The organism is Agrobacterium sp. SOY23 (assembly GCF_027212525.1).
GTDB classification, from domain to species: Bacteria; Pseudomonadota; Alphaproteobacteria; order Rhizobiales; family Rhizobiaceae; genus Agrobacterium; species Agrobacterium tumefaciens_I.
Genome location: NZ_JAPWDT010000006.1, coordinates 1 through 228,967 on the forward strand (window position 1 = coordinate 1; position 228,967 = coordinate 228,967).

The 228,967-nt window shown below is 60.6% G+C and carries 218 protein-coding genes and 1 pseudogene (1 of these 219 cut by a window edge); 134 read left to right on the forward strand and 85 right to left on the reverse strand.

Annotated elements, in window-relative coordinates:
* The 7 genes from O3S81_RS17380 to O3S81_RS17410 form a co-directional block, all read left to right on the forward strand.
* A partial coding sequence (locus tag O3S81_RS17380) for a type VI secretion system Vgr family protein (RefSeq protein ID WP_125146410.1) occupies positions 1-1,236 on the forward strand: 1,236 nt, incomplete at its 5' end.
* Positions 1,237-1,331: 95 nt separating this feature from the next.
* Positions 1,332-1,841, forward strand: coding sequence for a DUF4123 domain-containing protein (locus O3S81_RS17385; RefSeq protein WP_269345153.1), 510 nt, complete (start codon positions 1,332-1,334; stop codon positions 1,839-1,841).
* Entirely contained in the window at positions 1,838-2,317 is a 480-nt protein-coding gene (locus O3S81_RS17390; RefSeq protein WP_269345155.1) for a hypothetical protein, read from the forward strand. Before O3S81_RS17385 ends, O3S81_RS17390 begins: the two co-directional genes overlap by 4 nt.
* Before the next feature lie 152 nt (positions 2,318-2,469).
* Positions 2,470-3,243 carry an HNH endonuclease gene (locus O3S81_RS17395; protein ID WP_269345157.1) on the forward strand — a complete coding sequence of 258 codons (774 nt, stop codon included), beginning with the start codon at positions 2,470-2,472 and terminating at the stop codon, positions 3,241-3,243.
* 15 nt (positions 3,244-3,258) lie between these two features.
* Complete coding sequence (locus tag O3S81_RS17400) at positions 3,259-3,777, forward strand: SMI1/KNR4 family protein (protein ID WP_269345159.1); 519 nt, start codon at positions 3,259-3,261, stop codon at positions 3,775-3,777.
* Positions 3,778-3,789: 12 nt separating this feature from the next.
* Positions 3,790-4,578 carry a hypothetical protein gene (locus O3S81_RS17405; protein ID WP_269345161.1) on the forward strand — a complete coding sequence of 263 codons (789 nt, stop codon included), beginning with the start codon at positions 3,790-3,792 and terminating at the stop codon, positions 4,576-4,578.
* Between the two features lie 22 nt (positions 4,579-4,600).
* A complete protein-coding gene (locus tag O3S81_RS17410; protein WP_080853669.1) occupies positions 4,601-4,903 on the forward strand; it encodes a PAAR domain-containing protein in 303 nt (100 codons plus the stop codon).
* Positions 4,904-4,951: 48 nt separating this feature from the next.
* On the opposite strand, the gene O3S81_RS17415 is transcribed toward O3S81_RS17410, so the two are convergent.
* Positions 4,952-6,925, reverse strand: a complete 1,974-nt coding sequence (locus O3S81_RS17415; protein ID WP_269345164.1) for a putative bifunctional diguanylate cyclase/phosphodiesterase — start codon at positions 6,923-6,925, stop codon at positions 4,952-4,954.
* Positions 6,926-7,266: 341 nt separating this feature from the next.
* Between O3S81_RS17415 and O3S81_RS17420 the strand changes: the two genes are divergently transcribed.
* From O3S81_RS17420 to O3S81_RS17435, 4 genes are all read left to right on the forward strand, one after another.
* Entirely contained in the window at positions 7,267-8,106 is an 840-nt protein-coding gene (locus O3S81_RS17420; RefSeq protein ID WP_269345166.1) for an inositol monophosphatase family protein, read from the forward strand.
* Positions 8,107-8,166: 60 nt separating this feature from the next.
* Positions 8,167-8,775, forward strand: coding sequence for a dual specificity protein phosphatase family protein (locus O3S81_RS17425; protein WP_003522018.1), 609 nt, complete (start codon positions 8,167-8,169; stop codon positions 8,773-8,775).
* Complete coding sequence (locus tag O3S81_RS17430) at positions 8,769-10,454, forward strand: metallophosphoesterase family protein (protein WP_269345168.1); 1,686 nt, start codon at positions 8,769-8,771, stop codon at positions 10,452-10,454. Before O3S81_RS17425 ends, O3S81_RS17430 begins: the two co-directional genes overlap by 7 nt.
* A gap of 82 nt (positions 10,455-10,536) precedes the next feature.
* Positions 10,537-12,180: a Na/Pi cotransporter family protein gene (locus O3S81_RS17435; protein ID WP_269345171.1), complete on the forward strand. Its 1,644-nt coding sequence runs from the start codon at positions 10,537-10,539 to the stop codon at positions 12,178-12,180.
* Positions 12,181-12,228: 48 nt separating this feature from the next.
* On the opposite strand, the gene O3S81_RS17440 is transcribed toward O3S81_RS17435, so the two are convergent.
* A complete protein-coding gene (locus tag O3S81_RS17440) occupies positions 12,229-13,215 on the reverse strand; it encodes a LacI family DNA-binding transcriptional regulator (protein ID WP_269345173.1) in 987 nt (328 codons plus the stop codon).
* A gap of 24 nt (positions 13,216-13,239) precedes the next feature.
* Between O3S81_RS17440 and O3S81_RS17445 the strand changes: the two genes are divergently transcribed.
* The 8 genes from O3S81_RS17445 to O3S81_RS17480 all read left to right on the forward strand — a co-directional run bounded on the left by O3S81_RS17445 (position 13,240) and on the right by O3S81_RS17480 (position 21,860).
* Positions 13,240-13,428 carry a hypothetical protein gene (locus O3S81_RS17445; protein ID WP_269345175.1) on the forward strand — a complete coding sequence of 63 codons (189 nt, stop codon included), beginning with the start codon at positions 13,240-13,242 and terminating at the stop codon, positions 13,426-13,428.
* 299 nt (positions 13,429-13,727) lie between these two features.
* A complete protein-coding gene (locus O3S81_RS17450; RefSeq protein WP_269345176.1) occupies positions 13,728-15,581 on the forward strand; it encodes an ABC transporter permease in 1,854 nt (617 codons plus the stop codon).
* Positions 15,581-16,714: an ABC transporter ATP-binding protein gene (locus tag O3S81_RS17455; RefSeq protein ID WP_269345177.1), complete on the forward strand. Its 1,134-nt coding sequence runs from the start codon at positions 15,581-15,583 to the stop codon at positions 16,712-16,714. Before O3S81_RS17450 ends, O3S81_RS17455 begins: the two co-directional genes overlap by 1 nt.
* A 33-nt stretch (positions 16,715-16,747) precedes the next feature.
* The gene (locus tag O3S81_RS17460; protein ID WP_269345178.1) at positions 16,748-17,872 is read left to right on the forward strand and encodes an ABC transporter substrate-binding protein; all 1,125 of its coding nucleotides are present in this window, start codon (positions 16,748-16,750) and stop codon (positions 17,870-17,872) included.
* Positions 17,873-17,886: 14 nt separating this feature from the next.
* Positions 17,887-19,035, forward strand: a complete 1,149-nt coding sequence (locus tag O3S81_RS17465) for an ABC transporter substrate-binding protein (RefSeq protein WP_269345179.1) — start codon at positions 17,887-17,889, stop codon at positions 19,033-19,035.
* Between the two features lie 82 nt (positions 19,036-19,117).
* Complete coding sequence (locus O3S81_RS17470; protein WP_269345180.1) at positions 19,118-20,206, forward strand: ABC transporter substrate-binding protein; 1,089 nt, start codon at positions 19,118-19,120, stop codon at positions 20,204-20,206.
* 61 nt (positions 20,207-20,267) lie between these two features.
* A complete protein-coding gene (locus O3S81_RS17475; RefSeq protein WP_269345182.1) occupies positions 20,268-21,185 on the forward strand; it encodes an inositol monophosphatase family protein in 918 nt (305 codons plus the stop codon).
* A 48-nt stretch (positions 21,186-21,233) separates the two neighbouring features.
* On the forward strand, positions 21,234-21,860 hold the full coding sequence (locus tag O3S81_RS17480; RefSeq protein ID WP_269345184.1) for a dual specificity protein phosphatase family protein: 627 nt from the start codon (positions 21,234-21,236) through the stop codon (positions 21,858-21,860).
* A 19-nt stretch (positions 21,861-21,879) separates the two neighbouring features.
* Here O3S81_RS17480 and O3S81_RS17485 read toward each other — a convergent pair whose 3' ends face one another.
* The 7 genes from O3S81_RS17485 to O3S81_RS17515 all read right to left on the reverse strand — a co-directional run bounded on the left by O3S81_RS17485 (position 21,880) and on the right by O3S81_RS17515 (position 28,325).
* Positions 21,880-22,095 (reverse strand): hypothetical protein, encoded by a 216-nt coding sequence (locus O3S81_RS17485; RefSeq protein WP_269345186.1) that lies wholly within the window; start codon positions 22,093-22,095, stop codon positions 21,880-21,882.
* A gap of 60 nt (positions 22,096-22,155) precedes the next feature.
* A complete protein-coding gene (locus O3S81_RS17490; RefSeq protein ID WP_269345188.1) occupies positions 22,156-23,241 on the reverse strand; it encodes an ABC transporter ATP-binding protein in 1,086 nt (361 codons plus the stop codon).
* The gene (locus O3S81_RS17495; protein ID WP_269345190.1) at positions 23,238-24,065 is read right to left on the reverse strand and encodes a carbohydrate ABC transporter permease; all 828 of its coding nucleotides are present in this window, start codon (positions 24,063-24,065) and stop codon (positions 23,238-23,240) included. Before O3S81_RS17495 ends, O3S81_RS17490 begins: the two co-directional genes overlap by 4 nt.
* Positions 24,062-24,964 carry a carbohydrate ABC transporter permease gene (locus O3S81_RS17500; protein WP_269345192.1) on the reverse strand — a complete coding sequence of 301 codons (903 nt, stop codon included), beginning with the start codon at positions 24,962-24,964 and terminating at the stop codon, positions 24,062-24,064. The genes O3S81_RS17495 and O3S81_RS17500 overlap by 4 nt, the downstream gene beginning before the upstream one ends.
* A 116-nt stretch (positions 24,965-25,080) precedes the next feature.
* On the reverse strand, positions 25,081-26,313 hold the full coding sequence (locus O3S81_RS17505; RefSeq protein WP_269345194.1) for an ABC transporter substrate-binding protein: 1,233 nt from the start codon (positions 26,311-26,313) through the stop codon (positions 25,081-25,083).
* A 62-nt stretch (positions 26,314-26,375) separates the two neighbouring features.
* Positions 26,376-27,278 (reverse strand): sugar phosphate isomerase/epimerase family protein, encoded by a 903-nt coding sequence (locus tag O3S81_RS17510; protein ID WP_269345195.1) that lies wholly within the window; start codon positions 27,276-27,278, stop codon positions 26,376-26,378.
* Positions 27,279-27,290: 12 nt separating this feature from the next.
* Positions 27,291-28,325: a Gfo/Idh/MocA family protein gene (locus tag O3S81_RS17515; protein ID WP_269345196.1), complete on the reverse strand. Its 1,035-nt coding sequence runs from the start codon at positions 28,323-28,325 to the stop codon at positions 27,291-27,293.
* 139 nt (positions 28,326-28,464) lie between these two features.
* Between O3S81_RS17515 and O3S81_RS17520 the strand changes: the two genes are divergently transcribed.
* Positions 28,465-29,499 carry a LacI family DNA-binding transcriptional regulator gene (locus O3S81_RS17520; RefSeq protein ID WP_269345197.1) on the forward strand — a complete coding sequence of 345 codons (1,035 nt, stop codon included), beginning with the start codon at positions 28,465-28,467 and terminating at the stop codon, positions 29,497-29,499.
* A gap of 66 nt (positions 29,500-29,565) precedes the next feature.
* Here the strand turns inward: O3S81_RS17520 and O3S81_RS17525 are convergent, their stop codons facing one another.
* Together O3S81_RS17525 and O3S81_RS17530 are read right to left on the reverse strand one after the other, a co-directional pair.
* Positions 29,566-30,444 carry a hypothetical protein gene (locus O3S81_RS17525; RefSeq protein WP_269345198.1) on the reverse strand — a complete coding sequence of 293 codons (879 nt, stop codon included), beginning with the start codon at positions 30,442-30,444 and terminating at the stop codon, positions 29,566-29,568.
* A 169-nt stretch (positions 30,445-30,613) separates the two neighbouring features.
* Positions 30,614-31,387, reverse strand: a complete 774-nt coding sequence (locus O3S81_RS17530) for an SDR family oxidoreductase (protein WP_269345199.1) — start codon at positions 31,385-31,387, stop codon at positions 30,614-30,616.
* Positions 31,388-31,523: 136 nt separating this feature from the next.
* On the opposite strand from O3S81_RS17530, the gene O3S81_RS17535 reads away from it, so the two are divergent.
* On the forward strand, positions 31,524-32,423 hold the full coding sequence (locus tag O3S81_RS17535; RefSeq protein WP_269345201.1) for a LysR family transcriptional regulator: 900 nt from the start codon (positions 31,524-31,526) through the stop codon (positions 32,421-32,423).
* 84 nt (positions 32,424-32,507) lie between these two features.
* On the opposite strand, the gene O3S81_RS17540 is transcribed toward O3S81_RS17535, so the two are convergent.
* Positions 32,508-32,903: a (R)-mandelonitrile lyase gene (locus O3S81_RS17540; protein ID WP_269345202.1), complete on the reverse strand. Its 396-nt coding sequence runs from the start codon at positions 32,901-32,903 to the stop codon at positions 32,508-32,510.
* Between the two features lie 308 nt (positions 32,904-33,211).
* Between O3S81_RS17540 and O3S81_RS17545 the strand changes: the two genes are divergently transcribed.
* The 11 genes from O3S81_RS17545 to O3S81_RS17595 all read left to right on the forward strand — a co-directional run bounded on the left by O3S81_RS17545 (position 33,212) and on the right by O3S81_RS17595 (position 44,873).
* On the forward strand, positions 33,212-34,234 hold the full coding sequence (locus O3S81_RS17545; RefSeq protein ID WP_269345203.1) for a substrate-binding domain-containing protein: 1,023 nt from the start codon (positions 33,212-33,214) through the stop codon (positions 34,232-34,234).
* Positions 34,235-34,337: 103 nt separating this feature from the next.
* Positions 34,338-35,831, forward strand: a complete 1,494-nt coding sequence (locus O3S81_RS17550) for a sugar ABC transporter ATP-binding protein (RefSeq protein ID WP_269345205.1) — start codon at positions 34,338-34,340, stop codon at positions 35,829-35,831.
* Complete coding sequence (locus O3S81_RS17555) at positions 35,828-36,772, forward strand: ABC transporter permease (RefSeq protein WP_269345207.1); 945 nt, start codon at positions 35,828-35,830, stop codon at positions 36,770-36,772. Before O3S81_RS17550 ends, O3S81_RS17555 begins: the two co-directional genes overlap by 4 nt.
* Position 36,773: 1 nt before the next feature.
* On the forward strand, positions 36,774-37,742 hold the full coding sequence (locus O3S81_RS17560; RefSeq protein ID WP_020010296.1) for an ABC transporter permease: 969 nt from the start codon (positions 36,774-36,776) through the stop codon (positions 37,740-37,742).
* 3 nt (positions 37,743-37,745) lie between these two features.
* A complete protein-coding gene (locus O3S81_RS17565) occupies positions 37,746-38,768 on the forward strand; it encodes a LacI family DNA-binding transcriptional regulator (RefSeq protein ID WP_269345208.1) in 1,023 nt (340 codons plus the stop codon).
* Positions 38,769-38,801: 33 nt separating this feature from the next.
* Positions 38,802-39,851 carry a sugar phosphate isomerase/epimerase family protein gene (locus O3S81_RS17570; protein ID WP_269345209.1) on the forward strand — a complete coding sequence of 350 codons (1,050 nt, stop codon included), beginning with the start codon at positions 38,802-38,804 and terminating at the stop codon, positions 39,849-39,851.
* 11 nt (positions 39,852-39,862) lie between these two features.
* Complete coding sequence (locus tag O3S81_RS17575) at positions 39,863-41,032, forward strand: Gfo/Idh/MocA family protein (protein ID WP_269345212.1); 1,170 nt, start codon at positions 39,863-39,865, stop codon at positions 41,030-41,032.
* A 128-nt stretch (positions 41,033-41,160) separates the two neighbouring features.
* Complete coding sequence (locus O3S81_RS17580) at positions 41,161-42,015, forward strand: sugar phosphate isomerase/epimerase family protein (RefSeq protein ID WP_269345214.1); 855 nt, start codon at positions 41,161-41,163, stop codon at positions 42,013-42,015.
* Positions 42,016-42,162: 147 nt separating this feature from the next.
* The gene (locus tag O3S81_RS17585; RefSeq protein ID WP_269345216.1) at positions 42,163-43,848 is read left to right on the forward strand and encodes a GMC oxidoreductase; all 1,686 of its coding nucleotides are present in this window, start codon (positions 42,163-42,165) and stop codon (positions 43,846-43,848) included.
* Complete coding sequence (locus O3S81_RS17590) at positions 43,848-44,408, forward strand: gluconate 2-dehydrogenase subunit 3 family protein (protein ID WP_269345217.1); 561 nt, start codon at positions 43,848-43,850, stop codon at positions 44,406-44,408. Before O3S81_RS17585 ends, O3S81_RS17590 begins: the two co-directional genes overlap by 1 nt.
* Positions 44,409-44,477: 69 nt before the next feature.
* A complete protein-coding gene (locus O3S81_RS17595; RefSeq protein ID WP_269345218.1) occupies positions 44,478-44,873 on the forward strand; it encodes a c-type cytochrome in 396 nt (131 codons plus the stop codon).
* Positions 44,874-44,945: 72 nt separating this feature from the next.
* Here the strand turns inward: O3S81_RS17595 and O3S81_RS17600 are convergent, their stop codons facing one another.
* From O3S81_RS17600 to nirK, 3 genes are all read right to left on the reverse strand, one after another.
* The gene (locus O3S81_RS17600; RefSeq protein ID WP_269345221.1) at positions 44,946-45,647 is read right to left on the reverse strand and encodes a Crp/Fnr family transcriptional regulator; all 702 of its coding nucleotides are present in this window, start codon (positions 45,645-45,647) and stop codon (positions 44,946-44,948) included.
* Positions 45,648-45,796: 149 nt separating this feature from the next.
* Complete coding sequence (locus tag O3S81_RS17605) at positions 45,797-46,714, reverse strand: formylglycine-generating enzyme family protein (RefSeq protein WP_269345223.1); 918 nt, start codon at positions 46,712-46,714, stop codon at positions 45,797-45,799.
* A gap of 111 nt (positions 46,715-46,825) precedes the next feature.
* Positions 46,826-47,968, reverse strand: a complete 1,143-nt coding sequence (nirK, locus tag O3S81_RS17610) for a copper-containing nitrite reductase (protein WP_269345225.1) — start codon at positions 47,966-47,968, stop codon at positions 46,826-46,828.
* Between the two features lie 236 nt (positions 47,969-48,204).
* Between nirK and O3S81_RS17615 the strand changes: the two genes are divergently transcribed.
* Positions 48,205-49,437 carry an NnrS family protein gene (locus O3S81_RS17615; protein WP_269345226.1) on the forward strand — a complete coding sequence of 411 codons (1,233 nt, stop codon included), beginning with the start codon at positions 48,205-48,207 and terminating at the stop codon, positions 49,435-49,437.
* A gap of 82 nt (positions 49,438-49,519) precedes the next feature.
* On the opposite strand, the gene O3S81_RS17620 is transcribed toward O3S81_RS17615, so the two are convergent.
* The 8 genes from O3S81_RS17620 to O3S81_RS17655 all read right to left on the reverse strand — a co-directional run bounded on the left by O3S81_RS17620 (position 49,520) and on the right by O3S81_RS17655 (position 56,260).
* Positions 49,520-50,053, reverse strand: a complete 534-nt coding sequence (locus O3S81_RS17620; RefSeq protein WP_269345228.1) for a DUF2249 domain-containing protein — start codon at positions 50,051-50,053, stop codon at positions 49,520-49,522.
* 77 nt (positions 50,054-50,130) lie between these two features.
* A complete protein-coding gene (locus O3S81_RS17625; RefSeq protein ID WP_035257647.1) occupies positions 50,131-50,436 on the reverse strand; it encodes a DUF2249 domain-containing protein in 306 nt (101 codons plus the stop codon).
* 146 nt (positions 50,437-50,582) lie between these two features.
* Positions 50,583-52,481, reverse strand: a complete 1,899-nt coding sequence (locus O3S81_RS17630) for a nitric oxide reductase activation protein NorD (protein WP_269345232.1) — start codon at positions 52,479-52,481, stop codon at positions 50,583-50,585.
* Between the two features lie 70 nt (positions 52,482-52,551).
* The gene (locus tag O3S81_RS17635; RefSeq protein WP_269345233.1) at positions 52,552-53,364 is read right to left on the reverse strand and encodes a CbbQ/NirQ/NorQ/GpvN family protein; all 813 of its coding nucleotides are present in this window, start codon (positions 53,362-53,364) and stop codon (positions 52,552-52,554) included.
* Between the two features lie 64 nt (positions 53,365-53,428).
* Positions 53,429-54,775 carry a nitric-oxide reductase large subunit gene (locus tag O3S81_RS17640; protein WP_137411895.1) on the reverse strand — a complete coding sequence of 449 codons (1,347 nt, stop codon included), beginning with the start codon at positions 54,773-54,775 and terminating at the stop codon, positions 53,429-53,431.
* A 24-nt stretch (positions 54,776-54,799) separates the two neighbouring features.
* Positions 54,800-55,252 (reverse strand): c-type cytochrome, encoded by a 453-nt coding sequence (locus tag O3S81_RS17645; RefSeq protein WP_037093028.1) that lies wholly within the window; start codon positions 55,250-55,252, stop codon positions 54,800-54,802.
* Between the two features lie 178 nt (positions 55,253-55,430).
* Entirely contained in the window at positions 55,431-55,721 is a 291-nt protein-coding gene (locus O3S81_RS17650; RefSeq protein WP_162936922.1) for a hypothetical protein, read from the reverse strand.
* A gap of 5 nt (positions 55,722-55,726) precedes the next feature.
* Positions 55,727-56,260 carry a cytochrome c oxidase subunit 3 family protein gene (locus O3S81_RS17655; RefSeq protein WP_269345239.1) on the reverse strand — a complete coding sequence of 178 codons (534 nt, stop codon included), beginning with the start codon at positions 56,258-56,260 and terminating at the stop codon, positions 55,727-55,729.
* Between the two features lie 137 nt (positions 56,261-56,397).
* Here O3S81_RS17655 and O3S81_RS17660 point away from each other — a divergent pair, with 137 nt between their 5' ends.
* Positions 56,398-56,553 carry a hypothetical protein gene (locus tag O3S81_RS17660; protein ID WP_003520964.1) on the forward strand — a complete coding sequence of 52 codons (156 nt, stop codon included), beginning with the start codon at positions 56,398-56,400 and terminating at the stop codon, positions 56,551-56,553.
* Positions 56,554-56,565: 12 nt separating this feature from the next.
* Positions 56,566-57,243, forward strand: a complete 678-nt coding sequence (locus O3S81_RS17665; RefSeq protein WP_269345243.1) for an NnrU family protein — start codon at positions 56,566-56,568, stop codon at positions 57,241-57,243.
* A 4-nt stretch (positions 57,244-57,247) separates the two neighbouring features.
* On the opposite strand, the gene O3S81_RS17670 is transcribed toward O3S81_RS17665, so the two are convergent.
* The 3 genes from O3S81_RS17670 to O3S81_RS17680 are packed head-to-tail and all read right to left on the reverse strand — an operon-like array spanning position 57,248 to position 59,768.
* Complete coding sequence (locus O3S81_RS17670; RefSeq protein ID WP_269345245.1) at positions 57,248-57,838, reverse strand: UbiX family flavin prenyltransferase; 591 nt, start codon at positions 57,836-57,838, stop codon at positions 57,248-57,250.
* On the reverse strand, positions 57,835-59,361 hold the full coding sequence (locus tag O3S81_RS17675) for a UbiD family decarboxylase (protein ID WP_269345246.1): 1,527 nt from the start codon (positions 59,359-59,361) through the stop codon (positions 57,835-57,837). The genes O3S81_RS17670 and O3S81_RS17675 overlap by 4 nt, the downstream gene beginning before the upstream one ends.
* Before the next feature lie 56 nt (positions 59,362-59,417).
* The gene (locus O3S81_RS17680; RefSeq protein ID WP_269345248.1) at positions 59,418-59,768 is read right to left on the reverse strand and encodes a DUF488 domain-containing protein; all 351 of its coding nucleotides are present in this window, start codon (positions 59,766-59,768) and stop codon (positions 59,418-59,420) included.
* Between the two features lie 148 nt (positions 59,769-59,916).
* On the opposite strand from O3S81_RS17680, the gene ubiT reads away from it, so the two are divergent.
* The 14 genes from ubiT to O3S81_RS17750 all read left to right on the forward strand — a co-directional run bounded on the left by ubiT (position 59,917) and on the right by O3S81_RS17750 (position 71,416).
* Complete coding sequence (gene ubiT, locus O3S81_RS17685) at positions 59,917-60,432, forward strand: ubiquinone anaerobic biosynthesis accessory factor UbiT (protein ID WP_442864944.1); 516 nt, start codon at positions 59,917-59,919, stop codon at positions 60,430-60,432.
* A complete protein-coding gene (gene ubiU, locus O3S81_RS17690; protein ID WP_269345250.1) occupies positions 60,423-61,400 on the forward strand; it encodes a ubiquinone anaerobic biosynthesis protein UbiU in 978 nt (325 codons plus the stop codon). The genes ubiT and ubiU overlap by 10 nt, the downstream gene beginning before the upstream one ends.
* Positions 61,401-61,405: 5 nt before the next feature.
* Complete coding sequence (ubiV, locus tag O3S81_RS17695; protein ID WP_269345251.1) at positions 61,406-62,344, forward strand: ubiquinone anaerobic biosynthesis protein UbiV; 939 nt, start codon at positions 61,406-61,408, stop codon at positions 62,342-62,344.
* On the forward strand, positions 62,341-62,721 hold the full coding sequence (locus O3S81_RS17700) for a hypothetical protein (protein ID WP_269345253.1): 381 nt from the start codon (positions 62,341-62,343) through the stop codon (positions 62,719-62,721). Before ubiV ends, O3S81_RS17700 begins: the two co-directional genes overlap by 4 nt.
* A gap of 152 nt (positions 62,722-62,873) precedes the next feature.
* The gene (locus O3S81_RS17705; RefSeq protein WP_269345254.1) at positions 62,874-63,857 is read left to right on the forward strand and encodes an ABC transporter substrate-binding protein; all 984 of its coding nucleotides are present in this window, start codon (positions 62,874-62,876) and stop codon (positions 63,855-63,857) included.
* Between the two features lie 5 nt (positions 63,858-63,862).
* Positions 63,863-64,672, forward strand: coding sequence for an ABC transporter permease (locus tag O3S81_RS17710; RefSeq protein ID WP_269345256.1), 810 nt, complete (start codon positions 63,863-63,865; stop codon positions 64,670-64,672).
* Entirely contained in the window at positions 64,669-65,421 is a 753-nt protein-coding gene (locus O3S81_RS17715) for an ATP-binding cassette domain-containing protein (protein ID WP_269345257.1), read from the forward strand. The genes O3S81_RS17710 and O3S81_RS17715 overlap by 4 nt, the downstream gene beginning before the upstream one ends.
* Positions 65,418-66,605, forward strand: a complete 1,188-nt coding sequence (locus tag O3S81_RS17720; protein ID WP_269345259.1) for an NnrS family protein — start codon at positions 65,418-65,420, stop codon at positions 66,603-66,605. Before O3S81_RS17715 ends, O3S81_RS17720 begins: the two co-directional genes overlap by 4 nt.
* A 205-nt stretch (positions 66,606-66,810) precedes the next feature.
* Positions 66,811-66,996 carry a periplasmic nitrate reductase, NapE protein gene (napE, locus tag O3S81_RS17725; protein WP_269345261.1) on the forward strand — a complete coding sequence of 62 codons (186 nt, stop codon included), beginning with the start codon at positions 66,811-66,813 and terminating at the stop codon, positions 66,994-66,996.
* Positions 66,997-67,003: 7 nt separating this feature from the next.
* Complete coding sequence (locus tag O3S81_RS17730; protein WP_269345263.1) at positions 67,004-67,498, forward strand: ferredoxin-type protein NapF; 495 nt, start codon at positions 67,004-67,006, stop codon at positions 67,496-67,498.
* Positions 67,491-67,778: a chaperone NapD gene (locus O3S81_RS17735; RefSeq protein WP_269345265.1), complete on the forward strand. Its 288-nt coding sequence runs from the start codon at positions 67,491-67,493 to the stop codon at positions 67,776-67,778. Before O3S81_RS17730 ends, O3S81_RS17735 begins: the two co-directional genes overlap by 8 nt.
* Entirely contained in the window at positions 67,753-70,257 is a 2,505-nt protein-coding gene (napA, locus tag O3S81_RS17740; protein WP_269345266.1) for a periplasmic nitrate reductase subunit alpha, read from the forward strand. The genes O3S81_RS17735 and napA overlap by 26 nt, the downstream gene beginning before the upstream one ends.
* On the forward strand, positions 70,227-70,718 hold the full coding sequence (locus O3S81_RS17745) for a nitrate reductase cytochrome c-type subunit (RefSeq protein WP_010973823.1): 492 nt from the start codon (positions 70,227-70,229) through the stop codon (positions 70,716-70,718). Before napA ends, O3S81_RS17745 begins: the two co-directional genes overlap by 31 nt.
* Before the next feature lie 2 nt (positions 70,719-70,720).
* Positions 70,721-71,416 carry a cytochrome c3 family protein gene (locus tag O3S81_RS17750; RefSeq protein ID WP_269345777.1) on the forward strand — a complete coding sequence of 232 codons (696 nt, stop codon included), beginning with the start codon at positions 70,721-70,723 and terminating at the stop codon, positions 71,414-71,416.
* Between the two features lie 39 nt (positions 71,417-71,455).
* Here the strand turns inward: O3S81_RS17750 and O3S81_RS26645 are convergent.
* Positions 71,456-71,931, reverse strand: a pseudogene (locus O3S81_RS26645) (LysR substrate-binding domain-containing protein).
* 38 nt (positions 71,932-71,969) lie between these two features.
* Here O3S81_RS26645 and O3S81_RS17765 point away from each other — a divergent pair.
* Complete coding sequence (locus O3S81_RS17765; protein ID WP_269345273.1) at positions 71,970-72,221, forward strand: hypothetical protein; 252 nt, start codon at positions 71,970-71,972, stop codon at positions 72,219-72,221.
* 191 nt (positions 72,222-72,412) lie between these two features.
* On the opposite strand, the gene O3S81_RS17770 is transcribed toward O3S81_RS17765, so the two are convergent.
* The 3 genes from O3S81_RS17770 to O3S81_RS17780 form a co-directional block, all read right to left on the reverse strand.
* A complete protein-coding gene (locus O3S81_RS17770) occupies positions 72,413-74,326 on the reverse strand; it encodes a PhoX family protein (protein WP_269345275.1) in 1,914 nt (637 codons plus the stop codon).
* A gap of 484 nt (positions 74,327-74,810) precedes the next feature.
* Positions 74,811-75,650: a siderophore-interacting protein gene (locus tag O3S81_RS17775; protein ID WP_269345277.1), complete on the reverse strand. Its 840-nt coding sequence runs from the start codon at positions 75,648-75,650 to the stop codon at positions 74,811-74,813.
* A gap of 503 nt (positions 75,651-76,153) precedes the next feature.
* Entirely contained in the window at positions 76,154-77,341 is a 1,188-nt protein-coding gene (locus O3S81_RS17780; RefSeq protein WP_269345279.1) for an acyl-CoA dehydrogenase, read from the reverse strand.
* A 96-nt stretch (positions 77,342-77,437) separates the two neighbouring features.
* Between O3S81_RS17780 and O3S81_RS17785 the strand changes: the two genes are divergently transcribed.
* The 8 genes from O3S81_RS17785 (at position 77,438) to O3S81_RS17820 (ending at position 86,074) form a co-directional block, all read left to right on the forward strand.
* Entirely contained in the window at positions 77,438-78,358 is a 921-nt protein-coding gene (locus tag O3S81_RS17785; RefSeq protein WP_269345281.1) for a LysR family transcriptional regulator, read from the forward strand.
* 134 nt (positions 78,359-78,492) lie between these two features.
* Positions 78,493-79,554 (forward strand): LacI family DNA-binding transcriptional regulator, encoded by a 1,062-nt coding sequence (locus O3S81_RS17790; RefSeq protein ID WP_269345283.1) that lies wholly within the window; start codon positions 78,493-78,495, stop codon positions 79,552-79,554.
* Positions 79,551-80,573, forward strand: coding sequence for an ABC transporter substrate-binding protein (locus tag O3S81_RS17795; protein ID WP_269345285.1), 1,023 nt, complete (start codon positions 79,551-79,553; stop codon positions 80,571-80,573). The genes O3S81_RS17790 and O3S81_RS17795 overlap by 4 nt, the downstream gene beginning before the upstream one ends.
* Positions 80,574-80,739: 166 nt before the next feature.
* A complete protein-coding gene (locus tag O3S81_RS17800) occupies positions 80,740-81,567 on the forward strand; it encodes an ABC transporter permease (protein WP_269345287.1) in 828 nt (275 codons plus the stop codon).
* On the forward strand, positions 81,564-82,343 hold the full coding sequence (locus O3S81_RS17805; RefSeq protein ID WP_269345288.1) for an ABC transporter permease: 780 nt from the start codon (positions 81,564-81,566) through the stop codon (positions 82,341-82,343). Before O3S81_RS17800 ends, O3S81_RS17805 begins: the two co-directional genes overlap by 4 nt.
* Positions 82,336-83,361, forward strand: a complete 1,026-nt coding sequence (locus O3S81_RS17810; protein WP_269345289.1) for an ABC transporter ATP-binding protein — start codon at positions 82,336-82,338, stop codon at positions 83,359-83,361. The genes O3S81_RS17805 and O3S81_RS17810 overlap by 8 nt, the downstream gene beginning before the upstream one ends.
* A gap of 2 nt (positions 83,362-83,363) precedes the next feature.
* Positions 83,364-84,284: a nucleoside hydrolase gene (locus O3S81_RS17815; RefSeq protein ID WP_269345290.1), complete on the forward strand. Its 921-nt coding sequence runs from the start codon at positions 83,364-83,366 to the stop codon at positions 84,282-84,284.
* Positions 84,281-86,074 (forward strand): adenine deaminase, encoded by a 1,794-nt coding sequence (locus tag O3S81_RS17820; RefSeq protein WP_269345291.1) that lies wholly within the window; start codon positions 84,281-84,283, stop codon positions 86,072-86,074. The genes O3S81_RS17815 and O3S81_RS17820 overlap by 4 nt, the downstream gene beginning before the upstream one ends.
* A 51-nt stretch (positions 86,075-86,125) precedes the next feature.
* Here O3S81_RS17820 and O3S81_RS17825 read toward each other — a convergent pair whose 3' ends face one another.
* Positions 86,126-86,827: a DNA helicase gene (locus tag O3S81_RS17825; protein WP_269345292.1), complete on the reverse strand. Its 702-nt coding sequence runs from the start codon at positions 86,825-86,827 to the stop codon at positions 86,126-86,128.
* A 217-nt stretch (positions 86,828-87,044) separates the two neighbouring features.
* Positions 87,045-88,217, reverse strand: a complete 1,173-nt coding sequence (locus O3S81_RS17830) for a M20 aminoacylase family protein (protein ID WP_269345294.1) — start codon at positions 88,215-88,217, stop codon at positions 87,045-87,047.
* Between the two features lie 312 nt (positions 88,218-88,529).
* Between O3S81_RS17830 and O3S81_RS17835 the strand changes: the two genes are divergently transcribed.
* The 14 genes from O3S81_RS17835 (at position 88,530) to O3S81_RS17900 (ending at position 103,216) form a co-directional block, all read left to right on the forward strand.
* On the forward strand, positions 88,530-89,237 hold the full coding sequence (locus O3S81_RS17835; protein ID WP_269345296.1) for a phosphoribosyltransferase: 708 nt from the start codon (positions 88,530-88,532) through the stop codon (positions 89,235-89,237).
* A 206-nt stretch (positions 89,238-89,443) separates the two neighbouring features.
* A complete protein-coding gene (locus O3S81_RS17840; RefSeq protein ID WP_269345298.1) occupies positions 89,444-90,499 on the forward strand; it encodes a dipeptidase in 1,056 nt (351 codons plus the stop codon).
* Between the two features lie 50 nt (positions 90,500-90,549).
* Positions 90,550-92,190, forward strand: a complete 1,641-nt coding sequence (locus O3S81_RS17845) for an ABC transporter substrate-binding protein (protein ID WP_269345300.1) — start codon at positions 90,550-90,552, stop codon at positions 92,188-92,190.
* A gap of 18 nt (positions 92,191-92,208) precedes the next feature.
* Positions 92,209-93,276: an ABC transporter permease gene (locus O3S81_RS17850; RefSeq protein WP_269345302.1), complete on the forward strand. Its 1,068-nt coding sequence runs from the start codon at positions 92,209-92,211 to the stop codon at positions 93,274-93,276.
* Positions 93,273-94,205, forward strand: coding sequence for an ABC transporter permease (locus O3S81_RS17855; protein ID WP_269345304.1), 933 nt, complete (start codon positions 93,273-93,275; stop codon positions 94,203-94,205). The genes O3S81_RS17850 and O3S81_RS17855 overlap by 4 nt, the downstream gene beginning before the upstream one ends.
* Positions 94,202-95,038 (forward strand): ABC transporter ATP-binding protein, encoded by an 837-nt coding sequence (locus O3S81_RS17860; protein ID WP_269345306.1) that lies wholly within the window; start codon positions 94,202-94,204, stop codon positions 95,036-95,038. Before O3S81_RS17855 ends, O3S81_RS17860 begins: the two co-directional genes overlap by 4 nt.
* Positions 95,035-95,784: an ABC transporter ATP-binding protein gene (locus O3S81_RS17865; protein WP_269345308.1), complete on the forward strand. Its 750-nt coding sequence runs from the start codon at positions 95,035-95,037 to the stop codon at positions 95,782-95,784. Before O3S81_RS17860 ends, O3S81_RS17865 begins: the two co-directional genes overlap by 4 nt.
* Before the next feature lie 285 nt (positions 95,785-96,069).
* Positions 96,070-96,972 (forward strand): LysR family transcriptional regulator, encoded by a 903-nt coding sequence (locus tag O3S81_RS17870; RefSeq protein WP_269345310.1) that lies wholly within the window; start codon positions 96,070-96,072, stop codon positions 96,970-96,972.
* A 209-nt stretch (positions 96,973-97,181) separates the two neighbouring features.
* A complete protein-coding gene (locus tag O3S81_RS17875) occupies positions 97,182-98,717 on the forward strand; it encodes an ABC transporter substrate-binding protein (RefSeq protein ID WP_269345312.1) in 1,536 nt (511 codons plus the stop codon).
* A 193-nt stretch (positions 98,718-98,910) separates the two neighbouring features.
* Positions 98,911-99,861: an ABC transporter permease gene (locus tag O3S81_RS17880; RefSeq protein ID WP_269345314.1), complete on the forward strand. Its 951-nt coding sequence runs from the start codon at positions 98,911-98,913 to the stop codon at positions 99,859-99,861.
* Complete coding sequence (locus tag O3S81_RS17885) at positions 99,858-100,679, forward strand: ABC transporter permease (protein ID WP_269345316.1); 822 nt, start codon at positions 99,858-99,860, stop codon at positions 100,677-100,679. Before O3S81_RS17880 ends, O3S81_RS17885 begins: the two co-directional genes overlap by 4 nt.
* Positions 100,680-100,732: 53 nt before the next feature.
* Entirely contained in the window at positions 100,733-102,130 is a 1,398-nt protein-coding gene (locus tag O3S81_RS17890; protein ID WP_269345319.1) for an amidase, read from the forward strand.
* Positions 102,131-102,227: 97 nt separating this feature from the next.
* A complete protein-coding gene (locus O3S81_RS17895) occupies positions 102,228-102,794 on the forward strand; it encodes a DJ-1/PfpI family protein (protein WP_269345320.1) in 567 nt (188 codons plus the stop codon).
* A 71-nt stretch (positions 102,795-102,865) separates the two neighbouring features.
* Positions 102,866-103,216: a ribbon-helix-helix domain-containing protein gene (locus tag O3S81_RS17900; protein ID WP_269345321.1), complete on the forward strand. Its 351-nt coding sequence runs from the start codon at positions 102,866-102,868 to the stop codon at positions 103,214-103,216.
* 96 nt (positions 103,217-103,312) lie between these two features.
* Here the strand turns inward: O3S81_RS17900 and O3S81_RS17905 are convergent, their stop codons facing one another.
* The 3 genes from O3S81_RS17905 to O3S81_RS17915 form a co-directional block, all read right to left on the reverse strand.
* A complete protein-coding gene (locus O3S81_RS17905; RefSeq protein ID WP_269345324.1) occupies positions 103,313-104,233 on the reverse strand; it encodes an ABC transporter permease in 921 nt (306 codons plus the stop codon).
* Complete coding sequence (locus O3S81_RS17910; protein ID WP_269345325.1) at positions 104,226-105,236, reverse strand: ABC transporter permease; 1,011 nt, start codon at positions 105,234-105,236, stop codon at positions 104,226-104,228. The genes O3S81_RS17905 and O3S81_RS17910 overlap by 8 nt, the downstream gene beginning before the upstream one ends.
* 138 nt (positions 105,237-105,374) lie before the next feature.
* On the reverse strand, positions 105,375-107,084 hold the full coding sequence (locus O3S81_RS17915) for a peptide ABC transporter substrate-binding protein (RefSeq protein ID WP_269345327.1): 1,710 nt from the start codon (positions 107,082-107,084) through the stop codon (positions 105,375-105,377).
* A 306-nt stretch (positions 107,085-107,390) separates the two neighbouring features.
* Between O3S81_RS17915 and O3S81_RS17920 the strand changes: the two genes are divergently transcribed.
* From O3S81_RS17920 to O3S81_RS17970, 11 genes are all read left to right on the forward strand, one after another.
* Positions 107,391-108,554 (forward strand): M20 aminoacylase family protein, encoded by a 1,164-nt coding sequence (locus O3S81_RS17920; RefSeq protein WP_269345329.1) that lies wholly within the window; start codon positions 107,391-107,393, stop codon positions 108,552-108,554.
* 48 nt (positions 108,555-108,602) lie between these two features.
* Complete coding sequence (locus O3S81_RS17925; protein ID WP_269345331.1) at positions 108,603-110,453, forward strand: ABC transporter ATP-binding protein; 1,851 nt, start codon at positions 108,603-108,605, stop codon at positions 110,451-110,453.
* Positions 110,454-110,760: 307 nt separating this feature from the next.
* On the forward strand, positions 110,761-111,714 hold the full coding sequence (locus O3S81_RS17930) for a sugar-binding transcriptional regulator (RefSeq protein WP_269345333.1): 954 nt from the start codon (positions 110,761-110,763) through the stop codon (positions 111,712-111,714).
* A 144-nt stretch (positions 111,715-111,858) separates the two neighbouring features.
* Positions 111,859-113,172, forward strand: a complete 1,314-nt coding sequence (locus O3S81_RS17935) for an ABC transporter substrate-binding protein (RefSeq protein ID WP_269345336.1) — start codon at positions 111,859-111,861, stop codon at positions 113,170-113,172.
* 174 nt (positions 113,173-113,346) lie between these two features.
* The gene (locus O3S81_RS17940) at positions 113,347-114,219 is read left to right on the forward strand and encodes a carbohydrate ABC transporter permease (RefSeq protein ID WP_269345339.1); all 873 of its coding nucleotides are present in this window, start codon (positions 113,347-113,349) and stop codon (positions 114,217-114,219) included.
* A 12-nt stretch (positions 114,220-114,231) separates the two neighbouring features.
* Positions 114,232-115,056 (forward strand): carbohydrate ABC transporter permease, encoded by an 825-nt coding sequence (locus O3S81_RS17945; RefSeq protein WP_269345341.1) that lies wholly within the window; start codon positions 114,232-114,234, stop codon positions 115,054-115,056.
* Positions 115,057-115,068: 12 nt separating this feature from the next.
* Complete coding sequence (locus O3S81_RS17950; protein ID WP_269345343.1) at positions 115,069-116,067, forward strand: ABC transporter ATP-binding protein; 999 nt, start codon at positions 115,069-115,071, stop codon at positions 116,065-116,067.
* Positions 116,064-116,840: an L-iditol 2-dehydrogenase gene (locus O3S81_RS17955; RefSeq protein WP_269345344.1), complete on the forward strand. Its 777-nt coding sequence runs from the start codon at positions 116,064-116,066 to the stop codon at positions 116,838-116,840. The genes O3S81_RS17950 and O3S81_RS17955 overlap by 4 nt, the downstream gene beginning before the upstream one ends.
* Positions 116,841-116,898: 58 nt before the next feature.
* Entirely contained in the window at positions 116,899-118,383 is a 1,485-nt protein-coding gene (locus O3S81_RS17960) for a mannitol dehydrogenase family protein (RefSeq protein ID WP_269345346.1), read from the forward strand.
* 7 nt (positions 118,384-118,390) lie between these two features.
* The gene (locus O3S81_RS17965) at positions 118,391-119,110 is read left to right on the forward strand and encodes an HAD family hydrolase (RefSeq protein WP_269345778.1); all 720 of its coding nucleotides are present in this window, start codon (positions 118,391-118,393) and stop codon (positions 119,108-119,110) included.
* 63 nt (positions 119,111-119,173) lie between these two features.
* Entirely contained in the window at positions 119,174-120,748 is a 1,575-nt protein-coding gene (locus tag O3S81_RS17970; protein ID WP_269345348.1) for an FGGY-family carbohydrate kinase, read from the forward strand.
* 222 nt (positions 120,749-120,970) lie between these two features.
* Here O3S81_RS17970 and O3S81_RS17975 read toward each other — a convergent pair whose 3' ends face one another.
* Complete coding sequence (locus tag O3S81_RS17975; protein WP_269345350.1) at positions 120,971-121,804, reverse strand: MurR/RpiR family transcriptional regulator; 834 nt, start codon at positions 121,802-121,804, stop codon at positions 120,971-120,973.
* Positions 121,805-122,101: 297 nt separating this feature from the next.
* Between O3S81_RS17975 and O3S81_RS17980 the strand changes: the two genes are divergently transcribed.
* Complete coding sequence (locus O3S81_RS17980) at positions 122,102-122,839, forward strand: sulfate transporter family protein (protein ID WP_269345352.1); 738 nt, start codon at positions 122,102-122,104, stop codon at positions 122,837-122,839.
* Here O3S81_RS17980 and nth read toward each other — a convergent pair.
* Positions 122,801-123,583: an endonuclease III gene (gene nth, locus O3S81_RS17985; RefSeq protein WP_269345354.1), complete on the reverse strand. Its 783-nt coding sequence runs from the start codon at positions 123,581-123,583 to the stop codon at positions 122,801-122,803. The genes O3S81_RS17980 and nth overlap by 39 nt on opposite strands.
* A 37-nt stretch (positions 123,584-123,620) precedes the next feature.
* On the opposite strand from nth, the gene O3S81_RS17990 reads away from it, so the two are divergent.
* The gene (locus O3S81_RS17990) at positions 123,621-124,103 is read left to right on the forward strand and encodes a DUF2244 domain-containing protein (protein WP_269345356.1); all 483 of its coding nucleotides are present in this window, start codon (positions 123,621-123,623) and stop codon (positions 124,101-124,103) included.
* Positions 124,104-124,236: 133 nt separating this feature from the next.
* A complete protein-coding gene (locus tag O3S81_RS17995; RefSeq protein WP_269345357.1) occupies positions 124,237-125,109 on the forward strand; it encodes a bifunctional helix-turn-helix domain-containing protein/methylated-DNA--[protein]-cysteine S-methyltransferase in 873 nt (290 codons plus the stop codon).
* Between the two features lie 312 nt (positions 125,110-125,421).
* On the opposite strand, the gene O3S81_RS18000 is transcribed toward O3S81_RS17995, so the two are convergent.
* Complete coding sequence (locus O3S81_RS18000; protein ID WP_269345359.1) at positions 125,422-126,420, reverse strand: sugar-binding transcriptional regulator; 999 nt, start codon at positions 126,418-126,420, stop codon at positions 125,422-125,424.
* A 204-nt stretch (positions 126,421-126,624) separates the two neighbouring features.
* On the opposite strand from O3S81_RS18000, the gene tal reads away from it, so the two are divergent.
* Positions 126,625-127,590, forward strand: coding sequence for a transaldolase (gene tal, locus O3S81_RS18005; protein WP_269345360.1), 966 nt, complete (start codon positions 126,625-126,627; stop codon positions 127,588-127,590).
* Positions 127,591-127,916: 326 nt separating this feature from the next.
* Here tal and O3S81_RS18010 read toward each other — a convergent pair whose 3' ends face one another.
* Positions 127,917-128,684, reverse strand: coding sequence for an IclR family transcriptional regulator (locus O3S81_RS18010; RefSeq protein ID WP_269345362.1), 768 nt, complete (start codon positions 128,682-128,684; stop codon positions 127,917-127,919).
* A 202-nt stretch (positions 128,685-128,886) separates the two neighbouring features.
* Here O3S81_RS18010 and O3S81_RS18015 point away from each other — a divergent pair, with 202 nt between their 5' ends.
* Complete coding sequence (locus O3S81_RS18015) at positions 128,887-129,618, forward strand: SDR family oxidoreductase (RefSeq protein WP_269345364.1); 732 nt, start codon at positions 128,887-128,889, stop codon at positions 129,616-129,618.
* A gap of 55 nt (positions 129,619-129,673) precedes the next feature.
* Here the strand turns inward: O3S81_RS18015 and O3S81_RS18020 are convergent, their stop codons facing one another.
* From O3S81_RS18020 to O3S81_RS18040, 5 genes are all read right to left on the reverse strand, one after another.
* On the reverse strand, positions 129,674-129,847 hold the full coding sequence (locus O3S81_RS18020; RefSeq protein WP_003499086.1) for a DUF1328 domain-containing protein: 174 nt from the start codon (positions 129,845-129,847) through the stop codon (positions 129,674-129,676).
* A 109-nt stretch (positions 129,848-129,956) separates the two neighbouring features.
* Positions 129,957-130,811, reverse strand: a complete 855-nt coding sequence (locus tag O3S81_RS18025; protein WP_269345367.1) for a metal ABC transporter permease — start codon at positions 130,809-130,811, stop codon at positions 129,957-129,959.
* Positions 130,808-131,668 carry a metal ABC transporter permease gene (locus tag O3S81_RS18030; RefSeq protein WP_269345368.1) on the reverse strand — a complete coding sequence of 287 codons (861 nt, stop codon included), beginning with the start codon at positions 131,666-131,668 and terminating at the stop codon, positions 130,808-130,810. The genes O3S81_RS18025 and O3S81_RS18030 overlap by 4 nt, the downstream gene beginning before the upstream one ends.
* Entirely contained in the window at positions 131,649-132,557 is a 909-nt protein-coding gene (locus O3S81_RS18035) for a manganese/iron ABC transporter ATP-binding protein (protein ID WP_269345369.1), read from the reverse strand. Before O3S81_RS18035 ends, O3S81_RS18030 begins: the two co-directional genes overlap by 20 nt.
* A complete protein-coding gene (locus tag O3S81_RS18040) occupies positions 132,554-133,444 on the reverse strand; it encodes a metal ABC transporter substrate-binding protein (RefSeq protein ID WP_269345371.1) in 891 nt (296 codons plus the stop codon). Before O3S81_RS18040 ends, O3S81_RS18035 begins: the two co-directional genes overlap by 4 nt.
* Before the next feature lie 285 nt (positions 133,445-133,729).
* Here O3S81_RS18040 and O3S81_RS18045 point away from each other — a divergent pair, with 285 nt between their 5' ends.
* Complete coding sequence (locus tag O3S81_RS18045; protein WP_269345373.1) at positions 133,730-134,659, forward strand: hypothetical protein; 930 nt, start codon at positions 133,730-133,732, stop codon at positions 134,657-134,659.
* Positions 134,660-134,714: 55 nt separating this feature from the next.
* On the opposite strand, the gene O3S81_RS18050 is transcribed toward O3S81_RS18045, so the two are convergent.
* From O3S81_RS18050 to O3S81_RS18075, 6 genes are all read right to left on the reverse strand, one after another.
* On the reverse strand, positions 134,715-136,454 hold the full coding sequence (locus O3S81_RS18050; protein WP_269345375.1) for a patatin-like phospholipase family protein: 1,740 nt from the start codon (positions 136,452-136,454) through the stop codon (positions 134,715-134,717).
* Between the two features lie 445 nt (positions 136,455-136,899).
* A complete protein-coding gene (gene lysS / locus O3S81_RS18055) occupies positions 136,900-138,399 on the reverse strand; it encodes a lysine--tRNA ligase (RefSeq protein WP_269345376.1) in 1,500 nt (499 codons plus the stop codon).
* 246 nt (positions 138,400-138,645) lie between these two features.
* Positions 138,646-140,103, reverse strand: coding sequence for a glutamate--tRNA ligase (gltX, locus tag O3S81_RS18060; RefSeq protein ID WP_269345377.1), 1,458 nt, complete (start codon positions 140,101-140,103; stop codon positions 138,646-138,648).
* Between the two features lie 211 nt (positions 140,104-140,314).
* Positions 140,315-142,087, reverse strand: a complete 1,773-nt coding sequence (locus tag O3S81_RS18065; protein ID WP_269345379.1) for an SLC13 family permease — start codon at positions 142,085-142,087, stop codon at positions 140,315-140,317.
* 160 nt (positions 142,088-142,247) lie between these two features.
* Positions 142,248-143,006 carry a TerC family protein gene (locus O3S81_RS18070; RefSeq protein ID WP_269345380.1) on the reverse strand — a complete coding sequence of 253 codons (759 nt, stop codon included), beginning with the start codon at positions 143,004-143,006 and terminating at the stop codon, positions 142,248-142,250.
* A gap of 163 nt (positions 143,007-143,169) precedes the next feature.
* On the reverse strand, positions 143,170-143,856 hold the full coding sequence (locus O3S81_RS18075) for a TetR/AcrR family transcriptional regulator (RefSeq protein WP_269345381.1): 687 nt from the start codon (positions 143,854-143,856) through the stop codon (positions 143,170-143,172).
* 160 nt (positions 143,857-144,016) lie between these two features.
* Here O3S81_RS18075 and O3S81_RS18080 point away from each other — a divergent pair, with 160 nt between their 5' ends.
* From O3S81_RS18080 to O3S81_RS18135, 12 genes are all read left to right on the forward strand, one after another.
* Positions 144,017-145,231 (forward strand): HlyD family secretion protein, encoded by a 1,215-nt coding sequence (locus O3S81_RS18080; RefSeq protein WP_269345382.1) that lies wholly within the window; start codon positions 144,017-144,019, stop codon positions 145,229-145,231.
* A 34-nt stretch (positions 145,232-145,265) separates the two neighbouring features.
* Entirely contained in the window at positions 145,266-146,849 is a 1,584-nt protein-coding gene (locus tag O3S81_RS18085) for a DHA2 family efflux MFS transporter permease subunit (RefSeq protein ID WP_269345383.1), read from the forward strand.
* 259 nt (positions 146,850-147,108) lie between these two features.
* Positions 147,109-147,759 (forward strand): pyridoxamine 5'-phosphate oxidase family protein, encoded by a 651-nt coding sequence (locus O3S81_RS18090; RefSeq protein WP_269345779.1) that lies wholly within the window; start codon positions 147,109-147,111, stop codon positions 147,757-147,759.
* A gap of 222 nt (positions 147,760-147,981) precedes the next feature.
* Positions 147,982-149,004, forward strand: a complete 1,023-nt coding sequence (locus O3S81_RS18095; protein WP_269345384.1) for a LacI family DNA-binding transcriptional regulator — start codon at positions 147,982-147,984, stop codon at positions 149,002-149,004.
* Positions 149,005-149,052: 48 nt separating this feature from the next.
* Positions 149,053-150,507 (forward strand): xylulokinase, encoded by a 1,455-nt coding sequence (gene xylB / locus O3S81_RS18100; protein WP_269345780.1) that lies wholly within the window; start codon positions 149,053-149,055, stop codon positions 150,505-150,507.
* A gap of 232 nt (positions 150,508-150,739) precedes the next feature.
* Complete coding sequence (xylA, locus tag O3S81_RS18105; protein WP_269345385.1) at positions 150,740-152,050, forward strand: xylose isomerase; 1,311 nt, start codon at positions 150,740-150,742, stop codon at positions 152,048-152,050.
* Positions 152,051-152,771: 721 nt separating this feature from the next.
* On the forward strand, positions 152,772-154,151 hold the full coding sequence (locus tag O3S81_RS18110) for a GH1 family beta-glucosidase (RefSeq protein ID WP_269345387.1): 1,380 nt from the start codon (positions 152,772-152,774) through the stop codon (positions 154,149-154,151).
* 295 nt (positions 154,152-154,446) lie between these two features.
* Positions 154,447-155,076, forward strand: a complete 630-nt coding sequence (locus O3S81_RS18115) for an NAD(P)H-dependent oxidoreductase (RefSeq protein WP_269345389.1) — start codon at positions 154,447-154,449, stop codon at positions 155,074-155,076.
* A gap of 293 nt (positions 155,077-155,369) precedes the next feature.
* A complete protein-coding gene (locus O3S81_RS18120; RefSeq protein ID WP_269345391.1) occupies positions 155,370-156,485 on the forward strand; it encodes a methionine ABC transporter ATP-binding protein in 1,116 nt (371 codons plus the stop codon).
* Positions 156,475-157,143, forward strand: a complete 669-nt coding sequence (locus O3S81_RS18125; protein WP_269345393.1) for a methionine ABC transporter permease — start codon at positions 156,475-156,477, stop codon at positions 157,141-157,143. Before O3S81_RS18120 ends, O3S81_RS18125 begins: the two co-directional genes overlap by 11 nt.
* 33 nt (positions 157,144-157,176) lie before the next feature.
* On the forward strand, positions 157,177-157,956 hold the full coding sequence (locus O3S81_RS18130; protein WP_269345395.1) for a MetQ/NlpA family ABC transporter substrate-binding protein: 780 nt from the start codon (positions 157,177-157,179) through the stop codon (positions 157,954-157,956).
* Positions 157,957-158,152: 196 nt separating this feature from the next.
* Positions 158,153-160,396, forward strand: a complete 2,244-nt coding sequence (locus O3S81_RS18135) for a bifunctional diguanylate cyclase/phosphodiesterase (RefSeq protein WP_269345397.1) — start codon at positions 158,153-158,155, stop codon at positions 160,394-160,396.
* Positions 160,397-160,548: 152 nt separating this feature from the next.
* Here the strand turns inward: O3S81_RS18135 and trhO are convergent, their stop codons facing one another.
* From trhO to O3S81_RS18150, 3 genes are all read right to left on the reverse strand, one after another.
* Entirely contained in the window at positions 160,549-161,493 is a 945-nt protein-coding gene (gene trhO, locus O3S81_RS18140) for an oxygen-dependent tRNA uridine(34) hydroxylase TrhO (RefSeq protein ID WP_269345398.1), read from the reverse strand.
* Positions 161,494-161,731: 238 nt separating this feature from the next.
* Positions 161,732-162,640: a CHAD domain-containing protein gene (locus O3S81_RS18145; RefSeq protein WP_269345399.1), complete on the reverse strand. Its 909-nt coding sequence runs from the start codon at positions 162,638-162,640 to the stop codon at positions 161,732-161,734.
* Positions 162,624-163,112, reverse strand: a complete 489-nt coding sequence (locus O3S81_RS18150) for a CYTH domain-containing protein (RefSeq protein ID WP_269345400.1) — start codon at positions 163,110-163,112, stop codon at positions 162,624-162,626. The genes O3S81_RS18145 and O3S81_RS18150 overlap by 17 nt, the downstream gene beginning before the upstream one ends.
* Positions 163,113-163,282: 170 nt before the next feature.
* Between O3S81_RS18150 and O3S81_RS18155 the strand changes: the two genes are divergently transcribed.
* The 4 genes from O3S81_RS18155 to O3S81_RS18170 all read left to right on the forward strand — a co-directional run bounded on the left by O3S81_RS18155 (position 163,283) and on the right by O3S81_RS18170 (position 165,919).
* Positions 163,283-163,921, forward strand: a complete 639-nt coding sequence (locus O3S81_RS18155) for a 2-dehydro-3-deoxy-phosphogluconate aldolase (RefSeq protein WP_003499143.1) — start codon at positions 163,283-163,285, stop codon at positions 163,919-163,921.
* A 108-nt stretch (positions 163,922-164,029) separates the two neighbouring features.
* Positions 164,030-164,725 carry a tellurite resistance TerB family protein gene (locus tag O3S81_RS18160; protein ID WP_269345404.1) on the forward strand — a complete coding sequence of 232 codons (696 nt, stop codon included), beginning with the start codon at positions 164,030-164,032 and terminating at the stop codon, positions 164,723-164,725.
* A gap of 278 nt (positions 164,726-165,003) precedes the next feature.
* A complete protein-coding gene (locus tag O3S81_RS18165; protein ID WP_269345406.1) occupies positions 165,004-165,696 on the forward strand; it encodes a GNAT family N-acetyltransferase in 693 nt (230 codons plus the stop codon).
* Complete coding sequence (locus O3S81_RS18170) at positions 165,683-165,919, forward strand: hypothetical protein (RefSeq protein WP_269345408.1); 237 nt, start codon at positions 165,683-165,685, stop codon at positions 165,917-165,919. The genes O3S81_RS18165 and O3S81_RS18170 overlap by 14 nt, the downstream gene beginning before the upstream one ends.
* Here the strand turns inward: O3S81_RS18170 and O3S81_RS18175 are convergent.
* The 3 genes from O3S81_RS18175 to O3S81_RS18185 all read right to left on the reverse strand — a co-directional run bounded on the left by O3S81_RS18175 (position 165,910) and on the right by O3S81_RS18185 (position 168,896).
* Positions 165,910-166,971, reverse strand: coding sequence for a nickel/cobalt transporter (locus tag O3S81_RS18175; RefSeq protein ID WP_269345410.1), 1,062 nt, complete (start codon positions 166,969-166,971; stop codon positions 165,910-165,912). The genes O3S81_RS18170 and O3S81_RS18175 overlap by 10 nt on opposite strands.
* Positions 166,965-167,606 (reverse strand): DUF1007 family protein, encoded by a 642-nt coding sequence (locus tag O3S81_RS18180; protein ID WP_269345412.1) that lies wholly within the window; start codon positions 167,604-167,606, stop codon positions 166,965-166,967. Before O3S81_RS18180 ends, O3S81_RS18175 begins: the two co-directional genes overlap by 7 nt.
* 111 nt (positions 167,607-167,717) lie before the next feature.
* Positions 167,718-168,896: a hypothetical protein gene (locus O3S81_RS18185; protein WP_269345413.1), complete on the reverse strand. Its 1,179-nt coding sequence runs from the start codon at positions 168,894-168,896 to the stop codon at positions 167,718-167,720.
* Positions 168,897-169,166: 270 nt separating this feature from the next.
* Here O3S81_RS18185 and O3S81_RS18190 point away from each other — a divergent pair, with 270 nt between their 5' ends.
* The 3 genes from O3S81_RS18190 (at position 169,167) to O3S81_RS18200 (ending at position 172,106) form a co-directional block, all read left to right on the forward strand.
* Positions 169,167-169,454 (forward strand): hypothetical protein, encoded by a 288-nt coding sequence (locus O3S81_RS18190; protein WP_004433441.1) that lies wholly within the window; start codon positions 169,167-169,169, stop codon positions 169,452-169,454.
* A 535-nt stretch (positions 169,455-169,989) separates the two neighbouring features.
* Positions 169,990-170,637 (forward strand): outer membrane protein, encoded by a 648-nt coding sequence (locus O3S81_RS18195; RefSeq protein ID WP_269345415.1) that lies wholly within the window; start codon positions 169,990-169,992, stop codon positions 170,635-170,637.
* A 287-nt stretch (positions 170,638-170,924) separates the two neighbouring features.
* Positions 170,925-172,106, forward strand: a complete 1,182-nt coding sequence (locus O3S81_RS18200) for an MFS transporter (RefSeq protein WP_269345417.1) — start codon at positions 170,925-170,927, stop codon at positions 172,104-172,106.
* A gap of 247 nt (positions 172,107-172,353) precedes the next feature.
* Here the strand turns inward: O3S81_RS18200 and O3S81_RS18205 are convergent, their stop codons facing one another.
* From O3S81_RS18205 to O3S81_RS18215, 3 genes are all read right to left on the reverse strand, one after another.
* Positions 172,354-173,346 carry a WD40 repeat domain-containing protein gene (locus O3S81_RS18205; RefSeq protein WP_269345419.1) on the reverse strand — a complete coding sequence of 331 codons (993 nt, stop codon included), beginning with the start codon at positions 173,344-173,346 and terminating at the stop codon, positions 172,354-172,356.
* Positions 173,347-173,582: 236 nt separating this feature from the next.
* On the reverse strand, positions 173,583-174,701 hold the full coding sequence (locus tag O3S81_RS18210) for a CobW family GTP-binding protein (protein WP_269345422.1): 1,119 nt from the start codon (positions 174,699-174,701) through the stop codon (positions 173,583-173,585).
* 113 nt (positions 174,702-174,814) lie between these two features.
* Positions 174,815-175,615 (reverse strand): creatininase family protein, encoded by an 801-nt coding sequence (locus tag O3S81_RS18215; protein WP_269345424.1) that lies wholly within the window; start codon positions 175,613-175,615, stop codon positions 174,815-174,817.
* A 79-nt stretch (positions 175,616-175,694) separates the two neighbouring features.
* Here O3S81_RS18215 and O3S81_RS18220 point away from each other — a divergent pair, with 79 nt between their 5' ends.
* The 3 genes from O3S81_RS18220 to O3S81_RS18230 all read left to right on the forward strand — a co-directional run bounded on the left by O3S81_RS18220 (position 175,695) and on the right by O3S81_RS18230 (position 178,704).
* Positions 175,695-176,204 (forward strand): MarR family winged helix-turn-helix transcriptional regulator, encoded by a 510-nt coding sequence (locus tag O3S81_RS18220; RefSeq protein ID WP_269345426.1) that lies wholly within the window; start codon positions 175,695-175,697, stop codon positions 176,202-176,204.
* Positions 176,205-176,337: 133 nt separating this feature from the next.
* Entirely contained in the window at positions 176,338-177,360 is a 1,023-nt protein-coding gene (locus O3S81_RS18225) for a LacI family DNA-binding transcriptional regulator (protein WP_003499171.1), read from the forward strand.
* A gap of 381 nt (positions 177,361-177,741) precedes the next feature.
* Entirely contained in the window at positions 177,742-178,704 is a 963-nt protein-coding gene (locus O3S81_RS18230) for a 2-hydroxyacid dehydrogenase (RefSeq protein ID WP_269345429.1), read from the forward strand.
* Between the two features lie 234 nt (positions 178,705-178,938).
* On the opposite strand, the gene O3S81_RS18235 is transcribed toward O3S81_RS18230, so the two are convergent.
* The 7 genes from O3S81_RS18235 to O3S81_RS18265 form a co-directional block, all read right to left on the reverse strand.
* The gene (locus tag O3S81_RS18235; RefSeq protein WP_269345430.1) at positions 178,939-180,066 is read right to left on the reverse strand and encodes a Gfo/Idh/MocA family protein; all 1,128 of its coding nucleotides are present in this window, start codon (positions 180,064-180,066) and stop codon (positions 178,939-178,941) included.
* 213 nt (positions 180,067-180,279) lie between these two features.
* Positions 180,280-181,092: a 5-deoxy-glucuronate isomerase gene (iolB, locus tag O3S81_RS18240; RefSeq protein WP_269345432.1), complete on the reverse strand. Its 813-nt coding sequence runs from the start codon at positions 181,090-181,092 to the stop codon at positions 180,280-180,282.
* A 204-nt stretch (positions 181,093-181,296) separates the two neighbouring features.
* On the reverse strand, positions 181,297-182,205 hold the full coding sequence (iolE, locus tag O3S81_RS18245; RefSeq protein ID WP_269345434.1) for a myo-inosose-2 dehydratase: 909 nt from the start codon (positions 182,203-182,205) through the stop codon (positions 181,297-181,299).
* A gap of 1 nt (position 182,206) precedes the next feature.
* Entirely contained in the window at positions 182,207-184,033 is a 1,827-nt protein-coding gene (iolD, locus tag O3S81_RS18250) for a 3D-(3,5/4)-trihydroxycyclohexane-1,2-dione acylhydrolase (decyclizing) (protein WP_269345436.1), read from the reverse strand.
* Complete coding sequence (locus tag O3S81_RS18255) at positions 184,030-185,946, reverse strand: bifunctional 5-dehydro-2-deoxygluconokinase/5-dehydro-2-deoxyphosphogluconate aldolase (RefSeq protein WP_269345438.1); 1,917 nt, start codon at positions 185,944-185,946, stop codon at positions 184,030-184,032. Before O3S81_RS18255 ends, iolD begins: the two co-directional genes overlap by 4 nt.
* 204 nt (positions 185,947-186,150) lie before the next feature.
* On the reverse strand, positions 186,151-186,966 hold the full coding sequence (locus O3S81_RS18260; protein ID WP_269345440.1) for a MurR/RpiR family transcriptional regulator: 816 nt from the start codon (positions 186,964-186,966) through the stop codon (positions 186,151-186,153).
* Between the two features lie 207 nt (positions 186,967-187,173).
* A complete protein-coding gene (locus O3S81_RS18265; protein WP_269345442.1) occupies positions 187,174-188,064 on the reverse strand; it encodes a helix-turn-helix domain-containing protein in 891 nt (296 codons plus the stop codon).
* A gap of 92 nt (positions 188,065-188,156) precedes the next feature.
* Here O3S81_RS18265 and O3S81_RS18270 point away from each other — a divergent pair, with 92 nt between their 5' ends.
* From O3S81_RS18270 to O3S81_RS18295, 6 genes are all read left to right on the forward strand, one after another.
* Positions 188,157-189,428, forward strand: coding sequence for an ABC transporter substrate-binding protein (locus O3S81_RS18270; protein ID WP_269345444.1), 1,272 nt, complete (start codon positions 188,157-188,159; stop codon positions 189,426-189,428).
* A 264-nt stretch (positions 189,429-189,692) separates the two neighbouring features.
* Positions 189,693-190,553 carry a carbohydrate ABC transporter permease gene (locus tag O3S81_RS18275; RefSeq protein ID WP_269345446.1) on the forward strand — a complete coding sequence of 287 codons (861 nt, stop codon included), beginning with the start codon at positions 189,693-189,695 and terminating at the stop codon, positions 190,551-190,553.
* Positions 190,550-191,386: a carbohydrate ABC transporter permease gene (locus tag O3S81_RS18280; RefSeq protein ID WP_269345448.1), complete on the forward strand. Its 837-nt coding sequence runs from the start codon at positions 190,550-190,552 to the stop codon at positions 191,384-191,386. Before O3S81_RS18275 ends, O3S81_RS18280 begins: the two co-directional genes overlap by 4 nt.
* Before the next feature lie 10 nt (positions 191,387-191,396).
* A complete protein-coding gene (locus tag O3S81_RS18285; RefSeq protein WP_269345449.1) occupies positions 191,397-192,482 on the forward strand; it encodes an ABC transporter ATP-binding protein in 1,086 nt (361 codons plus the stop codon).
* Between the two features lie 37 nt (positions 192,483-192,519).
* The gene (locus tag O3S81_RS18290; RefSeq protein ID WP_269345451.1) at positions 192,520-194,568 is read left to right on the forward strand and encodes an aldo/keto reductase; all 2,049 of its coding nucleotides are present in this window, start codon (positions 192,520-192,522) and stop codon (positions 194,566-194,568) included.
* 270 nt (positions 194,569-194,838) lie between these two features.
* Positions 194,839-196,071 (forward strand): M24 family metallopeptidase, encoded by a 1,233-nt coding sequence (locus tag O3S81_RS18295; RefSeq protein WP_269345453.1) that lies wholly within the window; start codon positions 194,839-194,841, stop codon positions 196,069-196,071.
* Between the two features lie 8 nt (positions 196,072-196,079).
* On the opposite strand, the gene O3S81_RS18300 is transcribed toward O3S81_RS18295, so the two are convergent.
* From O3S81_RS18300 to O3S81_RS18310, 3 genes are all read right to left on the reverse strand, one after another.
* On the reverse strand, positions 196,080-196,397 hold the full coding sequence (locus O3S81_RS18300; protein WP_269345454.1) for a cupin domain-containing protein: 318 nt from the start codon (positions 196,395-196,397) through the stop codon (positions 196,080-196,082).
* A 52-nt stretch (positions 196,398-196,449) separates the two neighbouring features.
* Positions 196,450-197,187 (reverse strand): FadR/GntR family transcriptional regulator, encoded by a 738-nt coding sequence (locus tag O3S81_RS18305; RefSeq protein ID WP_269345456.1) that lies wholly within the window; start codon positions 197,185-197,187, stop codon positions 196,450-196,452.
* 104 nt (positions 197,188-197,291) lie between these two features.
* Entirely contained in the window at positions 197,292-198,089 is a 798-nt protein-coding gene (locus O3S81_RS18310; protein ID WP_269345458.1) for an NAD-dependent epimerase/dehydratase family protein, read from the reverse strand.
* A 138-nt stretch (positions 198,090-198,227) separates the two neighbouring features.
* On the opposite strand from O3S81_RS18310, the gene kduI reads away from it, so the two are divergent.
* The 8 genes from kduI to O3S81_RS18350 all read left to right on the forward strand — a co-directional run bounded on the left by kduI (position 198,228) and on the right by O3S81_RS18350 (position 205,857).
* On the forward strand, positions 198,228-199,052 hold the full coding sequence (kduI, locus tag O3S81_RS18315) for a 5-dehydro-4-deoxy-D-glucuronate isomerase (protein ID WP_269345459.1): 825 nt from the start codon (positions 198,228-198,230) through the stop codon (positions 199,050-199,052).
* Complete coding sequence (gene kduD / locus O3S81_RS18320) at positions 199,049-199,792, forward strand: 2-dehydro-3-deoxy-D-gluconate 5-dehydrogenase KduD (RefSeq protein ID WP_269345460.1); 744 nt, start codon at positions 199,049-199,051, stop codon at positions 199,790-199,792. Before kduI ends, kduD begins: the two co-directional genes overlap by 4 nt.
* A 113-nt stretch (positions 199,793-199,905) precedes the next feature.
* Positions 199,906-200,817, forward strand: a complete 912-nt coding sequence (gene kdgD / locus O3S81_RS18325; protein ID WP_026372457.1) for a 5-dehydro-4-deoxyglucarate dehydratase — start codon at positions 199,906-199,908, stop codon at positions 200,815-200,817.
* Positions 200,818-200,852: 35 nt separating this feature from the next.
* Positions 200,853-201,989 (forward strand): D-galactarolactone cycloisomerase, encoded by a 1,137-nt coding sequence (locus O3S81_RS18330; protein WP_269345463.1) that lies wholly within the window; start codon positions 200,853-200,855, stop codon positions 201,987-201,989.
* Complete coding sequence (locus O3S81_RS18335) at positions 201,986-202,864, forward strand: D-galactarolactone isomerase (RefSeq protein WP_269345465.1); 879 nt, start codon at positions 201,986-201,988, stop codon at positions 202,862-202,864. The genes O3S81_RS18330 and O3S81_RS18335 overlap by 4 nt, the downstream gene beginning before the upstream one ends.
* 144 nt (positions 202,865-203,008) lie before the next feature.
* Positions 203,009-203,986: a TRAP transporter substrate-binding protein gene (locus O3S81_RS18340; protein ID WP_269345468.1), complete on the forward strand. Its 978-nt coding sequence runs from the start codon at positions 203,009-203,011 to the stop codon at positions 203,984-203,986.
* A 69-nt stretch (positions 203,987-204,055) separates the two neighbouring features.
* Complete coding sequence (locus O3S81_RS18345) at positions 204,056-204,577, forward strand: TRAP transporter small permease (RefSeq protein WP_269345470.1); 522 nt, start codon at positions 204,056-204,058, stop codon at positions 204,575-204,577.
* Positions 204,577-205,857: a TRAP transporter large permease gene (locus O3S81_RS18350; RefSeq protein ID WP_269345472.1), complete on the forward strand. Its 1,281-nt coding sequence runs from the start codon at positions 204,577-204,579 to the stop codon at positions 205,855-205,857. The genes O3S81_RS18345 and O3S81_RS18350 overlap by 1 nt, the downstream gene beginning before the upstream one ends.
* Positions 205,858-205,887: 30 nt before the next feature.
* On the opposite strand, the gene O3S81_RS18355 is transcribed toward O3S81_RS18350, so the two are convergent.
* The gene (locus O3S81_RS18355) at positions 205,888-206,814 is read right to left on the reverse strand and encodes a helix-turn-helix domain-containing protein (RefSeq protein WP_269345474.1); all 927 of its coding nucleotides are present in this window, start codon (positions 206,812-206,814) and stop codon (positions 205,888-205,890) included.
* A 212-nt stretch (positions 206,815-207,026) separates the two neighbouring features.
* Between O3S81_RS18355 and O3S81_RS18360 the strand changes: the two genes are divergently transcribed.
* The 6 genes from O3S81_RS18360 (at position 207,027) to O3S81_RS18385 (ending at position 214,005) form a co-directional block, all read left to right on the forward strand.
* On the forward strand, positions 207,027-207,908 hold the full coding sequence (locus O3S81_RS18360; RefSeq protein WP_004444977.1) for a carbohydrate ABC transporter permease: 882 nt from the start codon (positions 207,027-207,029) through the stop codon (positions 207,906-207,908).
* A 4-nt stretch (positions 207,909-207,912) separates the two neighbouring features.
* Entirely contained in the window at positions 207,913-208,797 is an 885-nt protein-coding gene (locus O3S81_RS18365) for a carbohydrate ABC transporter permease (RefSeq protein ID WP_269345485.1), read from the forward strand.
* Between the two features lie 2 nt (positions 208,798-208,799).
* Positions 208,800-209,900, forward strand: a complete 1,101-nt coding sequence (locus tag O3S81_RS18370) for an ABC transporter ATP-binding protein (RefSeq protein WP_269345487.1) — start codon at positions 208,800-208,802, stop codon at positions 209,898-209,900.
* Positions 209,901-209,943: 43 nt separating this feature from the next.
* Positions 209,944-211,212, forward strand: a complete 1,269-nt coding sequence (locus O3S81_RS18375) for an ABC transporter substrate-binding protein (protein ID WP_269345489.1) — start codon at positions 209,944-209,946, stop codon at positions 211,210-211,212.
* 106 nt (positions 211,213-211,318) lie between these two features.
* On the forward strand, positions 211,319-212,872 hold the full coding sequence (gene pglA, locus O3S81_RS18380; protein WP_269345490.1) for a polygalacturonase PglA: 1,554 nt from the start codon (positions 211,319-211,321) through the stop codon (positions 212,870-212,872).
* An 8-nt stretch (positions 212,873-212,880) separates the two neighbouring features.
* Positions 212,881-214,005, forward strand: coding sequence for a glycoside hydrolase family 88/105 protein (locus tag O3S81_RS18385; RefSeq protein ID WP_269345491.1), 1,125 nt, complete (start codon positions 212,881-212,883; stop codon positions 214,003-214,005).
* Positions 214,006-214,007: 2 nt separating this feature from the next.
* Here O3S81_RS18385 and O3S81_RS18390 read toward each other — a convergent pair whose 3' ends face one another.
* Both O3S81_RS18390 and O3S81_RS18395 read right to left on the reverse strand, forming a co-directional pair.
* Positions 214,008-215,270: an ATP-binding protein gene (locus O3S81_RS18390; protein WP_269345494.1), complete on the reverse strand. Its 1,263-nt coding sequence runs from the start codon at positions 215,268-215,270 to the stop codon at positions 214,008-214,010.
* Positions 215,267-215,998: a response regulator gene (locus O3S81_RS18395; protein WP_269345496.1), complete on the reverse strand. Its 732-nt coding sequence runs from the start codon at positions 215,996-215,998 to the stop codon at positions 215,267-215,269. The genes O3S81_RS18390 and O3S81_RS18395 overlap by 4 nt, the downstream gene beginning before the upstream one ends.
* A gap of 202 nt (positions 215,999-216,200) precedes the next feature.
* On the opposite strand from O3S81_RS18395, the gene O3S81_RS18400 reads away from it, so the two are divergent.
* Positions 216,201-216,890 carry a hypothetical protein gene (locus O3S81_RS18400; RefSeq protein ID WP_269345498.1) on the forward strand — a complete coding sequence of 230 codons (690 nt, stop codon included), beginning with the start codon at positions 216,201-216,203 and terminating at the stop codon, positions 216,888-216,890.
* Positions 216,891-217,096: 206 nt separating this feature from the next.
* Here the strand turns inward: O3S81_RS18400 and O3S81_RS18405 are convergent, their stop codons facing one another.
* On the reverse strand, positions 217,097-217,333 hold the full coding sequence (locus O3S81_RS18405) for an acyl carrier protein (RefSeq protein WP_269345500.1): 237 nt from the start codon (positions 217,331-217,333) through the stop codon (positions 217,097-217,099).
* Between the two features lie 305 nt (positions 217,334-217,638).
* On the opposite strand from O3S81_RS18405, the gene O3S81_RS18410 reads away from it, so the two are divergent.
* Positions 217,639-218,736 (forward strand): acyltransferase family protein, encoded by a 1,098-nt coding sequence (locus tag O3S81_RS18410; protein WP_269345502.1) that lies wholly within the window; start codon positions 217,639-217,641, stop codon positions 218,734-218,736.
* Between the two features lie 484 nt (positions 218,737-219,220).
* Here O3S81_RS18410 and O3S81_RS18415 read toward each other — a convergent pair whose 3' ends face one another.
* The 12 genes from O3S81_RS18415 to O3S81_RS18470 all read right to left on the reverse strand — a co-directional run bounded on the left by O3S81_RS18415 (position 219,221) and on the right by O3S81_RS18470 (position 227,574).
* Complete coding sequence (locus O3S81_RS18415) at positions 219,221-219,508, reverse strand: hypothetical protein (RefSeq protein ID WP_269345505.1); 288 nt, start codon at positions 219,506-219,508, stop codon at positions 219,221-219,223.
* A 556-nt stretch (positions 219,509-220,064) separates the two neighbouring features.
* Positions 220,065-220,202, reverse strand: coding sequence for a hypothetical protein (locus tag O3S81_RS18420; protein WP_269345507.1), 138 nt, complete (start codon positions 220,200-220,202; stop codon positions 220,065-220,067).
* A 98-nt stretch (positions 220,203-220,300) separates the two neighbouring features.
* Positions 220,301-220,516, reverse strand: a complete 216-nt coding sequence (locus O3S81_RS18425; RefSeq protein ID WP_269345509.1) for a hypothetical protein — start codon at positions 220,514-220,516, stop codon at positions 220,301-220,303.
* Between the two features lie 35 nt (positions 220,517-220,551).
* Positions 220,552-220,788 (reverse strand): 30S ribosomal protein S21, encoded by a 237-nt coding sequence (gene rpsU / locus O3S81_RS18430; RefSeq protein WP_269345511.1) that lies wholly within the window; start codon positions 220,786-220,788, stop codon positions 220,552-220,554.
* Between the two features lie 28 nt (positions 220,789-220,816).
* On the reverse strand, positions 220,817-221,107 hold the full coding sequence (locus O3S81_RS18435) for a cold-shock protein (protein WP_269345513.1): 291 nt from the start codon (positions 221,105-221,107) through the stop codon (positions 220,817-220,819).
* Between the two features lie 108 nt (positions 221,108-221,215).
* Positions 221,216-221,425 carry a cold-shock protein gene (locus O3S81_RS18440; protein WP_003520191.1) on the reverse strand — a complete coding sequence of 70 codons (210 nt, stop codon included), beginning with the start codon at positions 221,423-221,425 and terminating at the stop codon, positions 221,216-221,218.
* A gap of 281 nt (positions 221,426-221,706) precedes the next feature.
* Positions 221,707-221,877 carry a hypothetical protein gene (locus O3S81_RS18445; protein ID WP_269345516.1) on the reverse strand — a complete coding sequence of 57 codons (171 nt, stop codon included), beginning with the start codon at positions 221,875-221,877 and terminating at the stop codon, positions 221,707-221,709.
* A 335-nt stretch (positions 221,878-222,212) separates the two neighbouring features.
* A complete protein-coding gene (locus O3S81_RS18450) occupies positions 222,213-223,448 on the reverse strand; it encodes a Gfo/Idh/MocA family protein (RefSeq protein ID WP_269345517.1) in 1,236 nt (411 codons plus the stop codon).
* Positions 223,449-223,466: 18 nt separating this feature from the next.
* Entirely contained in the window at positions 223,467-224,288 is an 822-nt protein-coding gene (locus O3S81_RS18455; protein WP_269345519.1) for a sugar phosphate isomerase/epimerase family protein, read from the reverse strand.
* Positions 224,289-224,312: 24 nt separating this feature from the next.
* The gene (locus O3S81_RS18460) at positions 224,313-225,476 is read right to left on the reverse strand and encodes a dihydrodipicolinate synthase family protein (protein ID WP_269345521.1); all 1,164 of its coding nucleotides are present in this window, start codon (positions 225,474-225,476) and stop codon (positions 224,313-224,315) included.
* A gap of 10 nt (positions 225,477-225,486) precedes the next feature.
* Positions 225,487-226,629 carry a Gfo/Idh/MocA family protein gene (locus O3S81_RS18465; RefSeq protein WP_269345523.1) on the reverse strand — a complete coding sequence of 381 codons (1,143 nt, stop codon included), beginning with the start codon at positions 226,627-226,629 and terminating at the stop codon, positions 225,487-225,489.
* Between the two features lie 246 nt (positions 226,630-226,875).
* On the reverse strand, positions 226,876-227,574 hold the full coding sequence (locus tag O3S81_RS18470; RefSeq protein ID WP_269345525.1) for a TetR/AcrR family transcriptional regulator: 699 nt from the start codon (positions 227,572-227,574) through the stop codon (positions 226,876-226,878).
* Between the two features lie 117 nt (positions 227,575-227,691).
* Between O3S81_RS18470 and O3S81_RS18475 the strand changes: the two genes are divergently transcribed.
* On the forward strand, positions 227,692-228,967 hold the 5' portion of the coding sequence (locus tag O3S81_RS18475) for an ABC transporter substrate-binding protein (protein WP_269345526.1). The gene runs 14 nt beyond the window's last position; only the first 1,276 of its 1,290 coding nucleotides appear in the window; its start codon is at positions 227,692-227,694; its stop codon lies beyond the right edge, outside the window.

Below are 228,967 nucleotides of genomic sequence, written 5' to 3' on the forward strand. Positions count from 1 at the left end.
TCAACGAAACGCCCGCGCATCGAGGGCACGCAGGTGGCGATCGTCGCCGGGCCCGAAGGCGAGGAAATCCATCCGGATCAATATGGCCGCATCAAGCTGTGGTTCCCCTGGGACCGCAAGGCGAAGAAGGATGGCACGGATACGTGCTGGGTGCGGGTCAGCCAGGCATGGGGCGGCGGCACATGGGGTGCGCAGGTCATTCCGCGCATCGGCATGGAAGTGATGGTCGCCTTTGTCGATGGCGACCCGGACAAGCCGCTCGTCATCGGAGTGGTCAACAATCCGGCCAATTCCGTGCCTTACGACCTGCCCGCCAACAAGACGCGCATGGTGTTGCGTTCCAACAGCCACAAGGGCGACGGTTTCAACGAAATCACCTTCGAGGATGAGGCCGGCAAGGAGAACCAGTTCTTCCACGCCCAGAAGGACCAGACGACCAGGGTCCTGAACGACCGGACCAAGCGCATCGACCGGCACGAGGTCGCCTCGGTCGGCGGCAACCGCGCGGTTGAAGTTTCCGGCAACCAGAAACACGAGATCGGCGGCTCGGTAAACACCGTCGTCGGCGGCACGGGGCCGATGGCGATGATGGCCATGGCTGGCGTGCAGGCGCTCTCCGGGCAGACGGCGGGCCTCCTTTCGCAGGCCGCCCAGATCGCCGGTGGGGGCGGTCCGGGTGTCGCAGCCTTCGCCACCACGCTCGCCTCATCCGCACTCGGCTTCCTCGGCGCAGGCGGTCTTTCCTCGCGTGAGGGCGTCGTTTCCGGCCCGAGCCCGCGTGCGGATGCGGGTACGGCGCTTGCCGGCTCCGGCTCGGGCGTCGGTTCCGATGCTTCGGGATTGTTTCCGCTGCCGGGCATCATGAACACGATCGTCAGCACGTTCAAATCCGACAGCGTCGGGGTGGCGCGGGCAGAACAGATCGGGGTGAGCAAGGTTACGAATGTCGGCCAGACGTCGCTGGAAAGCGTCGGAAAGACAAAGAAGACAACCGTTGGAGAGCGTTACGAAATAAACGTTGGCAAAGCCATTTTCACGCAAACTGAAAATCACACGGTGATCGTCAGCGACAAGATAGTGCTTGCGGCACCGGGCGGCGTTATCGAGATCAACAAAAATGGGGTGTTTATCAAGGCAACCAAGTTCGAGGTTAAAGCAAACGCTGTGAACTTCAAGCGTGGCAGTGCCGGCAAAAGCACGAACAAGCCTTTTGCTGAAGACTGCTCGAAGAAGTAGGGGTTGGCGTGTAACTCAATAGCGAGAAGAGGCAGGAAGTTCTTTCCAAACTGCGTGAGGAGCAGGGGGCTGGCGGAGCCGCGCGTCTTTATGCCGTGGTCGATGCGTCCCGGGCGCCGATGATTATTCCACCAGCGCTTCAAGCCATGACGGACAAGGTAGCATGTCTTTACAGAGGCAATGCGCTTGAAGAGTTTGGAGACGATACGGCCTGGGTCGCAGAGATGACTTCTGACGAAAGCGTATTGCAATGGCTTATCGATAAGGGCTTTGGCAAACGCTGGTCAATTTTTCTGCGAACGTCGCATTCATTGGAAGATGTTGTCCGGCATTTGAGGAAATTTACGATGGTCAAAGATAGTGAGGGGACTATTCACTTCTTTCGTTATTACGACCCACGAACGCTGCGCCAATATCTGCCAGTCCTGACATCAGAGCAGGCCGCCGTTTTCTTCAACGGAATTGAGTGTTTTTATTGTGAAAACGACCTGAAGACGGGAGAATTCCTCAAGTTCCGCTTTGGAAATGGCACTGTACATCGTGAGATCGTTTTGCCTTCTGAAGACACGGGCCAGGCAAAGGCAGTTGAGAGGACATTATCATGATCATTGAATTCGATCCGCGTCAGATGAATGCGATGCTGCACGATGACGACGATTTTACGAATTATTTCACCAGAGAGGTGATGCCAAAGCATCTACCCAGTTTCGCCGATATGGCGGGGTCGCCCCAGGCTGCCGAAATGACACGGTGGGGCAGGCGCTATGCGGAGCATTTCGGCTTTTCCGATCCAGTTTATCAAATTCACTTTGTCGTTTTGATGTGGCGGATCGGCCCGGATTTCTTTCTCTTCGGACCGTATAAATCCATCCTGGGAGACCGAAGCCAAACCGAGGAACAACGTATCGAGCGCTGTAACCTCGAGCCGACCATGAGCCAGGAGGGAAATGCGATTGCGCGGAGCGACAATGCCTTCTGGTTCCCGCAATATATGAAGAACAACATTCTCGGCGTCCCTTATGACGACATCGAGGAGGAGTTCGAGCGTGAGCGTGCTGCCAGGGCGAGAGACGTTCAATGAGCCAGCATCTTGATGATCTCCTCAATGTCCCGGATACACGCGAGCTTGAACTGGCCCGTCGTGATCTGGACATGCTGAACCAGCGCTACACCGAAATCGCGAAAGAAGCGGGTTGACTGGCTGCTTCGTCCGTTCCCGTCGTGGGAGGTGTCGTGGATGTTGCAAGCGCTATTGGAAACGCCTGGACCGGCAACTGGGCAGATGCCGGGCTTGATCTGGTCGGTCTTATTCCTGTCTGGGGTGACGGGGCCAAGGCCGCTGCCAAAGGTACCAAGATCGCGCGGTATGCCGAAAAACTGATGAGCCAGGTTGCCGCCGCTCAGCGCAAGGTCAAAGCGCTCGAAGACCATGTACGAAAGTCGGCGGCGGCATCGAAATATTGGGCTTCCAAGCGTGGCGAAGCCTACCGGAAGCTTCAGGAAGATCTGAGGAAATGCAATACGAAGGCATGCCGCCAGAAAAAGATCGACGAGTATAAGGATGGTGGCAAATACAAGAACATTCCCCGGGAGAAGGGGACGTGGGCCGGAGAACCGGGAAACAGCAAGTGGTCTCCTGAACCGGGATCGAATGCCGATAAAGCCCTGAAAGAATACGGTCAGGATGGGATTTCTTACAAAAACGGGAAACCCGATTTTTCACCATTCGTGAAAAAAGGCCCGGATGGGCAGCCGATTCAGACCCGCATATCTGATATGAAGGGTGACTTGGCTAGAGGGCCGGATGGCGACGTGGGTCAAGCCGTTGGTCCGCTCAAAGAAAGGTATGGCAGCTGGAGCAAGGCTGCCGATGAAAATGGCTTTACGTGGCATCACAATGAAGACACATCAACGATGCAGCTGGTCGACTCGCGGATACATAATACCGGCCAGGGCGGCGGTGCCCACAGCGGCGGCGCTTCTGCAGTCAACGATCCTTCCTATTAGAACGGAGTTGTTCCAATGGTTCTCTTAAAAGATGCGGTTCAATTCCTGGAGGAGAACAACGATTTTCAACGCGTTCCGGATACGACGTGGACTGACCGCGATTTCAGTCGCTTTACGGAACTTACCGGGCTGATCGTTCCGAAACAGCTGGAAGAGGTTCTGAGGCAATACGGTCACTGTGGAACCGAATACAACGATTCATTTCTGGTCGAATACGATGACGGCAGTCGGTCGGTACATGATGTACAGGTGCTTGTTTCGAATTTCGATACCATCGTTTCGTGGCATGACACCTTTATTGCGAATTCCAGTTGGGAAAAACAGTTCACGCTCCCAATGATATTCTTTGGATCGGCGGATTCGGGACATGCCTATTTGTTGATGGATGGCAAAAATCCTGAAAATGGGGCCGTTTACTTCTGGGAAAGGGCGACAGACCCATTTGGTACAGGAAACAACGCAAAAGGGATCGTCAAGCTGGCGGACAGTCTGCCGGAATTCCTGATCAATCTCTCCGCACCAGAAAACCTTTGATGTGTAACGAATATGCTTGGTCTACACAAAAAATGGCGAGCAACCTTTATTGAATCCTGGCCGGACGAAGTGTGCGAGCTAGGGTTACCCTTTGAGCAGTTGCTTATTTCGGAGCAGGATCGTGTCGCCATAGGGAGCAGGACCGCGGCTTTCCGGGACCTGTTCAGTGTAGATGAACTCCCTCAACTGTCAGATGAATTCCGCGTAGCCATTGACGCAAAAACCGCGGTTTTCAAAGAGGGCGCCCATTTTCGCTTCGGTGGATGCAGTTTCAAACAGCCCGGACAATACCAAAAGGGGCCGATCTTCAACAGCGCCCAACTCATGTCTCATATATTGCGGGATAACCCCCGTGTGGCGGGACTTCTTGCCAGTTCACTTCAAGATAAATTTGACGTTTGCATGTTCATACGGCCTTGGAAAGACATTCCGAAATGGTCTGAGTTCAGGCTCTTCATGAAAAACCGGGAATTCCTCGGCGCTTCCCAGTATTTTCATACGGCTTTTTTTCCTGAGATAGAGGCAAATGCCAAATCCATCGCGGCAGCTCTGGTGGATTTTGCGGACCGTTTCAGGGAGGTCGCTCATATTGATGATGCTATCGTCGATATTTACCTGAAGCCTGGTGATGTCGCCGGATTTGAAGCTGTGCTTCTGGATATTAACCCGCTCATCGTGCGGTCCGACCCGTGCCTGTTTCAATGGAGGAACGGGGGGGATTTTGACAGGGGGCTACGCTTCCGGGGCGGGTATAATCGAGTGCTCGCCATAGCACCGTTGCCTTTTGCACGTGCGGCTTGATTTAGTTGAGAAGGAGGAGCCAATGACCGCCAGCCCAGTCTCCCTTAAAGGCCACATGCATGTCTGCCCCAAGGTCGATCCCGGCCCAAGACCGCATGTTGGTGGTCCCGTCATCTCCACCCAACAGAGTTTTGTTACGGTTGAAGGAACGCCGGTCGCAACTGTCGGTGATACCTGTTTGTGCACGGGAGTTCCGACGACCGATACAATTACTGCCGGCTCGTCCTTTGCCGTTATTGATGGAAAGAAGATAGTGCGGCAGGGGGATGCATGCGCGCATGGTGGAAGATTGGTGCAGGGAACCTCCTGGATTACTTTCGAGTAATCTGAAATACGGTGCCGTGACGACAATCTGCCTCATGCAATTGTTTGACTAGCGGAGCCTGTTTCTGCGTTTGCCAGCGGAAATTCTGCCTCTAGTCGCCTGCTCCGAAAGAAACGCACCGGCATCCTCTTCCCGAAGCGGCGGCGCATAGATATAGCCCTGCACCAGCGTGGCGCCGAGGCCTTCGAGTGCGGTGAGCTCGGCTGGTGTTTCCACCCCTTCCACCACGCATTCCAGTTCCATGTCGCGGCTGAGGGTGAGAAGGGATTTCACGATTTTGTAGCTGGCCGGTTTTTCGTGTAGGTCCGTGACGAAGCTGCGGTCGATCTTGATCTTGGTCAGCGGCAATGCGTGCAGTCGCGTCAGGCTGGAGTACCCGGTGCCGAAATCGTCCAGCGAAATGCCGCAGCCGAGACGCCGCAGCATTTCGACCGATTGCCTGACCTGTTCGAAATCATGGGCAAAAGCCGTCTCGGTAATTTCAAGGTCCAGCCGTCGTGCATCGAAACCGCTGTTTTCGATGATGCCGAGCAGGGACAGCACGCCCTCATGGGAATTGAGGTCCTGGGCGGAAAGGTTGAACGACAGGCGCAGGGAGGGTTCCCACTTGGCGGCGGAGGCGAGCGCCATCTTGAGAAGCGGCCGCGTCAGCGAACCGACGATGCCGGCCCGTTCCGCGATGGGGAAGAACTGGCAAGGCGGCACATGCCCGAGAACCGGGCTGTGCCAGCGCGCCAGCGCTTCAAAACCTGCCGTCCTTCCGTCGCGTATATCGACAATCGGCTGGAACACGACCGAAAGCTCGTTTTCCATATCCCGCTGTTTGAGCAGGTGCTCGACGCGGGCTTCGATATTGATCTGCTTTTCGTGCTCCGCATCGAACAGAACGGCATCGCCACGCCGGGTTTTCTTGGCGTGATAGAGGGCATAATCCGCCCTGTCGAAAAGCTGTTCAAGCGTGGAGGCGAGGTTCGGAAACACGGCAATTCCCATGGAAGCGGAAACATGCACGGTGCCTTCCGGCATATGGTAAGGCGCCCTCAATTGCTCGGAGATCGCATTGGCATTGGCGACGAGTTGTGCGTCATCTGGTATGATCGGGGCGACGATGGCGAATTCGTCACCGCCCAGCCGAAAGGCCCTGCTGGCTTTCAGATTGGCGGTGAGGCGTTTGCTGACATTGACAAGCAGCCTATCTCCCACGGAGTGTCCGTAAAGATCGTTAACGGGCTTGAACCCGTCCAGATCGATGACACCCAGCGCCAGCCGGGTTCCGTTGGCCCTGGCTTTTTCGAGTTCGGCCTCAAGATGGGCGAAAAAGGCGCGGCGGTTGGGCAGTTCCGTCAGGCTGTCGATATTGGCAAGCAGCAGGTTTTCGTTGCTGAGCGCTTCCGTGCGCTGTTGTGAAATGACCATGCGCTCGAAATTGCGGTAGTTGGTCAGCAGAATGGACATCATGCCGGTGCAGACCAGCAAAACGTTGATGGCGATGGCAACAAAGGTCGGTTGCCGCGAGGCCAGAAAGAAGGCGATGAAGGCGCCATTGACAATAAGCGTCACCATGAAGGCGGCTGAGCGCACATACATCAGACAGAAAATGCAGGAAATGACGGTAATCGCCATATAGAAAGCGACGTGGGATTGCGTATAGGCATTCCCATAGGGCACCAGCAGGAAAGACCAGAGCGTGAATGCCATGGCGATGCCGGCAGCGAGGCGATTCGTGCGCCGAAGGGCTGAATGCGCCACCCGCGGTTCGGGATCCATGCCGCGCGTCCTCCACCAGAAGGCGACCCTGAGCGTGCAGCCGAGTGTGAAGAGGGCGGGAACTCCAACGGTGAGCCAAAGCGGCGCCAATCGCATATGCGTCATTGCAAGCGCCCATGTGCTTGAAAGCAGGATGAAATACATCATCGGCATCTGTCGGGTGAAAGCGCGGTACTGTGCTTTCAGCAGATCAGGATTGTCGGACCGGACGGACATGAAGTCCTGCAGTTTTTGTGTGGCGGTCAGTATTTTCATTCATGGCTCTTCAAATACAGAGCAGCATTTGTAACATAATTCCCGTTACATCATTGGAAATACACAGGGTTAACCGACAGACAACTGCATCAACCGCAAGATGCAGGCGCTTCGCTTCGCAACATTCCAATGTTTTCGATATTAAATGTTTCCTGCGGGGATATTGTTAGCGGTGAAGCAACCCTTTGCTTCATGCCACGTGTTGCGGCGCATCCATCGAATTGGCATGATCGGCCCGCCCGCTTCCAATGTTCATTAGCTCCCTTTCAACGCCCCTTGAAAAATTTGAACACGCGTGCAATATGAGCGCGTGTTCAAACTTTGAGAAATGGTTCTTGCGCATGGATTCGATCCACTATCCCGATACATTGGCGGCGCGTGCCGAATTGTGCCGCAGCGTTATTCTTTCCGCCGGGGAGTTGGTGCTGAAAGGTTTTCAGGGTGACGCGACGCGCAGCTTTTCGATGAAGGGGCCGCAGGACTTTCTGACGGTGACGGATGCCGCCTCCGAAGCGCATATTCGCGGTGCGATCATGGCCGCTTTCCCGGAAGACAGTTTTTTCGGGGAAGAGGGCGGCGGTGAGATCGGTGAGCGCGTCTGGGTCGTGGATCCCATCGACGGCACCGCCAATTTTGCCCGTGGCATTCCGCATTTCTGCATCTCCATCGCCTATGTTGAAAACGGCCAGACCGAAATCGGGGCGATCTATAGTCCCGCCCTTGGCGAGCTTTATTTCGCCCGTCGCGGCGAGGGAGCGACACGCAACGGTCAGCCGATCCGGACTGCGGAAACGGAGCGATTCGATGCCGCTTCGATCGAGATGGGGTGGTCCACCCGTATCGCGAATGCGACCTATCTCGATGTCGTCAGGAACCTGCTCGATATGGGCGCCAATGTCCGCCGCGCCGGCTCCGGCGCGCTGGCGCTTGCCTATGTGGCTGACGGCCGTTCCGATGGCTATCTCGAATTGCACATGAATTCATGGGATTGTCTTGCGGGGCTGCTACTCGTCAGCGAAGCTGGCGGCGATGTGTGCCCTTTTCTGGAGATCGGCAGTCTTCGGGAGGGCGGGCCGGTGCTGGCCGCAGCCGCCGGTGTTGCCAAAGGCGTCAGTCAGGCATCGAATATAGCGCTCGCCGCGCGGCAGCTGTCGGATCGTCCGCGGGCGGTATCGGCGTGATTTATGGCGGAGGCCCTTTTGCAGAGGGGGCCTCGTGCTTCATGCATGTGGAGGAATGAAATGGATGGACCCGTTTATGCCCGGCCTGCAATCAGCCTGATTGCGGAAGGGCTCGGCCCGCACAATGCCGCGCTTTACATTGGCGGCAGCGATGGTGCGAGCGATCTCGGGCTCCTTCGCCGGCATGGCATCACCACCGTCGTCAATTGCGCCGTCAATCTGGATATCAATCTCGTGCAGGCGGTGGCGGAAGAGGGCGACAGGCGCGCCGTGGGTTATGGCGATATCCGTTATTACAAGCTCGGTCTTATCGATGGCGAGGGCAGCCCCGACACCATGATGCTGGGCGCCTATTACATTCTCGACGGCGCGCTTCGCCAGACCATGCCGAAGCGGGAAACCTATCCCTTTGCAGATGGCGGCAATGTGCTCGTCAATTGTCGCAGCGGCCGCAGCCGTTCCGTCTCACTGGTGGCGCTTTTCCTGCACAAGCAGCAGCCGGATCTCTATCCGACCCTCGACGATGCGCTGGCCGTGATCCGCACGAAGCGGGAATTGCGGCCTGACGAATGGTTCGAGACGCCGAAACCGATGCTTTACGCCGCCGCCCGCCGTGCTTCCGACTGGATCGACATGGTCGAGGGCAGAAAGACCGCTCAACCATGCTGACACGCACGCTTCCCTCCGTTGCCGTCATCGCCGACGCGCATTTCCATGACACGGCAGCCGATTTCGGATTTCCCGGCATCGAAATCGACGGTCAGCGCATCACCATGCGCAGCTGGTCGGATACGCGTGAATCCACCCGGGTTTTCAACGAAAGCGCCGATGCATTGCATGCGGCACTGGAGGAGGTGCGGCAGCGCGGCATTCGCCATGTGGTGCTGCTTGGCGACTATACCGATGATGGCCAACGGGTGACGACCGAAACGCTGAAGGGCATCCTGCAACGCCACGGCGACGCCCACGGTACGGCCTTCTACGCATTGCCCGGGAACCACGATATTTTCGGCCCGTGCGGCCGGCACCACACCAAGGAGTTCCTGACGGAAAACGGCAAATGCCTTTCCGTTTCAAGCGATGCGCGGCGGGCCGGTGAGCGCGTCGTCGTGAGCGACGGGATGTATTGCGAAGGTTATCCTGCGGGCCTTGGCCCGATGGCGGCTTTCGGCTATTTCCGCCAGCCGGATTATCTGCATTGGGAAACCCCTTTCGGTGTTTCCGATGCGCCGGAGGACCGGCTGTACGCGGTGCGCTCACCCGATGGGCGCAATGTCTACCGCCTGATGGATGCCTCCTATCTGGTCGAACCGGAGCCGGGCCTGTGGCTACTGATGATCGACGCCAATATTTTCGAGCCGCTCGATGGTGAGTTCGAAGCGGGCGAGGAGGCGGCTTTTATCGACAGCACCTCCGGTGGCTGGAATGCGCTTTTGCGCTGCAAGCCCTTCCTCATCGACTGGATCGCTGATGTACGCCGCAGGGCGGAGCTGCACGGCAAGACATTGCTCGGCTTTTCCCACTATCCGGCGCTCGATCCTTTCGATGGCGCAAGCGGTGCGGAAGGCGCCCTGTTCGGTGAAACCAATGTCGTGCGCCGCACGCCGCGCAAGGCGGTGGAGGATGCGCTGTTAAAGGCCGGGCTTGCCGTCCATTTCAGCGGGCACCTGCACGTGGAAGGTGTGACCCGGCGCGGGGAGGGCGAAAATTCGCTCACCAATATCGCCGTGCCGTCGCTCGTCGCCTTTCCGCCCGCCTTCAAGATCGTCCACCCGTCGCGGCAGGAAATCCTTGTCGAGACGGTGGAGATGGCCGCTCTGCCGGTCAATGGCCGCATTTGCGATGGTTATGCACAGGAAACCGCACTGACGGGCGAGGCGAACGACCGGGCTTTTGCCGCCGGCAATTACGGTGAATTTCTGCTGGGCCACAAGCGGGCGCTGATCAGGCACCGTTATTTCCCCAAGGAATGGCCGGCCGAGGTCGTCACGGCAATCGCCGACAAAAGCGTTCGGGAGGTTCTCGGCCTGCTTGGAGGGGAAGGCCAATCTTCGTCTGATGCTGCTGTCCTGTCCTTGGACCTGCCGATGTTCGAGCTGATCGCCGACTGGTATTGCCTGCGCCAGGGCGCAGGTCTGGCGCTGCCGCACATCGCGCCGCAACGGCTTTCCCTTTATCGAACGCTGGCGGAGCGCTTCGGTCACGGGCCGGATCATCACGATGGTTCGGTCGAAAGCTTTCTCGAAATCTTCTTCGGAGCCCTCGGCCTGTTTCTCGAGCGTGCCGAAGGCAGCCCCGGCGATCTGGAGCTTAGGCTTGTACCGCAGCGTGAACGGGTTGCGGTTTGATCTGAGGTGTTTGCAACAAGCGCGGCCGCCATGGTGGGGCTGAACCCAGACCGGCGGCGAGGATAACAAGCGGGGTGATCCGATGGAATCTGTCGTGGTCAGCATCAATCTGTTCGGCGCAGTGGCGCTGCTGCTTTTCGGCCTTGGACAAATCAAGGACGGAATGTCGCGCGCCTTCGGCGCCCGGCTTCGCATTGGCCTTGCGGCCGGCACGCGGGGTGGATTTCGTTCTTTCATCGCCGGCCTCGTGGCGACAATCGCCCTGCAGAGTTCGACCGCCACGGCGTTGATGGTCGCCTCTTTCGTCGAAAAGGACCTCATCGCGCCGGCCATGGCGCAGATCGTGCTGCTCGGGGCCAATGTCGGCACGGCGATGACCGCCTGGATTGTGGCGCTTGGGCTTGGCTGGCTGTCGCCGATGCTCATCCTTGCCGGTGTTGTCCTGTCACGCGGAAAATCGGTGCAACGGCAGGGGGCCGGTGCGGCGCTCGCCGGTGTCGGCCTGATGCTGCTTTCGCTGCATCTTCTTTCGGCTGCGACAGATCCCATAAGGCAATCGCCGGCGCTCGGTCTCTTCATCGGCATGCTCGGCAATGCCTGGCCGGTGGCGCTGATCTTCTCCGCCGTATTGGCCGCGCTCGCCTCCTCCAGTCTGGCGATTGTCGTTCTCATCCTGTCGCTTGCCGCAAGCGGCGGGGTTGAAACGAGCCTCGTGATCGTTCTGGCGCTCGGCGCCAATCTCGGCGGCGCGGTGCCGCCGGTGCTGGCGACGCTGAAAGCACCGGTTGCAGCGCGCCGGGTGGCCGTCGGTAACCTCATCGTCAGGGCAATCGGCTGTCTCGCGGCGCTGCCTCTTGCCGGATATGGCGCTGCGCTGCTGGAGATGTCGCCTTTCTCGCACGCCAATCTTGCGGTCGATGCGCATCTTTTCTTCAACCTAGCCGTCGCCGCCATCGCCTGGCCGCTCTCGCCGCTGTTGCTGCGGGTAACGACGGCGCTGTTTCCGGAAAAAGAGAAAAGCGAAAGCCATCGCAGCTATCTCGACAGCCACGATCTCGATCAGCCGGTTGCCGCCCTTGCCGGCGCGAGCCGCGAGGTTCTTCTGGTCGGCGATCTGATCGAGCGCATGCTGCGGCAGGCGGGCGAAGCCATGCGTGACAGCGACGTTGCAAAACTCAATGATATCAGCGCGCTGGAAGGCCGGGTCGACCGGATACAGCACGACATTAAGGTCTATGTCTCGAAGGTGGGGCAGGACGGCTTGAGCGGGAAATACCAGAGGCGTGCGATGGATATCGTCGAATATGCCATCAATCTCGAACATATCGGCGATATCATCGAGAAAGGCATCCGCCCGGAAATCGCCAAGAAGATCGATCTCGGACTGCGGTTTTCCGATGATGGCAAGAGCGAGCTTGAGCGTCTTTTTACCGTCACTCTCGACAATATCCGCATGGCGCAATCCGTCTTTACAACCCGCAATGCCGCGCTTGCACGCCGGCTGGTGGAGGTGAAGGAAGATGTGCGGCGCCTCGAAAAGCAGTCGTCGGAGCGCCATCTCCAACGCCTGCGCGACGGGCGGGCTGAAAGCATTCAAACCAGCTCGGTGCACCTCGACATGTTGCGCGATCTGAAACGCATCAACGCCCATATTGCCGCCGTCGCCCATCCGATCCTCGATGAAAGCGGCCTTCTTATCGAAAGCCGCATCAAGCAGGTCAGTTAGGGGATATGGTAAAGCCGCATGACGGCTTATGCCCGGAATGCATTTGCTCTAGCGCGCGGTGATACGCTCGACCATGGAAACGGGTACGACCTGAAGCCGGGTTTCCGGCTCATCGCTATCGAGCGCGGTTAAAACCTTCTCGGTCAATGCGTCGAAGGATTGGGCAACGGTGGTCAGCTGGTAGCTTTTCCAGCCCGCCTGCGGAATATCGTCGAAGCCGACAATCGAGATGTCTTCCGGCACCCGGCGGCCCATTTCCAGCCGAGCGGCGTCCATGAAACCGAGCGCCAGTAGATCGGTCACGCAGAAAGCGCCGTCTATCGTCTTGTCGGCGAGCAACTCGCGGCCGGCCTGATAACCGCTGTCATAGCTCGTCGGCCCGCCGGACCATGGAACGACCTCGATGCCTTCGATGGTCATGCGCTGGGTAAAGGCGGCGGCGCGGCGCAACTGCGCCGGCGTCTGGCTGCCGCTGGAAATGACCGCGACCTTTTTGCATTTCGCTTCCACAAGCCGCATGGCGGCAAGATCGGCGCCGCGGGAATCGTCGCTCAGCACCATGTTCGTATCGGTGCGATCAAGACGCTGATTGATGAGAATGAGGCGCACGCCATTGGCGATGCATTCATCGACGATCGAGGCCGGCGGTTCGCCGGAGAGAACGACGATGGCCTGCGCACGGAATTCGAAGAGAAGCTCGATCAGCGGCGCAATGTCCTTGCGGGCATCCGCCGCATTCAGCAGCAGGCATTGCAGGCCACGACGCAGAAGGCCGATGCTGAGGAGATCGAGCTGCTTTGAAATGAAGGGAGAGCTGAGGTTGGCGCCGACGACCCCGATGAGATTGGAGCGGTCATTGTTGAGGCCCTGCGCCAGCCGGTTGACGCGGTAGCCGAGTTCCTGCGCGGCTTTCAGTACCTTGCGCCGGACGGCCTTCGATACGCTGCCGCCGGGTGTGAAGGTGCGCGAGACGGCGGAGCGCGAAACCCCGGCCTTTTTCGCCACTTCTTCGGCCGTCACGAACCCTCTCGCCATTCAACTCCCCCGTTGCGAAATCCTATGCCTGATATCACAGGCCATATGATGTCGGCTATTCCAATTGAAATTTTTCACCCGCGCTTGGCAACGCTGAGAAAAGGCCGCCTGCATTCCAGGAAAATGTCTCATCCGTTCTATTGTCGCCATGCAGGGGAAAAACATTTCCCACGCAAGCTTGTTCAAAAATTACAGTTTTGTGACAAAAAATAGTTTTAAAACAAATAAATAAGTTAGTGATCACGTGTGCATTTTTTCATTGACAAAATGCCTTTTAACACGGATCATGCATTCCAAGGTCAAGGAAGATATGGAATTTTTATTCTACATCGGCCTTGCCGGCGATGTTTAGGGAGGAGCTGGATCATCGTTATTTGTGGGCTGGACGCCCGCTTGTGAAGCATTGACGCATTGCTGAAGGTCAACGCACGTGCCGCCTGTTCTGCGGGTCACGCGAAGGCGGGTGCTTGCCGGCGTGTGGTGGCAATTGCGTGGCCATATGGGGAGAGATAATGGCTCTTTTAAGCGAATCGACGAAGGCGAAGGCGCTGGGAAGTCCCCCGGCGACCGCGCCTTCGGCATGGCAGGCCTGGCGGTATCGTCTCAAGGTCGCGCTCAGGGAACCGACGACGCTGATCGGCGTCCTGACAGCGCTGCTTTTCACCTATCTGATCGTCGTTCCGATCATTTCGATCATCCTCGACGCCGTCCGCGTCCAGTTCGGGCACGAACGGCGTCTCGGCAAGGATGTCGGCGATCTCACGCTTTATTATCTCGACAGGGCGTTTTTTTCGCCTGTCGCATCGGATATTTTCTGGCGTCCGCTCTTCAATACGCTGACCGTGGCATTCGGGGCGATTGCGCTTTCGCTCGTCATCGGCACCGTGCTCGCCTGGCTTATCAGCCGGACGGACATGTTCGGCCGTCGCTGGTTCGCCACCGCCTTGATCGTGCCCTATATGCTGCCGGCATGGACCTTTGCGCTTGCCTGGACGACGCTGTTTAAAAACCGCACTGTTGGTGGTCAGCCCGGCTGGTTCGAGGCGATAGGCCTCACTCCGCCGGATTGGGTGGCTTATGGGCGTTTCCCGATCACCATTATCCTTGCCCTGCACTACACGCCTTTCGTCATCCTGCTGTTCGGCTCGGCGCTTCGCCGCTTCGACTCGCAGCTTGAAGATTCCGCCCGCATTCTCGGCGCCCATCGTTATCAGGTGGCGTTGCAGGTCATCCTGCCGCTGATGCGCCCGGCGCTGCTTTCTTCCATGGTGCTGATCTTCGCGAAGTGCCTCGGCGAGTTCGGCGTGCCCTATGTTCTCGGGCTGCCCGTGAAGTTCGAGGTCTTGTCCACCTCGCTGTTCCGCAGCATTGCTTCGCGCCAGACCGGCGTTGCCGGCGTCGTTGCGGCCTCGATCATGCTCATCGGCATCATCACGCTCATGATCGACGCCCGCCTCGTTCGCGAAGCCCGCCGTTTCGTGACCATCGGTTCGAAGGGTTCGATGAACCGGCAGAGCCGTCTCGGCAAGATGCGGCTTCCGGCAACCGGCTTTGCGGCCGCCATCTTCATCCTCAGTGTCGGCCTGCCGCTTCTGACCCTGGCGCTTTCGACCGTCATGAAAATGCCAGCCCGCTTCACGTTCGACAACTTCACCCTCGATTACTGGATCGGCAGCAATCTCAACACCGTGGCTTTGCAGACCGGCGTGCTCCTGAGCCCCGATCTGTGGGCAGCCGCGAAAAACACGATGATGATCGTCGGTCTTGCCTCGCTCACATCGGGTATTCTCGGCCTGCTTGTCGGTTATGTCGTCATCCGCACGCCGGCGCGGGCCCTGTCGGTCTATCTGAGACAGGTGACGTTCCTGCCTTATCTCGTGCCCGGCATCGCTTTTGCCGCCGCCTATCTGTCGCTCTTTGCCGTTCCGCGCGGGCCGATGCCGGCGCTTTATGGCACGGTGACGATCCTCATCCTCGCGTTGATTGCCGACCAGATGCCCTATGCCTCGCGCGCCGGCATTTCAGCAATGACGCAGCTTGGAAAGGATCCGGAAGAGGCGGCCCAGATCGCCGGCGCGGGCTGGTTCCGCCGCATGATCTCCATCGTCATCCCGATCCAGAAGGGATCGCTGGTGACCGGGGTTCTCCTGCCCTTCATTTCGGGCATCAAGGGCTTAAGCCTCTTCGTGATCCTGGCCGTGCCGAGCACGGATGTTCTGACCACCTATTCGCTGCGGCTGGTCGACTATCACTACACGCAGGCCGCCAACGCCGTGGTGCTGATCATCGCCGCCATCGCTTATTTCGGCACGCTGTTGGCCCAGAAGCTGACCCGCACAAATCTTGCAGAAGGACTTGGAAGCTGATGCCTACCATCAACCTGCGCGGTGCGCAGAAAAACTATGGCGTGAACTCCGCAAATGCGGTTTCCGATCTCGATCTCGAAATTCGCGACGGCGAGTTCATGTGTCTGCTCGGCCCTTCCGGCTGCGGCAAGACCACGACGCTGCGGATGATCGCCGGCCTTGAAAACCTCTCCGGCGGGGAAATTCGCGTCGGCGACCGGGTGATCGATTCCGTTACCGAAGGCATCTTCGTGCCGCCGGAAAAGCGTGAAATGGGCCTGGTCTTCCAGAGCTACGCTCTGTGGCCGCATCTGACCATCGAGCGCAACACGGATTTCGGTCTGCGCCTGCGCAAGCTGCCGAAAGCGGAGCGCGAAGCACGGGTGGAGCGCGTCATGCAGGCGCTCGATATCGCCAAATATCGCGACCGCTATCCGTCGCAGCTTTCCGGCGGACAGCAGCAGCGCGTGGCGCTCGCCCGCATGCTTGCGGTCAATCCGGGCGTTCTGCTTCTCGATGAGCCGCTCTCCAATCTGGATGCCCGGCTGCGGCTGGAAATGCGCGCCGAGCTGAAGCGGCTGCACAAGGAGTTCAAGACCACCATCGTCTTCGTGACACATGACCAGTGGGAAGCCATGACGCTTGCCACCACCATCGCCGTCATGAACGAGGGCACACTGCAGCAGATGGGCACGCCGAACGATATCTATGACCGTCCGGCCAATCGTTTCGTCGCCGAATTTGTAGGAAGCCCGCCGATCAACATCCTGACCTTCGGCCAGCCCGGTGTGTCGGATATAGCCGATAGCGCGGAATCCTATTTCGCAACGCGTTATCCGCAACTACGCGGCATTGCCTCTATCGGCATGCGGCCGGAGGCGATGGGTTATGCGATGAAGCCCGAGGATGTGCCGCAGGGCAGCTTCTCCGGCGAGATGACGGTGACCGGCGTGCTGCCGACCGGCGGCAGCTGGATTCTCGAACTCAGAAGCGAGAACCATACGCTGTTCCTGACCACCCATTCCCTGCCGCGTATCGACAGCGGCGACCGCGTGTTCTTCCACGTGCCGCCCGAGGCCCTGCACGCCTTTGACGTGATGGGGCAGCGGATCACCGAGGCGGACGCCGTTCTGCGCAACAGCACCTACAACTGAAAACGCCGCCGAGACGGCTGAAGGAGAAGCAGTATGAAGCGGACAATGACGAGCCTGAGTCGGCTGTTGTGCGCAACGGCGATCGCCGCAACGCTTGGCGGCGCGGCGAAGGCGGGAGAACCTTTCGACCTCAATGCCCTGATCGAGGCGGCGAAAAAGGAAAAGCCGATCACCGTCTATGACAGCACGGGCAAGATCGTCGAAATGGCGAAGAACTTCGCGACAAAATATGGTGTCGGCGCAGAGGGCGCGAAGGTGAAGGTCTCGGCCCAGCTGGAAATGATCATCCGCGAGGCGCGCGCCAACAATATTCAGGGCGATGTCTCGATCATCAGCGATGCGCCTGCGGCGATGGCGCAGCTCATTCCGCTCGGTTTCGTCGAAAGCTGGCTGCCGCCGGATAAGGCCGGCAATATTCCCCCGGAATATCAGGACCCGCTTACCGTCGTCACCAGTGCCAATGTCTGGGCCTATAACAGCGAGCTTTTCGACAAATGCCCCGTTTCCAATATCTGGGAACTGACCGATCCGAAGTGGAAGGGCAAGGTCGCGATGCAGGATCCGCTGGGCAAGGCTTCCTATGTCGACTGGTTCAACCAGATGGCCAGCCACGGCGACGGCGAGGTGAAGGCGGCGTATAAGGCGCTTTACGGCAAGGACCTCGAAACCGGGGAAAAGAGCGCGACTGCGGCCTGGGTGAAGGCGCTCGCCGCCAACGCTCCGCTGCTGACCGACGCCGATGCGGCCGCCGCCGAAGCCGTTGGCGCTCCCGGCCAGAAGGAGCCCTTCATGGGCCTCATCAGCTCGGCGAAGTTCCGCGACAATGCCGAGAAGGGCATGAAACTCGGCCTCTGCAAGGAGCTGAAACCCTGGGTCGGCTGGCTCTATCCGGGTGTCGGGCTGATCACCAAGGGCACGAACAGCCCGAACGCGGCGAAGCTCTTCATTCACTACATCATGACTGCTGAAGGCATCGCACCGCAGGCGATCGACGGCAAGATGTCGACCAACAAAGAGGTGAGCCTGCCTGCGGATGAGCCGTCGGGTATCGGCGCCGTTCTCGATGACATTCTGCCCTACAGCATGGCGACCAGCCTTGACGACTGGGACGCGCGTGAAACCTGGCAGGACTTCTGGCGTGTGAACTACAAAAAATAACGGGGGACCATCTGGTGACGATCACTACTCAGAACAAGAATGGCAATGAGCGCAGGCGGCGGAGGACCGCCTCCGCACTTTGCCTCGGCTTTTCGCTGGCGCTCAGCGGGGCCGCCCATGCGCAGGATGCCTTCAATCTCGATGCGCTGATCGACGCCGCGAAGAAGGAAAAGCCGATCACGGTTTATGCGGTGACCGGCAAGATCGTCGATACGGCACAGGCCTTCACCGCCAAATACGGCGTGCAGGCGAGCGGCAAGAAGGTGAACGAGGCAACGCAGGTCGAGTTGATGATCCGCGAACATCGGGCGGGCAATGTCGTCGGCGATGTGAGCGTGGCAACCGATGTCGCCTCTGCCATGGGCGAGCTTTTGCCGGAAGGCATCGCCACCAGTTGGACGCCGCCGGATCTCGAAGGCGATATTCCGCAAAAGCTGCGCGATCCGCTCGTGGTCGTCTCGGACCCGCATGTCTGGACCTACAATACCGAGAAATACGACACATGCCCGGTCACCAACATCTGGCAGATGACGGAGCCGAAGTGGAAGGGCAAGCTCGCCATGCTCGATCTCTTCGACAAGCCGCTTTATGCCGACTGGTTCAACCAGATCGAAACCCATCACGATGCCGATGTCGCCAGGGCCTATGAGGACCTTTACGGCAAGAAGCTGGAGACGGGCGAAAAAAGCGCAACGGCGGCCTGGGTGAAAGCCTTTGCCGAAAATGCACCGCTGCTGACGGATTCGAGTTCGGTGGCGGATGCGGCCGGTGCGCCTGGGCAGGCCGATCCCTTCTTCGTCATCACTTCGGTAGCGAAGTATCGTGACAACGAGGCCAAGGGGCTGAAGCTCGGTCTTTGCAGCGGCGTAAAGCCCTTTTCCGGTTTTCTCTATCCCGGTTTCGGGCTGATTGCCGGGCAAACGAAAAGCCCGAATGCGGCGAAGCTTTTCCTGCATTACCTGATGACGGAAGAAGGCATCGCGCCGCAGACCGCTGACGGCAAACTCTCCGGCAATATGAAAATAGCCCTGCCGGCGGATGAGCCCTCGAAGGTCGCCAATCATCTCGATGAGTTGATGGCTTTCGACGCCGCAACGGCGGCCGACGACCTCGACAAGCGCGAAGGCTGGCAGGATTTCTGGCGTGTGAACTACAAAAAATAAACGCAAGGCGGGTGCGAGCCCGCCTGTCTTTTCCTTGGGAGGGGAAACGATGCGAAGAACGAATTTGAGGACCGCCTTGGCCATGGCCGCAGCTGCAGCGATTATGGGCGTTTCCGCACTGATCGCCGCGGCTGAAGAGACTTTCGATCTCGATGCTGTTCTTGCGGCTGCGAAGCAGGAGAAGCCGATCAACATCTATGACAGCACTGGCAAGATCGTTGAGATGGCCGATAAATTCAGCGCCAAATACGGGCTGAAGGCGACGGGAGTGAAGGTTTCCGCCAATAGCCAGCTGGAGATGATTATCCGCGAAAGCCAGTCGAACAATGTGCAGGGCGATGTAGTGCTGATCACCGATGCGCCATCGGCGCTTGCCCAGCTTCTGCCGGCAGGTTTCGTCGAGAATTATCTGCCGGGCGACATGACCTCTAAAATCCCGGCGCAGTTTCAAAACCCGCTGGCCATTTCCACCAATGCCAATGTCTGGGCCTATAATACCGAAGCCTATGACAAATGCCCGGTGACGAATATCTGGGAACTGACCGAGCCGAAATGGAAAGGCAAGGTCGCCATGGTCGATCCGCTCAGCAAGAGCACCTATACGGACTGGTTCAACCAGCTTGAAGCCCACGGCAATGAAAAGGTGGCGGCAGCTTACAAGGCTCATTCCGGCAAGCAGATGGAGGAAAAGGGTGCGGCAGCCGCCTGGATCAAGGCGCTGGCCGCGAATGGTCCGCTCGCCACCGATGGCGACGATCCGGTGGCGGAGGCGGTGGGCGCGCCGGGTCAGAAGCAGCCCTTCTTCGGCCTGCTGAGTTCGGCCAAATTTCGCGACAATGCCGACAAGGGCTACAAGCTCGGCCTCTGCACCGATCTCGATCCCTGGGTTGGCTGGACCTATATCAAGCTCGGCCTGATGGCCTCCAAGACCAGAAGCCCGAACACGGCCATGCTCTTTATCCACTACGTCCTGACGGAAGAGGGCATCGCCCCGCAGATGAAGGACGGCAAGCTGCCGACCAATACCGACATCAAGATACCAAATGACGAGCCTTCGGGGCTGATGAAGGTCGCCGACCGGCTGATGGGCTACGATTCCGCCACCGGTCTCGATGATTTCGACCGCCGCGAGGAATGGCAGGATTTCTGGCGCGTCAACTATACGAAATAACCCCGGTTGGCGCGGTCCTTGCCGCGCCGCCTCCTCCTTTTTGCGAACGAACGGACTGGACATGCCGATGCAGACTTCATTGAGCGAACGGAAACCTGGAGACGAGGATGCGTTTTCCCGCTCTGTGCGGTTGATGAAGATCGCGGAAACGGCGGCGCGTGCCGTGCGTGATCCGTTGCTGGCGGCGTTTCGGTCGGATATGGCGGTGGATTACAAGGTCGATCTCCACGATATCGTGACCATCCATGACAAGCGCGCCGAGGCTGCCATCCGCGCCGTCATTCTCGAACGGGAGCCCAATTCGGCGATCATGGGCGAGGAGGGCGGCCAGATCGGTAGCGGTGAGGTGCAATGGTATGTCGACCCCATCGACGGCACGGCAAATTTCGCCCGCGGCCTTGCTTTCTGGTGCGTGTCCATCGCTGCCGTCATAGGCGGAGAAGCCGTCGCCGGCGTGGTTTACGATCCCGTGGCGGACCAGATGTTTTCCGCCGATCTCAAAACCTCCTATCTTGATGGCGAAAGGCTGCATTCCCGCAGCGTTGCAGATGAGACTCGTGCGACGCTCATCACAGGCTATCCCGTCTCGCGCGATTTCCGGCTGGATGGGCGGGAAGCGGCGCTCGCCAATTTCGGCACTCTTGCCGAGACCTTTTCGACATTGCGCCGGCCCGGCAGCGCTGCGCTCAGCATTGCCCATGTTGCGGCCGGCTGGACGGATGCGGCCGCCGGTTTCGGCGTCAATGCGTGGGATGTGGCCGCCGCCATTCTCATTCTCAAAAACGCCGGCGGAACCTATGAGCCGCTGCCCCTCGGAAAGGTGGCGGAAGGTTCCGCCGATTTCCTTTGCCCGGGCTATATCGCCATGGGTGAGGGGGCCAGCTATCCGACATTGCAGCGGGTGGCGCGATCCATATCCGAAAGCCGCATAGCCAATGCGGCGATGAAACTGAACCAGTCGGCCGCCGCGAAGGCCTGAAGACGCAATAGATGACGGCGGCCGTATAGACGCCGATGGAGACATGACATGCCGCAATCGCAACCGACCCCATTCCGAGAGCAGGAAACAGGCGAGCTGCCGAAGCTCAGCCGCATCTATGAGCAGCATCCGCTTTACGGTGTCGATCTCTTCATTTCCGGTAAGGAGGGGGCGAGCGACCTCAATCTTCTACGCCAGAACGGCATTACCACCGTCGTCAATTGTGCCGTCAATCTGGATTTCAATTTCGTGGAGCAGTCACAGGTCGTTTCCGACCACGAAGGCAGCGTCTATGGGCCGGGCGAAATCCGCTACTACAAGATCGGCCTGATCGACGGGAGCGGAAATCCCGATACCCAGATGGTTGCGGCCCATTATATCCTGCGAGCGGCGCTGGAGCAGATATTGCCCGACAAGCCCTCCTATCCCCGGCGGGAGCGTGGCAACGTGCTCATCAATTGCCGGGGCGGACGTTCGCGTTCCGTCGCCGTCGTTGCGCTTTTCCTGCATCTCACGTTGCCAACGGAGTTTCCGACGCTGGATGACGCCATCGGCTTCGTTCGCCTGAAACGCGAATTGCCGGAGAACGAATGGTACAAGGCGCCGAAACCCGTGCTTGCGGATGCTGCCCGCCGGGCCGCCGACTGGATTGCCATGATCGACGCCGCGCATTGAAAGGCGGAAGACTGTCTGGTCAGTTTTGCGGTTCCAGCGCGCTTGCCGCGGCCTCGGCACGCGCGGCGGCCTCTTTTGCCTCCCGCTCGGCGCGGGAGGCCGCTTCCGGGTTGCTAGAACCGTCATAGCCTCCCATGGCGCGTTCCCCGATGGCGATGTGGACATCCTTGAGCTGGATGATGACGAGACCGGCGAGGATGGCCGCACCGATAAGGAATACTGTTTCCCCGTTCATGGTCATTCGACTCCACGCTTCGTGTTTGCCGGCGGAGGAAACAGCCGGCAAAACCGCCGCTCAGCGGGTCAGGAGGCCGACGCCTGTTTCCGCATCGAACAAATGCATATTGGAAGGGTCGATGTCGAGGCCGATCGTTTCACCGGCCTTGACTGCGCTGCGTCCCTGCACCGCGATGACCAGTTCGGTGGAGGTTCCCGTGGTGAGGAAAGTGACCGAGCCGGTCGTCTCCACCGCGGAAACCGGCAGCGTCAATGCCGCTCCGGCTGCTGCGGCCGGCCGGATATGTTCCGGCCTGATGCCGACGATCACATTTTTGCCGGGCGGCAGGGAGCCCGGATTCCCGATCGATTGCTGCGGCTCGCCTTCGCCGAACACGAGCTGAAGGGATGCGCCATCCGGGCTGACGGTCGCCGGAATGAAATTCATGGCCGGCGAGCCGATGAAACCTGCAACGAAACGATTGACCGGGCGGTCGTAGAGTTCCAGCGGCGTTCCCTGCTGTTCGATGACGCCATCGCGCATGACGACGACATGATCGGCCATGGTCATCGCTTCGATCTGGTCATGGGTGACATAGACCGAAGTGGCATGCAGGCGATCATGCAGCGCGCGGATTTCCTTGCGCATATGGACGCGCAGTGCGGCATCGAGGTTGGAAAGCGGTTCATCGAACAGGAAAGCCTGGGGATTGCGGATGATCGCCCGGCTCATGGCCACACGCTGGCGCTGGCCGCCGGAGAGTTCGCGCGGATAACGTTTCATCAGCTTGGAAAGTCCGGTCGTGGCGGCAACCTCTTCCGCCGCCTTGCGGGCTTCCGCCTTGGCGACGCCGCGCATGCGCAACGAATAGGTGAGGTTCTCTTCCACTGTCATGTGCGGGTAGAGCGCATAGGACTGGAACACCATGGCCACGTCGCGTTTACGCGGCGGCACACCGTTCATGAGCGTGCCGGCAATGCGCATGTCGCCGGCCGATATGCTCTCCAGCCCGGCGAGCGAACGCAAAAGGGTGGACTTGCCGCAGCCGGAGGGGCCGACAAGTGCGACGAAGGTGCCCTTCTTGATGGAAAGGTTGATATTTTTCAGAGCATGGAAGGCGCCGTAATATTTATTGACGCCGGAAAGTTCGATCTGAAGGGTCATTTGAGCGCTCCTGATGTCAGGCCGGAAACAATGCGGCGCTGCAAGAGAATGAAGAGGGCGAGAATGGGCGTCACATACATGGTCGCGTAGGCCATGATGTTGTTCCATTCGCTGGTATTGGGGCCCATGAAGGAATTGAGGCCGACGCTGGCGGGCTGCAGTTCCGCCGCCTGGATCATCGATTTCGAATAAACGAACTCACCGAAGGCTTGCATGAAGATGAGGATGGCGCTGACGAGAATGCCGTTTCTGGCAAGCGGCAATACGATGTGGAAGAAAGCACCCACCCGCGAATTGCCGTCCACCAGCGCCGCCTCTTCCAGTTCCTGCGGCACGGCCATGAAGGTGGCCCGCACCAGCACAACAAAGAAGGGCATGCTTTTGGCCGCAATGGCGAGGATGACCGACAGACGCGGATAATCCAGAAGCCCGAATTGCGAGAAGCCGACGAAGATCGGCGTGATCATCAACGATGCCGGCAGGACCTGCAACATGAGGATCAGGAACAGGCCGATATCCACCCAGACGTTTCGATACCGGGCCAGGACATAGGCACAGCCGACGCCGAGAATGGTGATCAAGAGTACCGCGCTGGAGGCGATCAGCACCGAGTTCCACAGGTAACGCCCCATGTTGCGGCTTTCCCAGACATAGGCATAGGTCTGCCACTGCGGGTCGCTGGGCCAGAAGGCGGGCGGATTGGCGAACATTTCCGAGCCGCTTTTGAGCGAGGTCAGATACATCCAGTAAAGCGGAAAGAGATAGATGATCGCGAGAATGATGGCGATGGCCAGCATCAGGCGGTTGCGGTTGGTGATGCTCATCCGCGCACCTCATGCCGTGTCGAGCGCACATAAACGACGGAAGCCAGCATGACGAAAACGATCATGATGACGGAAATCGTCGCGCCCTTGCCGAAATCATATTGTCGGAAGGAAAGGTCCCAGGCCCAATATTGTGCCACGTTGGAGCTGTTGTTCGGCCCGCCATCGGTAATGGCGGCGAAAAGGTCGAATTGCTGCAGCGTGAAGATCAGGCCGAGCGAGACGATCGCGCCGATGGTGGAGCGCATCATCGGCAGGGTGATGGTGTAGAAACGCTGCCAGGCGCTGGCGCCATCCAGTTCCGCCGCCTCGTAGAGATCGCCGGGAATGGAGGCGAGGCCTACCGAAAGCAGGATCATGTTGAAGGAGGTGCCGAGCCAGATATTGGCGATGACGACGGCCCAGAGCGAAAAATTCGCATCCGAACGCCAGAAGATATTGCCCGATATCAGGCCGCTTTCCCGCAGGAAGAAATTCAGGACGCCGAAATCGCCCGAGAGAATCCAGTTCCAGATGGCGCCGACGACGAGGCCGGGCATGACCCAGGAAACGAGGAACAGGCCGCGCAGCCAGGTGGCGCCCGGAAAATTCACCCAGAAGAACAGCGCCAGACCGAAGCCGATGGCGAACTGCCCGGCAATGGAGGCGACGACGAAAGTGACGGTGTTCATCAGGATCGGCAGGGTTTCAGGCTGCCGGAACAGATCGACATAATTGCGGAAACCGACGAACGGGCGCACGAAGGTGCCCAGACTGAACATGTCGACTTCCTGAAAACTCATGACGATGTTGTAGATAAGCGGCAATCCCGCCATGACGAACAGGAAGCCCAAAGGCAAGGCGACCAGGACGATGTCGAAACCGCGACCGTCGCTGACGCTGGAAAACAGTCTTTTCATGAAACATCCTCACAAGCTCCGATCGGGGCCGCCGCTGCATGTCGCAGCAGGCAGCCCCACCGGGAGGAACCCCGTGGATGGGGGGCCGGATGAACCCGGCCGCCCGCCCATATGGATCAGCCGTCGACCAGCTTTATCTTTTCAGCTGCCTGATCAAGTGCCGCCTTCGGCGTCATCTGACCTGACAGGGCGCCCTGTATGGCGTCCTGAATGGCCTTGGAAATCTTCGGCCATTCCGGCGAGGGACCGCGCGGCTGCGCATATTTCAGCTGCTCGACGAAGGTCTTGAGCGCTTCGTCCTTCAGCGCATTGCCGGTGGGCGGAACCGGAATATCGGAACGCGCCGGCAATTGGCCGAAGTTCTTGAACATGTCCTTGTCCTGCGAGACGAAGAACTCGATCGCCTTGAAGGCTTCTTCCGGATGTTTGGTCTTGGAGAAGATCGCCCAGTTATAGTCGCCCATGGCCGAAGATCGCGGCGCATCCGGTGCCGGAACCGGCAGCAGGGCCACGCCCCAGTCAAATTTCGCATCCTTCAGCATGCGGTCGATTTCCCACGGGCCGGAAATCACCATGGCGGCATTGCCGGCGTTGAAGGTGGCGGTGGAATCCCACTGGCTGCGCGTCAGCGTATCCGGTGAAGCGAGTTTTTCATCCAGCAGCAGCTTCCAGGTCTCGAGCGCCTTCACGGCACCTTCGGTATTGATATTCTTGTAGGTCGCACCGGCCATCTGCGCCCAGGGCAGGAACTGGAAGGTGCCTTCCTCATTCGCCTTGGCGCTGAAGCTGATACCATAAATGTTCTTTGAAGGATTGGTCAGCTTGCGGGCTGCCCCCACCAGCTCGTCCCAGGTCTGCGGCGGTTTTGCCGGATCGAGCCCGGCGGCCTTGAACAGGTCCTTGTTGTAATAGAGCGCGATCGTATTCGTCGCCTTCGGCACGCCGAAATATTTGCCGCCCCACATCACCGATTTCAGCGGACCCGGAAAATAGTTCACCGTCTTGATGATGTCCGACTTGGCGATCATGTCGGTCACGTCGAGAAAGGCGCCGCGTGCGGCGAACATGGCATGGTTGGGGTTGTCGATGGCGATGATGTCGGGCGCTTTGCCGGTCGAATAGGCGCGCATGGATTCGCTCACCACATCGTCGAACTGCAATTGCCGGTATTCGATCTTGATGCCGTTATTGAGCTTGTTGAACTCTTTTATGAGGTTCGGCGCGGGCTGGATATCCCTGTCCAGCGACCACAGTGTCAATGTCACGTCTTCCGCATGCGCCGTTATCGCACCGGCGGATACGCTTGCCAGAACAAGCGCACCGGCCATCATGCATTTCGCGATACCCATAATCTCCTCCTCTTGGTTATCGTCGCTGCAATATCTGGAAACCTTCTCCCGAAAGGCTTCCCTTATGTCGGGTCGACGACGAAATCGCCGCCGCGGCATTTTTTCAGATAGTTCAGGCCATGCACCTGGCCCGTCATTTCCAGCGCATCGCGGTAGACGGGGTCATGCCAGCCTTCGATATCGATCGAGCCGGACCAGCCGGCGAGGCGCAGTTCGGAAATAATGTCCGTCCAGTTGCTGTCGCCGAAGCCCGGCGTGCGCATGAAGACGAATTTCTCCTTGCCGAAAATGCCGTGCTCGCGAATGACGTCCCAGCGAATGGTCGCGTCCTTGCCGTGCACATGGAAAATCTTGTCCGCCCATTTGCGGATCTGCGGCAGCGGGTCGATGAGATAGACCATCTGGTGGCAGGGTTCCCATTCAATGCCGATATGCTCATCCGGCGTTTCGTTGAACATCAGTTCCCAGGCGTCGGGATTATGCGCGATGTTCCAGTCGCCGGTCTGCCAGTTGCCGTCCATGGCGCAGTTTTCAAAGGCGATCTTCACGCCCTTGTCGGCGGCGCGTTTGGCAAGCTCGCTCCAGATTTCCTTGTATCTGGGCAGGCTTTCCGGCAGCGGTTTACCGCGCAGCCGGCCGGTGAACCCGGCAACGCAGGTGGCGCCGAAATGATGGGCGTTGTCGATGCAGTCTTTCCAGCCCTGCAATGTCTCAAGGTCGATGTCGGTTTCCTCAAGCGGATTGCCGAACATGCCGAGCGTGCTGATGGTGATGTCGCGGTCGCCGATCGCGTCAAGGCAGCGCTTGCCCAGATCGGCCAGGTCCTGACCGTTGGTTGTCTGCCAGAAGAACGGCTCGAAGCTTTCGAAGCCGAGATCGGCGATCTGCCCGATGCGTTCGGCCGCCTGGCCTTTGGTGGCGCTGACCATGGTGCCGATGCGGATGGATGTTGCCGGATTGCTCACGTCTTTCAGTCCTTATGCTGCAATTGAAACACGCTGGCCGAGGCGGGCGCTTTCAATCGCGCCGATCACCATGGCAAGGCTGTTGATGTTGTCGAAGGAGGCCGTCTCCGGCATCTCACCGGTGCGGATGGATTCGAGGAAGGAGAGAATGACGCTGGCATGGCCTCGCGTATCCTTCTCGGAAACGGCATCGGAAACGTTTACGGCCTTGAATCCACGCAGAAGTCCCTGGTCATCGCCGGCCACGGAGGCGGAGAAATTGTCTTCACCGTCCCAGAGGATCATTCCCTTCGAGCCGATAAGCCGCCAGCGCGCTTCCCAGCTGGTCCGCTCGCCTTCGGCGCACCATGAACCGCGATAGGTGAAGACGACATCATTCGAGAACTCGAAAATGGCGTTGGCGCTCGCCCCATGGGCATACCAGGAACCGGCCGGGTTCTTCTCCACGCAAAAGACGGAGAGGGGCTTTTCATTGGCGACGAAACGGGCTGCATCGAAGGTGTGGATCGCCATGTCGAGAAGCAGGACGTTCTTCATCTCCTCACGGAAGCCGCCGAAATGCGGGCCGAGGAAGAAATCGCAATGGATGGCCGTCAGATCACCGATGACGCCGTCTTCCAGCGCGCGGCGCAGCCGCCGGATACCGGCAATAAACCGCCGGTTTTGCACGACGGCATGAATTTTGCCGGCTTTTTTCGCCAGTTCCACCAGCGTGGCGGCTTCCTCCATCGAGGCGGCAAGCGGCTTTTCGCTGAGGACATGGCACCCGGCATCGAGACCGGCTTCAACCACGGCGAAGCGCGCCTGCGGGATGACGATGTCAAAAAGGATGTCGGCTTTCGTTTCGGCAAGAACCGCGCGAAGATCGGTGCCGATGACCGCGTCGGTGAGGGCGAATTCTTCGGCAAGCGCACGGGCCGTGTTCTCGTTCAGATCCACCAGACCGGCGATCCTGATCGCGCCGGAAATCTCCGGCGTGGATTGAATGGCGCGCAACCAGCCTTTGGCCATGGCTCCGCACCCGCATAAAACGGCATTAAATGTCATCTCATCTCCCCGGGCTCTTTCGCAAACTCCTCTTTGCGCAGAGCGTCGTAAACGTTTACGAGACTATGCCAATGATGTTAGATATGTCAAGACCGTTAAGGGACGCGTTGATTGCGCGTCAGGCCTGGGAGGGGAATGCATGAAAGGAATCCGTCAGCTTGCCGACTATCTGGAGATATCGATAGGCACCGTTTCCCGTGCCCTGAACGGCAAGCCCGATGTGAACGAAGAGACGCGGCGACGTGTTCTCGAAGCGGCGGAAAAGCTCGGTTATGTGGCTAACCAGTCCGGGCGCAGCCTCAGACAGGGAACCACCAATGTCATCGGCCTGATGACCGGCAGCGACGCGCAGACCGTTGAAAACTCCGACAACTTCTTCCTAGGGGTGACGGACGGCCTGCAAAGCGTGTTTTCCGGACATAATCTCGATCTCATCGTTCTGCCATGCCCGGGGGAAGAGGACCCGGATGAATATCTGAAGCGCATGGTGGCGCGGCGCATGGTGGATGCGATGATCATTTCCGCCACCCGGCGGACCGACAAGCGCGTGGATTTCCTGAAGCAGACCCGTCTGCCTTTCGTGTCGCTTGGACGCACCGCCTCCAGCGATAATCACGCCTGGATCGACCTCGATTTCGAGGGTGTGGCGAAAAACGCCGTCGATCGCCTTGTTGCTGCCGGACATCGTTCGATTGCGGTGGCGGTGCCCGACAGCGATATCAATCTCGGTTACGTTTTTCTGGAGGGGTACAGGCGTGCGCTGGAAGACAATGGCATCGCTTACGATTCTTCCCTGGTCATCCGCGCGAAATCGAGCGAGCAGGGCGGTTATCACGCCGCCAGCGAATGGCTGCAGATGCGCCCTCGGCCAACGGCGATCGTGCTGATCTACGAGCTGATGGCGGTCGGTCTTTATCGCCGTCTTGCGGAAGTGGGGCTGAAACCGGGGCGGGATCTCGCCGTCATCGGCTTCCGCGACGGTCCGCGCGGCCAGTTTCTGGAGCCGCGGCTGACCAGTTTCCGCATGTCCCTGCATGATCTCGGCGTGACGGTGGCCCAGACGCTCTTGTCGACCATGCCGGCCTATGCGCCCTTCTACCCCGAGCAGGCCCGCCATTGCATCTGGCCGATGCTGCTTGTGGCGGGGGAGAGCGACCCTGCACCCGCGCCATAGGCGAGGCGCGCGGGAGCGCCGAATTCGAAGGCCGGGATCACGGGGACAGGCTGGCCCTTGTGTGCGTCAGAGTTTGTAATCCTCAATGCTCACGACGCCGAACGGGTTGAATTTGTAGCTGTCCTCCTCATACCGCGTGTCATCGGACAGGGCTGCATGACGCGCCTTCACCGTCTTTTCCACGCCGTCGCGGGCCATCTGATCGGCAATGTTGTCCATCAGGGCGGCGATCTTCAACTGCTCGGCATTGGTTGAGGGCAGTTTGTCGTCTTTGCGGATGAAATTCACCCGCACGTCGGGCAGCCCGACCAGATGGAACCCGACGCTCGCCATGCCATCGGCATCGCCGCCGATGGGGCGGCGTGCGAAGGCGAGGCGGCAGGTCCTCGCGAGCGCCAGCGGATCATCGGATGCGGCTTCACGGCGCGATTGCTCGAACAATTCCTTCCAGCGCCGCGCTCCATGCGCGACACCGGCGCTTTCGCCCTTTACCGCAATGGCGCCGTGGCCAAACATATGCTGTGCGAACTGCAGGGCTTTCGCGGATGTCACGACCGCATTTTCCGCGGCCATTGACGGGCCGAGCACATAAAGAACCGAGCCATGCCCCGCGACGGCCTCGTCATCGGTCTTCTGATAGGTCTCCGGATCGACACGATCCCAGCAGACGGCGAAGGACCGTTCCATCCGGTCGTCCGGCTCATCCTGCGAATAATCCTCATCGATACTGAAATCGGCGGCAAATGCGTCGATGGCGGCACGCGCGCCCAGCTGGAGCGTCGCAAGGCCGTTCTCCGTTCCGAGGAAACACAGAATGTGCCGGGGTTCGTATTCCGAACGGGACACGGCAAAGGCCGATGGTTTGTTCGCCGCCCTGCCGAGGGACGGCGTCCCCAGAACGAGACCGCCCAAAAAAGCGAGAACGCCGCGACGCCCTGAATTCATCCTCTGCCCCCAATAACTCCACCAACGGATCGGAGCGTTTTATATCGGCATCTTCATTCAGGCCATATTGCCTGCGTCTTTTTTTAACCTCGCGGCCATCGAAAGACGTGTGGTGGCAAAAACGCCTGCGCGTTTCGCCACCACACCATGAATGCGGATCGCAGGGGGATTATTTGGTGGTGTAACCGCCATTGACCAGAATGGTCTGTCCGGTCATCCACCAGCCGTCCGAGACGAGAAAGCGGATATAGGGAACGATGTCCTCGATATCGGTGAGGCCGGTCTTCGAGAAGCCGGAAAGGGCGGCGGCGCTCTTGTGATAGGCCTGTGCGTCCGGTGTTTCCTGACCGTAGAAAAACGGCGTGTCCATCGGGCCGGGACCGATCGCCGTCACCGAGATGCCGCGTTCGCCGAATTCCTTAGCGGCAGCGCGGGTGAAGTGCTCCACCGGCGCCTTGGTGCCGGCATAACTCGCGTAAAACGGCGTGAAGGCGCCCAGTAGCGAGGTGACGAGGGTGCAGATCCTGCCATTGTCATTAACGTGGCGACCGGCTTGCTGGAGGAAAAAGAAGGCCGACTTGGAATTGACGGCGGTCATTTCGTCATATTCGGCTTCCGATGTCTCGAGGATCGGTTTTTTCAGCACCTTGCCGACCGTGTTGATAGCGATATCCGGGCGGCCGATGGCGGCGACGGCATCGCTGAACAGTTTTTCGGCGGCGCCTGCCGTGGTGAGATTGGCCTGGAGAGCGACTGCCTCGGCGCCAGCCGCCTTCACGGCCGCAACGGTCGCGTCCGCATCGGCCTTGGCGGCGGCGCTGTTATAGTGGATGGCGATTGCGCTCGCGCCCTGGGCGGCGAAATCGCGGGCGATCAACCCACCGAGATTTTTCGCGCCGCCGGCGATGATGACTGTTTTGCCCTTGATGGAATGATCGGTCATGGATCGGCCTCCTGTGCCTGGGTCCGGCCACGTTTGCGGCCGCTTTCATGGCGACAGGATATCGTCTAGGATTACGCGATAAAGGTGATCATTCTGACATGACCTGTCAGGAAATCCGCACAATAAAGGTTTTCCATTGGACCGCATCGACCTGTTCCGCATCTTCACCCGTGTCGTCGACTGTGCGAGTTTCACACGCGCTGCCGATACGCTCGGCATTCCACGTTCTTCGGTTTCGGCGGCCGTGCTGGAGCTGGAAGGACGCGTTGGTGCGCGGCTGCTCAACCGCACCACCCGCAAGGTCTCGCCGACCGAAGATGGTTCGGCCTTTTACGAACGCTGCCAGCGGCTGATCGCCGATGTCGAAGATGCGGAAAACCTGTTCCGGCAGACGGCGGCGCAGCCTTCCGGCCGGCTGCGGATCGATGTGCCGGGCCGGATCGGCCGGCTGGTCATTGCACCCGCCTTGGCGGAATTTCTCGATCTTTATCCGCAGATCGACATAAGCCTTGGCGTCACGGATCGTGCCGTCGATCTGGTGGAGGACAATATCGATTGTGTGCTGCGGGTCGGGTCACTCAGCGATTCCGGCCTGATTGCGCGGCCTATCGGCAAGCTGCCGCTCATCAATGTCGCAAGCCCTGCCTATCTGGAGCGTCACGGCACTCCGGGGGCTCCGCAGGATCTGCCCCGCCACTGGGCCATCAATTACGCATCACCCTCCAGCGGGCGCGTGGAAAACTGGGAATGGATCGAAGGCGAGACGCTGCATTCGGTTTCCATGCGTGGCCGTGTCACCGTCAACAATGCCGAGGCCTATATCGCCTGCTGTCTCGCCGGCCTCGGCTTGATCCAGATACCGGCTTACGATGTCAGGCCGCATCTGGAGAGCGGCGAACTTGTTGAAGTCATGCCGAACCATCGGGCCGAGCCTATGCCGATGACCTTGCTTTATTCCCATCGCCAGCATCTGTCGCGGCGATTGCAGGTCTTTGCGGAATGGCTGGAGGCCTTGCTGCGGAGGCAGCTTCTGTAAAGGCGGTGGCCGCAGTTAATCGGCTGAGGATGGTTCGACGCGATGCCGCTGTCGGGTCGCTGCGGCCATTCGCCCGCTGCCCCGTCAACCGCCATATTGGGCATCCGTCACCTGTTCCATCCAGTCCACCACCTTGCCGTCCTTGACCTCCTGAAGCGCAATATGGGTCATGGCGATATTGGGTGCGGCGCCGTGCCAGTGCCTTTCACCCGGTGCGAACCAGATGATATCGCCGGGGCGAATCTCCTCCACCGGCCCACCTTCGCGCTGTGCGCGGCCAAGGCCGGACACCACGATCAGGGTCTGGCCGAGGGGATGGGTGTGCCAGGCGGTGCGGGCACCGGGTTCGAAGGTGACCTGGGCGCCCTGTACCCGTTCGGCATCGAAGGGGTTGAAGAGCGGGTCGATGCGGACCGTTCCGGTGAACCAGGCTTCGGGGCCCTTTGTTGATGCCCGTGTTCCTGCGCGCAATATTTCCATGGTCATTCTCCTGACTGGTATCGTGTGGCGATTTGATGCGGGAATTCGCCTCTTGTCCACAGGGGAGCGTGAAAAGCTGATCGAACGGCAAGCTCCGGCGTGCTTCGAAACCCGGCGCAGCGCTCTTTTTCGAAGGGCTTATCTTGCTCTTTTATTGGCATTTTCCACCGCTGCCGGCCGGCCTTCCATTCCCCTCGCACGCCTCCCGATAAAAATCATTCTCGGGATTGACTCAAATATGAAACCGGTTACATTTGCCAATGTAAACGGTTTCATGGTTAGGAACCGTGCTTGGAGGAGCAAATTTCATGTTTAGACATTTGATGGCTGCCGCGGCGATGGTGCTGGCGGCGGGCACGTCGGCGCTTGCGCAGGAGCAGAGCTTCAAGATCGGTCTTTCCAATTCGTTCGTTGGTAGCGAATGGCGTACGCAGATGATCGAAGAAGCCCAGGCTGCCGCGAAGGCGTGGGGCGAAAAGGGCGTCAAGGTCGAAGTCGTCGTTCAGAGTGGTAATGTCGATGTGCAGGGGCAGATCGGTCATATCCGCAATTTCATGAACCAGGGTGTTGATGCGATCCTCATCAATCCCGGCAGCCCGACCGCTTTCGATCCGATCTTCGCCCAGGCCAAGGCACGCAACATCCTCGTCATTGCCACGGATGCGGAAGTGTCCTCGAAGGATGCGATCTATGTCGGCATCGACCAGAAGGCATGGGCGGCCCAGTCCGCCCAATGGCTTGCGGATGCGCTGAAGGGCAAGGGAAGCGTCGTCGCCATCAACGGCATCGCCGGCAACCCGGCAAATGAAGCCCGCGTCGCCGGTTACCGCGAAGTGTTCAAGAAATATCCCGATATCAAGGTGCTGAACGAAGCCAATGCGAGCTGGGATCAGGCGCAGGGCCAGCAGGCCATGCAGAACCTGCTTGCCACCTATCCCGATATCAGCGGCGTCTGGGTTCAGGACGGCATGGCTGATGGTGCATGGCGCGCCATCGAGGCCGCCGGCAAGACCAAGGACATTGCTGCAACCGGTGAAATCCGCAAGGACTTCATGACCCGCTGGGAAAAGGAAAAGTTCAATTCCGGCGCTTCGGTCAATCCTCCCGGCGTCATGGCCAGCGCGCTTAATGTTGCTGTCTTGAAGCTGCAGGGCAAGGAATTCAAGGACGGCGTCTTTGGCGGCACCTATGGTAACGCCATCTATATTCCGATCCCCTTCGTCAGCAATGACAACCTTGCCGACAATATCAAGGCCGCCGATGGCAAGCCCGGTTACTGGTCCGTCACGGCGACTGTGACGCCGGAGCAGGCTGGCGAGTTCTTCAAGTAAGACCCGTCCCGGGCCGGCGGTAAGAGCCGGCCCGAACCGGAATTTCGAGTGCGGACCGGGCCTTGGCCGTCCGCCTGTAACAAGCATTATTCGGGGACATGCGATGGCGAACGCTTTGGAAGCGGCCGGCATAACGAAGAATTTTGGCGCCGTGCGTGCGCTTTCCGCTGGCCGGCTGACCGTTGGTCGCGGCGAAATTCACGCGCTGCTGGGCGCCAATGGCTGCGGCAAGAGCACGCTCTGCAAGATCGTTGCGGGCGCGGTGGCGCCGACCAGCGGCACCATTCGGTTCAATGGCGAAGACGTGCGCTTCAAAAGCCCACGCGACGCCGAAAATGCCGGCATCGCCCTGTTTTATCAGGAACTCAGCCTCATTCCGCAGCTTTCCGTTGCCGATAATATCTTTCTCGGCCGCGAGCCGAAACGCGGCATCTTTGTTGACGGCAAGGTGCTGAAGGCCGAAGCGGCCAGGCTGATTGCGCTGTTTGATGGTGTGGCCGGCGAGGGGCTGGAGCCGGATGCGATCGTCGGCAATCTGCCGCCCGATCAGCGCCAGCTCGTCGAAATCCTGAAGGTGTTTGCCCAGAATGCCAGCCTGATGATCATGGACGAGGCGACGGCGGCGCTCGATGGCCGCCAGTCCCAGCGCTTTTTCGAAATACTCCGGGCCAAGAAGGCCGACGGTGTCTCCACCATCATGATTTCTCATCGTCTCGATGAGGTCTTTGCTGTCTGCGACCGCATCACCGTGATGCGCAACGGCGCGACGATTTCCGAACTCGACACCGCAGCCACCACCCGCGAAGCCGTCGTGCACGATATGGTCGGTGATGTTCGCGCAGCACCCGCCCGCCAGCAGGGGCGCGCCGCCGCGGTCCCCAGCCTCAAGGTAACGGATGTTGCGGGCGAAGGCGTGCGCGGTGTCTCTCTGGAAGCCTATCCGGGCGAAATCGTCGGTCTGGCAGGCCTGCAGGGGCAGGGACAATCGGCGCTTTTGAAGGGCCTCTTCGGCGCCAGTCCCTTTGCTGCGGGGAAAATCCGGTTCGAGGGTCGTGAAATCGCCATCGGCAAGCCTTCGCAGGCGGTTCATAACGGTTTTGCCTATGTCTCGGGTGATCGCGGTCGCGATGCCTCCCTTCAGGGGCGGTCGATCTTCGAAAATCTCGTCGCCGCACTGATGGTGCGCGAGAAGATGCGGCTGGTCCGTCCTGCAACGCTGAAGCCGCGGGTGCAGAAGGTCGCGGATGACATGAAGACGAAATTTGCCGGCATGGACATGGCCATCGGCACGCTTTCGGGCGGCAACCAGCAGAAGATCTTCATTTCCCGCTGGCTCGCCACGGCACCGAAACTGCTTTTGCTCGATGATCCGACCAAAGGTATCGATCTCGGCGCCAAGGCCGATCTCTTCGCGCTGATGCGGCAGCAGGCCGATGCCGGTGCGACCATTCTTCTTTATTCCTCGGAAGATGCGGAAATCCTCGAATATGCCGACCGCATTCTCGTCTTCAACGGCGGACGCATCTCTGCGGAACTGACCGGAGCCGACATGACATCCGTCAACATGACCCGCGCCGCCTATGGAGACGCCGCATGAATTCCCAAGGCGTTCTGCGCAGGCAACCCTGGATCATCACCCTCGTCGTTCTGGCCGTTCTCGTTGCCGTGAACACGTTTCTGCAGCCATCTTTCGTTCAGCCCTCCGTGCTGCAATCGAACCTGACGACATTTCTGCCGCTGATCCTGGTCGCCATCGGCCAGACCTATGTCATTCTGGCGGGAGATATCGATCTGTCGGTCGGCAGCATCGTGGCGCTCGCCAATGTCGTCACCGTCAGCGTCATCGCAGCACTCGGCGGCACGACCGGTGCTGTCTTCGCCGGCATGGCGGCGGGTGCGGCTGTCGGGCTGCTGTGTGGACTGGTCAATGGCCTCTTCATTTCCGGCCTGCGCTTCCAGCCCATCGTCACCACCTTCGCGACGGGCATCATCTTCGCCGGTCTGGCAATCTGGGTCTTGCCGCAGGCGGGCCTGCCGGTGCCGGAAGCCTATTGGCAGACCTATTCCGGCAGCTTCATCGGCTTGCCCTTCGTGCTCTGGGTATTGCTGGCGGGCATCGCTTTCACGCTGATCGTGTCGCGCATTCCTTTCCACACGCATCTGCTTGCGGTGGGTGGCAATCGCACCGGCGCCTTCCAGACGGGCCTGCGCCTCTCCGGCATCCGCATCGGCGCATATATGATCTCGGGCCTGTTCTCGGCGCTGGCGGCGCTCTGCCTCACTGGCGAAACGGCATCGGGCGATCCTCTGCTCGGTGCAAGTCTGGCGCTGTCTTCCATCTCGGCCGTTGTTCTGGGCGGCACGGCACTTTCCGGCGGCTTCGGCAGTTCGACCGGGTCGATCGCCGGCGCGCTGGTGCTCGGCATGATCGGCAATGTGATTTTCTTTGCGGGGCTGCCCTTCGAGTACCAGACGCTGGTGCAGGGTTTGATCGTGCTGACGGCGCTGGCCGGCGGTGTTCTGGTGACGAGGCGCTGATATGACCAATCCTGGCTTGCAACTCAAAACCCTTCTCACCGATCCGCTCACCATTGCCATTGGCGCATCCGCCTTCCTGCTGCTGGTCGGCGAATTATTGTCCCCCGGCTTCGCTCAGGGATCGCAGATCGTGCGGCTGCTGACGATTGCCGCCATTCTCGGCATCGTCGCGGCGGGCCAGAACCTCGTCATCCTCGGCGGACGAGAAGGCATCGATCTTTCCGTCGGCGCGATGATCTCGCTCGGTGCGGTCCTTGCCGGCAATATGATGAACGGCCAGAATGCCGGCATTCCGCTTGCCATTCTGGTTGCGGGCGGCATTCCCTTCCTGATCGGCCTCATCAACGGCCTTGGCATTACCTTCGTGCGCATTCCGCCGCTGGTCATGACACTTGGCATGACGGCGGTCATTCAGGGCGGGCTGGTGGTCTATTCGCAGGGCGTTCCCTCCGGCGCGGCGGCGCCACTGCTGGCAGGCTTCATCAACCGTCCGCTCATCTTCGGCATTCCCGGTGTACTCTTTGTCTGGCTGGGCATCGCCGCGATCATGCTCTTCGTGCTGCGCCGCACGGCCTTCGGTTTCGCCATCTATGCCATCGGCTCGAACGAGCGGGCGGCAACGCTCACCGGTTTGCCGGTCTCTTTGATCCGTACACTGCTTTATGGTCTCTCCGGCCTGTTCGCCGGGCTGACCGGGGTCTGCGTCATCGGTTACACCGGCACTTCCTTCATCTCCGTCGGCGACCAATATGTGCTTCCGTCGATCATTGCGGTCGTCATCGGCGGCACCTCGCTTGCCGGCGGTGCGGGCGGATATGTCGGAACCATGGCCGGGGCAGTTGCGCTCACCATTCTGCAAAGCGTACTGATAACGCTCAACCTCGATGTATGGGCACGGCAGATCATATTTGGTGTCACGTTGCTAGCGCTGATGCTGCTTTATGGCCGCCAAAAGCAGTTGCGTGTGTGACAGATGAGCAAAGACCAAGGTTCGAATATCAGGGAAGTTGCAGCTCTCGCGGGCGTTTCCATCGCGACCGTTTCGCGGGCGCTGCAACAACCCGACAAGGTTCGCCCGGAAACCCGAAAGAAGGTTTTCGATGCCGTGCGGCAGGCGAACTTCGTTCCCAATGCGCAGGCCGCGAGCTTCCGGCGTCAATCCAACAACACCGTCATCCTTCTCGTTCGCGATATCGGCAACCCGTTTTATCTCGAAATCTACAAGGGTGTTGAGGAGGCTGCCGGCGAAGCGGGCTTCAAGGTGCTGATGGGCGACGCCCGCAACGATGAACACCGCGTGGCGACCCATATCGATATGGTGCGGCAGAAACATGCCGACGGCCTGATACTGATGACCGGCCAGTTCCCGTCTGAGCTTCTCGAGCAGGGCGATGCGTTGCCGCCGATCGTCATTGCGTCGGAGATCATCGCCGGGATCGCGCTGCCAACGGTCAAGGTCGATAACCGTGCCGCATCCCAAAATGCTGTGCGCCACCTCATTGAGGCGGGGCATAAGAAAATCGTGCATCTCGCTGGTCCCTTTCCCGAAAGTCTGGCGCAGGAGCGTTTCGACGGTTACCGCGATGCGCTTGCCGAGGCCGGCATCGCTTATGCCGATGAGCTGGTTGTGACGGGCGATTACAGCATCGAGGCTGGCCGCCAGGCGATTACGGGCCTTCTCGAAGGTGGCATCGCTTTCACCGCGATCTTCGCATCGAGCGACCAGATGGCGATTGGTGCGATCAGCGAGCTGCGCGCGCGGGGGCTTTCGGTTCCGGCCGATGTCTCGGTCATCGGTTTCGACGACATCATCTTCGCCAATGCCTTCGAACCGCCGCTGACGACGGTGCGCCAGCCCCGGCAGGAAATGGGCCGCAGGGCCATGGCGCTGATGGTGGACCGGCTGAATGGCAAACGCACGGCCGAAACCATCGTGCTGGATACGGAACTCGTGGTGCGCGGCTCGGTCGCGCCCTGCCGCCCGCCGCATCGGTAGCGGCCAGACTGTGAATGCAAGGAGTGTAAGGACATGAAGACGATCAAAGGCCCGGCGATTTTCCTCGCGCAATTTGCCGGAGATGAGGCCCCTTTCGACACGCTCGATAATCTCGGCCAATGGGCGGCTTCGCTCGGTTACAAGGGCATTCAGGTGCCGACCGATCCCAAACTCTTCGATCTGGAAAAGGCTGCCGCCTCCAAGGCCTATTGCGACGATATCAAGGGCCGTCTCGCCGAGATTGGTGTCGAGATCACCGAGCTTTCGACCCATATTCAGGGCCAGCTCGTTGCCGTTCATCCCGTCTACGACGAAATGTTCGACGGTTTCGCGCCGGCAGAACTGCGTGGCAAACCGCAGGCGCGGCAGGAATGGGCGGTCAAGCAGCTGAAGTGCGCGGCGAAAGCCTCGCAGCATCTTGGCCTCAAGAGCCATGCGACTTTCTCCGGTGCGCTTGCCTGGCCGTTCGTTTATCCGTGGCCGCAGCGTCCGGCAGGTCTCGTCGAAATGGCCTTTGCCGAGCTCGGCAAGCGCTGGACACCCATTCTCGATGCCTTCGAGGAAAATGGTGTCGATCTCTGCTATGAGCTGCATCCGGGCGAGGACCTGCATGACGGCGTCACCTTCGAGCGTTTTCTAGGCGCCACCGGCAATCATGCGCGTGCCAACCTCCTCTACGATCCCTCGCATTTCGTGCTGCAGGCGATGGATTATCTCGGCTTCATCGACATTTACCACGAACGCATCCGCGCCTTTCACGTCAAGGATGCCGAGTTCAATCCGACCGGCCGTTCCGGCGTTTATGGGGGGTATCAGAGTTGGGTCGACCGGCCGGGCCGTTTCCGTTCGCTGGGCGACGGGCATGTCGATTTCGGCGCGGTGTTTTCCAAGCTCACCCAATATGACTTCGATGGCTGGGCGGTGCTGGAGTGGGAATGCGCGCTGAAACACCCGGAAGACGGCGCGCGTGAGGGCGCGGGCTTCATTGAAAACCACATCATCCGCGTGACCGAGCGGGCTTTCGATGATTTCGCCAAAAGCGGCATCGATGATGCCGCCAATCGCCGCCTTCTCGGCCTTTGAAAGGAAACCCCATGTCCTCCCAAACAGCAAAATTCGATAGCCGCCGCATCCGTCTCGGCATGGTCGGCGGTGGTCAGGGCGCCTTTATAGGTGGGGTGCACCGCATCGCGGCCCGGCTGGATGACCGTTACGAACTGGTGGCCGGCGCACTTTCCTCCGATCCGGCCCGTGCAGCCGCATCGGCAACCCTGCTCGGCATCGCAGCGGACCGTTCCTATGCCTCGTTTGAGGAGATGGCGGCGGCAGAGGCGGGCCGGGAAGACGGTATCGAGGCTGTCGCCATCGTCACCCCCAATCACCTGCATTTTGCCCCGTCCAAGGCGTTTCTCGACGCCGGCATCCACGTCATCTGCGACAAGCCGGTGACCGCGACGCTGGAGGAGGCAAAGGAACTGGCGGCGATCGTCAGGGCATCCGACAGCCTGTTCGTGCTGACCCATAATTACACCGGTTACCCCATGCTGCGGCAGATGCGCGAGATGGTCGCCAATGGTGACATCGGCAAGCTGCGCCATGTGCAGGCAGAATATGCGCAGGACTGGCTGACCGAAGCCGTCGAAAAGACCGGCGCGAAGGGCGCGGAATGGCGCACCGACCCCAGCCGCTCCGGTGCGGGCGGAGCCATCGGCGATATCGGCACCCATGCCTTCAACGCCGCTGCCTTCGTCACGGGTGAAATTCCGACGAGCCTTTATGCGGATCTGACCTCCTTCGTGCCGGGCCGGCAGCTGGATGACAGTGCCAATATTCTTTTGCGTTACGGAAGCGGCGCCAAGGGCATGCTGTGGGCAAGCCAGATCGCGGTCGGCAATGAAAACGCGCTGTCGCTCCGGGTCTATGGCGACAAGGGCGGGCTTGAGTGGCACCACCGTGTGCCGGACGAATTGTGGTTCACGCCCTATGGCGAGCCGAAGCGGCTTATCACCCGCAATGGTGCAGGCGCGGGTGCCGCTGCAAACCGTGTCAGCCGTGTGCCGCCCGGGCACCCGGAAGGATATCTCGAGGGTTTTGCGACGATCTACCGCGAAGCCGCAGATGCAATCATCGCAAAGAGGGAGGGAAAAACAGCTGCCGGGGAGGTGATTTACCCCGGCATTGAGGATGGTCTTGCGGGTCTCGCATTCATCGACGCGGCCGTCAGGTCCAGCAGAACCTCGTCCTGGGTGGGGATCGACCTGTAGGTCGCCGCATCTCGGGACGGACGGCGCAGGGCATTGGAGGTTGTGTCCGGCATGACCCGGTTCAGAGACCGGGGAATTCAGGGGCAGACGCGTCGTCACATTGATCAAACGGAAAGGGAGTTACGCGTTTGAAAACGTTGAAGTCAAAATTCGTGAAGATGGCATTTGCCGTTGGACTGGCAGCCGGTATAGCAAATCCGGTTCTTGCCGATGACAGCAAGACGCTGCCGATCGCCGCGCAGATGTTCACGCTGCGCAATTCCGGAACGCTGGAGGAGCAGCTTGCCATCCTCAACCGTGCCGGCGTTTCGGCCGTGGAAACGGTGGATATGCAGAAGGTCAGCGCGGACGAGCTGAACACGCTGCTCAAGAAGCACAAGATCCAGGTCATTTCCTCGCATGTGCCGATCGACAAGCTGCGCGGTAACCTCGATGAGGTCATCACCGAGCAGAAGGCCGTCGGCAATCCGGTCGTGACCGTGCCGTTCCTGAAGCCGGAAGACCGCCCGAAGGATGCCGCAGGCTGGACCGCCTTCGGCAAGGAGCTCGGCGGCTATGCGGACAAGTTGTCTGCGGCAGGCCTCTCCATGGCTTACCACAATCACGACTTTGAAATGGTCAAGTTCGACGGCAAGACGGCGCTTGAACTGCTCCTCGATGCCGCCGGCTCGAAACTGCAGGCCGAAGTCGATGTTGCCTGGGTGGCGCGCAGCGGCAATGATCCGGCCGAATTCCTCGGCACCTTGAAGGGTAAGGTTTTTGCCATCCACGCCAAGGACAATGCACCTGCCGGCACGGCAGAAAACGAGCGCGGTTTTGCCACACTCGGCACCGGCACGCTCGACTGGAAGACGATCCTGCCCGCAGCCAAGCAGGCCGGCGCAAAATGGTTCATCCTTGAGCACGATCTTCCGCTCGATGCCGAAGCGGTGCTGACCAAGGGCAATGCGTTCCTGAACGAACGCCTTCCGACCATTCAGTAAACACTGCCAGTAAAACCAGAACCGCTCCCCGGCGGCCGGTTTCGCCGGGGCGCATGAGGTTCGACAGACGCATATCCAGTTTCCGCCGCCTTGCGACGGGAAGCGTTTCGTCTCGTCGTTTTTCCACGTCACATCGGAGGAGTTATCATGGCAGACAATCACTATGATGCGATTGTTGTCGGCTCGGGCATCAGCGGCGGCTGGGCCGCAAAGGAACTCACGCAAAAGGGCCTGAAGGTCCTGATGCTGGAGCGCGGCCGCAATATCGAGCACGTCACCGACTATCAGAATGCCGACAAGGAAGCCTGGGATTATCCCCATCGCAACCGCGCCACGCAGGAAATGAAGGCGAAATATCCCGTCCTCAGCCGCGATTACCTGCTGGAAGAGGCAACGCTCGGCATGTGGGCCGACGAGCAGGAAACGCCCTATGTCGAGGAAAAGCGCTTCGACTGGTTCCGCGGTTATCATGTCGGCGGCCGCTCGCTGCTCTGGGGACGCCAGACCTATCGCTGGTCACAGACCGATTTCGAGGCCAATGCAAAAGACGGCATCGCCGTCGACTGGCCGATCCGCTATGAGGACGTCTCCCCCTGGTACGACTATGTCGAACGTTTTGCCGGCATTTCCGGCAGCCGCGAGGGGCTGGATATTCTCCCCGATGGTGAGTTCCTGCCGCCCATTCCGCTTAACTTCGTCGAACAGGATGTGGCAAACCGGCTGAAAAAAGCCTTCAAGGGCACGCGCCACCTCATCAATTCGCGCTGCGCCAACATTACCCAGGAGCTTCCCGATCAGGAGCGCACCCGCTGTCAGTTCCGCAACAAGTGTCGGCTGGGCTGTCCCTTCGGCGGTTATTTCAGCACGCAGGCCTCGACCCTGCCTGCGGCGGTCGCCACCGGCAATCTCACTTTGCGGCCTTTCTCCATCGTCAAGGAAGTCCTCTACGACAAGGACAAGAAGAAGGCGCGGGGTGTCGAGATCATCGATGCCGAAACCAACCTGACCTATGAATATACCGCAGACATCATCTTCCTGAACGCCTCGACGCTGAACTCGACCTGGGTGCTGATGAATTCGGCCACCGATGTCTGGGAAGGCGGGCTCGGTAGCAGCTCCGGCGAGCTCGGCCATAACGTGATGGACCACCATTTCCGCATGGGCGCCACCGGCCAGGTGGAAGGTTTCGAGGACTTCTATTTCAAGGGCCGCCGCCCGGCGGGCTTCTACATTCCGCGTTTCCGCAATACCGGCGACGACAAGCGCAAATATCTGCGCGGTTTCGGGTATCAGGGCTCCGCCAGCCGTTCGCGCTGGGAGCGGGAGATTGCCGAACTCAATATCGGCGCAGACTACAAGGAGGCGCTGACCGAGCCGGGCGGCTGGACCATCGGCATGACAGCCTTCGGGGAAATGCTGCCCTATCACGACAACCGCGTGAAGCTGGATCATGAGAAGAAAGACAAATGGGGCCTTCCCGTCCTCTCCATGAATGTCGAGATGAAGCAGAACGAACTCGACATGCGCGAAGACATGGTCAATGACGCCGTCGAGATGTTCGAGGCGGTCGGCATCAAGAACGTCAAGCCCTCTCGGGGCAGTTACGCCCCCGGCATGGGCATCCATGAAATGGGAACGGCCCGCATGGGACGCGACCCGAAAACCTCCGTCCTCAACGGCAACAACCAGGTCTGGGATGCACCCAACGTCTTTGTCACTGACGGCGCCTGCATGACCTCGGCCTCCTGCGTTAACCCGTCCTTGACCTACATGGCGCTGACGGCGCGTGCGGCCGACTTTGCCGTTTCCGAACGCAAGAAGGGGAACCTGTGATGAACAGACGCGAACTCTTGAAACTGATAGCCATTGCCACGGGCATTCCCCTGATTGGCGCGGATGTCCTCACGGCTGCGGAAAACGCCGCAAAACCAGCCGGCGGCGGCCATGTGTTCAGCTCGGAGGAAATCCGCTTTCTGGACGAGGTGGCGGAGACCATTATTCCGCGCACCTCCACGCCGGGTGCGAAGGATGCTGAAGTGGGTGCATTCATGGCCGTCTATGCCGCCGATTGCTACACCGACGAGCAGCGGACGCTTTTCCTTTCGGCAATCCCTGAAATAGAGAAGCGCAGCCAGGCCGACCATAAAAAGGGTTTTCTGGATCTGACGGCAGAGCAGCGGCAGGCACTGCTTTCCGCGTTGGACAAGCAGGCCAGGGTGGAGCAGACACCGGCAAAGCCGCATGCCTTCACGCTGGTCAAGCAGCTGACATTGCTCGGCTTCTTCTCCTCGAGGATCGGAGGCACGGAAGTCCTCGTCTACGACGAGATTCCCGGTGGTTTCGAAGACCGCGTTCCCTACAAGAAGGGTACGCCCGCCTGGGGCACGACCTGAACCGAGAACCACCGGCCCGTCCGCATTTGCGGGCGGGCTGTATTCATGCGGCAAGACAAGGATGACATGATGCGCAAGACACTCATCATCGCGGCGGCAATGCTGACCGCAAGCACCGTTCCCGCTTTTTCGGAGGGCGATGTCGCCAAGGGGGAGGCGGTCTTCAAGCGCTGTTCCGCCTGTCACGCCATCGGCGAGGGCGCGAAAAACAGGGTCGGCCCGCAACTTAACGGCATCATCGGCCGTGCAGCAGGCGGTGTGCCTGACTATACTTATTCGGCTGCGATGAAAAAAGCGGGCGAGGACGGGCTCGTCTGGACGCCGGAAGAATTGCGGGATTTCCTGAGCGCGCCAAAAAAGAAAATACCCGGCAATAAGATGGCGCTGGCCGGCATCAGCAAGCCGGAAGATCTGGACAATCTGATCGCCTATATCGAAAGCGCGGCTTCCAAGCCGGCTGAATGAGAGCGGCGGAGCTGCCCGGTCGAGGTGCGGTCCTTGGCGAAGGCCAAGCATGTGAAGGCAGGCGTCTACACCCTACACTTGGCTGGTTTCGCCTTCCGCCAGCTGGGCTAGGCCCGGTAGATTGCAGACGAGAAGTTTCTGCCGCCCGCCCTGCACCAGCCCCTTGCTCTCCCAGCTGGAAAGGATGCGGGAAACGGTGTGCAGCGTCGTTCCGGTCATTTCGGCTATATCCTGACGCGAGATCGGGAAGTCGATACGGATACCGTCCAGCTCCTTGCGGCCCGCCTGCTGCGAAAGGCGCAGCACGGCGTGCGCTACCCGGCGCTCCACTTCCTGCGTCGACATCTCGCGGATGCGGGTATGGGCTTCCTCTAGACGCTGGCCGATCGTCTGCATGGCCGAGACGGCAAGATGCGGGTTCTGCTCGACGAATTGCGGCCAGAGGTCCGTCTGCCAGGACAGAATAACGCTTTCGGCCGCCGTCGTGGCGGTGCCGGGATAATCCGACCTTTGCAGCGCCCTGGCGAAACCGAAGAGATCACCGGGATGCACAACGCGCACGATGATCTGCTGGCCGTCATGGGTCACCTGCGTCACCTTCAGGCGGCCGTGAATGAGCAGGAAAAAATGCGTGGCTGACTGGCCCTGCTCGAAAATGGCTTCGCCCGGCGGTACCAGCCGGGATGTGGCGTGGGTCAGCAGTCCGTCCAGCTCATCGTCGGCCATCTTGGCAAACAAGGCCAGCGACCGGATGACGCTTCGGTCAATCTTCACTTGCACCCTCTCCGGTGATTGGCCGCCGCCTCGGTTCCCGCAATGGGCAACCGGGTGTCGGCCTTTTCTGTATCTTCACAATACAGCACTATCACCGGCTGAAGAAGATCAAATGATATGAATCAACCGATTGTTTTAATTGACAATTATCAAGAAAATAGAGTGCTGCCGCGGAGCTTTTCGACAAGCGGCGCATACCACCTCGTATCCTTCACGAGCCTGAAGCCGAGATTATCCGGCGGCACGCCGACGGAGCAGCCGCCGCTTTTCGGGTTTTTGACGAAAGCGCTCATCGCCGCCCGGTGTTTTCCCGAAGCGACGGGAATGCCGCAGGCGGCGGCGGTGTCGACCACGTTGCCATCCTTGCCGAGCGTCACACGGTGGCTGCAGCTCGAGGTCCATTCCCAGATATTGCCACCGAAATCGGCAAGGCCATATTCGTTTTCGCCGAAGCTGCCATAGGATTGCGGAACGGGATTACCCGCCGCCTTGCGGCTGGTCTGCCGCTCGTAATCCGCCAGCCAGCGCAAAGCCGGGTTTTCACTGTCTGCGGGCACGCCAAGCGTCTCGTCCGGGAAAAGCGATCCGGCAGCGAAAGCGAGTTCTGCGTCGCTCGGCAGGCGCCAGACAGCACCGGTCCGCTCGCTTAGCCACTTTGCATAGGCGCGGGCGTCATCCTGGCTGATGCCGGTTGCCGGTATCTCGCCACCGACGGGGGCGGCAAAACCGGGTTCCGGCTGCTGACAGCCACCTTCCGCCACGCAGCGCGCATAATCAGCGCTCGATACCTGATATTTCATGATCGTCAGACTTTGCCGCATCGCCACGTCGACCATCGGGCCATCGACGGCATAACCATTGCGGAAATATTCGCCCTCCGCCCGATAGGTGAAATGTCCTGCGGGCACTGTAACGACCTGCGGAGCCATCATGGCCGCGCGGTCATCAACGCCGCTGCGGATGATCCCGGACTGGAAACCGATGGCCGTTGCCAGCAGCGTTGCAATCGAGAGCGGGAGAAGAAGCGAGACGGCATTTGGGAAGTGGCTGTTGCCGGGAATGCCCATGGGAACCTGCCTGCGTCGTGGAGACGCCAAAGTTCGGGCCTGCCTTCAGGCCGCAGAGAGCGGAAGGGGGAGCGCGCCGCGACCACTGGCGGCGGCGCGCTCCGGTTTGCGTCAGATGCTCGAGGGGGCGAGCACCGCCTGCATCAGGTTGTTGTTCCACTCGCCCGTCACCTTGAAGTGGGCGGCTGCACCCAGCTCGAAGGCCTCAATGAGGTTGTGGTTGACATAAGCGTAGATGCCGGGCTGCTCGAAGGTATAGAAGGCCGCGCCCGCTGTGCCACCGGGAATGAACCAGGTTTCCTGGTCGAGATCCGGTGGGTTGCGGAACTTGCCCGTCGCCCAGACATAATCGCCATGGCCACCGATGAGGTGCGGACGGGTATCACGGTTTGCCTGCGAATGGACGATCAGCACCTTTTCACCCACTGCGGCCTGAAGGGCATGTTCACCTGTCAGGGCACCGACTGCGCCGTTGAAGACGATGTGGCTTGGCGTCAGCTTGCGCATGACTTCCAGCGTGTCGGCCATGGCGTCGCCAGCGCTTTCATATTTCTTGAAATTGCCGTTCTCGTCGCGCGGGATGTAGAAGTCCTGCTCGCCGACATAATAGACCTTGTCATAAACAAGCTCCTTGCCATGGCCGTCCGTCAGGCCCTCACGCGGCAGTACCATGATCGCGCCATTCATGCCCGAGGTGACATGCCAGGGCACCATGCCGGGAGGTGCGCAGTGATAAACGAAGACGCCGGCCTTGGTGGCCTTGAAGCGCAGGATCGCCTTTTCACCGGGGTTGACGATGGTGAGCCCACCGCCTCCGAGCGCACCGGTGGCCGAGTGGAAATCGATGTTATGCTGCAGCTCGTTGGTATCGGGGTTGATGAGGGTCAGTTCGACATAGTCGTCCTGATGCACCACCATCAGAGGCCCGGGAACCGAGCCGTTGAAGGTCATGGCGTGGACCTCGGTGCCCTTGTCATCGAGGATCATCTTCTGCTCTTTGATCGTGAGCGTGAATTCGACGATCTTCGGTCCGCCTTCGGCTTTCTGCGTGTGGGCATGCACGAAGGGCGGTTTGACGAGATCAACTTTTACGCGAGGCAGCGCTGCAATCTCAGCGCTTGTCAATGGCTTGGCTGCAGCCTTCTTTTCCTCTGCCGCGCTCGCTGCCGATGGCATGATGACGGGAGCTAAAGCCCCTGCAAATGCTGCGCCTGCGAGAATATTACGCCGTGAGATGTGGAAGGTTTCCGTCATCATTCTTCTCCTATCCCTCTTGGGGCAGAGCATGTTTCGCTCTGTCGCAGCATTTGTAGCGGAGGGGCGGAAATACAATTTGAGATGGAGCAAACTTCGCTTTCGGCACCCTGCGACATTTTGGCAGGCGGCTGAAGGCTGATGTGGAAGCGTCGCACCTCCTCTTTGCCTGTTCGCAAAGAAGCCGGACGGGCTTGGGCCTAGACATATGTCAAGACCAAACCAGGAGCATTATAATGAGTGGCAGCGAAACCGTTCTCACCCAAGGGCGCAGCCGGCCAAAGGGCGGCATTCCAAGAGGGCTGGCGCGCACCGGCCCGGTTATCTTTTCTTACGGCTTCCGGCCGTTTTTCCTCGGCGGTGCCCTCTGGGCCATCGTGGCGATGGTGTTGTGGATCGCAGCCCTTTCCGGCTTTGTCGACCTTGGCGGGGACTATGGCGCGCCGAACTGGCATGCCCATGAGATGTTGTTCGGTTTCGCCTCGGCGGTGCTGGCCGGCTTTCTCCTGACGGCCGTGCCGAACTGGACGGGGCGGCTGCCGGTGTCGGGCAAACCGCTGGTCTGGCTGTTTGCGCTCTGGTGCGCTGGCCGGCTTTTCCTGCTTGTGCCGGATCAGGTAGGCGTGGTCACCGCCGCAGCCGTGGACGGGCTTTTCCTGCCGGCACTTCTGGCGATCTGCGCGCGCGAGGTCATTGCCGGGCGCAAATGGAAGGACCTGAAGGTGCTGGGCGGGCTGCTGGCGCTTTCCGTTGCCAACATCATATTCCACGTTGCGGCGATTGGCGGCGATCATAGCCAGATCGCGACCCGCCTTGCGGTCTCGGCCTATACCGTGCTTGTCATCATCGTCGGCGGCCGCATCGTGCCGAGCTTTACCCGCAACTGGCTGAACCGTTTCGGCCGCACGGATTTCCCCGTGCCCTATAACGGCTTCGATACTGCCGCCATCCTCACCGGCATCGCGGCGCTGGCCGTCTGGACGATAGAACCCGAGAGCATCGTGGCGGTGCCAACGGCGCTTCTGGCCGCGTTCATGCACGCCGTGCGTCTGATCCGCTGGCGCGGCTGGACGACATGGCCGGAGCAGGTGCTGGTGGTGCTGCATGTGGCCTATGCCTTTATTCCCGTCGGTTTCATCACCATAGCGCTGGCGGCTCTTGACGTCATGGATACACGTTCCGTCCTGCATGTCTTCACCGTCGGCGTTATCGGCTGCATGATGCTTGCTGTCATGACGAGAGCGAGCCTTGGCCATACCGGACGCAAGCTCGCGGCCAGCAGGGTTACCATTGTCGCTTATGTGGCGCTGATCGCCTGCGCGCTGCTGAGACCGGCAGCCGAGTTCTTCCCCGGTGCGATGATGCATCTTTATGCCTGCTCGGCGCTCTTCTGGATCGTGGGTTTCGGCCTCTTCTGCGTTGAATATGGGCCGATCCTGATGCGCGAGCGCAAACCGCTGAAAGCCTAGATTGCTTGCGATACTGCCAAAAACGAAACGCCCCGGAGGCAACTTCCGGGGCGGTTCGGTTTCGGGGAATTTGATTTATGGCTTAATGCGCGCCGGCACCGGCGCGGATGAAGATGCGGAACGCGGTGCGCGCCTCGTCGAAATTGCCGGCCCATTGATGGCCCCGGGCCAGAAGTTCCGGGTAAAGAAAGGTCGGCTCCTGTGGCATCAGCACGAAGATCACGGCGCCCGGCGGAAGACGGTCGAGTGCGGCCAGCGTGCGGCTCGCCTGGCCTTCGGCCGTCTCATCGCTGAGATCGAGATAGATGACCGGGTCCGGCCATATCTGCGGTTCCTCGGCATTGCCCGCAAGCGCCGGTGACACGGAAATCTGCTCGGTTTCACTGGGTTGCGGGGTGAACAGCACTTCCCAGTCGCCGCCGCCGATTTCCCTCACCTGATGGTCGAAACCGCGCTCGGCCATCACCTTGAACAGCGGAACGGGCCGGAAGGTGGCGTATAATCGCAGCGCCTCACCGGGGGCGAGCCCGGCCACGGCTTCCATAATGGCCGGAAAGGGCTCGCCGCCGCTCAGCAAAAGCGGCCGCACATCGAGTTCCCTGATCATTTCCGTCATTACATCACCTCATCTGTCGGCTGGCGGCGGCAAGGGCCGTCCGCCAGAGGTCTTTTCACCCTGCCGCAGGGCAGGGGTCAATGTTCGGAACCGCAGCAGCATTCGCAGCCGGACATGTCGTCCTCGGAACCTTCGGCCTGTTCTTCCAGCCGGCCGATATCGAGACGCCAGACTTCCGGGCCCTGTTCGAGATATTCCCAGCCGAACTGGCCTGGGAAATTGGTGGCCAGCTGGTAGAGCAGGGGGCGGGGATCGTGATCGCTGGTGATCTGCAGCGATTGACCCTCGGTCAACGCACCAAGCGCACCGAAAATGCGCGGATGGCGTTCGCGATGCGGGATGATGCGCACATCTATATTGGTTGCGGTCTGGGCTTCGGACATAGGCTGGCTCCACGGCCGCAGATGGAATGATGTCCGGCGGTGCGGCCGGCCGGCGGACTGGAAAAACCTATCCGCCGGGCGGTCGGGAGACATTGTCGCCGCGCAAACAAACCTGAGATTCGTCAGGTCCGCTCGCGCGACGTGCTTCAGCCGGCAAGGCTACGATAGATTGCCGGCAGCGCCGATGGCAGCTTGGCGATCCTGCTGACGATGGCATAACCGTTCTGGCCGAACATGGCCGGAATATAGGATTGCGCCTTGCTGTCGACCGTTACCCCAAAGACGCTGACGCCCGAGCGTCGCGCCTCGGAGACCGCGCGGCGGCTGTCCTCGATGGCGAAGCGGCCTTCATAGTGGTCGACATCGTTCGGCTTGCCATCCGTCAGCAGCAACAGCAGCTTTCGGCGCTCCGGCCTTTCACGCAGCTTGGCACTGGCGTGGCGGATGGCGGGGCCGATGCGGGTGTAGAAGCCGGGCTTCAGCGCCGCGATGCGCCGCTCGATAGTGTGGCCCATCGGTTCATCGAAATCCTTCACCGTTTCCACCCGCACCCAGGAACGGCGGCGGGAGGTGAAGGTCAGGATGGAGTGACTGTCACCGCAGGCGGAAAGCCCGTGGGCCAGCACCAGCAGGGCTTCCTTCTCCACGTCGAGCACCCGGCGATTGTCGAACCAGGCATCGGTCGATAGTGATACGTCGACAAGAATAGTCACGGCGAGATCGTGCGCCTGCGGGCGGCTTGCCATATGAATGCGGTCGCTGCCCTGTCCTCCGGCAGCGATATCGCTTCTGGCGCGAACCACGGCGTCAAGATCGAGATCGTTGCCGTCAAGCTGGGCGCGCAGCATCTCGTGACGCGGCCGCAGCACCTCGAATTGCCGCCTGACCCGGCGGATGAGGCTCTTGGTGTCCGGGTCGGGTTCCGGTGCCGTCTCGGCGTCTTTCGCCGGACCGGCGATGACCCGGCAATGATCGGCGAGATAGGTGCCGCTCCGATAATCCCATTCGGGATAGGTGTGTTCCGCCGTCAGGGCGGTATGGTTCAGTGCTTCAGGCGGCAGGTCGAGATCGAAGCGGAAGCGGGCGGAAGGCCGTCCCTTTCTTTCACCCAGCGTCATATCGTCAAGCTCGTCCGCCGCGCTGCCATCGGCATCGTCGCTATCGTCACCCGGCCGGTCGACATTGACCATCTCGGCCATGGCGAGGATTTTTTCGAAACGGTTGAGGATGAAGGGGCTGCGTTCGGTCTGGCGGTTCTCGGTCTTTTCGCGCACGGCGATATGGCGGGCCGCTTCCGCGCCCTGTGGCGCGGCCGCCGCTGCCGGCTGGTCCTCGCCCTGCCGGGCATCGGATGTCTCCCGCAGCAATGTGTCCGGCCAGAGTGGAACAGGCAGCATCGGCAGGTAGCGTGGCGGCGCTTTTTCCGGAGGGCTCGCAGGCGGTGCATAGCCCTCTATCCCTGCCGCCGCGGCCAACATGAATAACACCCGTTGTTCCACCCGCTGTTCCGCCTGCGGCAAAGGCCGCGTCTGCCGCACCGCGAGCATGGCGGCGCACAGCCGGCGATAACGGGTCTTCATGCCGGGAAAAGCACGGGTTACGGTTTCTGCCAGTTCTGCGGCGCGGTCGAGCCGGGCAAGATCGTTGCGAAGCGGGTCGGCGGCCATGACTGGTTCAAGCGGCATCATCGCCATGGCGGCGGCGAGCCAGAGATAAAGATCGCGATTGAGACGCCGGTCGGGAAACAGATCGAGCACCGGCGGCAGCATCAGCGTGGCATGATCACGTCCGGGCTGGGCAAGCTTCTCTTCGCCAAGACCCATGCGCTGGCGCAGCCTCAGCCGGTGGCTGGAGGTGCGGGCGCGGGCCGGAGCGATCTGCACCGCATGTTCACCGCCAAAACCGCGGAAACATATGGCCAGTACGGCCTGCATATCCTCCAGCTTCACGGCATGATCCGGGAAGCGCAGCCATGTGCCGGTTTCGCCGATCAGCCTGTGCCAGGCGCGGCCGACGGTTTCCTCCAGTTCCAGAAAGTCCAGCATGGTTTATCCTCATGGCATCGGACCGGAATGCGCGGGGCAACCGCGCAACCCGGTGTGGATATCAAAGCGCCTATCGGATGATCGCATCCGCTACTTCATGCAGCGCGGCCTTCACATCAGGCTCGTCGGTCAGCGGTTCGATCATGGTCGCGCGCACGGCCTGGCGGGCGGGAAGGCCGGTATCGATGAGGCTGGCGCAATAAACCAGCAGGCGGGTGGAGACGCCTTCTTCCAGATCGTGGCCTTTCAGGCCGCGCAGCCGGTGGGCAAGATCGACCAGCGGCTCGACATCGCGCGCATCCAGCCCGCTTTCATGCGAAACGACGGCGATTTCCTGCTCCTTGGGCAGGAAGTCGAATTCGATGGCGACGAAACGCTGTCGGGTGCTGGGTTTCAGGCTTTTCAGGAGGTTCTGGTATCCGGGATTATAGGACACCACGAGCATGAAGCCCGAGGGTGCTTCCAGCACTTCGCCGGTGCGTTCCAGAGGCAGGATGCGGCGGTCGTCGGTGAGCGGATGCAGCACGACGGCCACATCCTTGCGCGCCTCAACGATCTCGTCGAGGTAACATATGCCGCCCTGGCGTACCGATCGTGTCAGCGGGCCGTCCATCCATACCGTTTCGCCGCCTTTCAGCAGGTAACGGCCGGTCAGGTCGGCAGCGGCAAGATCGTCGTGGCATGAAACGGTGGAAAGCGGCAGGCCGAGTTTCGCGGCCATATGGCTGACGAAACGGGTCTTGCCGCAACCGGTCGGGCCTTTCAGCAGAAGCGGCAATTGCCGCACCCAGGCGCTTTCGAACAGCACGCATTCGTTGCCGAGCGGGGTGTAGAACGGTGCCTCCGGCAAAGGCTGCGGCGCGGGACGGAAAATCGTATTCATGGTCATCTCCATGGTTGGTGGTAAGGACCGGCTCTCCGGGGGAAAAGGAGAGCCGGTCCGTTTCTCATTCGGCGGGCTGCACGAGGCGGGCGACGTCACCCTGTTTCTGCTTGCCCGGCACCAGGACTGCCCAGATGAACATGATTGCCGAAATGAGAACTGCGAAACCGGAACCAAGGCGGATCCAGTAGAAGATCGCCAGCTGGTCCTGCACATCCATGAAGCTCTCGCCCATGACCCGCTGGAGCTGGATCTGCACCACGCCGGCAAAGGTCAGCGCGAAGGTCATCACCGACATGGCCGTGCACATGACCCAGAAGCTCGTCATCGAAAGCCACTGATTGTAGGGCGCGCGTTTCTTCATTTCCGGTATGGCATAGGCCATCATCGCAAGGTTCAGCATCACATAGGCGCCGAAGAAGGCGAGGTGCCCGTGGGCGGCGGTGAGCTGCGTGCCGTGGCTGTAATAGTTCACCGAAGACAGCGTGTGCAGGAAACCCCAGACGCCGGCGCCGAAAAAGGCCATGACCGAGCAGCCGATCGACCAGAGGAGGGCCGCGCGGTTCTCATGCTTACGGCCAGCCTTCCAGGTCATGACGAAGGTGAAGATGACCATGGTGAAGAAGGGAGCCACTTCCAGCGTCGAGAACAGCGAGCCGATCCACTGCCAGTAACCCGGTGCGCCGATCCAGTAATAGTGGTGCCCGGTGCCGAGAATGCCCGAGAAGAGCGCAAGGCCAACGATGACATAGAGCCATTTTTCCACCACTTCGCGGTCGATGCCGTTGAGCTTGATCATCAGGAAGGCGAGGATCGACGCCATGATCAGTTCCCACACGCCTTCCACCCACAGATGGATGACGTACCACCAGTACATCTTGTCGAGCGCCAGATTCATGGGGTTGTAGAAGGCGAAGAGGAAGAAGATCGCCAGACCCCAGAGACCGAAGAGCAGGATGTTGATGACCGTGGTCTTGCGGCCCTTGAGCGCCGTCATGGTGATGTTGAACAGGAACATCAGCACCACAAGGACGATGCCGACCTTGATGGCGAAGGGCTGTTCGAGGAATTCGCGGCCCTCGTGGATGCGGAACATATATCCGACCACGGCAACGGCGGCTGCCACCAGGAAGATCCAGAACTGCGCGATGGCGAGTTTGGGGCTGTAAAGCTCCGTTTCCGTCTCTTCCGGCAGAAGATAGAAGGTCGAGCCCATGAAGCCCATCAGCAGCCACACGACCAGCGCATTGGTGTGGATCATGCGCACGATGTTGAAGGGCAGAAGCTCGGAAAGCGTGTTGGGCAGCACGTAGATCGTGGCGGCGACGACGCCGAACAGGATCTGCGCCACGAACAGCCCGATTGCGCCGTAAAAATACAGCATGGCGACTTTTTGCGTCTGGTATTTCATCTCGTCATCTCCTTGCCGTCAACCTCAACCCGCATCGTTCGGCGGCCAGTTCTGCGTCTTGATCCGGCTCGTCCATTCGAGGAAGTCGACGAGATCATCGAGTTCCTGTTCGGTGAGATTGAACTGCGGCATCTGGCGCCGGCCTTCGATGCCGGTGGGCTGGGCGGCCATCCACGCCTTGATGGAATCGCGCGCCGCATCCTTGTCTTCCACGCCGCCATAGCGCTTCCAGACATTGCCGAGTTCGGGCGCGAAATAGGCGCCTTCGCCGAGCAGGGTGTGACAGTTGATGCAGGAATTTTTCTCCCACACATGTTTGCCGCGCGCGACGCTTTCGGTCAGCGTGCTTTCATCCGTCGAGGTGGTGCGCATGTAATAATGGCTATGGGCGGTCAGCCCGACGAATATGGCAAAGAAGAAGATGGAGCCGCCATAAAAGACGTTTCGCGCTCCTGTTTTGGTCAGGCGTTCTGCCATGCCAATGGTCCTTTCCATCCGGAAGACCGCTTATGCGGACTGGCTTGATCGAACCCTCTTGCCGGGATTTGCCAGCAGGCTGGCGGAATGCGGTGGGGTCTGAAGCCTTTCTAGCCGCTGGCCGCCGGCGTTCTTTGCCATTTGGCAAACAAGTGGAGAGGTGATGCGGTCCGCCTTTTCAGAGCGACAAAATGCCCTGCAGGAACGCTCGCAAAAGGGCTGCGGCGGCAAAGATTGCGGGCCATGCCAGAAGTGCCGTGCGCAGCAGGCCTCGCTCTTCGCCAAAACCCAGAAAATCGTCGATGACGCGTCTGGATTTCATGAGCGCGAAAAGCAGCATCAGGCACGCGACGGCAACCGGCGGCAGAAGCGCTGCCTTCCACGAGGTGACGACGGCCGTACCGGCGAGAACGAGAATGGCGAGCACTGCGAAACTTCTTGCGAGCTGGCGGGAGGTGCGGTGGATCATGATTGTCAAACCAGATAGACGATGGGAAAAATGACGATCCAGACCAGATCGATGACATGCCACAGCGTCGTCACCAGCGTGACGTTCTCGTTTTTCGGGAAGACTGCGACGAGAAACAGCAGCACGGCCACGAAGACGACATGCAGCAGGTGGAAGCCGGTGAGCAGGAAATAGAGCTCGAAGAAAGCGCCATAGGCGGGGTCGGACGCGAAGGCGATTTCGGTGGAATATTCATGGAGCTTCACTCCGACGAAAGCGAAACCCAGCAGGCCGGCAAGGACAAGCGCCCGCCTTTTGCCCGGCAGCTTCGTGTGGCGGCTCGCCGCGACGGCCGCTTGCCAGCCGCTCGCCAGCAAAATCAGTGTGTTGAGACCGGCAAGCTGCGGCTGCAGGTGCTGGCGCGCGGCGGCGAATGCATCCGGATTGAGCGCGAAGGCGATGATGAAGGCGCCGGTCAGCGCGCCGAAAGCGGCAAGCTCGCTCCAGACCAGAATCCACAAAAGCAGGTTTCCGCTTTCCTCTTCCGTATTTATCGCCATGGCCTCGCCCGTAATTGTAAAACAGCAAGCCACGCTTAGGCGTCCTCAAACTGCGCTTCTTTGCGGTCGGTCAAAGAAGGGAGCGCGCAAAGCCCTATTGTCATGACAAAGCGCAACTCTGGAAAATGGAGCATCCCATGAACGACGCGCAGGTCGGGCTGATTGTCGCAACCCCTATTATCATTGGCTTTGCGGTGCTGTTGTACCGTATGGGAGTGTTACAGCGCATGGGCGCGGTTTCCGCCGTGCTTGCCTCCGTGGCCATTGCTTCGGTGCTGTTCCTGAACCAGTGAAAAGGCAGTCGCATGCTTGAACTTGTCGCCGCTCTTTCGCTTTTTGTGGCGCTGCACTCCATTCCTGCCGTGCCTGCCGTGCGCGGCCGGCTGATTGCGGCCATCGGCAGGCCCGCTTATTTCGGGGCTTATTCCGTCGTCTCGCTTCTGACGCTGGGCTGGGTGTTTTACGCCGCGCTGTCGGTCGATTACATACCGCTCTGGGATGTCGCGCCCTGGCAGGCGCATGTCACCTTTCTGGCAGCGCCGATTGGCCTGTTTTTCGTGCTGGCCGGCCTTCTCAGTGTCAATCCGCTCTCCATTTCCGTACGGCAGGGGCAGAAGCCCGGGGCGATCGTGCGCATAACGCGCCATCCCGTGCTTGTCGGTTTCCTGTTCTGGTCGCTCGGCCATGTCGTGCCGAATGGTGACCTGCGCTCCGTCATCCTGTTCGGCGGTTTTGCGCTGTTTTCGCTTGGCGGGATGGCGATGACGGAAAAACGCGCGCGGAAAAGACTGGGCAATGCATGGAACGCGACGGCCGCCGGAAGCGCCACGGTGCCCTTTGCGGCAATTCTCACAGGCAAAACCCGTATCGCCGTGGATGTGCCGATGCTGCTCGCCGCGGCACTGACAGGCTTGACCGTGTGGTGGCTTCTGACTGGCGGCCATGCCATGCTCTTCGGCGCGGACCCCATGGCCTATTTCTGATCACTCACGACATTTTCACCACATGCGGCTGCCATATCGGCGCCTGCGGCGCGGACGCGATGCCGAGCTGATCGATGGCACGCGCGGCGAGCTGGTCGACAATATCGAAGACACTTTGTGGCCTGTTATAAAAGGCCGGCACTGGCGGCATGACGATGGCGCCTGCCTCCGTGACAGTGCACATATTGCGCAGATGGATGAGATGCAGCGGTGTCTCGCGGGTCATCAAAACCAGTTTCCGTCGTTCCTTCAGATGCACATCGGCGGCGCGGGTGACGAGATTGTCCGAAAGTCCGGTTGCGATGGCGGCAAGGGTGCGCATGGAGCAGGGGGTGACGATCATGCCGGCCGTTGGGAAGGAACCGCTGGCAATTGCCGCGCCAATATCATCGACGGAATGATTGACGCTGGCGAGCGAAAGCATCCGCCCCATGGCTTGCGCACCTTCCTCATGCAGCACGGTGCGTCTGGCGGACTGCGACAGGACGAGATGGATTTCGACGCTTTTCATCTCTGCTAGGCGCTCGATGATGCGCAGCGCAATGCCGGCACCCGAGGCACCGGTGACTCCGACCACGACACGGCACGGGGTCATGGTCGTTCTCCAAGGCCAAGATCACGCCACATCAGATCCACCTTTGCGATGACGTCAGGTGTCATGGAGAGCACGCGACCCCATTCGCGCTCCGTCTCCGGCGGCAGCTTGCGGGTGGCGTCCAGACCCATCTTGCCGCCGAGGCCGGTTTTCGGCGAGGCGAAGTCGAGATAATCGATCGGCGTATCGTTGATGATCGTTGCATCGCGCGACGCGTCGAAACGGGTGGAGAGCGCCCAGACGACATCCGCCCAGCTGCGGACATCAATATCGGGATCGACCAGAATGATGAGCTTCACATAGCTGAACTGCGGCAGCATCGACCACAGGCCCATCATCACCCGTTTTGCCTGGCCGGGATAACGCTTGTCGATGGAGGCGACCATGACGCGATAGGAACAGGCCTCCGGCGGCATCCACAGATCAACGATTTCCGCAAACTGCCTTTTGACGAGCGGCAGGAAAATCTCGAGCATGGCTTCGCCGAGAACCGAGGGTTCATCCGGCGGCCGGCCGGTATAGGTGGAAAGATAGATTGGATCGCGGCGCATGGTGATCGCCGACAACCTCATGACCGGAAAGGCTTCGACCGAATTATAATAGCCGGTATGATCGCCATAAGGGCCTTCGAGTGCCGTTTCCGTTACTGAGACGGTGCCTTCCAGCACGATCTCGGCATTGGCGGGCACCGGCATAGGCACCGTCAATGCCTTTGCTATGCGGCTTTTCGAGCGGCGCAGCAGACCGGAAAAACCAAGTTCGCTGATATGATCGGGAAGCGGCATGACGGCGGCGAGAATGGTGGCGGGGTCGGCGCCGATGGCGATGGTGACGGGCATATCCAGCCCGCGCGCTTGCCACAGCCGGTGGTGATGCGCGCCGCCGCGATGCGCCAGCCAGCGCATGATGACCCTGTCCTGTCCCAGCACCTGCATGCGGTAGATCCCGACATTGATATCGTCGGGATCATCAGGCGAACGCGTGATGACCAGCGGCCAGGTAATGAGCGGCGCTGGTTCGCCGGGCCAGCACCATTGCACCGGCAGGCAGGCAAGATCGACCGCATCGCCCGTCAGTACCTGTTCCTGCACCGGAGCGCGGGAGACGTTGCGTGGCCGCATGGACAGTGCGGCTTTCAGCAAAGGCAGCTTACCCCATGCCTCGGCCATGGATTTCGGCGGGCGTGGCTCGCGCAATTCGGCGAGCTTTTGTCCAAGTGCCGGCAGGCCACCGGTCTCAAGCCCGAGCCCCCATTCGATGCGTTGCCGCGTGCCGAAGAGATTGGCAAGCAGCGGCATGTCCCGCACCTTGCCCTCATGATCGACGGGTTGCTCGAAAAGCAGCGCCGGCCCACCATCGGCGAGCACGCGGCGATGGATTTCGGTAATCTCGTGCACCAGCGAAACCGGCTGGCGGATTCGCCGCAGCTGCCCACGCTCTTCCAGCAGCCGGATGAAACCGCGCAGATCGCTTGTGCGGGCGGGTTTTGTTTCTGTCTTTATATCTGTCGGTTCGTCTCTCATGCCGCCTGTTTGCAGGCGGTTATGCGGCATGTCCTTGCGCTGCCGCAAATGCGGCTTCAGTGCGAACGAAGATAGTCGGCGAGAACGATGGCGTGGTTGTGTTCGGTATCGTGGGCGGCATAAAGCAGCGTGACCCGGCCCTTCGCCATCAGTTCCTTCATGCGCGCCACGGCATCGGGGTTGGCCGAAAGCTCCTCATGGTAATGCCCGGTAAATTCGGCAAAACGTGACGGCATATGGGAGAATTGCTTGCGCAGTTCGTTGCTGGGCGCGATCTCCTTCATCCACAGCGAGAGCTTTGCGTCTTCCTTGCGCATGCCGCGCGGCCACAGCCGGTCCACCAGAACACGCGTACCGTCATCGTCGCTGGCGGGTTCGTAGATCCGTTTGATCCTTATGTCGGGCATGGCGGCCTCCTTCGCTTGGCAAGTGAATGATTTATAGCGGCTTTTGTGAAGAGGCGCCTGAAAATCTCCCTGTCTTTGCGTTCGCTCAAACCGGCGCCGACGCGCTGCGGTTAGGGTCCGGTCCGTAACTGACCTGACAGGACCCTTCATGAGACCTTTTCCCGCCGCCATCGCCACCCCCATGAATTTCCTGCCCCTTGCCGTGGTGCAGCGAGCGACGGCGGCGATGCTGGCGCAGATCATGAAACGGCACCCGGATATGTTCGGCCGGCTCGGTGAACATAGCCACAAGCGTTATGGCTTTCAGCCTGTCGATCTGCCTTTCGCCTTCATGGTCGAACCGGCCCGCCCCGCCATCACCGTCAGCCGAAAGGGCCGCCTGCCGAAGGTGGATGCGGCGGTGGAAGGGCCGCTTTTCATGCTGCTGGCCCTGATGGAAGGGCGGCAGGATGCCGACGCGCTGTTCTTCTCACGCGACTTGAGCGTGACCGGCGACATGGAGGCGATGCTGGCGCTGCGCAATGCGCTTGATGATAGCGGCATCGACCTGCCGCGCGATCTCGGTGCGTTTGCCGGGCCTTTTGCGCCGGTGGTAACGGGTGTTGCGAACCGGCTGCGCGGCCATGTTCTATCCGAAACGCGGGGAGGTGAGGCATGGAACTGATCTGTCCAGCAGGAACGCCCGCCGCCTTCCGCGAGGCCGTGGATGCCGGCGCGGATGCCGTTTATTGCGGGTTTCGCGATGAAACCAATGCCCGCAATTTTCCCGGTCTCAATTTTTCCCGCGAAGAGCTTGCCGAAGCCATCGCCTATGCGAAGAAACGCAACGTGCAGACCTTCGTGGCGCTCAACACCTTCATGCGCGCCGGTAATGAGGATATCTGGTATCGCGGTGCGGCCGATGCCGTGAAGGTGGGGGCGGACGCGCTTATCCTTGCCGATTTCGGCCTGATGGCGCATGTGGCGGAACATCATCCGCAGCAGCGTATCCACGTTTCCGTGCAGGCCTCCGCCTCCAATGCCGACGCGGTGAATTTCCTCGTTGATGCCTTCGGCGCAAAACGCGTGGTGTTGCCACGCACCCTGACGATTTCCGACATTGCCCGGTTGGCGCGGCAAATCCGCTGCGAGATCGAAATCTTCGTGTTCGGCGGGCTCTGTGTCATGGCGGAGGGTCGCTGCTCGCTGTCCTCCTATGCCACAGGCAAATCCCCCAACATGAACGGCGTCTGCTCACCGGCAAGCCATGTGCGTTACCGGCAGGATGGGCAGGAGCTGGTCTCGGAACTCGGCGATTATACCATCAACCGCTTTCCGGAAGGAGAAGCGGTGGGTTACCCCACGCTGTGCAAGGGGCGTTTCGAGATTGCCGACGACAAGTCCTATGCCTTCGAGGATCCGGTGTCGCTTGATGTGATGGACCAGATCGACGCCTTGCGCGAAGCGGGGGTCAGCGCGCTCAAGATCGAAGGCCGCCAGCGCGGCAAGGCCTATGTGGCGGAAGTGGTTTCCACCCTCCACCGGGCGCTGGCCGCCAGCGCCGAAGAGCGGGGACGGCTGCTCTCGCGCCTGCGGCTTTTAAGCGAAGGCCAGCGCACCACCGTCGGTGCTTACGAGAAACGCTGGAGATGATGGCGATGGCAAAAACCGCAAAGGCCACATTGGCGCTCGGCCCCGTCCTTTATCTCTGGCAGGGCGAAAAATGGCGCGATTTTTACTTTCGCATCGCCGATGAAGCGCCCGTCAGCCATGTCTATCTCGGCGAAACCGTCTGTTCGAAACGGTTTCATTTCACCGAGCCACATCTGGCCGAGGTGATAGAGCGGCTGGAGAACGCCGGAAAACAGGTGATCCTTTCGACTCTCTCACTGGTTACGCTGGAGCGGGAAAGCCGCCAGCTGCGCGGCCTGATTGCCGACAGTCCTTATCTCGTTGAGGCGAACGACCTTTCCGCGCTGGGTATGCTGCACGGCACGCCGCATGTCGTTGGCCCGATGGTGAATGTCTATAATGCCGCGACCGCGCGGCTTCTGGCGTCACGCGGTGCAAGCGTCATCTGCCTGCCACCGGAACTGCCGGTGACCTCGGTGGAGCGCATCGTGGCGGAAACGCCGGATGTGGACTTCGAAATCTTCGTCTTCGGCCGCCTGCCGCTCGCCATTTCGGCCCGCTGCGCCCATGCCCGCGCCAAGGGCAATATAAAGGATAATTGCCAGTTCGTCTGCGGTGACGATCCGGACGGGTTGCCGGTGCGCACGCTTGACCGGCAGTCGTTTCTGGCACTGAACGGCGTGCAGACGGTATCGCACACCTGCCAGTCGCTGCTTGGTGAGCTGCTGGATCTGGCCGAGGCCGGCATAACGCGTTTTCGCCTGTCACCACAGGATTGCGACATGGTCGCGGTGGCACGAATCCACGACGATGTTCTGGCCGGCAGGCGGGATGCGCAAGATGGCCTTGCACGTCTCGGGCAAATCTATCCGGACGTGCCTTTCTCCAATGGTTTTCATCACGGGCAGGAAGGGGCGGCCTGGGTTGCCCGTGCCCGCAACACAGCGCATGGGGTGAATGCATGACGATGGAAAGGCAAAAGGCACAACCACTGTCTGCGGCGCCGGGCGGTGCGGATATCGCCGCCGCGATCCATCTGGTGCGCAACATCGTTCTGGAAAGCGCGCTTGATTGCGGCTGCCGCGACAGGGTGCATGAGGCCCTGCGTGAGCTCGAGGATTTCGAGCGCCAGCGCAACATCGTCAAGCTTCTGGCCGCGGCCCGCGAGGAGCGGCGCAAGGTCGCGCTTTTGACCGAGATGCTCTCCGATTTCGCCGAAGACGACACGGTGGACGAAGGTGTGGTCGAAACCGCAAGCCTGATGTTTCTCGATATCGCCGCCGCCGCTCAGGAGGGCTCGCGTATCCTGCGCGATGCCCTTTCACTCAGGACAGGCGAATAGGCCCGGTTTCCGGTGCTGTTTGATCCTGCGCAAAGATCGGGCGCTTGCAAAATGTCATTTCCAGATGGGTGACGCACCTGTGGCCGGAAGGTCGGCCATCAGCGAGCGTCACGCACATCAGGGCGCTTCCGGCGCGAACAAGGATCAGGACCATGGCTCAACTCACCCGTCGTCAGGCGCTTTCGGCCCTTTCGGGATTGACGGTGGCGACACTTGCCGCACCACATATTCTGAAGGCGGAAACCCCGCTCACCTTTTATGGCCCGCCCGCTGCGCCCTCCGCCGTGCTGGCCCATGCGGTAAAGGGCGGGTTCCTGAAGGATGTTGCCCCCGAGGCCGTCTTCAAGGCGTGGAAAACGCCGGATGAAATGCGTGCCGCCGTTGCCTCCGGTTCCATGGGCGCGGTGGTGATGCCGAGTTACGGTGCTGCCAATCTCCATAATCGCGGCCTCGGCCTTGGGCTTCTGAACGTGCTGACAACAGGCCTGCTCTATGTGGTGTCGAAGGACGAAACGCTGACGTCGCTGGAAAGCCTTTCCGGCAAGACGCTCGCTTTGCCGTTCAAGAACGATATGCCGGATTTCGTCTTGCGTCGGCTGGTTGCTGAAAAAGGGTTGAAGCCCGGCGATATCAAGCTGGAATACGCCGCCTCGCCACCGGAAGCCGTGCAATTGCTACTGACGGGCCGTGTGGATGCCGCGCTGCTGAGCGAACCGGCGGCAACCGCCGTGCTCATCAAGGCAAAATCGTTTTTCATGACGGTCCATCGCACCATCGATATCCAGCAGGACTGGGCGAAGGTGGCGGGCAGGCCCGAAATCCCGCAAGCCGGTCTCGCCCTGACCTCGCAGGTTCAGGAAAAACTCGGAAAGGCTGGTATTTGGGCCTTGCAGGCGGGCATGGAAGCGGCGCTCGCCAGCGCTATGGCCGATCCGCAAAGGGCGGCGGCGGCCGCCGCCGATGCCCTTGGTTTCCCGCCTGAAATCATCGCCGCCTCCTTCCCGACAAGCCATTTGTCGGCGCTGAAGGCGAGCGCTGCACGCGCCGATCTCGAGGCGTTTTACGATGAACTCGCGAAAGCGGACCCGGCCATCATCGGCGGTGGGCGGCCGGATGACGGTTTTTATCTGGTGTAGCAGGCATGAACCGCATTCTTGAAAGCCTTGGCTGGACTGGCCGCTATCTCTGGGCGGGCTGGGCGGGGCTTTCCGGCATTTTCTGTTTTCTCGCCGCCTGGCAGGCCGGGCATGAGATTTATGGCTCCTTCATCCTGCCTTCACCGGGTGAGACCTTCGCTGCCATCGGGGTGCTTGCAGCGCGGCCGGATTTCTTCACGATCCTGTCGCAGAGCGCCGTCAGGGCGCTGACCGGTTTTGCCATTGCCGCAGGCATCGGCACGGTGGCGGGTGTGCTGGCCGGTTATTCCTTCGCGGCGATGCGGTTGATGAAGCCTGTCGTCACCGTCCTGCTCGGCGTGCCGCCCATCGGCTGGATCGTGCTGGCGCTGATCTGGTTCGGCTCGTCGGGAGGCACGGCCGTCATGACCGTGGTCATCGCCTCGGCGCCGGTCTCCTTCGCCGGCGCACTGGAAGGTGTGGCCAAGCGGGACCGGCAGCTGGAGGTCATGGCGCAGGCCTTCGGCGCTCCGTGGTTCTACCGTCTGCGCACGGTCACCATGCCGCATGTTCTCTCCTATCTCTTTCCGGCCTGGACAACGACGGCCGGCAGCGCCTGGAAAGTGACAGTCATGGCCGAGCTTCTGTCCAATTCCGGCGGCATTGGCGGCGAATTGGCGACCGCACGGGCGCTGTTCGATATCGCGCAGGTCAGCGCCTGGCTCACCATCACGGTCGGCCTTGCACTGCTGACCGATTACGGCCTGCTGCATCTGCTGCGCGAAGCGCTGGAACGCTGGCGCGCCGCCGGGCTGCCATGGGGTGTCAAACGATGAGCGAGCATCTTGCCCTTGGTTTTGAACATGTCGGCCACGCCTTTCTGGGTCGCAGCCTGTTCGAGAATTTTGATCTCACCATAGCGCCGGGGGAAACCGTGGCGCTGCTCGGCCCTTCCGGCAGCGGCAAGACGACGATCCTGCAGATCGCGGCCGGTATCATCGATCCCGTGCGCGGCCGTGTGCACCGCCATTATCGCCGGCAGGGGCTGGTGTTTCAGGAACCACGGCTTTTGCCGTGGATGACATTGATCGACAATATCGCCTACGGCCTTGCGGCTGCCGGTATGCCGAGAAGGGAGCGACGGGAAAGGGCAGGGCATTTTGCGCTGGAAGTCGGCCTGGAAGAGGCGGATTTCGGTAAATATCCGGTCGAACTTTCCGGCGGCATGCGCCAGCGCGCCGGGGTGGCGCGGGCGCTCGCCGTGGAACCGGACATGCTGTTTCTGGACGAGCCCTTCAGCGCCGTTGATGTCGGGCTGCGCCGCCATCTGCAGGAGCTTCTGGTGGCCGCCTCCCGCAGGCGCGGTTTCTCCACGCTTCTCGTGACGCATGACCTTCATGAAGCACTGCTGGTGGCCGACAGGTTGATCGTGCTCTCCGGTGTCGATGGCCGCGTCATCGCCACGCACACGCCCGCCGGCTCGCCGGGCCGGCGCATGGCGCGTGCGGTTTTCGACGAGGCGGAATTGCTGGCCGAAAGCCCGGCCTTTGCCGAACTGTTTTCGGCACGGGAGCGGACGAGATGAGGGCGCGCCCCATTCTTTCCGAGGCCCTGCGGCTGTTTTTCCCGCTCGCTGCGCTCCATGGCGCGGTCTGGCCGTTTCTGTGGATCGTCATTGGCGGTTATGACCTGCCTTTCGGCGATGCCGTTCCGCCATCGCAATGGCACGCGCATGAAATGATTTTTGGCACCTATGGCATGGCGCTTGCCGGCTTCCTTGGTTCGGCAGTTCCGGAGTGGACCGATACCAGGGCGGCCTCGGGCAGCACGCTTCTTGCTCTCGCCGGCCTCTGGCTGCCGGGTCGCCTGATCGGGTTTGCGGGGGGCGATGCATGGAGCCTGCCGGCGGGCTTTTTCGATCTGGCCTTTCTGCTGGCGCTTTCCGCCCTCATCGGCACGGCGATGCTGGCGCGGCGTACGGTGAAACATCTGGCCTTCCTCATCTGGCTTTTTCTGTTCACGGCGGCGGAAGCGGCTGTGCGTTATGCCTGGTGGAGCGGTGATCTGGACCTCGCATCCCGCTGTCTGGAGGCGGCGCTGTGCATCTTTATCGTGCTGTTTTCACTGTCCGCCGCGCGTATCAATGTCGTCGTCCTCAATCTGGCGCTCGATCCAACCGGGGGGACAACCCCTTATCGGCCGCATCCCGGCCGCCAGCACATGGCGGGCGCGATGGTGACGCTTTATATGGCGGCGAAACTTTTCTTTCCGCAAAGCGATGTCTGTGCCTGGCTGGCGCTTGCGGCCGGCGCCGCGTTTTTCGACCGGCTGGCCGAATGGTTCATCGGCCGCGCCGTCTTCAAGACCGAGGTTTTGCTGCTCGGCCTCGGCAATGCCTTCGCCGGGGCGGGGTTTCTGGCGCTCGGGGCGACACGACTCGGTTTTTCCGTCCCACCGGCCGCAGGCCTGCATCTCCTGTCGGTGGGGGCGCTTGGTTGCGCCGTCATGGCCGTCTTCATCATTGCCGGGCTCAGGCATACCGGACGTGATCTGGCGCATCTGCCATGGCAGGCGCATGCGGCAGCCGGGCTGATGGTGATGGCCGGGCTGATCCGCATCCTGCCCGAATTCGATTTCGCAGCGATCCTGTCTCCCTATCATCACGGCCTCAGTGCAATAGTGTGGGCTGCGAGTTTCGGTGTCTGGCTACAGGGCTTTCTGCCCTTCATGCGTGCGCCGGGCATGGACGAGGCGGGGGCATGCGGATGAGCGAGCTCTCACGGCGCCGGCGGCAGGGCGCTCACCCTTTCCATTCCCGATGTTTATTTTTTTGGCAAAAGCCCAATATGAAATCAGTGACTTAGGTGGGCGGTATTGATGAATGTTATTTCTGATAAATAATCAATAAAATCAAGTGGTTGAATATTTCCGTCTTTTCGCCGATGATGACTCGAACCGAATAGGAAACGCGAATATGCCTAAAATAGTCGCGCCCCAGAATGCCGATGAAAAGCAGGGCCGGACGAGGGAGCTTGTGACCTTTGCCGTCCTGGCCTTTGGAATCTGGCCCATACTGGCGGTTGGATTTGTCGGGGCCTATGGCTTCATCTGCTGGATGTTCCAGATCATTTACGGGCCGCCGGGGCCTCCCGGTCATTGAGGGCTAAATGATGATGGAACTCAATCGGCGCGATTTCCTGCGCGGCGGACAAAAACAAAAACCGCGTATCTGTCCCCCCGGGGTCGCGTTGAGCGACCTCGCCGCTTGTAGCGGTTGCGCAAAATGCGTCGAAGCCTGTCCCACCGGCATCATCGCGATGGCGGGCGGCTTGCCTTCGGTCGATTTCTCCGCCGGGGAATGCAACTTCTGCGGCAAATGCGCGGAAGCCTGTCCCGAGCCGGTTTTTGCCGTGCCTGCGGCGCAGCGCTTCGATCATGTCATGGCGATCGGCGAGGGCTGTCTCGCCTTCGGCAATATCGATTGCCAGGCCTGCCGCGATGCCTGTCCGACAGAGGCGATCCGGTTTCGCCCGCGCCGCGGCGGCCCTTTCGTGCCGCAGCTTGTCAGGGATGCCTGCACCGGCTGCGGGGCCTGCGTGTCCGTCTGTCCGGCCGGTGTGATCGAGATCAAGGATAGAGCCACGGAGATGCAATATGCCTGAAAATACGGGCCGGTATCATGTTTCAAGCGCCGTGGTGGCGGTGATGCCGCAGATGCGGGACGCCGTGTTTGCAACGCTTTTGACGCTCGACAATGTCGAGGTTCATGGCGAGGGCAACGGCAAGTTCGTCATCGTCATCGATGGCACGAGCACCGGCATGTTGGGCGATACGCTCACTTATATTTCGACACTCGACGGTGTGATTGCCGCCAACATGGTTTTTGAACACGTCGATACAGAGGAGACGAGCGGCGATGAGCAGCGAACTGACGCGGCGTGATCTATTGAAGGCGCATGCCGCCGGCATTGCGGCGGCAACGGCGGGCATTGCGCTTCCCGCCGCCGCCCAGCCGGTGCCGGGCGGTGTTTCCGCATTGCAGATCAAATGGTCCAAGGCGCCCTGTCGTTTCTGCGGCACGGGCTGCGGCGTCATGGTCGGCGTCAAGGAAGGCAAGGTGGTCGCCACCCATGGCGACATGCAGGCGGAGGTCAATCGTGGCCTCAACTGCATCAAGGGCTATTTCCTGTCCAAGATCATGTATGGCAAGGACCGCCTGCAAACCCCGCTGCTGCGCAAGAAAAACGGCGTTTATGCCAAGGATGGCGAATTCGAACCGGTAAGCTGGGACGAGGCCTTCGACGTGATGGCCGCGCAGTGCAAGCGCGTGCTGAAGGAAAAGGGACCGACGGCCGTCGGCATGTTCGGCTCCGGCCAATGGACGATCTTCGAGGGTTATGCCGCGACCAAGCTGATGCGCGCCGGCTTCCGCTCCAACAATCTCGATCCCAATGCCCGCCACTGCATGGCGTCGGCCGCCTACGCCTTCATGCGCACCTTCGGCATGGACGAGCCGATGGGCTGCTACGACGATTTCGAACATGCCGATGCCTTCGTGCTCTGGGGCTCGAACATGGCGGAGATGCACCCCATCCTGTGGACCCGCATTGCCGACCGGCGTCTGGGTTTCGACCATGTGAGGGTGGCGGTGCTTTCGACCTTCACCCATCGCAGCATGGATCTCGCCGATATCCCCATGGTCTTCAAGCCGGGCACGGATCTCGTCATCCTCAATTACATCGCCAACCACATCATCAAGACCGGGCGCGTCAACGAAGACTTCGTGAAGAACCACACGAAATTCGTGCGTGGTGTCACCGATATCGGTTATGGCCTGCGGCCCGACAATCCGGTGGAGGTGAATGCCGCCAATTCAGCCGATCCGACCAAGACGGAAGCGATCGATTTCGAGACCTTCAAGGAATTCGTCTCCGAATACACGCTGGAAAAGACCGCCGCCATGACCGGCGTGGAGGCCGGCTTCCTGGAGGAACTGGCCGAGCTTTATGCCGACCCGAAACGCAAGGTCATGTCGCTCTGGACCATGGGTTTCAACCAGCATGTTCGCGGCGTCTGGGCCAACCAGATGGTCTATAACATCCATCTTTTGACCGGCAAGATTTCCGAGCCGGGCAACAGCCCGTTCTCGCTCACCGGCCAGCCCTCGGCCTGCGGCACGGCGCGCGAGGTGGGAACCTTCGCCCACCGCCTGCCGGCCGACATGACGGTGACCAACCCGGAACACCGTAAACATGCCGAGGAAATCTGGCGCATCCCGCACGGCATTATCCCGGAAAAGCCGGGTTACCACGCCGTGCAGCAGGATCGCATGCTGCATGACGGCAAGCTGAATTTTTACTGGGTACAGGTCAACAACAATGTTCAGGCCGGCCCCAACACCAAGAACGAGACTTATCTCGGTTATCGCAACCCGGAAAACTTCATCGTGGTTTCGGATGCCTATCCGACCATCACTGCCATGAGCGCCGACCTCATCCTGCCTGCCGCCATGTGGGTGGAGAAGGAAGGGGCCTATGGCAATGCCGAGCGGCGCACCCATGTCTGGCACCAGCTGGTGGAGGCCTCGGGCGAGGCGCGTTCCGACCTCTGGCAGCTGGTGGAATTCTCCAAACGTTTCACCACCGACGAGGTGTGGCCGGCGGAGATACTCGACGCCAATCCCGCCTATCGTGGCAAGACGCTTTACGAGGTGCTCTACAAGGACAGCGATGTCGGCAAGTTCCCGCTGAGCGAGATCAACGCGGATTACCAGAACCAGGAATCCAAGGATTTCGGTTTCTATCTGCAGAAGGGTCTCTTCGAAGAATACGCCGCCTTCGGGCGTGGCCACGGCCACGATCTGGCGCCCTACGATGCCTATCACGAGGTGCGCGGCATGCGCTGGCCCGTCGTCGATGGCAAGGAGACCTTGTGGCGTTATCGCGAGGGTTACGACCCCTATGTCAAACCCGGCGAGGGCGTGAAGTTCTACGGCAACAAGGACGGCAAGGCGGTCATCATCGCCGTGCCCTACGAGCCGCCGGCGGAATCTCCCGATGAGGAATTCGATACCTGGCTGGTGACGGGCCGCGTGCTGGAGCACTGGCATTCCGGCTCCATGACCATGCGCGTGCCGGAACTCTACAAGGCCTTTCCCGGCGCCCGCTGTTTCATGAATGCCGACGATGCGCGCAAGCGCGGGCTCAATCAGGGTGCGGAAATCCGCATCGTCTCGCGCCGCGGCGAAATCCGCTCGCGGGTGGAAACGCGCGGCCGCAACCGCATGCCGCCCGGCGTCGTCTTCGTTCCCTGGTTCGATGCCAGCCAGCTGATCAACAAGGTGACGCTCGACGCAACCGATCCCATCTCCAAGCAGACGGATTTCAAGAAATGCGCAGTCAAGATAGAGCCAGTCGCATGATCAGGAAACACGGATGGATCGCCGCCACGCTTCTGGTCGTGGCTCTTGCGACGGGGGCCGTCGCGCAGATGGTGCCGGAACTGTCCGGCCCGCGCGGCGACGCGATGAAGACCGAGCCGGCCAAACCTCTGCCGAAATGGGTGATCGACGATTTCAGGCGCATGCGCGCCTATCCGGAACAGCCGCCGGTCATCCCGCATTCGATCGACGGTTACCAGCTGTCGGTCAATGCCAACCGCTGTCTGTCCTGCCACAAGCGCGAATTCACGCAGGATTCCGGCGCGCCGATGATCAGCGTCACCCACTATATGACGCGCGAAGGCCAGATGCTGGCGGATGTTTCGCCGCGCCGTTATTTCTGCACCGCCTGCCACGTACCGCAGGCTGATACCCGGCCACTCGTGCCCAACACGTTTGAGGACATGAGCACGATGGGTGTAAAACCGGCGGGTAGCGAATGATGATCGCCCGTGTGAAAAAACTTCTCGCCTGGCTTTGGGCGGTGCTGACGACACCGGCGGGTACGCTCAGCCTCGCCTTCCTGACGCTCGGCGGCTTCGTCGGTGGCGTGATGTTCTGGGGCGCCTTCAACACGGCGCTGGAAATGACCAACAAGGAAGCCTTCTGCATTTCCTGCCACGAGATGCGCGCCAATGTTTATGAGGAACTGACCCGGACGGTGCATTTTTCCAACCGTTCGGGCGTGCGTGCTTCCTGTCCGGATTGCCATGTGCCGCATGAGTGGACCGACAAGATCGCCCGCAAGATGCAGGCTTCAAAGGAAGTCTGGGGCAAGATTTTCGGCACCATCGACACCCGCAAGAAGTTCCTCGACAAGCGGCTGGAGCTTGCCCAGCACGAATGGTCGCGCCTGAAGGCCAATGACAGCTTGGAGTGCCGCAACTGCCATTCTTCCGCCGCCATGGACTTCACCAAACAGACGCAGCGCGCCGCCGATATCCATTCCAAATATCTGCTGACGGGCAAGGCCACCTGCATCGATTGCCACAAGGGCATCGCACATGAGTTGCCGAACATGGAAGGCATCGATCCCGGCTGGAAAATGCCGCTGGCGCTCGACGACCAGCCGGGGCCGACGGCATCTGCGGTGGATGACCTGCGGCGTGCAATGACGGATGTGCACCGGAACGTGTTCTGACGATCACGGCGAGGTGGTGGGAACCCGGTTGGGCCGCAATCAGGCCCGGTCGGCTTCTTCGATGAAGCGGCGCAACAGCGGCAGATGCCGCCTTTCGGCGAGGCAGATCGCATATTCGTCGATGAGTTCGTTGGCGTCGCACAGCGGCACGAAGGCAAGACGCACATCGTGGCCGAATTCCAGATCGGCAACCACGCCGCATCCCACCCCGTTGGCGATGGCTTCGCGCACACCCTCGCGGGAGGAAATCTCGACGACCGGCTGGATGGAGATGCCATGATCGGCGAGGTTCTTTTCGAAGATCTCGCGGGTGCGCGAGCCCCGTTCGCGCATGACGAAGGACAGGCCTCCAGTTCGGCCATGAAGGCGCGCTCCCGCTCCGCCAGCGGGTGCGAGACGGGTACACACAGACCGAGCCGCATGCTGAGAAACTTGACGCCATAGAGACGCGGATCGTCCGGTGCGCGGGCGGTGATGGCGACATCGGCGCGATAGTCGATGATCTGCTCCACCACCCGGGCCGAATTGTCGACCGAAAGGGAAAAGGTGAGCTGTGGCCGCTCCGCCTTCAGCCGTGACGGTGGAGCGCATTTCGGCGGATGTGATGGTCGATCAGCGAACGGGTGCGAGCTATTACATCGTGCGCGTCGCCACCTCGCAGGAGCAGATAAAGCAGCTGGGAGAATTCAGCCTCATGCCCGGCATGCCGGTGGAAGCCTTCATCACCACCGGCGAAAGAAGCGTGTTGTCGTATTTCCTCAAGCTCTTGCTCGATCAGGCAAACCGCACCTTCCGGCAGGACTGAGCGGGGGCGCCCAACTTTTAGCCGGCGAAGGCGGAAGCCGGTTTGCCGGTCGCTATGGCCCGCCCTGTCGTTCAGGGTGGGCCGAGAGCGCATTACAACAAAGAAAACGCCCTGCATCCTTGCGGTGCACGGCGTTTCCATATCGAACCGAACCGCGGCTTAGCCGCGGCACGGTTTTCTTCAACCCTGTGTCAGCCGACCTGCGCGTTGTCGTCGCGCTTGATGGCGATGACGGTCGAGCGCGGCAGCTTGCCTTCGCCATCCGGGAAGGGGGCATCGGGGTGCTGGATGCCGACGAAGTGGGTGCGCTTGTCGCCCGACCAGGTCTGGCCGGTGACTTCGGAACCCTTCGGCGCGGTCAGGAAGCGCTCGATGCGCCCGGTGGCCGGGTCGCCCGCCAGCATCTGGTTGTTGCCCTGGCCGGCGAAATTGCCTTCGTTGCTGTCTTCGCCATCGGTCTGAATCCAGAGCAGGCCGGTCGAGTCAAACATCATGCCGTCAGGCGAGTTGAACATGTTGCCTTCGTTGATGTTTGCGGAGCCGGCATAGGTGTCCTTGTGAACGGCGGGGTTGCCGGCCATGCAGAACAGGTCCCACTTGAACTTTGCGTCGGCATGGTCGTCATTTTCCGGATACCAGCGAACGATCTGGCCATATTCGTTCTTCTCGCGCGGGTTGGCGGCATTGATCGCCATGGCGTCGCCGCCGGCATTGGCGCGCAGCTTGCCATCTTTCATTTCGCCGCGGCGGCTGTTGTTGGTCAGCGCGCAATAGGCCTCGATGGCGACCGGGTTGATGGCAACCCATTCCGGGCGGTCCATCGTCGTTGCACCGACCTTGGAAGCGGCCTGTCGGGTGAAGACGCAGATTTCATCGATCTTCATGCCGGTGGTTGCGGGCGTGAGCGCCACCCATTCGCCGGCGCCGTCATCCGAAAATTTCGCGACGTGGAGCGTGCCTTCGTCCAACAGCTTCGAGGTGTCGCCGCCCGGCACATAGATGCCGTTGGAGACGAATTTATAGAGGAATTCGCCACGCTCGTCGTCACCCATGTAAACCACCACGCGGCCGTCGCGGGCAATCACCACGGCGGCGTTTTCGTGCTTGATGCGGCCGAGCGCGGTGCGCTTGACGGGGGTGGAGGAGGCGTCCGAAGGATCGATCTCGACCACGTAACCGGCACGGCGCGGCTCGTTGGGGTTCCTGGCAACGTCGAAACGTTCGTCGAACTTTTCATAGGCGTAACGTGTCTCGGCAACGATGCCATAACGCTTGTAGTCGTCAGGCAGCTTGAAGGCGGCGTCTGCGGTGCCGAAATAGCCGTTGAAGTTTTCCTCGCAGGTGAGGTAGGTGCCCCAGGGCGTGCGGCCGGCGCCGCAATTGTTGAAGGTCCCGAGACAGTCGACACCTTTCGGATCGGCAGCGGTCTTGACGAGATCGGAGCCGGCGGCGGGGCCGGAAAGCTTTATCGGCGTGTTGTGGTGGATACGGCGGTTGAACGGGCTGTCGAGAACGATTTCCCAGCCGTCGTTGCCTTCGGCGACTTCCATGACGGTGACGCCCTGCATGTTCTGCAGGATCTTCACGTCGTCGGCCGTCTTCGGGTTGCCCTTTTCAGTGTGCGGCAGGTTGGTTTCCGGGTTCACATATTCGTGGTTGACGGCGATGAGCTGGTGGCTGCCGACCATGAAGAGTTCCATGCCGTCGGTGTTTTCGCCGAAGACCTTATCGGAGTTTTCAACGCTGACGCCCTTGGCGGGGTCGAGATCGGGAACGTTGGAGAAAAGCGGCTGGCCCCACTTGGCAAGCGGCTTCCAGTTGTAACCTTCCGGCACATGGATGGTGTGGTCGGTGGCGGCCGCCACCGGCTTGAAGGGGAAGCGGCCGGCAGCGGCTTCCTGCGCTTCGGCCGAGGTGCTGGTCATCAGGTTGCCGAGCGTGCCCATGGCAGCTGCCGCCGAGCCGAAGGCGAGCACGCCGCCGAGAAAACCGCGGCGGGAGATCGCGCTTTCGACCACGCGGTCGAAATCGGTTTCGGCCGGCGGCGGGTTTTGCAATTCGTCCCACTCGTCCCAGGACAGCTTGCTCGTATCGATGTCGGTCATGTCGTGTCTCCACCGTTCAATGTTTGGAATCATTCCAACAGGCTGCGTACCGGCTGAGTGTTTCACTCGGATGACGGGAAGACATGCTTTAAATATGACTGTCATAGGGAAGAATTCGCCATTTTTCCCTCAATACGCGAGAAGGATGCGGATGAGCAGCATGCCTTCAAAGCGGCGGAAGCGGAAGGGACCTCCGCTGTGCGGCGCTCTTTTTTGCTGAGGCTCGGCCGTCAGGCGCGGCGATGTGGAGCCGTTTACTCGATGATCCACCGCTTTTGGTCAGTGGCACGCCAAGGGGCAGGCTGCCGGGCGAGATAATCATCGAGATGCCGCCCGGCAAGTTGCGAAAGCGGCGGGATCAGGCGCATGAGGGCGAGCGAATGAAGCCTGCCGCCCTCTCGTCGTCCGGAGCCTTGGTAAAAAGTGCCCCAAGCTCCGTCATCACCTTTGCGTGTCCGGTATGGTTTGCGCCGGGATTGCCGGCTCAATCATCGAAATGATCGTGAACACCGCTGGCGCCGCGCCGCCAGTAACCGGAAGCGCGGGTCCATTTGGGGTTTGCGCCGCATTCCCCGACGAGGATGGCGCGAACCTCCTTTGCGGTCTGCGATTCACATGCGACCCAGCTGAAGAAATCGCCTTTCGGCAGCTCGAACTGGCGCAGCGCCGCCTTCAAGGCGCCATGGTCCGTGCCGCTTGCGGATTGCTGCGTGACCCACACGATCGAAGCGTCTGCCCTGGTCGTAAGTTCCAGCCGGTCGGCGTCCGTCTCGACCTCGATCAGCGCCACGACACGGGTGCCCGCGGGCATTTCCTCCAGCCGCCGTGCAAGGGCGGGAAGGCCGGTGTCGTCGGCGATCAGCAGATGCCAGTCATAGGTGAAGGGAACGATGAAGGAGCCACGCGGCCCGGCGATCCACGCCCGGTCACCCGCTTTGGCGGATTTTGCCCAATTGCTGGCGGGGCCGTCATGATGGGTGGCGAAATCGATGGCGAGTTCACCCTTTTCGGCGTCGAAGCTACGCGGGGTATAATCACGCACCAGCGGGCGCGGTGCGCCTTCCGGAAATTCCATGCCATTCGGGCCGATCACCGGCAGGCTTGGTTCGGTTTCACCGGGCGCGGGGAAGAACATCTTGACGTGATCGTCAAAACCGAGGCTGGCAAAGCCCTCCAGTTCCGGCCCGGTAAGGACGATGCGCACCATGGAGCGGCTGAGTTTTTCAACGCGTGCGACATCAAGCGTACGCAGGCGGATTGGGTGGCGGTGACGTGTGGGGGTGCGGTCCGGAATGGCGGACGCTAGGGTGTCTGGCATGCTCATGCTCTTGTCTTTCCTGGGATATTGCCGATGGGATCGGCGGTCTCGCTGTCCCGGATCGGTGGGCCGGATAATCGCGCGTCGGAATTTTCCGGCGGGCGATCCGGCGTCGTTGCGTCAAGATGCGCGAACCATAACAGGCGATTTTGGCTGCTGCAATATAACTTTCTTCTAAAACTCAAGTTTATGGTCGCCGCGGTTTTGAATAAGGGAAAATCGCGGCATTGAGGTCAGCACGGGCGAACCGCGCCTGTTCGGCAGCGGCGTGCGCGGCACGTTCTAAGGTGCTGTCCTGAGCAGAGCAAAAAGGCCTCCGAAAGATTTCCGGAGGCCTCAAACTGCTGGCAATCGTGTCTGACCCTCGCGGTCATCCCCAAGCTTATCCCGAGGCTTCAATCACGGAGCATAAAATCAAATGGTTGCAGATGCTCGGGACAGGCCCGGGCATGGCGAAGGAGGGGTTCTGGCCTCTGTCAATCCAGCTGCTTCTCGATGCGGAGAAAGCCTCAGAAAAATGCCTGAATACCCGTCTGTGCCCGGCCAAGGATCAGCGCGTGAACGTCATGCGTACCCTCATAGGTGTTGACCGTTTCAAGATTCTGCGCGTGGCGCATGACGTGATATTCGATCTGGATGCCGTTGCCGCCATGCATGTCGCGGGCCTGCCGGGCGATATCCAGCGCCTTGCCGCAATTGTTGCGCTTGACGATGGAGATCATTTCCGGCGCCATCTTATGTTCGTCCATCAGCCGGCCGACGCGCAACGATGCCTGAAGGCCGAGTGCGATTTCGGTCTGCATGTCGGCGAGCTTCTTCTGGTAAAGCTGCGTGCCGGCGAGCGGCTTGCCGAACTGCTTGCGGTCGAGGCCATATTGCCGGGTACGGAACCAGCAATCCTCAGCGGCACCCATCACGCCCCAGGAAATGCCGTAGCGGGCGCGGTTCAGGCAGCCGAACGGGCCCTTCAGGCCGGAAACATTCGGTAGCAATGCGTCTTCGCCGACTTCCACGCCATCCATGACGATTTCGCCGGTGATGGAGGCGCGCAGTGAGAGCTTGCCGCCGATCTTCGGGGCGGAGAGGCCCTTCATGCCCTTTTCCAGCAGGAAACCGCGGATCTCGTTGCCATGGGCTTCCGATTTCGCCCAGACGACGAAAACATCGGCGATCGGTGCGTTGGAAATCCACATTTTCGAACCGCGCAGGCGATAGCCGCCTTCGATCTTTTCGGCGCGGGTTTTCATGCCGCCCGGATCGGAGCCGGCATCCGGCTCGGTGAGGCCGAAACAGCCGATCAGTTCGCCGGAAACGAGGCCCGGCAGGTATTTCTTCTTCTGCTCGTCCGAGCCGTAAGCGAAGATCGGGTGAATGACGAGGGAGGACTGCACGCTCATCATCGAGCGGTAACCACTGTCGATCCGCTCCACCTCGCGGGCGACGAGGCCATAGGCCACGTAGCTCGCATTGGCCGCGCCATATTCCTCCGGCAGGGTCACGCCGAGCAGGCCGGTGCGGCCCATCAGGCGGAAGAGTTCCGGTTCGGTGGTTTCGGAAAGATAGGCTTCCTGAATGCGCGGCAAAAGTTCGGATTTGCCGAAGGCTTCGGCACTGTCGCGGATCATCCGCTCGTCATCGGTCAGTTGGTCTTCCAGCAGAAAAGGGTCCTGCCAATTAAATGCTGCGCGTTCGCTCACTTTATGCCTCCGGATTTGCTGGCCGGATTATTGGTATTCAAGCCTGATGGCACAAGCCATGTTTACTCATTTTTGCATTACATATAGTAATGGCTCATGTCGTCTCTCAGCCGCAAACTCCTGCCGTCCACCAGCGCGCTCGCCGCTTTCGATTCCGTTGCCCGGCTCGGCAGTTTTTCCGCCGCCGCCGATGAGCTGGCGCTGACGCAAGGGGCAATCAGCCGGCAGGTTATGTCACTGGAAGAACAGCTTGGCGTGCGCCTGTTCGAGCGCGGCGCGCGGGGCGTGGCGCTGACGACCGAGGGGCGCGCTTATGCGAAATCCATCGCCTCCGCCCTTGGCGAGATACGCTCCGCCTCCCTGCAGATCATGACCAAAACGCATGGCAATACGCTGAACCTCGCCATGTTGCCCACCTTCGGCACCCGCTGGCTTTTGCCGCGCATCCCGGATTTTGTGGCAAACCACCCGGAAATCACTATCAATTTCGCCACCCGCATCGGCCAGTTCGATTTTGAGCGGGAGCAGTTGGATATGGCGATCCATATCGGCCAGGCCGACTGGCCGGGCGCGGAAAGCACCTTTCTTATGCATGAAATGGTCGCGCCGGTTTGCAGCCCGCAATTCCTCAGCGCCCATCCGGTGGAAAAGGGCGAGGATATCGCCGCCCTGCCGCTCCTGCATATGGCCTCGCGGCCGGGAGCATGGGGCCACTGGTTCGAAAGTCTCGGCCTGTCGCTCGCCTTGCCGCAGGGCATGCGCTTCGAGCAGTTTTCCAGCGTGGCGCAGGCCTGCATCGCCGGGCTTGGCGTGGCGCTGATGCCGCTGTTCCTGATCGATAATGAGCTGAAATCGAAGCAACTGGTGAAAGCCTTCGATCATCAGGCGAGAAGCCCCAGTTCCTATTATGCGGTGGCGCCGCTTTCGCGTGCCAATCACGTCCCTGTCGTGCTGTTTCGTGACTGGCTGGTGCGGCAGGTCGAGGCTTATCGCGCAGCCAGCACCCAGACCTCGTAAAAATAATCGCTCTTTTTTCGGGCATTTAACCTTTGTGCCCAGCTTTTCGCCGTATTTCGCCGGCGCAGGACTCGACAGCGGTCCACACCTCGCTTATCCTGATTAAACGTTTAATCAGCCTTCCCGGACCATCAATGGCGTCGTCACGGCCTGCCACCAATCTGAGCGCGATAGCAGCGGCACTCGGCGTGTCGGTTGCAACCGTGTCCAATGCGCTCTCCGGCAAGGGCCGCGTTTCGCCCGATCTGGTGGAGCGCATTCGCAAGACGGCAAGCGAACTGGGTTATGTGCCGAGTTCGGCGGGCAGGGCGCTGCGCACCGGCAGATCAGGCGTTTTGGGGCTGGTTCTGCCCGATATCGCCAACCCTCTTTTCCCGCAGATCGCGCAGGCCATCGAAAAGGCGGCCGTCACCGCCGGTTATGGCGTGCTGATTGCCGACGCCCGCGGTGAGATCGCCATGCAGACGGACGCCATCAACCGGCTGATCGAGCGCGGGGTGGATGGCATGGTGATCGTTCCCCGCCGCGGCACGCGTATCTCCAATGTTGATTGCCCGGTTGCCGTCATCGACAGCCCTTCCACGCCGGGAAACACCGTCGCCGCTGACCATTGGGATGGCGGCCGGCAGGTGGGCGACTATCTGGCAAGCCTTGGCCACCGCAAGGTGGTGCTGGTGGGCAAGAACCGCGATTCCAACGTGCAGAACGACCGTCTCGGCGGCATTCGCGATGGTCTCGGCAAGACGTGTGTGACCCGGACGCTCTGGATCGACAGCATCGAACAGGTGGGTGGCGCAGGCTGCCGGCTGGGGCTTGCCGATCTGGTGGCGGATGGTTTTACCGCCTTTGCCGCCATTTCCGACCTGCATGCGTTACGCGCGCTCACCGAGTTGCAGCGCGAGGGTATCGAGGTGCCGGAAAAGGCGAGCGTCACCGGTTTCGACGATCTCATTTTTTCCGCCGTGGTCACCCCGCCGCTCACGACCATGCGCATGGATATGGGCCGCATAGCCGATCTCGCGGTCGGGGCGCTGCTGCGCGCCATCGATGGCGCCGGTGAGAACGGTGTCGCCATCGATGTGACGGCGGATATTTCGAAAGTACCGATGGCGCTGATCATGCGCGGCTCCACCGGCAAGGCAAAGCATGATGCGATTGAAGCCAAAAACACGACAGCAGGAGAACTCACACCATGAAAAAGATCATTTTCGCGTCGGGCACCGCCCTGATGCTGACGATGGGAGCGGCGCAGGCCCAGGACAAGACGCTGACGATTTCCGTCTACGCCTTTGCGCAGGATGAATTCAAGGAACTGGTCTATACGCCCTTCGAGCAGAAATGCGGCTGCAAGCTCGTCGTCGAGACCGGCAACAGCGTCGAGCGTCTGGCCAAGATGGAAGCCAACAAGGCCAATCCGGTGGTTGATCTCGCCATTGTTTCCATGGCCGATGCGCTCTCCGCCACCCGCAAGGACCTGATCCAGAAGATCGACGCCTCCAAGGTGCCGAATATCGAAAACCTCTATGACATCGCCAAGGACCCGAATGGCGACGGCATGAGCGTCGGCGTCAATTTCTACGCCACATCGATCGTCTACCGCACCGACAAGATGAAGATCGACAGCTGGGCCGATCTTCTGAAGGACGGCATTGTCGACCACGTCGCCTTCCCGAATGTCACCACCAATCAGGGCCCGCCGGCGCTTTATATGCTGGGCAAGGCCATCGGCAAGGATACGCCTGATCTTTCCGGCGCCATCGAGGCCGTGGGTGAGAAGAAGGACGATATCGTCACCTTCTACGTCAAGTCCTCGCAGCTGGTCCAGCTGATGCAGCAGGAAGAAATCTGGGCAGCCCCCATCGGCCGTTTCTCCTGGGCGCCTTTCACCAAGCTTGATCTGCCGCTTGCCTGGGCAACCCCCAAGGAAGGCCAGACCGGCGGCATGAATGTGCTCGTCGTGCCGAAGGGCGGAAAGAACGAGGATCTTGCGCTGCAATTCATGGATTTCTGGCTGTCGACCGACGTTCAGAAGGCGCTGGCTGAAAAGCTGGTGGACAGCCCGACCAACAAGCAGGTCAAGGTGTCTGACGAGGTGGCGAACAACATCACCTATGGTGACGAAACCGCCCGCAGCCTGCAGCTCATTCCGTCCGACGTGACGCTTGATAACCGCGACAAGTGGTTGTCGGAGTGGAACGCCAAGGTCGGCCAGTAACTCCTTTCACCGTTTGGAACGGGGCATCGAAACGTCCGCGAGGACGGCTCCATTCCGGGAAAAGCGGTTCGGTCGTCCCCTGACCGCTTTTCCACCTTCCATTTTGCAGGTCGGTTCGTCCGGCTGTCGTAACAACCGGCCTTGAGGCCGTTCAGGGAATAAACCCATGTTTCAGAACCGGGCCGAAGCGCTGGCGCTTGCCTTGCCCGCCGCGATTTTCGCGGCGGCGGTCTTTCTTGTGCCGGTCTTCATGCTTCTGTCGGAGGGTTTTCGCACCACTGACGGCTGGACATTGTCGGCCTATGCCACATTCTTTTCCGATCCGCTGAACCAGACGGTTTTCCTGCGTACGCTCAAACTCGGCGCGCTCGTCACCGTCGTTTCGGCGGTGGTGGGGTATGCTGCGGCTTTCGCCATCGTCAACCTGTCGCCGGGCAAGAAGGGCCATGTGGTCAATCTCGTCGTGCTGCCGTTGATGATCTCGCCGGTCGCCCGCACCTATGCATGGATCGTCATTCTCGGCAGAACCGGCATCGTCAATCAGGCGCTGCAGGCGGTGGGCCTGAGCGACGCGCCGATCCGCATCCTGTTTTCCGAAACGGCTGTCTTCATCGGCCTTCTGCAACTGTTCCTGCCGCTGATGATCATCTCGCTCATCAGCGCGCTCGAAAACATGCCGAAGGATACGATTGCCGCTGCCCGCGTGCTCGGCGCCAACTGGTTTCAGGTGTTCTGGAAGGTCATCCTGCCGCTCACCAGGGAGGGGCTGGTGGTCGGCGGTACGCTGGTCTTCACCGGTTCGCTGACGGCCTATATCACGCCCGCCATTCTCGGCGGCTCGAAGGTGCTGATGCTGGAAACCCTGCTTTACCAGCAGGTCACGGTCTCCAATAATTTCGTTGCCGCCAGCGTCATCGCCTTCATCCTGATCGTCATGAGCTTTGCCGCCAATATCCTGCTGAAGCGCATCGCCACCGCAAGGAACAAGAAATGACCCGGCAGCTCTTCATTCCGCTCACGCTCCTTCTTGTCGTCGGTTTCCTCATCGGGCCGTTCCTCATCATCGTTGCGGCCTCGTTTTCGGCCGGTGATACGCTCGCCTTTCCGCCGCAGGGCTTTTCGCTGAAATGGATCGCCAAGGTCTTCACGGTCGAAAGTTTTCGAGAGAGCTTTGCCATGTCGATGTTCCTTGCCATTGGCGGCACGTTCACGGCACTCATCCTCGGCATTCCCGCTTCCTACGCCATGTCGCGCTACAAGCTGCCCTTTAGCGAAACCGTGCGTACCATCGTTTCCGCGCCGATCATCGTGCCCGGCATCATCGTTGGTCTCGCGCTGCTGCGTTATTTCGTTGTGCCCTTCGGTATCGGCATCACACTCGCGCTGTTTCTCGCCCACACCGCGCTCATCCTGCCCTATGCGGTGCGGGTGGTATCGGCCAGCCTCAACAATCTGCGCTCGGATATCGAAGAGGCGGCGGTGCTGCTCGGCTCGTCCCGCGTCGGCGCGTTTTTCCGGGTGGTGTTGCCCAATATTCGTGGCGGCATTCTCTCAGCCTTCATTCTCGGTTTCGTGACGAGTTTCAACCAGGTGCCGGTGTCGCTGTTCCTGTCCGGTCCCGGCGTGCGCACGCTGCCCATCGACATGCTGGGTTACATGGAAATCGTCTTTGATCCTTCCGTTGCAGCCCTTTCTTCGCTGCTCGCCTTCCTTTCCATCGGCATCGTCTTCATGGCCGAACGTTTCCTGGGGTTCTCCCGTTATGTCTGACGCAAATTACCTTTCGCTCAAAAAAGTCTCGCTCGCTTATGGCGGCAATGTCGCCGTCAAGGATCTCGATCTCGATATCCGCAAGGGCGAGCTGCTCGCCCTTCTCGGGCCCTCCGGCTGTGGCAAGACCACGACGATGCGCGCCATTGCCGGGCTGATGCCGGTGGCAAGCGGGCGTATCGATCTCGATGGCGCCGATATTACCCGCGTCGCGGCCAACAAGCGCGCCGTCGGTCTGGTGTTCCAGTCGTATGCGCTCTTCCCGCATCTTACAGTTTATGAAAACGTCGCCTTTGGCCTGAAACTCAAGGGCATGAGCGGCAAGGCGCTGGAGGACAAGGTTGCCTCCGGCCTCAAATCGGTGGGCTTGTCCAACTTCGCCTCGCGCAAACCGGCGGAACTATCAGGCGGCCAGCAGCAGCGCGTGGCTTTGGCACGCTCCATGGTCATGGAGCCTAAGGTGCTCTTGCTCGATGAGCCGCTCTCCAATCTCGATGCGCGTCTGCGCCTTGAAATGCGCACCGAACTGCAGCGTGTGCAGAAGGAAACCGGCGTGACGATGATCTTCGTCACCCATGACCAGATCGAGGCTTTGGCGCTCGCCGACCGCATTGTCGTCATGAAGGGCGGTAAGATTGAGCAGATTGGCACGCCCGAAGAGATTTATAACGCGCCGGTTTCGTCCTTCGTGGCGGATTTCGTCGGCTTTGAAAACATCTTCGCGCTGGAAGGCGGCGCGTTGAAAACCGCAAACGGTACAACACCGCTTCCCGGGCCAGTCCTTTCAGCATCCGGACTGGCCTGGCGGCCGCGCATGGTCACCCTTGGTTCAGGTCCTTTCCAGGGAACCGTGCGCGGCACATCCTTCGCCGGCAACAGCCGCGAATATCTGCTCGACACGCCGCTTGGCCCCATCAAGGCGGAAACAGACGCCGCACTTGCCGCGCACGCCATCGGTGATACGCTCGCCTTCGACCTGCCGGTCGAAAAAGCGGCAAGCCTGAAGGTGTTCAACTGACCATGGGCGTATGGATCGATACCGATATGGGCTTTGACGATATCGCCGCCATCCTGGTGGTGCAATCGGCAGGCCTTGCCATCGACGGCATCTCTTTGGTCTTCGGCAATGCCACGCTGGATGCGGTCTTCGGCAATGCCGCAGGCGCTGTTGCAAGCTTCGGCTGGTCGATGCCGATCCATCAGGGCCGCGCCATGCCGGTGCTCGGCGCGCTCGAAACCGCGCAGTCGATCCTCGGCGATAGCGGCATTCCAACCGCCGGCCAAAGCCTGCCGGATGCGCCGGCTCTGCCGAAAAGCGATGCCTTTGCAGCGCTCTGCAACTGGCTGGAAGGGGCGGGGGAGAAGCGCATTCTTGCGCTCGGCCCGCTCACCAATATCGCCGCCCTGTGTCTTGCGCGACCCTATCTTGCCGCCAGAATTTCCGACCTGACCTGGATGGGTGGCGGGCTAACCAGCGGCAACCACACGGCATCTGCCGAATTTAACGCCTTCGCCGATCCCGAGGCGCTGGCCATCGTGCTTTCCCACGGCCTGCCGCTGCGCATGGTTGATCTCGATGCCTGCCGCAAGGTCACGGCCTCGCCCGCCGATGTGCTGCCGATCCGCGCTGCCGGCGGCAGGAATGCGGGCCTGATTGCCGATCTGCTCGAAGGTTTCATCGGCATTGCCACGAGCCGCGGCAGAGATGCCATGGCGCTTTATGATCCCGTTGCCGCAGTCGGTTTCATTTCCGATCATCTTGGCTGGCAGCAGGCGCGCATCGATGTCGAACTTCATGCCTCGCTGACGCGGGGAAGAACCGTGGTCGAGACACGGGCGGAGAAGGTGGCAGAGTTTAACGCCCAATTTGCCGCGAGTGTTGATGCCGAAGCCGCGAAGGCGGCCATTCTGGAGGCATTGCGCCGGGAGGCTGCCCGATGAGCGCGCAAATCCGCCTGGCGGAACCTGCCGATCTTAACGACGACACCCTGCGCGCCCGTGCGGTTGCTGCCGCGCGTGGCGATCAGCCTTTTGACGTCCTCATCACCGGCGGAACGCTGGTGGATGTGGTGACCGGGGAACTGCGTGCCGCCGATATCGGCATTGTCGGCCCACTTATCGCCAGCGTTCACGAAGCGGCAAGCCGCAGCGATGCAGCGCAGGTGATCGACGCGGGCGGGGCCTATGTCTCGCCGGGGCTGATCGACACGCATATGCACATCGAAAGCTCGATGGTGACACCGGCCGCCTATGCGACATCGGTGGTTGCCCGCGGCGTTACCACCATCGTCTGGGACCCGCATGAATTCGGCAATGTGCATGGTGTCGATGGCGTGCGCTGGGCGGCGAAGGCCATCGAAAATCTGCCCTTGCGCGCCATTCTGCTTGCCCCGTCATGCGTGCCCTCCGCACCGGGACTGGAGCGCGGCGGTGCGGATTTCGATGCCGCCATTCTGGCCGATCTCCTCTCCTGGCCGGAAATCGGCGGCATTGCGGAAATCATGAACATGCGCGGCGTCATCGAACGCGATCCGCGCATGAGCGGCATCGTGCAGGCCGGGCTCGCCGCGCAAAAACTGGCCTGCGGCCATGCACGCGGTCTTGGTGGCGCCGATCTCAACGCCTTCATGGCGGCGGGCGTCTCTTCCGATCACGAGCTTGTCTCGGGTGAAGACCTGATGGCAAAGCTCAGGGCAGGGTTGACGATCGAGCTGCGCGGCTCGCACGATCACCTGCTGCCGGAATTTGTGGAGGCACTGAATAAGCTCGGCCACCTGCCGCAGACGGTGACGCTCTGCACCGACGATGTTTTCCCTGACGACCTGTTGCAGGGCGGTGGGCTGGATGATGTGGTGCGCCGTCTTGTGCGTTATGGACTGAAGCCCGAATGGGCGCTGCGCGCCGCCACGCTCAATGCCGCTCAAAGGCTCGGCCGCGCCGATCTCGGGCTCATCGCCGCCGGTCGCCGCGCTGATATCGCCATCTTCGAGGACCTGAGCGGCTTTGCGGCCCGTCATGTGCTCGCAAGCGGCCGGGTGGTTGCGGAAGACGGTCGCATGCTGGTCGACATCCCCGCCTGTGATGCAGCGGCACTCGGAGGCTCGATGAAGCTTCCGCCACGTATGGCCGATGATTTCCGGGTAAAATCCAACGGCGAGAAGGTCCGCCTCGCCACCATCGACCGCCCGCGTTTCACGCAATGGGGTGAGGCGGAGGCGGACGTGAAGGACGGTTTTGTCATTCCGCCCCAGGGTGCAACGATGATCTCCGTCACCCACCGCCACGGCATGGCCGAGCCCGTCACGAAAACCGGCTTCCTCACCGGCTGGGGACGCTGGAACGGCGCCTTCGCCACCACCGTCTCGCATGATAGCCACAACCTCACCGTCTTCGGCGGGAATGCAGAAGATATGGCGCTGGCCGCCAATGCGGTGATCGAGACCGGTGGCGGCATGGCCGTTGCCTCTGAGGGCAAGGTTACTGCACTTCTGCCGCTGCCGCTCTCCGGCCTCGTATCCGATGCGCCGCTCGAAGAGGTGGCGCGGGCTTTCGAGGACCTGCGCGAAGCCGTGGGCAAGGTGGTGGAATGGCAGCCGCCCTATCTCGTCTTCAAGGCCTGCTTCGGTGCCACGCTCGCCTGCAACATCGGCCCACACCAGACGGATATGGGCATTGCCGATGTGTTGACGGGCAAGGTGATGGAAAGCCCGGTCATCGAGGTTTTGGGATAATAACGTCAGGACCGGCTGCCGCGATGTCGCCGTCGCGGCAGCCGGTGCCTGTCAGTTCACATTGTGAAGCTGCGCCTCGCCATTATGCAGAAAGCAGGCTTTGGTGAAGAGGCCCAAATCCAGCAGGTTGGGCAGGCGGATATCGCTCATATCGGGAAGCCGCTTATTGTCCGGATCAAACGAGCGGTCGACCTGCGAGATGAATGCGAAAATGACGCCGGTCTTTAGTGCGAATTCCCCAAGGGCGGTCACCTGTTGCGACAGGTCGGGCTTGTGCCGCTGCTGGTCGAGTATCTGCATATAATCGATCACGGCGAAGGTGCCGGGTTTGGCCGGTGACAAATGGCGGATGATGTAGTCCGCACATATCTCATCCGATGTCACGATCTCGGTTTCTTTCTGCCCGGCCGAGTGTTTTTCGATACGCTTGCGCGCCTGTTGCTCCGTCATTTCGAGCGTGAACAAGACGGACTGCCGTCCATCCTCGGCTGCCGCGCGCAAAAGTTCAAAACCAAGCGCTGTCTTGCCCTGACCTGGGCGACCGGCAAGCAACAGCATGTCGCCATTCACGATGCGTAAGAACAGGTTTTCGGATAAGGAACCCGCCGCAACGTGAGCGGAAAGCAGGCTCCACCTTGCAAATCCTTCCTCGCGCGCGATCTGGTCCAGCGCTTCGTGCAGGGGAATGGCATTGTTTCGGACCATGAGTTTGGTCCGCCGCTTCAACTGAAAAATCGGAGTGGAAAGTTTCATCAAAAGACCTCTATTGCGGGTCTGAAACGCAATCCCTCCTTATGCGAAAGCCCGAACAGACGGTTCGATGATGATATTACCCCGCATGTCGGATGCTTCCCCGAAAGGAGGGGGGAGGCGTGGGTCGAGCCTGTGCGCAGAAATTACCGCGCCCGATGATTCGCCACAAGCGTCGGAGCTGCTGCCGGTCGAAAAACGGCAGGCAGCGAGATGGGTCTCACTCCGCCGCCAGTTCCTGCTCCACCAATGTCGCCCAGAACGCGACGCCTGGCACGATGGCCGCATCGTTGAAGTCATAGGAGGTGTTGTGGTGCAGCGCGCCATCCACCGCCGGGCCGTTGCCGAGCCAGACATAGCAGCCGGGAGCTTCGCCGGCGAAGAAGGCGAAGTCGTCGCCGGCGGTCGAAGGCGGGAAGGCGGTACGGGCCTTGGTGCCGAAGACGGTCTTGGCGGCGCGCAGCGCCCGTTTCGTCGCATCCGCTTCGTTGATGACGGGGGGAATGCGGCGGATGAATTCGTAATGCGCCTCGATGCCGAACATCGCCGCCGTGCCCTTTGCCAGCCGACCGATTTCCGTCTCCAGCTGGTCGCGCACATCTGCCGCATAGGCGCGCGCCGTGCCGCCGATTTCGACGAGATCGGGAATGACGTTGAGCGCCTTCGGGTCGCCCGCCTGCACCGAACAGGCGCTGACGACGGCGGGCTGCAACGGGTCGATGACGCGACCGACGATGTTTTGCAGCGAGGCGAGGAAGGCGCCCGCCGCCGTTATGGGGTCACGGCCGAGATGCGGCTTGGCGCCATGGGTGCCGATGCCCTTAAAGGTGACGCGCCAGCTGTCGGAAGAGGCAAGCTGCGGGCCTTCCACCACCGCCATTTCGTCAAGCCTAAGCCCCGGCATATTGTGCAGGCCATAGACCGCATCGCAGGGAAACAGATCGAAAAGCCCGTCTTCCACCATTTTTTTGGCGCCGCCACGACCTTCTTCGGCCGGCTGGAAGATGAAATGCACGGTGCCGGAAAAATCGCGGGTCTTGGCGAGATAACGCGCGGCACCCAGCAGCATGGCGGTGTGGCCGTCATGGCCGCAGGCGTGCATCTTGCCGGGAAATTTCGATTTATAGGGCCGGTCGGGCACCTCAGGCATGGCCAGCGCATCCATATCGGCGCGCAGGCCGATGCTGCGGGTGCCGTTACCCACCTGCAACGTGCCGACCACACCGGTGCCGCCGAGGCCGCGATGCACCTTCAGCCCGGCGCGCTCGAGGAGATCGGCAACGATGGCGCTGGTTCTCTCCTCTTCGAAACCCAGTTCGGGATGCGCGTGCAGATCGTGGCGAAGCTCCGTCAGAAATGGCAGGTCCTCGCCGATCCGGTCCAGCAGTCTCATGGGAAGCTTGTCCTTGAATATGGGGAAAACCCGCGTCATAGGTGGGTTTGTCCGAATGCCTGTTGCTTTGTTTCCGTTCTAGAGCATTTCCAGCAAAACTGTGTAGCGGTTTTGCGTTCGGAAATGCGGAAAACAAAGAGCTGGAGTATTTTCGTGTTTCGTAGAAAACAAAAATACCCTAGCGGAAAAAGCCAATGAAATGAACCCGCCGCGTGTTTGCGGTTGCTGAAATGCCTGATGTATTGAACCCTGTTGGCGTGGCTCGCAAACCGTATCTGTTTGGCGCCACCCTGGTTCTGAAAGGAAAAAACGATGCCGTCATCCGCATCGCCTGCTGCCCAGTCTCCCGCCGCGCCGCACGAGTTCTGGCAGGATATCCTTCCACCCGCCAGCTTCGATGCCACAGGTCCACATTCCACCTTCTTTCCGGCACAGCTGGATGATGGCCGGCAGATCTGCCTGCCGATAAGGCCGCTTGCGGATGGTGAGCATGCATTGGCTTCGCTCATCGTCAATCAGGCCTCTTTCGAGGTGCTGGAAGCGCTGGCGGCTGATCTCGCCGCCAGGCTCGCGCCCTTCAGCCCGGATGTCGTGATCGGCCTGCCGACGCTCGGCCTCACCCTCGCCGCCGCCGTTGCCCGCCGTCTCGGCCATTCCCGTTACGTGCCGCTCGGCACCTCACGCAAATTCTGGTATCTGGATGAGCTATCGGTGCCCATGTCCTCCATCACAACCCGGCAGGAAAAACGGCTTTATATCGACCCGCGCATGTTGCCGCTCATCGAGAACCGGCGGGTGGCGTTGGTGGATGATGTGATTTCCAGCGGCAGCTCCATCATTTCCGGTCTTTCGCTTCTTGCTGCCTCCGGCATCCGCCCCGCCGTCATCGGCGCGGCCATGCTGCAATCGGATCGCTGGCGGGAAAAAATCGCTGCTTTCGGGCCGGAATGGCCGGAACGGGTGAGGGGCGTTTTTGCCACGCCGCTGCTGACAAAAACGGAAGGCGGCTGGCGCGCTTGACGTTGCGCAAGTTCCGGCAAAAGGCAAGAGGTGATAATTTTACCGGTGCCTAATTTCTACCTTGCGAAGCCGGAAGAGATCGTCCTAAGATCGCCGCCGACAGACAATAGCGGTCGGCGAATACAAGCCGGTTTGCTTTCGCGCGGTGTCATCCCGGCGTCTGCCCGCTCCCCGTTTTGTTCTTTCGATGACTGGAATTTCTTCCCATGCATGCAGTGTTTGACGGTCATAATGATGTGCTGCTTCGTTTGTGGCGCAACAGCAAGGCCGGTGCCGATCCTGTGGCCGAATTCAAGAACGGCACGCGCGAAGGCCATATCGATGGTCCCCGTGCAAGGGTAGGTGGTCTCGGTGGCGGCATCTGCGCCATCTATATCCCCTCCGGCGATCTGATCCTGCAGGAACCGGATGAACAGGGTCATTACGACACGCCGCTCGCCTCTCCGCTGGAGCGCCTGCCTTCCCTCGATATCGCCATGGAGAAAGCGGCAATTGCGCTGCGGCTCGATCGCGCGGGCGCATGGCGGCTCTGCCGTTCCACGGCCGATATCCGCAAGGCCTTTGCCGAGGATATTTTCGCCGCCGTGCTGCACATGGAAGGCTGCGAGGCGATTGGCGCCGATCTCGATGCGCTGGAGGTGTTTTACGCCGCCGGCCTGCGCTCGCTCGGCCCGGTCTGGAGCCGGCACAATATTTTCGGCCATGGCGTTCCCTTCTCTTATCCCATGTCGCCCGATACGGCGCCCGGCCTCACCGATGCCGGATTTCGGCTGGTGAAAGAATGCAACCGGCTCGGCATTCTCATCGATCTCGCCCATATCACCGAAAAGGGTTTCTGGGATGTGGCCAAGACCACCAACCAGCCGCTGATCGCCAGCCATTCCAACGCGCATGCGCTCACCCCCGTCGCCCGCAATCTCACCGACCGGCAGATGGATGCCATCCGGGAGAGTGGCGGGCTGGTGGGCCTCAACTACGCCGTGACCATGTTGCGGGCGGATGCGCGTGACATTGCCGATACGCCGCTGTCCGACATGGTACGCCATATCGACTACATGGTGGAGCGCATGGGCATCGACTGCGTGGCGCTCGGATCGGATTTCGACGGTGCAACCGTACCCGTTGGAGTGGCCGATGCCAGCGGCAATCACAATCTGGTTGCGGCGCTGAAATCGGCAGGCTACGGTGATGGAGAGCTTGCTAAAATATGCCGGGAAAACTGGCTGCGTGTTTTGTCTCAGGCCTGGCACGAGGCGGCCTGAGACCAGTTTTAAGCGAACCAAATCAATCTCATAACAAAAGGGGAGATCCTATGATCAAATCGCTCAACAAATCCATGCGTATTCTCAGCACCAGCGCCGCTCTGTCGCTGATGATGCTGTCTGCGCCGCACGCTTTTGCGGCCACGCCGGCCGATACGCTGGTCGAAGGTTTCGCCATCGACGACATCATCACGCTCGATCCGGGTGAGGCATTCGAACTGTCTGCCGCCGAAGTTACCGGCAACACCTACAGCAAGCTCGTTTCCATCGATTTGAACGACACATCCAAGGTGATCGGCGATCTGGCCGAGAGCTGGACGACCTCTGATGATGGTCTCACCTATACGTTCAAGCTGAAATCCGGCCTGAAATTCGCTTCCGGCAATCCGGTCACCGCTGATGATGTGGCCTTCTCCTTCGAGCGCGCCGTCAAGCTCGACAAGTCGCCGGCATTCCTTTTGACGCAGTTCGGCCTCAAGGGCGACAACGTCACTGAAAAAGCCAAAGCGACCGATGCAAACACCTTCGTCCTGACGGTCGACAAGCCATACGCGCCGAGCTTCGTGCTGAACGTGCTGACCGCGACCGTCGCTTCGGTGGTCGACAAGAAGTTCATCACCGAAAAGGCGAAGTCGGTTACGCCAAGCGCCGATTACAAATACGACACGGATTTCGGCAATGAATTCCTGAAGACGGGTTATGCCGGTTCCGGCCCTTACAAGATCCTCGGCTGGAAGGCCAACGAGGCGGTGATCCTCGAAGCCAACCCGAATTATTATGGCGAAAAGCCGAAACTGAAGCGCGTCGTCTATCGCCACATGAAGGAAAGCTCGGGCCAGCGCCTGGCGCTTGAGAACGGCGATATCGACGTTGCCCGTAACCTCGAGCCGGGCGACATGGAAGCGGTGTCCAAGAAGGAAGGCCTTGCCGTCACATCTGCGCCCAAGGGCACCGTTTATTATTTCAGCCTCAACCAGAAAAACGAGAACCTGAAGAAGCCGGAAGTCGTTGAAGCCCTGAAATATCTGGTCGACTACGACGCGATCGGCGCGACGATCATCAAGGGCATCGGCGAAATCCACCAGACCTTCCTGCCGAAGGGCCAGCTTGGCGCGCTTGATGAGAACCCCTACAAGCTCGACGTCGCCAAGGCGAAGGAACTTCTCGCCAAGGCCGGCCTGAAGGACGGCTTCACCGTGACCATGGATGTGCGCAATACGCAGCCGGTGACCGGTATTGCCGAAAGCGTGCAGCAGACGCTGGCGCAGGCCGGCATCAAGCTGGAAATCATTCCGGGTGACGGCAAGCAAACCCTGACCAAATATCGCGCCCGCACCCACGATATCTACATCGGTCAGTGGGGTTCGGACTATTTCGACCCGAACTCGAATGCGGAAACCTTCACCATCAACTACGACAATTCCGATGAGGGCAAGAACAAGACGCTCGCCTGGCGTAATGCCTGGGACGTTCCTGATCTGACCAAGGAAACCCAATCGGCTCTGCTGGAGAAGGACAGCGCCAAGCGCGCGGCGATCTATCAGAACCTGCAGAAGGAAGTTCTGGCGAAAGGTCCCTTCGTCATCATCTTCCAGCAGACAGAAGTTGCCGGTTATTCCGCCAAGCTCAAGGGCCTGAAGCTCGGCCCGAGCTTCGACACCAACTACGTTTACACCATCTCCAAGGAATGATCCGGAAGGATTGATCTCTTGAGCATGGTTGAAACCAATAGCAAGGCGAGGCACGGCAAACGCCGTGCCAATGCCCGCGTGAAAGCCGTTCTCGGCTTCGCCGTCACCGTCATCACCACCTTTCTGGGTCTGATGGCGGTCACATTTTTCATCGGCCGCGTCGTACCGATCGATCCCGCACTGGCGATCGTCGGCGACCGTGCGCCTGCACATGTGGTCGAGCGGGTGCGTGAGCAGCTCGGCCTCAACCTGCCGCTCTGGCAGCAGTTTTTCCTTTACCTGAAGCAGGCGCTTTCGGGTGATTTCGGCACCTCCGTCCTCACCACCAATCCGGTGATGGAGGATATCAAACGGGTGTTTCCGGCGACGATCGAGCTTGCCACGATCGGCACGATCATCGGCGCCGTCTTCGGCATTCCGCTCGGCGTTCTCGCTGCCGTGAAACGCGGCAGCTTTGCCGATCAGGTGGTGCGTGTCATCGGCCTCATCGGTTATTCCGTGCCGATCTTCTGGCTCGGCCTGCTCGCGCTGCTGGTGTTTTACGCCCGGCTGCAATGGGTGGCTTATCCCGGCCGCATGGATATCGTTTATGAATTCACCTTCACGCCGGTCACGGGCTTTTTCCTGATTGACGCGATCTGGCAGCGGCAATGGGACGTGTTGTGGGATCTCTTCCGCCACATCATCCTGCCGGCCTCTCTGCTCGGTTATTTCTCGCTGGCCTATATCAGCCGCATGACGCGTTCCTTCATGCTGAACGAGCTCGCCCAGGAATATATCGTCGCGGCCCGCGCCAAGGGGCTTTCGGAAACCCGCATCATCTGGTTCCACGCGTTGCGCAACGCCGCCGTGCCGCTGGTGACCGTGATTGCGCTGTCCTATGCCGGTCTGCTGGAAGGTTCGGTGTTGACCGAAACCATCTTCGCCTGGCCGGGGCTCGGCCTTTACATCACCAATTCCCTGCAGAATGCGGATATGAATGCCGTTCTCGGCGGCACGATCGTGATCGGCGCCATCTTCGTCGGCATCAATCTCTTCTCCGATCTGCTTTACCGGACGCTCGATCCAAGGACGCGCAGCCGATGACGATGTCGACAGATACGATCAAACCCTATAGCCGCGAATGGCTGCTTTCCGACCGGCCGGCCTCGCGCAAGCAGGCGCGCCTTGGCCGCGCCTATGTCATCTGGCGGCGGTTTTCAGAAAACCGGCTGGCGCTGCTTGGCCTTGGCATCATCATCGCGCTGCTGTTCGTTGCGCTGTTTGCCGATGTGCTGGCGCCGCATAATCCGGTGCAGGGTGACCTGCGCAATGCCCGGCTTTTGCCGCCCGGCACGGAAGGTTACCTGCTCGGCACCGACGATCAGGGGCGTGACATTCTCTCGCGCCTCATCCACGGCTCGCGGCTGACGCTGTTCGTCGTGCTCTTGGTCGCCATCATCGCGGCGCCCGTCGGCCTCATCGTCGGCACGGTTTCCGGTTATGCCGGCGGCTGGGTGGATGCGGTGTTGATGCGCATCACCGATATCTTCCTTGCCTTTCCGAAGCTCGTTCTGGCGCTGGCGCTCGTCGCCGCACTCGGGCCGGGCATCGAGAACGCGGTGCTCGCCATCGCGCTCACCTCATGGCCGCCCTATGCGCGCATCGCGCGTGCCGAAACCATGACCTTCCGCAATTCCGATTTCATCGCGGCGGTGAAGCTCATGGGGGCGTCGCCGTTCCGCATCGTCTTGAAACACGTCATGCCGCTCTGCCTGTCATCGCTCATAGTGCGTGTGACGCTGGATATGGCGGGCATCATCCTCACCGCTGCCGGCCTCGGCTTCCTCGGCCTCGGCGCACAGCCGCCGCTGCCGGAATGGGGAGCGATGATCGCTTCGGGCCGTCGTTTTATCCTTGACCAATGGTGGGTTGCAGCCATGCCGGGCGTAGCGATCCTCATCGTCAGCCTCGGTTTCAACCTGCTGGGTGACGGCCTGCGCGACGCGCTGGATCCCAAGGAGGCGGGCCAATGAGCGCGCCGCTTCTGACTGTCCAGAATCTCCGCGTGTCCTTCCCCACCCGTACCGGGCTGGTGGAGGCGGTACGCGGCGTGTCCTTCACGCTCGGCCGCGAGCGTCTCGGCATTGTCGGGGAATCCGGCTCCGGCAAGTCGCAGACCGGCCGTGCCATCATGGGGCTGACCCCGAAAAGCGCGCGCATTGAGGCCGGCGCCCTGCGCTTCGGTGATATCGATCTGCTCAAGGCTTCGGCAAAAGAGCGGCGGATCATGCGCGGCAAGCGCATGGCGATGATCCTGCAGGACCCGAAATATTCGCTGAACCCGGTGATGACCATCGGCCGCCAGATCATGGAAACCCTGCGGACCCATGAAAAGATCGGCTCAAGCGAGGCGCGCCAGCGCACGCTTGCGATGCTCGAAGCCGTGCAGATCCGTGATCCCGAGCGCGTCTTCGATCTTTATCCGCACGAGGTTTCCGGCGGCATGGGCCAGCGTGTCATGATCGCCATGATGCTGGTCTGCGGCCCGGAGCTGCTGATCGCCGACGAACCGACCTCGGCGCTCGACGTGACGGTCCAGCTGGAAGTGCTCGATATTCTCGACAAGCTGGTGCGCGACCGTGGCATGGGGCTGATCTTTGTCAGCCATGATCTCAGGCTCGTCTCCTCCTTCTGTGACCGTGTTCTCGTCATGTATGCCGGCAAGGTGGTGGAGGAGCTTGCTTCCGCCAATCTGAAGGAAGCGAAACACCCCTATACGCAAGGCCTGTTGAACTGCCTGCCGGAGATCGGCGGCCATCGCCATCCTTTGCCCGTTCTGGAACGCAAGCCGGAGTGGCGCGCATGAGCACAGTTCTTTCCGTCCGCGACATGGTGGTGGATTTCGACGGTTATATCGCGCTCGACAGCGTCAGCATCGATGTGGCCGAGGGCGAATCCTTCGGCATCGTCGGCGAATCCGGTTCCGGCAAATCGACCCTGCTGCGCGCCGTTGCCGGCCTCAACCATTTCGATGAAGGCTCATTGATGGTGGCCGGGCGCTCCTATTCCGGCAAGCGCCGGGACAAGAGCTTCTACAGCGATGTGCAGATGGTGTTTCAGGACCCCTATGGTTCGCTTCACCCGCGCCAGACGGTGGATGCGCTGCTGCTCGAGCCACTCGTCATCCACGGTCTCGACAATCGCGAGCAGCGCATTGCCCGCGCTCTGGACGAGGTGGGCCTCGGTTCCGGTTTCCGTTTCCGTTATTCGCACCAGCTTTCCGGCGGCCAGCGCCAGCGCATCGCCATTGCCCGCGCGTTGATCGTCGAGCCGAAAATCCTGCTGCTTGATGAGCCGACCTCGGCGCTCGATGCTTCCATCCAGGCGGAAATCCTCAACCTGCTGGAACAGGCCCGCAAGGACCGCAATCTCACCTTCGTCATGGTCAGCCACGATCTCGGCGTCATCAGCCACATGTGCGACCGCCTGGCAGTGATGAAAAGCGGCAAGGTGGTGGAAATGCTGGAGGCCGAGGCGCTGGAAAGCCGCGAGTTCAGCGCTGACTATACAAGGCAGCTGCTGGTGGCGAGCGAGGGTTTCAAGCGCGCTTGATTGGTAAGACGTTGCCTCCCTTTCTTCTCCCCGAGGGGGAGAAGATGCCACGAACGGGGTAGATGAGGGGGCCAGCTCTCCGAATATCTCTGGCGTCGCCCCCTCATCCCGCTACCGCGACCTTCTCCCCGGCGGGGAGAAGAAACAAGCCGCGAGCGCTCATTCCACATGCGATTGCAATGCTCTCGGCTGAGGTTCAAGACATTGAATGTCCGGTCTTTGCTCGTTAAGCGGTAGTGATATGCTGGCCCCCACACCGGCCCACCCGAACAAGGTTTCCACCCCATGCAATTGCGCGCCTTGATGTATTTCGACGAACTCGTCCGCACCAATTCCATGCGCGCCGCTGCGGAAAACCTGAATGTCGCGCCGACGGCGGTAAGCCGGCAGATCGAGAACCTCGAATATTATTTCGGCTCACCACTGGTGGAACGATCCAGCCGCGGCGTGAAGCTGACGGCGGCAGGCGAGTTGCTCGCCGCCCGCGCGGGCAAGACGCTACGCGAGCTCGATCATGTGCACCAGCTGATCGATGATCTGAAAGGCCTGCAACGCGGCCGGGTCACGGTCTATGCCAATGGCGCGACGGTCGCGAACCTTCTCGCGCCGGTGCTGGCGCAGTTCAGCCTGAAATACCCGAAGCTGCGTTTCGAGGTGCATATTACCAGCGCCCGGCAGGCGATGGAGGCGCTGGGCGCGGCGGAGGCCGATCTGGTCGTCAGCCTGTTTGCGCCGAAACTCTCGGGTGTGAAGGTGCGCTCGCGCACCCGTATCAGCTATGATGTCATCTTCCCCGCTGGCCACGCGCTTGCCGCCCAGCCGGAAGTCTCGCTGAAGGAACTGGCCGGCTTGCCGCTTGCCCTGCCGGACAAGAGTTTTGCCGCGCGTCAGGCCTTCGATGCGCTGTTTGCCGATGCCGGCATCGAGCTCGATCCCGTTTTCATCACCAGTTCGCTGGAAATGCTGAAGGAGCTGGTGCTCGGCCATGCTGCCGCCACGCTGCTGCCGGCGCTTTCGGTGGCGCGGGAAATCCGCAGCGGCCAGATGGTCGCCATTCCGCTTTCCGGCAAGAAGGGCATTCATACCCAGATCGATCTCTGCGTCGCGCCCGACCGGCAGCTTTCTTTCGCGGCGTCCAAGCTTGCCGATTTCATCGAGCGTTTCATGCGCGAGGCGACAGCGGGCTAGTTTCTTATGCCCGCCGTGGAGAGGAATAGGCCAGCCTGGAGAATTACCCACCAAGGTTGATTTCCACCCGCAATTCCGTGTAGCCATTTCAGCTACACGGAGCACACAAAAACGGAGATTGTGTGTGCGCCTGCAACATGACACTCTTTTTGCAACGGGTGGTCTTTGGAAGGGCAAAAATGCCCCGGCCGCCAGACAGGGGACTAAGGATGCCACGCATTTATCTTTCGCAGGCGGCAAAGCTTTCGCGCCGTACCGCGCTGACGCTTGCACTAGGCACGGCGCTCTGGCTGCCGCTTTCGATTGCTGAGGCGCGAGCCGCGCCGAAAACCGCCCTGACGCTTGGCATGACGGTGGAGCCGACCGGTCTCGACCCGACCATTGCCGCCCCCGTCGCCATCGGTCAGGTCACCTGGCAGAATATTTTCGAAGGTCTCGTTACCATCGACAGCAAGGGCAAGGTGAAACCACAGCTTGCCGAAAGCTGGGAAATTTCGTCTGATGGCAAGAGCTATACCTTCAAGCTGCGCAAGGGTGTTACCTTCCATGATGGTGAGGCGTTCGATTCCTCTGTCGCGAAATTCTCGCTGGACCGTGCGCGCGGAGAAGCTTCCGTCAACCCGCAGAAGCGCTTCTTCGCGGCAATCGACAGCATCGAGACGCCGGATGCGGATACGCTGGTGCTGAAGCTGAAGCAGCCCGCCGGCAGCCTCATCTACTGGCTCGGCTGGCCGGCCTCCGTCATGGTCGCGCCGAAGAGTGCCGAGGGTAACCGCACGACCCCCATCGGCACCGGCCCGTTCAAATTCGTCAACTGGGCGAAGGGCGACAAGGTGGAACTCGAGAAGAACGCCGCCTATTGGGACAAGGCCGTGGCGGTGAAGCTCGACAAGGCGACTTTCCGTTTCGTCGCCGATCCGCAGGCGCAGGCGGCGGCGCTGAAATCCGGCGATATCGATGCCTTCCCGGAATTCGGTGCGCCGGAACTGATGACCTCCTTTGACGGCGACAAGCGCCTCGGCACCTTCGTCGGCAATACCGAATTGAAGGTCGTGGCCGGCATGAACAATGCCCGCAAACCCTTCAGCGACAAGCGCGTGCGCCAGGCGCTGATGATGGCGGTGGATCGCGGCACTGTCATTGAAGGCGCCTGGTCCGGTTTCGGCACAGCCATCGGCAGTCACTATACCCCGAACGATCGCGGTTATATCGACACGACAGGCGTGCATGCCTTCGATATCGACAAGGCCAAGGCGCTGCTTGCGGAAGCGGGATATGCCGATGGTTTCAGCTTCACCATCAAGGCCCCGCAAATGGCCTATGCCCAGCGCACCTCGCAAATCCTGCAGGCGATGCTGGCCGAGATCGGCGTGACCATGACCATCGAAACCACCGAATTCCCTGCCAAATGGGTGGCGGATGTTTTGAAGGGAGCGGATTACGACATGACCATCGTTGCCCATGCGGAGCCGATGGATATCGATATCTACTCCCGTGATCCCTATTATTTCAACTACAAGAACCCTGCCTTCAACGAGGTCATCGCCAATGTCGAAAAGACGGCGGATGCGGCTGAGCAGGAAAAGCTCTATGGCGAGGCCCAGAAAATCCTTGCCGAAGATGTGCCGGCGCTGTTCCTTTTCGTGATGCCGAAGCTTGGCGTCTGGGACAGGAAGGTGAAGGGGCTGTGGGAAAACGAGCCTATTCCTTCGAATGTGCTGACGGATGTGCATTGGGAAGAATAGGATTTGCCAGTCGCCGTTTCCTCCGTCATGCCGGGCTTGATCCGGCATCCAGTCCAGCCCAAGTCCTTGGGCTGAAAAGGCTCTTTTCGCCGCGCAGACGCGCGACGGCTGGATTCCGGCTCAAGGCCGGAATGACGGGGACGAGAGTGGCGGACGCCAAAGCAAACAGAACCACGCAAGGAGAAGATGCCAGATGTTAGCCGTCCTCATCCGGCGTCTCGTAAGCCTCGTCATCACGCTGTTTGCCGTCTCCCTCATCATCTATCTGGTCATGGGCCTGCTGCCGGGGGATCCGGCCGCCATCATGCTCGGCACTTCGGCAAGCCCGGATACGCTGGCCGCCCTGCAAAAGCAGATGGGTCTCGACCAGCCCTTGCCGCTGCGTTACCTCCACTGGCTTGCCGGGGTCTTCCGGGGTGATCTCGGGCAATCCTATACCTATGGCGTGCCGGTGGCGGGGCTGATCATCGAACGGCTGGCCGTCACCCTGCCGCTTGCGCTGCTTGCCATCTGCCTGTCCGTCACTATTGCCATTCCGCTCGGCGTCGCGGCGGCGAAGAACCGCAACGGGGCGCTGGATTTTGCGGCCGGGCTGTTTTCCCATGTGGGCATCGCCGTGCCGGGTTTCTGGGTCGGGCTGCTGCTCATCATCGTGTTTTCCACCACGCTCGGCTGGATGCCGGCCGGCGGGTTTCCCGGCTGGGCACCGAGCTTTTCGGCCGCTCTCACGGCGCTGGTGCTGCCGGCAATCGCGCTCGCGCTGTCGCAGGCCGGCGTTCTCACCCGCGTCTGCCGCTCCGCCGTGCTGGAGGTGATGAATGAGGATTTCGTGCGTACCGCCCGCGCCAAGGGCTTGAGCGAGCGGGTGGCGCTGTGGCGGCATGCGGTGCCGAACGCGATGATCCCCGTCGTCACCATGATCGGCCTGCAATTCACCTTCCTCATCGCCGGTGCTGTGCTGGTAGAAAATGTCTTCAACCTGCCGGGTCTCGGGCGGCTTGCCTATCAGGCACTGACGCAGCGGGATATCGTGGTGATGCAATCCGTCGTGCTGTTCTTCTCGGCGCTGGTTATCATCATGAATTTCGTGGTCGATATCGCCTATCTCTTCATCGATCCGAGATTGCGGGCAGGTGCACGATGATGCGATTGCTCCGCCGCCGCCCGGCCTTCGTCGTCGGCATCGCCGTCACCACCTTTCTCGTCGCCGTCGCCCTTTTGTCGCTGGTCTGGACGCCGGTTTCGCCGACCAAGATGCAGATCGTGCAGAAACTGAAATCGCCTTTCGTTTATGGCGGCCTCGGTACGGATCATTTCGGCCGCGATGTGCTTTCCATGCTGATGGCCGGTGCGTGGAATTCGCTCTCCACCGCCATTGCCGCCGTCGCCATCGGCGCCTTTATCGGCACGGCGATCGGTGTTGCGGTCGCAGCCCTGCGCGGCTTTACTGAAACCGTGGTCATGCGCATCTGCGACATCATCTTCGCCGTGCCGCCGATCCTGTCAGCCATGATGCTCGGCGCATTCATCGGCACGGGGCGTTTCACCGCCATCATCGCCATCGCCACCTTCATGGTGCCGGTCTTTGCCCGGCTGACGCTGGGGGCGGCCTTACAAATCTGGGCGCGGGAATATATCACCGCCGCCACCAGCATCGGCCAGAACCGGGCCAAGATCACGCTTTTCCATATCGTGCCGAATATTTCCAACCAGATCATCGTGCAGGTGACGATCCAGCTCGGTCTTGCGATATTGACGGAGGCTGGCCTTTCCTTCCTCGGTCTCGGCATGCCGCCACCCGCCGCCACCTGGGGACGGATGCTGGCGGATGCCCAGACCTATCTCGGCGCGGCCCCCTGGCTTGCCATCATGCCGGGCCTTGCCATTGCGCTCGCCGTCTTCGGCCTCAACCTTCTCGGTGATGGCCTGCGTGATCTGCTGGACCCGCGCGATACCAGCTGACCGCTTCAAGCCGATATTGCCCCTATTTCCTGTTTTTGTGACGAGACGATGCCATGACCGATCTCATAGACCTCAACACGCTCGAAATCCTGGCGCTTTATCGGGAAAGGAAGCTTTCGCCCTCGGAATATTGGCAGGCGGTGGAGGCGCGGATCGAGGCTTTCGAACCGACGGTGAATGCGCTTTATGCCTATGACCCGGAAGATGCCCGCAGGCAGGCAGAGGCTTCGACGCAGCGCTGGTATAGAGGCGAAACGCTCGGTGCTCTCGATGGGCTTCCGGTATCGTTAAAGGAACTCATCGCCACCAAAGGCCATCCCGTGCCGCTCGGCACAAAGGCGGTGGAACTGGTTCCGGCTCTCGATGATGCGCCGGTCGCCGCCCGTTGCCGGGAAGACGGGGCGATCCTCTACGCCAAGACGACCTGCCCGGATTACGGCATGCTCTCCTCCGGCCTTTCCAGCTTCCACAAGCTCAGCCGCAACCCGTGGGACCCCACCCAGAACCCCGGCGGCTCCAGCGCCGGGGCGGCTTCGGCGGGCGCTGCGGGTTATGGCACGCTGCATATCGGCACGGATATTGGTGGCTCTGTGCGGCTGCCGGCCGGGTGGACCGGGCTCTTCGGTTTCAAGCCGAGCCAGGGCCGCATTCCGGTCGATCCCTATTATACCGGCCGCTGCGCCGGGCCGATGACCCGCACCGTCGCCGACGCGGCCTATGCGATGGCGACGCTTTCGCGCCCGGACTGGCGCGATGGCACATCGCTGCCACCCAACACCATCGACTGGATGGATCTCGACATCGATGTGAAGGGCCTGAAAATCGGCCTGATGCTGGATGCCGGCTGCGGCCTGCCGCTGGATGAAGAGGTGCGCGATGCCGTGCTTTCCGCCGCTAAACTGTTCGAAGCGGCGGGCGCCATCATCATCCCGGTCGAGCCGGTGCTGACACGGGAGATGCTGGATGGGCTGGACGATTTCTGGCGCGCGAAATTCTGGGGCGATATGGCGGCGCTGAGCGCCGAGCGCCGCGCGGCGATCCTTCCCTATATTCACGACTGGGCGCAGAAAGGCGCGGATGTTTCCGGTGCGCGTGCCGTTTTCGGTTTCAATCAGACCATGGAAATGCGTAAAGTTTGCAGTCGGTTGATGCAGTCTGTTGATGTTGTTATTTCACCCGTCAACCCCATCGTCTCCTATCCTGCCGACTGGGCTTCGCCCACCAATGATCCCGAACGACCCTTCGAACATATCGCGTTTACCGTGCCGTGGAACATGTCGGAACAGCCGGCATCCTCGATCAATTGCGGCTTCTCTAGATCGGGAATGCCGATTGGCTTGCAGATCGTCGGTCCGCGTTATGAGGATCTGTTCGTGCTGAAGCTTTCCAGAGCCTTTGAGGCATGGGGCGGCGGTGTGCGGCGCTGGCCGGAGCCGCCGCAGGGCCGCTAATCCCGCCATTATCGGCCTTGTAGTATAGCGATAATACCCGTGCTTTGCCCCACACTGCTAGAGTGCCTGCAGGCATTTAAAAACGGGAGGAGCAAACATGCCGAAGAAGATTTTGATGATCGCCGGCGATTTCGCCGAGGATTATGAGACCATGGTGCCGTTCCAGACCCTGCTTGCGGTCGGCCATACGGTCCATGCCGTCTGCCCTGGCAAGAAAGCGGGCCAGACGATTGCCACGGCAATCCATGATTTCGAGGGTGACCAGACCTATTCTGAAAAGCGCGGCCATAATTTCGCGCTCAACGCCACCTTCGCCGATATCAAGGTTGCGGATTACGATGCGCTGGTCATTCCGGGCGGGCGTGCGCCGGAATATCTGCGGCTCAATGCGGATGTGCTCGCTGCCGTGAAACATTTCTTCGAGGCTGACAAGCCTGTCGCGGCCGTCTGCCATGGCGCGCAATTGCTGGCGGCGGCCGGTGTCCTGAAGGGCCGCACCTGCTCGGCCTATCCCGCCTGCCGCCCGGAAGTGGAACAGGCGGGCGGCACCTATGCCGATATCGCCATCGATGCCGCCGTTACCGACGGCAAGCTGGTGACGGCGCCCGCATGGCCGGCGCATCCGGCCTGGCTTTCGCAATTCATGGCGGTGCTCGGCAAATAAGACCGGCAAAACGGGGCTTTTTCCGGCCCCGTTTTCCGCTTATGTTTTTGAGCGTGGTGAGGGAGGAAACCATGTGCAAGCTCTTCATCAAGGCAGACCCGACGCTTTGGGAAAGCCATACCCGGTCGCTCAGGATCGATGGCATGGTCACGAGCGTGCGGCTTGAAAACTTCTTCTGGACGACACTGGATGAGATCGCGCGGCGCGATGGCATGAACAGTGTCCAGCTCATCGCCAAGCTTTATAATGAATCGATCGATGCCGGGCATGATCTCGGCAACTTCACCTCGTTCCTGCGGGTCTGCTGCGGGCGTTATCTCGCGCTTCAGCTTTCCGGCGATATTCCGGCGCGGACAGATATTCCGATTGCGGCACTGGATGCGGACAGCATTCTCGATGCGGAGAAGGCGAATTACCACTAACTAGTCACCGTATGCTCCACGTCATCCTCGGGAAAAGCCCGAGGATGACGTGGAGAGTTCTTACGTCTTATCATCACCCTCCGATCGGCCGTCTCCTCAGCTCTTCAACGCCCTTGGGTCGAGCGCATCACGCACGGCATCGCCGATATAGTTGACGCTCAGAACCGTCAGTGAAATCGCCAGCCCCGGCCACAGCACGCGCGATGGCGTCAATTGCAGGAAGTTGGCGCCATCGAAGAGCAGCCGTCCCCAGGTCGGAAAGTCGGAGGGGAAGCCGAGGCCTAGGAAGGAGAGCGCCGATTCCGTGATGATGGCGGCGGCGATGCCGAGCGTGGCGGATACCATGATCGAACTCAGAACATTCGGCAGGATGTGCCTGATAATGATGCGATATTCGCGCATGCCGCTCGATTTCGCCGCCATGATGAATTCCTGGCTTTTGATCGTCAGCACATCGCCGCGCACGATACGGGCGGTATGCATCCAGCTGGTTATCCCGATCACGAAGACGATCAGGATGAAGATGCCGGTTTCCGGCCCGAAGGCTGCGCGCAGCGTATCGCGAAACAGCATCAGGATGACGAGCAGCAGCGGCAGGAGCGGCAGGGCCAGGAACAGGTCGGTGAGCCGCATCAGCGGGCCGTCCAGATTTCGGAAATAACCTGATAGCACCCCCACCAGCGTGCCGAGAAACAGCGCCAGCAGCATGGCGGTAATGCCGACGGCAAGCGAGATGCGCCCACCCGCCAGAACCAGTGCCAGCATGTCCTTGCCGAGATTGTCGGTGCCGAAGGGATGGGCCAGCGACGGCCACTGGTTGCGCGCCTTCACGTTGATGGCGTTGGGTGCCACGGTGTGGATATAGGGGCCGACATAGACCGCAAGCAGGATGAAGGCGAAGACGAAGAGCCCCGCCACGCCGCCCTTGTGAACGCGGAACTGTTTCCAGATATCGGCAAGGGCGGATTGCGTGGGCGAGGGAGCAACCGTCGGCGCTGCGATGGTGGCGTCAGTCATAGCGGATCCTCGGGTCGAGAATGCCGTACAGCACGTCGGCAATCAGGTTGAAGAGCACGATCAGCACCGCGAAAATGAAGGTCAGCGTCTGCACCAGCGGAATATCCGCACCCTGAACGGCGGTGATCAGCAATTGGCCAAGCCCGTTCACGCGGAAAATCTGCTCGGTGATGATGGCGCCGGAAAAGATCGTCGGCACGCCGAGCGCAATGACGGTCACGACCGGGATCAGGCTGTTGCGCAGCACATGCACGAGCAGCACGGATTTTTCCTTCACGCCCTTGGCGCGCGCCGTGCGCACATAATCCTGATGCAGATTGTCGAGCATGGAGGCGCGCACGAAGCGGCTGATCTGCGAGACGTTGTAGAGCGTCAGCACCAGCACCGGCAGGAACATCTGCTTCACCTGCGCCACGAAACTTGCCCAGTCCCTGACCTGCAGATTGGTGTCGTAAACGGAAGGGAACCATTGCAGATAGGAGCTGAAGATGACGACCAGCAGCACGCCGGTGAAGAAGGTCGGCACCGAATAACCGACCATGGAAACGAAGGTGCCGATCTGGTCGAAGATCGAATATTGCTTGTAGGCGGAGATGACACCGATCGGGATCGCCAGCAGCGCGCCGAACAGATAGGCAAGGCCTACCACCCAAAGCGTCTGCGGCATGCGCTGGATGACGAGATCGACCACCGGGCTGCGTGTCGCCCAGGAGAGCACCCGCATGCGGCTGCCATCGCCGATCTGCCAGCCGGTCAGCTTTTCAAAGAGGTTCAGCGGCTCGTTGATGAAGAATTGCTGCAGCCACATCAGGTAACGGACGAAGAAGGGCTGGTCGAGGCCAAGCGAGGCGCGGATCTGTTCGCGCACCTCGGGCGGAATGGTGAGCGGCAGATCGCCGGTCGGGTCGTTGGGCGCGAGATCGAGCAGCGCGAAGATGACGAAGCTGATGACGAGCAACGTCGGTACGGCAAAGGCAAGCCGCCGGAGCGTAAAGGTAAACATCTGAAACTCTCCAGACCCAGAGCGCGGCAGGGCGAAAATCGGGAGTGTTTTCGCAGGGACGCGGCCAATGTGTCTTCAGATCATGGTCCAGGGCATGCAAAAGGCCGGCTCCCCCTGGGAAGCCGGCACATCTGCGTGTTATTTCTTGCGGGACCAGTCCGCGACGTTCCAGAGTTCGGAATCCCAGGCATTCATGCGAACGCCTTCCAGCGTCAGCGAATGCGAGGAGACACTGCCGCGGTGGATGAGCGGAATATGCGCGCCTTCCTCCGTCAGCATGTCATTGAGCTGCTTGGAAATCTCCGCGCGCTTGGTAAGCTCGGCGGTCTTGGAGAGTTCGCCCACCAGCTTGTCAAATTCCGGGTTGCAATAACGCGGAATATTCTGGCCCTGCCAGCCGTTTTGAGGGGCGGGGATCTTGTCGCACAGCCATTCCGCCAGATATTTCTCCGGGTCGGTGCCGTCGAAATTGTTGGTGTACATTTCGACATCGGCATAGAACTTCTGGAAGGTGTCCGGGCTGGCAGGGTCACCGCCGAAGAAGACCGAGGCGCTGACATTGCGCAGTTCGGAGGCAACGCCGATCTGCGACCACATGTCCTTCACCAGTTCCTGCGTGGCCTGGCGAACCGAATTGGTGGAGGTCTGGTAAAGGAAGGAGAGTTTCACGCCATTCTTGGCGCGAATGCCGTCGGCGCCTTTCACCCAGCCGGCATCGTCCAGCAGCTTGTTTGCGCCATCCACATCCTGCTTCAGGCACCAGCTGTCATTCTTGGTGGAGGCGACGGCTTCCGGCGCCGGCACGATGTTGCAGGTCGGTTTGCCGGCTTCACCGTAACCGGCCTCATCGATCACGTCGCGGTCGATGGCGAGTGAGAGCGCCCGGCGCACGGCGGGGTCGGAAAGGGCAGGGTGCGGGCCGCCCTCTTTGGTGGAGCGCTTGTCGCCCAGAGAAGGATCGGCATTGTACCAGTTGAGATTGATACGCTCGACCTGCGTGCCGAAGGCGGTTTCCAGCTTGCCCTTGCCGGCAGCCACCATGGTGGCCAGGATTTCCGGCTCCACCTGCATGTTCCAGGCGTAATCGAATTCGCCGGTTTCCAGCACGGCGCGCGCGGCGGAAGCGGCGTCGCCGCCGCCCTTCAGCGTCGCGGTGGCAAAGGCGGGCTTGGCCGGATCGCGGTAATTGGGGTTGGCGACGAAGCTGATGACATCATTCGGCTTGAAATCCTTGACCACGAAGGGGCCGGTGCCGATGGGGCCGAAATTGGCGGATGTGCAGCCGGGTGCGGCGGCGCCGACGCATTTTTCGAACTGCTTCTTCTGGATGACGGGCGATTGCGCTCCGACGAAGGCGGAATAGGGGTAGGGTTTCGGTTCGGTGAAGCTGACCTTGACGGTGTGGGCGTCGATGGCCTCGACATTCTTCACGCCTTCATATTGTGCCGCCTGCGCGCAGCCGCCATCCGGAGCGGTGCAATATTTCCACGAGAAAATCACGTCTTCGGCGGTGAAGGGCGTGCCGTCTGACCATTTGACGTCGCTTTTCAGCTTCCACGTCATGCTGAGCAGATCCTTCGCGACGCCGCCATTGTCGACCGTCGGAATCTCGGTGACCAGCATCGGCACCAGCTCGCCCTTTTCGTCGTAGCGCGCCAGCGGTTCGATCACCATGGACGAGCTGTAGATCTCTTTCGTGCCACCCGAAAGATAAGGGTTGAGTGTCGATACAGCCTGCCAGAACAGGATTTTCAATTCGCCGTCACTGCCACGCTCGGCATGGGCGGCAGAGCCTGCGAAAGCCATCGCCGCCACCGTGCTGGCAAAGAGAACGCTGCGCTTCTTCATCGTGGTTTTCCCCTTTTTTGGATTTTATCTATTCGAATGTTTGACGCTTTTCCCGTCGTCAAATGCAAGGTCTTTTATTCTAAGTGTTTGACTTTGCTAATGAATATTCCATCATTCCCGATGATGCTATTGTCAGTTTTTTTTAAAAGCAAGTCCCAATGTCGCTTTTGTGAACAAAATTTGAGCCATTCAGTTTTGGGCCTATTTTTCGCCCATGTAGAGAATTTCCTGCTTGCAAAAGGAGAAATTCCAAACGCAATATGTTTTCCGACAACCCGGCGGGGAACAAAAAAAGGGAAAAAGAGAATGCCGATATTGAACCGTGTGGCTGAAATGCAGGAAGACGTGGCCGGCTGGAGGCGTCACCTGCACGAGCACCCGGAACTGCTCTATGATGTCTTCGAAACATCGAAATTCGTGGCCGAGAAACTGAAATCCTTCGGCTGCGACGTGGTGGAGACCGGTATCGGCAAGACCGGCGTGGTGGGCATCATCAAGGGCCGGCACGGGGACGGCCCGACCATCGGTTTCCGCTCCGACATGGACGCCCTGCCGATCCTCGAGACCAGCGGCAAGCCTTGGTCTTCGAAGACACCGGGCAAGGCCCATTCCTGCGGTCACGACGGGCACACCGCCATGCTTCTGGGCGCGGCGCAATATCTGGCCGAGTCCCGCAATTTCAAGGGTTCCGTCGCGGTCATCTTCCAGCCGGCCGAAGAGGGCGGGGCAGGCGCTCTCGCCATGCTGAATGACGGCATGATGGAGAAATTCGGCATTTCGCAGGTCTATGGCATGCATAACGAGCCGGGTATCCCGGTCGGGCAGTTCGCCATCCGCAAGGGTTCCACCATGGCGGCGGCGGATGCTTTCGAAATCACGATTACCGGCAAGGGCAGCCACGCGGCCGCGCCGCATCTTTCCGTCGATCCGGTTCTGACCTCGGCCTATATCATCATCGCCCTGCAATCCATCGTCTCGCGCGAGACGGACCCGTTGAAATCGCTGGTCGTCACCGTGGCCACTACCCATGGCGGCACGGCCTCCAACGTCATTCCCGGTTCCGTGACGCTGACGGGCACGGTGCGCACGCTTCTGCCGGAAACCCGCGATTTCGCCGAAAAGCGCCTGAAGGAAGTAGCGACAGCCACCGCCATGGCGCATGGCGCGACGGCCGAGGTGAAATATGATCGCGGTTATCCCGTCACCTTCAACCACAGCGACGAGACCGAATTCGCGACCGGCGTAGCCATGGGCGTGGCGGGTGCGAACGCCGTCAACACCAATCCCAACCCGCATATGGGGGCGGAGGATTTTTCCTACATGCTGGAAGCGCGCCCCGGCGCCTTCATCTTCATCGGTAACGGCGATACGGCCGGGCTGCACAATGCGGCTTACGATTTCAACGATGACGCGCTGCCATACGGCATCAGCTACTGGGTTTCGATGGCCGAAACCGCACTTGCTGCATAAGACATCCGGCGGCCCGCGTGGCCGCCTTCTGCTTTTCAGGAGATCGGCATGCTTTTGGCGGCAACATCCATGGAACAGACCGGCGGTTCGGTAAGCCCGGTTCTGTCGGTTCAGAATCTCACCACCTCCTTCCGCGTCGATGGCGGCTGGAAATCCGTCGTCCGCAACATGAGTTTCGAGATCGCGCCGCGTGAAACGGTGGCGATCGTTGGTGAAAGCGGCTCGGGCAAGAGCGTGACGTCGCTGTCCATCATGCGGCTGCTTGATAAAAAGACGAGCCGCATCGAAGGCAAGGTCATGCTCGGCGGGCGCGATCTGCTGGCGCTGCCGGAAGAGGAGATGCGCAAGGTTCGTGGCAAGGACATTTCGATGATCTTCCAGGAGCCGATGACCAGCCTCAACCCGATCTTCCCGATCGGCAAGCAGATCGCCGAAGCACTTACCGTGCATCAGGATATTTCCTCTTCCGCCGCGCGCGCTGAGGTCATCCGCCTCTTGGAAAAGGTCCGCATTCCCAATGCGAAGAACCGTTTCGACGATTATCCGCATCAGTTCTCGGGCGGCATGCGCCAGCGCGTGATGATCGCCATGGCGCTTGCCTCCAGGCCGAAACTGCTGATTGCCGACGAGCCGACGACGGCGCTCGACGTCACAATTCAGGGCCAGATACTCGACCTCATCAAGCAATTGCAGGAAGAGGAGGGCATGTCGGTCTTGTTCATCACCCATGATATGGGCGTGGTGGCGGAGGTGTCGGATCGCACCATCGTCATGTTCCGCGGCGATGTGGTGGAAACCGGCACGACCGATGATATCTTCCACCGCGGCCACCATCCTTACACACGGGCGCTGCTTTCAGCGGTGCCGAAGCTCGGCTCGATGCGGTCTCGGGTGCTGCCTGCCCGTTTCCCGATCATCGATATCAAGACCGGTGAGAGCCAGCCGGTGGTGGAGACGAAGGACACGGTGTCCGGCGGCAAGACGCCCATTCTGTCGGTCAAGGACCTGACGACACGTTTCGATATCCGTTCCGGCCTGTTCGGCCGCAAATCCGGCGCCGTGCATGCGGTGGAGAAGGTCTCCTTCGATCTGGCGGAGGGTGAAACCCTGTCGTTGGTCGGCGAATCTGGCTGCGGCAAGTCGACCACGGGTCGGTCGATCACCCGGTTGATCGAGCCCACATCGGGCAATGTCACGCTGGATGGTTACGAGGTGCTGAAACTCGACCGGACGACGTTGCGCACCATGCGCCGCAGCGTGCAGATGATCTTTCAGGACCCCTTCGCGTCGCTCGATCCGCGCATGAGCATCGGCACGGCGATCATGGAACCCTTTATCGAACACCGCCTCGGAGCCAAGCAGCAGGCGCGCGACAAGGCGGCGGACCTCCTTGAAAAGGTCGGTCTCAACCCGGACATGATGAAACGTTTCCCGCATGAGTTTTCCGGCGGCCAGCGCCAGCGTATCGCCATTGCCCGCTCGCTGATGCTCGATCCCAAGGTGATCGTCGCCGATGAGGCGGTCTCGGCGCTCGATGTCTCCATCAAGGCGCAGGTCTGCAACCTGCTGCTGGACCTGCAGCAGAGCCTCAACCTCGCCTTCCTGTTCATTTCCCATGACATGGCGGTGGTGGAACGCGTCAGCCATCGTGTCGCCGTGATGTATCTTGGCGAGATCGTGGAGATCGGCCCGCGTGCCGCCGTCTTCGACAATCCGCAGCATCCCTATACGAAAAAGCTGATGTCGGCCGTTCCTGTGCCGGACCCGGCGCGGCGGCAGATCCGGCGCAACATGGCGACGGACGAGATCAAAAGCCCGATCCGCCCGGTGGACTATGTGCCGCCGCAGCGGCATTACCGCGAGGTTTCGGCAGGGCATCTGGTGCAGGAAGCTGCGTGATCGAATGGTGGCGGCTTCGGGTTGACCGCTGGTAAGGGAGCGAGTGGTTGCCGCGCATTTCTTCTCTCCGCCGGGGAGAAGGTCGCGGCAGCGGGATGAGGGGGCAAGCTCTCGATCTACCGCTGGCGTTTCCCCCTCATCCGACACTCGGGCCACCTTCTCCCCGGCGGGGAGAAGAAACGCGCCGCACCGTCGTGCCAGATGGTTTTCAGTCGGCCAAACGCTCGCTTTCGCATGCTCCCCGTTTGACAGCCGGCGCAAAAAAATGCCAGCAAATGCGCAGGCATAATTCTCAAAGGGCAGCGGCATGGCCAGACGAAACGACGCACATGGACGGCTGGACGATGCGGCCCGTGCCGGCTGGCTTTATTATGTCGCCGGCCGCACGCAGGATGAGATCGCCGCCACCATGGGCATTTCCCGGCAGTCGGCGCAGCGGCTCGTGTCGCTGGCCGTCGCCGAGCGGCTGATCAAGGTGCGGCTCGATCACCCCATCGCCGCCTGTCTGGAAAAAGCCGAACGGCTGAAGGAAAAATTCGATCTCAAATATATCGAGGTGGTGCCGAGCGATCCGGCCGGCGTCTCCTCCACGGTCGGCATTGCCGAAGCCGGGGCGGCGGAAATCGAGCGCTGGCTGAAAAACGCCGATCCAATCGTGCTTGCTATCGGCACCGGCCGCACCTTGAAGGCTGCTGTGGATCAGCTGCCGCCGATGGAATGCCCGCAACACCGTATCGTGTCGCTGACCGGCAATATCGGGCCGGATGGATCGGCCGCCTATTACAACGTCATCTTCAGCATGGCCGATGCCATCAAGGCGCGGCATTTCCCGATGCCGCTGCCGGTGCTCTGCTCATCGGCCGAGGAGCGGGAACTGCTGCACGACCAGTCCATGGTGCGCTCCACGCTGGCGCTGGGGGCCGCCGCCGATGTCACCTTCGTCGGTGTCGGTGAACTCGGCGAAAACGCGCCGCTCTGCGTTGATGGTTTCCTCGGCGTGGATGAGATGAAGGCCCTGATGGCCAGCGGCGCGGTCGGCGAGATTTGCGGCTGGATGTATGATGCCGATGGCCGCATTCTCGAGCACTCCGTCAACGAGCGCGTCGCCTCCGTTCCTATTCCGTCACGGGAGACCTGCACGGTCATCGGCATGGCGCAGGGCACCCGCAAGAATGCTTCGATTCTGGCGGCGCTGAGAGGTGGTCTGCTGAACGGTCTCATCACCGACGAAGCGACGAGCGAATATTTGCTCACACACTGAGCAAAAATTAAATCAATAAAATCAGATGGTTGATTTTTCCATGTGCGCCGCAGCACAGGATGTCGCTTGACTTTTTTGCTTATGAGGTGAGTAAATGCCCTAGAGCAAAGCGAATGCTCATCATTTTTCTTCTGGGAGGAAGATATGACATTGAAGACCATTTTGCTGGGCGCATGCTCGGCACTCGCCTTTTCGACCCTTGCTTCCGCCGAGACGCTGACGATCGCGACCGTGAACAACGGTGACATGATCCGCATGCAGGGTCTGACCTCCGACTTCACCGCCAAGAACCCCGACATCAAGGTCGAATGGGTGACGCTCGAAGAAAACGTCCTGCGTGAGCGCGTGACGACCGATATCGCCACCAATGGCGGCCAATATGACATCATGACCATCGGCAATTACGAAGTGCCGATCTGGGCCAAGCAGGGCTGGCTGCTGCCGCTCGAAAAGCTCGGCGACAAATATGACGTCGACGATCTGCTGCCGGCGATCCGCGGCGGTCTTTCCATGGAAGGCAAGCTTTATGCGGCGCCGTTCTATGGCGAATCCGCCATGATCATGTACCGCAAGGACCTGTTCGAAAAAGCCGGCCTGAAGATGCCGGATAGCCCGACCTGGGAATTCATCGGCGATGCCGCCCGCAAGATCACCGACCGCAAGGCGGATATCAACGGCATCTGCCTGCGCGGCAAGGCCGGCTGGGGCGAGAACATGGCCTTCATCAGCGCGCTCACCAATTCCTTCGGTGGCCGCTGGTTCGATGAAAACTGGAAGCCGCAGTTCGACCAGCCGGAATGGAAAAGCTCGCTGCAGTTTTATGTCGATCTGATGAAGGATGCCGGCCCGTCCGGTGCTTCCTCCAACGGTTTCAACGAAAACCTGACGCTGTTCCAGCAGGGCAAGTGCGGCATGTGGATCGACGCCACGGTAGCTGCTTCCTTCGTCTCCAACCCGAAGGATTCCACCGTTGCCGACAAGGTCGGTTACGCTATCTTCCCGACCCATGGCGAGCTGAAGAACCACGGCAACTGGCTGTGGTCGTGGAACCTCGCGATCCCGAAGAGCTCGCAGAAGTCGGAAGCGGCTGAAAAGTTCATTTCCTGGGCAACCAGCAAGGACTATACCGCGCTTGTCGCTTCCAAGGAAGGCTGGGCAAACGTGCCTCCGGGCACCCGCACCTCGCTTTACAAGAATGCCGACTATGAAAAGGCAGCCGCCTTCGCCAAGCCGACGCTTGCCGCCATGGATGCCGCCGACATCACCAAGCCGACTGTAAAGCCGGTGCCTTATACCGGTGGTCAGTTCGTGGCGATCCCTGAATTCCAGGCGCTCGGCACCACGGTCGGTCAGCTGTTCTCGGCGGTGGTTGCCGGCCAGTCCAGTGTCGATGATGCGCTTGCGGGCGCCCAGTCGACCGCGACGCGTGAAATGACCCGCGCCGGTTACATCAAGTAATCCTCCCGAAGATCGCTGCCCGGCGCCAATGCCGGGCAGCGAACCTTGGGGATTGGAGGCCACCGGGATGTACGGCGGCGTTTAAGCCTTTCAAATCAAAACAAGAATGAGCCGGTTCTTCCGGATATGCCGGGCGCATGTCGTGACGCCCAGGCCCAAGGGGAGGTGAGTGCAATGGCAACACGAAACACGAGCGGGTTAGCGCGGGTGATGCTTGCGCCCTCGGTGCTTTTGCTTCTGGTGTGGATGATCGTGCCCCTGGCGATGACGTTGTGGTTCTCGTTCCAGAACTACAATCTCCTCAACCCGGCCAATGTCAGCTTTGCCGGTCTGTTCAATTACCAGTATTTCTACACCGACCCGGCCTTCTTCCAGTCGATCTGGAACACGCTGGTCATCGTCGGCGGCGTACTTGCGATCACCGTCATCGGCGGCATCGCCATTGCGCTCTTGCTCGACAATGACATTTTCGGCCAGGGCATCGTGCGCATCATGATCATCTCGCCCTTCTTCGTCATGCCGCCTGTCGCAGCACTGGTGTGGAAGAACATGATCATGCATCCGGGTTACGGCGTGCTCGCCGATCTTGCCCGCTTCTTCGGTTTCCAGCCGGTCGACTGGTTCGCGCAGTTTCCCCTGCTGTCGATCATCATCATCGTCGCCTGGCAATGGCTGCCGTTCGCGACGCTGATCCTGCTCACCGCCCTGCAGTCGCTCGATGGCGAGCAGAAGGAAGCCGCCGAGATGGATGGCGCCAACTTCGTCAACCGCTTCATCTACCTGACCCTGCCGCATCTGTCGCGCGCCATCACCGTCGTCATTCTCATCCAGACGATCTTCCTGCTCGGCGTCTATGCGGAAATCCTCGTCACCACCAATGGCGGCCCCGGCTATGCCTCCACGAACCTCGCCTTCCTCATCTATCGCACCGCACTATTGGGCTACGACGTCGGCGGTGCTTCGGCCGGCGGCATCATCGCCGTCATCCTCGCCAATATCGTCGCCATCTTCCTGATGCGTGCCGTTGGCAAGAACCTCGACCGGTAAAGGGGAAACATCATGGCCCGCAAGACAACCACACGTGCGAAGATCGGCTTTTCCATCGCGGCCTGGGCCGTGGCGCTGTTGCTGTTCTTCCCGATCCTCTATGCCTTCCTCACCTCGCTCAAGACCGAGCCGGAAGCAATCGCCGGCTTCAGCCTCATTCCCTCGGGCACGCTTGAGAATTATGTCACGGTGCAGACCCAGCGCGATTACTTCAAGCCCTTCATGAACTCGGTGGTGCTGTCGCTCGGCTCGACGATCATTGCGCTCATCATCGCCATTCCCGCCGCCTGGGCCATGGCGTTCTCGCCGACCAAACGCACCAAGGACATTCTGATGTGGATGCTCTCCACCAAGATGATGCCGGCCGTCGCCGTGCTGGTGCCGATCTATCTGATCTTCCGCAATGCCGGCCTGCTCGATACCCGCATCGGCCTCACCGTCATGCTCACCTTTATCAACCTGCCGATCGTCATCTGGATGCTCTACACTTACTTCCGGGAAATCCCCGGCGAGATTCTGGAAGCCGCCCGCATGGATGGCGCCTCGCTGTGGAACGAGATCGTGCATGTGCTCACACCAATGGCGGTGCCGGGCATTGCCTCGACGCTGCTCTTGAACGTCATCCTCGCCTGGAACGAAGCCTTCTGGACCATCCGGCTGACGACCACCAATGCCGCCCCGCTGACGGCCTTCATCGCCTCCTTCTCCTCGCCGCAGGGGCTGTTCTGGGCAAAACTCTCGGCCGCCTCGATGATGGCGATCGCCCCCATTCTCGTCATCGGCTGGTTCTCGCAGAAACAACTCGTGCGTGGCCTGACCTTTGGCGCCGTGAAATAAGGAACGACAAACATGGGCAGCATTTCCCTTCAGACCGTGTCCAAGCTCTTCGGTGAGGCGAAAGTCATCCCGTCGATCGATCTCGATATCCATGACGGCGAGTTCGTCGTCTTCGTCGGTCCCTCCGGCTGCGGCAAATCCACGCTTTTGCGGCTGATCGCCGGGCTGGAAGACGTCTCCGGCGGCAAGATCATCATCGACGGCAAGGATGTGACGGAAAAGGCCCCGGCCGAGCGCGGCCTTGCCATGGTGTTCCAGTCCTATGCGCTTTATCCGCATATGAGCGTCAGGAACAACATCGCCTTCCCGCTGAAGATGGCCAAGCTCGACAAGGCGGTGATCGATAAAAAGGTGGAAGACGCCGCTCGCGTGCTGAACCTTACCGATTATCTCGAACGCCGGCCCTCGCAGCTGTCGGGCGGCCAGCGCCAGCGTGTGGCTATCGGCCGCGCCATCGTGCGCGAACCCTCCGCCTTCCTGTTCGACGAGCCGCTCTCCAACCTCGATGCGGCGCTGCGCGGCACCATGCGGCTGGAAATCTCCGAGCTGCACAACACGCTGAAGACAACGATGATCTATGTCACCCACGACCAGGTGGAGGCCATGACCATGGCCGACAAGATCGTCGTGCTCAACCGCGGCAATATCGAGCAGGTCGGCTCGCCGATGCAGCTCTACCGCTCCCCCGCCAACCTCTTCGTCGCCGGCTTCATCGGCTCGCCGCGCATGAACCTCATCACCGGCGACTTTGCCCGCAGCAAGAATGCCACCACCGCCGGTGTGCGGCCAGAACATCTGCTGCTGTCGAAGGACAGCGGGCTGTGGCAGGGCAAGGTCACCGTCGCCGAACATCTCGGCTCCGATACCTTCCTGCATCTCGAGGTCAACGGCATCGGACCGATCACTGCCAGAGCCGATGGCGAGTTCGAATGCAGGCATGGCGATACCGTCTTCATCACACCCGATGATACAAAGATACACAGGTTCGATGATAAGGGTGTCGCAATATGACGGGGAGACTGGACGGTAAATCCGCGCTGATTACCGGTTCGGCGCGCGGCATCGGCCGCGCCTTTGCCGAAGCCTATCTGCGCGAGGGCGCGACGGTCGCCATTGCCGATATCGATTTCGAGCGGGCCAGCAAGACTGCCCGCGAGATTGGCGAGAACGCCTATGCCGTCGAACTCGACGTGACCAAACAGCATTCGATCGACACCGCCATCCGCACCGTGGAGGGCCAGACCGGCGGGCTCGATATCCTCATCAACAATGCCGCGCTCTTTGACCTCGCACCGATTGTCGAGATCAAACGCGAGAGCTACGAGCGGCTGTTTTCGATCAACGTGTCCGGCACGCTGTTCATGATGCAGGCCGCCGCAAAAACAATGATCGCTCGGGGAAAAGGCGGCAAGATCATCAACATGGCAAGCCAAGCGGGCCGGCGCGGTGAGGCCCTTGTGGCGGTTTATTGCGCCACCAAGGCCGCCGTCATCAGTCTCACGCAATCGGCCGGGCTCGATCTCATCAAACACGGCATCAACGTCAATGCGATTGCGCCGGGCGTGGTCGATGGTGAGCACTGGGACGGCGTGGACGCGCTGTTTGCGAAATATGAAAACCGCCCCGCCGGTGAAAAGAAGCGGCTGGTCGGAGAGGCCGTACCCTTCGGCCGCATGGGCCGTGCCGAAGACCTGACCGGCATGGCGATCTTCCTTGCCTCGGCTGAAGCCGAATACATCGTCGCCCAGACCTATAATGTCGATGGCGGCAACTGGATGAGCTGATCCCCGGGACTTTCCCGGTGACCGGCACGAACAACGTTTCCCTTTCGAGGATCGTGACATGACATGCAAACTCTCCCTCGCAACGCTTGACGACGCCAGAAAAACCGCGGCGGTTCCGGCCTATTCCCGCGACGATCTCTCCGCCGGCATCGTGCATTTCGGTGTCGGCAATTTCCACCGCGCCCATCAGGCGGTCTATCTGGATGACCTGTTCAACACGGGCACGGATCATGACTTCGCCATCATCGGCGCCGGTGTTCTGCCTTCCGATGCGGTGATGCGGGAAAAGCTCGCCGCGCAGGATTTCCTGACGACTGTGGTGGAGCAGGACAATAACCGCACCGGTGCGCGTGTCACCGGGCCGATGATTGATATTCTGATGGTCGGCGACACACAGCGCATTGTCGATACGCTCGCCGATCCGAAAATCCGCATCGTCTCGATGACGATTACCGAAGGCGGTTATTTCATCGACGCTTCCGGTTCCTTCAATCCGCAGCACCCGGCGATTGCCGAGGACGGGAAACATCCGGCCCAGCCGAAAACCGTCTTCGGCCTGATCGTCGCCGGGCTGAAGGCGCGACGCGACAGGGGGCTTTCCCCCTTCACCGTCATGTCCTGCGACAACATTCCACACAATGGCAAGGTCACAAAAAATGCGGTGGTTGGGCTTGCGGCGCTCTCCGATCCGGCCTTTGCCGACTGGATCGGTGCAAACGTCGCTTTCCCCAATTCCATGGTGGACCGCATCACGCCCGCCACCGGCGAACGCGAACGCAACATCGCCCGCGACGATTTCGGCATCAATGACAATTGGCCGGTCTTCTGCGAGGAATTCAAGCAATGGGTGATGGAGGATAATTTCCCCGCCGGCCGGCCTGCGCTCGAAAAGGCGGGTGTGCAGTTCGTGAAGGATGTTGCGCCTTACGAACACATGAAAATCCGCATCCTCAATGGCGGCCATGCGGCCATTGCCTATCCGGCGGCGCTGCTCGACATTCATTTCGTGCATGAGGCGATGGAACATCCGCTGATCCGGGCGTTCCTGGCAAAGCTCGAGAAGGACGAGATCATTCCCGTCATTCCCCCGGTTCCCGATACCGATCTCAACGATTATTTCACGTTGATCGAGCGGCGTTTCCTCAATCCGAAGATCGGCGACACGATACCGCGTCTGGCGCAGGACGGTTCCAACCGCCAGCCGAAATTCATCCTGCCTTCCACCGCCGACCGGTTGGCGCGCGGTGAGGATATTATCGGGCTTTCGCTGGTATCGGCGCTGTGGTGCCGCTATTTTTATGGCACTTCGGACAGCGGCAAGGAAATCACCTTCAACGATGCCAGTGCCGAACGCCTGCAGGCGGCGGCCATCAAGGCCAAGGACGATCCGATGGCCTTCCTTGCGCTTGACGATATCTTCGGGGCAGTTGCCGAATCGGAGCTTTTCCGTAAACGCTTCGCCCATGCACTGAAGACGCTGTGGCAAGAAGGCACGGCGAAGACCTTGCAGCTTTATCTGGATGACAAGCTGGCCGAAAAGTGACCACGAGATGGAAGACCCGACGGGACCATTGCTGATTTTCGATTGCGACGGCGTTCTCGTCGACAGCGAGCCGGTCTCGATCGCGGTGCTTCTCGACATGCTCTCCCATCTCGGCGTGACGATGGGAGAGGAGGAAGCCTATGAGCGCTTTCTCGGCCGCAGCGTCGCCAGCATGACGGCGACGCTGTTTGACGATTACGGTGTCGAGACCGACATCGATTTTCTCGACCATATGCGCGCGACGCTGTTCGAGCGTTTCCGCACCGAGCTGCGCCCGATCGAGGGCATTGCCGAAACGCTGGACCGGCTGAAGGCTCTCCGGCGCTGCGTGGCGTCTTCCAGCCAGCCGGAGCGCATCCGATATTCGCTGGGGCTGACCGGCCTGATCGAGCGGTTCGAGCCGCATGTCTTCAGCGCAACCATGGTCAGGAACGGCAAGCCGGCGCCCGATCTTTTCCTGCATGCGGCGCGCGAAATGGGTGCCGAACCGCGTCACTGCATCGTGATCGAGGACAGTCCGGCGGGCATTGCCGCCGCAAAGGCGGCCGGCATGGGCGTTTTTGCCTTTACCGGTGGTTCGCATGCGCGCTTTCCCGCATTCCGCGAGAAGATCGCCGGGCTCGGGGCTGATGCCGTGTTTGACGCGATGCCGGATTTGGTCCAACTTGTCGGCAATTATGTGGGGAAGGGCGGTTTTGACGACCAAGTGCAACGTGACGCGGGCTGAGCTTGAGCTTGCCTGCCGCCGTCGTCGTCGGGTCGTTGCGCAAGGGATGGAATTGAAGTCTTGATGCGTCAAAATCTCGTCGCTGTCGATGTCGGCACGGCCAGTGCGCGGGCCGGGATTTTCGATCCGGCCGGCCGGCTTCTCGCCCGCTCCACCCATCCCATCCTCATGCAGCGGCCGCGTGAAAACCACGCCGAGCATGATTCCACCGATATATGGAATGCCGTCTGTATCGCCGTGAAGGCGGCGCTTGCCGATGCCGGCGTTCCGCCGCAAAGCATCGCCGCCATCGGTTTCGATGCTACCTGCTCGCTTGTCATTCGTGACGCGCAGGGAGAGCCGGTTTCTGTTTCCATGACGGGGCAGGATCGCTTCGACACCATCGTCTGGCTCGACCACCGGGCGATAAACGAGGCCGACCGGCTGACGGCATCCGGCCACCGCGTTCTCGATTTCGCCGGCGACAGTGTTTCGCCGGAAATGCAGATGCCGAAGCTGATGTGGCTGAAGGCGCATATGCCTCAAAGCTGGGCGCGCATGTCCTTCGCCTTCGATCTCGCGGATTTCCTGACATGGAAGGCGACCGGTTCGGCGCAGCGCTCCAATTGCACGCAGACGGCGAAGTGGAATTTTCTGGCGCAGGAAAATCCCGGCTGGCAGGCGGATTATCTGGAACTGGCCGGCCTTGGTGATCTGAAGGAACGGGCAGGGCTGCCCGAAACCACCGTGATGCCGGGGGGAAGCATCGGTCCGCTTTCACCCGAAGCCGCGGCCGAACTCGGCCTCGACACCGGCTGCCAGGTGGCGGCGGGCATGATCGATGCCTATGCCGGCGCGCTTGGGGCGCTGGGCGGCTGCCTGTCGGGCGATGTCGGCCGGCATGTGGCGCTGATCGCCGGCACATCGAGCTGCCTTGTCGCCATGTCGCCGCGGCAGATGCCGGGTCACAGCCTCTGGGGCCCCTATTGGCAGGCCATTCTGCCCGGCCACTGGCTGGTGGAAGGCGGGCAATCGGCCACCGGCGCGCTGCTCGATCATATCGTGCGCATGCATGCGGCGGGCGGCGAGCCGGATATGGCGCTGCATGCCCGCATCGTTGCCCGGGTCAGCGAATTGCGCGCGCTCGAGGGCGAGGCCTTCGCCGAGCGGCTGCATGTGCTGCCGGATTTCCACGGTAACCGTTCGCCGCTGGCCGATCCGCACGCGGTCGGCGTCATCAGCGGCCTGACGCTGGACACGTCTTTCGACAGCCTCTGCCGTCTCTACTGGCGCACCGCCGTAGCGATAGCGCTCGGCGCGCGCCATGTACTCGATGCCATGGAGCGCTTCGGTTATGCGGTGGAAAGCCTGCATGTCACCGGCGGGCATGTGAAGAACCCGCTGCTGATGGAACTTTACGCCGACGTGACGGGCAAGCGCATCGTGGTTCCGGCCACCGCCGACGCCGTGCTTCTCGGCACGGCAATGACGGCGGCAACGGCGGGCGGCGTGCATGCGAACCTCGCGGCGGCGGGAGGCGCCATGTATCCGGGCAATGCGGAAATATCCGGAAATCCGGCGCTTAGAGCCCGTTATGAGCGGGATTACCGCCGTTTTCTCGCCATGTACCGGCATCGCCAGGAACTGGAAAGCCTTTAACTTTCAAGGAAGATAGCAAGGCTGAAATATGCCGGACGGGTTCCGCCTGTTTCTTCTCCCCGCCGGGGAGAAGGTGGCCCGAGGGGCCGGATGGGGGGGCTGGCTTTCCTTTTATTGTTATCCTTGCCCTTCATCTCGCTGCCGCGACCTTCTCCCCGGCGGAGAGAAGAAACAGGCTGATGTCGTCCTATCCGTGTCCTGCCCTCCTTTGAGTGTTGCCCGTCAAGTGCGCAGTGAGCGCTTCAGGGCGGCAACGTTTTTTGCCCTGGCCTTGCTGCTGTCATCGGCACCGGCGCTGAGGGCGCACAGGGTGAATTCCAGAAGCGAGACGAGTTGCAGCAGGCTCTGGCCGCCATTCTGGGCTTGCGGCATGGCAAGACAGATATCGGCGCTTTCCGGTCCCCATTCATAAAAACGGGTGGTGATCAAAAGCGTCCTGTAACCGCTCTTGCGGGCCATGGCCAACAGGCGCTGCAGGGGCGAAAGGTTGCCGCCACAATCCATGATGACGAGCAGGGTGCGCGCGGGATCGGAATCCCACAGGGCGACATGGGCGGCACTGTCGCTGCCGAGGTCATGAATGTGGCTTCGGCATTCCAGAAGCCGTCCGTAAAAATGCCGCGCGGCATCGAGGCCCTCCGGAGAGGTCGCCAGAAAAACATCGCCCGCCGTGGAGATCTCGTTCATTGCAAGGCGCCAGATCGGCTGGTTGGTCATGTCGAAGGCGGTCTGGATCGCCTGAATCTGCTGCGACAGGAGCTGCGAAAACGGGTTGGAATGGCGCTCGCCGCTCTCGGCCATTACAGGGCGTTCTACGCCGGCCGCCTCTTCCGCATGGCGCAGATCGGCGCGGATATCGCTGAACTGCCGGTAGCCCAGCGACCGCAGGAAGCGGCCGACCGTCATCGGGCTGAGGCTGAGCTTCACAGCCAGCGTCTGCGCCGTCTCGAACGGCAATTCGTCCAGATGCTCGATCAGATATTTAGCGATCTTGCGCTCGGAAGGTGTTCCCGCCTTCATGGCGCGCGTAAGGTTCAACAGCAGCTTTTCCACCAACGCCTCATTCTTTTATCTTTATTGAACGATGATGCATGCGCGCGCGCAGACGAGCGTGCGAACCGCAATTTGACGGTGGGGGAAAGCTTTTCCGGCCTTGTCCTCCACCGGACCGGAATGCGAATTCTTATAGGTGGATTATTATATTTTAGAGATACCTTTTATTCAAGAGAAATTCCATCTGCGGTTTAAATCCGGGAATTCGGCGTTTTCCACCTGTCTTGCAGAGTGGGTGGGCAGCGCCTATCTCTCGCCGTGTAAGGTTGTTTCAACGCGAGAGGCGTCGAGGAGTTCCGAATGATATTTGATGCGGCGCGGCTTGCATTCCACAATCTCTTTGCCGCCGAGACCCGCTCGGTGTTCTGGAAGGTTCTTGGGCTCACGCTTCTCGTGCTGGCGGCGCTGTGGTTCGCCATCCGCTCCATCTTCATCTATTTCGCCCTGCCATGGGTGGATACGCTGATCCCCGGCGTGCCGGACTGGGCCGGCTGGCTGACCTTCGTCTTCGCCATTTTCGCCGGCATCGGGCTTGCCCTGGCGCTGGCGCTGCTCATTTCGCCGGTTACCGCAGTTATTGCGGGCCTGTTTCTCGACGATGTCGCGGAAGTGGTTGAAAAAAAGACCTATCCGAACGATCCGCCGGGCAAGGCGATGCCGGTCGGCGAGGCCGTTCTGTCGTCCATCAAGTTCTTCGGTGTTGTCATTGCCGGCAACCTCGTCGCGCTGTTGCTGCTTCTGGTGCCGGGCATCAATCTCATCGCGTTTTTTCTGGTGAACGGCTATCTGCTCGGCCGGGAATTTTTTGAATTCGCTGCGATGCGTTTCCGCTCCCCCGTGGAAGCCCGGCAGTTTCGCTCAAAACACCGCACCACCGTCTTCATGGCCGGGCTGGTGATCGCGGCCTTCCTGGCGGTGCCGTTCCTCAACCTTTTGACGCCGCTTTTTGCCGCCTCGATGATGGTGCATCTGCACAAGGCCGTCAGCCGGCGCGATCCCTCATTCGCCGCCGGCCGCACCGAACAGTTGCGCGGGTAACTCCTCAAGCGGGGCCGGAATATCGAAGGTCTTTTCCGGCGATTTGCAGATATCGGCGATCACGCAGCGTTCGCATTCCGGCTTGCGCGCCTTGCAGCAATAACGCCCGTGCAGGATCAGCCAGTGATGGGCATGGAAGAGATATTGCTCGGGAATGATGCGGACCAGCCGGTCTTCCACCTCGTCCGGGGTTTTCCCCGGTGCAAGACAGAGCCGGTTGGCAATGCGGAACACATGTGTATCCACTGCGAGCGTGGGCACGCCGAAGGCCATCGACATCACCACATTGGCCGTCTTGCGGCCGACGCCCGGCAGGGTCACCAGTTCCTCGCGCGTCTTCGGCACCTCGCCACCGAAATTGTCGATCAGCATCTGTGATAGCGCGATGACGTTTTTCGCCTTGTTGCGATAAAGGCCGATGGTCTTGATGTGGCCGATCAGCTGCTCCTCGCCGAGCGCCAGCATTTTTTCCGGCGTATCGGCCACCTTGAACAGTGCCCTTGTCGCCCGGTTCACGCCAACATCGGTCGCCTGCGCGGAAAGCGCCACGGCCACCAGCAGGGTGAAGGGATTGGTGTGTTCCAGTTCGCCTTTTGGTTCCGGCCGCTGAATGGAAAAACGGCGGAAGATTTCGGTGAGTTCGTCCTTCGAATAGGCCGTTTTCACCCGTGCCGCCTTCCGCGTGGATGCCGGATTTGACTTTTTCAATGTTTGGGTGCTGGATCGTTTCTTGGCGACTGTCATGGACTATCTATAGCCAGCCCGCCTTGAGGAAAGCAACGTGGATACGCTCAACGACCAGCCGATTTTCGCGGCGGAACTCGTTCCGCACCGTTCGCTTGGCAGAAGGGGTTTCCGGCTGCTCCTGCTTTTGTCGGGCTTCGCCTGCCTTGTTTATGGCGGCTTTTTCCTCGCCACCGGCGCCTGGCCGGTCGGCCTGTTTTTCGGGCTGGATTTCCTGCTGCTTTATATCGCCTTCCGCGCCAATTACCGCGCCGCGAAGGCGCGCGAAGAGGTCAGCGTCTCGCGCACGAACCTGTCGATCCGCAAATTTTCTCCCACCGGGCGCATGGTGGAGCACCGTTTCAACCCCTTCTGGGCGCGCTTCCGGGTGAGAAGGCATGAGGAGATCGGCATCGTTTCCATGCATGTGACGGGTGAAGGCCGGGCAACCGATATCGGCTCGTTTCTCAACCCGGATGACAGGGAAAGTTTCGCCAAGGCTTTCGGCGGCGCGCTGGCGACCGTGCGACGGCGGATGTGATGGCGCGGTATATTCTATCTCTCCGTCATACCGGCGCGAGGCCGGTATGACGGTAGAAACGGACCATGAGGCAAGAAACGGGTGGAGACGACGGCGCTTTAGTGGTTTTCTGTGAAGCGTTAGGAGACCTGCGATGAACGCCAATATTACGCTGAACGAAGACATCACCCCCATCGGATCGGACTACGACACGGTGCGCGGGGTCATCGAGCTGTTGACGCTGGATTATCGCGAGCAGCCTTCGCTGGAAGCCATTGCCGCAAGGCTTGGCCAGTCGCCGACGCAATTGCAGAAAACCTTCACCCGCTGGGCCGGTCTTTCGCCCAAGGCATTTTTGCAGGCCGTGACGCTCGATCACGCCAAGCGGCTGCTGCGCGAGGAGGATTTGCCGCTGCTGGAAACCTCGATCGAGGTCGGCATGTCGGGGCCGGGGCGCCTGCATGATCTGTTCGTCACCCATGAAGCCATGTCGCCCGGCGAGTGGAAGGCGAGGGGTGGCGGGCTGACGATCCGTTACGGTTTCCACGCCTCACCCTTCGGTCTTGCCCTCGTCATGGTAACGGATCGTGGTCTTGCCGGCTGTGCCTTTGCCGATCCGGGCGAAGAACGGGCCTGTTTCGAGGATATGACCGGGCGCTGGCCGAACGCGGATTATGTCGAGGATCGCGAAGCGACCGCGCCCTATGCGGCGCGCGTCTTCGAACCGTCTCTATGGTCGGCGGACAGGCCGCTGCGCGTCGTGCTGCTCGGCACGGATTTTCAGGTGCGGGTCTGGGAAAGCCTCCTGAAAATCCCGATGGGCCGTGCCGTCACCTATTCGCACATCGCCTGCGACATCGGCCAGCCCAGCGCCTCCCGTGCCGTGGGTGCCGCGGTCGGGGCAAACCCGGTCTCCTTCGTCGTCCCCTGCCATCGCGCGGTCGGTAAAAGCGGGGCGCTGACGGGTTACCACTGGGGCCTCACCCGCAAGCGGGCGATGCTGGGATGGGAAACGGGGAAGGTGTGAGTTTGGTCGATCGTTCGAGCCTCGCACCAAATAGCATTGTAGACGATGCGTTGTCACATCGCCGTTCTCCGTCATGGCAGGAGAAATGGACAAGCGGTATCAGGGCAGGGCTGGCTGAGGCGGAAACCGAAGAGTTTGTCTCCGAGGCCAGAAGCCGGTTGGGAAGGGTAACCATCCCCTCGGCGTCATTCTCGGCCCTGTGCCGAGGATTTAGTCACGTCGAATAAAATCAATCGGTTGCAGATCCTCGGGACAAGTCCGAGGATGACGGTGGTGTTTGTGAGGGCCACCCCGCGAATGGCCTGACGACGCCTAAACCAGCTCCATCAATGCCCGCGCTGCCGCCTCGTCGGTAATCAGCGTATTACAGCCGATACGTTTGATCGTGGCGCGGATGGCGATGGCGCGGTGGGCGCCGCCGGAGGCGAGCACGATGTGTTTGGCCTTGCGCAGCGTATCGAGATCGATCGCCATGGCGCGCTGGTTGATCGGATGATCGACGGAGCGGCCTTCGGCATCGATGAAGTTGAACATGGTGTCGCAGACGCAGCCGGCATCGACGAGTTCGCGCAGGGTCTCCTTGGAGATGAAACCTTCCGACAGCGAGGTGGAATGCGGGCCGATATCGCCGCAGGAGACGATGGCGAGATCGAGCGTCTCGGCGAGATCGTAAAGCGTCGCCAGCCCGCATTTTTCGATCAGCGCCCGTTTGGTCTCGACCGAATCCACCAAAAGCGGTGCGAGGAACATGTAACATTCCGCCCCGAGCGCGCTTGCCAGCCGCCAGGTATAATCGAGCGGGTTGGTCTGGTGCACGGCGACGATACCGCCAAGCAGCGAGACGACCTTGCAGTTTTCCCGGCGCGGCGGTCGGAAGCTGGAAAGCGAGGCGGTCATGGTGCGGCCCCAGCCGACGCCGATGGTGGCGCCGTTCGGCACCACTTCGGAGAGGAATTGCCCAAGCGCGAGGCCGACGGCCTTGGCGGTGCCTTCTGCACCCATCTTGCCCGTGGATGAGCCGGTCGATGGGCCGGGTGAGGGGATGATGACGGCCTCGTCCAGCCCGTAGGCCGCCTCCAGCTCGCCGGCCAGCGAAACGAAATCCTCGATGCCCTCGTTGATCCAGATCTGCACTTCGGAGCGTTTCATCGCCTCGTCGAGCAGGCGGATGACGGTGGAGCGGCTGATCCCCAGTTTTTCGGCGACATCTTTCTGCGTCATGCCCTGGTTATAATAAAGCCATGCCGCGCGCAGCCTCAGCGAAGCTGCTTCCGAATAGGTCGTATGGGTCTCTCTTCTCAGTTTCGCCACGGTTTTTGTCATTCCTTATGTGCGGCCGAGTATCGCAGGCGTGAAACTTATGTCAATTGCGATGCGCAAATGTCTTGACTTTTTGCCGTGGCGCTTGCGATAGTCTGAGCCGGACAAACCGCGATTTCGGCCTTGGGCGCACCATGTGCGGGAACGAAAAGACGGCTGAGCAAGTTTTCAAGAGATCATGAAGGATCATTCGATATGACGTCCAAACTCGAACAACTTCGCGCCATCACTACGGTTGTTGCCGATACCGGCGATATCGAGGCGGTTGCGCGCCTGAAGCCGGTGGATTGCACCACCAACCCGACCATCGTTCTGAAAGCGCTCGGCACGCCGGCCTTTGCCGATGCGGTGAAGGAAGCTGTCGCTTGGGGCAAGAAGCAGGGCGGCCAGTCCGACGCCGTGGTTGCCGCCGTTGCCGATCGTCTCGCCATTTCCGTGGGTGCGGCTCTTGCCGGCCTCGTTCCCGGCCGTGTCTCGACCGAAGTCGATGCCGACCTTTCCTTCGATACGCAAGCCTCCATCGCCAAGGCCCGCCACATCATTGCCGCCTACAAGGAGCGCGGCATCGAGCGTGAACGCATCCTCATCAAGCTTGCTTCCACCTGGGAAGGCATCAAGGCCGCCGAGGTTCTCCAGTCCGAAGGCATCGACTGCAACCTGACGCTGCTCTTCTCCCAGGCCCAGGCGATTGCCTGCGCCGAAGCCAAGGTCTTCCTCATCTCGCCCTTCGTCGGCCGTATCCTCGACTGGTACAAGAAATCGACCGGCGAGAACTACACCGCCGAGACCGATCCGGGCGTCGTTTCGGTGCGCAGCATCTACAATTATTACAAGGCCAATGGCATCAGCACCGTCGTCATGGGCGCCTCCTTCCGCAATGTCGGCGAAATCGAAGCATTGGCCGGTTGCGACCGCCTGACGATCAGCCCGGCGCTGCTGGAAGAGCTGGACAAGGACACCGGCAAGCTGGAACGCAAACTTTCGCCTGACAACGTCAAGGCCGAGCCGCTGCAGTCTCTTGACGAAAAGGCTTTCCGCTGGGCGATGAACGAAGATGCGATGGCCACCGAAAAGCTCTCGGAAGGTATCCGTCTCTTCGCCAAGGATCTGGTGACGCTGCGCGAGATGGTTCGCAAGGAACTGACGCTGGCGGCTGCCTGACAAATAAAGGGGAACATTGCGCTCCCCCTGGGCCGCTGATACGACCGGAAAATCGGCTGTTTGGCGAAAGCGGAGCATCCGTACACCGTCACCCCGGACTTGATCCGGGGTCCAGCGCGATCAAGTCTTTGATCGCCTGAGACTTCCCTCACGGCGCAGACGCGCCGTGGCTGGATTACGGCTCTAGGCCGGAATGACGGAGGAGGGGTTTCCGGGTTTTGCCATCGATCTCAAAGGGGAACCATCCGCCATCCCCCGCGTTTACGAGACATAAATCTCCAGTCACTTGAAACGCGATCGGGTCCCTGCCGATCGCGTTTTTTTGTTCAGCCGCTTCCGGTCACGATTTCGGAGATGTGCTTTGCCGCCTCGCGGATCAGATCCTCGCAGGCCTCGCGCGTCGGTGCCTTGCCGCCAAGCGGTGTGATATAGGGGCAGGTGATGACGGCGAGCGCCGTGCCGTCAAGCGTCAGAACAGGGGCGGAAATATTGCGCACGCCGGCGGTTTGCAGGCTGTCCATGGATTCGAGGCCGTTTTTACGAACCTCCGAAAGCCGTTCGGCAAGGCCCGGCGGCACGGTTTCCCCGCTGCCGCGCACCTGTTCGGTGATCATGATCTCGCGCTGCGCTTCGGTCTGGAAGGCCAGAAGCACATGGCCGGAGCCGGTGTGGAACAGGCTCATCTGCGCACCCACCCGCATGGACATGGCCCAATAGGTGGAGGATTCCTGCTGGGCGATGACAGCGACGCTGCCGCGGTCATAGACCGCCAGATGGCAGGCCTGTTCGGCGCTGGCGGAAAAATCGCGCATCACCGGTGCGGCGAAGGAGACCAGCCGGCGGATCGGCGCGTGGAAATGCGCCAGCCCGAACATCTTCAGCGTCAGCGAAAAACGGTCGCCATCAAGCCGCTGCACGTAACCCCGGCGCACCAGCCGGTCCAGCATGCGGTAAAGTTCGTTCGGGCTCTTTCCGATGGATTTGGCGATCTCGATCTGCGTCAGCCCGCCATCGGTGCGGGCCAGAAGCTCGAGAATGTCCAGACCCTTGTCGAGGGCGGGGGCGCGGTATCTTTCGCTGTCGTCGTCGGTCATCTGGCCTCGAGGATGGTTCACATGGTCGCCGGTAAGGAGGGCGGCCTGAAAATAGGCTTGCCCGAGACCGGCGAACCGCGCAAGTCTGCTTGACGCCATATGAATACCGCGTTTACATATGAATTGTCGATCCATATTTGAGATCATCGAAATTTAGCGGCCCGTCCATAAAGGGTGGGTGCGCCTTAGCGGGAGGCTATTTATGGTGCAGGATTTTAACGGCCGGACAGTGGTGATCACCGCCGCCGGCCAGGGTATCGGCCGGGCCACGGCGGAGCGTTTCATATCGCTCGGCGCGCGTGTCATCGCCACCGATATCAACGAGCAGGCGCTTTCGACGCTCAAGGGCGCTGAAACCCGGGTTCTGAACGTGCTGGATGGCGATGGCGTCAAGGATTTCGCCGCCGATATCGGCCATGCCGACGTGCTGTTCAACTGCGCCGGTTTCGTGCATGCCGGCACCATTCTGGACTGTGAAGAGAAGGACTGGGATTTCTCCTTCGATCTTAATGCCAAGGCCATGTACCGCACCTGCCGCGCCTTCCTGCCCGGCATGCTGGAAAAGGGCAAGGGCGCGATCGTCAACATGTCGTCGGTTGCTTCCAGCGTGAAGGGCGTGCCGAACCGCTTCGCCTATACCGCGTCCAAGGCGGCCGTGGTGGGTCTCACCAAGGCGATCGCCGCCGACTTCGTCACCAAAGGCATTCGCTGCAACGCCATCTGCCCAGGCACGGTCGACAGCCCGTCCCTGCATGACCGCCTGCGCGCCACCGGCAATTACGAGCAGGCATTGGCCGACTTCATCGCCCGCCAGCCGATGGGCCGCATCGCCACGCCGGAGGAAATCGCGGCGCTCGTGACCTATCTCGCTTCGGACGAAGCAGGTTTCACTACCGGCCAGATCCATGTGATCGATGGCGGCTGGACGGCCTGATTGTAGACAGGGGAAAAGAGAGGCGACCGGCGTAAAACCCGGTCGCCTTTTTCGTTCAGACGACCGCGCTTCCGGCCATCAGCGCAAGCACGAGGAAGACCAGGAAGATCACCACGGCGATGAAGAACAGAATGCGGGCCACGCCCGCTGCCGCCGCGGAAATGCCGGTAAAGCCGAATACGCCTGCGATCAAAGAAATAACAAAGAAAATAAGAGCCCATTTCAGCATGGCGCTTCCCCTTTTGCGTAATTATCCCGAGCCCGCCGCGCCGCGACAGGCTCGATAAAATGACGCGCAAAAGGCGAAAATGTTCCACTCGCCCGCAAAAATCGTTCTTTTACAAGCCCGTCTCACCGGCAGCGTCGATCTGGCGGGCTTTCCAGGTGGTGCGGATGAAGGTTGCGACGAAAGCAAGGCTCATGAACAGCACGATGGTGGGGGCAGGGGCGCTATCGATCAGAAAGCTCAGCCATATACCCGCCAGCGATGAGCCGATCGCCACCGCAATGGCCACCAGCAGCATGGCGGAGAAGCGCCGTGTCAGCAGGAAGGCGATCGCGCCCGGCGCCACCAGCATGGCGACCGAGAGGATGATGCCCACCGCCTTCAGCGCGCCGACGACCGTAAGCGACAGAACCATCAGCAGGCCGTAATGCAGGACACGCACCGGCAGGCCGATGGCTTTTGCATGCTGCGCATCGAAGGCGTTGACCAGGAGGTCCTTGCGCAGGATGCCGAGGAACAGCGTCGCGAAAAGCGCGATCAGGCCGGTCTCCAGCATGTCTGACGGCGCAATGCCCAGCATGTCGCCGAAGAGGATGTGGTCGAGATGCACATCGCTCTGCACCTTCACATAAAGCACCAGCCCCAGCCCGAACATGCCGGAAAAGACGATGCCGAGCACCGTATCTTCCTTGATGCGGCTGTTTTCCTTGATAAAACCGGTGCCGAGCGCGCAGATCATGCCGGCGATGAAGGCGCCGATGGAGAGCGGGATGCCGACAATATAGGCCACCACCACGCCGGGCAGCACGGCATGGGAGACGGCATCCCCCATCAGCGACCAGCCCTTCAGCACCAGAAGACAGGAGAGCATCGCCATCGGCATCGCGATCATCAGCGTGATGACGAAGGCATATTGCATGAAAGGCAGCTGGAACGGCAGGAGCGCCAGTTCGAAATATTCGCTCATGGCGTTTCTCCGAGCGCCTTGCGGGCCTTGGCTCTGGAAGCGAGAAGCCCGTGTTTGGGTGCAAAGACGAAGGCGGCAAGGAAGATCGCCGTCTGCAGCACGACGATGACGCCGCCGGTCGCGCCATCAAGGAAATAGCTGAGATAGGCACCGACGAAGCTGGTGGCCGCGCCGATGATGAGGCTCATCAGGATCAGCCGCTCGAAACGGTCGGTGAGCAGATAGGCGGTGGCGCCCGGCGTCACGACCATGGCGACGACGAGGAAGGCCCCGACCGTCTGTAGCGCCGCAACCGTGGAGGCGGCGAGCAGGGTGAAGAAGATCACCTTCAGCACTTCCGGTTTCAGCCCCACGGTGCGGGCGTGGTTTTCATCGAAGAACACCACCATGAAGTCACGCCATTTCAGCGCCAGCACGAGAAGGCTGATGCCGCCGATCAGCGCCAGCTGGATGGTGTCTTCGGCGGTGATCGCCAGAATATTGCCGAGCACGATGGTCTGGATATTGATCGAGGTCGGCGAGAGCGAAACCATGAACAGGCCAAGCCCGAAAAACGAGGTGAAGATCAGCCCGATGATCGCGTCTTCCTTCAGCCTTGTCTTCTGGTTCAGGAACAGCATGGAGCCGGCCGCAAGCCCGCCGGAGAGAAAGGCGCCGAGCGAAAAGGGCAGGCCCAGCATATAGGCGCCCGCCACGCCGGGAACGATGGCGTGGGAAAGCGCATCGCCGATCAGCGACCAGCCCTTCAGCATCAGATAGGCGGAGAGGAACCCGCAGACGCCCCCCACCAGCGCGCTGACCCAGATGGCGTTCAGCATATAGCCATAGGTAAAGGGCTCAAGAAGGCTGTTTATCATCGAGTTTTTCCTTCGGAGCCTCGGGGTTGCGCCCGTTCTGGCCATTCTTGCCGTAGATCACGAAGGGTCGCTCATCATCGGTGATGACCTTTACCCGGCGCGGATCGGCGTCGTTGTGCAGGTCGGCCCCGCCAAGCACGAAGTGGCGTAGGCTGCCGCCAAAGGCCTTTTGCAGGTTTTCCTCGTTGAAGGTATCCGCCGTCTTGCCCGATGCCAGAACCGTGCCCTTGACGAAGACGGCGCGGTCACAGAATTCCGGCACGCTGCCGAGATTATGGGTGGAAACCAGCATGACCCGGCCCTCATCCCGCAGCGCCTTCAGAAGTGCTACGATCTGCTCTTCCGTCGTCACGTCGACACCGGTGAAGGGCTCGTCCAGCAGGATGACCTGCCCCTCCTGCGCCAGCGCGCGGGCCAGAAACACCCGCTTCTTCTGCCCGCCGGAAAGCTCGCCGATCTGGCGTTTGCGATAATCGAGCATGTTGACGCGTTTCAGCGCTTCTTCCACCATCTGGTGATCGCGTTTCGAAGGGATGCGCAGGAAATTCATGTGGCCGTACCGGCCCATCATCACCACATCCTCCACCAGCACCGGAAAGCTCCAGTCCACTTCTTCGGCCTGAGGCACATAAGCCACGAGGTTTTTCCGGAGCGCCTCCTTCACCGGCAGATCGAAAATCGAGACGGAACCGGCGGCGAGCGGCACAAAACCCATGATCGCCTTGAAAATCGTGGACTTGCCGGCGCCATTGACGCCGACAAGTGCAGTGATCGTTCCGCGGGGGATGGAAAAGCTGGCGTTTCTTAATGCGGTGTGGCCGTTTCGATAGGTCACTGTCGCATTTTGAACCGTCAGGCCGCCGCCGGATTTTTTACTGCCCATTCTCATGAAGACAGTCCCTTGGCGATGGTTTCACTCGTCACGCGCAACAGGTCCAGATAGGTCGGAACCGGGCCATCCGCTTCGCTCAGCGAATCCACATAGAGGATGCCGCCATAGGCCGCGCCGGTTTCCTTGGCCACTTGCTGGGCGGGATCGGCCGAAACCGTGCTTTCGCTGAAGATGACCTGGATATTGTGTTCGCGCATGGCGTCGATCACGCCGCGCACCTGCTGGGGCGTTCCCTGGCTGTCGGCATTGACCGGCCACAGGAACAGTTCCTTCAAGCCGAAATCGCGGGCGAGATAAGAAAAGGCGCCTTCACTCGTCACCAACCAGCGCTTGTCTTCGGGAAGAACGGAAAGCGTGTCGCGGATCGGCTGCACGGTGGCCTTGATCTTGTCCGAATAAGCCTTGGCATTGGCGGCGTAGACATCGGCATGGGAGGGGTCGATTTCGGCAAGACCCTTGCGGATATTTTCCACATAGATCAATGCGTTATCCGGCGACATCCAGGCGTGCGGATTGGGTTTTCCCTGATAGGCGCCACCGCTGATGGCCATGGGTTCCACACCCTCGCTCACCGTCACGCTCGGCACGCCGGAAAGGTTGGCCAGGAACTTCTCGAACCACAATTCCAGATTGAGGCCATTGCGCAGCACCAGATCGGCCTTGCGGGCCTTCAGAATATCGCGGGGTGTCGGCTGGTAGTTGTGAATTTCGGCGCCGGGCTTGGTGATGCTTTCCACATTGGCCGCATCGCCCGCCACGTTGCGCGCCATATCGGCGATGATGGTGAAGGTGGTTACGACCGTCGGTTTTTCCTGCGCGAGAGCCACGCCGGGGAGAAGAAGCGAAAAGGCGAAAACAGCATGCCGGATTTTTTGAAAGTTCACGGGGCTCACCAGATTTTGTTGCGACTAATTCGCAATACCATCCGTTATAAAATCACACTTGTCAACGCTATTGCAAATCATTCGCAAATTAGTGCAATTTCACGAATGTCTGAAAATGGTGCGTTTTTGCCGGCGCCGCGCCGGTTGGATTAAACTTTTTTCAATGAGAAAGCGGCACTATCGCAAGGCTCGGACAGCGACGTCCGGAGCTTGTCCCACGTGTGTTCCTCATCCTTCGAGCCACGTTTTGGGGTGAGGGCGATAGGCGGGGTACTTGATGTCAGGATGTTGCGGGTGAAAGCTGTATTCGGACGAATGCGGTTTTCGCGCAAGCTCGTTATGATTGGAGGCGGGATCCTGCTTTTGGCGGGCGCGACCGGCTCTGCTGCCGTGTTCATCGGCAGCGAGCGGCTGCTTGGCCCATCCTATGCCTCCACCAACGGGCTTTCCTGCGACGCAGTCCAGACGGTTAATATCCGCAAGAACGGCGCCCTATGGGTGCGCAAATTCATCCGCACCGAAGGTGGCAACGGCACGGAGCGGCTGAAGACCGCGCTGCGCGTCGCGAGAGCGGTTTACGACAGGCAGAAACCCGATCTGGTTCAGGTCTCCGTGCTGGACAAGAACGGCCCGCAATTGCGCTCGGAAATGCGCGGCCGGGCGATTGCCGCACAGGTCGTCTTCATTCCGGATCCCGCCAAGATTCCCGAGGGGGCCGAAGCCCGGCGTTATTCCGCCTTTTATTACGATGGTGCGGCCAATGGCAGCGGCCAGTTTTACGGGCTGCGCATCGATCTGCCGCTCGAAGACACCGAAACCATGGCGGCAAGCCTCAGCGATTCCGCCGATTGCGAGGCGCCTGCTTCGGAAGCCGGTGCTGAAGGCCATGACGGCAAGGCCGCCAAAGGTGCGGCTGCTCATGGCGAAAGCAAGGGCGAGGCTGCCGGCGACCACAGTTCCACGCCGGCGGAGAAAGACGAGGGCGGAGCCCATGGCGAGCCCCCATCTCCACAGGCCCATGGCGAACCCGCTGCCGATGAACTCCTGACCTCGACGCCGGAGGCCGATGGCGGCAGCATCTTCAGCCTGTCCTATCTGAAATCGCTGATCTTCGGAAAAGGCTCGACCACCGCGCAGGCGGCTGAGGAAAAGCCGGCAGGCGAAAATGCCCCGGCGGAAGAACCGGGTGCGAAGGAAAAGGCGCCGGGACACTAAGAAGCGCGGACCGTTTGCTCCCGAAGCCGTTGCAGGGTTTCATCCTCCGAACTGGTCAGGTTTCGGGCCCGATTCGCAAGCGGCCGATTGGATTTGGAAATTTCCGGCGCTTACCGACAATTGCCGGGGAGAAATTCTGCGACAGGGCGGCAAAGGCGGCGATCCGGGCGATCAGTTTTTCCCGGTCGCTCTTGGTCACGGATTGATAGCTTTTGATGTTGTCGACGTAATCGGTCAGCCATTCTTCGTATTTGCCGTCGTTCCAGACGCGCTCCGTCGCTAACACCGCGTCTTCCAGCCTGTCATAGGCAACCAGCGCACGTCGCCAGCGATGCTCGTCAAAATCCAGCGCGCCAGTGGCAAAGAGTGACCCGACCTCAAGGCCGTAACTCATCAGTTTCGCCGAGCGCTCCGGCGGCATGGTCAGGTTCAGCCCGCCTTCCTCCGGGGTGAGGAAGACGCGGGCGATGCGCTCTCTCTGCCCCGGCATGGTGGCGAGGGATTGGTCCTGCCAGTCCTTCGCCGAACTGAGGATGCTTCCGAGGAAACCGCTCATTTTCTCCATCTTGTGAACGGGCACGCCTATTCCTTCACCGGCCGCCTGCGGAATCGTAACGCGCCTGCTGTTGCTGGCGACGGATTTCGGCAGCTCGTCGAGGCTGAGCGCGAAGGTGGGACGGGATGGCAGCAGGGCATCGAAAAGGTGGATCGGGAAGTTGCTGCTGATCCCGCCATCCGAGAACCAGATTTTCGCCTTGATGACGGGCGGCCCCTTGCTATCGATACGCCGCAATATGTCGAGCGTGCCGTGGTCATTGGTATAGGCCGGAATGGCCTTGAACAGCACCGGAAAGCTGAGGCTCATGCGTGTGGCGACGATGACCGGCAACTGGGCGGGCTCCGGGAAAGCCCTGAGCTCGGGAAAGCGGCCTCCGGGTGTCGCGATCTGCTTCAGCCAGTTCATCACGGCAGCGGGGAAGAGCTGGCTCCATTCTTTCGGCTCATAAGCCACCACGAGGTTTGTGGTAGGAAGCGTGTGGGGCCGCCGCATCGACAGATTCGTCGTGACCATCTTCAGGTTTATGCGCGGCTTCTCCGGATCGTCGCCTGCCAGATCACCAAAGGTGAGCGGCGGCGCCGTCGCGGCTTCGCTGCCGAAAGCAATGTCCTGGATCGACGCATGAAGCCACTCCGTAAGGCCCGGCGCTCCCGTGCCGGAAACCGTCAATCCCGAACAGAAGCCGAATCCTTCCTGTGGCAACCGGTGGAAAACCAGCCAGGCGATCTGGGCGATAATTCCAATCAGCAGCCCCACCAGCCCGCCGAGAATTGACCCGGCGCAACCTCCGCCCATCGCCCACAATGCACCGGCGCCGATTGCGATTCCCGCTATCGAGGCCAGCGGAAAAGCCAAGGGCAGGCCCAGCACCTTGCCCGGCCAGCCGCCAGCCTGTGCCCATAGCAGATATTGCATCAGTGGGCGAAAACGGCGATCCGGCTGGAAAAGCGTGCCCAGGATTTGGGGTATCGTATCGCAATGGGCCTGCAGGCGGGTGAACCCTTCCGGATCACCTCTGACGGTGCGCGAATATTCCGCCGCCGCCGCGAAAGCGGCGGCAATCGCCCCGGCCGACGTGCCGCCTATCGAGCGGAAGCGATAGCGGCGCGCCAGTTCAAGGACGGCATAGGGATAAACGACACCGGAGGTGATGCCGCCCTTCATCACCACGTCGCATTCCTTTTCAGGTGCGGCGAACATATCGGGCAGGTATCTGGGAAGCTCATTCTCGGGCATGCGTATCTCCCCCACGGTCTCGTTGATCGAAAGCCGTCAAACACAATGCGAATGATGGAGAATGGGTATCACAAGTTGAAGTGAAGCCGCCAGTATATTCTACTGAAAGTTAAATAAACTTATTCGATCCGTTCACTGAAAGTCGGATAACTACTTCGCCATGTCTTGTGTCTGGCAGGAAATCGACGGGAAGATGGGACGAAGTCTCGTCACCTGAGCCGACGTCATCGTCGGGCCTGTCCCACTGCTGTCCGGTTTAAATTCCGGATGACCTGCAGCCTTTTGAAGCGAGTGATGGAGAGGCAATAGTCTCTCGGTATCATCCTCGGGCTTGTCCAGAGGATGATACCGATTGATTTTATTCGACGGGATTAGATCCTCGGCACGAGGCCAAGGATGACGCCGGTGTGACTGGCGGCCGTGAGGCCGCCTGTGGTTTATTGGTTCAGTCCGCCTTGTTGCGGCGGGCCGGGAAGAGGATGACGTCGCGGATCGACGGGGCGTTGGTGAGCAGCATGATCAGGCGGTCGACACCGATGCCGAGGCCACCGGCGGGCGGCATGCCCTGGTCGATGGCGTCGAGGAACTCGTCGTCCAGTTGCTTGTCCTTTTCGCCGCGGGCATGCGCCTGTTCCAGCTGTTCCACCATGCGGCGGCGCTGTTCTTCCGGATCATTGAGTTCGGAGAAGGCGTTGCCCACTTCCCAGGCGTTGCAATAGCTTTCGAAACGCTCGACGAGGCGCGGTTCGCCCGGCACTTCCTTGGCGAAGGGCGAGATGTCCTTCGGGAAATGCGTGACATGGCTCGGCTGGATCAGCGTGCCTTCCACCTTCTCTTCGAAGATGAAGGCAAGGCATTCGCCCCAGGTCCAGTCTTTCTCGACGGCAAAACCGGCAGCCTTGGCGGCAGCGCGGGCTTCTTCATCCGTCTTGATGGCGAGGAAGTCGATACCGGTCGCTTCCTTCACCGCATCCGGCATCGGCACGCGCTTGAACGGACCCTTGAAGGAGATCGTCTGGCCCTGGAATTCGACTTCGGTGGTGCCGTGCAGCGAGATCGCCAGCGTCTCGAACAGCCGCTCCACGAGACCCATGATGTCTTCGTAGTCGGCATAGGCCCAGTAGCACTCCATCATGGTGAATTCAGGATTGTGCCTTGTGGAAACGCCTTCATTGCGGAAGTTGCGGTTGATTTCGAAGACCTTGTCGGAAAGGCCGGAAACCAGCGTGCGCTTCAGGAACAGTTCCGGCGCGATGCGCAGGTACATGTCCATCTTCAGCGTGTTGTGGAAGGTCTTGAACGGATCGGCGGTTGCACCGCCATAAACGGTCTGCAGCATCGGCGTTTCCACTTCGAGGAAGCCTTCGGCCTCCATGAAACGACGGATGCCGGAGAGGATCTTCGAGCGCTGCAGGAAGCGCAGCTTGGATTCCTCGTTGGCGAGGATGTCGAGGTGACGCTTGCGGTAACGCAGCTCGATGTCGGAGACGCCATGCCACTTTTCGGGCATGGGCAGCAGCGACTTCGTCAGCATGGTGATTTCTTCGGCGTTGATCGTCAGCTCGCCACGCTTGGTGCGGCGCACCTTGCCGGTGACGCCGATGATGTCGCCGATATCGATCATCGGCAGCAGGTTACGGGCCGCTTCCGGCGTTGTATCCTTGTGGGAGAAAATCTGCACCTTGCCCGAGGCGTCATGGATATCCATGAACATGCCGGAATTGCGCGAGGAATAAACACGACCCGCCACCGTCACCGTATCGCCGGTCTCGACGTCGGCTTCGATATCGGCATATTTTTCCGCAAGCTCGGCATTGGTCAGCGTGCGGTGGAAATGCGCCGGATAGACATCGCCGATCTGCTCGCGCAGCAGCGCAAGCTTCTGGCGGCGCACTTCGGTGGCGTCGGAGGAGAGGGCGGTGGTTTCGGTCTTGGTTTCGGTCATGATTTTTGCCTTAGCGGGCTTGTTCGTTGCGGTTACCCTTTGCGCTCGGGGCTACCCCCCTCTGTCCTGCCGGACATCTCCCCCTCAAGGGGGAGATCAGATGCCGCGCCCGCCCGTTCCATGGGCAAAGTGTCAGCCGTTTGTCGATCTCCCCCCTTGAGGGGGAGATGCCCGGCAGGGCAGAGGGGGTACCCGAACAGAGGGGTACATTTTCAGGATGCTGCCGTTATCGCCAGCATCAATTTATCAGCTTCCACTGCCAACCATCGTGGCCACAACGGCAATCGCAGCCTTCAAACGCTGGCGCACGACCGAGCGGCCGAGCAGCGCCATCGAGTCAAACAGCGGCAGCGAGCGCGAGGAACCGGACATGGCAACAAAAAGCGGCGGCGTGACGACGCGCAGCTTCTTGCCCGTGCGTTCGGCAACATCGCGCAGCTCGGCCTCGATGGCCTCCACGTTCCAGTCCGGCATCTTTTCCAGATCGGCTGCAACTGTGGTGAGGATCTCATGGATTTCCTCCGGTTTGCTTTTCAGCCCGGCAAAGGAAGCCGGCGTCAGGCCGGCATCGCTTGCGAGCAGGAAGCCGGCAAGGTTCGGCAATTCACCGAGCTTGGAAATGCGGCTCTGCGAAAGCTTCAGGCCTTCGGTCAGGCGGGAATTTTCCATCGCCCATTCCAGCGTGCGGGCAATGAACTCTTCCGGTGAAAGCTTTTCGCGCAGCCAGCGGCCGTTCAGCCAGTCCAGCTTCTGGATGTCGAAGATCGCGCCGGCCTTGGAAAGCGCTTCCGGGTCGAACTTCGCGGCCAGCTCGTCCATGGTCAAAAGCTCTTCACCTTCGGCGATCTGGATGAAGAACAGGCCAAGGAAGTTCATCAGCGCTTCCGGCAGGTAACCGAGCGCGGAATAATAGGAGATCGAGGTCGGGTTCTTGCGCTTGGAAAGCTTCGATTTGTCGGCATTGCGCATCAGCGAAAGATGCATGAACACCGGCTGATCCCAGTCGAAATAACGGTAAAGCAGAATGTGCTTCGGCACCGACGCCAGCCATTCTTCGCCGCGCGCCACATGGGTTATCTTCATCAGATGGTCGTCGATGACGTTTGCCATGTGATAGGTCGGCATGCCGTCGGCCTTGATCAGCACCTGCATGTCGACCGAATCCCACGGGATCGAGACGTCGCCATAAACGCCGTCGTGGAAATCGCACGAACCTTCGGTCGGGATTTTCATGCGCACGACATTGGCCTCGCCGGCGGCAACGCGGGCGGTGACTTCCTCGGCCTTCAGGTTGAGGCAATGGCCGTCATATTTCGGCGGCTTGCCGCTAGCGCGCTGGGCTTCGCGCATTTCTTCCAGCCGCTCGGGCGTGCAAAAACAGCGGAAGGCATGGCCTTTTTCCAGAAGCTCTTCGGCATAGGGCCAATACATGGCCTTGCGCTCGGACTGGCGATAGGGGCCGTAAGGGCCGCCGACATCGGGGCCTTCCGACCAGGTGAGACCGGTCCAGCGCAGCGCTTCCAGCACTTTCTGCTCATATTCAAGGGTCGAGCGGGTGGCGTCGGTATCCTCGATGCGCAGGATGAACTCGCCGCCATGTTTCTTGGCGAAGAGATAGTTGAACAGCGCGATATAAGCCGTGCCGACATGCGGCTCGCCGGTGGGGGAAGGTGCAATGCGGACGCGAACGCCGGAAGTGGTCATGAAATTCACTCGTCGTGACGTGGAAGTGACATCGGGGCGGTTCACCCTGATATCACGGAGTTTTCGTTTGGATGCGGCAGGACATCATGTCGAAAGGCGAAAAGAAAGTGCCTTTTTCATATTCCCGTTCGGCTTCGGCTTAGGCCATATTCTGCCGCAGGCGTCAAGGAAATATGGAGTCCGGAGGGGTTGGCCGTCCTGCCGCCCGGCCTCAGTTCACCGGCCAGACGTAAAGCAGCATGGGAATGCTGGCGATGACGATCATGATCGACAGCGGCAGGCCGAGGCGCGGATAGTCGCTGAAGCGGTAGCCGCCGGGGCCCATGACCAGCGTGTTGCACTGGTGGCCGATGGGGGTGAGGAAATCGCAGCCTGCGCCGATCGCCACGGCCATCAAAAAGGCCTCCGGCCGAAAACCCAGTGTCGTGGCGAAACCGGCGGCGATGGGGCCCATGACCAGCACGGTGGCGGCATTGTTGAGAAAGGGTGTCACCGCCATGGCGGTCAAAAGGATCATGCCGAGCGCCGCAAAAGGCGGCAGGCCCTGCGCCGCATGGCCGAGCCAGGCGGCGATCAATTCGCTGGCGCCGCTTGTCCGCAGCGAGTCACTGACCGGAATGAGGGCGGCGAGCATGACGAGGATCGGCCCGTCGATCGACTTGTAGACTTCGGTGAGCGGAATGGCGCCGACGATGATCATCAGGAAGGCGGCGGCGAAAAAGGCGACGGAGACCGGCACCAGCCCGCTGCCGGCGGCAATCATGGCGGCGGCCAGAACGATGACGGGCAGAAGCGCGCGGCGCTGCACGCCGAGCAGGATTTCCCGCTGCGCCAGCGGCAAGAGCGAAAATTCCTGCAGCACCTGCGGCAGGTTCTTGCGGCTGCCCTGCAAAAGAATGACGTCACCTGCCTGCAGGGTCAGTTCGGAAAGCCGCTGGCTGACGCGCTGGCCGCGGCGGCTCACCGCGATGAGATTGACACCGCGCGTATAGGAAAGTGACAGTTCGCGCGCTGAAATGCCGCTCAGCACCGATTCATTGCTGATCACCGCTTCCATGGAAATGAGGTCGGCGGTTTTCTGGCCGTTCTCCGTCAGCGGCTTGCCGGACAGCAAAAGCTTCGCCTGCGAGACGATGCGGTCGAGCCCTTCCGGCCCGCCTTCGAGAAGAATGGTGTCGCCCGCCTTCAGCGTTACGTCGGGGAAGGGCGAAATGCGCCGCGGCCCGCGCAGGATCGTGCTGGCGATCACACCGCCATCGGCCTGTTTCAGCAATTCGCGTAGCGGCTTTTCCGCATAGGTGCTGTCGGCGGGCAGCGTCGCTTCGGCGGTATAGGCGGACTGGTCGAGAATATCCTCCACCGAGGCCTGCTGGCGGTTGCGCACCGGCAGCAGGCGGTAACCGAAGGTCAGGAAAATGATGCCGATCACCGTCAGCCCCGCACCGACGGGCGTGAAATCGAACATGGTGAAGCTCTGCCCGGTCATCTCCTCACGCAGGCGGGAAACGACGATATTGGGCGAGGTGCCGATCTGCGTCATCAGTCCGCCCAGAAGTGCGGCAAAGGCCATGGGCATCAGATAATAGGAAACCGGGCTGCCGGATTTGCGGGCGAACTGGAAGGCGACCGGCATCATGATGGCGAGCGCGCCGATATTCTTGATGAAGGCCGACATGATGGCGACGACGATCATCAGAAAGGCCAGTTGCAGGCTCTTGGAATGCATTTCCGGGAAATATTTCTTGATCGTCATATCGACGATGCCCGAGCGGGCCACCGCCGAACTGACGATCAGCGCACTGCCGACGATGATGACGATATCGTCGGAAAAACCGGAAAAAGCCCGGTCGAATGGCACGACACCCACCGCCACCGCCACCAGCAATGCACTGCAGGCAATGACGTCGTAACGGAACCTGTCCCAGATGAACGCGACCATCATGCCGGCGATCACAGTAAAGGCGAGGATCTGTTCGGTCGTCATGCTTGCTCATGCTTTCGAGGGTGAGGCACCGATAGAGGGCTCTATCGGTGATGATATCGAAGAACGCAAGGCGAGGTCATGCGGTTCCTTGGCTGGAACTGAGGATGCAAGCATTCTCCGTCATGCCGGGCTCGATCCGGCATGACGGAAGGACGTGCGGTCAATGTGTCTCGCCCGCTTCCGCTTTCTTGCGGCGGCGCGCGTTGCGGGCCAGCATGTTGAGCAGTTCCACCAGTGCCGAAAACGCCATGGCGGCATAGACGTAACCCTTCGGAACATGGAAGCCCATGCCTTCGGCGATCAGCGTCGTGCCGATCATCATCAGGAAGGCGAGCGCCAGCATGACGATGGTGGGGTTGCGCTCGATGAAGTTGGCGAGCGGCGTTGCAGCCAGCAGCATGACGGTGACGGCGACGATGACCGCGACGATCATGATCGGCAGATGCGGCGTCATGCCGACGGCGGTGATGATGCTGTCCACCGAGAAGACGAGGTCGAGCAGCAGGATCTGGCCGATGGCGGCGCCGAAATTCATGCCCACAGGGCCGCCCACCATGTCTTCCTTGTGGTCTTCCGGGTCGACATTGTGGTGGATTTCCTTGGTGGCCTTCCACATCAGGAAGAGACCGCCGGCGATCAGGATCATGTCCTTCCACGAGAAGGCGTGGCCGAAGAGTTCGAAGACCGGCGTGGTGAGCTGCACGATCCATGCGACGGTGCCGAGCAGGCCAAGGCGCATGATGAGCGCAAGGCCTATACCGATCTTGCGGGCTTTTTCACGCTGTTCGGGCGGCAGCTTGTTGGTGAGGATCGAGATGAAGATCAGGTTGTCGATGCCGAGCACGACTTCCATGACGATCAGGGTGACGAGCGCCACCCATGCGGCGGGATCAGATAGAAGAGGGAGAACGGACTCCATCAGGTAGGTTTTCCTTTCAGCAACAAGGCCAGCCGAAACATTCGGTGGGTGGAATTTATAGCGCAATACGCGAGAAACAAGGAGATGATGGCTCCGGAGCGCAAGATTTCATCGAAATTTCGCGCAGGCCGCGTATTGGCGTTCACACCGTTGCTGAATGATCTCAGGCCTTGTCGGTTCCGTAAGCGGCCATGAATACGTTGATGGCGCTGCCGATCACCCGGTCCAGTTCCTCGTCGGGAACCGGGCCTTCCAGCTCGCCGAACAGCCGGAGCTTGAAGAAGGTGCCGGTGGAAAGCTCTATATATTGCCGGGCGGCCAGCTCAGGGTCATCCACCTTCAGGTGGCCGATCTCGACCTGATGTTCGATGAAATCCAGGAGCACGGTGCGCACATTGTTCGGCGCGGAGAGGAAAAAACGCTGCGCCAGTTTCGGCATGCGGTCGATGACGCCGATCACCGAGCGCATGGCCGGAATCATGTCGGAGCAGATCATCTTGTTGGCAAAGGCTTTGCCGAATTGTTCCAGCCCTTCGCGCACCTCCTCGGTGCCCTCGAGAATATGGCGCATGGAGGTGGCGAATTCGTTGCGGTGATGGTCGACGAGGGCGACGAACAGATCCTCCTTGTTGGAGAAATAGACATAGATCGTGCCCTTGGAAACGCCGGCTTCCCGCGTGATGTCGTTCATGCTGGCCGCGTCGAAGCCCTTGCGTTTGAACACACGCCAGGCGCCCGCCAGAATCTGATCGCGTTTGGCGGGGTCTTCACCCGCCGCAAAACGCCCGGCGGTATTGCCCGGACAGCCCGTTTCCGTTTCCGTCTCCATATCCCTGTCTTCACCTGCCATCACTGATGCTCCTTAGCATCGGAATGACGTAAAAAAAATTAACCGAACGTCGAACCAATCGGTTCGATAACACTTGATATGTGTCAGGAAAGAGATTATGTCAATCGAACCGAACGGTTCAGTTCAAAAAATTTTCTTCAATCTATCACGGTAATCTCTCATGTCGGCCCAGAAGAATAGCGCGGTTCGCGCCGCCAACGATGCGGAAGAGGTGGATGTTTCCGCCAAGGCCGAGACCTCTCCCGCAAAGCCGGTTGAGGCTCCGCCCCAGCAGCCGCCCCAAACCGTTGCAGCACCGAAGGCCAAGAAGCGTTCGCCTCTTCTGCCGATCTTCGCCCTTGCCCTTCTGGCCGGTGCTGGCTGGTATGGTTATAACTGGTGGATCGATGGCCGCTTCATGGTGTCGACGGATGACGCCTATATAGAAGGTGATATAGCCGTCATCGCGCCGAAGGTCTCCGGTTACGTCGCTAAGGTCAACGTTGTCGAGAACCAGGAAGTCAAGGCGGGCGACCCGATGGTAACGCTTGACGATGGCGATTATCGCATCGCGCTCGAGCAGGCCGAGGCGCAGATCCGCACGGAAGAACTGTCGCTGAAGCGCATCGATGCGCAGATCGTCGGCGGTGAAGCCGCGCTGGAACAGGCCGTTGCCCAGAAGGGCGCGCTGGATGCTGCGCTTCGCGGTGCCGAAATCACCCAGAAGCGCGCAAGCGAGTTGCAGGCGAAGGACGTCGGCACGGTTGCCGCTTCCGACAATGCGCAGGTCGCGCTGGACCAGGCGAGGGCGAATGTTGTCGCAGGCGATGCTTCCATCTCCTCGGCCAAGGCCAATGTCGAACTTCTGCGTGCCCAGCGCGAGGAGGCCGAAAGCACCGTCCGCTCGCTGCAGCTTTCCCGCGACAAGGCGGCCCGCGATCTTGCCTTCACGGTTCTGAAGGCGCCCTATGATGGCGTCATCGGCAATCTGGCGGTGCAGACGGGCGATCTGGTTTCGGTCGGCAAGCGTCTGGCTTCGCTGGTGCCGATGAACGAGCTTTATATCGACGCCAATTTCAAGGAAACGCAGCTTGCCCGCGTCGTGCCCGGTTCGAAGGTGCGCGTGCATGTCGACGCATTTGACGATGCGACGATCGAAGGTACGGTGCAGTCGATCTCGCCCGGTTCCGGCTCGGTCTTCTCCATGCTGCCGCCGGAAAATGCCACGGGCAACTTCACCAAGGTCATCCAGCGTGTGCCTGTTCGTATCGTCTTCTCCAGGGAAGACCTTGCAAAGCACAATCTGCGCGCAGGCCTGAGCGTCGTTGTCGATGTCGATACCCGCACGGCGCCGGAAACCACCAGAACGGCGCAAGCCAATCCGGAAGCCAAGTAAGGCGCGTCTTTGACGCACCGTTGAGGGCAAGATCATGGCGGCTACGGTTGTCGGTACGGGCGGGGCGTCCATCCCCGCCGATCCCCCGATGGACAGGCGCAGGCTCATCGCGTTCTTCGCGATGGTCTTCGGCATGTTCATGTCCATTCTCGACATTCAGATCGTCTCCGCCTCGCTTGCGGAAATCCAGGCCGGCCTCGGTGCCGGCTCGGATGAGATCGCCTGGGTGCAGACCTCTTATCTGATCGCCGAAGTCATCATGATCCCGCTTTCGGGCACGCTGGCGCGCATTCTCTCCACGCGCGTGCTCTTCGCCACCTGTGCTGCGGGCTTCACCATATCGAGCGCGCTCTGCGCCACTGCCACCAATATCGACCAGATGATCGTCTATCGCGCGATCCAGGGCTTTATCGGCGGCGGCATGATCCCTTCGGTCTTTGCGGCTGCCTTTACGATCTTCCCGCCCTCGAAGCGCTCGGTCGTCTCGCCGATCATCGGTCTTGTCGCCACGCTTGCGCCGACCATCGGCCCGACGGTTGGCGGTTATCTCTCCAATGCCTTTTCCTGGCACTGGCTGTTCCTCGTCAACATCATTCCCGGCATCATCGTCACCATCCTTACCTGGAGCCTGATCGATTTCGACAAGCCGGAAAAGTCGCTCTGGAAGAAATTCGACTGGTGGGGGCTGATCTCCATGGCCGTCTTCCTCGGCTCGCTGGAATATGTGCTGGAGGAGGGCAATAACAAGGACTGGTTCAACGACGAGCATATCGTCCTGGGTTCCGTCGCCATGGTCATCGGCGCGGTGGTGTTCTTCTGGCGTGCCTTCAAGGTGGAGTTCCCCGTGGTGGATATTCGCGCCTTTGCCGACCGCAACTTCTCCATCGGCTCGCTCTTCTCCTTCGTCATGGGCATAGGGCTTTACGGGCTGACCTATCTTTACCCGCTCTATCTTGGCCGGGTGAGGGGTTACGATGCGCTGATGATCGGCGAGACGATGTTCGTCTCCGGTCTTGCGATGTTCTTCACCGCGCCGATTGCCGGCAAGGTCTCCACCAAGCTCGATCCGCGGGCGATGATGGCGATCGGCTTCATCAGCTTCGGCTGCGGCACATGGATCATGACGCATGTGACGACCGACTGGGATTTCTACGAGCTGCTGATCCCGCAGATTCTCCGCGGTTTCGGCCTGATGATGTGCATGGTGCCGATCAACAACATTGCGCTCGGCACCCTGCCGCCGGCCCGTATCCGCAATGCGTCCGGCCTGTTCAACCTCACGCGTAACCTCGGCGGCGCGGTCGGGCTTGCCATCATCAACACCATGCTGTCGCAGCGCACGGACGACCATTATGTGCGGCTCGCCGAACATATCAGCTATTCCAACCCGAAGGCGCTGGAATGGCTGAACAGTGTGGGTGCCAACTACGATTCCTACGGGCTGGACGGCGCTTCCGTCGCGGTCAAGAAAATGGTCGGCATGGTCTCGCAGCAGGCATGGATTTTGGCCTTCGCGGATGTGTTCTTCGCGCTGACGATTTTGTTCTCCAGCCTGATCTTCATGACCGTGCTGATCCAGAAACCAAAAGCTGCGCCGCCGCCCGACGCCGCGCACTGACAAAAGAATCCCCTCCCATCCACCGCAGAGCTGGGGCCGTCGAAAATGACGGCCCCTTTTTTGTCGGGGCAGTACCGCTCGCGCATGTGACAGGCGCGGAATGAATTCCGGAATCCCCCGGTTGATCGTGTGGGACAACCGATGTATATGTTTCTTGAGGTACGTACCTCAAAAATGCTTCCAGCGGGAGATGGAAGCGGCCGGATGGGTGGTCGGCAGCGGCTTTACCCTGCGGCTTGCGGCAGTTCAGGGAGGGATCATGACGGGCTTGCAACTCAATCCAGATTTTACCATTGCGGATGAACAGTCGCTTCGTGGCCTGTTCGAACCCACGCATTCCCTGGCGGTATTGAAGTGTCAGGAGACGCTTGGCGAGCACGCGCGGGAATTCATAAGGCGCTCTCCCTTCCTGTGCATCGGCACACAGAATCTGGAAGGGAAGGCGGATGTCAGCCCTCGCGGCGATCCTTGCGGGTTCGTGCAGGTGTTTGATGAACGTACCCTGGCGATCCCCGATCGGCCCGGCAATAATCGCCTCGATACGCTCAGAAATATCATCGCCAATCCCAATGTCGGGCTGTTGTTCATCGTGCCCGGCTTCGATGACACGCTGCGCGTTAATGGCCGCGCCACTCTGACCCGGGATCCGGAGCTGCTGAAGCGCATGAGCATCGCGGAGCGGACGCCCAGGCTTGCCATCGTCATAAGGGTGACCGAGGTTTTTATGCATTGCGCCAAGGCGTTCAGGCGCTCCCACCTGTGGGATCCGGCGCATTTTCAGCGCCGCGCGGAGATGCCTTCGCTCATCAAGATCATTCTGGATGAGACGACCGGCGCCCCGGCCAGCAAGGACGAAATGCAAAGGATGGACGATCAGCTGGAGCAGGATTACCGGCGGACGCTCTATTAAGCGCTACGCCGTGTCCAGCCGAATGGCGGCAAGGCAGGGCCTGCATTGTCGGTTCGCCTGCCGTTTTTAGCTCCGAAATTTCCCTCCAGCCGGGGTGGCGGCCTCTTCAACGACGATATGGCAGTGCGCCCGGCGGACGATTGATGAAATATGAGGTACGTACATCATTTTTCGGTTTACGACGACCTCAAAGCTGGATATTCAAGAGGTGAGGGAGGAGCCATGAAGCCGACAGTTCACGATATTGCCGAACGCGCTGGCGTCAGCCTCGCCACCATCGACCGGGTGCTGAACATGCGCCCCGGTGTGCATGCCGCCACCCGCGCCCGCGTGGAAGCGGCGATTGCCGAGCTTGGTTATGTGCGCGATATCGCGGCGGCCAATCTTGCCAAGGGCCGCAATTATTCGCTGGTCTTCATCCTGCCGGGCAATGACAATTCCTTCATGGCGACGCTGAGGGCCGAGGTGCGGGCCGCTGCCGCCCGCGCGCATCTGGAGCGCACGGCGATCCGCGTCATCGAGGTGCCGCCCTTCAATGCGGCGGCGCTGACCGAGGCCCTGGAGGTTGCGCGGCGGGAAAAGCCGTCGGGAGTGGCCTTTGTCGCCACCGATTCTGAAGATGTGGCCGAAGCCGCCGACCGGCTGGCGGAAGACGGCATTGCCACAGTGACACTGGTTTCCGATCTTTCCGGTTCGCGGCGTGATCATTATGCCGGTGTCGACAACGCCGCGGCCGGGCGCACGGCGGCGAGCCTGATGGGGCGTTTCCTTTCCGGACGCGGCGGCGATGTCGCGGTCGTTGCCGGCTCCATGCTGGTGCGCGACCATCGCGAGCGTCTGGAGGGTTTCCGCTCCGTCATCGAAAGCGAATTTCCGCAGTTGCGGCTGCTGCCGGTGCTGGAGGGTAAGGATGACCCGGCGACCGTAGAGGCGCTGGTGGGCGGGGCGCTCGGCAATGCCGCGCTGTCAGGAGTTTACAGTCTCGGCGCAGGCAATCGCGGTCTCATCCGCGCGCTGAGAGCGCGGGGTGACGACAGGCCGCTTTCGGTCATCGCCCATGAGCTGACGGAAAACACCGCCAATGCGCTGCGGGAAGGGGTGCTCGACGCCGTGCTCAACCAGGATGCCGGCCACGAGGTGCGCAGCGCCATCCGCGTATTGAAGGCGCGCGCCGATGGCCTGCCCGTCATCGCCGCGCAGGAACGTATCCGTATCGACATATTCCTCAGGGACAATCTTCCCTGAGCAAAACGCTTGAAATTTGGCGCATGGAGCGCCGGAATGGAGAAATATATGTATCTCGGTCTCGATCTTGGCACATCCGGCGTCAAAGCCCTGCTGATGGACGGCGATCAGAAAATCATCGGTTCGGCCAACGGCTCACTGGATGTTTCGCGCCCGCATCACGGCTGGTCCGAACAGGACCCGGCGGACTGGATTGCCGCGACGAAAACCGCCGTTGCCGGCCTGAAGCAGAAGTTTCCGAAGGAGCTGGCCGCCGTGAAAGGCATCGGCCTTTCCGGCCAGATGCATGGCGCGACGCTGATCGATGCGGACGGCAAGGTGCTGCGGCCCTGCATCCTGTGGAACGACACGCGTTCCCATGCCGAAGCCGCCGCACTCGATGCCGATCCGCGCTTCCGCAAGATCACCGGCAATATCGTCTTCCCCGGCTTCACCGCGCCGAAGCTCGCCTGGGTGGCGAAGAACGAACCTGAAATCTTCGCGAAAGTCGCCAAGGTATTGCTGCCGAAGGATTATCTGCGGCTGTGGCTGACCGGCGAATATATCTCGGAAATGTCTGATTCCGCCGGTACCTCCTGGCTCGATACCGGTGCGCGCAAATGGTCCTCCGAGCTTCTTGCCGCCACCGGGCTTGACGAGAAACACATGCCGTCGCTGGTGGAAGGCACGGATGAGGCGGGCGTTCTGCGCACCGAACTGGCTTCCGAATGGGGCATTTCCGGCCGTGTCGTTGTCGCCGGTGGCGCGGGTGACAATGCGGCCTCGGCCTGTGGCATGGGCACGGTGAAGGAAGGCCATGCCTTCGTATCGCTCGGCACATCGGGCGTACTTTTCGCCGCCAATGCGTCTTACCTGCCGAAGCCGGAAAGCGCAGTGCACGCCTTTTGCCACGCATTGCCCAATACCTGGCACCAGATGGGCGTCATCCTTTCCGCGACAGACGCGTTGAACTGGTATTCGCGCCTCACCGGCCAATCCGCTGCCGATCTGACCAGCGAGCTGGGCGAGACGCTTCTCGCGCCGACCGGTGCTACTTTCGCGCCCTATCTCTCCGGTGAGCGCACGCCGCATAATGACGCTGCCATTCGCGGCTCCTTCATCGGCCTGTCGCATGAAAGCGACCGCAAGGCGCTGACCCAGGCCGTGCTGGAAGGCGTCACCTTCGCGATCAGGGATAATCTCGAAGCGCTGAAATCCGCCGGTACCTCGATTTCCCGCGTCACCGCCATCGGCGGCGGCTCGCGCTCGGCCTATTGGCTGGCCTCGATCGCTACCTCGCTCGGCGTACCCGTCGATATTCCTGCCGAGGGCGATTTCGGTGCCGCCTTCGGCGCCGCCCGCCTTGGCCTGATTGCCGCGACCGGAGCCGATCCGGTTGCCGTCTGCTCGCAGCCGGAGACGGCGCGGACGATCGAGCCGGTGGCGGCGCTGGCGGGTGCCTATGAGGAGGCTTACCGGCGGTATCACGCGCTTTATCCGGCTATTCGGGCGCTTTCGCATTGAGACACGGAGTGCGCGGTTTACCCCCTCTGCCCTGCCGGACATCTCCCTCAAGCGGGGAGATCAGCAGGGCGCTGCCTCTCGCTCCATCTTCAGCCTCACGTGAGGACAAGAACTAACCGCGAGTCGATCTCCTCCCTTGAGGGGGAGATGTCCGGCAGGACAGAGGGGGGTGAGCCTCACCCTCCAACCTATACCGAACACCAACCAAACCCACCCCAAGAGGAGGATCACCATGAGCACAGGTTTTTTCGGCGATATCGCCAAGATCAAATATGAAGGCCCCGACAGCACCAATCCGCTGGCCTTCCGCCATTACAATCCCGACGAGATCGTCGCCGGCAAGCGCATGGAAGATCACCTGCGTTTTGCGGTGGCTTACTGGCACACCTTCACCTGGCCGGGCGGTGACCCCTTTGGTGGCCAGACCTTCCAGCGCCCGTGGTTCGAAGACACGATGCAGGCCGCCAAGCTGAAGGCCGATGTCGCCTTCGAATTTTTCTCGCTGCTCGGTTCGCCATTTTATTGCTTCCACGACGCGGACGTGCGCCCGGAAGGCAAAAACTTCGCCGAGAATACGAAGAACCTCAACGAAATCGTTGATTATTTTGCTGAAAAGCAGGCCCAGACTGGCGTGAAACTCCTCTGGGGCACGGCGAACCTCTTCTCCAACCGTCGCTTCATGTCCGGTGCAGCAACCAATCCCGACCCGGATGTCTTCGCTTTCTCCGCCGCAACCGTGAAGACCTGCATGGATGCCACCAAGAAGCTTGGCGGCGCGAACTATGTTCTGTGGGGCGGTCGTGAAGGTTACGAGACCCTGCTCAACACCGATCTTTCCCGCGAGCTCGACCAGCTCGGCCGCTTCCTCAATCTGGTGGTGGAATATAAATACAAGATCGGCTTCGAAGGCACGATCCTGATCGAGCCCAAGCCGCAGGAGCCGACCAAGCACCAGTATGACTACGACGTCGCCACCGTTTATGCCTTCCTGCAGAAGAACGGGCTGGAAAAGGAAGTGAAGGTCAATATCGAGCAGGGCCACGCCATCCTTGCCGGCCATTCCTTCGAACACGAGCTTGCCATGGCCAATGCCTTCGGCATTTTCGGCTCCATCGACATGAACCGCAACGATTACCAGTCCGGCTGGGATACCGACCAGTTCCCCAATAACGTGCCGGAAATGGCGCTTGCCTATTACCATGTTCTCGCTGGTGGCGGTTTCAAGAATGGCGGCACCAACTTCGATTCCAAGCTGCGTCGCCAGTCGCTCGATCCGCAGGACCTGCTGATCGGCCATATCGGCGGCATGGATTGCTGCGCCCGCGGCCTGAAGGCGGCGGCGAAGATGGTCGAGGACGGCGCGCTCTCGAAGCCGCTTTCCGAGCGTTACGCCAAGTGGGATTCTGCCGAAGCGCAGAAGATGCTGCGCGGCGAGCTGAAACTCGAAGAGATCGCGGCGCTGGTGGAGCGTGAGGATATCAACCCCGAGCCGAAGTCCGGCCGCCAGGAATATCTCGAAAACGTGGTCAATCGTTACGTTTGACGGGATCAAAGGGGGCGGCAGCGTTGCCCCCTCATCGCCTCGCTTCGCTCCGGCACTTCTCCCCGGCGGGGAGAAGAACAAGCGTCACGCTCCTTGCCAAACGCGGGGGGCTCTGCACATTTCTTCTCCCCGCCGGGGAGAAGGTGGCCCGAAGGGACGGATGAGGGGGCTTGCTTGCGATCTTCTCCGAATGGCGAGGACAACTCTGTGCCATCCCTCCATCCTTTTCAGTCACTTTCGAAAAAATCCTTCCTCTCCCATCCCCATCACCCCATTTGGCCGCATCATTCTTCCCGCAACCGGAACGGAAGGGCGATACGCGCGGCGTCTTTCGCGAACCGGAGGCCGGCATCGACAAGCATGGTTCTGGCAAACCGTGTTTCGGAGAGGCGTCCCGCCGGGCCAGAGGCGGGAAGGGCTGATCGGATAGATGCCGTGAAAAGGCTGTAGACGACGGGCCGTGATTGCGGTCTGGGTGATGCGGCCCGGCGAATGCAAAACTTCCACCACTTCCCATTCCAACCGCATTCTCCGGGCCTGTCTCCTGCGCCGCCGGCAGTGCCGTCGCGGTGGCATCTCCGCATGCAAAGCGCTTTGGACCTGTTATCTGCGCAGTCTGAAACGTTGTAGATTTCACGCCTCCCGACTGTACCTCGCAAGCGACATGGTCTAAACCGCTGCTGATCTTTTCACGCTCGATGGATGACGAAGGGCCTTTCAGATGACCGATCCCAAAGCGCTTGCCGCCCGTTTCCCCGGTGATTTCCTGTTCGGCGTCGCGACCGCCTCGTTCCAGATCGAAGGCGCAACCAAGGCGGATGGCCGCAAGCCCTCCATCTGGGATGCCTTCTGCAATATGCCGGGCCATGTCTTCGGGCGTCACAATGGCGATATCGCCTGCGACCATTACAATCGCTGGGAAGAAGACCTCGATCTCATCAAGGAGATGGGTGTCGAGGCCTATCGTTTCTCCATTGCCTGGCCGCGCATCATTCCCGATGGTTTCGGGCCGATCAACGAAAAGGGCCTGGATTTTTACGACCGCCTCATCGATGGCTGCAAGGCGCGCGGCATCAAGACCTATGCGACGCTTTACCATTGGGATCTGCCGCTGACGCTGATGGGTGATGGCGGCTGGGCCTCGCGCTCCACCGCGCACGCCTTCCAGCGCTATGCCAAGACCGTCATGGCCCGTCTCGGCGACCGGCTGGATGCGATGGCGACCTTCAACGAACCCTGGTGCGCGGTGTGGCTCAGCCATCTCTATGGCATTCACGCGCCGGGCGAGCGCAACATGGAGGCGGCCCTTGCCGCCATGCATCATATCAATCTCGCCCATGGTTTCGGTGTGGAAGCCTCCCGCCATGTCGCGCCGAAAGTGCCGGTGGGGCTGGTGCTGAACGCCCATTCCGTCATTCCCGCTTCTGATAGCGAGGCCGATCTCAAGGCCGCCGAACGGGCCTTCCAGTTTCACAATGGCGCCTTTTTCGATCCGGTCTTCAAGGGCGAATATCCGGCCGAGATGATGCAAGCCTTGGGGGATCGCATGCCGGTGGTGGAGGCGGAAGACCTAGCCATCATCAGCCAGAAGCTCGACTGGTGGGGCCTGAATTATTACACGCCGATGCGCGTTGCCGACGATGCGACGCCGGGCGCGGAATTCCCCGCCACCACGCCGGCTCCCGCAGTCAGCGATGTGAAGACCGATATCGGCTGGGAGGTTTACGCGCCGGCGCTCAAGTCGCTGGTCGAGACCCTCTATAAGCGTTACGACCTGCCGGAATGCTACATCACCGAAAACGGCGCCTGCTATAATATGGGCGTCGAAAACGGCGAGGTGGATGACCAGCCGCGCCTCGATTACTACGCCGAACACCTCGGCATCGTCGCCGATCTCATCCGTGACGGATATCCGATGCGCGGTTATTTCGCCTGGAGCCTGATGGATAATTTTGAATGGGCCGAAGGTTATCGCATGCGCTTCGGTCTGGTGCATGTGGATTATGATACGCAGGTGCGGACACTGAAAAACAGCGGCAAATGGTATAGCACGCTTGCCTCGGGTTTCCCGAAGGGGAACCACGGCGTGGCGAAGGGGTAAGACCTCTCCACCGTCATCCTCGGGCTTGTCCCGAGGATCTGCTGCCTACTGATTTTATTCAACGTGATTAGATTCTCGGCACAGGGCCGAGGATGACGTTGCGAGGATGCGCGGCGGGTGCGTCAAAAAGTTCTCTCCCCTTATTATCAGTTTTCCCAACTTTTTTATCGGTTACCTCGCGGTGCCTGCTTGCGCCCGCCGTCCCGTCTCCTATGTGAGACGGGCTACGAAGGCGTAGCGTCCGTTTCTGCCGGTCAAGGGGCAAGGCGGGCTGGTCCTCCCAGGGAAAACGAAGATGCTTATTGAAAAACTCAACTGGCGTTATGCCACCAAGAAAATGGATCCTGCCAAGACCGTGTCTGAAGACAAGGTCGAGCGCATTGTCGAGGCGGCGCGGCTTGCCCCCACCTCCAGCGGCCTGCAGCCCTTCGAAGTGATCGTCGTCACCGATCCTGAAGTGCGCGCCAAGATCCGCGAGATCGCCTGGAACCAGGCGCAGGTGACCGATGGTTCGCATCTCTTGGTCTTTGCGGCATGGGACAATTACACCGAAGAGCGGATCAACCACATGTTCGATCTGGTCAATGAAGAACGCGGCATCAAGAATGAAGGCTGGGAAGCCTATCGCCAGATGCTGCTTACCACCTATCCGCAGCGCGACCAGCAGGTGAATTTCGAACACGCCGCCCGCCAGGCCTATATCGGTTTCGGCATGGCCGTGGCACAGGCCGCCTTCGAGGGCGTGGATTCCACCCCGATGGAAGGTTTTGATCCCGCCAAGCTCGATGAAATCCTCGGCCTGCGTGAAAAGGGCCTGCGCTCCGTCACCATCCTGCCGCTCGGTTATCGTGAACCGGAAGGCGACTGGCTGGTGAACCTGAAGAAGGTGCGCCGCCCGGCCGAAGAATTCGTCAGCCGCGTCTGATTTCAAGCTATTCGCAAAAGCTTCACTGCCGCAGAGCCGTTATCACGGCTTTGCGGTAGATTTTTTCTCTCTTTTCAGATAATTGAAAAAACATCCCTGTTAAAAGGTGGCGTGTGCGGGCAAGTATGCGCCATCGAATTGCCGATCCCCGGCATTTCTGAGTGAAAGCCTGACGAAATGACCCGGAAAATCAGCTGTCATCGAATGTGCCCGAAGGCTGCATGAAGAGAGCGGTTCAGCACCGCAACAGGATTTTTTGAGACCCGATCCGTCACGCATTCCCAGAGTTCACAATGAGTTTTCCATCCAGTGCGGCCTCGCCCGCGCGTAAAGAACAGGCGGTCCCGGAAGGGGCGGCAAAGGAGCCGATGGTCACGTTTGAAGGCGTGACCAAGACCTTTGGCGGCGCCGACGGCAAGCCCGGCTTCGCAGCCCTTGCCGGTATCGACTACACCGTACCGAAAGGCTCCATCACCGGCATCATCGGTCGCTCCGGTGCGGGCAAGTCCACGCTCATCCGGCTCGCCAACGGCCTTGAAAAGCCCTCGACCGGCCGTGTGGTCGTTGATGGCGTCGATGTCGCGGCGCTCGACGAAAAGAGCCTGCGCACGCTGCGCCGTTCCGTCGGCATGATCTTCCAGCACTTCAACCTTTTGTCCTCACGCACGGCTTTCGACAATGTGGCGCTGCCGCTTGAAATCGCCGGCCTGGGCAAGAAGGAGATCGAAACGCGCGTCGCGCCGCTGCTCGATCTCGTCGGCCTTTCCGATAAGGCGAAGCGTTATCCGGCGGAACTCTCGGGTGGCCAGAAGCAGCGTGTCGGCATTGCCCGCGCGCTCGCCACCCAGCCGAAGCTGCTCCTTTCCGACGAGGCTACCTCGGCGCTCGATCCGGAAACAACGCAATCCATTCTCGAGCTCCTCAAGCGCATCAATGCCGAACTCGGCCTCACCGTGCTGCTCATCACCCACGAAATGGAGGTGGTGAAGACCATCGCCTCGCAAGTGGCCGTCATCGACAGGGGCCTGATCGTCGAGGAAGGCACGACCTTCGACATCTTCACTGCGCCGAAACACGAGACGACCCGCAGCCTGCTGTCGTCCTCAGTCGGCGTGAAGCTGCCGCACTGGGTCACCTCGGGGCTGAAGCCGCAGGCGGCGGAAGGCGACCGCGTTCTGGTGCGTCTGGTGTTCTTCGGCGAAACGGCCTTCCAGCCGCTGACGGCGCGTCTCGTTGCTGAAATCGGCCCGGATGTGAACATTCTTGCCGGCACCATCGAGGAGATTTCCGGCGAGCCCTTTGGTTCGCTCGTCGTCTCCTATCCGGCCTCGGCGGATGTCACCGCCCGCGCCAGCCGCTTTTATGCGGAAACCGGTCTTCACACGGAGGTGCTCGGTTATGTCGCCTGATATGATCTTCAACCTTCTCTCGAAGGGCCTGTTGCAGACCCTGCACATGGTCGCGGTCGCCGGCATTGTCGGTTCGCTGATCGGCGTGCCCATGGGCGTTTTCCTCGCCACCAGTGGCAAGGGTGAACTGTTTCCCGCACCGATGACCAACCGTATTCTCGGCCTCATCGTGAATGCGGCGCGCTCCACGCCCTTCATCATCCTGGTGGTGGCGATAATTCCCTTCACCCGTATCGTCGCCGGCACGTCGATCGGCACCAATGCGGCCATCGTGCCGCTGACGGTCGCGACCGTTCCCTTCATCGCAAGGCTGGTGGAAGCGGCGATCCGCGAGGTGGACAAGGGTCTCATCGAGGCCGCCCGCGCCATGGGCGCGACACCGTTGCAGATCGTCACCAAGGTGCTGCTTGCCGAAGCCAAGCCCGGCATCACGCTGGCGCTCACGCTCACGCTGGTCAGCCTCATCGGTTATTCGGCCATGGTCGGTGCGGTCGGCGGCGGCGGGCTGGGCGATCTCGGCATTCGCTACGGTTACCAGCGCTTCATGCCGGATGTGATGCTGGCGGTGGTTCTGGTGCTGATCGTGCTGGTGCAACTGGTGCAGAGCGCCGGAGACCGGCTGGCGCGCAGCTTCGACAAGCGGACCCGCAAGAATTAACTGCGTTTATAATAACAACCCAAGGAGACACCCATGAAGAAACTTATTCTCGCGGCTTCGCTCGCCGCTCTCTTCACCGCCGGTCAGGCGCTGGCGGAAACCATCAAGATCGGCGTCACCCCCGCCGAGCACGCGCAGATCATGGAGCAGGTGAAGAAGATCGCGGCCGCCAAGGGCCTCGATATCGACATCATCGAATTCTCCGACTATGTCGTGCCGAACCAGGCGCTGAATGATGGCGAGCTGCAGGCCAATTCCTTCCAGCACCAGCCCTACCTCGACAACCAGATCGCCGACCGCAAGTTCGATCTCGTCAGCGTCGGCACCACCATCACCACTCCGATGGGCGTTTATTCCAAGAAGGTGAAGAGCCTTGACGAGCTGAAGGACGGCGCAACCGTCGGTATTCCGAACGACCCGACCAATGGCGGCCGTGCGCTGCTGGTTCTCGCTTCCAAGGGTGTTCTCAAGGTCAAGGAAGAAGCCGGCCTGAAGGTAACGCCTGCCGACATCACCGAAAACCCGAAGAACATCCAGATCGTCGAGCTTGACGCCGCCCAGCTGCCGCGTTCGCTGGACGATACCGACGCCTCGGTGATCAACACCAACTATGCGACGGCTGCCGGCCTGAACCCGAAGAAGGATTCCATTGCCATCGAAAGCGAAAAGTCTCCTTATGCGAATGTCATCGCCGTTCGCGCGCAGGACAAGGACAAGCCGTGGGTGAAGACGCTGGTGGAATCCTACCAGAGCCCGGAAGTGAAGGCCTTCATTCTGGAGAAGTACAACGGCACGGTCATTCCATCCTGGTAAGAAGCGCCGTACTGTAAAAATGACGACCTCTCCCGTTCGCGGGGGAGGTTTTTTGTTTTCTGGATGGGCGTAAATCGGTCCTGCATGAAAAACCCCTGTCGTTTTATGGAAGAATTTTTCACGGTCCCGCGCCAACTGTCGTTTTATACCCGTTGTTTTTCGGGTCTGGGTTGTGATGCGGCTTAACGGCTTCTGAATGTTTCCTTCGCAAGATGATGCTTTCGAAGGGGATTTCATGCGGATTGCGCCGCGCAACATTGGGGACTATTTGCCGGTCGGGCGCAGAACCGCCGTCGGCGTCGTGTTGTCCACCTTCGCGCTGGTGCTTCTCATCGTCACCGCGCTGGTCCTTTCCGCCCTCAGCCAGGTCCGCGAAAAGGCGAATTCGCTCGACAATGCCCGCTCGCGCGAGACAACGGCGGGCGCGCTCGTCACCTTTCGCGAGCAGCTGGGTGCGACGCTGAACGACTATGCCGCCTGGGACGATGCCGCCGAATATGTCTATGCCCCCGACCGTTTCGACTGGGTGGCAAGCAATTACGGCGAGATGACGGTCAATAACGATCTTTTCGATACCGCGGTGATCATCGACGAGAATGACAAGGTTCGCATGGCCTATCAGAACGGCAAGCCCGTGACGTGGAGGCCTGACGTCTACTTTGCCGGCGGCCTCAAGGAAATGGTCGCGCGCGTGCAGGCCATGCGTCCCGGCATCACCTCGCAGGTCACGGGTTTCATCAAAACCGACGATGGCATTGCCGCAGCCGGTGTCGCGCTGGTGCGGATGAAGTCCGGGGCGCTGCCGTCGGTCGGCGCAGAGCGGCGCTATCTGGTGTTTGCCCGTCATCTCAAGCAGGCGACGGTGGACAAGCTTGCCCGCAACTACGTCATAGAGGGTTTGGAACTGCAATATGGCGACGGGCCTGCCGCAAACCATGTGGATATCGTCAATCCGCTGGGGCAGGTACTCGCCCGGCTCGTCTGGCGCTCGCATCTGCCGGGAGATGTCAGTTTTCATGAGGCGCGGCCGGTCGTCTTCACCGCGCTCGGCATCGCGGGAACGTTTTTCCTGGTGCTGCTCATCATCGGCTCGGCCACGCTCGACCGGTTGAAGGCGGATGAGGCGGCGGCGCGGGAAGAGGCGCTGCGCGACCGGTTGAGCGGGCTCGACAACCGCGCCGGGCTCTTTGCCCGCCTGAACCGCATGGTGGGCAGGGCCCGCCACGACAAGACGGATATCAAGCTGCTTTATCTCGATCTCGACGGTTTCAAGGAGATCAACGATTCCTACGGCCATGCCGCCGGCGACCGGCTTATCAAGGGCGTGGCGGCGGCGCTGAGGGTGCTGGTGCCGGAAGGTGCGGTGCTGGCGCGGCTCGGCGGCGATGAATTCGCCATTGCCATCCAGGGGGATGACGTCTGGCTGGAAGGCCGCAAGCTTTGCCTGGCGCTTCTCGAACTCTTCACCGAACCCTTCAGCATCGGTGAAAGGGTGGCGAGCATCGGCTGCAGCATCGGCACCTCGGTTTCCCGCGCCGGTGATATAGATGGCGAGGAATTGCTGCGGCGTGCCGACATGGCCATGTATCAGGCCAAGGAGAACGGTCGCGGCCGTTATGTCGCCTACGAATTGAAGATGGATGCGCTGCGCGAGGAAAAGCTGCAGCTGGAAGCGGATCTGCGCTCCGCCATCTTGAACGACGAGATTTCGGTGGTCTATCAGCCGGTCGTCAGCGCCGCCACGCGCTGCATCACCGGCGTGGAGGCGCTGGCTCGCTGGCAGAGGCCGGGTTACGGTTTCGTGCCGCCGGATATCTTCATCGCCGCTGCCGAAACCAGCGGTCTTATCGACCGGCTCGGCCTTCTGGTGCTGCGCAAGGCCTGCGAGACGGCGCGGCAATGGCCCTCCATCAAGCTCTCCGTAAATATTTCGCCGGTACAGTTCCGCAATCCGGCGTTTTCCGGCCAGGTGGCGGATATTCTCGAGGCCACGCAGACACCGTTTGAAAGGCTGCGGCTGGAAATGACGGAAGGTTATTTCATCCAGCATCCGGAACGGGCAAGTGCGGCGATCGACAAGCTGAAACAGCTCGGCCTGCATATCGCGCTCGACGATTTCGGCGCGGGTTTTGCGAGCGTCGGATATCTGCGCCGCTTCGGTTTCGACCGGATGAAGATCGACCGATCGCTGATCATGGCGCTGGAGCAGGGCGGACGCTCGCTGGAAATGTTGCAGGCCACGGTGGCGCTGGCGAAATCGCTCGATATTCCGGTGACGGCCGAAGGCGTCGAGACCGAAGAGCAGGCGGCCATTCTGCATCTGTGCGGCTGCGATGAATTGCAGGGTTACCTGTTCTCGAAGCCCGTTGCGGCGGAAGAGATCACGGCCATGCTGGATGGGCAGGATGCGCCGCTGTTTGCGCTGCGGGCGGGGGCGTGAGTGATTTGAACGCCGTCACGCCGGACTAGATCGGGGGCCAGCGCGATCAAGTCCTCGATCGCTGAAGACCCCTCTCACAGCGCAGACCCGCCGTGGCTGGATGCCGGATCTAGTTCGGCATGATGGGGAAGAAAATGGGCCGCCGCCCCGGCTCACCGTCCCAGATGCCGCTCGCCGCGCTTTTTCGCCAGTTCGATCTGCTGCTGCCGGTCGCGGAACCGCTGGCGGTCCTCCTCGCTGCGGTCGTCGTAGCAGCTCGGGCAGGAAACGCCTTCCTCGAATTTGGGAGACAGGCGCACTTCCGGCGTGATCGGGTTGCGGCAGGCGTGGCAGAGCTGGTGGTCACCTTCGGCAAGGCCGTGCACCACCGAGACGCGCTCGTCGAAGACGAAACAGGCGCCTTCCCACAGGCTCTCTTCTTCCGGCACCTCTTCAAGATACTTCAGGATGCCGCCCTTGAGGTGGAAAACCTCGTCGAAACCCTGTTCCTTCATGAAGGCCGTGGCCTTTTCGCAGCGGATGCCGCCGGTGCAATACATGGCGATCTTCGGCTTGTTGTGCAGGCCGGGATTGTTCTTCACCCAGTCGGGAAACTCGCGGAAGGTTTTCGTCTTCGGATCGACCGCGCCCTTGAAGACGCCGATGGCGGTCTCGTAATCGTTGCGCGTGTCGATGACGATGGTGTCCGGATCGGAGATCAGCGCGTTCCAGTCCTGCGGGTCGACATAGGTGCCGACGATGCGGTTCGGATCGATATCCGGCACGCCCATGGTGACGATTTCTTTCTTCAGCTTCACCTTCAGCCGCACGAAAGGCATGTGCGAGGCGCGGCTTTCCTTGTGCTCCAGTGCGGCGAATTCCGGCTGGGCGCGCAAGAAGGCGAGGACGGCATGAATGCCCACATCCGGCCCGGCAATCGTGCCGTTGATGCCTTCGGCGGCGAGCAGCAGCGTGCCCTTGACGCCATTTTTCTGGCAGAGCTCGAACAGCGGCTCACGCAGGCTCTCGAACCGCGGCAGGCGGGCGAAATGGTAAAGCGCGGCCACAAGGAAATCACCAGAGACTTCCGGGCGGGGGAGAATGGTCGTGTCGGTCATGGCCGCTGAAATACAGCGACGGCGGCCGCAAAGCAATATTTATCAGCGGGTCGCGCTATTTTGAAAATCGTCAAATCGGGAGGTTTTGCGGGTTCCCCGGTCGCTTTCGCCGTGGTGTGCGGGCAAAAAGGCCGCCGCAGTCTAAAGTTCACCGTTGTGCGGAGTGCATATCATCTTCGTCATTCCGGCCTTGAGCCGGAATGACGAAGGTGGGTGAGCACCGTGTGAGAAGTTCGGGCTACTTCGCCGCCCGCCGCCACAACTGGCCGATGATACGGCTTTCCGTGCGGGCGGATTCGGAAAAGACCTCGTCCGCCAGTTCAAGGCCTTCGGCGCGCAGCGCCTGCTGCCGGGCGATGATGGCATCGAGAAGCAGAGCCAGCCGCTCGCCATTGCCGAAGCGTTCCGGCTCGCGATCGGCGATGGCTGTGAGGATGGAGAGATCGTGTTCATGGCCGAGAATGTCGACCAGCCGCTTGGTGTCGGCCCGTTTGGCGCGCATGGCGGAGGGCCACAGCCGGCGCATCAGGCCCAGATGCATCCAATAGGCCTGCCCGGCCTTGCGCAATTCATGGAAATGTTCGACGTCGGCCTGCTCACGGCAATCGGCGAGCGCCTTGAGTGCACTTTTCCTCTGTTTGGCCCAGCTTGTCCGCAGCAGCCGGACGGCGTCCTTCAGCTCGTCCGGCAGGGACAGGTCCTTGAGCGCCTTGCGCCCCTCTTCGCAGCCGGCAATGGCAGCGGCGATCGCCTCATCGAGACCGGCCTCATGTTCCAGGGCGTAATCGCGGCGCTCGCGCAGCATTGCGGTGATCGAGCGCAGCGCCTGCGCCTGTGTCTCGGAGAGCGCAAAGGCCTCGAGATATTCCGCCGTTTCCACCAGCGCCGTGGCATCGCGCGCGAAGGCGAGAGAACGGGCAATATCGCGGAAGCGGGCATTTTCATCACGGCTGAAATCCGGCGTCGCCCTGCGGATGAGGCGGTAAAGCGCGCGCAGCCGCTTGAAACGTTTGCGGGCATCGTGCACCGCTTCATGCGAACCGGCCGGCTGGTCGCGAAGGATGGTGATCGTATCGTCGATCAGTTCCAGTCCGACACGGCGGACTTCTTCGCCGAAGGGTTTTTTCGGGTCAATTTTGAAGGACATCCGACAGCTCTCCGTTCGGACAGTTCATGGCTAGCGACTGATTGGAAAAGCGGCGGTCGCCGGTCACTTCTTTTCCGAGCCAGAAGGGAAGGTCCGGATTGGCGTTTTCGTCGTCCATTTCCACTTCGGCCACGATCAGGCCACGATATTTGCCCTCGAAAACATCGATCTCCCAGGTGAAACCGCCATGATCGACGGTGTGGCGCGTCTTTTCGATCACCACGCCCGCGGCGCTCGCCATCAGCTCTTCCGCGTCCTTCAGGGGGATGGAATATTCATATTCGTCGCGGACAAGCGCGCTCGCGCCGATCTTGATGGTCAGTGTCGCATCACGCCCATCGACGATTCTCACCCGGACCGAACGATGTTCCATGGAAGCGACATATGCCTGCCGGAAAGCCATGCTATGGGTCACTTCATCGCGCCATTCACCGCCCGCAACAAGAAACTTCCGTTCGATTTCCTTGGCCATGCTGACTCCGCAAACTGGTGCGCCAGACTAGCGCAGTGTGACATTTTTATGAAGTGAATTGATTGAAGTCTCTGGATAAAAATGCGGCTGGTGCGCCTCGACATGAAAGGCGAGGCAGGCTAATTCGTAGACGGAATTTCAATCGTTTCAATAGCGCAAGGAGGCTCATCTTGGCCCAGGACTCCGAAAAACTGCTCTCCATCCTCAAGCTTCAGCCGGTCGTGCCGGTCCTGATCGTGGATGATGCCGCATCTGCCGTGCCGCTCGCGCGCGCTTTGGTCGCAGGCGGCCTGAAGGCAATCGAGATCACCATGCGCACACCGGCCGCACTCGATGCCATCCGCGCGGTTGCCGCGGAAGTGGAAGGCGCCAATGTCGGTGCCGGCACCATCCTCAACGCGAAGGATTTCGAAGCGGCGGCCGAGGCGGGCTCCACCTTCATCGTCAGCCCCGGCATCAATAAAAGCGTGCTGGAAGCCGCGCGCGGTTCAAAGGTGCCGCTGCTTCCGGGCGCTGCCACCGCCAGCGAAGTCATGGCGCTGCGCGACGAGGGCTACAAGGTTCTGAAGTTCTTCCCGGCCGAACAGGCTGGCGGCGCGCCCTACCTCAAGGCGCTGTCTTCGCCGCTCGCCGGCACCGTGTTCTGCCCGACCGGCAGCGTGTCGCTGAAGAACGCCAATGATTACCTGTCGCTGCCGAACGTCGTCTGCGTCGGCGGCTCCTGGGTTGCCCCGCGTGAACTGGTGGCGACCGGCGACTGGGCGGGCATCACCAAGCTTGCCGCGGAAGCAGCTGCGCTGCGCGGCTGATTTGCGTCCTGTCAAACCCGTTCACGAAGGCGTGAGCGGGTTTGACATTTGTATTCGGCCCACGGCTTCCTATCTCCCCTGTAGATTTGACCCTTACAGGAGATTTTGATGTTCGACGCCAAGAAGCTTCTTGAACAATTCCTCGGCTCTCAGGTGCCGGGCCTTTCGGGAAGCGTCCGTGACAGAGCCGGGCAGGCCGCCGATATCGCCAGAAACAATCCCCTCAAGGCCGGTGCCCTTGCCGCCGCCATTCTGGGCACCAAGACGGGCCGCAAGCTTGCCGGCAATGTCGCCACCATTGGCGGCGTCGCGGCCATCGCCGGCCTCGGTTATCTCGCCTACAAGAACTACAAATCCGGACAGACGCCGGAAGCCGCGCCGAAACCCGAGCCGGAGCTTCTTGCCCCGCCCGCCGATTCCGCCTTTCACCCGCAGTCGCCGGCCCTTTCCAACGATTTCGCGCTGAAGCTCATCCAGGCCATGATCGCCGCCGCCAAGGCAGATGGTCATATCGATGAGAAGGAGCGCGCCAACATCATGGAAAAGGTGCAGGTCTCCGGTCTCGACACGGAGGCCGAACGTTTCCTTGAAAAGGAACTGGCCGATCCGCTCGACATCGACGCGCTGGTGGCTGCCGCCCGGACGGAAGAGCAGAAGGTGGAAATCTACACCGCCTCGCGGCTTGCCATCGAGGCCGATTCACGCGCGGAACGCGGTTATCTCGACCTTCTCGCCGGGCGTCTTGGGCTGCCGGATGCGCTGGTCGATCATATCGAGACGACAGTGGTGGCGGCGAAGGTTTGAGGTTGGAGGCGGAGGGCGTGGCTTCACCCCCTCTGCCCTGCCGGGCATCTCCCCCACAAGGGGGGAGATCGACAAGCGGTTAGGTCTCGCCCATCTCAACCTTTGCGAATGAAGTGGTGGTAGCGCCTCCTGCTGATCTCCCCCCTTGTGGGGGAGATGCCCGGCAGGGCAGAGGGGGGTGAGCGCCACCCGACAAGCTCACCGCATCGCCCCCCACATCCACTGTTGTCATCCCGCCCCGCTTGCCCTAATCCTTCTCCCAGCAAATGGGGAAGAGAATGCGTGATCTGAGTGATTTCAAGGGATGCCCGGCGCCGCAGCCGGTGGTGCTGAAGGGTCGTTATGTGACGGCCGAGCCGTTTGATCGCGCAAAACATCTCGCAAAGCTCTGGGCCGCACTGGGCGGCGAGGGCGTGAATGCGCTTCTCAAATATTTCCCGCAAAGCGCCTTTCCTGGTGCCGATGCCTTTGGCGACTGGCTCATCGGCGCGGGTGAGAAGCTCAACTGGGTCACGCTCATCTTTATCGAAAACACCACCGGCGACGTCGTCGGCATGGCGAGCTACATGCGGCCCGATCCCGCCAATGGCGTGGTCGAGGTCGGTTCCGTCGCCCATGGCGCGAAGATGAAGCGCTCGCCCCTTGCGACGGAAGCCCATTACCTGATGGCGAAACATGTGTTCGAGGATCTGGGGTATCGCCGCTACGAGTGGAAGTGCCACAACGAAAACGAACCTTCCAAGATCACCGCGAAACGTTACGGCTTCAGCTTCGAGGGCGTTTTCCGCCAGCATATGATCTCGAAGGGTGAGAACCGCGATACGGCGTGGTTTTCGATGATCGACGGCGAATGGCCGCTGATCGGCAAGGCCTTCGAGGCCTGGCTTTCGCCGGAGAATTTTGCGGCCGATGGCACGCAGAAGCGCAAGCTCGAGGATATTCGCGCGGAGCTTGCTCATGCCGGGAAATGAGAAGCAAACGCCAGCGAAGAAGGATCGGTCGCCGGCCATTGCCGCCGCCGCCATCATCATCGGCTTCGGGCTGATATTCTTCATCATGCCGAAAATCATGCTGTGGCTGGGTGAATATTCGCCCTGGCTGGCGGCGGCCTTCGGCACGGTGGCGGTGCTGTGTTTCTTCCTGCTGTTCTGGCTGCGCGCGCGTTATCAGCGCCGCCGCGACGGTCAGGACTGAAGCGACGCGCCGAGCAGCATCAGGCCCATCAACAGCACGAACAGCGCGCCGGCGATTTCGATCGCGTGGCTGATGCTGGCTGCCTTGCGGCTGCCGGGGCCAGCGAAACGCACGGCGAGGCCCTTGGCCGACACGGCCATGGTGGCGAGCAGCGACACCGTGATGGCGGTGCCGAGCGACATGGCAAGCACGGAGAGCACGCCGCCGAGAAAAAGCCCGTTCAAAAGCGCGAAGCTCATGACGATGATTGCGCCCGAACAGGGGCGGAGCCCTACGGCGATGATGGCCGACCAGGCTTCCTGCAGGCTGAAATTCCGGCCCTTCAACAGCATGGGATCGGGCGCATGGGATTTGCCGCAGGCCGCGCAGAGATCACCGGTGCCGTCATGGTCGTGATCGGCAAAAACCGGTTTTCCCTGAAATCTGAGCCCCGTGCCCATGCCGGTGGTTCTGCCGGCCGGGGTTTCGCCCGCCGTGGCGAAGACGGCGACGGGTTCGCGCCGGATGCGCAGCGACCAGAGTTTTCGCACCAGAAGCCAGGCGCCGAACAGGGCGACCATGGCGAAACTGGCGATTTCCATCGCCTGCGTCGCTTTCGTCATGGTGATGGAGGTGCCGCGCAGCACGAGCCATGCGGCACCGACGAGGCCGATGGCGACGGCGCCCTGAATGAGCGCCGAGACGAAGGAAATGAGAATGCCGCGTTTCAGCTGCGTTTCATTGGCGATCATATATGACGAGATGACCGCCTTGCCGTGGCCGGGGCCGGCGGCATGGAAAACGCCATAGGCAAAAGAAAGGCCGATCAGCGAACCCAGCGCCCAGCCATCCTCACGCATGGCCTTCAACGCGCCGGTCAATGCGCGATAAAACATCTGCTGGTGCACATTGATCCATTGCATCAGCGGTCCAAACGGCCCGCCGACGGAAAAGGACGGCTCGGCCGAGCCGATGCCGAGCGGTGACTGCGCATGGGCGGCGCCGGCTGCCGCAAGCAGGCCGATGGCGACGGCGAAGAGGCTTGCCGTCAGGCCCGCCCTGCGGCTCAGCATGTCACCTCCAGCCGGGTGGCGAAGAGCTTGGTCATGTCGGTGCCGGTCGGGTCGTTGAAGAAGGCATCGGTGAGCGTGCCCTGGTTCTGCGAAATCACCTCGTCGGGATCGGGCCGGACGATATGGTGTTTGCAGGCATTGAGGTCCTTGCCTTCGGTGGCGATATCACCGTCCTTGGCGAAGTCGATCGCCGTATACATGGTCGGATCCCAGGCGCCGAAACTCAGCTTGCCCTTGATGGCGAGAGGTTTGTTCGGCTTCACGGAAAAGAACATCAGGATCTGCTGATCCTTGTAATCGACGTGAATGGCGTCGGGTTTTCCGAACTCCACCGGTTTTCCATTGGCGGTGATGAAGGTGTAATAGGAATATTCGGCAAGCGATTCCAGAACCGTATTGCCGATATCGGCGAGCTCGTCCTTGTCCAGCTTCAGATCGCTGTTCTTGTCGTAATCCATCACCACGCTTGCCGAGAACATCTCGTCGAAACGCCAGATGTTGCGCACTTCCTGAACGGTGCCGTTCGGTCCCTCGACAATTTCCATGCGCGCTTCGGCAAAGATATGCGGATGCGCGGAGGCCGCGACGGGAATGCAGGCAAGGCCGGCCGCGAGGAGCAAAAATCGTCTGTTCATTATCCGGTCTGTCCTGCCTTCGAATCTCGACGGCCCGACTGTAACAGAAAATGGGACCGAATTTCGACCTGCCGTGCCGTTTGATGCGTCGCGCGGGCGGGGCGGTCTATCTCAGAAGGTGCCGCTGAAACGGGAGGTGATGCTGGAGCCGCTATAGGAGAAGTCGGTGTCCCGCTCGCCATGCAGAAGACGGTTGAATTCCACTTCCAGCTTGCTGTTCTTACCGGTGTCGAAAGACAGCGTGGCGACCAATCGGCGCTCGCTGCTGTCATAGTTATAATAGATCCAGTCCTTGTGGACACGGTGCAGGGCAAGATCGAGCCCCACTTTCTCGGAAAGCCTGCTTTTTACGACGAATTGCCAGCGGCGGTGAAATTCGGCAATGGGATCATCCGGATCGAAAAGCGCGTAATCCTGCGAAAAGCCGACGCCGAAGGCGATGCGGTCGGTGGCCTTCATCTCCGCTTCCGCCCTGAGATAGGGCCGCGAGCGTTTCACCTTGTCGCTGATCTCGTCACCGGCGATGGTCGTCAGGCCCGCTTCGGCCAGAACCGCGAAACGGTCGGAGAACCTGTAGCCATAGGCCAAAGAACCGCGCAGCGTATTGGCCTGGAACCGCTCATATTTCTCCCGCTGCCCTTGCGGCACGAGAATGCGGTCATAGGCAATCGTCAATCCGGCTTCGCCGCCGGTCAGCGGCCGCTCATATTCGGCCTTGAGGGACAGAAGCGCCTCGTTGGCCTCCAGCCGCGTGGGCTCGAAATAGGCCGGGCGGAAACGCGCCTTGCCCTTCATCAGGCTGGCAAGGCTCGCCGTCAGCGTGGTCTTGCCGCCAAGCGCAAGCAGGCCGAGCCGGGAAGAGGCCTCCAGCTTGTGATCCAGCTGCCGGTAGCCGATGTCTTCCTCGGGCAGATGCAGGAATATATCGCCGGCATCGCTGCGGGTGCCGCGCAGTTCCACGGCCCATTCCAGCTTTTCGGAGAAGCGTTTCGTCAGCCCCAGCGAGGCGATGGTATTATGTTCGTTGGCGAAACGGTAGCGGGGCAGGCGGACTTCCTCCTGTTCCAGCGAATAACGCAGCTCCGCCCCCTCCAATGCGATCTTGCCGTTGAGCCCAAAGCCGGCGCGCAGCGAAATTGCGCTCAACCGGTTGGTGTCGGCGAAATAATTGGTGTCATAGACGATACCGGATTTATAGGTGATGTTGTGCTCATCGGCCTTTTCACCCGCCCGCGCGCCGCAGGCGCAGGCAAGCCAAAGAACAAGCGCGATGTATCCCCCCAGCCGCATTCGCATCTCCGGTCTCTAATTAAGCAATATCTTATATTTGGATGGTTAATAAAGTTTCGCTGCGCCACTTTACTGTCGCGGCACGGGTGGTGACTGGAAATGTGCGGAAAGGGAGGGAAGATGCGGATGGATGGATTTTAAAATTTAATTAAAATTACAAGTATTAGTGTTAATCGTTTATTGTAATATTAGCCTTTGCTTGAATTAGAATCCTCTAAATATACAGTTCAGTTACGCCAGATGGCGTGATCAAACATAGAGGAGAGAGAAATGATTGCTAAATTTGCTTGTGTCGCCGCTATTCTTACTGTCGCTTCCGTTGGTCAGGCCAATGCGGGCGGTCTTCTGGGTGGCATCCTGTCCGGAAACAGCAACAAGGGCGGCGCACTTGTCGTCGTCTCGCCGAGCATCGATCTCGGTGTCAGCGGTATCCTGTCCAATAACGGGATTCTGAATGGCAACAAAACCGGTATCCTGAACGGTGTGCTGAACGGCAACAAGACCTCCGTTGATGTCATCGACAACAAGAATGACGGCGGCAAGAAGCGCCGGCACTAAGGGACGAAGAACGGGATGGCGAAACCGCTGGGCATTTCGCCATCCTGCTCCCATGGGGCAATTCGAAAACCGACAGGGGTTTTCGACGGAAACGATGCGCGTAGCGCATAAGCCGGAACACTCCCCGAGTTGCGTGTGTATGGCGCAGGGCGTGGCCGGCAAGAACAAACGGCGCATCGCATGACTGGAAGGGAGCCCCCCGAGGCTCCCTTTTTTTCGGCGTGGCCCGCCAGCGCGGTGCAACGACAGGCATGCATGCCGCGCCTGCCGGTCCGAGCGAGGGCGGGGATTGATCTGTCGGGAAATACGTATCGACAATTACTAATTTATTGCTTTATAAACTTAATAATATTTCGGATATTCAAGCCTTTATTTTTAAATACTTCAAATTTTCTGTTTTTGTTACTTGCTTTTAACCTTTGAATGTTTCCATTGCTACGTGCCTCCGACTCGCCATTTGCGATTGTGCTTTCGGTGGTGGGTTCGTTTGCGGCCCGCGTTTTGTCGGGCAAGGAAATTTTGAAGGAGTTATTTCATGTTGAAACAGTCATTTCTTGCACTTGCCGTGCTCGGCATTCTTTCCAGCGCGGCTGTTGCCGCTGATGCCGTGAGCGATGTTCCGGCGGCGCCGGTCGTCGATGATGGTGCGCCCTCCTTCTCCTGGGATGGTTTTTATGCCGGTGTTTCCGGAGGTTATGGCTGGAATCGGTTGAAGTCGACCGAAGGCGGCGATACCGCAAAGCATAGTTTCGACGGCGGACGTTTTGCAGGTTTCGCCGGTTATAATGCCGAGGTTGCACCGTCGGTCATTCTCGGCGTTGAGGGCGATCTCGGTTACGCCTGGGGCAAGAAGACCATCGAGCTCAGCAAGGTTTCCGCAGGCCTGAACGGCTCTGCCCGCCTGCGCGCCGGTTACGCCATGGACCGCGCGCTCATCTACACCGCCGGCGGTTACACCGCGACGGACAGCGAGATCAAGACACCCATCGGCAATGCCAGCAAGGTGCTGAATGGCTGGACGATCGGCGCGGGCATTGATTACGCTTTCACCGACAATGTCTTCGGCCGTCTCGAATATCGTTACAACGATTTCGGTAAGGAAACCTACACGGTCCAGGGCATTTCCGCCGATGGAAAGCTTAGCGACCACGTCGTTAATGTCGGCCTCGGCGTGAAGTTCTGATCCACGGCACGTCGGTCCCGCAGCAGGTGTCTGTCGCCACGGCGCCTGCACGGGGGCAGTCTCGCCGCAACATTGATTCCCCCGCTCGCCCGGTGGAAACCATCCTCCGGGCGGGCGGGGCCTCTGGTCCGCGTCGCGCCTGAAAGGTGACGTCTGGCCGTCAGTGAATGGCGGTTTGGTTTCATCCGGACACGAAACTGCGCCGCGTCCCTTCAGGCGGCCTTGAACAGCAGGCTGTTTTGGTGTGATGTTGGGCTTCAACCCACTGCCGTCTCCAGTCGATTCCCATGCTACAGAGAAGTACTTCGCCCGGCGCTTTTGATCGTCAGGCCTATATGATCGCGTTGCTGGTTTTCGTTGCCGGCAGCACCAATGCGGCCATCGTGCCGTTTATCGGTTTTTATATCATTCAGGTGCTTGGCCACCCGCCTGCTACGCTCGGTCTTTACAGCGTGACGGCGATGGTAGCGTCCATTGTGGCCAGTCGCCTTTATGGCGAAAGGGTGGATGCCGGGGTGCGGGTGCGGCCGCTGCTGTTGCTTTCCGCGCTCGGCGCCTTCGTTGCGGCGGCGGCTGCCAGTTTCGGGCATCTGGCGCTGCTGGTGGCGGTAACGGCGACGGGCATGGGGCTTTCCAACGCCGCCAGCACCCTCGTCTTCAGCTACGGGCGCTATCACGGGCGGGTGAAGGCACTCGATACGGCCTCCTATAACGCCTTCCTGCGGATGATGGTGTCGCTGGCTTGGATGCTGTTTCCGGCCGCCGCCTTTCTGATCGTCGATCTTGCCGGGGCGAAGGCCGTCTTCGCCAATGCCATGCTGATGACGGCGATCTGGGCCGGGCTGGCGCTTGCCATCGTGCCGCGCGGCCAGACCTGCCCGATGGAGCGGCGCGAGGACGGCGGAGCCGATGCCGGGCGTAACCTGCCGCTGTTGATGGCGGCGACGGCGAGTTTTTGCATGTCCTTCGCCCATGCGCTCTGCGCTTCGGCGCTGCCGGTGTTTCTGGTGCGCGAGGTCGGCCTGCCGGATTACGCGCCGGGCCTGTCGCTCAGCGTCAAATGTGCCATGGAGGTGTTGTTGATCCTGCTTGCGCCGCGGATGATGCGCCGGGTCAGCGCCCGGCTGCTTCTGTGCGTTGCGGCGGTGATGGCCATCATCGCCTTCAATGTCATCGCTTCGGTAACGACATTGCCGGCCATGCTGGTCGGTGCGGCCATGGAAGGGGCCTATTACGGCCTTTGCGCCGGCGCATCGCTGACCTTCGTGCAGGGCTTCGCGCGTGGCCGCATGGCGCGCGCAACGGCGCTCTACATGAATTCCATCTTCCTCGCCGCGCTTTTTGCGGTGCCGCTGATGGGCTTCGTGGCGCAATATGCAAGCTTCGGCGCGGCGATCCGGCTGGCTTCCGTCGGGGCCGGCGCGGCATTGCTGCTCTTGTTCCTGACGCGGCGGCAGGTGGCGGAATAGGGCAATCGCGCGGCTGTTTCGGCGCAATAATTGCGTCCAGGTAAGCACATAAATGCCGTTGCACGGGTTCTCTCACCGCATACGACGTAAAGATCTCGCTGCCGGTACGTCCTTGCTTCCGTCATGTCAGTCTTCAGCCGGCATGCAGCCGGTGCGGGTCTGCGCGGCGCGAAAAATCCTTTTCAGCCCAAGGACTTGGGCTGGCCGGATTCCGGCTCTAGGCCGGAATGACGGGCGCTTCCGTGCCTCACGCCGAAATATCGATAATTCCGCAATCGCCCGCTTCCGAGGCAAAGGCCAGAAGCTTGCCGGTGGCGCTCCAGTCCATGGCCGTGATGGCGCCCTTGCCGGGGCGGCGCAGCAGGGCTTCCTTGCCGTCGGCGAGCCGCACGCCGAGGATCATGCCGTCGATGAAACCGATGGCGAGCACGTCTTCCACCGGGTGGAAGGCGACATTGGTGACCATGATATTGGCGCGGCTGCCGAGTTCTTCCGGTGCCTTGCCCATCGGGCCGTCCTTGCCGGCAAACGGCCAGACGATGGCGGCCGGCGCGCCGGAGGAGGCGAGCCATTTGCCCTTTGCCGACCAGGACACGGATTTGACCTTGGCGGGGTAACCCGTCATGCGCATGTGGCGGGCTTCCATGCCGCCCTTGGTGGCTTCCATTTTCCAGCCATGCAGGGCGTTTTCCTGCATGGTGGTGACGAGGAACTTGCCGTCGGGCGAGAAGGTGACGCCGGTATGGGCCCCCTTCCATTCCAGATCGACGGGATCGCCGGCGGTCGCCACCCAGTGCAGCGTCACGCCGTTATAACGGGCAACGGCAATGCGCAGGCCCTTCGGCGCAAAGGCGATTGCCTCCACCGTGCGTTCTTCCTTGAATTCCTTGACCGTGCCATCCGAAAGCCGCACGAAGCTGGACTTGCCGACGCCATAAGCGACCGCCTTCTGCGGTCCGCCGGCAACGACACCCACCCATTTGCGCGGCACATTGGCAATTTCGCTGATGCTGCCATCATGGCCGATGCGCAGCACGCGCCCGTCTTCACCGCCGGAAAGCAGTGTGGCGCTGTAGGGATCGCGTACGCAGGTCAAAAGCCCGTCATGCGCCTGCGTCACCTTCTCGCCGCCATCCAGCCGGTGAATGGTGCCGGCGGCGGTGGCAAACAGCGGAATGTCGCCGAGAAAATGGGTCGAGACCACGTGGCCTTCGATATCAAGCGGGGCAACAGTCGGCATGGGGCATCGGTCTTTCGTATCTGTGTCTGATGGGACGACATCGTGTCGGCCCGGCGGTCGCCATAGTTCTATGAGGATTGTTTGCGTCCGTCGAGTCGTAAGTCTTATCCGTCATTCCGGTGATCGGCCAGAAGCCGGAACGATCAAGTCATTGATTAGGAAAGGCTTATCACTCGTGGCACGGATGCGCCGCGGCGAAACCCCGGCTCAAGGCCGGGGTGACGGAGGCGAAAGTATCAGGCCGTCGCGAGGCAGGCGTTGAAGCTCTTTTCCAGCTTCTCGCGGTCCAGCTCGCGGCCGATGAAGACGAGGCGGCTTTCGCGCTTTTCATCTTCCTTCCACGGGCGCTGGTGATCGCCCTCGATGATCATGTGCACACCCTGCACCACGTAACGTTCCGCATCACCCTTGAAGGCGATGATGCCCTTGAGGCGCAGGATGTTCGGGCCATCGGTCTGGGTGACCTTCTGGATCCACGGGAAGAACCGCTCGGGGTTCATCTCGCCGCCGCGCAGCGAAACCGACTGCACCGTCACATCATGGATCGGGGAGGCCGCGCCGTGGTGGTGATCGTGGCCATGGTCGTGATCATGGTGATGATGCCCGTGATCATGGTCGTGGTCGTGATGATGATTGTGGTCATGGTCGTGGTGATGATGATCGCAATCGGGGCCACAGGCATGATCCTCATGTCCGTGCTCGAGGAAATGCGGATCGTTTTCCAGCGCGCGTTCCAGATTGAAGGCACCCTGGTCGAGAACCCGGGCGAGATCGACGCCGGAACGGGTGGTCTTGTAGATGCGGGCGGAAGGATTGATGGCGCGGACGATATCCTCGATGCGGGCCACTTCCTCCGGCGAAACGAGGTCGGTCTTGTTGACGACGACGACATCGGCAAAGGCGATCTGGTCTTCGGCCTCGCGGCTGTCCTTCAGGCGCAGCGGCAGGTGCTTGGCGTCAACGAGGGCAACGACGGCATCAAGCTCGGTCTTGGCGCGCACATCGTCATCCATGAAGAAGGTCTGGGCAACGGGCACCGGATCGGCAAGGCCTGTCGTCTCGACGATAATGCCGTCGAAGCGGCCCGGACGGCGCATCAGGCCTTCCACGACGCGGATCAGGTCGCCGCGCACGGTGCAGCACACGCAGCCATTGTTCATTTCGTAGATTTCTTCATCAGACTCGACGATCAGATCGTTGTCGATGCCGATCTCGCCGAATTCATTGACGATGACAGCGTATTTCTTGCCGTGGTTCTCGGAGAGGATACGGTTGAGAAGCGTCGTCTTGCCGGCGCCGAGATATCCCGTCAGGACGGTGACTGGAATGGGCTTGGCTATAGCTGTTTCGGTCATGGAAAACCCCGCGTGGAGAGAGGCCGGCAGGCCTCAGGAAGATGTGTCGTCGTCCATATAGGCGCGACGTCCGGGCAGTTCAAAGAGATTTTGGCCGAATTCGGCCATCGCACTCAAATTTTGTTATGAAATAACGTTATGTCAAAAGCGTGGACATCTTCAAGCAGTTCGAGAAGGCCGTTGACGGCATGGGAAATGAGCCTTTCGCCCTTTTCCGCAGTAGCGGCGGCGGCGTTTCCGGCAACGCCATCTGCGTTGAGATCGCTCATCAGCCAGCCGAAGGCATGCGGGCCATAGGCGCGCAGATGGCTGAAGCGCTTTGCGAAATCGCTCTGGCGCGAAGGGAAATTCGCGGCCTTTGCCATCGCCACACGTTCGGGATGAAGCGCCAGCATGACGGATGTTTCTATATCGCCGCCATGGATATCGACCGCCTTGTCCTCCGGCCTCACGATATCGGCCGGCACACCGAAGCGGGTCCAGCTGGTGGCGACCGCCAGCATGCCGAAACGGGCACGGGCTTCGGTGGCGACGATGGTCATCAGCGGTGAATTGCCGCCATGGGCGTTCAGCATCACGAATTTGCGCACGCCTTTTTCATATTCGGCCTTCGCAATGCCGAGCCAGCGCTCGATGGCTTCGTCGTAACGCAGCGTCTTCGTGCCCGGCACATCCATGTGCTCGATTGAATAACCGACGGGCTCCACCGGCAGGAAGGAAACCGGAAGATGAGTCGGCAAAACGGCGGCGAGGCGGGAGACGATGCCCGCCGCAATCAGCGTATCGGTCTCGAAGGGCAGGTGCGGGCCATGCTGTTCGTGTGCGCCGAGCGGCAGGACGGAAATTGCAGCTGTTGCGCGAAGATGAGGGTCTGTTACGTTTTCGTCGTGATAATGCGTGTATGAGTTTGGCATCTGGCAGTCCGCGCGTGCATTCGGTAAGGATTTCCAGCAACATATATCGGTTCCGCCACAGGGTAAAAGGCACTCGCATATGAGCAAGGACAAATCCGGGCATAAGGACAAAGGCGCCAAGAAGGAAAAGGGCAGCAAGAAGGTAAAGGACGCCAAAAAAAGGGATGAGAATTTCAACCCCGAGGAACTGGCGCAATCCATCACCCAGGCCGCCCGCTCCATGCGCACGGCGCTGAGCCACAGCCTTTCCGAAAGCGGGCTTTATGCCGGGCAGGACGGCGTTATCCTGGCGCTGGCGCAGGAAGGCAGCCTGACACCGGGGCAGATCGCCCAGAAACTCGGTGTCAAGGCACCGACCATGACGCGCACCATCGGCCGCATGGAAGCCCAGGGTTTCGTGGAACGCAGCGGTGACGACGAGGACGGTCGTGTGACGCTGGTGAAGCTGACGGAGGCCGGGCTGAAGAGCGTCGACCACATCAACACGTCCATTGCGGATTGCGGGGCAAGGGCCATAGAGGGACTTTCGGCCAAGGATATTCGCAACGTCGTTAAACTTCTCAAGGCAATCGACGCCAATCTTCAATAATTTGTTGAAATTTTTAAATGTGCCCTCTGTTTTTATGGGTATTCCTTAAACGGGTTGCGGATTTTGTTTAAATTGTTTAATTGCGATTTAAACAGGGACATCCGTCGCTGACATGCGTTTGGGGAGGAATGCCATGGCACAAAAGGTTAAACTGTCGACGATTGCTGAAAGCCTCGGTCTTTCGACCGCCACGATTTCGCTGGCATTGCGCGACAGTCCGCTGGTTGCTTCCGATACGCGCGACAAGATCAAGGAACAGGCGCGGGCGCTGGGTTATATCTACAACCGCCGCGCCGCCAGCCTGCGCACCTCGCGCTCCGGCATTGTCGGCGTGGTGTTCCATGATGTGATGAACCCGTTCTATGGCGAAATCCTGAAAGCCATCGAAAGCGAGCTGGACCGCAGCCGCCAGACCTTCATTCTTTCCAACCATTATGATTCGGTGGAAAAACAGCGCACCTTCATTGAAACGCTGCTGCAGCTCGGCTCCGACGGCATCATCATGTCGCCGGCTATCGGCACGCCGATAGAGGACATGACGCTTGCCGAAGAAAACGGCATGCCGGCCATCCTCGTGGCACGCTCCCTGGATGGTGTCGACATGCCCACCTACCGCGGCGACGACAGCTACGGCATTTCGCTCGCCACCAACCATCTTATCAGCCTTGGCCATCGCACCATCGCCATGGTGGGCGGCACCGACCAGACATCGACCGGGCGTGACCGTTACCAGGGTTATGTCAACGCATTGCGCAAGGCCGGCATCGAGGTCGATCCCAATCTGCGCATTCCCGGCCCGCGTTCCAAGCAGGGTGGCTTTGAAGCGGCAGTGCATTTCCTCTCCCTGCCTCAGAAGCCCACGGCTGCCGTCTGCTGGAACGATCTCGTCGCCATCGGTCTCATGAACGGTATTTCCCGCGCCGGTCTGGTGCCGGGCGTCGATATTTCCGTCACCGGCTATGACGATCTGGAGGAGGCGGCAATCGCCACTCCCGCGCTGACCACCGTTTCCAACGGCCAGGCCGAGGTCGGGCGCTTGGCGGCGCGTGCGCTGCTGGACCGGCTGGCGGGCAGCCATGAGCCGGATGGCATTCACCTCATCAAGCCGGAAATGCGTATCCGGCAATCGACCGGGCCGGTGCGGCCGCGGGTGTGAGTATATCGCTCCGGGGCATGGATGCGGCAGGCTGCATGTTCCTGATCGTTCACGATGTTTCCTCCTTCCGTCATTCCGGCCTTGAGCCGGAATCCAGCCACCGCGTGTCTACGCGGTGAAAAGACCTCTCAGCCCAAGGACTTGGGCTGGCTGGATGCCGGTTCGGGTCCGGCATGACGGCCTTGCAAGTGCCGCAAAAAAATCGGCATGACGGTAGCGGACGCGTCAAAAAAATCGGCATGAAACTTCGATCTGCCCCCATAACATCCCCTTATTGCCCTTTTCACGGCCGCCGTTGTTTGAAAAGATCGCCGCCCAGAGGAGCGGTTCGCCTGCAACCCGCTCCGGCTATCGGAATGTTATCTGGAGGAATATCCACCCATGTCTGACAAAAAGGCCGTCGTTCTCGTTCCCGGCAAGATAAACCCGCGCGTTCTCGAACGCCTCGAAGGCAAGGTCGAGATCGTTGCCGTGCCTGCCGGTGCCGAGCCGGTTCTGCCCGAGGGTGCGGCCGCGCGCATCAATGCCATCGCCGTTTCCGGCGTGGTCAATGCCAAATGGATCGATGCGCTGCCGAAGCTCGAGATCATCGCCAATTTCGGCGTGGGTTATGACGGCGTTGACGCCAAACACGCCGCCACACGCGGCATCGTGGTGACGAATACGCCCGATGTGCTGAACGACGAAGTGGCCGATACGACGATTGCGCTGTTGATCAACACCGTGCGCCGGCTCTATCAGGCCGAGACCTGGCTGCGCGATGGCAAATGGGTTGGCGAAGGGCCGTTTGCGCTCTCGCCATTCTCGCTGCGCGGCCGCAAGGTCGGCCTCTTCGGCATGGGCCGCATCGGCCAGGAAATCGCCAAGCGGCTCGAGCCTTTCAAGGTGGAGATCGGTTATCACACCCGCAGCAAGCGTGAGGAACTCTCCTACACCTATTACAGCTCGCTGAAGGAGATGGCTGAGGCCGTCGATACGCTGATCTGCATCGTGCCCGGCACGCCGGAAACGCACAAGGCGATCAATGCCGAAATCCTGACGGCGCTCGGGCCTGAGGGCGTGTTCATCAATGTCGGCCGAGGTTCCAGCGTCGATGAGGATGCGCTTCTGCAGGCGCTTAAGAGCGGCGTTTTGGGTGCTGCCGGTCTCGATGTGTTCTATGCCGAGCCGAAGGTGCCGGAAGCGTTTCTTGCGTTGCCGAATGTCTCCCTGCTGCCGCATGTCGCCTCCGCCTCGATCCCGACGCGCAACGCCATGGCCGATCTGGTGGCGGATAATATTCTCGGCTGGTTCAGGGACGGCACGGTGCTGACACCGGTGCCGGAAACGCCGGTCAAGGGGTGAGGCTTTTGGCAAGCCCTGACCCATCACCCTTTGGTGAGGCGAATGGCTTTGCCCGCTCACAAACCCCGCGCACCGTCACCCCGGACTTGATCCTGGGTCCAGCGCGATCAAGTCCTTGATCGCCAAAGACTCTGTTCACGGCGCAGACGCGCCGTGGCTGGATGCCGGATCAAGTCCGGCATGACGGAAGGGAGGTTTGTGATGACGGCGGCTAACTCCGCGCGGCATCCGCGCCTATTCCGCAACCTCCTCTGTCCCCACCCAGCGCCCTTCGGCAAACGACCGGGCCATGGCGTGAATGCTGCGCTCGATCTTCAGCCCTTCCTCGAAGTCGATGATATGGGCCTTCTTGCCCTCAATCGCCGCAATCAGCTCCCGGCATTCGATGACCTTCAGGTCGTTGAAGCCGAGGCCGTGGCCGGGGGCGGGGATGAAGCGGTCATAGGGCTTGTGATGGGGGGCGGTGAGGATGGTTCGGAAACCCTGTTCTTCCGGGCGTCCATCCGTGGTGTAAAGCTGGAACTCGTTCATCCGCTCCTGATCGAACAGAATCGAGCCTGTTGAGCCATAGATCTGGATGGCGATGCGGCCCTTGCGGCCCCAGGCGGAGCGGTTGGCGATGAGCACGGCGGAAATGCCGCCTTCAAGCTTCAGGAGAACGCTGGCGAGATCATGTGTCTCGACCGCGCGCTCGCCACCGCCGGCAAGCGGGCGGGTCTTGTAAGGTTTCACCATGTCCGTGATGGCGCTTTGTGCGTGACCGAAGAGGGCATAGAGCAATGACAGCGGGTGCACGGCAAAATCATCCAGCGCGCCGTAACCGGAGGACGCTTCGCTCTTCCAGTAGAAAGGCTGGGTGGCATCGGCCATGAAGTCCTCGTCCATTTCGGCGCGGACGTGATAGACGTTGCCGATCGCGCCTTCGTCGATCAGGCGGCGGATATGGCGGATGACGGGGTTCTGAATGTAGTTGTAACCCATCGCCGCTGCCTTGCCGGACCGGCGGGCCGCATCGCGCATCTTCACCGCATCGGCAAAGGCGGGCGCCATCGGTTTTTCGCACCAGACATGTTTGCCGGCCTCAAGGGCGGCAATGGCCATTTCCGGGTGGAAGGCGTTCGGCGTGGTGACCGAGATGACGTCGATCTCGGGATCGGAAAGCAGGTCGCGCCAGTTGCCTGTCGAGCGGGCAAAACCGAACTCGGCGGCTTTCTTGGCCGCCAGCTCCGGGTTGACTTCCGCGAGCGTCACGAGGCGGGGGCGTTCCACATCGCCGAAGACGCTCGTGACGTTGTTCCACGCCAGCGCGTGGCATTTGCCCATGTAACCGGTGCCGATAAGGCCCACGCCAAGAGCGGCCATGGTATTCTCCTCCCGAGAATTTTAGAATGAAATCAATATTTTGAGCATTTTCTTAAATGCGGCGCGCGAAACAAAATCCCGCGTCCCTCATCCCTATGCTTGTCACAGGGGACCAGCCAGCCCAAGTCCTTGGGCTGGGTAGACTCTCCCCACCAACAGACACGCGCAGGTTGGATTCCTGTGACAAGCACAGGAATGAGGGAAGTGGATGCCTTACGGGTTATCCCGCTTGAAAATCCAGTCATGATCCGGGTGGTTCTTGAAACGCCATTTGCGCATCGGCCCCGCCATCACGTTCAGATAATACATCTCATAACCATAGGGCGCGCCGCAGGGGTGGTGGCCTTTGGGCACCAGCACGACATCGCCATCCGACACCGCCATCGTCTCATCAAGCGAGCCGTCCTCGGTGAAAACGCGCTGGAAACCGAAACCCTGCGCCGGGTTGAGGCGGTGATAATAGGTCTCTTCCAGATAGGTCATGTCGGGGTAGTTATCCTCGTCATGCCGGTGCGGCGGATAGGAGGACCAGTTGCCCGATGGCGTGAAGACTTCCGTTACCAGCAGGCTGTCGGCCACGTCGCGCTCCTCCATGGCGATGGGGAAGATGTAACGCGTATTGGCGCCCTTGCCGCGTTCCGTCAGTTGCACGCCATTGGGGCCGATCTGCTGTGCCTCGCGGCTGCCTTTTTCGCCGGGTGCGGTGCAGACGCCGACGGTGCAATCACTCGTGGCCGTCAGCGACCATTCGGAACCGGCCGGAACATAAACGCAATGTGGCGGCTTGCGCTCGAACACGTTCATGCGGTCGCCGAGTTCACCGAAATCCTTGCCGCCTGCGGAAATCGTCGCCTTGCCTTCGACCAGCACGAGGATGACTTCGGTATCGCCGGTGTTTTCCGCCGCCGTCTCGCCCGGTTTCAGGCGGTAGAGGCCGAAACCGACATAACCCCAATCCGCGCTTTGGGGCGTGATATCGTGCACCTTGCCGCTGGTCGCGACCGGCTTGCGCAGAAGTGAGGTCATGGTGGTGTTCCTTTTTGTAGGTAACGCAGACATGTCATTCAGTGGTTTTGCGTATTTCCGTCACCCCGGGGCTAGATCCGGGGTCCAGCCGACGCGCGTCTGCGCGGCGGAGAGGTTTTCAGCCCAGAGACTTGGGCAGGATGAATTCCGGCTCAAGGCCGGATGACGGGCGCGGGAAGGCCGCGTCCCGTTCGTCAGCTCAACTCAAGCAGCCTGAGCCTTGTCCAGCCCCGCCTCGCGTGCAAAAGCCTTCAGCGATTTCAGGCCCAGGCTCTGATATTCGAACGGATTGCGCACGTCCGGATCCTGCTCGGCCTCGATCACCAGCCAGCCGCTGTAACCATGCTCGGCCGCCACTTTCAGCACCGGCGGGAAGTTCACGCCGCCTTCGCTGTCGCCCGGCACGGTGAACACGCCGCGGCGAACGCCTTCGAGGAAGGAGAGCCGCTCGTTGCGTACCTGATCGGCAATGACCGGACGCACGTTCTTGGCATGGATATGGCCGACGCGACCCATATATTTCTGTGCGACGCGCACGGGATCGCCGCCACCGAACAGGCAATGGCCGGTATCGAGCAGCAGATGCGTCTTCGGGCCGGTGTGCTTCATCAGAAGGTCGATTTCCTCTTCGCTCTCCACCACCGTGCCCATGTGGTGGTGATAAACGAGGGTGATGCCCTGTTCGGCGGCAAAGGCGGCCAGTGCCTCGACGCCCGCACCGAACTTCGCCCAGTCCTCGGCCGCAAGGCGCGGACGGTCGACCAGCGCCGTGTCGTCAGCGCCGTGAATGGCGTTGGAGGTTTCGCAGACGATGATGACCTTCGAGCCCATGGCCTTCAAGAGATCAAGCGCTGGCTGCATGGCCTTCTTCTCGGATTCGATGTCGTCGGTCAGAAGGTTCAGTGAATGCCAGCCGGAGACGAAGGAGAGGCCGCGCGGCGAAAGCACGCCCTTCAGGCCTTCCGGCTCCGTCGGGAACTTGTGACCCTTCTCGATACCGTCGAAACCGATCTTGGCGGTTTCATCAAGGCATTGCTCCAGGCTGATATGGGCGCCGAGCGTGCGGTCATCGTCGTTGGACCAGGCAATCGGGTTGGTACCGTAACGGATCATCTTATTGTCTTTCCTTGACATGGTTTTCATAACGGGCGCGGGCCGGGCCGATTTCGGCGCGGTCGGATACTTCAGGCACCGCGACATCCCACCAGTGGCCGCCGGCGCGCGGCGTCGGGTAAGGGTCGGTATCGATGACGATGACGGTGGTGCGGCTGGAGGCACGGGCGGCAGCGAGCGCCTCTTCCAGCTCGGTTATGGTGGAGACCTTGCGTGCATCCGCCCCCATCGAGCCGGCATGGGCCACGAAATCGATGGCTATCGGGTTGACGTTGGTGTGGGCGTAGAGGTTGTTGAACTCCGCGCCGCCGGTTTCCATCTGCAGGCGGTTGATGCAGCCGTAACCGCGATTGTCGGTGATGACGAGTGTGATTTTCACGCCCATGGCGACCGATGTCGCAAGCTCCGAATTCATCATCATGTAGGAGCCGTCGCCGACCATGACGATCACATCCCGGTCCGGTTCCGCCATCTTGATGCCGAGGCCGCCGGCCACCTCATAACCCATGCAGGAGAAGCCATATTCCATGTGATAGGAGAGCGGCAGCTTGGATTTCCACAGCTGGTGAAGCTCGCCCGGCATGGTGCCCGCCGCGCACATGACGACGGTGTTGTCCCGCGACTGGCGCTGCACCGCGCCGATGACCTGCATGTCTGTCGGCAGGCTGTTCACATGCTCCTCGCCCGGTGCCGCCGTATCGGCATCGGCCTTTTCGAACCATGCCGCCTTGAGCTTGGCATCCGGGGCCGCATAACGGTGGCTGCCGAGGGCGGCGGAGAGCTTTTCAAGCCCGATCTTTGCATCCGCCGTCAGGCTGATCGCATCGTGCTTTGCGCTGTCATAGGGCTGCACGTTGAGCGCCAGGATCTTGCGGTTCGGGTTCTTGAACAGCGCCCAGGAGCCGGTGGTGAAATCCTGAAAACGGGTGCCGACACCGAAGACCAGATCGGCCTTTTCGCTGATGATATTGGCGCTTTCCGCACCGGTAACGCCGACGGGACCGAAATTCAGATCATGGTCCCAGGCGAGCGCCGATTTGCCGGCCTGCGTTTCAACGACGGGAATGGAATGGGTTTCGGCAAAACGTTTCAGCGTCTCGGTTGCGCCGGCAAAATGCACGCCGCCGCCGGCGACGATGATCGGGTTCTTCGCAGCCTTCAGTGCTGCAACCGCTTCTTCGAACTCGACCACATCAGGTTCCGGGCGGCGTTGGCGCCAAACGCGTTTTTCGAAGAAGCTTTCGGGGTAATCATAGGCTTCCGCCTGCACATCCTGGCAGAAGGCGAGCGTGACGGGGCCGCAATCGGCCGGGTCCGTCATGGTGCGCATGGCGCGGGGAAGGGCCGTCAGCAACTGTTCCGGCCGCATGATACGGTCGAAATACCGGCTGACCGGGCGGAAGCAGTCATTCACCGTCATGGTGCCGTCGCCGAAATCTTCGAGTTGCTGCAGCACCGGGTCCGGGCCGCGATTGGCGAAGACATCGCCGGGGATCAACAGAACCGGCAGGCGGTTGACATGCGCCAGCGCTGCCGCCGTCACCATGTTTGCCGCACCGGGGCCGATGGAGGAGGTGACCGCCATGGCGCGTCTGCGGCGCAGCTGCTTGGAATAAGCGATAGCCGCATGGGCCATGGACTGCTCGTTCTGGCCGCGATAGGTCGGCAGTTCGTCGCGGATGCCATAAAGCGCTTCGCCGATGCCGGCGACATTGCCATGGCCGAAAATGGCCCACACGCCGGCGATATAGGTTTCGCCGTGCTCATTCATCTGCGCTGCCAGGTAACGAACCATGGCCTGCGCAGCCGTCAATCTGATTGTCTTCACGCTGCCTCTCCCTTTTTGGCGCGCGCCTCATCCCAAATGCGGCACAGGCTGGTGTAACGCTGCGCCATATCCTTCACCGCTTCCTCGTCGGTTATCTTGCCCGAAAGCCAGCCGCGGGCGGCTTCTGCAAAGATCGTACGGCCAACGGCGAAACCTTTGACCAGATCGAAACCGGCGGCAAGGCGGAAGCTTTCCTCCAGCTCGCTTTGCGGTGCGTCGAGACCGAGAACGACGATGCCCCGCACGTAAGGATCGTTGCGATTGACGGCGTCGCAGGCATTTTTCCACGCGGCGCGGGTCTTCATCGGCTCCAGCTTCCACCAGTCGGGGTAAACGCCGATCTCGTAAAAGCGCTCGATGATGCGGGCGGCGGTCAAATCGTCGGTCGGGCCGACCTTGGAGGGAATGATCTCCAGCAGCATTTCCAGCCGGTTGCGCCGTGCCGCCTCGAACAGGCGCGTCACGGTCTCTTCCTGCGCAGCGCGCATCTCGTCCGTGTCATCGGGGTGATAGAAGCACAGAACCTTGACGACGTTTTCAAGCGGCCATTCCGAAAGTCCGCCGAAATCCTTGCCGAGATCGGGTTCCAGCGTCAGCGGGCGTGAGCCCGGCCATTCCACCGGACGGCCGATCCAGAGGCCGGAGCCGCTGGCGGCAAACAGCGCATCGCGGCCAAGGCGGCCGTCGCAGAGTATGCCGTAACCCGCCTCGCCACCGGAAACTTTCTGCGCGGCCTGAAGGCAGAGCTTCTTGAAAGCGCCGATTTGCTCATGCTTGATGCCAAGTTCGTCGGCGATGGCCTCCAGCTGCATGCGGTGGTCGAAAGCGAAGACGCGCATCGTCTCCCAGTCGCCCTTGCGGTTGGTGGACCAATGCACCTGCTCCAGCGCCTCGTCCTTGCGCAGCGCCTTGTTGCGGATGCCGGCCTTGAAGAAATATTGCAGCTCTTCCCAGCTTGGATAGGCCGGTGTGCAGCCATGGCGGGAAACGGCGAAGGCGCCACAGGCATTGGCGTATTTCAGCGTCGTCGGCCAGTCTTCGCCGCGCAGCCAGCCGCGGAAGAGGCCGGCCATGAAGCCGTCACCCGCACCGAGAACGTTGAAGACCTCGATCGGGAAACCTTCGCCGGTCTCACCCTCGTCGAGGCTGGCAGGAATATCGCCGGCGAAAACCGAAGCGCCCATGGGCCCGCGCTTGCACACCAGCGTCGCGTTCGAAACCTTACGCACGGCATTCAGTGCGGTCAGCGTATCGGTCGAGCCGCCGGCAATGTGGAATTCTTCCTCGGTGCCGACGATAAGATCGAACAGGTGTAGTGTGGATTGCAGCTTGGCGGTGACCTTCTGCGATTCGACGAAACGGCTTTCGCCATCGCCATGGCCGGCCACACCCCAGAGATTGGGGCGGTAATCGATATCGAGCGCGGTCTTCGCGCCATTCTCGCGGGCGAGTTTCAGCGCCTTCAGCACGGCCGCTTCCGTTTTCGGATGCGACAGATGCGTGCCGGTGGCGCAGACGCAGCCGGCGTCGGCAATGAAGGCGGGATCGATGTCGTCTTCGCTGAGCGCCATGTCGGCACAGTTTTCGCGATAGAAGATCAGCGGGAATTGGTTCTGGTCGCGAATGCCGAGCAGCACCAGCGCGGTCAGCCGCTCGGGGTCTGTCTTCACGCCGCGCACGTCGACGCCTTCGCGCACCAGCTGTTCGCGGATGAAACGGCCCATATGTTCATCGCCCACACGGGTGATGACGGCGCTGTTCAATCCAAGGCGGGCGGCACCGGCGGCGATATTGGTGGGGGAGCCGCCAATATATTTGGCAAAGGAGGCCATGTCCTCCAGACGGCCGCCGACCTGCGAACCGTAAAGGTCGACAGACGAGCGCCCGATCGTGATAAGATCAAGTTTTTTCAAAAGGTTCCTCCTTAGCACCGCACGCTGGCGCGGTCTGCCTCATGTGTGTCGAGCGGATCAGGCAACCATGCCGCCAGCTATCGCCATCCCGCTCCGGTGAGCCTCCTCCGCTCACTTGTCCCGTCACGAGACGGACAGTCGTGGAATGCCCGTTTCATGGATTTGGATCATAAATTCTATTTTTCTCGTTTTCAATAAAAATATTCAGGCCGTCTTGCGTGTTCCCACAGCAACCGCCAGCGTGATGGCGAGACAGAGCGTGGCCGAAAGCGAGCGGAATGCGCCGAAATCGATTTCCGTCACCGTCAGAAGCGTCGCGCCGGACTTCCGGAGCGGATTGACCGCAGAATCGGAAAGCGCCACGACCGGAATGCCGTTGGCGCGGGCGTTTTCCGCCAGTTCCAGCGTCTCAGTGGAATAGGGGGAGAAAGTGATGGCGATCAGCGCGTCTTCGCGGGAGATGGCGCTGATATTGCCGAGCCCGCCAACGGCGCTGTGCAGCACGGCCGGCACCTTCATCTTCTCGAAGGCATAGGCCAGATAGCTGGCGATGGGGAATGAGCGGCGCAGGCCCATGATATGCACGGTTCGCGCCTTTGAGAGCGCCGAAACCGCCTCGTCAAGCTGCTTGGTATCGACCGATTTCAGCAGCATTTCGAGCGAAGAACGGCCGGCTTCGACGAATTCCGCCAGCAGGCCGGAGGCGCTTTCATCGCCTTTTTCGCGCAGATGGTCGAGCCGCGTGGCATAATCCGGCCAGCCGCCGACATAGGAATCACGGAACAGGCGCTGCATTTCCGAAAAGCCGGAAAAGCCCATGATCTGACAGAAGCGCATGAAGGCCGAGGGTTGCACGCCAGCCCCTTCCGCCATTTCGGCGACGGTGGAAACGGCGATGCGATCCTGATTGGAGGCGACATAATCGGCGCATTGCCGCAACCGCTTCGGCAGGCCCTCCGCCACCTGGAGCAATCGCTCCTCAAAAGCCTTTACCGAATCTGGCGCCTCGATTGCCGTCATTGTCATTCCTTTGTGCAGACTGAAATTATGTGCACATTAGCTGCAATGGAATTTTTATTCCATTGGGTTTTTTGAGGGGCTGGGGAATGAGGGCGGCTGGCTTATCTCATCCTTGTGCTGGTCACAGGGATCCAGCGTGATCAAGGGCTTGATCACAAGAGGGCCCTTTCACGGCGCCGACGTGCCATGGCAGGATTCGGCGACATCCTAAGCCGCCGCCGCGCGCATATCGCGCCGGAAATCGGATGGCGACATGCCGGCGATCTGGCGAAAGGCCTTGTTGAAGGCGCTGACCGACCCGAAGCCGCTTTCCATGGCGATCTGCAGGATGTTGTCCTTGCCGGTCATCAGCATCGCCTGCGCGCGGGAAAGCCGGAGCAGGGTCAGATATTTGATCAGCGTCATGCCGGTGGATTTGCGGAACAGGTTCATCGCATATTTCGGATGCAGCGAGGCGGCGCGGGCGATGTCGGTCGCGTCGATATCATCGAGGAAATTGGCGGCGATAAAATCGCACATGCGCACGACGCCGATGGAGGGCGCCATGCCTTCCTCATCCTCTTTGCTTTTTCCATCGGTCGCCGATGAGATGACGGAATAGGGTTCGAGAAACATCCGCTCCACCCTGAGCAGCAATTCCTCCACCGCATGCTGGGCTTTCGCCGGATCACCGGAGGTAACATAACGGAACCATCGGCCGAAATTTTCCGCATCGGCCCTGTCTGTCTCGGCGCTCACCATGGTTGCGCCGCCCATCAGCTGGCTGGAGACGGCGGCCGGCAGGCGCATGCGGAAGAAATGCACGAGCGGCAGATGCGCGCCGGCATAAAAGGAATCGTCGGAGGATTGGTCCATCTGGTGCGGCTGGCCGCCCCAGAAAATGCACATCTGGCCGGCATGGAGTGTCAGCTCATGATCGCCCATGCGGTAATGCACCGATCCCGACATCACATAATTCACCTCCACCTGCGCGTGCCAATGGGGGCGGAGCATGATGGGCGGGTGGTTATGGAAAAGCTGAAGCGTGGTCGGCATGCCTTCGATGCTGCTCGCACCCGGCTGGTAAAAGGCTCTTTCGGCAATCTTACTTTCCGCCAAATCGATGTTCCCTTTTTACGAGACAGATTTCCTGCCGCCGCTAATGTGCCCATGTTCGCTGAAGAACGGCAATTGAAAAAGGGAGGTTTTCAATGTGCTTGAAATTTCTTGGTGCGTCTACGGCTCTGCTGCTTCTCGCAGCCCCCGCTTTCGCGCAAACCGAGACCGTTACCATCTGGAGCTGGAATGTCGCCGCCTCGGCGCTGAAATCCACGGTCGAGGGTTTCAACAAGCAGAATCCTGACATCAAGATCGTCGTGGAAGACCTTGGAAACGGTCAGGTTTTTGACAAGACCCTGGCCGCCTGCGCAGCCGGTGGCGATGGGCTTCCGGATATCGTGACCATCGAGAATTTCGAGGCGGAACTGTTCTGGAGCCGCTTTCCGGATTGTTTCGCCAATCTGACCGAGCTTGGCTATACCCCTGAGAAACAGGCGCTTTTCCCGGATTTCAAACGCACCGAACTGGAGGTTGATGGCGTTGCCTATGCCGTGCCGTGGGATTCCGGCCCGGTGGCGGTGTTTTATCGCCGCGACTTCTATGAAAAGGCGGGCGTTGACCCGGCTACCATAAAGAGCTGGGACGATTTCATAGTCGCCGGCAAGAAGGTCATGGCCGCCAATCCCGGCACCGTCATGGCGCAGGCCGATTTCAACGGCGACAGCGAATGGTTTCGCATGATCGCCAATGAGCAGGGATGCGGTTACTTTTCGACCGACGGCCAAAGCATCACCATCAACAAGCCGGCCTGTGTGGCGACCCTTGAAAAGATCAAGGAAATGAAGGGTGCGGGCATCATCACGGCCGCGATCTGGGATGAGAAGATCCAGGCCAACACGGCCGGCAAGGCCGCAAGCCAGATGTATGGCGCCTGGTATGAGGGCACGGTCCGTTCCGGCTCTCCCGATCTTTCCGGCAAATGGGGCGTCTATCTGATGCCGAGCCTGACGTCGGATGGCCCGCATGCGGCCAATCTCGGCGGCTCTTCGCTGGCAGTCAGCTCCACGTCCCAGCACAAGGAAGCCGCGTGGAAATATATCGATTATGCGCTGACCACCAATGAAGGTCAGGTGACGATGCTGAAGTCCTTCGGCCTCGTTCCTTCGCTGCTCTCCGCCATCGACGATCCTTTCGTCAAGGAAAAGCAGCCCTATTGGGGCGGGCAAGCGGTGTGGACCGATATTCTCGCCACCCTGCCGAAGATCGTGCCGAGCCGTGGCACGGCGTTCCAGTCGGATGCGGATGCGATCTACAAGGCGACGCAGACGAAATATTTCGCGGGCGGATATCCCGATGCGAAAGCGGCGCTCGATGATGCCGCCAAGCAGATCGAGACGGCGACGGGGCTCCCGGCCTCGGAGTAATCGGGCGGCTGTTTTATGGACCGAGAGGGTGCCGCACGTTTCTTCTCCCCGAGGGGGGAGAAGTCCGCGGCAGCGGGATGAGGGGGCGACGTCAGCGATGGACCGAGAGCTTGCCCCCTCATCCGGCCCTTCGAGCCACCTTCTCCCCCTCGGGGAGAAGAAATACGCCGTGCCGTCTTGCGATGGCCTCGTCCTCAAACGGGGGCAGGCCTCTTCCAAGCTTTTCCATTTATCCGGCCGAACCGCCGGCATCTGGAGGTCGTCATGCCGTCAAGGAACAGGATCGCTTATGCGTTCCTTGCGCCCTATCTCCTGATTTTCGCCACCTTCTGGGTCTGGCCGATCATCAGTTCGTTCATGCTGTCGTTCCAGAATACGCGCATCAATCCGTGGCGGTTCGCGCCCTCCGTGAACTGGGGGCGGCTCGTTTCCGATCCAGCCTTTTATAATGCGCTCTACAACACACTGATCATTCTGGTCATTCAGGTGCCGGTGATGATTGCGCTCGCCACCATCATGGCGGTGCTGCTGAATTCGCCGCTCTTAAAGGCACGACCGCTCTACCGCTTCGCCTTCTTCGCGCCTGTTGTCGTTGGAGAGGTCGCCTATGCGGCGGTGTTCCGGCTGATGTTCAGCGTCGATTTCGGCATCATCAACAAGCTCATCACCGCCGTTGGCCTTTCGCCGGTCTCGTGGTTCGACAATGCCAATGCGGCCATGGCACTCGTCATCATCGCCGTCACCTGGCGCTGGGCGGGGTATAACGCCATCATCATTTTGGCCGGGCTGCAATCCATTCCGGGTGATGTCTACGAGGCGGCGACGCTGGACAAGGTGAGCAAGCGCCAGCAATTTTTCCACATCACGTTGCCGCTCCTCAAACCCATCATCCTCTTCTGCGTCGTCCTGTCGGTCATCGGCACCATGCAGCTGTTTGCCGAACCGTTCCTCATCACCAATCGCGGCGGGCCGGGTGGCGGCACGGAAACGCTGGGGCTGTTCCTCTATCGGCAGGGCTTTACCTCGCTCAATTTCGGTTACGCTTCGGCCATTGCCTACACCATGGCGGCGCTCGCCATCGCCATTTCACTTCTCAATCTCTGGGTCGGGAGGGAGCCGAAATGAGGTCGAAATCCAGATCGCTTTTCTGGCAGAAGATCGCGCTGCATGCGGCGCTGACGCCGCTCGCCATCATCTGGCTGTTTCCGCTGTGGATGATGTTCGTATTTTCGACCATGCCGGATTACGGCATTTTCAGCCCGGATATCGTGCTGGTGCCGTCCACCAACTTCATTGAGAATTTCAACAATCTACAGGCGGACACCAATTTCCTGCGGGCCATGTTCATCTCGATCACCGTCGCCGTTATCTACACGGTTCTTTCGGTGTTCCTGACGTCGATGGCGGGCTGGGCGCTGGCGCGTTACCGCTTTGCAGGACGCGGGGTGGTGATCGCCATCATTTTGGGCACCATCACCCTGCCTTTCGCGGTCGTTGTCATTCCACAATTCATCATGGTGGCGCGGGAATTCAAGCTGGCCAATAGCTGGATCGCGCTCATCGTGCCGCCGCTGTTCAATTCGCTCGGCGTGCTGTTCATGCGGCAATCCTTCTCGATGATGCCGACCGAGCTTTTCGATGCGGCACGGGTGGAAGGCGTGAAGGAATGGCAGATATTCCTGCGCATCGCCTTGCCGCTGGCGCGTCCCACGATGGCGGCGCTGTCGATCATTCTCTTCCTGGCCTCGTGGAACAATTACCTCTGGCCGCTTCTCATCAATTCCCGCCCAGGAATGATGACCGCACCCGTGGCGCTTGGCACCCTCATCGGGCTCACCAAGGTGTCATGGGGCGGCATCATGGCCGGCGCGGTGCTGCTCACCGCACCCATCCTCGTGGTTTTCGTGGCTCTGCAGCGTCACTTCATCGCCGGCATTTCCGCCGGGGCAGTCAAGTAAGGGAGGCTACATGGCGGAACTTTCGCTCAGGAACGTGCTCAAGCGTTATGGCGCGCTCGAAGTCATCCATGGCGCAAATCTGGAGGTGGAAGACGGGGAGTTCGTCGTTTTTGTCGGCCCGTCCGGCTGCGGCAAATCCACGCTTCTCAGAATGATCGCCGGGCTGGAAGATATCTCCGGCGGCGATATCGTGATCGGCGGCAGAACGGTGAGCGATGCCGATCCGGCCGATCGCGGCATCGCGATGGTGTTCCAGTCCTACGCGCTTTATCCGCATATGACTGTCGCCGAAAACCTGTCCTTCGGCCTTCGAATGAACGGCAACCCCAAAGCAGATACGCAGAAGCGTGTCAGCCGTGCCGCAGAAATCCTGCAGATCAACGAATTGATGGAACGCCGCCCGAAACAGCTTTCCGGTGGCCAGCGCCAGCGTGTGGCCATCGGCCGCGCCATCGTACGCGAACCGCAGGTCTTCCTGTTCGATGAGCCGCTGTCCAACCTCGATGCTGAACTGCGGGTACAGATGCGCGTGGAAATATCGCGGCTGCACAAGCAGCTTGGCACCACGATGATCTATGTGACCCATGACCAGACCGAGGCGATGACGCTCGCCGACAAGATCGTGGTTTTGCGGGCGGGCAATATCGAACAGGTCGGCGCGCCGCTCGATCTTTATGACGATCCCGCCAATCGTTTCGTCGCCGGTTTCGTCGGCTCGCCGAAGATGAATTTTCTCGACGCCACCATCATCGGCAGCGGTGCGGAAAGCGTCACGCTCTCGCTCGACAGCGATCCTGCGGTGCGGCTGACCCTGCCGGTCAAGGCCCGTTTGAACGACGGCGCCAGGGTTTCGCTCGGCATCCGGCCCGAACATTTCGCCGATGCGGGGCAAGGCGATGCCGATCTCACCGTTCATGTCGATGTCGCTGAACATCTCGGCAATACCAGCTATGTCTATGCCCGCGCGCAAGGCGGCGAACAGCTCATCATCGAGCGGCCGGAATCGCGTGATGTCGGCAATCGCGACCGGCTGACGGTCGGTCTTTCCGCCCCCAAGGCTTTCCTTTTCGACAGCAAGGGCGAACGCCTGCGCTGAACCCTTTCCCAAGCACCCAATGTAAGACGAGGATTTCATGACGACCGAACAACCGATCCGCTGGGGCATCATCGGCCCGGGCACCATCGCCAAAACATTCGCGGACGGCATTGCCCATTCCCGCACCGGCAGGTTAGAGGCCATCGCCACCCGCAATCCGGACAAGCCCGGCCTTGCCGAAGCTTTTGCCGGCGCGCGCATCATCCATGGTTACGACGCGCTGCTTGCCGATCCCGATATCGACGCGGTTTACATTGCCACCCCCCACACCGGCCATGCCGAATGGGCGATCAAGGCGATCCGCGCCGGCAAGAACGTGCTGGTGGAAAAACCCATCGCGCTTTCCGCCTATGACGCCGATGCCATTTTCCACGAGGCGAAAAAGGCAGGCGTCTTTGCCGGCGAGGCCTATATGTATCGCCTGCACCCGCAGACGGCGAAACTGCTGGAACTGGTGAAAGCCCGCGCCGTCGGCGATATCCGCATCATCCGTTCCAGCTTCGGTTTCAACATGGGCTCCTTCCGGGCCGATCACCGGCTCTTTGCCAATGAAATGGCGGGCGGCGGCATTCTCGATGTCGGCGGTTATCCGGTCTCCATGGTGCGCATGATTGCCGGTGCGGTAGACGGAAAATCCTTCGCCGAGCCGGAAAAGGTGGCGGGTGCCGCCCATCTCGGCCAGTCGGGCGTCGATGAATGGGCCTCGGCGGTGCTGAAATTCCCCAATGGCATCGTCGCCGAAGTCTCATGCTCGATCATGGCGGGGCAGGACAATGTGCTGCGCATCATCGGCTCGGAAGGTCGCATCGAAGTCAAGGATTTCTGGTTCGCCGCTGGCCACAAGGGCGGCACCGGGCGGATCGACATCATTCGCGGCGACAAGGTGGAAACCATCGAAGTGCCGGAAGATCGCTGGCTTTATTCCTTCGAGGTCGATGCGGCCGGCGAGGCTATCCGGCAGGGCAAAAAGGAATTCGATGCACCCGGCATGGGCTGGGCCGACAGCCTCGGCAATTTGCGGGTCATGGATCAGTGGCGCGCTTCCGTCGGGCTGGAATACAGCATTGAGAAGGCAACGTCGCGCGTTGCGAATATTGCCGGCGGCAAGGTGGTGGCCGGAAACGCGGTTCCGAAGCGGCAGATACCGGGCATTGCCAAGCCGGCTTCCGTGGTCGCGCTCGGTTTCGAATTTTTCCCCAATTTCGCCTCCGCATCGCTGACGCTCGATGCGTTTTATGAAGCGGGCGGCAATCTCTTCGATACGGCCTATGTCTATGGCGGCGGCAAGACGGAGGCGATTTTTGGTGACTGGCATAGGAGCCGCAATGTGCCGCGCGAGGAGATCGTGCTGATCGGCAAGGGCGCGCATTCGCCGCTCTGCTATCCCGACATGATCGCCAGGCAGCTCGATCAGTCGCTGGAGCGATTGAAGACGGATTATGTCGATGCCTATTTCATGCATCGCGATAATCTGGACGTTCCGGTCGCCGAATTCGTCGATGCCATGGATGCCGAAGTCCGGCGCGGGCGCATTCGCGGCATTTTCGGCGGTTCCAACTGGACACGGGAACGCATGGATGAAGCTGCCGCCTATGCTGGGAAGAACGGCAAGCAGGCCCCGGGCGCGCTTTCCAACAATTTCTCGCTCGCCGAAATGCTCGATCCCATCTGGGCGGGCTGTGTCGCTGCGTCGGATGACGAGTGGAAGGAATGGCTGAGATCCCGCCAGATCCCCAACTTCGCCTGGTCGAGCCAGGGGCGGGGTTTCTTCACCGATCGGGCAGGGCGGAACAAGCATGATGACGAGGAGATCGTCCGTGTCTGGTATTCCGACCGCAACTTCGTTCGCCGCGATCGGGCAATCGAGCTTGCACAGAAACTCGGGCGGCACCCGATCCATATCGCGCTTGCTTATGTCATCGCCCAGCCTTTCCCGGTCATTCCGCTGATCGGGCCGCGCACCATCGCCGAGCTGGAGGATAGTCTTTCGGCGCTGGATATTGCGCTGACGGGCGAGCAGGTGAAGTGGCTGGAGGCGTACGGCCGGTCAGGAAGGCGGCGGATAAGTCCGCCGCCATTCGGATAGGACGAAGCGCTGCGGCATATTTCTTCTCCCCGCCGGGGAGAAGATGCCCCGAAGGGGCAGATGAGGTGGCAAACTCTCCGAATATCTCTGCCGCCGCCCCCTCATCCGGCGCTGCGCCACCTTCTCCCCCGGCGGGGAGAAGAAACAGGCGGCACCCGCTTATTCCATGGCGATCCTGCGGAGGGCGCTATCTTTCATCTTCTTTCCTTTTCCGGTGACTGCTAAAGCCTAGGTTCATAGACGCGTCGCGAAACAATCACCGGAGTTCCCATGGGCGATATCGACCGAAACCGTGCGCATGAGCTGATGCGGGAGGCGGATATCGACGCGCTGGTGCTGTTCCAGCCCGAAGCCTTCCGTTATGCGGTCGGCGCTCACGCCGGCGTGGCGACCATGTGGGGCAGGGCGGGCTCGGCGATTGCGCTGGTGCCGGCCGATGTGGGGGCGAGACTTGCCGCCGTCGTCAGTGATCATGCCGCCCCGCTCGTCAGACGGGCCGCACCGGACGTTGAACTGTGCTGCCATCGCATCTGGATCGACATGGTCGATCTTTCGGGTGTGGAAACCGTCGCGCAGGTGGATGACGCCTATCGCCGTAGTGCTTCCGGCGGGCCGAGACCGGAGACATTCGATCGTGCCGTCTGTTTCGGCCTGTTGGCTGACTTGCTGCGGGAGCGCGGGCTGTCTGCGGCGCGCATCGGCGCCGATCTCGAATTCATGCCGGCCGCCGATTTTCTGGCCCTGCGTCAGGCCCTTCCCGATGTGAACTGGATCGATGGCTCGGCCGTGTTGCGGCGTCTGCGCGCGGTGAAATCCGAACGCGAGATCGAGCTTCTGCGGCGCGCGGCAGCGGCGGCTGAGGCGGGGCTGGTCGCGATGGCGGCGGCCGTCAGGCCGGGGGCGGCGCTCGGCGGGCTTTCCGCCGCCTGGAAGGCCGGCGCGCAGGCGCATGCCGCGACATCCGGTTTTTCACTGAGCGGGCACTGGGATTACATATCCGTCGGGCCCGCCCTGTCGGATATGGCGGCCGTGGTGACGCCGGGTGCGCTCATCAAGGCTGATGTCGGCACGCTGGTCGATGGTTATTCTTCCGATGGTGCAAGAACCTTCTCATGGGGGCCGGTCTCGCCTCTGGCAGCGGATATCTTCAAGGCGCTGGAAGCGGCTTTTGCCGCCGGGCTTGAATCGATCCGTCCGGGCAACAGCTTCGGCGCGGTGCACGCCGCCATGCTGGCCTCGATGCGCAGGGACGGTTTCGGCGAATATTATCGCGGCCATTTCGGCCATTCCGTCGGGGGCGGCGTCGGCATCGAGGAATGGCCATTCTTTTCCCATGACAATCCGGAAATCATTCTTCCCGGCATGGTGGTCGCGCTCGAAGCGCCTTTTTACGGCGAGGGGCTGGGTGCCTTGATGATCGAGGACCAGTTCCTCGTCACATCGTCAGGCGCGGAGTGCATGAACACGCTGCCCCGCACTCTGAGAGATTTATTCAGAAGCTGAGTGCCGTCTCAGAGGAAATCGTCGCGGCGCGGGGTGAAGCAGTCGATCAGCTCGCCCTCTTCCAGACACAGGCAACCGTGTTCGATATGGCCGGGCACCACAAGGCTGTCGCCTTTCTCAAGGTCATAGGCTTCGCCATCGCGGTAGAAACGGAAACTGCCGCTGGCGACATAGGTGGATTGCACATGCGGATGGCTGTGCAGCTTGCCTTCCGCGCCGGTCTTGAAACGGAAAGACACCACCATCAGCTCGGGTGCTTCGGAAAGCACGGTGCGTTCCACGCCATCGTCGGGCGAAACGGTGGGGAATTTGGGAAGCTGCTGCATGGGTTTCTCCTCGGTCTTGTAATGCGCTTCAGGGCGGTTCAGGCGGGCAATTTCAGCGTGGTGCGCGCAACATGGCGCGGTAACGCGTCTGGCTGCTTTTCAGGTGCTGGCGCATGGCGCTTCGCGCCGCATCCTCGTCGCCATCCTGAATGGCGATCAGGATTGCCTCGTGCTCGCCGACCAGCCGTTCGAGATCGGCAGGCGAAAGCACCGTTTCCGTGCCGTTGTCAGTCACGGCACGGCGCGGAATGACGGTCGGGCCAAGCACCTGAAGGAACTCGCTGAAACGGGGATTGTTGGTCGCTTCGGCCACGGCCAGATGAAAGGCGAAATCGGCCTCGGCCGTCGGGATACCCCGGGCGGCGCTGGCGCGGAAGGCATCAAAGGCCTCGATGATCTTTTCTTCCTGCGCCGGCGAGCGGCGAATGGCGGCAAGGCCGGCGGCATCACCTTCCACGGCGGTGCGCAACTCCAGCATCTCGATCAGCGAGGACACACGCGCGAGATCGACATTGTGAAATGGCCGCCGCTCCACGGGCGCGGGCTCCAGCACGAAGACGCCGGCGCCCTGACGCGGCTCGACCAGACCATCGGAGCGCAATGAGGCGATCGCCTCGCGCACCACGGTGCGGCTCACGCCGAATTCTTGCGTCAGCTGCGCTTCGGAGGGCAGGCGGTCGCCGGTCTTGTAACGGCCCTTGGCGATCTGGCTGCGCAGTTCCTCCGAAACCTTCACCACAAGCGTTCTGCCCTGGGGCGCTGCCGGTTCCGAGCTCGTCGCTTTTGTCATTTTCATCGCCGTTCTAAAAATTCGGTTGCATGCGTGTTCCTCGATACGTCATTCGCGGCCCCGCTTGCAATCCCGCCGCTTGGGCGGGCGTTTCGTCTGGCAGCTCACGTCGCCTTGAAGATCGGGTTGTCGACGAAGACTCCGCCCTGAAAACGGACAAGTGCATCGTCGGGGTCTGGCGTCGGGCTGGTCTGCGCGATCTGTTCGCGGAAGGCTTCGGCATTGTCCCTGGGTTTCCAGCCGAGGTAACCGAGATGGGAATTGTCCCACCAGCCGGCATCATTGGCCGAAGCGCCCCAGACGACCGGGCAGCCGAGCACCGGCGCACGAAACACCGCCATAATCAGCGACACGAAATCATCCTGCGAGAACCAGGTAGATAACATGCGGTAATTGGTGGGTTCCGGCGTGCAGGAGCCGATGCGCACCAGCGCCGTCTCCTGTCCGAATTTCTCGAAATACATGCGGGCGAGGTTTTCGCCGAAACATTTGGAGACGCCGTAAAGCCCGTCCGGGCGGACGGGAACATCGGGGCCGAGACGCTCGGTCTGGGGATAATAACCGATCGTATGGTTGGAACTCGCAAAAACGATGCGTGGCTGCCCATGGGCGCGGGCGGCCTCGTAGAGATTATAAAGCCCGATGATATTGCCCTGCAAAATCTGCTCGAAGGGCCGCTCCACCGATATGCCGCCGAGATGCACGATGCCATCGCAACCGGCAACCATGGCGTCCACGGCGGCCGCATCGGCAAGGTCGCATTGCACACATTCCTCGTTCGGCCCGGCCGGATCGAGCGGGGAGAGGTCGGCAAGGCGCACTATCTCGGCCATCGGTGCAAGGCGTGCGCGCATGACACGGCCAAGTTGGCCCGCCGCACCGGTAACAAGAAGCCGTTTCATCGCCATTCTCCCAAGTCATTTCTGCATCTGCGCTGTGGTCAGAAGTGTCGCCACCTCTTGACCTTGTCATACAGATCGTACAAAAAGCGGATAACATATATTATGTGCCATACGCAACAATCATGAAGGATGAGTTTGATGTTGACCGTCGAAACCAGGCAGGCCGTGAACCCGGACTATGCAAAAACGCTGGATACCGAGGGGCTTCGCCGGCATTTCCTTGCGAACGACATGTTCCGGTCGGGTGAAATCAGGCTGATCTATACCCACTATGACCGCTTCGTCATGGGCGGCGCGGTGCCGAATGGCGCGCCGCTGACGCTGGACAAGGTGGAAGAAACCAGGACCCCGTCCTTCCTCGACCGGCGTGAAATGGGCATCGTCAATATCGGCGAAACCGGCACCGTCAGCGCCGGCGGCGAAACCTATACGCTCAATCGCGGCGACGTGCTTTATCTCGGTGCCGGCAGCGGCGCGGTGACCTTTGATGGCGCGGGGCGATTCTACATCACTTCCTGCCCGGCCCATCGCAGCCTGCCGGCAAAGCTCGTCAGCCTTGCTGACAGCAAGGAGGTCAAGCTTGGCGCGGCCGAGACCTCCAACAAGCGCACCATCAACCAGTTCATCCATCCGCTCGTCATGGAAAGCTGCCAGCTGGTGCTGGGTTATACAACGCTTGAGGATGGCTCCGTCTGGAACACCATTCCCTCGCATATCCACGACCGCCGCATGGAGGCCTATCTCTATTTCGGCATGGATGAGAAGTCGCGCGTGCTGCACCTGATGGGTGAGCCGCAGGAAACCCGGCATCTGTTCATTTCCAACGAAGAAGGCGCCATTTCGCCGCCCTGGTCGATCCATTCCGGCGCGGGTATCGGCTCTTATACCTTCATCTGGGCCATGGCCGGCGACAATGTCGACTATACCGATATGGACTTCATCCAGCCGGGGGATCTGAAATGAAAAATCCCTTCTCTCTCGAGGGCCGCAAGGCGCTCGTAACCGGCGCGAATACGGGTCTCGGCCAAGCCATTGCGGTGGGTCTTGCTGCCGCCGGTGCGGAGGTGGTCTGCGCCGCGCGCCGCGCGCCGGATGAGACGCTTGATATCATCGCGAAGGAGGGCGGCAAGGCCAGCGCACTGTCGATCGATTTTTCCGATCCACTGGCGGCGAAGGACAGTTTTACCGAGGCCGGTTTCGACATTCTCGTCAACAATGCCGGCATCATCCGTCGCGCCGATTCCGTCGAGTTTTCCGAACTCGACTGGGATGAGGTGATGGACGTCAATCTCAAGGCGCTGTTTTTCACCACACAGGCCTTTGCGAAGGAGCTGCTGGCGAAAGGCAGGTCCGGCAAGGTGGTCAATATCGCTTCGCTCCTGTCCTTCCAGGGCGGCATTCGCGTGCCATCCTATACGGCCGCGAAACATGGTGTCGCCGGCCTCACCAAACTCCTCGCGAATGAGTGGGCGGCAAAGGGCATCAATGTGAACGCCATTGCCCCCGGTTATATCGAAACCAACAATACCGAGGCCCTGCGCGCCGATGCAGCCCGCAACAAGGCCATTCTGGAGCGCATTCCGGCCGGCCGCTGGGGGCACTCGGAAGATATCGCCGGGGCGGCGGTTTTCCTGTCATCTGCGGCTGCGGATTATGTGCATGGCGCCATTCTCAACGTCGATGGCGGCTGGCTGGCGCGCTGATTTGCGCCAGTTCTGAAAATTCATCATATAACTTGTATGATGACTTGTTGACAAATATGAGGCGAGCGGTTTAGGTGGCTTTCAGTCAATGAACCTGCAGAGGAATTTCGGTCATGAACCCTGAACAAATCAAGACGGCGCTTGGCTCCGGCCTGTTGTCCTTCCCGGTCACCCATTTCGATTCCGAGGGCCGTTTCGCCGCCGATAGCTACAGGGCGCATGTGGAGTGGCTCGCCGGTTACAAGGCGCCGGTGCTGTTTGCCGCCGGCGGCACGGGTGAGTTCTTCTCGCTGAAGCCGGATGAAATCCCGACCATCGTTTCGGCCGCCAAGGAAGTGGCCGGCGAAACGGCCATCGTTTCCGGTTGTGGTTACGGCACCGAGATCGCCGTCGATATTGCCCGCTCCGTGGAAAAAGTCGGTGCCGATGGCATCCTGCTCCTGCCGCATTATCTCATCGATGCGCCGCAGGAAGGGCTTTACGCCCACATCAAGAAGGTATGCCAGTCGGTCGGCATCGGCGTCATGGTCTATAACCGCGACAATTCCGTGCTGCAGGCCGATACGCTGGCGCGTCTCTGTGACGAATGCCCGAACCTCGTCGGCTTCAAGGACGGCACGGGCGATATCGGCCTCGTGCGTCAGATCACCGCCAAGATGGGCGACCGCCTGATGTATCTCGGCGGCATGCCGACGGCGGAACTGTTTGCCGAAGCCTATCTCGGTGCCGGTTTCACCACCTATTCCTCGGCCGTCTTCAACTTCGTGCCGGGTCTCGCCAATGAATTCTACGCGGCCCTGCGTGCCGGCGAGCGCGCCACCTGCGAACGCATCCTGACGGAGTTCTTCTATCCGTTCATGGCGATCCGCAACCGCGCCAAGGGTTACGCCGTCTCCGCCGTCAAGGCCGGTGTTCGTCTGCAGGGCTTTAATGCCGGTCCGGTGCGCGCGCCGCTGAAGGATCTGACCAATGAGGAAATCGGCATGCTCGATGCCCTGATCGGCACACATAAGCGCAAAGCCTGATTAGGGGGCTGATCGGGACAAACGGGAGGGGAGCCATGAAAATCACGGCGGTGCGCACGCATCTGCTCGAACACCGGCTGGACACGCCATTTGAAAGCGCATCCATGCGCTTTGATCGGCGGGCCCATGTTCTGGTGGAGATCGAATGCGACGACGGTACCGTCGGCTGGGGTGAATGCCTCGGCCCGGCAAGACCCAACGCGGCCGTGGTTCAGGCTTACTCGGGCTGGCTGATCGGCCAGGACCCGCGCCAGACCGAAAAGATCTGGGCCGTGCTTTATAATGCCCTGCGCGATCAGGGCCAGCGCGGCCTCAGCCTCACCGCCTTGTCCGGCATCGATATCGCGCTCTGGGATATCAAGGGCAAGCATTACGGCGCTTCCGTCTCCATGCTGCTTGGCGGGCGCTGGCGCGAAAGCGTGCGGGCCTATGCCACCGGCAGCTTCAAGCGCGATGGCGTTGACCGCGTCTCCGACAATGCCTCCGAGATGGCCGAGCGCCGGGCGGAGGGTTTTCACGCCTGCAAGATCAAGATCGGTTTCGGCATCGAGGAAGACCTCCGGGTCATCGCTGCGGTGCGTGACGCGATCGGGCCGGATATGCGGCTGATGATAGACGCCAATCATGGTTATACCGTCACCGAAGCCATCACGCTCGGCAATCGCGCGGCCGAATTCGGCATCGACTGGTTCGAGGAGCCGGTGGTTCCGGAACAGCTTGATGCCTATGCCCGGGTGCGGGCCGGCCAGCCGATCCCGGTTGCGGGCGGCGAGACCTGGCATGGGCGTTATGGCATGTGGCAGGCGCTTTCCGCCGGTGCCGTGGATATTCTCCAGCCTGATCTCTGCGGCTGCGGCGGTTTTTCCGAAACCCAGAAGATCGCCACGCTCGCCACGCTGCACGGCGTGCGCATCGTGCCGCATGTCTGGGGCACCGGCGTGCAGATCGCCGCCGCGCTGCAATTCATGGCGGCGATGGTGCCCGACCCGGTTCGCGTCAATCCCATCGAGCCGATCATGGAATTTGACCGCACCCATAATCCGTTCCGTCAGGCCGTGTTGCGCCAGCCTCTCGAGGCGGTGAACGGCGTTGTCGCCATCCCCGATGGTCCCGGTCTCGGCATCGAGATCAACCGTGACGCATTGACCGAATTCAGGATGCCAGACCCGTGAGCGAACTCGTCAGAAAACTGAGCGGCACGGCGCCGAACCCCGCTTTCCCAAAAGGGGCGGTCGATACGCAGATGCATATGTATCTGCCCGGTTATCCCGCCTTGCCGGGTGGTCCCGGCCTGCCGCCGGGCACCCTGCCGGGACCGGAGGATTATCGCCGCCTGATGTTATGGCTCGGCATAGACCGGGTCATCATCACGCAGGGTAACGCCCATCAGCGCGATAATGGCAACACGCTTGCCTGCGTTGCCGAGATGGGCGAGGCGGCCCGCGCCGTGGTCATCATCGATGCGACAACGACCGAAAAGGACATGGAAAAGCTCACCGCTGCCGGTGCGGTTGGCGCGCGCATCATGGATCTGCCGGGCGGTGCGGTGAACCTTTCCGAGCTGGAAGTGGTGGACGAGCGGGCACATGCGGCCGACTGGATGGTGGCGGTGCAGTTCGACGGCAATGGTCTTCTTGATCATCTGCCGCGGCTTCAGAAAATCCGCGCCCGCTGGGTGTTCGATCATCATGGCAAGTTCTTCAAGGGCATCAGGACGGATGGGCCGGAAATGGCAGCACTTCTGAAGCTCATCGATCGCGGCAATCTCTGGTTCAAATTCGCCGGCGTTTATGAAAGCGCCCGTGAAAGCTGGCCCTATGCGGACGTCGCCGCCTTTTCGCGGGTGATCGCCGCCCATGCGCCGGAGCGCATCGTCTGGGGCACTAACTGGCCGCATAATTCGGTGCGCGAAACGGTCGCCTATCCCGATGATGCCCGTCTTGCGGAACTGACGCTCGGCTGGTTGCCGGACGAGGCGGCGCGCCATCGGGCGCTGGTCGAAAACCCGGAAGCTCTGTTCAAGCTGTCGCCGGTCAAGGTGGCCTAGTTTTATCCGGGATGGTTGGGGAAGGGAGGCCCCGTCATCCTTTTCAACTGAAAGGACTTTGCATGCCGGCCCGGATGGGCGTCAAAAAAATCGGCCCGATAGCCTTGGAGGGGCTGGGCCGTTTCAACAATGGAGGAGGAAAGCATGAAAAAGATTGCAAGCATGATGTGCGTCGCGATGGGGATCGCGCTGTCAGGTGTTTCCGCCAGCGCGCAGGAAATCACCCTGCGCTCCGCCGATATCCACCCGGATGGTTATCCGACCGTCGAGGCCGTGAAATATATGGGTGAGCTGCTGGCAGAGCGCAGCAAGGGCCGCATCAAGATCCAGGTGATGAACAATTCCGTTCTCGGCGGCGAGAAGGACACCATCGAGCAGACCCGCTTCGGCGTCATCGACATGAACCGCGTCAACGCCGCCCCCTTCAACAATCTGGTCAAGGAAACCACCGTTCTCGGCCTGCCTTTCCTGTTCCGCTCGACGGAGCACATGCACAATACGGTCGACGGCCCGATCGGTGATGAGGTTCTGGCGGCCTTCGAACCGCATGGCCTCGTCGGTCTTGCCTTTTACGATTCCGGCGCGCGTTCCTTCTACACCACCAAAAAGCCCATCGAAAAACTGGCGGACCTGAAGGGTCTTAAAATCCGCGTGCAGCAGTCGGACCTGTGGATTTCGATGATGCAGGCCTTTGGCGCCAACCCGACGCCGATGCCGATGGGCGAAGTTTATTCCTCGCTTGAGACCGGTGTGGTCGACGGTGCCGAAAACAACTGGCCGTCCTACGAATCCGCCCGCCACTATGAAGTCGCGAAGAACTACTCGCTGACGGAACATTCCCTCAACCCGGAAATCCTCGTCATTTCCAAGATCTCCTATGACAAGCTCTCGCCGGAAGACCAGAAGCTGCTGCGCCAGGCGGCCAAGGATTCGGTCGGCAAGATGCGCGAACTCTGGAGCGCCCGCGAAAAGGCGTCCGAAGAAAAGGTTCGCGCCGGTGGCGTCAACGTCATCAAGGTCAACAAGGAGGAATTCGCCGCGGCGATGGGTCCGGTCTACGACAAGTTCGTCACCGATCCGAAGATGAAAGACCTTCTGGAGCGTGTGAAAGCGGTCAAGTAACGCGCGAAAACCGGCCTTGGAAACAGGGCCGGTTTTCTTTTGTCGCCGTTGACGCGGGAGGAACAGACAATGCGAAATTTCATGCGGGCAATCCGCCCCTTTCTCGGCGCGCTCAGCCACGCGTCGCTTTATATTGCCGGTATCGGCATGATCGCCATGACGCTTATCGTCGGCTGGCAGGTCTTTGCGCGGTATATCCTCAATGATTCACCCAGCTGGTCGGAGCCGCTGTCGCTGCATCTCATGTCGTGGTTCATCATGCTGGGGGCAGCCGTCGGCGTGCGCGAAAGCGTGCATCTGGGGCTCGACATCCTGCGTTACATGATGCCGCCGCGCGTGCAGAAGGGCATGGACCTGACGAGCCTTGCGCTCATCTTCTTCTTCGGCGTCGGCATGGCCTGGTATGGCACCTCGCTTTCCATGGGCACCTGGACAGCGACGATACCCGTTCTCGGCTGGCCGGGCGGCACGGATTTCTTTCCGCTGATCGGCGGCGGTTTCCTCATCGCGCTGTTTTCCGCAGAACGTTTCATCGATCTTGCCATCGGTGAGGACATCGCGGCTGACGTCATCGCGCAGGAGGCCGCATAATGGCTTACACCATTCTTTTCGGGGTCTTTACCCTGCTGATGCTGATCGGCACGCCGATCGCCTTTTGCCTCGGCATCGCTTCCTTCGCCACGGTTCTTTATCTCGGCCTGCCACCCATCGTGGTGTTCCAGCAGATGAATTCCGGCATGAATGTCTTCGCGATGATGGCGATCCCGTTCTTCATCTTCGCGGGGGACCTGATGGTGCGCGGTGGCATTGCCCATCGCCTCATCCGGTTTGCCGCCGGTCTCGTCGGGCACCTGCGTGGTGGCCTCGGCCAGGTCAATATCGTCGCGTCCACGTTGTTCGGTGGCATTTCCGGCTCGGCCGTCGCCGATGCCTCGGCCGTCGGCGGGTTGATGATCCCGCAAATGGCCAAGCGCGGTTATGACAGGGACTATGCCGTCAATGTCACCGTCAATGCCGCCATCATCGCCCTGATGATCCCGCCCTCGCATAACATGATCCTCTATTCGATCGCGGCGGGTGGCAATGTCTCGGTGGCCGATCTCTTCACCGCGGGCATCATTCCGGGCCTGCTTCTGGCCGCAGCGCTGATGGTGACGGCCTATATCGTTGCCCGGCGCAAGGGTTATCCATCCGAGCCGTTTCCGGGTTTCTCCAAGCTGATGTATTATCTGCTGGCCTCATTCCCCGGCATCCTGCTGATCGGCATCATCTTTGGTGGCGTGCGGTCGGGCATCTTCACAGCGACGGAAAGCTCGTGCATCGCCGTGCTTTATGCATTCCTTGTCGCCATGCTGGTCTATCGCGAGCTCAACTGGGACGGTTTTGTGGAAGCGGTCATGGGGGCCGTCCGCACCACGGCCATGGTTCTGCTCGTCATCGGCACGGCGGCATCCTTCGGCTGGCTGATGGCCTTCCTGCAGGTGCAGACGCTGATGATTGCGGCAATCAGCGCGATTTCGGACAATCCGATCATCGTGCTGCTCGTCATCAACGTCATCCTGCTGCTGCTCGGCACCTTCATGGACATGGCGCCGATGGTCATCATCTCAACACCGGTGCTTCTGCCTGTCGTGAAGGCCTTCGGCATCGATCCCGTGCATTTCGGCGTGGTGATGATCCTGAACGCCGGGATCGGCCTCAACACGCCGCCGGTCGGAACGGTGCTCTTCGTCGGCTGCGCGGTGGGCGGCATATCTATCAGGGAAGCGATGCGGACGATCTGGCCGTTCTTCGGCGCCAGCATCGCCGTGCTGCTCGCCGTCACCTATATTCCTTCGCTTTCCCTGTGGTTGCCATCGCTTTTCCGGTGACTTCCACAACTTCCGCAAGAGGAGGCCCCGCTATGCCGGGGCCTTTTCCGTTTCGGTGGCAAGCAGCCTCTGCTGTTCGTGTTCATCAAAGGCCATCAGATTGCCATGCCGGCTGCGGCGTATCCGGTTCATATGGTCACGCGGACTAAGTCCCAGTGTCCGTTTGAACATGCGCGAGAAATAATACGGGTCGCCATACCCCACTTCGGCTGCCGCTGCCGAAACCGAAAGCCCAGCCTCAAGAAAATGCATGGCGCGTTCCATGCGCTTGAACTCCTGATATTTCCGCGGTGTCCGTCCCACGCGCTTCTGGAACTCCCGCAGGAAATAATCGCGATTATAGGGCGCCGCATCGGTCGCCCGGCCGGCAATATCGGGGTCGAGTGGATTGGCCGAAATCATGGTGATCGCCTTCATCACCGCAAGGTCCAGCGCCTCCGCCCCCTCGGGCTGGAAACTTGGGCGGTCCACCCATCCAAGAAAGGCGTCATCGATGAAAGCGATCAGAAGCACCATGAAGAGATGGTGCTGGCCGAGTGTCACGGAGGAGGGCGGGGCGCTCTGCCGGTAGTGGCGCACCAGCGGTTCCAAAAGCGGCCAGCGGCTTAGCCGCAGTTTGGGCTTCAGGTCCATCTGCGCGATAAGGTTGTGGCGGCCATAAATATCCAGCGTGAAATGCTGCGCCACGCCGCGATAGGTCACGGCCTGCTCGTTCCAGCCGACAAAACGCTGCCCTCTCAAAATCAGCATCGCGTCACCGGGGTCCAGTACCCGAGCCTCGCCATCGACGAGATAATGCCCGCGCCCTTCAAGGCAGATAACGAGATCATCCACCTGGTTGGATTTGTCGATCTGCCAGGTGCGCGAATGCTCCATCTTGATCGTTGCGCGTGTCAGGTTGAGGTTGAGCGCCGCAGGCGGAACGGAAGACAGAATGCCACCTTCGATTTCGTCCATCTTTTTCCTCGTCTTTGTTAATTCACCTTGGCGCGGAAATTTGGTTTTGTCACCGCATAAATCGCTTTTACGCGCCGCATCAATGAGGGAGGAGATCGGCCGCGGTGAGAAATTGCGCCATCACGCGCCCGCCGCCCGCCGTTCCGGGAGAATCACTTGTACGAAATTGTATTCTGTCATTCGCGTTCCGCCGGGGCGCGGGGAGGAGCATCATGAAATCTCAGCGCTTCCTCGGGCTGGGATATCTGACGCCTTACATCATCGGGCTTTTGGTCTTCACGGCTATCCCGTTCCTCGGCTCACTCTATCTCAGCTTCACCCGTTACGACCTGATGAGCGATCCAAGCTGGGCGGGGCTTGCGAATTACGAGCGGCTGTTCACCCGCGACCGCACCTTCATGAAATCGCTGAACGTCACCCTGTTCTACGTGTTTCTGACGGTGCCGCTGAAGCTTGCCTTTGCGCTGTTCATTGCGGCGATACTCAATTACAAGCTGCAATTCATCAACTTCTTCCGCACCGCATTTTACGTGCCGTCCATCCTCGGCGGCTCGATCGCGATAGCGGTTCTGTGGCGTTATATCTTCGCAAGCGAGGGGCTCGCCAATATGGCGCTGGCCGCCGTGGGCCTTTCGCCCGTAGACTGGTTCGGTGATCCCGGCAATGCGCTTTTCACTATAACGCTGCTGCGCTGCTGGCAGTTCGGTTCGGCCATGGTGATCTTTCTCGCCGCGCTGCAATCCATCGACAAGTCGCTTTACGAGGCCGCAGCCATCGATGGCGCAGGCAAGGTGAGGACCTTCTTCTTCATCACGCTGCCGCTTCTGACGCCTGTGATCTTTTTCAACCTCATCATGCAGATGGTGCAGGCGTTTCAGGAGTTCAACGGCCCTTACATCATCACCCAGGGTGGGCCGCTGAAGTCCACTTACCTCTTGCCTCTCTACATCTACGACGAGGCCTTCAAGAAGTTCAACATGGGCTATGCCTCCGCGATTGCCTGGGTGCTCTTCACCATCATCACCGTGCTGACCCTCGTGGCCTTCTGGTCGTCGAAGAAGTGGGTCTATTACGCCGGCGACAAGCGGAACTGATGCCATGACCGATATCGCAACCCTAAACGACATGCAGGCGGCCCGCCGGGCGCGGCTGAGGCTGCTCTCCACCTCCGTGCGTTACGTCCTTCTCTTCGCGGTCGGCCTCGTCATGCTTTATCCGCTGGTCTGGCTGGTGGGCGCTAGCTTCAAGACCAATTCGGAAATCTTCTCCGGCGCCGGCTTCATCCCCGACAACCCGACGCTGGACGGCTATATCCGCGGCTGGGAAACCTCGACGCCCTATACGTTCGGCCGGTTCTTCTGGAATTCGTTCCTGATCATCCTGCCGAAGGTCATCGGCACGGCGATTTCCTGCACCATGGCGGCCTATGCCTTTGCCCGCTTCGATTTTCCGCTGAAGAAAATCCTGTTCGGCTCGGTCATCGCCATCCTGCTTCTGCCGAATGTCGTTACCCGCATTCCGCAATATATCCTGTTTCGCGATCTCGGCTGGCTGGACAGTTTCCTGCCGCTCTGGGTGCCCTCGGCTTTCGCCGGCGATGCCTTCTTCGTCTTCATGCTGGTGCAGTTCCTGCGCTCGCTGCCATCGGACATGGAAGAGGCCGCCCGGGTGGATGGTGCCAACAGCCTGCAGACGCTGATTTACATCGTCGTGCCGATGCTGGCGCCGGCGCTGATCTCGGTCTGCCTGTTCCAGTTCATGTGGACGATGAACGACTTTCTCGGGCCGCTGATTTACCTGTCCTCGGTCGATAAATATCCGGTGAGCCTTGCGCTCAAACTCTCCATCGACACCACCGAAGCCTTTGAATGGAACCGCATCCTGGCGATGTCGGTGTTGACGATCGCGCCTGCGCTGATCGTGTTCTTCGCGGCGCAACGGTATTTCATTGAAGGGATCTCGTCTGGCGGGGTCAAGGGCTGAAAATGGCTAGCGTTCAACTTAAAAATCTCGAAAAAATCTATGGCGGCAGCTTCAAGGCCGTGCATGGCATCAATCTCGATGTCGAGGATGGTGAGTTCATGGTGTTCGTCGGCCCTTCCGGCTGCGCCAAATCCACGACGCTGCGCATGGTGGCGGGGCTGGAGGAAATCACCGGCGGTGAAATCCTGATCGGCGACCAGCGCGTCAACGACCTGCCGCCCGGCAAGCGCTCCATCGCCATGGTGTTTCAGAATTATGCGCTTTATCCGCATATGAAGGTGCGTGGCAATCTCGCCTTTGGCCTGAAGATCGCCGGTGTCGCCAAGCCCGAGATCGAAAAGGCCATAGACAATGTCGCGCGCATTCTCGAAATCGAGCCGCTGCTCGACCGGCTGCCGAAGCAGCTTTCCGGCGGGCAGGCGCAGCGTGTGGCGCTTGGCCGCGCGCTCATCAAGAAGCCCGGCGTGTTCCTGTTCGATGAGCCGCTGTCCAATCTCGACGCCAAGCTGCGGGCCTCCATGCGGGTGCGCATTACCGATCTGCATCGCCAGCTGAAGGCGGAGGGCCTGTCCTCGACGGTCATTTACGTCACTCATGACCAGACGGAGGCCATGACCATGGGCGACCGCATCTGCGTCATGCAGGCGGGGCGCATCATGCAGGTCGCGACGCCGAAGGAGCTTTATAACCATCCCGCCAATCTCTTTGTCGCCGGTTTCATCGGTACGCCGGAAATGAACCTGGTGGATGTGACAATCGACAGCGCCGAGTTCGTCATCGCCGGCCAGCGCCTGCCGATCGGCGCCCATCTGGAACAGCGGCTTTCGGCCAGACCCGCAGATGCCGTCATCGGCATCCGCCCGCAGCATCTTTCGCTCGCGGTGGCGACGGATGGCCCGGCGTTGCAGGCGAAACTCACCAATGCGGAGTTCATGGGCCACGAGGTCTATCTGCACGCCGATCTTGGCGGCCAGAAGGTCGTCAGCGTCGTCGGCGCAGCGGAATTCGAGGCGCTCGGGCGCGACGGCATCCTGCGGCTGAAACCGGATCCGGAGAAGCTGCATATTTTCGACAAGGCCGATGGTCGCAACGTCTCGCTGTGAGGAGGGGACGGGCGTGCCTGATTTTTTGAGGAGGAGAAGAAAAATGAAGACGATGACAAGAATGATGGCGATGCTTGCCGGTGCCGCTTATGTGGCGATGGCAACCGCCCCGGCGGCAGGTGCTGCGGAACTGCGCATGTCATGGTGGGGCGGCGAAAGCCGCCACGTCGCCACCCAGAAGGCCATTGCCGCCTGCGGCGAGAAATATGGCCACACGGTGAAGGGCGAATTTACCGGCTTCGATGGCTATCTGGAAAAGCTCACCACGCAGATGGCCGGCAAGACCGAAGCCGATATCGTTCAGGTCAACTGGCCTTGGCTGCCGCTCTTCTCCAGGAACGGCGAGGGCTTTGCGGATCTGCGCCAGCTGAAGCCGCTCGATCTTTCGCAATGGGCCGAGAGCGATCTGGGCGCAGGCTCGATGAACGGCGTGCTGCAGGGGCTTTCCGTCTCCACCACCGGCCGTGTCTTTTTCTTCAACGCCACCACTTTCGAAAAGGCCGGCGTGGAAATCCCGAAGAGCTGGGATGAGTTTTTCGCGGCAACCAAGACCATCAAGGAAAAGCTCGGCAAGGACTATTACACCTTCAATGCCGTGAAGGAGACTGCCCAGCTTCTGGTGACGCTGGCTGTCGTGCAGAAGACCGGCAAGGATCTGGTCGATCCCAAGACCAACCGCGTGGCCTGGACGCCGGAGGAGCTGGCCGAGGGTATCTCTTTCGTCGGCAAGCTGGTCGAAACCGGCTCCATCCGCTCCCAGAAAGAGGAAGCGGCCGATGGCAACGTCAATCTTTATGAAAAGCCGTCCTGGTCGGAAGGCCGGATTGCCGGCTCCTATGAATGGGATTCGACCTATTCGAAATATGCCGATCCGCTCAAGGAAGGGCAGGTTTTGAAACCCGTGCCGATGCTGAAGCGTGCCGATGCCGTGACAGAGGGCGTCTATCGCAAACCTTCCATGGTGTTTTCCATCTCGAAAAACTCCAGGAACCCGGAAGCGGCCGCGCAAATCCTGAACTGCCTGCTGAACGAACCTGAGGGCATCGATGCGCTCGGCACCTCGCGCGGCCTGCCCGCCTCGAAGGCCGCGGCTGCACGTCTGGGCGACAAGGGCGAGCCGGAGGTGCGGGCCGCCAACGCCATCGTCATGGCGGCATCGGGGCCGGTGGTGTCACCCTTCAACGAACATCCTGAAATCCGCTCGGGCTTCATCGATACGCTTGAGGAATATGCTTATGGCCAGTTGACGGCGGAAGAGGCGGCCGAGCAGATCATCGATACGACCAACGATGTTCTTGCCAAGTTCAATTGACGACAATCGCCCGCCGCCTCCATGGCGGCGGGCTCGCTAACCGACTACCGGAAGATGTGAGGCATGTCCGCCAAGGCCGGATAGGCACGAAAGACGAGAAAAGAACATGAACGAACCCATCATCATCGCGTCTTCGGCGCGAACGGCAGCGCTTTGCCTTGCCGTGCCTGGCGCGCGCTATTTCCTTCCGTCCAAAACGGAATGGCATCTGACGTCGGCGGATGGCGACGAAAGGAGCGGCGAAACAGCGACCGTGGTGACGCTGCTGCATGATCTCTCCCCGGATACCCGCTATGTCTTCGAAGCGGAGGGGTTAGGACGGCTGGAGTTCGGAACCGCCCCCTGTGCCGGGCTTGTCGAGGCTTTGGAATTCTCCCTTATGCCGGATGTTGCGCTCGATGATGAGACAGGCGCGCGCGCCAATGCGCAGGCGCTGGAAAGGGCAGTGGCTGCGGTGCCGCAGGGCGGCACGTTGCGTCTCGGGGCCGGTCTCTGGACGGCCTTTCCCGTACGCCTGAAAAGCAACATGGTCCTTCAGCTTGCCGAGGGAGCCGTGCTGCGCGCGCCTTCCAGCCGCAAAGGCTGGCCGATCCTGCCTGCCCGCGATGATGCAGGCCGCATGCTCGGAAGCTGGGAAGGCTTGCCGGATGCCTGTTTCGCCGCGCCCGTTCATGCCATCGGGGCGGATAATCTGGTCATCGAGGGTAGGGGCATTCTCGATGGTTCGGGCGACAGGGGCGACTGGTGGAGCTGGCCGAAAGAAACCCGCGACGGGGCGCGCCGGCCGCGCGGCCTGCATCTCGTTTCCTGCCGCAAAACCCGGCTTCTCGGTTTCACGATCCAAAACGCCGCCTCCTGGACGATCCATCCCCAGGGCTGTGAAGATTTGATCGCTGCCGGCCTCAGCATCGCCGCGCCGCATGACAGCCCGAACACCGATGGTTTCAACCCTGAAAGCTGCCGCAACGTCACAATATCGGGCGTGCGTTTTTCCGTCGGCGACGATTGCATCGCGGTGAAGGCGGGAAAGCGCGGAGCTGATGGCGAGGACGACCATCTTGCGGAAACCCGCGGCGTTCAGGTGCGTCATTGCCTGATGCAGCGTGGCCATGGCGGGCTGGTGATCGGTTCAGAAATGTCCGGCGGCGTGCATGACGTAGCGGTTGAGGATTGCGACATGGTCGGCACGGATCGCGGCCTGCGTCTCAAGACACGGCGCGGGCGGGGTGGTACCGTCAGCAACATCGCCATGCGCCGGGTGCTGCTGGATGGCGTGCAGACCGCGCTTTCCGCCAATGCCCACTATCATTGCGACGCCGATGGGCATGATGAATGGGTGCAATCGCGAAAACCCGCACCGGTCGATGGCGGCACGCCCTTTATCGACGGCATTACCGTGGAGGACGTCGAAATTCGCAATCTCTCCCATGCGGCCGGCGCTTTTCTCGGCCTTCCCGAAGCGCCCATCCGCAACGTCGCCATCCGCAATCTCACCATCGTCTCGCACGATCCGTCGGCCATCACGACGCCGCCAATCATGGCCGACCGGCTGCGTCCCATGCGCCATGAGGCGATTGTTTTCGAGCAGGCGCATATAGTCTGCGATAATCCCGCCCTGTTGAGCGATGCTTCCGTTTCCATTGTGTCAGATTCCGATTGAGAAAACCGATGAAAGTCACTGAATATTTTGACCAATTCTCCAGCCGCTATAAACATTACAAGGGCGGAAGCTGGTGTTATGAGGATGGATGTGTCTATCGCGGCCTGCAGCAGCTGTTCGAGGCCACCGGAGAAGTGCGCTGGAACGACCATCTGCACCGTCTGGCCGATGCACAGATAGCACCAGACGGCACGCTCGCCGGTTACGATCCGCAGGAATATAATATCGACCATATCCTCGCCGGCCGTATCCTCTTTCCCATTGCGGTGGAAACGGGCGATCCGCGTTACCTCGCTGCGGCGGAACATCTGGCGGGGCAACTACGCAGCCATCCGCGCATCGCATCCGGGAATTACTGGCACAAGAAGCGTTATCCGCATCAGGTCTGGCTGGACGGACTTTATATGGGGCTTCCTTTCCAGATCGAATATGCGCAGGCGACGGGCCGGGCGGAACTGATCGACGATGCGCTACGGCAGTTTTCAGCGGCGCTCGCGGCGACTGCGGATAGCGGTGGGCTCTATGCCCATGGTTACGACGATAGCCGCAGCCAGCGCTGGGCCGATCCTCAAAGCGGTAAGTCTCCCGCTATATGGGCGCGCGCGGTGGGTTGGCTCGCCATGGCGCTGGTGGACGCGCTGGCCATCCTGCCGGAGGACGGCGCGACGGCGGCGCTTCGCAAGAAGACGCAGTTGCTTTTGGCCGGAATCATCGCACGGCAGACCGAGGCCGGCCTCTGGATGCAGGTTCTCGACAATTCGGGCCTTGCGGGCAATTACGAGGAAACATCCGCCTCTGCCATGTGTGCCTATGCCTTGCTGCATGCGGCGCGGCTGAAGCTCGTACAGGGCGATGAGGCTAATGCCGCCCTTTCGGCGGGTCGCCGCGCGCTTGAAGCGCTTCTGGAAACGCGGCTGAAAGCCGATGAAGCGGGTGTGATGCGCCTCATCGGCATTGTGCATGTGGCGGGCCTTGGCGGTTTCGAGGGTAACTATCGCGATGGAACGCCGGAATATTATCTGACCGAGCCGGTGGTGTCCGACGATGCCAAGGGCGTCGGGCCGCTGATGATGGCCTATGCCGAAAACCTGCTTCTGGCCAAGCAGCAGAGGCAGGCTGTTTCAGCGGCGTGACATCACGCCGCCCTTACGAAGATCACGGTCTGGATCAGGCCTTGTTTCTTGTGATTGGCAATGGTGATCCTGCCGCCGAAGCGCTCGATGATTTCCTTGGCGATGGCAAGACCCAGCCCCACGCCGGGGATTGACTTGCGCCGCGCGAGGTCCACCCGGAAGAAAGGCTCGAAAACCCGTCCGAGAAGCTCCTGCGGAATGCCGGGGCCTTCGTCGCGGATCGTCACGACGATTTCCCTATCGTCCCCGGTCAGATCGATATACGCCTTCTTGCCGTGGGTGACGGCGTTCAGCACGAGGTTGCGCAGGGCTCTCTTGAGCGCATGCGGGGCGGCCTTGATGGTCATGGGCGCGTCCGGCGCGGTAAAATCGAGCGCGCCGGCATGGCCGAGATCGGAAAGTTCGCTTACGATTTCACCAAGCAGCCTGCCGATATCGATCGTCTTGATGCTGTCCTGGCTTACTTCCTCGCGCACCAGCAGAATGGCACTGTCGGCGATGGCGTCGAGCTCCTCAAGGTCCGCCAGCCATTTGGCGCGCTCCTCGTCGTTTTCGATGAATTCCGCCCTGAGCCGCAGACGGGTCATCGGTGTGCGAAGGTCGTGGCCTGCGGCGGCGACGAGGCGCATGCGGCTTTCCATCGCCGCCTTCAGGCGGCGGGAAAGTTCGTTCAGCGCCCGCGCCGTGGCGCGGATTTCGCCCGAGCCGGTTTCCGGCAGGTGCGGCAGCGAACCGTCCGGGCCGATGCTGGCGGCGGCATTTTCCAGCATGTCGAGCGGGCGGGTGATCTTGCGGGCGGCAAAGATGGACACCGCCGCACTGCCGAGAATGATGAGGCCGATCCACATGCCGAAACTCTTCCAGCCGCCGGGCGGCGGACCCATATGCGGAATTTCCGAAATCAACCATCCATCGGTTTTTAGCGCAATTGCCGCAACGGGAGCGGGATTTCTCCGCATGCGGAGGACCATGGCGGTGCGCGGCTCGCCAACGCGGGCCAGCGACTTCTCCAGAAAGTCCGACAGCAACGGGTCCAGATCGCCGTCCGGCGGTTTTCGCTGGATTTGGAAATAACCCGGCTGACGCAGGGAGGGATCGCGCTCGGCCATGGTCACGGCAAAGGCGAGGCTGCGGGCCAGCGGTTCCATGGCGCGATCGGGCGGCGGTGGTTGCAATGTCCGATCGGCCACCACCGTCGCAAGCGCGATGACGGCGACGATGGAGACGATCAGCAGGGCGGCGATGCGGTTTCTGAGCGAGCTCATCGCTGCACCGGCAGGGTTCTGACCTGAACCGTCATCTGGTAACCGCCATTGCGCACCGTCTTGAAGATCGGCGCGCGGGCGTCCGCATCCAGCTTCCTGCGCAGCCGGCTCATCAGCACGTCGATGGAGCGGTCGAAGGGGCCGCGATCCTTGCCCTGTGTCAGATCGAGAAGCTGATCGCGGGAGAGAAGCCGGCCGGGCCGGTCGAGAAACACCTTCAGCAGATCGAATTCCGCCCCCGTCAGCTCGATCTTCTCGCCGCCGGCGCGGGTGACGGAGCGCTGTTCCGGATCGGCGGTGAAATCCGCGAAATTATAAGTGGCGAATGGGGGGCGGGGTGCTTCATGCGGTGTCGCGCGGCGCAACACGGCCTTGATGCGCGCCGTCAATTCACGCGGATTGAAGGGTTTGCCGAGATAGTCGTCGGCGCCGATTTCCAGCCCGACGATCCGGTCGACATCTTCTTTCAGCGCGGTCAGGAGGATGACTGGCATGCGCGGCCGGCGGCCCTGCAGATCGCGGCAGATATCGAGGCCGGAGCCGTCGGGCAGCATCACGTCGAGCACGATGAGATCGGGATCGGAGCTTGCGATCCGTTCCTCGAATTCCCGCCTGTCGGCCGCCATCGAGACGCGAAATCCTTGCGAGCCGAGATATTTGGCGAGCAATGTGCGTATTTCCGGATCGTCATCGACGATCAATATATGTGTCACCGAAACCGTTGTCATATCGTCCAGCCTTTTGACGTCACTATACATAAGCGCTGCAAGTGGACGGCGGATTTTTGCAACGAAAGCTTTCCGAAGCCGCTTCGGCAACATTCGGTTACAAATCAGCCAGCCGCGGAACAGGACCGGAAACATTCGGACCAAAGCCGGAAACGCGGCGCTCCTATCGTCCTTCCATGTTGGAAAACGGAAGGAAGGTAAAATGAAACACGCACTACTGGTTACCACCGTCATCGTGACAGCTTTTCTCGGTGCTTCCGCCGCCGCGCAGGCTGAGGAGCCGAATGGACCTCCGCCGCCACACGCCGCGCCGCCGCCGGTCAATCCGGATTTCGGTCACGATTTCGGCCCGGACCTCGGCCCCGATTTCGGCCCGAATCCCGGTTTGGCGCGCGGCCCGGAGCATGGTCCGAATCGTCGGCCGCTGCCGCCGCACATGCGCGGTATGCCGGGGCGGCCGGATGTTCTCGGACTGGCGACGAGGCTTTCGGCAGCCGAAATCTATCTCGGCATCACGCCGGAGCAGCTTGGTCCGTGGCGCGCCTATACCACGGCGCTGATCGATCTCGTGTCACCTGTTGCGGAACAAAATCCGCCACCGCCGCCGCCTGTGCCGGGTGACAGCAAGGCCAGACCCGAGCCGCGTCTTGCCGGTGAGGAACTGGCGGGTGACATCGTGCGGAGGGCGGAAAAGGCGAAAGTCCTGCAGGACGCCGCCGCCGCGCTGAAACCGAAGCTGTTACCGCAGCAGGTGCTGAAACTTGCCGAACTGGAGCGTGCGCTGATGCCGCCGCCGCCGCCCGGCCCGCGCCACGGGCCTGCCGAACGTGATCGTCTTGCTCCCCCGCATGACGCGATGAGGCCGCCGGTTCCCGAGGCGGACCGGGGCTGACGCAACGCTTCGACATTTCCTCCTTGATCTGCCCCCCGGTAAAGGAGGAAATCAGCCGGCAACGGCTGCAGCCGGGGGATCGCTCGCCTGCGATCCCCCGTGTGCTCTTTATGAGGGGATGGAATATTTCGGCTGCCCGGCACTGATCGCCGTCGTTTTCGGTTCTCTGCCGGCCGGCGCGGCGGGGTGATATCCGCCGCTGCCGGTCACGCCTTGCTTTTTTCGACGAAACGGATGGCGTCGCCCACGGTCAGAATCGTATTCGCGGCGGAATCTGGAATTTCCACGCCGAACTCTTCCTCGATTTCCATGACGATCTGAACGGTCTCCAGGGAATCCGCACCGAGATCGTCAGCAAAACTGGCGTCGTCCACGATCGTGGCGGGGTCTGCGCCAAGCTGGTCCACGATGATTTTTCTGATACGCTCTGCAATGGTGGGCATGAAAAGGCTCCGCAAAAGTTGCTTGCCGCCGAACGTGCCCCATTTTGAATTCGCCGGATGATCCCTGCAAATCACATCGGATTTTTGTGAGGACAGCGCGGCGGAGTCAAAGGGGCAAGACATCGATGACATCCGGACGTAGCATGGCTTTCGCGAGTGTGAAAGGGTGCAGGCCTCCGGCAAGCGCGAGGCAAAATATCCGCGCGCCCGCAGCGTTGAACAGTTTTTGACTGGAATCTGTGAACCGCGACGCGGTAAAGCTCGTTTGTCTTGAACAAATTCGCCAAATCGCCGAGCATCACGCCATGGTCCAGTCGTTTCCGGAACGTTTCATCTTGCTCGATGGCATAAGGGGTGTGGCCGCCCTTTTTATCGTCCATCGTCATGCCGAGGCGCTGTTTGGAAAAAGCACGGCTTCGAGCTATCTCGCCGTGGACCTGTTTTTTGCACTCAGCGGGTTCGTGCTGGCGCATGCCTATGGCAGGAAGCTGGGCGAAGGGGTCATCACACCCGGCTTTTTCATGAAGGCGCGGTTTGCCCGTCTTTACCCGCTCTATGTGCTGGCGCTGGCCCTGATGGTTGCCTATTTCATCTGCCTTTACGTGCTGGGCCTGCCGACGCCGATCGACGATCTGCATCGCATGATCGATCCCGGCGAACTTGCCTTCGCGCTGGTGACGGGACTGCTGTTCTTGCCCGCGCCCTTCACGCTCACCCTGAACGGCGCATTGTTTCTCGTCAGCCCGGCATGGTCGCTTTTCAACGAGCTGGTGGTGAATGCGGCCTATGCCCGCTGGGGTGTGCGGGCCACGACGAAACAGACGGCCGTGGTGCTCGCCATCAGCGCCCTTGTGCTGATGGTGGCGGCGGCCGAGTTCGGCCGGCTGCACGCCGGTTTCCGCTGGCATGAAATGTATGCCGGCATGGGAAGGGTGTTCTTCTCGTTTTTTGCCGGTGTGCTGATTTATCGTTTCCGCAATCGCATGCCGGCGCTGAAGCCCGTGCAGGCGGCACTTTGTCTTCTGCTGGTCTGTTTCATCCTCGCCGTACCCATGTCGCGCGAGCTGCGGCCGTTTTTCGATCTTGTGGTCGTGCTGCTCGTCTGGCCGCTGCTGCTGTTCGTGGCCAGCAAGACGGTTCCGGGGCGCCGCGTGGAAATGGTGTCGGTATTTCTCGGCACGGCGTCCTATGCGGTCTATGTGCTGCATATCCCGCTTCTGGCCTGGACGGAGCTTCTCATCCCGGCGGTGCACAGGGAGAATTTCGGCCTGCCCGCCGGCATCGTCTTCCTGATCGCGACGACCTGCCTTTCATGGTATCTGACGGTCCATTACGATCAGCCGGTGCAGACATGGCTGAAGAGCCGGCTGAGAAGACGAACGGAAATCCGCCAGCCGGTGTGATCCTGTATTAGGCATTTCCAAGAAAAGCAGCTTCTGCTTTTTTCGTCGGAAAATGCAATGAAACAAGAAGTTGGAGTGTTTTCTCAATTCGGGAAAAAGTGAAAACGCTCTCGCTGCGTATCCTCAATAATGGGCGAAGATCGGGGCCGTCAGCACAAAAGCCGCAACGAGGCTGATGATCGTCAGTTTCGCCGCTCGCATGCGCCGCATTCTGCGGCCACTCCAGTCATACGTCATACTCACTCTCCACGCAGACGCAAAACTTACCGGCATGGAACCCTCCGGACCTCTTCGCAGGGCCGGTCAAGGTCCCGCAATTCAGCCTTCCATATGTCCATACCCAAGCCTCCCTGTCGCACCTGATCGCACGCGGGACGCTCAATTTGAGTGTTGCCTGATATATGGCATTTGCCAAGCCGTTATTTTCATCGGTGATTTTGAAGGCCGCTTTCGCGTGGGCGTTACGGGAAGGAGGGCCATCGCATCACCGGTAAAGAGGCGGCAGGCCCTGGATCGCATACCGCGGCAGCGGCTTCCATGGTTTCACGCGCTCATGTTTGTGAACGCCGAACAGAAACAGCATTTCCTCTGAAAGATCGGCGGGGTCCGTCACACCGTCCTGAAAGAGCTCGATCACCTTTCGGGCCGCATTGTTGTAGAGTTTCACCTCTTCATCCATGGTGTGGCGGTCATAACCGAGACCTTCGAGCACGGACTGAAGCATGTTGAGATCCTGCGACGTGATGATGCAATTTTCATATACGGAAGACATGACGTCCTCCTTTCTTGTGGGGCTTACAAAAGCCGGAGCATCGAACGCCCGCTCGGACGCCGTGCCGACGCTTCAACGCCTTGAAACGGGGCGACGCAAGGCAAACCGTTCCCGGCCCGTGCCGCTATGAATGTCGCGTAAATGCCGGATCGTTTCTGCCGATCGATGAAAAGGGGCAGAACAGGGCTCAAGGACGGCAAACAGGCCAAACGGCGGTAACGCCCTTCAACTACCAAAAAAAAGAGTGCGCCCTTTGCGGGGAATAGGCAAGTTAATTCCGGGATAGGTGCAGGGCATTCGCCGGCCAGACTGCAGGCAACAAAAAAGGCCGGGGCAATATTGCACCGACCTTCTCATATCGCTCTCAACACCAGTGCCAGTACATCCGTGGTCAAAAGTCTGAAGCGACTAAAACAACTGCGAACGACGATTTCATTCGCGCTCACCAGCAGTTGCTGTGAGTGTCATATAGATGGGCAATGTGGCCAAAACAAGTCCAGCGCCTTTGCAGACGCTTTTATTCATCGCGACCTGTCTGCCCGAACCAAGGACGACGTTACTTCTTTTTGCCATCCGCCGTCGTGGCGTTGGCAAACTTGACCTGTGATCCCGCCGGTGTCGCTGCGGGGGCTTTGGTCTTGTCCTTTTTCGGTTTGCGGATTTCCTTGTTGCTGCGCAATTGACCTTTGGCCATGGGTGTTCTCCTCACACTGGGCTTGACGTCGGGCGAAAGCGGTTATTTCTTCGCCCGATCGAGCTTCTGCCGGTCCCGCAATGATCGATGCGGCCCGGTTACGTCTTTCCGGACCGCTTCTTGCCGGGAACAGGTTCGGTCGGGACAGTCGCCGCTTCCTGTGCTTCGCGAAGCTGGCGAAGGCGTTCCGTTTTGCGGGCGCGCTGGTCGGCTTCGGCATTTATGATCTGTCTGGCGGCGCTATCCGTCAGTGATGCCTTGTCTTGCGCGGATAGTTTACCGGGTTTGAAAAACACCTCTTTCGTCGCGGCCATGGCATTCTCCTTTACGGAAGAGCGGTATCGAACGGTTACCGGGGGCGAACAACCTTCTTGGGGGCGGGCAGCAGCCCTTCGCGTTGCATTTTTTTCCTGGCCAGCTTGCGGTGGCGACGTACGGCTTCGGCTTCTTCACGAACGCGCTTTTCCGACGGCTTTTCATAGGACTGCCGGGCCCGCATTTCGCGAAGGATGCCCTCGCGCTGCAATTTCTTTTTCAGGACGCGAAGCGCCTGCTCCACATTATTGTCTCGGACGAGTACCTGCAAGAATATCTCCTTTAAGCAGCCTCCGCCGCTATTTTCTGATTTTAATCGTATTCAGATTGATCCAGCTCGATCCGGCTTCGCGCGGCGAGGGGCTTTCGCTCCTGCCCGGCCGGGTTGGTGTCGAAGTGGGCACATCTATCTCATCGAGCGCGATGCTGCGCTCGAAATTTTCATGCTGGAAACGCACCCTGTAGCGAACCGTCCCCTGCGCCTCCGGCATAACCGATACGATCCGGCCGGGACCGTCGGGCTGGTTGCCGCCCAGCACGCCCGGCTTCAGAAAGACAGCGTCGCCGCAACGGTAGGGATTTTTGCGCATAAGAACCTCCAGGGCCCAAAAACAAAAGGCCGGGCTTTGACCCGACCTCTCACAATCATTCAAACCTCCAGCCAGTACATCCGTGGTCTGGAGTTCAAATGACGAATATCAAGCTGCCTGAAGATTGTCGGCAGAGCTTTTTCCGGACCGGCGGTCCTGAACGATCTCATAGCTGATCTTCTGGCCGTCGTTGAGCGAACGCATACCTGCGCGCTCTACAGCGGAAATGTGAACGAAAACGTCCGCGCCGCCATTGTCAGGCTGAATGAAGCCGAAGCCCTTGGTGGCGTTGAACCACTTTACAGTACCAGTGTTCATAACGATTTCCTTTCGTAGAATCGTTGGGGTTCCCGCGATACCTTGCGGAATTAGATCGATTATTTGAGAGGAAATCCGACGGGGAACATAGTGTTCCAGAAACGACGTCACAAGCAATGGTCGATAAAGGGAATATAGGCTCAATTTTTGATTTTGCAATGGGCCGGGAATGAAAAAACGGTCGCCGACAATCGCGTGCAGGGCAAGCGGTTGTTTTCACGCGCTTTTCTCCATCGTTTCCGTCTGCCCGCGTAGCTGCGGGCCTTTGGCGCCCAGGCGCATCAGCCGCCGCCGGGAGATACGTCCTTCGCACCCTCGTCCGGCAGGCTGCCCGCACCCGGCGTCTTGTCGTAATCTGTAAGGGACGGTTTGGCATGCGGGCCGGCGGGGGGAATTTCGCTCGGTCTGGAAGCTTCTTTTCCGGTCTTTTTCGGTTTGGTTTTTTTCGTCATATCCGCGTTCTCCTTCTGGAGGAAAACGCCGGGGAGAAGGTGAAGTTCCGCCGCCCCGCCGCCTGCCGTGCAGGCTTTTGCCGTCAGCGGCGGGAGCGCGGTTTTTTCTCTTCGCGGTTCATGTCGCGTCCGACCCATTTGAAAAACAAAACGAGGCTGACGCCGATGATGATGAGCGGAACGAAGGATTCAAAACTGGACATGACTCACTCTTTCTTACCCCGGCGACCATTTTATCGGCAAGGAAGAAGCGCGTAATCTGCGGAATATCGTCCGTTCTTTTTGGCAGTTTCAGCGTGCGGCCCGCGATCCGAGCGGCCGCACGCCGACATGGGTTACAGGGGCAGCGATTTTACCGGCTGGGAGCCACCCTCGCGGGCGCTTTTCAGCGCCGCGACGCCACAGAGGACGGACATGGCGCCGGCGCGCGAACCCGCCCGCTGACGCAGCCGGTCGTTGGAGCCCGGCTTGAAGATCATGTCGCGCATGCGGTTGTCACCGCCATAATGGCCGCCCGGCTCATGCGGCACCCAGATGCGTTCGACACCGCCGCCGAAACTTTTCACCAGTAGGATTTCGTCGGCCGGCGGCTCCGTCCACGGCTGCTTTTCATATTGGCGCATCTCGATGCGGCCCTTATGGCCGTTGAAGGCGATGTGGTGGCCCTCGATCGGCATATAGGTGTTCAGCGAATAGGAGACCTGCACGCCGCTGGCGTAACGGATCGACGCACTCATCGTATCGGGGATGTCGATCTCCTCACGGAAGACGCAGGCATCCCGCATATAGCCATCGATGCTCGACGGGTCTTCATAGAGTGCGTCGAGGAAGGGATCGGCGCCGAGATCCATGAAATAATCGCACTCGCCTTTGTGCGGACAGGTGCGACAGCGCGTTCCCCGGAACGGCCCGTTCCTGCCATAATGCAGCAATTGCCCGAAGCCCTTTACCTCCACGGGATCGGAATCGAGATACCAGTTCAGGAGATCGAAATGGTGGGTGGCCTTGTGCACGAACAGGCTGCCGGAATGTTCGGTGAAGGCATGCCAGCGGCGGAAATAATCCGCGCCGTGCTGGTTATCGAGATACCAGTGAAAATCGACCGAGGTAACCGTGCCGATGGCGCCGTCATCGATCAGTTCCTTGATGCGGGCGGCGGTGGGAGAGAAACGATAATTGAAGGAGACGTCGACCCGGCGGCCGCTTTTGGCTTCGGCTGCACGAATGCGGTCGATCTTTTCCGGGGTGGTGGTCATCGGTTTTTCGCTGATGACATCGGCGCCGCCCTCAAGCGCACGGATGATGATGTCGTCATGGGTGTCGTCCGGCGTGCAGACGATCACCAGTTCGGGCCGCTGCTCCACCATCATCCGCTCGAAATCATCGTAGAGCGGCGCGCTCGATCCCATCATGGCGCGGGCGCGTTCGGCGCGCATCAGGTTGAGGTCGCAAATGCCGACAAGCTCGACATAGTCGCTCCAGCCGGCCAGCAATTCGCGGCCCCACATGGTGGTGCCGCGATTGCCGGTGCCGACCAGCGCATAGCGTTTGCGTTTCACCCTTTCAGGCATTGTCTCTCTCCCGGATAATCAACAAACAGTCTTGAAACGCTCCACCACGGTGGCGAGAACCTCGTCCATCGGGCGGGTCTGCCAGCGGTGCGAAAAGATTTCCACTTCCTGCGGGCCGTGGAAGCCGGCGGCCTCGATCATGGCGCGAAACGCCTTGAGGTCAATCACGCCGTCACCCATCATGCCGCGATCATTGAGCGGATCGGTGGTCGGCACCAGCCAGTCGCAGATATGGTGGGCGAGGATTTGCCCGTTCCTGCCGGCGCGCGCCACCTGCTCCTCCAGTTCCGGGTCCCACCAGACGTGGTAGACGTCGATGGCGACCCCGGTGCCTGCACCCAGCCGGTCGCAGAGATCGAGCGACTGTTTCAGCGTGTTGAAGCAGGCGCGATCGGCGGCATAGAAGGGATGCAGCGGTTCGATGGCCAGCGGCACACCGGCGGCCCGTGCATAGGGCAGAAGCTCAGTCATGCCGTCCTCCACCATCTGCCGCGCGCCCTTCAGATCGCGAGAGCCTGCAGGCAGGCCGCCCACGACAAGCACGAGGCAGTCAGCCTTCATGGCGGCGGCCTCATCGACTGCGCGTTTATTGTCTTCGATCGCCAGGCGGCGGCCTTCCGCAGTGGGGGCAGGGAAAAAGCCGCCGCGGCAATGGCCGCTGAGGCGCAGACCGTTCTGTTCGACGATGCGGGCAGCTTCGGCAAGCCCGACGCCGTGCACCTGCTCGCGCCAGGGCGAAATGGCGGTGATGCCATGTGCAAGGCAGGCATCAACGATGGCGCCGAAATTGCCGCCCTGCCGCACGGTGGCGAAATTGATGGAAAGGCCTTCAAGGCTCATGTCGGTATCTCCCCTCGTTCTGCTTCAGCTGATGCCCCGCACAGTCAGGAACGTCTTCATGCGGTGGGTGGCGAGATCGGGTTCGGCCAGCACATTGGCCTTGTCCGCCAGCCGGAAAAGTTCTGCGAAATGCCGGGTGGAGCGGGTGCTTTCCTGCCCGCCGACCATGGTGAAATGGTCCTGCAACCCGTTGAGGTAGGCGAGGAACACCACGCCGGTCTTGTAGAAGCGGGTCGGGGCCTTGAAGATATGGCGCGACAGCGCCACCGTCGGCTCGAGAATGTCAAAAAACTCATTGTCCGCGCCGCGTTTCAGGCTGGCCAACGCCTTGGAGGCCGCCGGTGCGATGGCATCGAAAATGCCGAGCAGCGCGTCCGAATGGCCCTGCTCATCGCCGGCGATCAGTTCGGCATAATTGAAGTCGTCGCCGGTATACATGCGCACGCCTGCTGGCAGACGGCGGCGCATCACGATTTCCTTTTCCTTGGAGAGAAGCGAAATCTTGATGCCATCGATCTTTTCGGCATTCTCCTCGATCATGGCAAGGCAGGTTTCCATGGCCTGCATGTGGTCACCGGAACCCCAGTAGCCCTCAAGCGCCGGATCGAACATTTCACCCAGCCAATGGATCACCACCTTCTGGTCCGCGCGGGAAAGAACCCTGGCATAGGCCTCGAGATAATCATCCGGCGAGCGGGCGGTTGCGGCCAGCGCGCGGCTGGCCATCAGGATCACGCGCCCACCTCCTCCATGAACAAAATCAAGCTGTTCGAGGTAAGAGTCGACAATATGGTTGAGGTCATGGCCGCCGCCATTCAGGTGGTCGGTGCCCACCCCGCAGGCAATCAGCGCATCCTTGCGGCTGGCTGCTTCCTTCAGCGAGCGGGAGATGAGTTCCTGCGCCTGCGGCCATGCCAGCCCCATGCCGCGCTGCGCCGTATCCATGGCCTCGGCAACACCAAGGCCGAGGTCCCAGAGGCGATGGCGAAAGCGCAAGGTCGCGTCCCAGTCAATGGCGGGCGTCAGCCACGGGTCGTTATCGACAAGCGGATCGGCCACCACATGGGCGGCGGCAAAAGCGACGCGGTTGAAATCCGCGGCACTTCGTTTTTCAACCGCGACCGGCGTACCGGACAGCTTGTAGACCTCGATGCTGCGATCTTCCTTTGGAAGCTTGAGTTCGCTCACGGCCGCCTCCTCAGGAAAGGGCTGGAACGTCGAGCCAGCGGCGTTCCTTCCACGATCTCAGTCCAAGCTCGGCAAGCTGCACGCCCTTCACGCCTTCCATCAGCCCATAGGGCCACGGGTCGTTATCGACGAGGTGGCGCACGAACATCTCCCACTGCGCCTTGAAGCCGTTGTCGTAGACGACATTGTCCGGCACTTCCTGCCAGGTCTTGTAGAAATCGATGGTCTGCGGCTGGTCGGGGTTCCACACCGGCTTTGGCGTGTTGGTGCGGTGCTGCGTAAAGCATTTTGTGAGGCCTGCCACCGCCGAACCATGGGTGCCGTCCACCTGGAAGGTGACGAGATCGTCGCGGCGCACGCGAACGGCCCATGAGGAATTGATATGGGCGATGGCGCCGCCTTCCAGCTCGAAGGTCGCATAGGCCGCATCATCCGCATCCGCCTTATAGGCTTTGCCCTGCTCGTCGAAGCGTTCCGGAATGTGGGTGGCGCCAAGGCAGCTTACGGATTTTACCGGCCCGAACAGATTGTCGAGCACGTAACGCCAGTGGCACAGCATATCGAGAATGATGCCGCCGCCATCCTTCAGGCGGTAGTTCCACGAAGGGCGCTGCGCCGGCTGCCAATCGCCCTCGAAAACCCAGTAACCGAACTCGCCGCGCACCGAGAGGATCTTGCCGAAGAAACCGCTGTCGCGCAGCATGGCCAGCTTGCGAAGGCCTGGCAGGAACAGCTTGTCCTGCACCACGCCGTGTTTGATGCCGGCGCTTTCGGCGAGCCGGGCAATTGCCAGCGCCTCTTCCATCGTGTCGGAAATCGGCTTTTCGCAATAGACGTTCTTGCCGGCCTTGATTGCCTTCTCCAGCAGGCTGCCGCGCATCTGCGTCGTGCCGGCATCGAAGAACAGCGTATCATCGGGGTTTGCCAATGCCGCATCAAGGTCGGTCGTCCACCGGGCGACATTGTGCTTTCTGGCGATTTCTTCGATCTTCGCGCCGTTGCGGCCGACGAGGATGGGGTCGAACATGACCCTTTCGCCGCTCTTCAAAAGCACACCGCCCTGGTCGCGAATGGCGAGAACGGAGCGCACGAGATGCTGGTTGTAACCCATGCGGCCAGTGATGCCGTGCATGATGACGCCGATACGTTTCATGAATTTCCTCCCAAGGCGACCTTTTCCCGCAAGGTCGCTTCCGTCAAACATGGCAATTTGTAACCATTTGGTTATTTGTGGTCGCGAAGAAGGCGATCTGTCAAGGTGTTTTCGGCAGGAAAAATTCGGATATCGCATGCTGCGGCCATTGCGTGTCTTCACCGCGCCGCAAAAGAAAACGACGCGCTTCGCGGGTGCGAATGGCGCGTCGTCACTGTTGTTAAAAGAGAATTCGGCTCGACTGGCTCAGACCGGCCGCACCGCAGCAAGCAGGGTGTTGACGATGTGCTGGCCCCAGCGTTCCAGCTCGGCCGGGTCGGTCAGGTCGCGCTGGAAGATCGTCGAGAGCGTGAACCGGTTCGACAGATAAAAGGCGCCGAGCGAGGCGATGGTCAGATAGACGTCGATCGGATCAAGGCCGTCGCGGAATTCGCCGGCATCGCTGCCGCGCCGCAGCACGTCTTCAAGTTCCGAAATGAAATTCGAATGCATCGCGGTGATCGTCGGGGATTGCCTGAGATATCGGGCTTTATTGAGGTTTTCTGTCGCGAGGATGCTCAGGAATTCCGGGTGGTCGAGGAAGTAGTGCCAGGTGAAAAGCGCAAGTTCCCTTAACCCCTCCGAAGGGGCCTTTCGGGCGAGATCGAGCCGCCTTTCGGTGTGACGGATATGGCGATAGGCGTCTTCCAGGACGGCAAGGTAAAGCGCATCCTTGTCGCCAAAATAATGATAGATCATCCGCTTGTTGGTGCCGGCGCGACGGGCGACGACATCGATTCGTGCCCCCGCCAGCCCCTTTGCCGCCACCTCGCGGCGGGCCGCCTCAAGGATCGCGGCCCGGGTTCTTTCCGGGTTTCTGACCTGTGTCGTCGCGCGTTTGCGCTTGGGCGCCGGCGTTTCTTCCGTGGCCGTGTCGAGTGGCTGGTTTTTTGTCGTTTCTTCCATTTCAGCACCCGCTTGACAATGTTGGTGATCGGTGTTCCCATGTAACCAATTAGTTATAAAACGGCAAGTGTCGTTTACGTTCATCATCAATTGGCAGTCAATAGGGAGGAGTTGCCAATGCCCATGATGCTTAAGAGGAGAACTGTGCTTTCAACAGGGCTTGCGGCCCTGTCGCTTGCAACATTGGGGGGAGGGTCGGCGCAAGCGCAGGCCGCGCGCCTTCGCATGTTGTGGTGGGGGTCACAGGAACGTGCCGATCGTACCAATAAGGCGATTGCGGCTTACAAGCAGGTGAAGCCCGATCTCGACATTGCCGGCGAATTTGCCGGCTGGAGCGATTATTGGCCGCGCCTTGCCACGCAGGTGGCGGGCCGCAATGCGCCCGACCTGATCCAGATGGATTATCGTTATATCTTCGAATATGGCCGTCGCGGCGCGCTGGCGCCGCTCGATGACTATATCGGCAAGGGCCTGAAGATCGAGGATTTCGGCAAGATGAACATCGATTCCGGTCGGGTCGATGGCAAGCTTTACGGCATCAATCTCGGGGTCAATTCGAGTGCGGTCTTCTTTGACAAGGCGGCCTGGGAAAAATCCGGCGCGACACCGCCGTCCATCGGCCAGACCTGGGAGGAGTTTGCCGAAAACGCCGCCAAGCTCAGCAAGAACAAGCCGAAACCCGGTTATTATGCCACGGCCGATGCGAGCGGCGTGGAGCCGAGCTTCGAAAACTGGCTGCGCCAGAATGGCAAGTCGCTTTATACGCAGGATGGCGCCATCGGCTTCGATCCGACCGATGCGACCAAATGGTTCACTCTGTGGGCGGATCTGCGCAAGAGCGGCGCCTGTGTGCCGGCCGACGTGCAGGCGCTGGATCAGCTCAATATCGAAACCAACCCTCTGACGACCGGCAAGGCGGCCACCGCTTTTGCCCATTCCAACCAGTTCGTCGGTTATCAGAAGCTCAACAAGTCCAAGCTTGCGATAAGCTCCTATCCGAAGAGCACGAAGGATGGTCCTTCCGGTCACTATCTGAAACCCTCCATGCTGATCAGTGTTGCCGCCGGCAGCCCCGGCATCGAGCAGGCGGTCGGTTTCATCAACTTCCTCGTCGCCGAACCGCAGGGCATCGATATTCTCGGTGTCGAGCGCGGTGTTCCTGCCTCGGAATCCATGCGCAGCCAGTTGAGCAGCAAGCTCGACGAGGTCAGCAAGATCATGGTGGATTATATCGCCGAGATTACCCCCGGCGTCGGCGATCTGCCGCCGGCACCGCCTCCGGGCGCGGGCGAATTCGCCTTCGTTTTGAAACGCACGGCGGAAGAAGTTGGCTTCGGCAAGATCACGCCGGAAGAGGGCGGTGACCGCCTCGTCAAGGAATCCGAAACCGTTA

Coding starts and splice junctions, on each gene's coding strand:
- O3S81_RS17390 (WP_269345155.1), top strand. CDS start 1,838: ATGATCATTGAATTCGATCCGCGTCAGATGAATGCGATGCTGCACGAT.
- O3S81_RS17400 (WP_269345159.1), top strand. CDS start 3,259: ATGGTTCTCTTAAAAGATGCGGTTCAATTCCTGGAGGAGAACAACGAT.
- O3S81_RS17405 (WP_269345161.1), top strand. CDS start 3,790: ATGCTTGGTCTACACAAAAAATGGCGAGCAACCTTTATTGAATCCTGG.
- O3S81_RS17410 (WP_080853669.1), top strand. CDS start 4,601: ATGACCGCCAGCCCAGTCTCCCTTAAAGGCCACATGCATGTCTGCCCC.
- O3S81_RS17415 (WP_269345164.1), bottom strand. CDS start 6,925: ATGAAAATACTGACCGCCACACAAAAACTGCAGGACTTCATGTCCGTC.
- O3S81_RS17420 (WP_269345166.1), top strand. CDS start 7,267: ATGGATTCGATCCACTATCCCGATACATTGGCGGCGCGTGCCGAATTG.
- O3S81_RS17425 (WP_003522018.1), top strand. CDS start 8,167: ATGGATGGACCCGTTTATGCCCGGCCTGCAATCAGCCTGATTGCGGAA.
- O3S81_RS17430 (WP_269345168.1), top strand. CDS start 8,769: ATGCTGACACGCACGCTTCCCTCCGTTGCCGTCATCGCCGACGCGCAT.
- O3S81_RS17435 (WP_269345171.1), top strand. CDS start 10,537: ATGGAATCTGTCGTGGTCAGCATCAATCTGTTCGGCGCAGTGGCGCTG.
- O3S81_RS17440 (WP_269345173.1), bottom strand. CDS start 13,215: ATGGCGAGAGGGTTCGTGACGGCCGAAGAAGTGGCGAAAAAGGCCGGG.
- O3S81_RS17445 (WP_269345175.1), top strand. CDS start 13,240: ATGCCTGATATCACAGGCCATATGATGTCGGCTATTCCAATTGAAATT.
- O3S81_RS17450 (WP_269345176.1), top strand. CDS start 13,728: ATGGCTCTTTTAAGCGAATCGACGAAGGCGAAGGCGCTGGGAAGTCCC.
- O3S81_RS17455 (WP_269345177.1), top strand. CDS start 15,581: ATGCCTACCATCAACCTGCGCGGTGCGCAGAAAAACTATGGCGTGAAC.
- O3S81_RS17460 (WP_269345178.1), top strand. CDS start 16,748: ATGAAGCGGACAATGACGAGCCTGAGTCGGCTGTTGTGCGCAACGGCG.
- O3S81_RS17470 (WP_269345180.1), top strand. CDS start 19,118: ATGGCCGCAGCTGCAGCGATTATGGGCGTTTCCGCACTGATCGCCGCG.
- O3S81_RS17475 (WP_269345182.1), top strand. CDS start 20,268: ATGCCGATGCAGACTTCATTGAGCGAACGGAAACCTGGAGACGAGGAT.
- O3S81_RS17480 (WP_269345184.1), top strand. CDS start 21,234: ATGCCGCAATCGCAACCGACCCCATTCCGAGAGCAGGAAACAGGCGAG.
- O3S81_RS17485 (WP_269345186.1), bottom strand. CDS start 22,095: ATGAACGGGGAAACAGTATTCCTTATCGGTGCGGCCATCCTCGCCGGT.
- O3S81_RS17490 (WP_269345188.1), bottom strand. CDS start 23,241: ATGACCCTTCAGATCGAACTTTCCGGCGTCAATAAATATTACGGCGCC.
- O3S81_RS17495 (WP_269345190.1), bottom strand. CDS start 24,065: ATGAGCATCACCAACCGCAACCGCCTGATGCTGGCCATCGCCATCATT.
- O3S81_RS17500 (WP_269345192.1), bottom strand. CDS start 24,964: ATGAAAAGACTGTTTTCCAGCGTCAGCGACGGTCGCGGTTTCGACATC.
- O3S81_RS17505 (WP_269345194.1), bottom strand. CDS start 26,313: ATGGGTATCGCGAAATGCATGATGGCCGGTGCGCTTGTTCTGGCAAGC.
- O3S81_RS17515 (WP_269345196.1), bottom strand. CDS start 28,325: ATGACATTTAATGCCGTTTTATGCGGGTGCGGAGCCATGGCCAAAGGC.
- O3S81_RS17520 (WP_269345197.1), top strand. CDS start 28,465: ATGAAAGGAATCCGTCAGCTTGCCGACTATCTGGAGATATCGATAGGC.
- O3S81_RS17525 (WP_269345198.1), bottom strand. CDS start 30,444: ATGAATTCAGGGCGTCGCGGCGTTCTCGCTTTTTTGGGCGGTCTCGTT.
- O3S81_RS17530 (WP_269345199.1), bottom strand. CDS start 31,387: ATGACCGATCATTCCATCAAGGGCAAAACAGTCATCATCGCCGGCGGC.
- O3S81_RS17540 (WP_269345202.1), bottom strand. CDS start 32,903: ATGGAAATATTGCGCGCAGGAACACGGGCATCAACAAAGGGCCCCGAA.
- O3S81_RS17545 (WP_269345203.1), top strand. CDS start 33,212: ATGTTTAGACATTTGATGGCTGCCGCGGCGATGGTGCTGGCGGCGGGC.
- O3S81_RS17550 (WP_269345205.1), top strand. CDS start 34,338: ATGGCGAACGCTTTGGAAGCGGCCGGCATAACGAAGAATTTTGGCGCC.
- O3S81_RS17555 (WP_269345207.1), top strand. CDS start 35,828: ATGAATTCCCAAGGCGTTCTGCGCAGGCAACCCTGGATCATCACCCTC.
- O3S81_RS17560 (WP_020010296.1), top strand. CDS start 36,774: ATGACCAATCCTGGCTTGCAACTCAAAACCCTTCTCACCGATCCGCTC.
- O3S81_RS17565 (WP_269345208.1), top strand. CDS start 37,746: ATGAGCAAAGACCAAGGTTCGAATATCAGGGAAGTTGCAGCTCTCGCG.
- O3S81_RS17570 (WP_269345209.1), top strand. CDS start 38,802: ATGAAGACGATCAAAGGCCCGGCGATTTTCCTCGCGCAATTTGCCGGA.
- O3S81_RS17575 (WP_269345212.1), top strand. CDS start 39,863: ATGTCCTCCCAAACAGCAAAATTCGATAGCCGCCGCATCCGTCTCGGC.
- O3S81_RS17585 (WP_269345216.1), top strand. CDS start 42,163: ATGGCAGACAATCACTATGATGCGATTGTTGTCGGCTCGGGCATCAGC.
- O3S81_RS17590 (WP_269345217.1), top strand. CDS start 43,848: ATGAACAGACGCGAACTCTTGAAACTGATAGCCATTGCCACGGGCATT.
- O3S81_RS17595 (WP_269345218.1), top strand. CDS start 44,478: ATGCGCAAGACACTCATCATCGCGGCGGCAATGCTGACCGCAAGCACC.
- O3S81_RS17605 (WP_269345223.1), bottom strand. CDS start 46,714: ATGGGCATTCCCGGCAACAGCCACTTCCCAAATGCCGTCTCGCTTCTT.
- nirK (WP_269345225.1), bottom strand. CDS start 47,968: ATGACGGAAACCTTCCACATCTCACGGCGTAATATTCTCGCAGGCGCA.
- O3S81_RS17615 (WP_269345226.1), top strand. CDS start 48,205: ATGAGTGGCAGCGAAACCGTTCTCACCCAAGGGCGCAGCCGGCCAAAG.
- O3S81_RS17620 (WP_269345228.1), bottom strand. CDS start 50,053: ATGACGGAAATGATCAGGGAACTCGATGTGCGGCCGCTTTTGCTGAGC.
- O3S81_RS17625 (WP_035257647.1), bottom strand. CDS start 50,436: ATGTCCGAAGCCCAGACCGCAACCAATATAGATGTGCGCATCATCCCG.
- O3S81_RS17630 (WP_269345232.1), bottom strand. CDS start 52,481: ATGCTGGACTTTCTGGAACTGGAGGAAACCGTCGGCCGCGCCTGGCAC.
- O3S81_RS17635 (WP_269345233.1), bottom strand. CDS start 53,364: ATGAATACGATTTTCCGTCCCGCGCCGCAGCCTTTGCCGGAGGCACCG.
- O3S81_RS17640 (WP_137411895.1), bottom strand. CDS start 54,775: ATGAAATACCAGACGCAAAAAGTCGCCATGCTGTATTTTTACGGCGCA.
- O3S81_RS17645 (WP_037093028.1), bottom strand. CDS start 55,252: ATGGCAGAACGCCTGACCAAAACAGGAGCGCGAAACGTCTTTTATGGC.
- O3S81_RS17650 (WP_162936922.1), bottom strand. CDS start 55,721: ATGATCCACCGCACCTCCCGCCAGCTCGCAAGAAGTTTCGCAGTGCTC.
- O3S81_RS17655 (WP_269345239.1), bottom strand. CDS start 56,260: ATGGCGATAAATACGGAAGAGGAAAGCGGAAACCTGCTTTTGTGGATT.
- O3S81_RS17660 (WP_003520964.1), top strand. CDS start 56,398: ATGAACGACGCGCAGGTCGGGCTGATTGTCGCAACCCCTATTATCATT.
- O3S81_RS17665 (WP_269345243.1), top strand. CDS start 56,566: ATGCTTGAACTTGTCGCCGCTCTTTCGCTTTTTGTGGCGCTGCACTCC.
- O3S81_RS17670 (WP_269345245.1), bottom strand. CDS start 57,838: ATGACCCCGTGCCGTGTCGTGGTCGGAGTCACCGGTGCCTCGGGTGCC.
- O3S81_RS17675 (WP_269345246.1), bottom strand. CDS start 59,361: ATGAGAGACGAACCGACAGATATAAAGACAGAAACAAAACCCGCCCGC.
- O3S81_RS17680 (WP_269345248.1), bottom strand. CDS start 59,768: ATGCCCGACATAAGGATCAAACGGATCTACGAACCCGCCAGCGACGAT.
- ubiT (WP_442864944.1), top strand. CDS start 59,917: ATGAGACCTTTTCCCGCCGCCATCGCCACCCCCATGAATTTCCTGCCC.
- ubiU (WP_269345250.1), top strand. CDS start 60,423: ATGGAACTGATCTGTCCAGCAGGAACGCCCGCCGCCTTCCGCGAGGCC.
- ubiV (WP_269345251.1), top strand. CDS start 61,406: ATGGCAAAAACCGCAAAGGCCACATTGGCGCTCGGCCCCGTCCTTTAT.
- O3S81_RS17700 (WP_269345253.1), top strand. CDS start 62,341: ATGACGATGGAAAGGCAAAAGGCACAACCACTGTCTGCGGCGCCGGGC.
- O3S81_RS17705 (WP_269345254.1), top strand. CDS start 62,874: ATGGCTCAACTCACCCGTCGTCAGGCGCTTTCGGCCCTTTCGGGATTG.
- O3S81_RS17710 (WP_269345256.1), top strand. CDS start 63,863: ATGAACCGCATTCTTGAAAGCCTTGGCTGGACTGGCCGCTATCTCTGG.
- O3S81_RS17715 (WP_269345257.1), top strand. CDS start 64,669: ATGAGCGAGCATCTTGCCCTTGGTTTTGAACATGTCGGCCACGCCTTT.
- O3S81_RS17720 (WP_269345259.1), top strand. CDS start 65,418: ATGAGGGCGCGCCCCATTCTTTCCGAGGCCCTGCGGCTGTTTTTCCCG.
- napE (WP_269345261.1), top strand. CDS start 66,811: ATGCCTAAAATAGTCGCGCCCCAGAATGCCGATGAAAAGCAGGGCCGG.
- O3S81_RS17730 (WP_269345263.1), top strand. CDS start 67,004: ATGATGATGGAACTCAATCGGCGCGATTTCCTGCGCGGCGGACAAAAA.
- O3S81_RS17735 (WP_269345265.1), top strand. CDS start 67,491: ATGCCTGAAAATACGGGCCGGTATCATGTTTCAAGCGCCGTGGTGGCG.
- napA (WP_269345266.1), top strand. CDS start 67,753: ATGAGCAGCGAACTGACGCGGCGTGATCTATTGAAGGCGCATGCCGCC.
- O3S81_RS17745 (WP_010973823.1), top strand. CDS start 70,227: ATGCGCAGTCAAGATAGAGCCAGTCGCATGATCAGGAAACACGGATGG.
- O3S81_RS17770 (WP_269345275.1), bottom strand. CDS start 74,326: ATGACCGACATCGATACGAGCAAGCTGTCCTGGGACGAGTGGGACGAA.
- O3S81_RS17775 (WP_269345277.1), bottom strand. CDS start 75,650: ATGAGCATGCCAGACACCCTAGCGTCCGCCATTCCGGACCGCACCCCC.
- O3S81_RS17785 (WP_269345281.1), top strand. CDS start 77,438: ATGTCGTCTCTCAGCCGCAAACTCCTGCCGTCCACCAGCGCGCTCGCC.
- O3S81_RS17790 (WP_269345283.1), top strand. CDS start 78,493: ATGGCGTCGTCACGGCCTGCCACCAATCTGAGCGCGATAGCAGCGGCA.
- O3S81_RS17795 (WP_269345285.1), top strand. CDS start 79,551: ATGAAAAAGATCATTTTCGCGTCGGGCACCGCCCTGATGCTGACGATG.
- O3S81_RS17800 (WP_269345287.1), top strand. CDS start 80,740: ATGTTTCAGAACCGGGCCGAAGCGCTGGCGCTTGCCTTGCCCGCCGCG.
- O3S81_RS17805 (WP_269345288.1), top strand. CDS start 81,564: ATGACCCGGCAGCTCTTCATTCCGCTCACGCTCCTTCTTGTCGTCGGT.
- O3S81_RS17810 (WP_269345289.1), top strand. CDS start 82,336: ATGTCTGACGCAAATTACCTTTCGCTCAAAAAAGTCTCGCTCGCTTAT.
- O3S81_RS17815 (WP_269345290.1), top strand. CDS start 83,364: ATGGGCGTATGGATCGATACCGATATGGGCTTTGACGATATCGCCGCC.
- O3S81_RS17820 (WP_269345291.1), top strand. CDS start 84,281: ATGAGCGCGCAAATCCGCCTGGCGGAACCTGCCGATCTTAACGACGAC.
- O3S81_RS17825 (WP_269345292.1), bottom strand. CDS start 86,827: ATGAAACTTTCCACTCCGATTTTTCAGTTGAAGCGGCGGACCAAACTC.
- O3S81_RS17830 (WP_269345294.1), bottom strand. CDS start 88,217: ATGAGACTGCTGGACCGGATCGGCGAGGACCTGCCATTTCTGACGGAG.
- O3S81_RS17835 (WP_269345296.1), top strand. CDS start 88,530: ATGCCGTCATCCGCATCGCCTGCTGCCCAGTCTCCCGCCGCGCCGCAC.
- O3S81_RS17840 (WP_269345298.1), top strand. CDS start 89,444: ATGCATGCAGTGTTTGACGGTCATAATGATGTGCTGCTTCGTTTGTGG.
- O3S81_RS17845 (WP_269345300.1), top strand. CDS start 90,550: ATGATCAAATCGCTCAACAAATCCATGCGTATTCTCAGCACCAGCGCC.
- O3S81_RS17855 (WP_269345304.1), top strand. CDS start 93,273: ATGACGATGTCGACAGATACGATCAAACCCTATAGCCGCGAATGGCTG.
- O3S81_RS17860 (WP_269345306.1), top strand. CDS start 94,202: ATGAGCGCGCCGCTTCTGACTGTCCAGAATCTCCGCGTGTCCTTCCCC.
- O3S81_RS17865 (WP_269345308.1), top strand. CDS start 95,035: ATGAGCACAGTTCTTTCCGTCCGCGACATGGTGGTGGATTTCGACGGT.
- O3S81_RS17870 (WP_269345310.1), top strand. CDS start 96,070: ATGCAATTGCGCGCCTTGATGTATTTCGACGAACTCGTCCGCACCAAT.
- O3S81_RS17875 (WP_269345312.1), top strand. CDS start 97,182: ATGCCACGCATTTATCTTTCGCAGGCGGCAAAGCTTTCGCGCCGTACC.
- O3S81_RS17880 (WP_269345314.1), top strand. CDS start 98,911: ATGTTAGCCGTCCTCATCCGGCGTCTCGTAAGCCTCGTCATCACGCTG.
- O3S81_RS17885 (WP_269345316.1), top strand. CDS start 99,858: ATGATGCGATTGCTCCGCCGCCGCCCGGCCTTCGTCGTCGGCATCGCC.
- O3S81_RS17890 (WP_269345319.1), top strand. CDS start 100,733: ATGACCGATCTCATAGACCTCAACACGCTCGAAATCCTGGCGCTTTAT.
- O3S81_RS17895 (WP_269345320.1), top strand. CDS start 102,228: ATGCCGAAGAAGATTTTGATGATCGCCGGCGATTTCGCCGAGGATTAT.
- O3S81_RS17900 (WP_269345321.1), top strand. CDS start 102,866: ATGTGCAAGCTCTTCATCAAGGCAGACCCGACGCTTTGGGAAAGCCAT.
- O3S81_RS17905 (WP_269345324.1), bottom strand. CDS start 104,233: ATGACTGACGCCACCATCGCAGCGCCGACGGTTGCTCCCTCGCCCACG.
- O3S81_RS17910 (WP_269345325.1), bottom strand. CDS start 105,236: ATGTTTACCTTTACGCTCCGGCGGCTTGCCTTTGCCGTACCGACGTTG.
- O3S81_RS17915 (WP_269345327.1), bottom strand. CDS start 107,084: ATGAAGAAGCGCAGCGTTCTCTTTGCCAGCACGGTGGCGGCGATGGCT.
- O3S81_RS17920 (WP_269345329.1), top strand. CDS start 107,391: ATGCCGATATTGAACCGTGTGGCTGAAATGCAGGAAGACGTGGCCGGC.
- O3S81_RS17925 (WP_269345331.1), top strand. CDS start 108,603: ATGCTTTTGGCGGCAACATCCATGGAACAGACCGGCGGTTCGGTAAGC.
- O3S81_RS17930 (WP_269345333.1), top strand. CDS start 110,761: ATGGCCAGACGAAACGACGCACATGGACGGCTGGACGATGCGGCCCGT.
- O3S81_RS17935 (WP_269345336.1), top strand. CDS start 111,859: ATGACATTGAAGACCATTTTGCTGGGCGCATGCTCGGCACTCGCCTTT.
- O3S81_RS17940 (WP_269345339.1), top strand. CDS start 113,347: ATGGCAACACGAAACACGAGCGGGTTAGCGCGGGTGATGCTTGCGCCC.
- O3S81_RS17945 (WP_269345341.1), top strand. CDS start 114,232: ATGGCCCGCAAGACAACCACACGTGCGAAGATCGGCTTTTCCATCGCG.
- O3S81_RS17950 (WP_269345343.1), top strand. CDS start 115,069: ATGGGCAGCATTTCCCTTCAGACCGTGTCCAAGCTCTTCGGTGAGGCG.
- O3S81_RS17955 (WP_269345344.1), top strand. CDS start 116,064: ATGACGGGGAGACTGGACGGTAAATCCGCGCTGATTACCGGTTCGGCG.
- O3S81_RS17960 (WP_269345346.1), top strand. CDS start 116,899: ATGACATGCAAACTCTCCCTCGCAACGCTTGACGACGCCAGAAAAACC.
- O3S81_RS17965 (WP_269345778.1), top strand. CDS start 118,391: ATGGAAGACCCGACGGGACCATTGCTGATTTTCGATTGCGACGGCGTT.
- O3S81_RS17970 (WP_269345348.1), top strand. CDS start 119,174: ATGCGTCAAAATCTCGTCGCTGTCGATGTCGGCACGGCCAGTGCGCGG.
- O3S81_RS17980 (WP_269345352.1), top strand. CDS start 122,102: ATGATATTTGATGCGGCGCGGCTTGCATTCCACAATCTCTTTGCCGCC.
- nth (WP_269345354.1), bottom strand. CDS start 123,583: ATGACAGTCGCCAAGAAACGATCCAGCACCCAAACATTGAAAAAGTCA.
- O3S81_RS17995 (WP_269345357.1), top strand. CDS start 124,237: ATGAACGCCAATATTACGCTGAACGAAGACATCACCCCCATCGGATCG.
- tal (WP_269345360.1), top strand. CDS start 126,625: ATGACGTCCAAACTCGAACAACTTCGCGCCATCACTACGGTTGTTGCC.
- O3S81_RS18010 (WP_269345362.1), bottom strand. CDS start 128,684: ATGACCGACGACGACAGCGAAAGATACCGCGCCCCCGCCCTCGACAAG.
- O3S81_RS18015 (WP_269345364.1), top strand. CDS start 128,887: ATGGTGCAGGATTTTAACGGCCGGACAGTGGTGATCACCGCCGCCGGC.
- O3S81_RS18020 (WP_003499086.1), bottom strand. CDS start 129,847: ATGCTGAAATGGGCTCTTATTTTCTTTGTTATTTCTTTGATCGCAGGC.
- O3S81_RS18025 (WP_269345367.1), bottom strand. CDS start 130,811: ATGAGCGAATATTTCGAACTGGCGCTCCTGCCGTTCCAGCTGCCTTTC.
- O3S81_RS18030 (WP_269345368.1), bottom strand. CDS start 131,668: ATGATAAACAGCCTTCTTGAGCCCTTTACCTATGGCTATATGCTGAAC.
- O3S81_RS18035 (WP_269345369.1), bottom strand. CDS start 132,557: ATGAGAATGGGCAGTAAAAAATCCGGCGGCGGCCTGACGGTTCAAAAT.
- O3S81_RS18045 (WP_269345373.1), top strand. CDS start 133,730: ATGTTGCGGGTGAAAGCTGTATTCGGACGAATGCGGTTTTCGCGCAAG.
- O3S81_RS18050 (WP_269345375.1), bottom strand. CDS start 136,454: ATGCCCGAGAATGAGCTTCCCAGATACCTGCCCGATATGTTCGCCGCA.
- lysS (WP_269345376.1), bottom strand. CDS start 138,399: ATGACCGAAACCAAGACCGAAACCACCGCCCTCTCCTCCGACGCCACC.
- gltX (WP_269345377.1), bottom strand. CDS start 140,103: ATGACCACTTCCGGCGTTCGCGTCCGCATTGCACCTTCCCCCACCGGC.
- O3S81_RS18065 (WP_269345379.1), bottom strand. CDS start 142,087: ATGACGACCGAACAGATCCTCGCCTTTACTGTGATCGCCGGCATGATG.
- O3S81_RS18070 (WP_269345380.1), bottom strand. CDS start 143,006: ATGGAGTCCGTTCTCCCTCTTCTATCTGATCCCGCCGCATGGGTGGCG.
- O3S81_RS18075 (WP_269345381.1), bottom strand. CDS start 143,856: ATGGCAGGTGAAGACAGGGATATGGAGACGGAAACGGAAACGGGCTGT.
- O3S81_RS18080 (WP_269345382.1), top strand. CDS start 144,017: ATGTCGGCCCAGAAGAATAGCGCGGTTCGCGCCGCCAACGATGCGGAA.
- O3S81_RS18085 (WP_269345383.1), top strand. CDS start 145,266: ATGGCGGCTACGGTTGTCGGTACGGGCGGGGCGTCCATCCCCGCCGAT.
- O3S81_RS18090 (WP_269345779.1), top strand. CDS start 147,109: ATGACGGGCTTGCAACTCAATCCAGATTTTACCATTGCGGATGAACAG.
- O3S81_RS18095 (WP_269345384.1), top strand. CDS start 147,982: ATGAAGCCGACAGTTCACGATATTGCCGAACGCGCTGGCGTCAGCCTC.
- xylB (WP_269345780.1), top strand. CDS start 149,053: ATGTATCTCGGTCTCGATCTTGGCACATCCGGCGTCAAAGCCCTGCTG.
- xylA (WP_269345385.1), top strand. CDS start 150,740: ATGAGCACAGGTTTTTTCGGCGATATCGCCAAGATCAAATATGAAGGC.
- O3S81_RS18110 (WP_269345387.1), top strand. CDS start 152,772: ATGACCGATCCCAAAGCGCTTGCCGCCCGTTTCCCCGGTGATTTCCTG.
- O3S81_RS18115 (WP_269345389.1), top strand. CDS start 154,447: ATGCTTATTGAAAAACTCAACTGGCGTTATGCCACCAAGAAAATGGAT.
- O3S81_RS18120 (WP_269345391.1), top strand. CDS start 155,370: ATGAGTTTTCCATCCAGTGCGGCCTCGCCCGCGCGTAAAGAACAGGCG.
- O3S81_RS18125 (WP_269345393.1), top strand. CDS start 156,475: ATGTCGCCTGATATGATCTTCAACCTTCTCTCGAAGGGCCTGTTGCAG.
- O3S81_RS18130 (WP_269345395.1), top strand. CDS start 157,177: ATGAAGAAACTTATTCTCGCGGCTTCGCTCGCCGCTCTCTTCACCGCC.
- O3S81_RS18135 (WP_269345397.1), top strand. CDS start 158,153: ATGTTTCCTTCGCAAGATGATGCTTTCGAAGGGGATTTCATGCGGATT.
- trhO (WP_269345398.1), bottom strand. CDS start 161,493: ATGACCGACACGACCATTCTCCCCCGCCCGGAAGTCTCTGGTGATTTC.
- O3S81_RS18145 (WP_269345399.1), bottom strand. CDS start 162,640: ATGTCCTTCAAAATTGACCCGAAAAAACCCTTCGGCGAAGAAGTCCGC.
- O3S81_RS18150 (WP_269345400.1), bottom strand. CDS start 163,112: ATGGCCAAGGAAATCGAACGGAAGTTTCTTGTTGCGGGCGGTGAATGG.
- O3S81_RS18160 (WP_269345404.1), top strand. CDS start 164,030: ATGTTCGACGCCAAGAAGCTTCTTGAACAATTCCTCGGCTCTCAGGTG.
- O3S81_RS18165 (WP_269345406.1), top strand. CDS start 165,004: ATGCGTGATCTGAGTGATTTCAAGGGATGCCCGGCGCCGCAGCCGGTG.
- O3S81_RS18170 (WP_269345408.1), top strand. CDS start 165,683: ATGCCGGGAAATGAGAAGCAAACGCCAGCGAAGAAGGATCGGTCGCCG.
- O3S81_RS18175 (WP_269345410.1), bottom strand. CDS start 166,971: ATGCTGAGCCGCAGGGCGGGCCTGACGGCAAGCCTCTTCGCCGTCGCC.
- O3S81_RS18180 (WP_269345412.1), bottom strand. CDS start 167,606: ATGAACAGACGATTTTTGCTCCTCGCGGCCGGCCTTGCCTGCATTCCC.
- O3S81_RS18185 (WP_269345413.1), bottom strand. CDS start 168,896: ATGCGGCTGGGGGGATACATCGCGCTTGTTCTTTGGCTTGCCTGCGCC.
- O3S81_RS18190 (WP_004433441.1), top strand. CDS start 169,167: ATGATTGCTAAATTTGCTTGTGTCGCCGCTATTCTTACTGTCGCTTCC.
- O3S81_RS18195 (WP_269345415.1), top strand. CDS start 169,990: ATGTTGAAACAGTCATTTCTTGCACTTGCCGTGCTCGGCATTCTTTCC.
- O3S81_RS18200 (WP_269345417.1), top strand. CDS start 170,925: ATGCTACAGAGAAGTACTTCGCCCGGCGCTTTTGATCGTCAGGCCTAT.
- O3S81_RS18205 (WP_269345419.1), bottom strand. CDS start 173,346: ATGCCGACTGTTGCCCCGCTTGATATCGAAGGCCACGTGGTCTCGACC.
- O3S81_RS18210 (WP_269345422.1), bottom strand. CDS start 174,701: ATGACCGAAACAGCTATAGCCAAGCCCATTCCAGTCACCGTCCTGACG.
- O3S81_RS18215 (WP_269345424.1), bottom strand. CDS start 175,615: ATGCCAAACTCATACACGCATTATCACGACGAAAACGTAACAGACCCT.
- O3S81_RS18220 (WP_269345426.1), top strand. CDS start 175,695: ATGAGCAAGGACAAATCCGGGCATAAGGACAAAGGCGCCAAGAAGGAA.
- O3S81_RS18225 (WP_003499171.1), top strand. CDS start 176,338: ATGGCACAAAAGGTTAAACTGTCGACGATTGCTGAAAGCCTCGGTCTT.
- O3S81_RS18230 (WP_269345429.1), top strand. CDS start 177,742: ATGTCTGACAAAAAGGCCGTCGTTCTCGTTCCCGGCAAGATAAACCCG.
- O3S81_RS18235 (WP_269345430.1), bottom strand. CDS start 180,066: ATGGCCGCTCTTGGCGTGGGCCTTATCGGCACCGGTTACATGGGCAAA.
- iolB (WP_269345432.1), bottom strand. CDS start 181,092: ATGACCTCACTTCTGCGCAAGCCGGTCGCGACCAGCGGCAAGGTGCAC.
- iolE (WP_269345434.1), bottom strand. CDS start 182,205: ATGATCCGTTACGGTACCAACCCGATTGCCTGGTCCAACGACGATGAC.
- O3S81_RS18260 (WP_269345440.1), bottom strand. CDS start 186,966: ATGACGGCAATCGAGGCGCCAGATTCGGTAAAGGCTTTTGAGGAGCGA.
- O3S81_RS18270 (WP_269345444.1), top strand. CDS start 188,157: ATGTGCTTGAAATTTCTTGGTGCGTCTACGGCTCTGCTGCTTCTCGCA.
- O3S81_RS18275 (WP_269345446.1), top strand. CDS start 189,693: ATGCCGTCAAGGAACAGGATCGCTTATGCGTTCCTTGCGCCCTATCTC.
- O3S81_RS18280 (WP_269345448.1), top strand. CDS start 190,550: ATGAGGTCGAAATCCAGATCGCTTTTCTGGCAGAAGATCGCGCTGCAT.
- O3S81_RS18285 (WP_269345449.1), top strand. CDS start 191,397: ATGGCGGAACTTTCGCTCAGGAACGTGCTCAAGCGTTATGGCGCGCTC.
- O3S81_RS18290 (WP_269345451.1), top strand. CDS start 192,520: ATGACGACCGAACAACCGATCCGCTGGGGCATCATCGGCCCGGGCACC.
- O3S81_RS18295 (WP_269345453.1), top strand. CDS start 194,839: ATGGGCGATATCGACCGAAACCGTGCGCATGAGCTGATGCGGGAGGCG.
- O3S81_RS18300 (WP_269345454.1), bottom strand. CDS start 196,397: ATGCAGCAGCTTCCCAAATTCCCCACCGTTTCGCCCGACGATGGCGTG.
- O3S81_RS18305 (WP_269345456.1), bottom strand. CDS start 197,187: ATGACAAAAGCGACGAGCTCGGAACCGGCAGCGCCCCAGGGCAGAACG.
- O3S81_RS18310 (WP_269345458.1), bottom strand. CDS start 198,089: ATGAAACGGCTTCTTGTTACCGGTGCGGCGGGCCAACTTGGCCGTGTC.
- kduI (WP_269345459.1), top strand. CDS start 198,228: ATGTTGACCGTCGAAACCAGGCAGGCCGTGAACCCGGACTATGCAAAA.
- kduD (WP_269345460.1), top strand. CDS start 199,049: ATGAAAAATCCCTTCTCTCTCGAGGGCCGCAAGGCGCTCGTAACCGGC.
- kdgD (WP_026372457.1), top strand. CDS start 199,906: ATGAACCCTGAACAAATCAAGACGGCGCTTGGCTCCGGCCTGTTGTCC.
- O3S81_RS18330 (WP_269345463.1), top strand. CDS start 200,853: ATGAAAATCACGGCGGTGCGCACGCATCTGCTCGAACACCGGCTGGAC.
- O3S81_RS18340 (WP_269345468.1), top strand. CDS start 203,009: ATGAAAAAGATTGCAAGCATGATGTGCGTCGCGATGGGGATCGCGCTG.
- O3S81_RS18345 (WP_269345470.1), top strand. CDS start 204,056: ATGCGAAATTTCATGCGGGCAATCCGCCCCTTTCTCGGCGCGCTCAGC.
- O3S81_RS18350 (WP_269345472.1), top strand. CDS start 204,577: ATGGCTTACACCATTCTTTTCGGGGTCTTTACCCTGCTGATGCTGATC.
- O3S81_RS18355 (WP_269345474.1), bottom strand. CDS start 206,814: ATGGACGAAATCGAAGGTGGCATTCTGTCTTCCGTTCCGCCTGCGGCG.
- O3S81_RS18360 (WP_004444977.1), top strand. CDS start 207,027: ATGAAATCTCAGCGCTTCCTCGGGCTGGGATATCTGACGCCTTACATC.
- O3S81_RS18365 (WP_269345485.1), top strand. CDS start 207,913: ATGACCGATATCGCAACCCTAAACGACATGCAGGCGGCCCGCCGGGCG.
- O3S81_RS18370 (WP_269345487.1), top strand. CDS start 208,800: ATGGCTAGCGTTCAACTTAAAAATCTCGAAAAAATCTATGGCGGCAGC.
- O3S81_RS18375 (WP_269345489.1), top strand. CDS start 209,944: ATGAAGACGATGACAAGAATGATGGCGATGCTTGCCGGTGCCGCTTAT.
- pglA (WP_269345490.1), top strand. CDS start 211,319: ATGAACGAACCCATCATCATCGCGTCTTCGGCGCGAACGGCAGCGCTT.
- O3S81_RS18385 (WP_269345491.1), top strand. CDS start 212,881: ATGAAAGTCACTGAATATTTTGACCAATTCTCCAGCCGCTATAAACAT.
- O3S81_RS18390 (WP_269345494.1), bottom strand. CDS start 215,270: ATGAGCTCGCTCAGAAACCGCATCGCCGCCCTGCTGATCGTCTCCATC.
- O3S81_RS18395 (WP_269345496.1), bottom strand. CDS start 215,998: ATGACAACGGTTTCGGTGACACATATATTGATCGTCGATGACGATCCG.
- O3S81_RS18400 (WP_269345498.1), top strand. CDS start 216,201: ATGAAACACGCACTACTGGTTACCACCGTCATCGTGACAGCTTTTCTC.
- O3S81_RS18405 (WP_269345500.1), bottom strand. CDS start 217,333: ATGCCCACCATTGCAGAGCGTATCAGAAAAATCATCGTGGACCAGCTT.
- O3S81_RS18410 (WP_269345502.1), top strand. CDS start 217,639: ATGGTCCAGTCGTTTCCGGAACGTTTCATCTTGCTCGATGGCATAAGG.
- O3S81_RS18415 (WP_269345505.1), bottom strand. CDS start 219,508: ATGTCTTCCGTATATGAAAATTGCATCATCACGTCGCAGGATCTCAAC.
- O3S81_RS18420 (WP_269345507.1), bottom strand. CDS start 220,202: ATGGCCAAAGGTCAATTGCGCAGCAACAAGGAAATCCGCAAACCGAAA.
- O3S81_RS18425 (WP_269345509.1), bottom strand. CDS start 220,516: ATGGCCGCGACGAAAGAGGTGTTTTTCAAACCCGGTAAACTATCCGCG.
- O3S81_RS18435 (WP_269345513.1), bottom strand. CDS start 221,107: ATGCGCAAAAATCCCTACCGTTGCGGCGACGCTGTCTTTCTGAAGCCG.
- O3S81_RS18440 (WP_003520191.1), bottom strand. CDS start 221,425: ATGAACACTGGTACTGTAAAGTGGTTCAACGCCACCAAGGGCTTCGGC.
- O3S81_RS18445 (WP_269345516.1), bottom strand. CDS start 221,877: ATGACGAAAAAAACCAAACCGAAAAAGACCGGAAAAGAAGCTTCCAGA.
- O3S81_RS18450 (WP_269345517.1), bottom strand. CDS start 223,448: ATGCCTGAAAGGGTGAAACGCAAACGCTATGCGCTGGTCGGCACCGGC.
- O3S81_RS18455 (WP_269345519.1), bottom strand. CDS start 224,288: ATGAGCCTTGAAGGCCTTTCCATCAATTTCGCCACCGTGCGGCAGGGC.
- O3S81_RS18465 (WP_269345523.1), bottom strand. CDS start 226,629: ATGAAACGTATCGGCGTCATCATGCACGGCATCACTGGCCGCATGGGT.
- O3S81_RS18470 (WP_269345525.1), bottom strand. CDS start 227,574: ATGGAAGAAACGACAAAAAACCAGCCACTCGACACGGCCACGGAAGAA.